The following is a 228879-nucleotide window of genomic DNA, read 5'->3' on the forward strand; positions in this document are numbered from 1 at the left end:
CGTGAAGGTCGACAAGGACTCCCTGGAAGTGCGCTGCGGCCACATGGGGCTGCCGCGCCGCCGCATCCTTCTCTCCCACGTGGTGGGCGCCGACTTCGCACAGGTCGTCTGTCCCCGGCAGTGGGGCGGCTGGGGCTATCGCTCGCGGCCCGACATCGGCACCGCCGTCGTCGTCAGACGCGGCGAGGGCCTGGTGCTCAGCCTGGGCGACGGCCGCACGTTCACGGTCACCGTCGACGACGCCGAAGCAGCCGTACGGATCATCCGTGAGCGGCTGGGTGTGGCGGGGAGCCCGGCGGCCTGACCTGCGCCGGTTCGTCGCCCAGCGGTCGCGCCGTGGCGATGCCCGCGAGGTAGCCCGCGCCCGTCGTCACCGCCGTGACGCTCAGCGCGTTGCCGACCGAGGCCACGGCGGCCAGTGCCGTCAGGGCCGCGCCCGCCGACAGGACGACCTGGGTCGAGCGCGGCGAGCGGTACAGCGCGTACAGCAGCCAGCAGAACACCGCCGCGAGCAGGACCACGCCCACCAGACCCTGCTCGGCCGCCTGCTGCAACGGCGCCGAATGGGGCCTGCCGTCCGTCAGCAGATGCTCGGTCACCGTGGGACTGGAGTCGGCGAACCGGCCCGGACCCACCCCGAGCGCCGGTTCCTGGCCCGCCAGCGCGAGCGCGTCGTGCCACAGCTCCACCCGGTGCCCGTCGAGCTGGCCCTCCAGGGAGGCGCTCAGCCCCTCCGGGAGTACGTCATCGGCGACAGCCCAGGTCAGACCGGCCACCACGGCCGTCGCCAGGGCGAGGCCGGCGAGGCCGAGCACCCGGCGGCGCATCAGCGCGGTCGCCAGCGAACAGAGCAGGATTCCTGTGCACGCGATGACACCGGCCATCGAGCCGAGCACCACGGCGGCCACCACGATGCCCACCGCGAGCAGCCGCATCACCAGCCGCGTCGCGGGCCCGCGCGCCGCCCACGCCGCGCAGCAGGCCGCACCCGAGGCCAGGATCAGCAGAGCGGCCGCGGCGCCCGTGTGACCGAGCGGCGCCGTGCTCATGGGGCCCGGTGACAGGTGGGGGGCCGCCGCCGCGAGGCCGATCCCTGCCAGCGCACCGGCACAGGGCGCGGCGACCGGAAGGAGCGCGCCCGATATCCGCCCGCCCGCGTACCCGGCGGCCACGGCGAGCACCGCGAGGAGCACGCCCTCGGGCTGACCGCCGTGCACCCCGGCGCTGATCAAGGTCCAGGCCGCGCACACGCCGAGCAGCGCGCAGCCCGTCGCGTCGGACGCGCTGCGCCGTTCGTACGCCCCCGGTGGCTCCGCCGTCGCGGCCATCCCCGCTGTCCCCACCCCGCCGCCCCCCGCTGTGTGACGGGCCCCGAACGCTGTGGCTGGATCCGCCGCAGGTCAGGGACTCGGGCACACCGTAGTCGCTGGGACGGTGAGATGTGGACATGTTGCGCAGGAACGATCCGTCAATCACGTGGACGAAAACACCTGCCAGGCGACCGGTCGGCGGTCGAAGCGGCCGGGCACGACCGTCCTGTCCGTGTCCAAGTGACGCGCCGTACACTCCCCGAGTGACCGCCACCACCACCCCCGTAGACGAGTCGGAGCAGCTCGGACCGCAGCCCGCGCCCGTCTCGCGCACGGCCCGCCTTCTGCGCGCGCTCGTCCCGGCCGCCGCGGCGGCACTCTCCGGAGTGCTGCTGTACGTCAGTTTTCCGCCACGCACCTTGTGGTGGCTGGCTCTGCCGGCCTTCGCGGTGTTCGCCTGGTGCCTGCACGGCCGCGGCTGGAAGGCGGGCCTCGGGCTCGGCTACCTCTTCGGCCTCGGCTTCCTGCTGCCGCTGCTGGTGTGGACCGGCGTGGAGGTCGGGCCCGTACCCTGGCTGGCGCTCGCCGCGATCGAGGCGATGTTCGTCGCCCTGGTCGGAGCGGGCATCGCCGCCGTCTCCCGGCTGCCCGGCTATCCGCTCTGGGCGGCCGCCCTCTGGATCGCCGGCGAGGCGGCACGCGCGCGCGTGCCGTTCAGCGGGTTCCCCTGGGGCAAGATCGCCTTCGGGCAGGCGGACGGCGTCTTCCTGCCGCTGGCCGCACTCGGCGGCACCCCGGTGCTCGGCTTCGCGGTGGTCCTGTGCGGCTTCGGCCTCTACGAGACCGTCCGCCAGGCCCTTGCCGCACGCGGTACCGGCTCCGTACGCCGGGGCGCCGCGGCAGCGGCCCTGCTCAGCGTGCTCGTCCCGGTCGCCGGCGCCTTCGCCGCGCGTCCGCTGGTCAGCGACGACGCCGAGGACGGCACCGCGACCGTCGCGGCCATCCAGGGCAACGTCCCGCAGGCGGGCCTGGAGTTCAACGCCCAGCGCCGCGCCGTGCTCGACCACCATGTGCGCGAGACCGAGCGGCTCGCGGACCGGGTGAAGGCGGGCAAGGCGAAGCAGCCGGACTTCGTCCTGTGGCCGGAGAACTCCTCCGACATCGACCCCTTCACCAACCCCGACGCCCGCGAGGCGATCGAGCGCGCGGTCAAGGCGATCGGCGCCCCCATCTCGGTGGGCGGAGTCGTCGAGTCCAAGGACGGCAGGCTCTTCAACGAGCAGATCCTGTGGGACCCGAAGAAGGGCCCCACGGACACCTACGACAAGCGGCAGATCCAGCCCTTCGGCGAGTACATCCCGCTGCGCGACGTCGTGGGCTTCTTCAGCAGCGACGTCGGCATGGTGCGCCAGGACTTCAGCCGCGGTACGAAACCCGGCGTCTTCACCATGGCGGGCACGAAGGTGGGCCTGGCCACCTGCTACGAAGCCGCCTTCGACTGGGCCGTGCGCGACACCGTCACCCACGGCGCGCAGCTGATCTCGGTGCCCAGCAACAACGCTACGTTCGACCGCAGCGAGATGACCTACCAGCAGCTGGCCATGTCGCGCATCCGTGCCGTCGAGCACAGCCGCACCGTCACCGTCCCGGTGACCAGCGGCGTCAGCGCGATCATCATGCCGGACGGCCGGGTCTCCCGGAAGACGAAGTGGTTCACCGCCGACTCACTCGTCGAGGAGGTGCCGCTGCGCTCCTCGCAGACCCCGGCCACCCGGTCCGGCACCCTGCCCGAAGGCCTCATCGTGCTCATCGCCGTCGGCGGCCTGGGCTGGGCGGTGACGGGCGCCGTACGGGCCAGGCGCGCCCGTTAGGGTCGACGGCATGGCTACTCCTGACTTCATCCGCACGATCCGGGCCGACGCCGGCCACCAGCTGTTGTGGCTCCCCGGGGTCACCGCCATCGTCTTCGACGACGAGGGCAGAGTGCTCCTGGGACGGCGCTCCGACAACGGCAAGTGGTCGGTCATCGGCGGCATCCCGGACCCGGGGGAGCAGCCCGCCGCCTGCGCCGTGCGCGAGGTGTACGAGGAGACCGCGGTGCACTGCGTGCCCGAGCGCATCGTGCTGGTCGAGGCCCTGGAACCGGTGACGTACCCCAACGGCGACACCTGCCAGTTCATGGACATCACCCTGCGCTGCCGCGCCGTCGGCGGCGAGGCCCGCGTCAACGACGACGAGTCACTCGAAGTGGGCTGGTTCGCCCTGGACCAACTGCCCGACCTGCACGAGTTCGGCCTCTTCCGGATCAAGCAGGCCATGGCGGAGGAACAGCCCTCCTGGTTCGACCGCTCCTGAGCCCGCGCCGCCCGAGATCAGCCCGACTTGATCATGTCGGCGCACTTCTCGCCGATCATCATCGTGGTGATGCACGGGTTGACCGCGGGCAGGAACGGCATCACCGACGCGTCGGCGACGCGCAGGCCCGTGACGCCCTTGACGCGCAGGTCGGGGTCGAGGGGGGAGTCCGTGTCGCTCGTCGCGCCCATGCGGACCGTGCCCGCCGGGTGGTAGACGGTGTTGTGGGTCTGGCGGATGTAGGCGAAGAGCTCGTCGTCGGTCGTGGCGTCCGGGCCGGGGGCCAGTTCCGCGCCCGCCCAGGCGGCCATCGGGGCCTGGGCGGCGATCTCGCGGGCCAGGCGCAGGCCGTACGTCATCACGCGGATGTCGTGCTCGTGCGTGAAGTAGCGCGGGTCGACCTTCGGCTTGTCGCGGAAGTCGCGGGTGCGCAGCCGCACCGTGCCCATGGAGCGGGCCCGGGTGACGTTCGGGGTCAGGCAGAAGGCGTTGTCGGTGGTGGGATAGCCCCGCCGGTAGGTGTTCATGTCGAAGGGCACCGAGCCGTAGTGGAACATCAGGTCCGGGCGGTCGAGGCCCGGTTCGGTGTCCGCGAAGATGCCGATCTCCCACCACTGCGTGGAGGCGGTCACCATCGGCTGCTTCGCCTCCCACATGATCACGCCCTCGGGGTGGTCCTGGAGGTGGGCGCCCACTCCGGGGGAGTCCACCCGCACGTCCACGCCGCATTCGCGCAGGTGGTCGGCCGGCCCGATGCCCGAGAGCATCAGCAGCTTCGGTGAGTCGATGGCCCCGCAGGCCACGATCACCTCGCGGCGCGCCGCGACCCTGCCGCTGTGCACGGTGTCGGGCTCCAGGTACTCCACGCCCGTGCAGCGCCGGGCCTGGTCGAACAGCAGCTGCTTGGCCTGTAGGCCGGTGCGCACCTCGAGGTTGGGCCGCTTGCCCAGGATCGGGTGCAGATACGACACCGAGGCCGACGAACGGGTGCCGTCCGGGCGGGAGTTGATCTGGAACCAGTGTGCGCCGCGCGTGACCGTCTTGCCGGTGTTGAACGGCGTGGTGGGGATGCCCGCCGCCGCACACGCCTCCAACAGGGCCGATCCGCATGGGTCGTTGGGCGGCACGCTCATGATGTTGACCGGGCCCGAGCGGCCGTGGTGGTCGCCGGGCGCGTCGTTGGTCTCCAGGCGCTGGTAGAGCGGGAAGCAGTCCGCCGCGCTCCATCCCGTACAGCCCAGGGAGCCCCACTCGTCGAGGTCCTCGGCCGGTGCCCAGAAGGCGATGCAGGAGTTGTGCGAGGAGCAGCCGCCGAGCACCTTGGCGCGGGCGTGCCGCATGAAGCTGTTGCCGTTCTCCTGCGGCTCCACCGGGTAGTCCCAGTCGTATCCCGACTCCAACAGGGCCATCCACTTGGTCAGTTGGAGGATGTTGTCGTCGCCGACGTCCGAAGGGCCGGCCTCCAGCACGCAGACGCTGACGGCCGGGTCCTCGGTCAGCCGCGCGGCGACGACGGCGCCTGCCGTGCCGCCGCCGACCACCACGTAGTCGAACTCGGACTGAGGGCTCTCTGCGGGCATGACGACTCCAGATCAGAGGGGGTTCAGGGGGCGGCCGGCGGCGGGGGAGGCGTGGGGTCGGCGGCCTCGAAGCGGTGCTCGGCGAGCACGCCCGTCTTGTGCCGCTGCACGAACCAGTAGTAGGCGAAGCCGCCGAGCGCGACGATGCCGACGAAGAGGAACGCGCCCCAGCGCAGGTACCAGTGCTGCGGTCCGGTCGCGTTGTAGACCTCCGCGCGGGGCCAGGCCAGGTTGAGGGACATGGCCGCGCCCCAGAGCACCGCGATGATGTTGATCGGCAGGCCGAACCTGCCCAGCGAGAACGCGCCCTCCTTGGGCTCCCACTGGCCGCGGAACCGCTTGATCAGCATGGGCACGGTGACCAGCAGATAGGCCACGTAGATCATGATGATCGCGATGCTCGTGATCACCGAGAAGATCTGCGGCTGGTTGATGTTGATCACCAGGATGACCAGACCCACCACACCGATCAGCACGGCGGGCACCACGGGGGTCTGGAAGCGGGGGCTCACCTTGGCCAGGTGCGTGCCCGCCGGCAGGTTGTTGTCCCGCGCCATGGCGAACATGAGCCGGATGCCGGCGGCGTGCACGGCAAGGACGCAGACGGTGATGGCGACCACCACGCACCACAGGAAGATCTCGCCGATGGTCGAACCGAGCGTGTCGAGGACCACGTACTGCAGCCCGCCCGTCGTCAGCTCCTTGGACTGCAGGTCCGGCACCGACATCAGCGCGAAGAGCAGGATGAGACCGCCGATGAAGAAGGACGCGATGAGCGCGCGCAGGATGGCGCGGGGCGCGTTCTTACCCGGATTGTGCGACTCCTCGCCGAGCGACGCGGCGGTGTCGAATCCGTACATCACGTACGCCGACGCCAGCGAGGCGGTCAGGAACGCGCCGAAGTATCCGAGGCTCTGGCCGGCGCCCGTGCCGTTCGTCTCGGTCAGGACGCTGCTGGGGCCGCGGGTGATGTGCGCCGCGAGGAAGACGATCAGGCCGACGGCGGCGATCAGCTCGATGAAGACACCGGCGGAGTTGATGCGTGCCATGAGCTGGACGCCGAAGGCGTTGATCGCCGTGGAGAAGGCGATGAGCACGGCGCCCAGGAGCACCGCGTTGGCCGCCGCGTCGTTCTTGCCGGTGCCGTCACCCACGAACTGGAACCAGTCGGAGATCTGCGGCAGCGTGATCTGGTAGGCCAGCGCCACCGCCGACAGCGACACCATGGTGGCCGTCATCATCATCCAGCCGCCGAGCCACCCCACGTGCGGGCCGCCCATGCTCTTGGCCCAGTTGTAGACCGAACCGGCGACCGGATAGCGGGCGGCCAGCTCGCAGAAGCACAGGGCCACCATCAGCTGACCGGCGAAGACCATCGGCCAGGACCACCAGTAGGCGGGGCCGCCGAAGCTGACGCCGAAGTAGAACAGCTGGAAGGTGCCGGTCAGGATCGAGATGTAGCTGATCCCGGCCGCGAAGGTATGGAAGTTGCCCAGGGTCCGCTTGAGTTCCGGGCGGTAGCCGAGCTCGCCGAGCGCGTCGTCGTCGTGCTGGCCCTGCGTCCTCTCCGGGACGGCGGGGTCCGGTCCTGGGCCGGTTTCCGTGCTCATGCGAACCACCTCTGCGGGGTCGGTGCGAGGTTGCGCCAGATGTGCTTGGGCTCTTGGTACTCGGCCAGACCCGCGGGCCCCAGTTCGCGGCCGAAGCCGGACTGCTTCATGCCGCCCCACTCCGCCTGCGGGACGTAGGGATGGAAATCGTTGATCCACACGGTTCCGGCGCGCATCCGGGCCGCCACGCGCTGCGCCTTGGGGGTGTCCTGCGACCAGACGGCGCCCGCGAGTCCGTAGACGGTGTCGTTGGCGAGCGCGACCGCCTCCTCCTCGTCGCGGAACCGCTCGACGGTGAGCACCGGGCCGAAGGACTCGTCGGTGACCACGGACATGCCCGGGGTGCACTCGTCGAGCACGGTCGGCGGGTAGTAGTAGCCGTCCTTCAGCGCCGGATCGTCGGGGCGCGCGCCGCCGCAGCGCAGCACCGCGCCCTCGGCGATGCCGGCCGCCACGTACGCCTCGACCTTCTCGCGGTGCGCGGCGGAGATCAGCGGACCCGTGCGGGCGTTGAGGTCGAAGGGCCCGCCGAGGCGGATCTGCCGCGCTCGCTCGACCACCTCGTCGACGAACCGGTCGTGCAGCGAGTCCTCGACGAGCAGGCGCGCCCCGGCCGAACAGACCTGGCCCGAGTGCAGGAAGATCGCCATCAGGGCGTAGTCGACCGCCGCCTCGAAGTCGGCGTCGGCGAAGACGATGTTCGGATTCTTGCCGCCCAGTTCCAGGGCGACCTTCTTCACCGTGGGGGCCGCGGCGGCCATGATGCGCCGCCCGGTGACGAGACCGCCGGTGAACGACACCAGGTCGACCCGCGGATCCTCGCTCAGCGGGGCGCCCGCGGTGGGGCCCGCGCCCAGGATCAGGTTGGCGGCCCCGGCCGGCAGCCCGGCCTCGGTGAGCAGCCGCATCAGGATGATCGCGGTGTGCGGGGTCAGCTCGCTGGGCTTGAGGACGAAGGTGTTGCCCGCGCCGAGCGCCGGGGCGACCTTCCATGCGGTCTGCAGCAGCGGATAGTTCCACGGAGTGATCAGCGCGCAGACCCCGACCGGCTCGTGCACCACCCGGCTGTCCACTTCCGTGCTGCCCGCGTCGACGATGCGGTCGGTGCCGCCCGACGCCGTCAGGTTGCCGAAGTAGCGGAAGCAGTTGGCGATGTCGTCCATGTCGTACTCGCTCTCCACGAGCCGCTTCCCGGTGTCCAGGGATTCGGCGCGGGCGAGCGCGTCCTTGTCGCGTTCGAGGAGGTCGGCCACGCGCAGCAGCAGCCTGCCGCGCTCGGCCGCCGGGGTGGCGGGCCACGGTCCACGGTCGAAGGCCTCACGCGCGGCGGCGATCGCCGCCGCCGCGTCCTTGGGCCCGGCTTCGTCGACGGTGGCGACCAGGGTGTTGTCCGCGGGGCAGCGGATCTCCCGTACCTGCCCGTCCGCGGCAGTGGTCCATGTTCCGCCGATGAACAGCTCCGGCATGACGGCTCCTCGGGGATGGGATGCGCGGGTGCTCCACGAAAGGACGGTAAGGAGAACGGGCCGCTTTCGCACTACAAGAGCCGCTATTCGGCGCAGCGGTCTCGCTCCGCCCCGGCAGGATCAGGCGTCCGCGAAGATCGTGTGCGCGCCATTCCGATAGCCTGAAGGCACGATGAACCAGCTGAGCACGTCATGGGGCGCGTACGACCTCACACGATTTCCCGAGGACCGACGCGACCCGCTGCGCGCCTGGTCCGCCGCCGACGCCTACCTCCTGCGGCATCTCGCGGGCGAGAGCGAGCCCGCGGGCGAGGCGCGGGACGCGGCCAAGCCCGTCGACCTCTCCGGCACCGTGGCCGTCGTCGGCGACCGCTGGGGCGCGCTGACCACCGCGCTCGCCCAGCACGCGCCGACGCTGATCACCGACTCGTTCCTCGCGCGCGAGGCGACGCGGGCCAACGTGGCACGCGCCGGGTTCGCACCGGACGCGGTGACGCTCTCGACCACCGGCGACGCCCCGCCCGGCCGGATCGACGTCCTCCTGGTCCGCGTACCCAAGAGCCTCGCGCTCCTGGAGGACCAGCTGCACCGCCTGGCACCCGCCCTGCACGCGGGCACGGTCGTCATCGGCACCGGCATGGTCACCGAGATCCACACCTCGACGCTCGACCTGTTCGAGCGGATCATCGGTCCTACGAAGACGTCGCTGGCCCGGCAGAAGGCGCGGCTCATCTTCAGCACGCCCGATCCGCAGCGCGACGCGGGCCCCAGCCCCTGGCCGCGCAGCTACGTCCTGGACGCCGACTCCGGCGTGGGCTCCGGGCTGACCGTCGTCAACCACGCGGGCGTGTTCTGCGCCGACCGCCTCGACATCGGCACCCGCTTCCTGCTGCGCCACCTGCCGACCGGCACGGGCGCCGCGCACATCGTGGACCTGGGCTGCGGCAACGGCGTGCTGGGCACGGCCGCCGCCGTCGCCGACCCCGAGGCCACGGTCACCTTCATCGACGAGTCGTATCCCGCCGTCGCCTCGGCAAAGGCCACCTTCCGGGCGAACGCCGCCGACTCCACGCGGGCGCAGTTCATCGCGGGCGACGCGCTGTCGGCCGCACCCGCGGGGTCGGTGGACCTCGTCCTGAACAACCCGCCCTTCCACAGCCACCAGGCCACCTCCGGCGCGACCGCCTGGCGGATGTTCAACAGCGCACGCGCCGCGCTGCGCCCCGGCGGCGAGCTGTGGGTCGTCGGCAACCGCCACCTCGGCTACCACGTGAAGCTGCAGAAGCTCTTCGGCAACGCCAAGGTCGTCGCCGGCGACCCCAAGTTCGTGGTGCTGCGGGCGGTCAAGCGCGACCGCTGACACCCACGACAGTCATCACACCCGCTGGCGCCCGGTGGCGCCGCCTCAGGCGTCGAAGGCCGTCGCCCGCGTGACCTTCTCCCACGCGGCGATCTCCGCGCGGACCGTGTCGAGGTGCCCGACGACCGCGTCCACGGCGTCCTCGCCCAGCGGCAGGCGCAGCGGAGTCTCGTCGGCGTCGAGCGCGGCGATGATCGCGGCGGCGGCCTTCGCCGGGTCGCCGGGCTGCTCGCCGTCGCCGCCCGCGACCATCGCGCGGGTGGCGCCCGCCGTCGCGGCGTAGTCGGGTATCTCGACGGGGCTGGCGCTGGTGTTGCCGAACAGACTGGTGCGGAACGCGCCGGGCTCCACGACCAGGACCTTGATGCCGAGCGGCGCCACCTCGGCCGCCAGCGCCTCCGACATGCCCTCCAGGGCGAACTTCGTGCCGCTGTACGCGGAGAATCCCGCGAAGGACATCTGCCCGCCCATGCTGCTCATCTGCACGATCGCCCCCGAGCGCCGCGCCCGCATGTGCGGAAGCACGGCGCGGGTCAGCGCCGCCGGGCCGAAGACGTGCACGTCGAACAGGGCGCGCAAATCGGCGTCCGAGTCCTCCTCCAGGGCGCCGACGTGGCTGCGGCCCGCGTTGTTCACCAGTACGTCGACGCGGCCGTGCCGGTCGGCGACGTCGCGCACGGCGGCCTCGATGCCGGCCGTGTCGGTCACGTCCAGGGTGAGGGCCTCGACCTGGTCGGGGTGGGCGGTGACCAGGTCGTCCAGGGAGGCCGCGTCGCGGGCGGTGGCCACGACCACGCCGCCCGCGGCGACGGCCGCCTCGGTGATCGCCCGGCCGAAGCCGCTGGTCGCACCCGTCACGAGCCATACCTTCGTCATCACGAACTCTCTTGTCCTGCGGGCCGGTTCACCCGTTCCCGGCTACGTGGATCATCCTCGGGTGGAAGTCGCTGGCCCGTCCAAGACCTGACGTGATAGCTGATGGTTATGGACCTTCACGGCAGAGACGTACACAGCAGGGACCTGCGCTACTTCGTCGCGGTGGCGCGGGAGTTGCACTTCACGCGGGCCGCCGAGCGGCTCTTCGTCTCGCAGCCCGCGCTGAGCAAGCAGATACGGGCGCTGGAGCGGCAGCTGGGTGCCGAGCTGTTCGTGCGGGACCAGCGCGGGGTGCGGCTCACCGCCGTGGGTGCGGCGCTCCTGCCGCGCGCCCAACAGGTGCTTGCGGAATGGCAGTTGGCGGTCGAGGCGGTGGAGCGGGCGAAGACCGAGGAGCGGGCCACGCTCTGTGTGGGCATGAGTACACGACCGGCTCGCGGCGGCCTGTTGCCCGCGGTGCGGTCCCGCTTCAGCGAGGCCCATCCGTCCGCCACCATCCGGCTGCGGCAGGTGAGTTGGCAGGACCCGAGCGCGGGTCTCGCGGACGGCGCGGCGGACGTGGCCTTCGTCTGGCTGCCGCTGCCCGACCTGGAGCGCTACGCGTGGGTGGTGGTGGCCGAGGAGCCGCGCCATGTCGCCCTTCCCGGCACGCACCGCCTCGCGGACCGGGACGAGGTCGACTTCGCCGATCTCCTCGACGAACCCTTCCTCGCCCTGCCCGAGGCCGCGGGCGCGCTGCGGGACTACTGGCTCGCCCTGGACGCTCGCGCGGGCCGCCCGCCCCGTATCGGCGCGGAGATCGCCAGTACCGACGAGACGTACGAGGCGCTGGTGGACGGCCGTGGCGTCTGCCTGGTGGCCGCGGGCAACGCACCCCTGATCACGCTCGGCGGCGTCGTCACGCGCCCAGTCCGCGGCATCGCGCCCAGCCGGTTCGCGCTGGCCTGGCGCGTGGGCGAGGACCGCCGCCCGCTGGTGAGCGCGTACATCACGGCGTGCTCGGAGGCGCTCGGAGGGGACGCGTAACGGCCCTCCGGGCGTTTCTCGTCGCAACCGTTGACCTTGCCCCAACACCCCCTTACCGTTTCGGCGTTCGGAGTATCAGATGGCGTTCGAAATCACGAACGTCGGCGTGAGGGGACGCTCGCACCATGGAGCGCACAGTGCTCAAGAAGACCGCGTGGCGGCTGCTGCCGTTTCTCGGTCTGCTGTATGTGATCGCCTACATCGACCGCTCGAACGTCGGCTTCGCGAAACTGGAGCTCCAGGCCGAACTGGGCGTCAGCGCCACGGCGTTCACCCTCGGCCAGGTCTTCTTCTTCACCGCGTACGCGATCTTCGAGGTGCCCAGCAACCTCATGCTGCACCGCGTCGGCGCGCACCGCTGGATCGCACGCATCCTGCTGACCTGGGGCCTGGTCACCATCGCCACGGTCCTCGTGCAGAGCACCTGGCAGTTCTACCTGGCCCGCTTCGCGCTCGGCGCCGCCGAGGCCGGGTTCTTCCCCGGCGTGCTCTACTACCTCTCCCGCTGGTTCCCCGGCATCCACCGGGGCCGCGCCATCGGCGCGTTCATGCTCGCCGCGCCCGTGTCGTTCATCGTCGGAAACCCGCTCATGGGCGTCCTGATGGACCTCGACGGGACCTGGGGCCTGACCGGCTGGCAATGGGTGTTCCTGGCCACCGGCATCCCCGCCGTGCTCATCGCCCCGGTCGTCCTCGCCCGGCTGCCCGCGGGACCGGAGCAGGCCCGCTGGCTCGACGCCGATGAACGCCAGTGGCTCACCGACGCCCTGGCCGCCGACCGGGCGGAAGCGGGCGAGCAGCCGCGGCACGCCCTCGCGGTCCTGCGCGACCGCCGCGTCCTGACCGCCGCCGTGTTCTTCCTCGCCTTCCCGCTGTCCACCTACGGCCTGTCCTTCTGGCTGCCCACGATCATCGACGGCTTCGGTGACCTGACGAGCACCGAGATCGGCTTCGTCTCCGCCGTTCCGTACGTCTGTGTCGCCGCCGGACTCGTCGTCGTACCCCGCCTGGTGGCCCGCCGCGACACCCCCTATCTCTGGACGGCGGCGATGCTCGGCCTGACCGTCGCCGGGTTCACCGTCACCGCGCTCTTCGGCTCGCCCGTCGTGCAGATGCTCGGCCTGTGCGCGGCCGCCGTCGGCGGATACGCGGCGCAGCCCGCCTTCTGGGCGCTGATCCCGCGCTTCTTGACCGGAGCCGCGGCCGCCGCAGGCATCGCGGCGGTCAACGCCGTGGGCAACCTCGGCGGCGGGTTCGGTCCGCTGGGCATCGCGGCGGTCGTCGACTCCACCGGCAGCGCGCTGACCGGCCTGCTGTTCCTGCTCGCGGTCGCGGTCCTGGGCCTGCTCGCCGTCCCCCTGCTGCGACGCGCCCTGAGCGCACCGCCCCGGCCCCCAGCCGTACCGCTCTCCGAGGCGCACGCCGCCACGGAGAAGTCCCTCCCGTAGACCCGAACCGGTCGACCCCGGCCGCCTGATCCTTACGGAGCCGCATGAGCCACAGTGAAGTACCCAGCCGCAGAACCGTGTTGCGAGGAACGCTGGCCGCCGGAGCCCTTGCCGCCGCACCGACGGCGCTCTCCCAGGCACCCGCCCACGCCCAGGCACCCGCCCACGCCGCGTCCCGGGCCGCCGCCTACCGCAACCCGCTCGTCGAGCAGCGCGCCGACCCGCACATCACCCGCCACACCGACGGCCACTACTACTTCACCGCGACCTCCCCCGAGTACGACCGCATCATCCTGCGCCGCTCCCGCACCCTGCGCGGCCTGACCCGGGCGGACGAGTCCGTCATCTGGCGGCGGCACACCAGCGGCGACATGGCCTCGCACATCTGGGCGCCGGAACTCCACCACATCAACGGCAAGTGGTACATCTACTTCGCCGCGGCACCCGCCGACGACGTGTGGAAGATCCGCATCTGGGTCCTGGAGAACACCAACGCCAATCCCTTCAAGGGGAGTTGGACCGAGAAGGGGCGGCTCACCACGGCCTGGGACACCTTCTCCCTCGACGCCACCACCTTCACGCACCGCGGCAGCCGTTACCTGTCCTGGGCGCAGTACGAACCCGGCATGGACAACAACACCGGCGTCTTCCTGTCGCGCATGGCCAGCCCCTGGACCCTGACAGGACCTCAGATACGCCTGACCACACCCGAGTACGACTGGGAGTGCATCGGCTTCAAGGTCAACGAAGGACCCTCCGTCATCCAGCGCAACGGCCGCGTCTTCCTCTCCTACTCGGCCTCCGCCACCGACTTCAACTACTGCCTGGGACTGCTCACCGCCGGTTCTCGCAGTGACCTCATGGACCCCGCATCCTGGTCCAAGTCGCCGACCCCCGTCTTCACCAGCAACGACACGACCAAGCAGTACGGCCCGGGCCACAACTGCTTCACCGTCGCCGAGGACGGCCGCACCGACGTCCTCGTCTACCACGCCCGCCAGTACAAGGACATCGTCGGCGACCCCCTGCACGACCCCAACCGCCACACCCGCATCCAGAAGCTCGGCTGGAACGCGGACGGCACCCCGGACTTCGGCATCCCCGTCGCCGACGCGGACATCAGTGGCTCCGCCGTGCCACGTAGTAGACGTTGAGGATGTCGCCCTCCACCTGATGGACCTCGACGTCGCCGAATCCGGCCTCGGCCAGCATGCGCAGGGCGGTCTGCCTGCCCCACACCGTGCCGAGGCCGGCGCCGCCCTCGCCCAGGGAGACGGTCATGCAGTAGAAGACCGAGAAGGTGTAAAGGGCGGGGCCCAGCGGATGGCCGAGGTTCTCCTCCAGCTTGCTCGATGCCGCGATGTCCCCCATCAGGAACACCCCGTCGTCGCGCAGGGCGCCGGTGATCGCCGACAGAGTGCGCGCCGGGCGGGCCAGGTCATGGATCACGTCGAAGGCGGTGATCAGGTCGTAGGAGCCGGTCAATTCGGCCGAGTCCGCCACGTCGAACCGGACGTTTGCAAGGCCCAGCCGCGCGGCCTCGTCGCGAGCCGCCGCGATGCCGGTCTCGGACATGTCCACGCCACGGAAGCGGCTTGCGGGGAACGCCTGGGCCAGGACGATCACCGCATGCCCCTGCCCGGTGCCGACGTCCAGCACGTCGATGCCTCCACGCAGCCGCTCCGGGAGGCCGGGTGCCACCGGGATGATGCCGTCCACCAAGGCGGCGTCGTACACCCGCGCGGTCTCCTCGGCCTGGAGCTCCTGGAAGCGCGGATAGGACGAGTACGGCACGCCGCCCCCCTTGTGGAACGACTCGAGGACCTGATCCTCGACGTTGCCCAACAGGGCGAGGTCCTGCAAGAAGGCGGCCATGTTGTCGGGCCCGGCGGCCCGGGCGAGGGAGGCGGCATGCTCGGGCGGCAGCCAGTACGTGCGGTTTTCCGGGGCGTACTCGACGACGCCGCCCACGGTCATCCCGCCGAGCCACTCCCGTACGTAGCGCTCATTCAGACCGGCGGCCTCGGCGATCCGCTCGCTGGTGGCCGGCGGCATGCCGGACAGCACGTCGAACAGTCTCGTTCGGTGACCCAGGCTGCACAGATATCCCAGGCAGGAGTCATTGAGCACCTCGACCATCCGCTCCGCGAACCGCTCCTGTCGCACCGGGTCGAGGTCACGTGTCTGCGCGGTCATCTCGCTCCCCATCCTTCGGCCCGGGAGCGGCGGGCAGGCGCTCTGCCACGGCTGGCCGAATCGCCGGATTTATTACAATTTTACGCCGGAACTCCGAGGATGGCCCGGAGTGGCCGTGAGCCGCCGTAGAGCTGCCGTGGCCTGCCGTGGGCCGTCATGGAGCCGGGTCACCGGAGAAAGGGACGCACGAAAGAGTGCACGAAGGCATTGCGGAACTTCCCTCGCGGGTCGAGGCGTTGGGCCAGGGTCGCGAAATCGGCCGCGTGCGGATAGCGGGCGCCCAGCTCGGCGGGGTCGGCGGCGAACACCTTGCCCCAGTGCGGCCGGGGAGCGAACGGCGCCAGACACTCCTCGACGAGCGCGACCACCGGGAGCACGGCCGCCGCATCCGGCACCCACGTGAAGTGGAACGCCACGGTGTCCCGGCCGTGGGCGGGGCTCAGCCACTGGGTGTCGGCGGCGACGGTGCGCACCTCGCACACCTGGAGCACGGGCGCCACCTCGCCCCTGAGGGCGTCCAGAGCGTGCAGCGCGGCCAGGGCGTGCTCGCGCGGCAGCAGATACTCCGACTGGAGCTCCGCCCCGCTGCTCGGCGTGAACTCGGCCCGGAAATGCGGCAGTCGCTCGTGCCACGGCCCCGGCACGCCCAGCTGCTCGGTGCAGTTGACGGCGGGCACGCCCGGCACCGGGTGCCGGGCCTCGCCCACGGGTACCGCCCAGGGGAAGCCGACGGCGGCATCGCCGCGCTGCTTGAGCCACACCTGGTCGAAGCGCGGCCCGTGCCAGTCGGTGAACAGGCTCACGCTGTACGCCGCCGACGAGACCGCTTCGAAGTCGACGTCCACCAGGGCGAGTTCGCCGAAGACGTGCTGGCTCACCGCGTAGTCCGGCTCCAGGTCGAGGGTCAGGGCCAGGACCACCCCGAGCGCGCCGAGCGAGACCACCGCGCCGTCGAACCCGTCGTCGCCACGGCTCAGTACGCACGTCTCCCCGTCGGCGGTCACCAGCTCCACCGCGCGCACGGCCTCCGCGAGGGACTGATTGGCGTTGCCCGAACCGTGTGTCCCGGTGGCGACCGATCCGGCCACCGAGATGTGGGGCAGCGAGGCCATGTTGGGCAGCGCGAGCCCGTACGAGGCGACGTGCCGCGCGAGCTCGGCGTACCGCACCCCGCCCGACACACGCACCGTGCGCGCCGTGGTGTCCACGTCGATGGACGGCTCCAGGGCGGCGAGCGAGAGCAGGGCGGTGTCCGTGCCGTCGCCGTCCACGTCGGCGATCCGGTTGAAGGAGTGGCCGCTGCCCAGCACCCGCACCTGGCGGCTGCCCGCGACCAGGGCCCGCAGGGCGGCCTCGGAGGTGGGCCGGTGCAGCTCACGGGCCGAGAAGGTGATGTTTCCGGCCCAGTTGGTCACGGCACCGTCCCGGCCGGTGGCCAAGGCGTCAGTCATGTTCGGGTCCCTCCCTCGCGGCTGCGGGAAGGCACCCCGGCAGCCTCGTCCTCGTACGTCAGGCCGATCCGCGGATCACGAGCTCCGTCGGCAAGATCACGGCGGCCGGGTCCTCGCCGCCTATCTGGGCCAGCAGCACCCGCACCATCTCGGCGCTGATGCGGTCCCACGGCTGGCGGACCGTCGTCAGCTCGGGGCGGGCGGTCAGGGCGGCGGGCGAGTCGTCGAAGCCGCCGACCGCGATGTCCTGCGGGACGCGGCGGTCCGCGCGGTGCAGGGCGGTGAGGACGCCCTGCGCCATGAGGTCCGACGCGACGAACACGGCGTCCAGGTCGGGCGCCCGCTCCAGGAGCCGGGTGGCGGCGGCCTCGCCGCCCGCCCGGCTGTAGTCGCCGGACACGATGAGCCGCTCGTCGGCCGCGATGCCCTCCTCGGCGAGGATCTCCCGGTAGCCCGCGAGCCGGTCCACGCCGCCGGGGGTGTCCAGCGGCCCGGTCACCGTGCCGATGCGCCGCCGCCCCAGGGAGAGGAGATGGCGCACCATGTCGCGGGCGCCGTCCCGGTCGTCCGCGGCGACATAGCTCACCTTCGAGGCCTGACCGATCGGCTTCCCGCACGCCACCAGCGGGACCCCGGCCTCCCGCAGCTCGTCCGCGACGGGGTCGCCGGAGTGGCTGGAGACCAGGAGCACCCCGTCGACGTGGCCCGCGGTGATGTAGCGCGTGATGCGGCGCCGCTCGTCCGGGGTGCCGGCCAGCATCAGGAGCAGCGGGATGTCGTGCGCGGCGAGTGCCTGTGTGCAACCCCGCAGCAGCACATTGAAGTTGGGGTCCTCGAAGAAGCGCTCCTGCGGTTCGGTCAGCAGGAAGCCCACCGAGTCGGAACGGCCGGTGATCAATGAGCGGGCGTGCCGGTTGACGACGTAACCGGTCTTGCGGATGGCCGCGTTGACGGCCTCCTGGGCGGACGGGCTCACGTAGTGGCCGCCGTTGAGGACGCGGGACACGGTGCCGCGCGAGACGCCGGCCTCGCGGGCCACGTCATGGATCGTCGGCGGCCTGCGCCTGCCCCCCGTTGCGTGCATGGTCACGACTTTACGGCTCCGGACAGCAGGTCGAGGCTCCAGAAGCGCTGGATGACCAAGAAGAGGGCGATGAGCGGTACGACGGCCAGCAGGGCGCCGGTGATCACGAGGGTATAGAGCGCGGGGGTGTTGGAGCCCTGTTCCAGGAGCGTGAACAGGCCGAGCGTGATGGGGAACTTCTCGTCGTCGCTGAGCATGATGTAGGGGAGCAGGAAGTTGTTCCACACCGCCACGAACTGGAAGAGGAACACCGTCACCAGGCCGGGCACCATCATCGGCAGCGCGATCCGCGTGAAGATCCGCCACTCGCTCGCGCCGTCCATCCGCCCCGCCTCGACGACATCGCCGGGCACGGCCGAAGCGGCGTAGATCCGGGCGAGGTAGACGCCGTAGGGGGAGAGGATCAGCGGCATCAGGACCGAGGCGTAGGAATCGGTGAGGTCGGCCTTCGCGAGCAGGAGGTACTGCGGGACGGCCAGGATCACCGGGGGCATCAGGACGCCCGCCATGAGGACGTTGAAGACGGTCTCGCGGCCGCGGAAGCGGTAGATCGCGAGGGCGTAGCCGCTGATGGCGGAGACGGCCGTGGACAGGAGTGCGCCGAGCCCCGCGTAGAGCGCGGAGTTGCCCATCCACTGCCAGTAGATGCCCTCGCGGTAGGCGGACAGGTCCGTGACGTTGTCGGTGAAGCCGCTGCCGGGCCAGAACGTGAAGGTGGAGAACAGCTCGCTGCCGGACTTGGTGGAGGCGATCACCACCCAGAGCACGGGCAGCAGGCAGTACAGGGCGCCGAGCAGCAGCACGGCGGTGGGCAGGACGGCGATCCGGCGGGGTGCGGGCGGGCCCTGCGCGGTGCCGGGGGTGGTGCCCGCGGCGGGCGCGGCCTTGCGGACGGCGAGCGAACTCATCGGGCCGCCTCCTTCTTCGTACGGGAGTTCGCGGCGCGCAGGAACCCGAAGGACAGGACGAGCGTGGCGACCGCGATGATGACGGCGGTGGCGGCGGCCGAGTTGATGTCGCCCTTGCCGAAGGCGTCCTGGTACACCTTCATCAGCGGACTCCAGGTGGTGGAGACGGAGTTGGTGAGCGGCTTGAGGGTGGTGGGCTCGCTGAACACCTGGAGCGTCGCGATGATCGAGAAGAAGAAGGTGAGCACCAGCGAGGGCGCCACCATCGGGATCTTGATGCGCAGCGCGATCTGCAGCTGTGAGCAGCCGTCCAGCTTCGCCGCCTCGTGGACCTCGGCCGGGATGGCCCGCAGCGAGGTGTAGATGACGATCATGTTGAAGCCGGTGCCGCCCCAGACCGCGATGTTGGAGAGCGCCAGATAGAGCGGGCCGCCGTCCAAAAGATCGGGTTGAGGCAGGCCCAGCTTGTCGAGGACGTAGAAGAAGGGGCTGACGTCCTGGAGGTAGAGGAAGCCCCACAGGAGCGCGGCGATGACCCCGGGCACGGCGTACGGCAGGAAGATCGCGAGGCGCGTGAAGGGCGTGAGGCGTACGCGCTCGGTGTCCAGGAGCAGGGCGAAGAGCAGGGCCAGGCCGAGCATCACGGGGATGACGATGGCGCCGTACCCGAGCACGCGCAGTGTTCCGTGCAGGAGTTCGGAGTCGGTCAGCGCGTCGGTGTAGTTGCCGATCCCGGCCCACACCTCGCGCCGGGCGTCCTTGCCCAGGCCCAGGCCCTTCACCTCGACCTTGTGCAGGCTGAGCCAGAGGGCGTAGCCGATGGGCAGCGCGAAGAAGAGCGCGAAGAGCAGGGTGGCGGGGAGCAGGAACGCGTACGGGGCGCTCTTGACCCCGTACTTGTACCCGTACGACGTCCTGCGGCGGGGGCGTGCGGAGGTCACGGCGCGACTCCGAAGCCCTGCTTCTTCAGGTCGGCCACGGTGGTGTCCTGCATGGTGTCCAGGGCGTCGCCGAAGCCGGACCTGCTCTTGGCGGCCGAGCCGAAGGCGTCCTTGAACGAGGTGTACGCGACGTTCACGTTCGGGCCCCAGGCGCCGGGAGCCGCGGTCTTGGCGATCTCGGCGGCCTGCGGGTAGAAGTCCTTCTGTCCTGCGAAGAAGGCCGGGGGCTCGGTGAAGGCGCCGCTGGTCTGGGCGGCGGTGGCGGCAGGGTAGATGCCGCCTTCCTTCGCGAGCGCGTCCAAGGCCTTCGGGTCGGTGTTCAGCCAGGCGGCGAACTTGGCGGCGGCCGTCTTGTGGCCGCTGTCGGTGGTGACGGCGGTCGAGGAGCCGCCCCAGCTGCCGGTGGTGTCGTCTCCCTTGGACCACTGCGGCAGTGGCGCCATGGCCCACTTGCCCTTGGTGTCGGGCGCGGCGGTGGTGAGGGTGCCGGGTGCCCAGACGGCGCTGACCCAGGCGATCTGCTTGCCGGTGTTCAGGGCCTTGTTCCAGGCGGGGGTGTACATCGGCTGGTTGTCGATGGCGCCCTCCTTGACGAGGCCGCCCCAGAAGTCGGCGACCTTACGCGTGGGCGCGTCGTCGATGCCGACCTTCCACTTCTCGCCCCGGGTGGTCCACCACTTGGCGCCGGCCTGCTGGGCGAGGCCCGCGAAGAGCCCGGAGTCGTTGGCGGAGAACGTGGTGAGGTCCTTGCCGGGGGCCTTCTTCTTGAGCGCGCGGGCGGTCCCGGCGAACTCGTCCCAGGTGGTGGGGACCTTGAGGTCGTACTTCTTGAACAGGTCGGCGCGGTAGTAGAACATCATCGGCCCCGAGTCCTGCGGCACGGCGTACACCGCGTCCGAGCCGAGCGTCGTCTGCTGCCAGACGCCCTCGGGGAACTCGCCCTTCACCTCGCCCACTTCACCGGATATGTCGGCGAGCGCGTCATTGCTGACCAGGGTCGGAAGCGCTTGATACTCGGCCTGGACCAGGTCGGGGGCCTTCTTGGCCTTGTGGGCGGTGAGGATCTTGGTGACGAGGGTGTCGCCGGACGCCTGCTTCTTGACCGTGACCTGGATCTGTTCCTTCTTGCCCGGGCCCTCGTTCCACAGATCGACGACCTTGTCCATGCCGGGCGTCCAGGCCCAGTACGTCAGGGAGGCGGGGCCCGACTCCTGCCCGCTCCCGTCGTCCGACGAGCCGCAGGCGGTGAGGGCCGCGGCGCCGAGGGTCAGGGCGAGCGAAGTGGCGTAGAAGCGGCGGTGCTTCGTGAACGGCATGGATGGTCTCCCCTTACCGGGTGGCTGTGCCTGCTGCGACGAGCGGCCTGCCACGCATCTGTGAGCGTTCACAGTAGAGAAACATCCAGGACACTTGTCAATGGTTGTTGCTGTGCGGTTATGTTGAACTCAGAACCGCGAAAGTGTGTGTGCACGTTCCCAATTGATGACCCAACTGATCGATGACTCGGGAGAGATCCATGCCGGAGACCACCCCCACGGGCCTGCCCGGGCTCGCCTTCGGTGGGGACTACAACCCCGAGCAGTGGCCGGAATCCGTCTGGCGCGAGGACATGGCCCTGATGCGCGAGGCCGGCGTCACGATGGTGAGCGTCGGGATCTTCTCCTGGGCCCTGCTCGAACCGTCGCCCGGTGCCTACGACTTCGGCTGGCTCGACCGGGTGCTCGACCTCCTGCACGAGAACGGCATCCGCGCCGACCTGGGCACCCCGACGGTGGCGCCGCCCGCCTGGTTCTACCGCGCGCACCCCGAAGCGCTGCCGGTCACCGCCGAGGGCGTGCGCCACGAATTCGGCTCACGCGGCGCCATCTGCCACAGCAACGCCGCCTACCGCGAGGCGTCCGCAGCCATCACCGAGCAGCTCGCCCGCCGGTACGCCGAGCACCCGGCGCTCGCCATGTGGCACGTCCACAACGAGTACGGCGTGCCGGTCTCCGCCTGCTACTGCGCCTCCTGTGCCACGCACTTCCGGAGCTGGCTCCGGACCACGTACGGGAGCGTGGAGGCGGTCAACGAGGCCTGGGGCACGGCCTTCTGGGGGCAGCGCTACGGTTCCTTCGAGGAGATCGAACCGCCGCGCGCCACCCCCACGGTCGGCAACCCCGCCCAGGCCTTGGACTACCGCCGGTTCGCCGACGCCACCCTGCGCGAGAACTTCGTGCGCGAACGCGACATCCTGCACCGCCTTGCCCCCGGCGCCCCCGTCACCACCAACTTCATGACCGCGCTCAGCCAGTGCGACTCCCTGGACTACTGGGCCTGGGGCCGCGAGGTCGACCTCGTCACCAACGACCACTACCTGATCACCGACGGCCGCCGCACCCACGTCAACCTCGCCATGGCCGCCGACCTCACGCGCTCCGTCGCGGGCGGCGCCCCCTGGCTGCTCCTGGAGCACTCCACGTCCGGCGTCAACTGGCAGCCGCGCAACCCGGCCAAGGCGCCGGGACAGATGGCCCGCAACTCCCTGGCCCACGTGGCGCGCGGCTCCGAGGGCGCGATGTTCTTCCAGTGGCGCCAGTCGCGGCGCGGCGCGGAGAAGTTCCACTCGGCGATGCTGCCGCACTCCGGAACGGACTCCCGCGTCTGGCGCGAGGTCGTCGAACTGGGCCGGTCCGTCGGTGAGCTGGCGCCCCTGAAGGGTACGCGGACCGTCGCCGACGTGGCGATGCTGTGGGACTGGCACTCCTGGTGGGCGCAGTCCCTGCAGTGGCGGCCCAGCGAGGACCACGACGCGCGCGAGCGTGCCGACACGTTCTACGAGGCCCTGTACGACCGCCACCTCACCGTCGACTTCGCCCACCCCGAGGCCGACCTGTCGGCCTACCCCCTGGTGGTGGTGCCCGCGCTGTACCTGGCGACGGAGGCCGCCGCGCTCAACCTCAAGGGGTACGTGGCGCAGGGCGGCACCCTCCTCGTCTCCTACTTCTCCGGCATCGTCGACGAGCACGACGCCGTGCACCCCGGGCCCTGCCCCGGCGCCCTGCGCGACGTGCTCGGCCTGACCGTCGAGGAGTTCTCGCCGCTGCTCGACGGCGATTCGGTGCGCATCACAGGACCCGGCGGCGCCGCACTCACCGGGGACGTGTGGACGGAGTTCGTCGTGCCGCGCGGCGCCGAGACGGTGTGGACGTACGCGGACGGCCTGACCGCCGGACACCCCGCCGTCACCCGCAACCGACTGGGCGAGGGCACCGCCTGGTACGTCTCCACGCGCCTGACCGCCCGCGACCTCGACACCCTGCTCGCGGACGCCTGCGCCGACGCGGGCGTCACCGAGCGGCCCGAACTCCCGCGTGACGTCGAGGTGGTGACCCGGCACGGCGACACCGGCACCTACGTCTTCGCCGTCAACCACACCGCGTCCGACGCCAAGGTGCCGCTCGACGCCCACGGCACCGAGCTCCTCACCGGCGAGCGCGCGGCCGGCCGCCTCGCGGTGCCCGCGGGCGCCGTACGGGTCGTCCGCCTCGACGGCTGACGCCCCCCAGACGCCGGGCGGGTCCGTGGGGGACCCCACCCGGCCCGGTGGCGCCGCGCCGGGACCTTCGCGCGCGGCGCCACCACCCCCCTGCCCCCACCCCAAGTACCGCGAAGTCGAAGGGACATCGACGATGTACGGAAACGGAACGACACCCGGTTCAAGCGGGGCGCGCGGCTCAGCCGGGGCACCTGACTCGCCCGGGGCACCTGACTCGACCGGGGCGCTTGGCCCAACCGGGGCACGCGGCGCACGCGCCACCCGCAGAGCCGTCCTGGCCGCCGCGCTCGGCGGCGCCGCCGTCATGGCTCTGCCCGCCCGGTCCGCCAGCGCCGCGGCCACCCTCACCAACGGCGGCTTCGAGAGCGGCACCACCGGCTGGAGCACCTACGGCACCTCCGCCGCCTCCTTCGCCGAGGCGGGCGGCCGCACCGGCGGCCGGCGCCTGGCGCACTGGTCGGCCTCGGCGTACAAGGTCGAGACGTACCAATACCTCACCGGCCTCGCCAACGGCAGGTACACGCTCACCGCCTGGGTCCGCTCCAGCGGCGGGCAGAACGCGGCCTACCTGGCCCTCAAGAGCGGCTCCGCCGAACAGCGCACCGACCTGCCGCCCACCCCGAACGGCGCGTGGATCCGCCTGGTCACCTCCGTCACGGTCACCGGCAACGCGTGCACCGTGCGCCTGTACTCCGACGCGAACGCGGGGAACTGGGTGAACTTCGACGACATCACCCTCACCCCGGGATCGACCGGCCTGCCCATCAAGGGCGCCGACATCTCCTCGCTCAAGAAGAGCGAGGACTTCGGCGGCGTCTACCGCACCGCCTCCGGTGCCACGGCCGACGCGCTCGCCGTGCTCAGGTCCGCCGGGATGAACTACGCCCGCCTGCGCGTGTGGGTCGACCCGGCCGACGGCTACTGCGACAAGGCCCGCGTCCTTGCCGTCGCCAAGCGCGTCAAGGCACGGGGCATGAAGCTCCTCGTCGACTTCCACTACTCCGACACCTGGACCGACCCGGGCGCCCAGACCATCCCGTCGGCCTGGGCGGGACACTCCTACGCCCAGTTGAAGACCGACGTCCACGACCACACCTACGACGTCCTCAGCGCCCTCAAGGCGCAGGGCACCACCGCCGACATGGTGCAGATCGGCAACGAGCTGAACGGCGGCATGCTCTGGCCCACCGGCTCGACCTCCAACTGGACGCAGCTCGCCGGACTGTTGACGGCGGGAGCCGCGGCTGCCAAGGCCGTCTCGTCGAGCACGCAGGTCGCCCTTCACCTCGCCAACGGCGGCGACAACGCCCTCTACCGCGACTGGTTCGACAACGCGGTCTCCCGCAAGGTGCCCTTCGACGTCATCGGCCTGTCCTTCTACGGCTACTGGCACGGCGCCCTCTCCGACCTGCAGGCCAATCTCGACGACCTGGCGGCGCGCTACGCCAAGCCGCTCTACGTCGCCGAGACGGCCTACCCCTTCCGCCTGGGCAGCGACGACGACTGGGAGGACGTCATCGACAAGGCCGAGGAACTCGTCGGCGGCTACCCCGCGACCGAGGCGGGCCAGGCGGCGTGGTTCCGCGACATCCAGAGCGTCGTCGAGGCGGTCCCGTCCGGCCGCGGCCTGGGCGTCTTCTGGTGGGACGCCGCCTGGACCGCAGTGGACGGCAACGGCTGGGACCCGACGGACCCCTCGACGGGCAACGCCTGGGAGAACCAGGCGCTCTTCGACTACGACGGCGTGCCCACCGAGGCGATGAGCGGCTTCACGCACCGGTGACCCAGGTCGCACCGGTGACTCAGGCCCGCATCACAAGACGGTCCACCGCGGGGTTCCCCGTGCCGTAGGGGACCGGCAAAAGCCCGGCGTCCCCGGTCGCGTACAGCACCTGCTGAAGGCCGCTCACCAGGTGCTCCACGTCGACCGGCGGACGCACGACCAGGCGCAGGAAGCGGCTGGAGCTGCCGATCTTGTTGCCGCACTCGCGGACGAGGATGCCGTGCTCCGTGAGCAGCCGGTCCCGCAGGACCACGCCGTCGATGCCGTCGGGCAGCCGTACGTACACGAAGTTGCCCTGCGAGGGATAGCTGGTGAGGCCGGGGAGCCGGCCGAGGTGCCAGATCATCTCCTGCCGGTCGCGGCGCACCTGGCGCAGGCTCAGGTCGTAGGCGGCGCGGTGCTGCTTCAGCATGAACACCACTGTTTCCGCGAAGGAGTTGAGGTTCCACTTGGGCAGCGCGGCGCGCACCCTTCCGGCCAGGCCCGGATTGGCGACGAGGTAGCCGAAGCGCACGCCGTGCAGCCCGAAGTTCTTGCCGAGGCTGCGCAGCACGATGACATTGGGGCGCAGGACCGCCTCGTCGGCCACGCTCAACTCCGGTCCGGCATCGGCGAATTCCAGGAAGGACTCGTCGACGACGACCAGGTCGAGATCCTGTAGCGCGTCGAGCAGCGCGAGCACGGAGCGGCGCGGCAGCAGACCGCCGTCCGGGTTGTTGGGATTGCAGATGACGGCGGTGCGGGAGCCGCGGGCGCGTACGAAGTCGACGTAGGCCGCCGGATCGAGCACGAAGCCGTCGGCTTCCGGGAGCAGGAACATGTCCACCCGCTTGCCGGTCTCCATCGACTGGTCGGTCCACCGCCCGAACGTCGGCACGGGCACGGCCAGGGCGTCGCGCACCAGCAAGTGGTCGATCCAGGTGATGAGTTCGGTCGAGCCGTTGCCCATCACCACCGTCTGCGGGTTGAGCCCGAGCACGGCGCTGAGCTCGGCCGCGATGGTGTCAGCGCCGCTCGGGTAGTACGTGAGGATGTCCCGCAGCCGTCCGCTCAGCTCCTCGTACATCTCGGGGGTGGGGAAGTACGGATTGCACGGGATGCAGAAGTCGACGAGCGGCCGTCCGCTGTCCGCCGCCGCCCTGTTCAGCGCGGAGTACGAGGGACTGTGCGCGGTCGACGCGCGGAAGAGAGCGGTGACGTTGCCCGCGTCTGCCATGGGAGCACTCCGGATGGGGGAGGTGGTGTCTCCCGTACATACGTACGCGGATGACAGTGCGCTCAGTCGGCGGTGCGGGAGGGACGGGTGATGTGCGCAACAGCCTCAGTCCTCCGGCGGAATCCAGACCCGCAGGGGGCGCCGCCGGAATAAAGCGGGGCAGAGTGGGATAAATCGGGCCAGGCATGGGTGAGCCCCCGCCCAGTGCGGCGGGGGCTCGTGCCAGCTACGCCAGGTACTAGAGGGTGCCGGAGGCGGCGATGGCGACCTCGGCCTTGGTGGCGCCGGACTGCGAGCCGAAGCTCTCGATCTTCTTGACGAGGGCCAGGCTCTCCTCGTCCGCGACCTCACCGAACACGACGTGCTTGCCGTCGAGCCAGGTCGTGGCGATCGTGGTGATGAAGAACTGCGAGCCGTTCGAGTTCGGGCCGGCGTTGGCCATCGACAGCTGGCCGGGCTTGGTGTGCTTGAGCTGGAAGTTCTCGTCGGGGAACTTCGCGCCGTAGATGCTCTTGCCGCCCGTGCCGTTGCCGGCGGTGAAGTCGCCGCCCTGGAGCATGAAGTCCGGGATCACGCGGTGGAACTTCGAACCGGCGTAACCGAAGCCCTGCTCGCCGGTGGCGAGCGCGCGGAAGTTCTCCACGGTCTTCGGCACGACGTCGTCGAAGAGGTTGAACGTGATGCGGCCTTCGGGCTTGCCGTCGATGGTGATGTCGAAATAAGCCTTGATTGTCATGGTCCTCATCCTGTCATTGCCCTGTCCCCACCCGCCAACCGAACCCCCCAAAGAGCCTGCTACGACCCTTTTGACCAGGCATGATGCCTCGGCATTCAGTCCATGGCCGAGCCGATGGCGGTGCTTCCCGTCGTCAAGAACGCCGTCGAGGGCAGCGCTCCGCCCGTCCGGCGGGCCCCGTAGGCCGTGGTGGCGTCCGTGGAGCGGAAGGCGGGGGTCGCCACACCACTGTCCCAGTTGTTGGCTGCCGAGACCGTACCGGAGCCTCGTTCGGCCAGGCCGGTGCCGTTGGCGACGGCGAGATTGCGGGCCAGGCGGGCCGTGCCGGTGGCGAAGTAGAAGCCGCTCTCCTTGTTGGCGTACGCGGTGTTGCGGTTGAGGTTGATCGCGCCGGGGTTGGAGTTCTCCGTGAAGCCGTGCAGCGTGTTGTCCCAGGCCGCGTTGTTGTTCACCAGGTGCGCGGCGCTCGCGCCGCCGCCGCCCAGCTTGAAGCCGTTGCCGTTGCCCTCCCAGGCGGAGTCGTTCCAGCGGTTCTTGCCGTTGCCGAAGGCCCAGGAGTGCTCGACGGTGACGGGGGAGGCGTACTGCCACAGGTCCATGCCGTCGTCGGCGTTGTTGAACAGACGCGCCCCGGTGATCTTGTTGCCCGTGCCCGAGCCGAACTTCACGGCCAGGCCGTCGGCGTTCTGGCCGTGCGTGGCGGCGTCGTAGTTGCCGTGGCTGTCGAGGTTCTGCACCAGGTTGCCGCTCGTGCCGTCGCCGCGCAGCGTGAACCCCGAGTCGCCGTTGTCGGCGGTGACCAGGTTCTTGAAGACCCCGCCGACGGACGAGGTGACGACGAAGCCCTGGGCGGGGGAGTTCCGGAACGTGAGATTCCGCACGGTCCAGTGGTCGCCGTAGATCCCGGCGAGCCAGGAGCCCTCGGCTAGCTTCGAACCGTCGATCTTCACCTTCTCGGTGCCGTACGCGGCGAGCGTGATGCGTGCGGACGCGCTGCCGTCCGCGGTCGACTTCAAGGTCTTGGCCGGGTAGTACGTGCCGCCGCGCACCTGGATCGTGGTGCCTGCCGAAGCGCCGGCCACCGCGGACTCCAGCGCCGCGGAGGTGGACACGACCACGGTGCCGCTCGCGGCGTCGGCGTCGCCCGGAGCCAGGCCCAGGTAGGCGCCGCCCGCGCCCGCCGCCACGGCGACGGCGGCGGCGAGGGTGATCGTGCGGGTCCTGCGGTGGCGTCCGGTGCCGCTGCTCACAGCAGTGGTTCCTTTCCTCGGGTGTGTGGTGCGGCTGCCGCCCGGGAACCCCATGACCTCCGGGCAGCAGCCGCACCCCCTTGTCCCCGCCGCGCGCCGGAAAGGTTGCCGCGCGGAAGGATCTTCTTCAGACGGCCTCCCGGTGCCGTCTCCCGATGCCGTCAGTCGGTCTTGATCCTCATGAAGGTGATCGAGTTCGCCGGGAAGGTGTACGAGAAGGAGTCGGACACCCCCTTGAACGTCGAGGCCACCGGCCTGACCGGCGTCGCCTCCTTCGTGTTCTCCGCGGCCGGGTCGGCGGCGAGCGTGGTCACCTTCGCGGTCCGCCCCACCTTCGTGCCCGAGCCGAGACCCACCTCGGTGCGCGCAGCGGACCCCTGCGCGTTGACGACCTTGACGATGAGGTCACCGCTGGCCTTGTCGCGGGTGACGACCTGGCGGAACGGCTCCGCGGGCTTGTCGTCGGTGAAGGAACCCCACTTCTTGCCGTCGAGGAAGAGTGTCACCTGGCGCCCGCGCACCTCCACGCGCAGGTCGTAGCTGCGGCCCGTCTCGATGGTCGTCGTGTCCTGGACCATGGTCTGCTTCGCGCCGTCGACGGTCTTCTCGACCGCCGACTGGGTGTTGTTCCAGCCGCCGAGGTTCCACCAGTAGTGGTTGCCGGTGTCCTTGACCCCGAAGGCGACCATGAAGCCCTCCTTGCCCGCCTTCTTGGTGGCCCGCACGTTCAGGTCGTAGTTCTGCCAGCCCTTGTCGCCCGCCGTGACCAGGGTGTTCTCGGCGGCCTCGTCGGACTGGACGTACGCGCCGTCCCGCACGGCCCACGTGCCCTTGTCCGAGGCCTTGCTCCACCGGCCGTCACCGCCGGAGAAGTCGTCGGACAGGAGGGTCCGGCCGTCCTCGCCGGTGACCTTCACGTCGTCGTACGCGGCGCTGGTCGCCCAGGTGGACAGGCCGACGGCGCCGGTGATGGGCCCGGACGTGGCGGGGGTGCCGGAGGCCGTGGAGGGCACGACCTCGTCACCGACGTTGCGCATGAAGAGCTTCTGTGTCTCGTAGTTGGCCGAGCCCCATGACTGGTCGTTGTCGTACCAGATCATGTTGGGCTTCCACTGCACGTAGTCCTCGTTGGCGAGCAGCGGGGCGTACGAGGCGAGCTTGACGATGTCCGCGTTGCGTTCGAGGCCGGTCATGAAGGCCGCTTCGGACAGGGCGTTGGAGAACTTGTTGCCCTGCGACGCGTACTCGCCGAGGAAGACCTCGGGGCCCTTCCGGTCGTAGGAGTCGTAGCGGTCGTTGTTCTCCAGGAACCACTGCGGGCTGTTGTAGTAGTGCTCGTCGACCATGGCGACATCCGCGTCGCGGTTGAGCTGCCAGGCCTTGTCGAAGACCGAACCGCTGTCGTCGGGGCCGGAGTTGGAGATGACGGTGATGTCGGGGTGCTTCGCCTCGATGGCCGCGCGGAACTCCTTGAAGCGGGCGAAGAACTCCTCGGGCAGGTTCTCCTCGTTGCCGACCTCCAGGTGCGTGAGGCGGAAGGGCTTGGGGTGGCCCATCGCCGCGCGCTTCTTGCCCCACTCGCTGGTCGCCGGGCCGTTGGCGAACTCGATGAGGTCCAGGGTGTCCTGGATGTGCCGCTTGAGCAGGGCCGGGTCGTCGGTGGCCTTGTTCTGGCCGCAGCCGGTCACCAGGGCGGGCACGACGGGCAGCGGCATGGCGCCGGTGTCCTCCGCGAACTGGAAGTACTCGTAGTAGCCCAGGCCGTAACTCTGGTTGTAGCCCCAGAAGTTGGCGTTGGTGGCGCGCTGCTCGACCGGCCCGATGGTGTCTTTCCACTGGTAGGAGCGCTTGCGCTGCCAGCCGGACCGCTCGTCGTACGCCTCGTGGGAGCCGGTGTTGACCAGGCAGCCGCCGGGGAAACGCAGGAAGCCGGGGTTCAGGTCGGCGATCTTCTGGGCGAGGTCCTTGCGCAGGCCGTTCGCGCGGCCCTTGTAGGTGTCGCGGGGGAAGAGGGAGATCTCGTCGAGCGCGACGGGGGAGCCCGCGGCGACCGTGAGCCGGCCGGTGGCGGAGGTGCGGGCAGCGGTGAACGTTGCCTTGTACTTCGCCCAGCCGCCGCGCGCGGTGACGCGGCGGGCCGGGGCGAGCTCGCCGGAGGCGTCGCGCAGGGCGAGCGTCAGCGGCGCGCGCTCGCCGGCGCCGGTGCGGGCCCACACCGAGAAGTCGTAGCGCTTGCCCTTGGTGACCGCGAGGCCGGTGTTGTAGCCGGAGTTGGTGACCGATGAACCGCCGCCCAGGGAGAGGTAGGCGCGGTTGCGGGCGTTCAGGCGGCCGTCGTCGTTCACCACCTCGGCGGAGCCGGACGTGTCCCACGAGGTCAGCGGCTTGTAGGAGGCGTTGTCGGCGGTGGAGTACTCGAACGAGCGGTTCTGCACGAGCTCGGCGTACAGGCCGCCGTCCGCCGCGCGGTTGATGTCCTCGTAGAAGACGCCGTACATGGAGTCGTCGATCTTCGCGCCGGTGCGGGTCGGGTCGACGTCGATGGTGTAGTCGGTGGGTTCGGCCGCGGCGGTGGGTCCCGCGGCGAGCGTTCCGGCGAGCAGGGCTCCCAGGGTGAGCCCGAGTCTCCAGCGTCTGCGTGCCATGCGTAAACCCCAGTCTGTGTGCGGTATTTCGAACGCCGATCAGGTGGTCGAACGGCAACTTAGGTAGCGGGGAGCGGTGCGTCAACGCATTGCGCAGGAAGTGGCCGAGGTGCGTCCCGGGGTTCGTGATCTCGAACAACTTCCGGGAAATTCCTGGGACTTCACCCCCGGCTCTGTTCGAACCGTTGACGCGCCCCGCGTTCGACCTTACGGTCCCGTTCGAAGTTGCGAGCAGCATTCGAAATATCGAACAGAAGTGAGCCGCAATGTCACCACCCCTCCCGAGCCGACGAGGTGTGCTCGGCGGAATCGGAGCGCTCGCCGTCACGGGCAGCTTCGGACTCGCCTCCACGAACCGCAGCGCCTCCGCGATCGCTTCGGACGCGGACGTCCGGGTCCGCTACTGGAATCTGTTCTCCGGCGGCGACGGCGCCAACATGATCGCGATGCTGGACGCCTTCCGCGCCGCGAACCCCCGGGTCGACGTCAAGGACTCGACCCTCCAGTGGGGCAATCCGTACTACACCAAGCTCGCCATGGCGGCCTCCGGGAACCGCGCCCCGGACCTCGCCGTGATGCACCTGGGCCGCATTCCCGGCTTCGCTCCCGGACAGCTGCTCGACCCCTGGGACGTGCGGCTGCTCGCCGAGTACGGGGTGCGCGAGGCGGACTTCGACCCGGTGCTGTGGAAGCGCGCCGTGGTCGACGGCAAGCTCTACGGCCTGCCCCTCGACATCCATGCCCAGCTCTGCTTCTACCGCCGCGACGTGTGCGAGAAGGCCGGACTGCTCGACGCGGACGGCGACCTGGCGCAGGTCACCTCGCCCGAGGAGTGGTTCAAGGGGCTCAAGGTCGCGAAGAAGGCCGTCAAGGGAGACGTCCACACCATCGGCATCAAGGCCGACGAACCGAACTTCTCCTGGTGGTTCTTCCTCTCCTTCTACACCCAGCTCGGCGGCACCTGCCTCAGCGCCGACGGCCAGGGCGTGACCCTCGACACCGACAAGGCCACCCAGGTCCTGGAGTTCCTGCGGCAGCACCTGACCGACGGCTACTCCACCGCCATCGGCGTCGCCGACGGCGAGTCCTTCGTCAACGGCTCCGCCTTCACCTGGGAGGGCAACTGGTCGGTGCCCGTCTTCAGCGGCGCCGAGCTGAAGTACGGCGCGACCCCGCTGCCACCCGTCTTCGGCAGACCGGCCACCCACACCGAGTCGCACTGCTTCGTCCTGCCCCACCAGGCCCAGCGAGGCGGCGCCACCAACGAGGGCGCGCACCAACTGGCCGCGTACGTCGTCAAGAACGCCACGGCCTGGGCGCGCGGCGGCCACATCCCCGCCTACCTGCCGACCCTGGACGACAAGAAGTACGTGGCACTCGCGCCGCAGTCCGAGTACGTCTCGGCCATGGAGCACATGGCCGTCGAGCCGCCCGCCTGGTTCGCCGGATCCACCGGACTCCTGGCCCAGCGCATCGGACCCGTCATCGCCTCCTCCAACGTCGGCTCCGCCAAGCCCGATGCCACGGCCCGCCGCATGAAGGACGTACTCGAAAAGCTGGTCGCCATGAAGAACCCGATGGAAGGCCGGTCCGCGACCGAGGGAGGGTCCGCCGCGTGAGCGCCGTCGACACCGCGGTCGCACCGCCCGCCGTACGGACCGCCCCGGCGGCGGACACCGATTCGCTGCGCGACCGGCTGACCCGCCGCCTCCAGCATGGCGGCTGGTTCGTCACCCCGTTCCTGACGCTGTTCGCCCTGTTCGTGCTGTTCCCGATCGGCCGCGGCCTGTGGCTGAGCTTCACCGACGCCAACATCTCCGGCACGGGCGAACGCTTCGTGGGCCTGGACAACTACCGCGAGGCCCTCGACAGCCCCCTCCTGTGGGACTCCCTGGGCCACAGCGCCTACTTCACCCTGCTCGTGGTGCCCTGCATCGTCGTCCTCGCGTTCCTCCTGGCGATGCTCGCCCACCACATCGAGCGCGCCAAGTGGCTGTGGCGGCTGTGCTTCTTCACGCCCTTCCTGCTGCCGTCGACGGTCGCCGGAAACCTGTGGCAGTGGCTGTTCAACCCGGGCACCGGCATGATCAACCACGTCTTCGGCCTCGACACGCCCTGGCTCACCCAGAAGTCCACCGCCCTGCTCGCCGTCGTGATCACCACCCTGTGGTGGACGGTCGGCTTCAGTTTCCTGCTCTTCCTCGCGGCCCTGCAGAACATCCCGAAGCATCTGTACGAGGCCGCCGAACTGGACGGCGCGGGCGGCTGGCAGCGGATGGTGCACATCACCCTGCCGATGCTGCGCAACATCACCGGCCTGGTGATCACGCTGCAGATCCTCGCCTCGCTCCAGGTCTTCGACCAGGCCGTGGTGATGCAGGACTTCGGTCCCGGCCCGGAGGAAAGCACCCGCACCTTCGTCCAGTACACCCTCGAAGAGGGCTTCACCGCCTACCGCGTGGGCTACGCCTCCGCGATCTCCATCATCTTCTTCGTGCTCATCGCGGCCGTCGCCCTCGGCCGGATGCGGCTCCTGCGCAAGCGTGAGGAGGGCGTGCGATGAGCGCCACCGCCGTGAACAAGCCCGTCGTACGGAAGAACGGCCGCACAGGCGGCCGCAAGAAGTGGACCCCGAGCCAGATCGTGCTCACCGCGCTCGGTGTCGCCGTCTCCGCCCTGTGGACGACGCCGCTGCTGTGGGCCCTGTTCACCTCCCTCAAGTCGGAGACCGAGGCCGTCGAAGTGCCCACCCACTGGGTGCCCGAGGTGTGGACGGGCCAGGCGTGGAAGGCGCTCTTCGAGACCGGAAACATCACCAACTGGTTCGTGAACTCGGTGATCGTCTCGGTCTGCGTCACCTCCGTCGTGCTGTTCGTCAGCGCGCTCGCCGGCTACGGCTTCGCACGCACCGAGTTCCGGGGCAAGAACGCGCTCCTCGGCCTGGTGATGGCGGGCCTGATGGTCTCGCCCGCCGTGCTCGGCGTGCCGCTCTTCACGACCGTCCAGTCCATGGGGATGGTCGACACCTACTGGGGCATGATCCTGCCGCAGTGCGCGCCCGCCGCGATGGTCTACATCCTCTACAAGTTCTTCCAGTCGATCCCGCACGAGCTGGAGGAGGCCGCCTACATCGACGGCGCCGGGCGCTGGCGGGTCTTCTTCACCATCGTCCTGCCGCTGTCCCGGCCCTCGCTCTCGGCCGTCGGGATCTTCACGTTCATCGCGTCGTGGAACAACTTCCTGTGGCCCTACATGGTGACCAACAACCCCGACCTGATGACCATGCCCAACGGCATCGCGACCGTCATGAACTCCTACGGCATCCAATGGGCGCAGCTCATGGCGGGCGGCCTGATGGCGGGCCTGCCGCTGGTCGTCGTCTTCGTCTTCTTCCAGCGCCAGATCGTCAGCGGGGTGGCCCACACCGGCCTGGCGGGGCAGTAGCGGGCCCTCGCCCTCCGGGGGCCTACCGCTCCGCCGGGCGCCGGGCGGTGGTCTCCCGGGGGACGAGCCGATGGCTGAGGACGGTGGTCGCCCCGCCGTCGCCGGTGGAACCCGGCGCGGACTCGATGATGGGGCGGGCGGCCATGGAGCCCATCTCGTACAGCGGGAGGCTCACCGTGGTCAGGCCGACGTGCCGGGCGGTTCTCAGGTCGTTGATGCCGGCGACGGAGATCTCGCCCGGCACGTCGATGCCCGCCTGACGCAGGGCGCCGAGCGCGCCGAACGGCGACCTCGTCGTTGGCGGCGAGGACGGCGTCGGGCAGCGGTCGGCGTGCGATGAGCCGCAGGGCCGCGGTGTGCCCGGCCTCGTGGTCGAAGCCGCCCGGCACGCAGTGCGCGCTCCTGCCGAGGCCTGCGTCGCGCATGCGGGTGAGGAAGCCTTCCCTGCGCAGCCGGGTGACGGTCATCCCCGGTGGCCCCTCCATGAACGCGATCCGGCCTCGGCCAGCGGCACCCGGTGCGGTCTGGACTTCTTCGGTGCGGACCACGCCCTGTTCGGCACCGACTGCCCCTTCGACCCCGAGGGAGGGCCCCTGTACATCCGCGAGACGATTCGCGTCATCGACGCGCTCGACCTCACGGACACCGCACGCGACCGGATCCACCACCACAACGTCCGGCGCCTGATGCGGATGTCCGACGCCCAGGCGTGACGCACCGCCTCCACGGACGCGTCGAACCCATTGACCCCAGGCGGTGCCCGTCCTACGGTCTGTCCGAGAATTCGTTCAACGTCCGGTATATCGAACCAAGTTGAGGGGATCATGACCCGTTCCGCCCGCTTCACGCTCGACCCCGCCTTCGCCGTCGGCGACGTCGACCCCCGGCTCTTCGGCTCCTTCGTCGAGCATCTCGGTCGCTGCGTCTACACCGGCATCCACGAACCGGGCCACCCCTCGGCCGACGAGGACGGGCTGCGCACCGACGTGCTCAACCTGATCCGCGAACTCGGCGTGACGGCCGTGCGCTACCCCGGCGGGAACTTCGTCTCGGGGTACAAGTGGGAGGACTCCGTCGGGCCCGCCGACGACCGGCCGCGCCGCCTGGACCTGGCCTGGCACTCCACGGAGACCAACCGCTTCGGGCTCTCGGAGTACATCGCCTTCCTGCGCAAGATCGGCCCGCAGGCCGAACCGATGATGGCGGTGAACCTCGGCACGCGCGGCGTCGAAAAGGCCCTGGAACTCCAGGAATACGCCAACCACCCCTCGGGCACCGCCCTTTCCGACCTGCGCGCCGCGCACGGGGACAAGAACCCCTTCGGCATCCGCTTGTGGTGCCTGGGCAACGAGATGGACGGGCCCTGGCAGACCGGCCACAAGACCGCGGAGGAGTACGGTCGCCTGGCCGCCGAGACCGCCCGCGCGATGCGCCAGATCGACCCGGACGTCGAGCTGGTCGCCTGCGGCAGCTCCGGCCAGTCCATGGAGACCTTCGCCGCGTGGGAGGCCACGGTCCTGGCCGAGACCTACGACCTCGTCGACCACATCTCCCTGCACGCCTACTACGAGGAGACCGACGGCGACCGGGACTCGTTCCTCGCCTCCGCCGTCGACATGGAGTCCTTCATCGACAACGTCGTCGCCACCTGCGACCACGTGGGCGCCCGCCTGAAGTCGAAGAAGAAGATCAACCTGTCCTTCGACGAATGGAACGTCTGGTACCAGTCCCGGCCGCACCCCGAGGTCGAGGAGAGCCTGCGCGACTGGCCCGAGGCGCCGCGCCTCCTGGAGGACAACTACACCGTCACCGACGCGGTCGTCGTCGGCTCGCTCCTGATCGCCCTGCTGCGGCACGCCGACCGGGTGGCCGTCGCGTGCCTGGCCCAGCTGGTCAACGTCATCGCGCCGATCCTGACCGAGCCGGGCGGCCCGGCCTGGCGCCAGACCACCTTCTTCCCCTTCGCGCAGGCCTCGCGGCACGGCCGCGGCCAGGTCCTCGACGTACGCGTGGACTCACCCGCGCACGCGACGGAGAAGTTCGGCGAGGTGCCCCTGCTGCACGCGACGGCCGTGCGCGCACAGGACGGCACGGTCACCGTCTTCGCGGTCAACCGCAGCCAGAGCGAGCCGCTTCCGCTCGAAGTCGCCCTTCACGGCCTTGAGTTGACGACCGTCGTCGAGCACAGCGCCCTCGCCGACGGCGACCCGGACGCCCGCAACACCCTCGCGGAGCCCGAGCGCGTCACCCCGCACGGCGTGAGCGGGACGGCACTCCAGGACGGCATGTTGCACGCCGTCCTGGAGCCGCTGTCATGGAACGTGATCCGGCTGGGCTAGAGCAGAGGGTCAGGCCGGCTTCACCTGCCACTGCTGGCAGCCGCTATTCAGCCAGGACCACTGGCGTACGTCTGCTCCGTCCGCCGCCGAGCAGTCGGCGACGTCGGCGACCTTGCCGGTGGCCTGATTGGTCAGACGCACCCAGCCCGCTTCGGTGGTGACGAGGCGGAACCTCTGGCAGGTGTTGTCCAGCCACGACCACTGGCGCAGATCGGCGCCGTCGGCGGCGGAGCAGTCGGCGGTGTCGAGCACCTTGCCGCTCGCCACGTTCACCAGGCGGCTGGTGTCGTCGGCGCGGTCCTCGATCCGCCACTTCTGGTTGCTGCCGCCGTTGCAGCTCCACTGCCGGACGTTGGCGCCGTCGGCGGTCGAACTCCCCGCCACCTCAAGGCACTTCCCGCTGCTGCGATTGGTGAGGGTGTACGCCGCCGGGGTGGCCGCGCTCTCGCCCGCGGGTCCCGCCCGGGTGGTCCCGAGCGCGACCGGTTTGCCGAAGGCCGGGGTGCCGTCGGCGTTCCAGGTGAACTTCTGCGCCCGCGTCGTACGGCCGTTGTCGCAGCCGTCGGACGCGGAGTCGTTGGCGTGGTAGACGATCCAGTCCTCGGTCCCGTCCGGCGACTTGAAGAAGCCGTTGTGGCCGGGGCCGTACACGCCCGCCGCGTCGTCGCGCTGGAAGACGGGCGTGGACTTCTTGGTCCAGGAGGAGGTGGCGAGCGGGTCGGAGCCGGTGAGTTCGAGCTGCCCCAGCTTGTAGTCGGGGGTCATGCAGCCGCTCGCCGAGAAGATCACGAACGTTCTGCCGCCGCGCTGGAGCACTTCGGGGCCTTCGTTCACGTTCGAGCCCGCCTTCTCCCAGGCATGGGTCGGCGACGCGATGGTGGTGAAAGCGCCGCTGACCGTGTACGGGTTGGACATGGGCGCGATCAGCACGTTCTGGTTGCTGCCCTGCCAGGCGCTGGCCAGCAGGTACAGCTTGCCGCCGACGGTCATGACACTGCCGTCGATCAGCCAGCCGCTCTGCGAGGAGTGCTGCAGTCGGTTCTTGTAGTGGTAGGGCCCCTGGGGGTCGGAGCCACCGCTCTCCAGGACGTGCAGGCGCTGCGAGCCGAACTCGGAGCTGTCCTGGCCCGCCGTGTAGTAGAGGTACCAGCGGCCGCCGGAGAAGTGCAGCTCCGGCGCCCAGATGTTGCAGCAGCGCGCGGCGCTGTCCGTCTTGCCGTCCCACACCTGCACGCTGGGCGCGGTGGCGAGCCCGGCCAGGGTGGGCGACTTGCGCATCGTGATGACGTGGGTCCAACTCGTCGTCACCAGGTAGTAGTTGCCCGCGTGGTAGGAGATCCAGGGGTCGGCTCCCTTCTGGGCCTTGACCGGGTTGGTGTACGGGCGGCCCTCGGCGGCGGGCGCGGACTGCGCCACCGCGATGCCCAGGAACAGGGCCGCCAGCAGGGTCAGTAGGCGACGGGCCATCCGGAGCTCCAGTTCAGGAGGTTGACGCCGAGCTTGGGGGTGCCGTTGTCCTGGCCGTCGTAGTAGTGGTAGACGAGCAGGTCGCCGTCGGTGTCCTTCAGGATCGACTGGCCGCCGGGGCCTATGTAGCGGCCGTGGGTCTCCTGGACCGGAGTGCCGCCGTTGTTCATCATGCCGACGCCGTTCTTGTCGACGTAGGGCCCGGTGACGCTGGAGGAGCGGCCTACCTTGATCTTGTAGGTGGAGTTGGTGCCGGCGCAGCACGTGTCGTACGAGGCGAACAGGTAGTAGTAGCCGCCCCGTTTGACGATGTAGGGCGCTTCGACGGCCTTGGTGCCGGTGGGGCGCGATGCGAGGGACCGCCGGGCGGTGTCGCCCGCGTACTGCTTGCCGGTGGCTGGGTCGACCCGGATCATCTTGATGCCGGTCCACCAGGAGCCGAAGGACAGCCACCACTTGCCGTCGTCGTCGACGAAGAGGTTCGGGTCGATGGCGTTGTAGTCGCTGGAGGTGGTCGAGGTGTACACGGCGCCGTAGTCGGTCCAGGAGCCGGGCTCGCCCGTGGTGGACGCGGCGAGGCCGATGGCCGACTTGTTCGAGCCGAACGAGGAGACGGAGTAGTACATCAGGTACTTGCCGCCGTGGTACGAGATGTCGGGCGCCCAGACGTCCCCGGTGGAGTTGTAGTTGCTCCACCAGCCCGGCCGGGTGGGGAAGGCGGAGCCGTTGCGGCCGAAGGCGACGCGGTCGGTGGAGGTACGCAGCTGCAGGCCGTCGCCGGTCGAGTAGAGCAGGTACTTGCCCGACGAGGTGCGGGCCAGGGTCGGGTCGTGCACGACGATGTCGCCGGTGACCTGGCCGGGGTTGGGGTAGGCGGTGGCGCTGCTCGGGATGAGGGCGAGCAGGGCGGCGGCGGGCAGCGCGACGAGGGCTCTGCGCCGGAAGGTGCGGGAGGTGGGGCTGGGGGTGCGGCTGGGGGTGCGGCTCACTCCGGTCTCCTCGGGTGGTGGGGGACTGCGGATGTCCCCGTCCGACGCTCTCCGTCCCGGAGGGCGTCGGACGGGGGCGGTGCGACGCGTAGTCGCCGCTCGCCCACGGAAAGGTTGCCGCCTGGGGCCGGTGCCGGTCAGCCCGTATCGACGCCGACCGCGGGCGCGCCCGCGGTCGGCATCGGACACGGCCAGGATGCGGAACAGACGTGAGGGGGGACGGGGGATGAGCGGCTCCTCGGATCGAACCCGGAATCGCTCCCACTGGTCCGTGGAAGCTAGCAGGAAGTCGCCGCCGAGAACAGAAAGGTTGGCGGGCTTCTCGGATTCCCCGGGATCTCCGCTGTCGAATTCATTCGACAACTCCCTTTCGTGTGCTGGCTCTTGACATCGGGCCCGTCCAGCTGAATTTTGGGAGCGCTCCCACTGGTTCCCCACGCTCCCCAAGCGGAGCTCGCCCCCCATCGAGCCGTCAGGAGACACCCCCGCATGGCCGCATTCCCCGATTCCCCCCGCCCTCCCCGCTCAGGACCGCACCCCAGACCGGAAATCAGCCGCCGCAACCTGCTCGCGCTCGGCGCCGGAGCCGCCCTGGCCCCCGTCATCGTGGCCCTCAACCCCGCAGGTCACACCGCTCATGCCGCCCCGGCGGCCACCGAGTACGAGCAGCGCTTCCTCGACCTCTACGCGAAGATCACCGATTCCGCGAACGGCTATTTCTCGCCGGAGGGTATTCCGTACCACTCCGTCGAAACCCTCATTGTCGAAGCCCCCGACCACGGGCACGAGACGACATCCGAGGCATACAGCTATCTGCTCTGGCTGCAAGCGATGTACGGCAAGGTCAGCGGCGACTGGACACGTTTCAACGCTGCCTGGGAAACCATGGAGAAATTCATGATCCCCACCCATGCCGACCAGCCGACGAACAGTTTCTACAATGCGGCGAAACCAGCCACGTACGTCCCCGAACACGACACGCCCGCGCAGTACCCCGCCCGCCTCGACCCCGCGGTCCAGGCCGGCGCCGACCCGATCGCCGCCGAGCTGAAGAGCGCCTACGGCACCGACGACATCTACGGCATGCACTGGCTCCAGGACGTCGACAACGTCTACGGCTACGGCGGCGACGCCGCGGGCCCCGTCTATATCAACACCTTCCAGCGCGGCTCCCAGGAGTCGGTCTGGGAGACCGTCCCGCACCCCACCCGCGACGAGTTCGAGCACGGCGGCCCGAACGGCTACCTCGACCTGTTCACCGGCGACGCCTCGTACGCCAAGCAGTGGAAGTACACCAACGCCCCCGACGCCGACGCCCGCGCCGTGCAGGCCGCCTACTGGGCCCACGTCTGGGCCTCCGCCCAGGGCAAGCAGGCCGACGTCGCGGCGACGGTCGCCAAGGCGGCCAAGATGGGCGACTACCTGCGCTACGCCCTGTTCGACAAGTACTTCAAGACCATCGGCGACTGCACCGACCCGTCCGGCTGCGCCCCCGGCAGCGGCAAGAACAGCTCGCACTACCTGCTGTCCTGGTACTACGCCTGGGGCGGCGCCACCGACACCTCCGCGGGCTGGGCCTGGCGCATCGGCTCCAGCCACAGCCACGGCGGCTACCAGAACCCCCTGGCCGCCTTCGCCCTCAGCTCCTACGCCCCGCTCGCCCCCAAGTCGGCCTCGGGCAAGGCGGACTGGACCAAGAGCCTGACCCGGCAGATCGAGTTCTACCGCTGGCTGCAGTCCGCCGAGGGCGCCATCGCGGGCGGCGCCACCAACAGCTGGCAGGGGCGTTACGCGAAGCCCCCGGCCGGCACCCCCACCTTCTACGGCATGGCCTACGACGAGAAGCCCGTCTACCACGACCCGCCCTCCAACCAGTGGTTCGGCTTCCAGGCCTGGTCGATGGAGCGGGTCGCCGAGTACCTCCACGAGACCGACGACCCCGCCGCCAAGACGGTCATGGACAAGTGGGTGACGTGGGCGCTCTCCGAGACGAAGATCGCCGCCGACGGCACCTACACCTTTCCCTCGACCCTGAAGTGGTCCGGGGCCCCCGACACCTGGAACCCGTCGAGCCCCGGCGCCAACACCGGACTGCACGTCTCGGTCGTCGACCGCACCAACGACGTGGGCGTGGCCGCCGCCTACGCCAAGACCCTCACGTACTACGCGGCCGCCACCGGCCACACCGCGGCCGCCACCACGGCCAAGGCGCTCCTGGACGGCATGTGGCAGCACCACCGGGACCCGCTGGGCATCGCCGTGCCCGAGACCCGCGCCGACTACAACCGCTTCGACGACGACGTGTACGTCCCGGGCGGCTGGAGCGGCACCATGCCCAACGGAGACACCGTCGACTCCGGCTCCGACTTCACCTCCATCCGCTCCTTCTACCGCGACGACCCCGACTGGCCGAGGGTCGAGGCGTATCTCGCCGGGGGAGCGGCGCCGCAGTTCACCTACCACCGCTTCTGGGCGCAGGCCGACATCGCGCTCGCCATGGGCGCGTACGCCGAGCTCCTCGAACCGGGGACGGGGTCCGAGTGAGCGGCCGCACGAAGCGCGGCGGGAAGCTGCTCGGCGCCCTCTGCCTCATCCCCGGGCTGCTGCTGGTGGCCGCACCCTCCTCCGGGGCCGACGACACCCGGCAGAAGGCCGCCGCGTACACCTGGAAGAACGTCCGCATCGACGGCGGCGGCTTCGTGCCCGGCATCGTCTTCAACCGCGCCGAGAAGGACCTCGCGTACGCCCGCACCGACATCGGCGGCGCCTACCGCTGGCAGGAGTCGTCCCGGAGCTGGACCCCGCTGCTCGACTCGGTGGGCTGGGACGACTGGGGCCACACCGGCGTCGTCAGCATCGCATCCGACACCGCCGAACCGGACAAGGTGTACGCCGCGGTGGGGACGTACACCAACGACTGGGACCCGGGCAAGGGCGCCGTCCTGCGCTCGGCCGACCGGGGCGAGACGTGGAAGAAGGCCGACCTGCCCTTCAAGCTCGGCGGCAACATGCCGGGCCGCGGCATGGGCGAACGCCTCGCCGTCGACCCGCACGACAACCGCGTGCTGTACCTCGGGGCGCCCAGCGGCCACGGCCTGTGGCGCTCCACCGACTCCGGCGCCACCTGGTCGGAGGTGGCCGCCTTCCCCAACCCCGGGAACTACCGGCAGGACCCGGGGGACTCCACCGGCTACGCCTCCGACAACCAGGGCATCGCCTGGGTCACGTTCGACGAGTCGACGGGCACCTCGGGATCGCCCACCAAGACCGTCTACGTGGGCGTCGCCGACAAGGAGAACGCCGTCTACCGCTCGACCGACGCGGGCGCCACCTGGTCACGCATCGCGGACCAGCCCACCGGCTACCTCGCCCACAAGGGCGTGCTCGACGCGGAGAACGGCTACCTCTATCTCGCCTACAGCGACAAGGGCGGCCCCTACGACGGCGGCAAGGGCCAGGTGTGGCGGTACGCGACGGGCACCGGCGCGTGGAAGAACATCAGCCCCGCCACCGACTCCGACACCTACTACGGCTACAGCGGACTGACCGTCGACCGGCAGCACCCGGGCACCGTCATGGTCACCGGCTACAGCTCCTGGTTCCCCGACACCCAGATCTTCCGCTCCACCGACAGCGGCGGAAGCTGGACCGGCGCCTGGAGCTACGGGGCCTACCCCGAGCGCACCAACCGCTACACCATGGACATCTCCTCCGTGCCGTGGCTGTCGTGGGGCGCGAACCCGTCGCCGCCCGAACAGAGCCCGAAGCTGGGCTGGATGACCGAGGCCCTGGAGATCGACCCCTTCGACTCCGATCGCATGATGTATGGCACCGGAGCCACCGTCTACGGCACCAGGAACCTCCAGCAGTGGGACAGCGGCGGCAAGTTCACCATCACCCCGATGGTGAAGGGGCTGGAGGAGACGGCCGTCAACGACATCGCGGCGCCGCCCTCCGGTGCGCCCCTGCTCAGCGCGCTCGGCGACATCGGAGGCTTCCGCCACACGGACGTCACCAAGGTGCCGCCGCTGATGTACACCGGGCCCAACTTCACCTCCACGACCAGCCTCGACTACGCCGAGTCCCGCCCGGACACGGTGGTGCGCGTCGGCCAGCTCGACAGCGGGCCGCGCATCGCCTTCTCCAGTGACAACGGCGCCAACTGGGCTGCGGGCAAGGAGCCTTCGGGGGTCTCCGGCGGCGGCACGGTCGCCGCGTCCGCCGACGGCAGCCGCTTCGTGTGGAGCCCGGACGGCACGGGCGTGCACACCAGCGGCGACCGGGGTGCCTCGTGGACGGCGTCCACCGGCATCCCGCAGGGCGCGGTCGTCGAGTCCGACCGGGCCCACCCGAAGACGTTCTACGGCTTCAAGTCCGGGACGTTCTACTTCAGTAAGGACGGCGGGGCGACCTTCACGGCGAAGGCGGCGGGCGGGCTCCCCGCCGAGGGCCCGGTGCGCTTCAAGGCCGTACCGGGCAAGGCGGGAGACATCTGGCTCGCGGGCGGAAAGGCCGGCGGGACGTACGGCCTGTGGCACTCGACGGACTCCGGCGCGAGCTTCACCCGCGTCCAGGGCGTCCAGGAGGCCGACACGATCGGCTTCGGCAAGGCCGCTCCCGGCTCCCGCCACCAGACGCTCTACACCAGCGCGAAGATCGACGGCGTGCGCGGCATCTTCCGCTCCACGAACGCCGGCAAGACCTGGGTGCGCCTCAACGACGACGCCCACCAGTGGGGCTGGACCGGCGCGGCCATCACCGGCGATCCACGGATCTACGGGCGGGTGTACGTGTCCACGAACGGGCGTGGCATTGTGTACGGGGACTTCAACTCCCCTGACTGACCAGGTCAGTCGAAGCGCTTCGACACACCTATGGACAGTACACAGGTGTCCCTCTAGGGTCGAGGTGGCCCCAGTCGAAGCGCTTCGCCACCGCCTCACGACCTCCCCAGGAGAGCTGAATGGTCACCCTCGCCGAGGTCGCCCACCACGCCGGAGTATCGGCCAGCACGGTGAGCTACGTACTCAGCGGCAAGCGGTCCATCTCCGCCTCCACCAAGGACCGCGTCGAACAGTCCATCCGCGAGCTGGGCTACCACCCGAACGCCGGAGCACGCGCCCTGGCCAGCAGCAAGTCCAACATCATCGCGCTGATGGTGCCGCTGCGCACCGACATGTACGTGCCGGTGATGATGGAGATAGCCATCGCCGTCGCCACGACCGCCCGCACCCACGGGTACGACGTCCTGCTCCTGACCGGCGAGGAGGGCCCCGACGTGGTCCGCCGCATCGAGGGCAGCGCGCTCGCCGACGCGATGATCCTGATGGACGTGGAGCTGCACGACGAGCGCCTTCCGCTGATCCGCGAGACCGACCGGCCCGCCGTCCTGATCGGCCTCCCCGCCGACCCCACGGGCCTGACCTGCGTCGACCTCGACTTCGTGGCGACCGGCGCCCAGTGCGTCGAGCACCTCGCCGGGCTCGGCCACCGGGAGATCGCCGTGATCGGCGAGGCGCCCGCCGTGTACGAGCGGCACACCGGGTTCGCCGAGCGGACCCTGGACGGGCTGCGCGCGCGGGCCCGGGAGCTGGGCGTTCGGGTGCTGCACCGGCCCTGCGAGGGGACGTACGACGCGCTGGCCGCGACCCTGGCCCGGATCTCCGACGAACGCCCCGGCACCACGGGCTTCGTCGTGCAGAACGAGTCCGCCGTGGAACCCCTCCTGAGCCTCCTGCGCCAGCAGGGCCGCGCCATCCCGGAGGACGTCTCCGTCATCGCCATCTGCCCCGACCAGGTCGCCACCCAAGCCTCGGTCCGCCTCACCTCCGTGGCCATCCCCGCACAGGAGATGGGGCGCCAGGCCGTGGAGCGCGTCGTCGCCAAGCTGCGCGGACAGGACGTCGACGAAGTCGCCCTGCTCACCCCGGAGTTGACGGTGCGGGCCAGCTCGGGCCCCGGTCCCGCGAAGGGCTGACCGAGGTCCCGAAGAGCCACAACGGCGCCTGCGTCAGCCACTACTGGGCTCCGGGACCTTGCTGTACGCGAAGTGGCCCCGCACCCCTCAGGGAGTGGAAATCGTCGGACGCGGCGCCTTCGCCATGCCGTTGCCGATGAAGAAGCTCGGGTGCGGCGGCTGGTTGTAGGCGGTATTTTGCCAGGCGAGCGCCGTGCGGTACTGGGTGTCGTGGAGCAGCGTGGTGATCTTCGTGCTCGTCTCGTGCGGAGTGGAGTAGATCCGCAGCGCCTTGTTGTCCGCCGTGCGCCACACGACCTCCTCGCGCCAGTCGCCGAGGATGTCGCCGGACAGGGCGGGGGTCGCCTTCGTGCCGTTGTTGGACGCCACGGACGCCCCGGTCACAAGGCGCGTCTCGCCGCCCGTGCCGTACTTGTCGATCCGGGTGCCGTCCAGGAGTTCGCGGGTGGTGTCGCCGTCCCACCAGTTCACGAAGTTGATGCTGGAGGGCTCGCGGCCGACCGAGGCGCCCGACGGCGAGCGCAGGGTGCTGTCGGCCGCGGACCACGACTCGGCGCCGGCCGAACCGGCGTAGATGTCGGCGGACACGCCCCGGCCGTTGTCCGAGCCGGACGCCGTGGTCCACAGGCGCTGCCCCGTGCGGGCGTCGGCCATCCAGGAGCCCGGCTTGGAGCTGTCCTCGGACACCTTGAAGTACTCCAGGCCCGTGCGCGAGGGATCGAGGTCGCCGACGTGCCCGGCGTCGCCGTGCCCGAGCTTGGTCGTCCACAGGCCGCTGCCGTTGTCGTCGACGGTCATCGCGCCGTACACGATCTCGTCCTTGCCGTCGTCGTCGACGTCCGCGACCGACAGGCTGTGGTTGCCCTGGCCGTCGTACCCCTTGCCGGTGTTCGTCGAGGAGTTGGTGTCGAACGTCCAGCGCCGGGTGAAGGCGCCGCCCCGCCAGTCCCAGGCGGCGACGACGGACCGCGTGTAGTAGCCGCGCGCCATGATCAGCGACGGCCTGCTGCCGTCGAGATAGGCGGTACCGGCGAGGAAGCGGTCCACGCGGTTGCCGTAACTGTCGCCCCAGCCCGCGACACTGCCGCGCGCCGGGACGTAGTCGACCGTGTCCATCGCGGCACCGGAGCGGCCGTCGAACATGGTCAGGTACTCGGGCCCGGCCAGGACGTAGCCGCTGGAGTTGCGGTGGTCGGCGGACGCGCTGCCGATCACCGTGCCCGCGCCGTCCTTGGTGCCGTCCGCCGTCTTGGTGGCGAGCTCGGCCCTGCCGTCGCCGTCGTAGTCGTACACCTGGAACTGCGTGTAGTGCGCGCCCGAGCGGATGTTCCTGCCCAGGTCGATCCGCCACAGCCGGGTGCCGTCCAGCTTGACGCCGTCGATGACCGTGTTGCCGGTGTAGCCGGACTGGGAGTTGTCCTTGGCGTTGGTGGGCTGCCACTTCAGGACGAAGTCCAGGGCGCCGTCCCCGTCGAGATCGCCGACGGACGCGTCGTTCGCCTCGTAGGTGTACGCCACGCCGTCCGGCGTCGTGCCCCCGGCGGGCGGTGTGATCGGCACGTCCTTGTAGCCGGCGCGGAACTGCACCGCGTGCACGGAGTCGCCCTGCTCGCTGCCGTCGACCACCGCGCGCACGGTGTAGTCGGCGCTGTTCGGGGCGCCCGCGTGGAAGTAGTTCGTCGAGCCGGTGACCGGCGAGGAGTTGACCTTCGTACCGCCCCGGTAGACGTTGAAGGCCACGTCGTCGTCATCGGTGCCCAGCCAGCGCCAGCTGACCAGGTTCCCGGCGCCGGTGTGCACGCTGACCACACCCCGGTCCAGCGCCTCGGCCTGCCGGGTGGCGGCGGCCGCGGAGGAGGTGGACGACAGGGCGACGAGCCCACCGGCGGCGAGCGCGCCCGCGACGACGGCGGTGATCAGGACCCGGCCGCGGGCCCGCCGTCCTCTTCGGCTCCTGCGGCGGTGGCTTTCGGTGTACGGGTGCTCGGGCATGGGCGCTCCTGCGGGGAGAGAGACAGTGCCGTGACCCAGTCGCCGCGGAGCGAGCGAAAGGTTGCCGCTTGTACCGACCCTTCGCCACTCTCGGCCAGAACGAGCGGGGCGCCGACCACAACCTCGTCGTCGAGCCCACGGGTTGGGCCGAGATCACCGGCGACATCACCCAACCCCCGGACCCGGCACGCCGGGTGGTGCGCTACGGCCACGTACGCGACACCGGCCCCTACGCGGCGCCGGTCCCGCAGTACCTGAACCGGCCCGGATGGCCCCAAATCGCTTGGCTCAGACCTGATTGGGTCTCCGGACGTTGTTCGATCTCTCGCACAGACGTTGCTATGCTCGCGCACCGCACTTGGCGGCACGGGGGCCACCGGCGCGCGTGCGGAGCCGCGCAAGCACAGAAACGAGGTCACCCGTGGGGACAGCCGTCGACGACGCAGCCGCCGCGGAGTTCCATGACTTCTTCGAGCGGCACTACGCCGAACTCGCCCGCCTCGCCCACATGCTGACCGGCGAGAAGGACGCCGCGGACGACCTCGCGGCGGACGCCCTGGTCGCGCTCTGGCACCGCTGGGACCGGGTGCGCGCCGCCGAGCATCCGGCCGCGTACGCCCGTGGTGTCGTCGCCAACATGGCGCGCAGCCGCATCCGCAGCGCCGTCCGCGAGCGGCGCCGCGTGGCCCTGTTCTGGGGGCAGCGCGCGGAGGGCGTCGACGACCCGGACGTACCGGCGGTCGTCGACGTCCAGGAGGCGTTGCGTACGCTGCCGTTCCGTAAGCGGGCCTGTGTGGTCCTGCGGCACGCCTTCGACCTGTCGGAGAAGGACACCGCGCTCACCCTCGGGATATCGGTCGGTACGGTGAAGAGCCAGACGTCCAAGGGAATGGCGGAGCTGCAACGGCTCCTGGGCGACCGGGCCGCGTCGCAACTCGTGGGAGGGAGGCAGTGATGGACGACGTACGCAAGCAGCTGCGCGACGCCGCGGCCGAGCACCGACCCGACCGGGAACGGATGCTCGCCCGGATCGAGCGCGGCATGGAGCGCGACGCCGTCGATCCCGGTGCCTCCTCGCGCGGCAGGCTGCCGCGGCCCGCCCCCTGGCTGCGGATCGCGGGCGCCACGGCCGCCGTGGCCGGAGTCTTCGCACTCGGCGGCTACGCCGTCGCCTCCGTCGTCCAGGGCGAGAGCCCGCCGCCCGGCACCGTGGGCACGCCCCCCGCCCCCGCGCCCTCGTCCGTGCCGAGCCCTTCCGCGTCGTCCGGCGGCGACGAGAACGCCGGGCCGAGCGCACCGGCCGAGCCCGCGCACCCGTCGGGCACGGCCACCAAGGGCACTCCGGACGGCGGCAAGGACCAAGGCGCGGACCGGCCGCCGAAGAAGTCCCAGCCCCCGCCCGCCACGCAGCGCGTGGCGCCGGACGCCGAGGGCGTCGAGGACGGCTACCTCTGGAGCGACGGCTCCATCGACCCGCAGAGCAACGACTTCTGGGCGCAGAGCACCCTCACCTTCAAGACCGGGAAACCGCTCACCGCGCTCACCGTCGAACTGCGTGTCGCGCAGACCGGCGGCGTCACCGACACGGGCAACTGGCGGTCCCTGCCCGCCGACGACTTCACCGTCTCCGTGCGGGAGCAGGGCGGTGGACTGGTCTACCGCTGGACCCTGAAGGCGGGCCGCACCGTCCCGGCGGGCGAGCACGTCTTCGCGGGCCAGTACAACCACGCCGAGGGCGGCAGGGACGCGGGCGAGGACACGTACGCGGCGGAGGCGACCGCGTCGGGCCGGAAGGCAGCCGTACGCGGCGACTTCGCGCGCACGTCCTAGGGCCCCGCACGCCCTGTATCCGCTACACGGGCAACAGCTCGGGCGACGAGCCCGACGAGACCGGCAGCGGCCCCGACGGGACGTACTGCAAGTACGGCGCCTCGGACATCAGCTACCAGTGGACGACGGGTGAACGGGCCGCCGGCGACCGTCCGGTCACCGGCGGCCCGTACGGCCATCACCCCTGTGGCGTCCAGCCGGCCAAGTAGGCGGCGCGGGTCGCCGATGCCGCCTCGGCGCGGGTGAGTTGGGGACGGTTCTCCGGGACCGTGACGGTCGCGCCCGGCCCCGTGTTGCGGTACTCGGCGAACCGCTGGGCCTGCCAGGGGTGGGCGTCGCGCATGTTCGCGTACGGGGTCACCGCGTCGATGCCGCGTCCCAGGTGGGTGTCGCGCACCGTCAGCATGGGGCGGGCCGTCGTGTCCGAGCTGGGGACCCAGGGGCGGGCCAGCTTGTAGTACGCGTCCGGGGCGCCGCTGGTCACCCGGCCGCGGGTGACCAGGTAGCCGCGCGGGTTGGCGACGGCGGTGGACGGCGCGAAGACGAAGCCGTACGGGGCGGATGCCAGGTCGCCGCGGGTGAGCGTGTGGAAGTGGCAGCGCTCGAAGACCGCGGTGGCCCGGCCGAAGACGAAGTCGACGTCGCCCTCCACGTAGCAGTCACGGAAGTACTGGCGGGCGAAGGCGCCCAGGTCCGCGGTGTCGGCGTAGAGCGTGTCCTGGTGGCCCAGGAAGCGGCAGCGGAAGAACGCCGAGCGGTCGCCCGTCACCTTGAGGGCGACGGCCTGGGTCCCGGTGAAGTCGGGATGGTCGGCGCGCAGCCAGTCGTTGGCGAACGTGATGGCGCGGGCGGTGAACCCGGCGGCCCGCACGGTCGTGGTGGCCGAGCCACTGGTGCCGTAGGTGCCGGACCCGTCGGGCTTGGGGGTGCCCGCCGCGTTGTCGTACACGATCACCGTGTCGCGCGGGTCGCCGCTCGCACCGACGAGCGTGAGCCCGGCACTCGTCTCGGGAACGGTCACCGTCTCGCGGTACGTCCCCGGGGCGAGGACCAGCGTCCAGCCCGCGCCGGACGCGGCGTTCACGGCGGCCTGGACGGTGGTGTGGTCGCCGCGGCCCGCCGGGTCGACGTACAGCCGACGACGTGTGGAGCGGGGCTCGGCGGCACGGGCGGCGGAGGCGCCGCCGAGGGCCAGGGCGGCGCCGGCGCCCACGCTCGCGGTGAGCAACGTACGCCGGTCGAAGGTGGTGCGGAAGTGGTGCGAGGGCATGGCTGATCCTTCGCTGTGCGGCTCAGGTGGGGAGGTGAGAGGGGGAGGGGGAAAGGGGGGAACCTCAGCGGCGCTTGCCCGCGCCCGCCTGGCGTTCGAGCAGGCCCGGCAGCTTGCGGGGGTCGTCCACCCGCGTCCGGAGGCTCGGCGTCCAGCCCGCGCCCGACGTGAGGGTCTCCTCGGGGATCTCCGCGTTGTGGACGGCGATGAGATCGACGCGCCTGCCGTTGACGTAGTTGGCGTCGGCGGTGACCGGCGCTTCCTTCCACTTCTTGAGGATCTTCGCGGCGCTGACCCCGTCCGGGAGTGTGAACGCGTTCTTCTGGGCGACGAGCCGGGACTCCTGGCCGATGCCGAACGAGTACTGATAGCCGCCCGCGGGGACCACATAGTGGTTGTTGTAGGCGTCGACCTGCCCGAAGCGCACGCGCGGCGCCCGCTCGACGATGTCCCGGAAGACGTTGTGGTGCAGGGTGACCCGCAGCTTTCCGCGGTCCGTGGCGCCCGCGCTGTCGCTGTTGCCGATCATCAGGGTCTTGTCGTGGTCGGCGAAGACGTTCCAGGATGCGGTGACCAGGTCGGCGCCGCGGACGACGTCCAGCTCGCCGTCGTGCTGCTGGTAGATCTCGCCGTAGTAGGTGGGCAGCGAACTGTCGGGGTGCTCGCCGTCGGTGAACGTGTTGTGGTCGACCCACACGTGCGTCGAACTGTGCACGACCATGCTGTCGTACTCGGAGTTCCAGGCCCCCGTGGCGCCGTCCGTGGGATCCCACTGCGGGAAGCAGTCCAGCGGGCTCTCCAGCGTGAGATCGCGGACGACCACATTGTCCACGCCCTGGATCTGCAGGCTGCCGCCGACGATCCCGGCGTTCCTGCCCACGCCCACGAGGGTCGTGTCGGCCGGGACGTACGCCTTGATGGCCGCGCCCTGCCGGGTCGCCGACGCCGCCCGCAGGTCCTCCTGCACGCCGCTGACCGGTGTGTCACGTCCCCACACGGCGGGGTCGTAGTCGGCGAGGTACCGCTCGAAGTCGTAGCCCTCGGCCTCGAACGCGGAGCAGCCCGCGGCCGTGGCGTTCAGCGTGCCCTTGACCTTGATGACCCGGGGAGCGCCCGGGTCGTCCGCGAGCGCGGCCCGCAGCTCCTGCCAGGTGGTGACCGTGTAGGTGTGCGCGGCGTCGGCCCCCGCGCCGCCGGTGGTCCCGCCGTCGGCGGACGCCCAGCCGTCGCGCGGTGGCAGCACGTCACGGGCGCCGGCGGCCGAGGCAGGGGCGCTCGTGACGGCCACGACCAGCGCGGTGCACCCCGCGAGCAGGGTGAGGGATCTTCGGACCCCTACGCTCGCGGTCCGCGGAGCCGTCGTAGGCGTCGTAGCCCGTGTGGCTCCCGTAGTACTCGTCGTCCTCATCGTCACGGTCCTTCCGGCCAGGTGATCCAGGAATCGGGTATCGCGGCGTCGAGCCGGCGCACGTCACGCGGTGCGAGCACCCCGCCGTGCAGCAGCTCGGTCGCCACCAGCCGGGCCACGGCGATCGCGCCCGGCGGATTGAAGTGCGTGTTGTCCTGCTCGGTGGCGGTCCAGTTGAAGTACGCCTTGGTCTCCTCGACGCCGAGCTTCCGCCACAGGGCGAGCGACAGGGCCTGGACGTCGAGCAGCGGCACGTCCTCGGCCTCGGCCAGGGCCCGCATCGCCGCCGGATAGTCGCCGTGGGTGGGCAGCGCGGTGCCGCCCGCGTCGAACTTCCTGCGCTCGACGGCGGTGGCGAGCACCGGCCGCGCGCCACGGGACCGCGCCCCGTCGACGTACTGCATCAAGTACCGCTGATACGTGGACCAGGGCTCGGTGTAGCGCGTCGGGTCGGCGCTCTTCTCGTCGTTGTGCGCGAACTGGACGACCAGACGGTCGCCGGGCCTGATTGCCTCCAGGATCACGGCGAGGCGGCCCTCGTCGACGAAGCTCTTCGAACTCCGGCCGTTCATCGCGTGGTTGGCGACCCGCACGCGGTCGTGCAGGAAGAAGGGGAGGGCCATGCCCCAGCCGGTCTCGGGCGCCGCGTCGGTGTACTTCTGCGCGGCGGTGGAGTCCCCGGCGATGTAGAGCGTGCTCGCGGGAGCGGCCTTGCGTGAGTGGCCGAACGCCGCCGGGGCCGCGGCCACCGCGAGCGGAACGCTCGCGAGGGCCGCGACCGCACGGCGTCGGCCGACGCCGTGCGAGGGGCGCGGTGTCACTTGTTCTGTTCTTTCCACTCGGCCTGGGCCTTGTTGAGCTGCTCGGCGAGGGTGTCGAGGAAGTCCTTCGCGGACATCTTGCCGAGCAGGACCTTCTGGTAGTTCGGCTCGTTGTCGGCCTTGCTGATGGTGTTCCAGTCCGGCAGGTAGTACGGCAGCTGCACGATCTTCAGGGAGCCGTCGTTGAGCGCGGCGGCGGCCAGCTTCGTGGGCTCGGCCTCGTTCACCCAGGCGTCCTTGGAGGCCGCGGTGTTGGCCGGGATGGCGCCCGCCGACTTGTTCCACTTGCTGTTGGACTCGTGCGAGGCCGCGAACTCGATGAACTTCCAGGCGGCCGCCTTCTTCTTGCTGGACTTGAACAGGCCGAGCCCGTCGACGGGGTTGGAGACCTGGACGCGGATGCCCGCGTCGGTCGTCGGGTTGGGCAGGCCGCGGAACTTGCCCTCACCGAGCGCCTTCACGTGGTCCGTGTAGGAGCCGAGGTTGTGGCTGAGCATGCCGATCTGGCCCGTGTCCCACTGGGCGTTCATCTTCTTGAAGTCGTTGTTGACGTCGGCCGCGGGGGTGTTGTTCTTGTAGAGCGCGACATACTTCTTCAACGCCGCCACGTTCTTGGGATCGTTGACGGTCGTCCTGTCGCCGTCCCAGAACGATCCGATGCCGGACTGGCCGTACGCCGCGTCGAGCGCCTGCGCGATGGAACCCTCGCCGCCGCGAATGGTGTACCCGAACTTGTTGTCGTCCTTGGCGGTGAGCTTCTTGGCCGCCGTGTAGAACTTGCCCCAGGTGGTGGGGGCGTCGAGGCCCGCGGCCTTGAACAGGTCGGTACGGTAGTACAGCACGCCGTTGCTCGCGGACGTCGGCACCGTGAAGAGCCGGCTGCCGCCGCCCGCGGCCCGGACGCTGTCGACCATGCCCGGGTTCAGCTTGCCCTCCAGGGAGCTCTGGTTCAGCCGGTCGTCCAGCGGCTCCAGGGCGTCCTGCGCGGAGATCCCGGCGAGCATGGCGGCGCCGACCCCTCCGACGTCCGGCAGGCCGCCGCCCTGGATGGCGGTGTCGTACTTCGACTGGACGCTCTCGGCGGGAATCGGCACGTACTTGACGTGGATGTCCGGGTTCTTCGCCTCGAAGTCCTTGATGATCTCCTTCCAGATGTCGGTGCGGACACCGCCGTTGTTGTCCCAGAAGGTGATCTCGCCCTTCCCGGAACCCTCCTGGCCCTTGTCCCCGCCGGCCCCGCTCCCGTCGTCGCCACAGGCGGTGGCGGTCAGCGCGAACGCGGCGGTGAAGGCGACGGCGGCCACCGCGCGACGGCTTCTGCTTCTGTCTCTGTTTCCACGGATGGTGATGTTCATGGTCGGCTCTCTTCGTCGGATGTACGGGGGTGGTGCGAGGTGATGTGGGGTCAGGGGAGGCCGTGGGGCCGTCAGGGGCGGGTCGTCCCGATCGCCTTCTGCGGTCCGGAGAACTTCTTCACCAGGCGGGGCACGGCCGCCGCCGGGTCGAGGTCGTAGGCGTAGAACGCACGCGGATCGAAGGCCGCGCCCCACGCGTCGTGGCGTCCCGTCGTGTTCCGCACGATCGAGCCGCGCTGCACCAACTCGGCCGTGGCATCGGCCTGGTAGGGGTGCTGGACGTCCTCGTAGAAGCTGTTCTCGATGACCATCTTCGTCTTGCCGCGCGCCCAGTTGCCGTAGGTCCACACCGGGTCGCCGTCGGAGACCTGCGCCGACATGTAGTTGTTGTAGAGGTGCGCGTGGGCGCAGTTGTCGGCGGACGGGTTGCGCTGCTTGGTGCCACTGAACCAGTTGTGGTCGATGGTCACCTGCGTCTTGACCTGGTCGGTCCAGCCGATGCCGAAGGCCTTGTTGTGGTTCTCGAAGCGGTTGTAGGAGACCGTGACGTACTCGCTGTCCTTGCGCAGGTCGATCAGTCCGTCGCCCATGCGGGTGAGCCGGTTGTGGTCGATCCAGACGTGGTCGACGGAGTCCATCTGGATCGCGTCGAAGTCCTGCGTCTTGCCGTCCCAGTCACCCTCGACGTACGCGTCGCGGATGGTGAGATTGCGGATGATGACGTTGCTCGTGCCGGGGTTCAGGTGCAGCTCACCGTGGACGATCTCGCCCGAGCCGCCGACGCCGACGATGGTCTTGTCCGAGGCCACCACGATGTCCGAGCCGAACGGCTCGACGGCCACCGTGCCCCGCACGCGGATGACGTAGGGCTCGTCGGCGCCCGCGTACTTGGCGAGCGAGGCCTGGTCGGTGACGGTGACGACCTTGCCGCCCGCGCCCCCGGTGGTGCCACCGGCCAGCGAGGCGAAGCCGTGCGCGGTGCCGGAGAGACGGTCGTGCGACGGGGCCGCCGCGGCTGCCCGCGCCGGGTCGTGCACGGTCGTCAGGCCCAGGACGACGGCCAGCGCGGCCACCGCCGCGAGGGCGCGGGCCCTCAGGCGTCCGGTGCTGTGCAGGTGCTGCTCCATTGCGGCTCCCAACAGGCGTACGGGGACGGTCAGATGGTCGTGACGCGGAAGTGCGTGAACAGGGCCGTCCCGGCGCCGTTCCGCCCCGCGGGTGCGGTGGCGAACAGGCCGAGCAGCGCGCCCACCCACCGCCAGGGCGTCGCCGCGAAGACCTGGCCCGAGGGGCGGAATCCGTCGCCGGTGTCGGCCGAGAAGCGGCAGCGGGCGCCGTCCGTGACGTCGATCCGCAGCCGCGCGGTGCCGTCGGGGGCGGGGCGCGGATGCTCGGCGTCGCGCTCCCGCTCGGCGACGGACTCGGCGAACCGGTGCACGAGCCGCACCGTCCCGTCGGCGCCGCGTTCGAGGCCGATCCAGGTGAACGCGTCGCCGAGCACCGCGAGCCCGGCCCTGGCGTCGGCCGCGGTGCTGTCGAGCCGCAGTCCGACCTCGACGGTGCAGGGCGTGAGCGGAAGGCGCTGGGTCAGGACGTGCGGCAGGCGGCGCAGGTCGTGGGCGTCCGCGGACCGTACGCAGGCGAGGCGCAGACCGTCCGCCGCGTGCGACGTCGCCCAGCCGTCACGGGGGTTGGCCGACCACTGCCACTGGCGGCCGTGGCGACCGCCGGGGAAGTCGTCGTCGGTGGCGGGCGCGGACGCGGGCTGCGGGGGCAGTGCGGGCTTCTTGTGTACGGCGACGGGGGCGCCGCCGTCCCCGATCACCGGCCAGCCGTCCGTGCCCCAGCGCAGCGGCTGGAGGTGGACGACCCGTCCGTAGGCGCCGCGCTGCTGGAAGTGCAGGAACCAGTCGTCGCCGGAGGGGGTGCGCACCCAGCCGCCCTGGTGGGGGCCGTTGACGGCGGTGTCGCCCTGCTCCAGGACGATCCGCTCCTCGTAGGGCCCGTGGAAGGTGCGGGAACGGAAGGCGCCCTGCCAGCCGTGCTCCACTCCGCCGGCGGGTGCGAAGATCCAGAACCAGCCGTCGTGGCGGTAGAGCTTGGGCCCCTCCAGCGTGAACCAGCCCGGGATCTGGTCGCCGTCGACCAACACCGCGCCCTCGTCCAGGAGTGCGCGCCCGTCGGGACTCATGCGATGGCCGGTGAGCCGGTTCTTGACGCCGGAGCGCGACTTGGCCCAGGCGTGCACGAGATACGCCTCGCCGCGCTCCTCGTCCCACAGCGGGCAGGCGTCGATGAGCCCCTTGCCCGCCTTGACGAGGTGCGGGGCGCTCCAAGGCCCGCGGATGTCGGGGGAGTTGACCTGGAACACACCGTGGTCGGGGTCGCCCCAGAAGATCCAGAACCGCCCCTCGTGGTGCCGGATCGACGGCGCCCACACCCCGCAGTCGTGCCGCGGCGCGGCGAACGACTCCGCGGGTTCCAGGCGGTCCAGGGCATGCCCGATCAGGGTCCAGTTCACCAGGTCGCGGGAGTGCAGCAGCGGAAGGCCGGGGGCGCGCCCGAAGCTGGACGCGGTGAGGTAGAAGTCGTCGCCGACCCGGACGACGTCGGGGTCGGACCAGTCGGCGGCGAGGACGGGATTGCGATAGGTCCCGTCACCGAGATCGCCCGGCGTCCGCTGGCCGCCGCTCGGGGGCGCGTTCACGCGGTCACCGCCTTGCGCACGAGCCCCGCGGCCTCGGCCCGGTCCGGCCGGCCGTCGGCGACGACGGTGACGACACGGCGTACGACGGTCTCGCCGGGGCCGATCGGAAGGCGCCGCTCGTGGGCGAGCGAGGAGCCGACGCCCGGGTACTGCGCGGTCCGCACGAACCACGGGTCGCGCCGCGTCTCATGCGTCGCCCCGGCGAAGATCAGGGTCCAGCCCTGGCCCGCGAGGGCCAGCCAGTTCGCGGGTGCGCCATGGACGGCGGCCTCGCCGTCGGCGTCCGCGGTGAACACCTCGGGGGCCTGCCGCTCCTTGGGGGCGCGCCAGAAGAAGCCTCCGTAGGCGGCGCCGGGGCGGCCGTTGGTGGCGGGGCTGCCGATGGAGATCTCCGCGTCGGCCGGGTTGGTGAGCGAGAACGTGAAGTCCAGGGCCCAGGCGGACGTGGTGAGCGGCGTGACCGCCACGGTGCGCCGCTCGCGCAGCAGCTCGCACTCCCCGGCGAGCCAGCCGATCTCCTCGACGAAGCCGTCGGGGTCGCGCAGCTTGAACTCCAGGTGGCGCTGTTCCCCGTGGTTGTCGAGCTCGGTCGGGCCCTGGTCGCGTACGTAGGTGCGTCCGCCCCAGAAGTTGCGGCCCGCCGCGTCGGGCACGGCGACGCCCACGCCGAGGTGGTGCGGGTGGTCGGCCGGCCCGCACTCGGTGACGGGGAGGCCGCCGAAGGTACGGACGGGGTGGAGGTAGGGGCGGGGCGCGAGCCGTGCGTCGGCCGAGGGGTGGACGACGTAGCGGCCGACGGGGCGGCCCGAGCAGCGCAGCATGAGCGCGGTGTCGGACGCGGTTCTGTTCATGGCGTTGTCACCTCGGTGGGGTCTCGGCGGTGGGGGTCCGCGCGGCGGCGGACGACGAAGAGGGAGCGGGCCGGTGGTCCGGCTGCCGGTCGGGCAGCGCCCAGAACGTGCCGAGCTCCGCGTAGCCGCACAGCGTGTCGGCGCTCGCCGCGACGAGCCCGTCGATGCCGTGCACGATCCGGCGCCGCACGCCTTCGTGGTCGCCGGGCACGGAGCGCCAGGCCTCGACCGGCAGGGGGCGCGGATCGGGCGCCGTCCGGATCGCCTCGACGACCTTCATGAAGGCGCCCGTCGACGCCGGCGGAACCAGCAGCTCGGCGCGGCCCGCGAGATGGTCGACGAGGTTCTCGAGGAGGTCCGTCCGCCCGTGCAGGACCTCCTCGGGCCCGTGCCCGGCGCGCTGTACGAGCACCCGGTCCTGCTTGTACCAGAACGTGATGCGGCCCCGGGTGCCGTGCACGATCACGTACGGCTCGTCGGGCCGCTCGGCGCAGAGGGTGGCGGCGACCCCGATGCGGCCGCCGCGCGCGGTGGTGATCCCCACGAACGAGGTGTCGTCGGACTCAATGGCGTTGGCGCGGAACAGCTCCGCGTCCACCCGTGCGACGTCATCGGCCCGCGTGGACCCGTCGACCGCCAGGGCGGTGGCGACGGCATGGGCGAGGGGGTTGGTCAGGACCCCGTCCACGACGTCCGCGCCGTCCAGGCGGCGCCGCCCCGCCCAAGGCGCGCGCCGGTAGTAGGCCTCGTCACGCGCCCAGGCCCCCGCCCCACCGACGCCCATCGGCTCACCGATCGCCCCGTCGGCGACCAGCGCCCGCACGGCGGGCACGGCGTGCGAGCCCAGCGACTGGAACCCGACCTGGCAGGCCACCCCCGCGGCGTCCACCGCTTCGGTGATCCGCCGGAAGTCGGCGTACGAAGGGGCGGGCGGCTTCTCCAGGAGCAGGTGCACCCCGCGTGCCGCGGCGGCGACGGCCAGGTCCGCGTGGGTGGGGATGGGCGTGCAGACGACGGCGACGGCGGCCGCGGTGGCGTCGAGCAGACCGGCGAAGTCCGCGGACTGCGCGGGCTCACCGAGTCCGTCGAGCTCGCTGCCGGTCAGCGGTTCGAGCTCGCAGATCCCCACGAGCCTGATGCGGCCCGCCTGTTGGAGGCGCCGGATGTTCTCCAGATGCCATCGGCCGTGCCCGCACGCACCGGCGAGGACCACGGGCAAGGGTGCGGCGCTCACCCCTTCACCGCCCCGGCGCTGAACCCCGTGACCAGCCACTTCTGGATGAAGGCGAAGACGATCACGACGGGCAGGGCGGCGATGACGCCGCCGGCCGCGAGCGCGCCGAGGTCGACGCTGTCGGCGCCCATCAAGGTGGCGAGGCCGACCGGGATCGTCTGCTTGTCCTGGTTGGAGAGGAACATCAGGGCGAACAGGAAGTGGTTCCAGCTGTGCACGAAGGCGAAGGAGCCGACCGCGATCAGGCCGGGCCGCAGCAGGGGCAGGACGACGGCGCAGAAGGCGCGGAAGCGTCCGCAGCCGTCGACCCAGGCGGCCTCCTCCAGGGAGTACGGCACGTTCTTGATGAACCCGCTGATCAGGATCATCGAGAGCGGCAGCTGGAAGACGGCCTCGGCGATGATGACGCTGCCCAGCGAGTTGATCATCTGGAGGTTGGCGAAGATCTGGAAGAGCGGCACCAGCATCAGCGCGCCGGGGATGAACTGCGAGCACAGCAGCGCCAGCATGAAGCCGCGCTTGATCTTGAAGTCGAAGCGGGCCAGGGCGTAACCCCCGGCGAGCGCGACGAGCGTCGTCATCAGCATCGACAGGACGCCGACGATGAGGCTGTTCTGGAAGAAGAGCGCGAAGCTCCGCTCGGTCCACACCTTGTCGAAGTGCTCGAACGTGATCGGCCAGGGGAGCAGCGAGGTGGAGCCCGCCGGGCGGATCGCGAAGAGCAGCATCCAGTAGAACGGGATGAGGGTGAACAGGAGGTAGAGGCCCAGCGGGAGATAGATCTGCCAGCGGGGCGCCTCGTCCCAGGGGCGCCGCTTGGGGGTGCGCGGGCCGCCGCCGGACGGCTCGGCGGGTGCGGTGGTGTCCGCCATGGCGGCGTCCCTGTCCAGGTGCTGAGTGGTCGTCACTTGTCCTGACCTCCGAACTTGCTCAGCCGCAGATAGACCATCGAGCAGAAGAGGAGGATCACGAACGCGATGGAGGTCAGCGCGGACGCGTAGCCGAAGTCGTGCGAGTCGACGGCGATGGACGCGATGCGCAGCGGCAGGGTCGTGGTCTCGCCCGCGGGTCCGCCGCCGGTGAGGGTGTAGAGCAGGTCGACGTTGTTGAACTCCCAGACCGCGCGAAGCAGCGTGGAGAGGATGATCGCGTCCTTCAGGTGCGGCAGTGTGATGTGGAAGAACTGCCGGAAGCGGCTCGCGCCGTCCACCTCGGCGGCCTCGTACAGGTCCTTCGAGACGGACTGGAGGTCGGCGAGGATGAGGATCGCGAAGAAGGGGACGCCGCGCCAGAGTTCGGCGACGACGACGGCAGGGAAGACGGTGCTGGTGTCCGAGAGCCAGGACGTTCCGTACGAGCCGATCCCCATGTCCGCCAGATAGCGGGTGATGCCCGTCTGGGAGTTGAAGATCAGCAGCCAGATCGTCGAGGTGAGCACGCCGGATACGGCCCACGGCGAGAAGACCAGGGCGCGGGCCATCGCGCGCCCGATGAAGGTCTGGTTGACGATCAGTGCGAGACCGAGGCCCAGGAGCAGTTGCAGGACGACCTCGACGGCCACCCACTGCAGGCTGAAGCCGAGCGTCTGCCAGAACTGCGGGTCCTCGGTGAACGCGGTGACGAAGTTGTCGAAGCCCGCGAAACCGTCGCGCCAGGGCTTGGTGGGGTTGTAGTGGCGCAGGCTGTAGTAGAAGACGCTGATGACCGGGTAGGCGATGAAGCCCACCATCAGGAGTCCGGCCGGCGCGATCAGCAGATACGGGAGGCGGCGCGGGGTCGCTCCCGTTCGGCGCCGGGGCGCACCCGGCGTGCGGCGCCGGGGCGGTGGCTGCGGTGGCGCTTTCGCCACAGCTGAGGCCATGTCTGCTTCTCCGTTCTCATGGGCGGCACACAGTCGGCGAGATGAAGCGCTTCGCAGACGTTGTTCGAAATCTCGTACAAAAAATGAGCTGGGGGCTCAGCCCGCGTACGGGTCGGGGACCGTGCCCTCGCGGGCCAGGAACGCGAAGTCGCAGCCGGTGTCGGCCTGGGTGATCTGCTCGCTGTAGAGCGCGCCGTAGCCGCGTCCGTAGCGCGCGGGCGGCGGCGTCCACGCTTCCCGCCGCCGCGCCAACTCCGCGTCGGAGACGTCGAGATGGAGCGAGCGCGCCTCGACGTCCAGCGTGATCAGGTCTCCCGTGCGGACCAGCGCGAGCGGCCCGCCCACATGCGACTCGGGAGCGATGTGCAGCACACACGTGCCGTACGACGTGCCGCTCATCCGCGCGTCGGAGATCCGCACCATGTCGCGCACCCCCTGTTTGAGCAGGTGATCGGGGATCGGGAGCATGCCGTACTCGGGCATGCCGGGACCGCCCTGGGGGCCCGAGCCGCGCAGCACGAGGACGTGGTCGGCGGTGATGCCGAGCGCCGGGTCGTTGATGGTGCGCTGCATCTGCCGGTAGTCGTCGAAGACCACCGCGGGGCCGGTGTGCCGCAGCAGGTGCGGCTCGGCGGCGATGTGCTTGATGACGGCGCCGTCCGGGCAGAGGTTGCCGCGCAGGACCGCCACCCCGCCCTCGTCGGCCAGTGGCGCGGTGCGCGGCCGGATGACCTCGGGATTGTGCACGACGGCGCCCGCGAGCTGCTCGCGCAGGGTGTCGTGGGCGACGGTGGGCCGCTCAAGATGCAGGACGTCGGTCAACTGGGCCAGGAACGCCGGGAGTCCGCCCGCGAAGTGGAAGTCCTCCATGAGGTACTGCCCCCCGGGGCGCAGGTTGGCCAGGACCGGCACGGTCCGCGCGATCCGGTCGAAGTCGTCGAGCGTGAGGCGTACGCCGCTGCGGCCCGCCATCGCGATCAGGTGGATGACGGCGTTGGTGGAGCCGCCGAGCGCCAGGACGGTGGCGACCGCGTCCTCGTACGCCTCCGGGGTCAGGAGCTTCGACAACCTCAGGTCCTGGCGCACGAGTTCGACGATCCGCATCCCGGACGCGGCCGCCATCCGGTCGTGCCCGGAGTCCACCGCGGGGATGGAGGACGCGCCTGGCATCGTCACGCCGAGCGCCTCGGCCGCGGCGGTCAGCGTCGATGCGGTCCCCATGGTCATGCAGTGGCCGGGGGAGCGGGCGAGCCCGCTCTCCAGCTCGGCCAGTTCGCAGTCGCCGATCAGTCCGGCACGCTTGTCGTCCCAGTACTTCCACATGTCGGTGCCGGAGCCGAGCACCTCGTTGCGCCAGTGCCCCGGCAGCATCGGCCCGGCCGGCACGAACACGGCCGGCAGATCGGCGCTCGCGGCGCCCATCAGCAGGGCGGGCGTCGTCTTGTCGCAGCCGCCGAGCAGCACGGCGCCGTCCACCGGATAGGACCGAAGCAGCTCCTCGGTCTCCATGGCCAGGAGGTTCCGGTAGAGCATCGGGGTCGGCTTCTGGAAGGTCTCCGAGAGGGTGGAGACGGGGAATTCGAGGGGGAAGCCGCCCGCCTGCCACACCCCGCGCTTGACCGCCTGGGCGCGGTCGCGCAGGTGGACGTGGCAGGGGTTGATGTCGGACCAGGTGTTGAGGACCGCGATGACGGGCTTGCCCAGATGCTCCTCGGGCAGATACCCGAGCTGCCGGGTGCGTGCCCGGTGGCTGAAGGACCGAAGCCCGTCCGTGCCGTACCACTGGTGGCTGCGCAGCTCGTCGGGCCTCATATCGCCCACGCCTTCACCAGGGCCGCTATCTCCTCGCGCCGCTCGACGGGAAGCACCCGGCTGGGCGGGCGCACCTCGCGGCGGCACAGACCGAGCGCGGCCAGGGCCTCCTTGACGACGGTGACGTTGTCCGCGGACTGATCGGCGGCGCGCAGCTCCTCGAAGCGCCGGATGCGCTCCCAGACGTCCATGGCCGCCGGGTAGTCGCCCGCCCGCAGGGCCGCGAGCATGCCCAGGGACACCTCGGGCGCGACGTTGACCAGGCCCGAGGTGAAGCCGGTGGCGCCGACGGCCCAGTAGGCGGGCGCGTACAGCTCGGCGAGCCCCGCCACCCACACGAAGCGATCGAGACCCGCGTCCCGCGCGAACGCGGCGAACGCGGCGGCGTCCGGCGTCGCGTACTTCGCGCCGATCACATTGGGGCACAACTCGCCCAGGTCGGCGAGGCGTCGACCGTCGAGCCGGGGGTTGCGGATGTACGGGACGACGCCCAGCTCGGGCACGGCGTCGGCGACGGCGCGGTGGTAGTCGACCCAGCCGTCCTGGGACACGTACGGATGCACCGGCTGATGGACCATCACCATGTGTGCGCCCGCGTCCCGAGCGTGCCGGGCCGCGGCGATCGCGGTCGGCACGTCATGGCCGACGCCCACCAGGACGACGGCGCCGCTCGTGCCCGCCTCCTCCATGGTCAACTCGGTGACCAGGCGCCGCTCGTCGGGGTCCAGGGCGTAGAACTCGCCTGTGTTGCCGTTCGGGGTCAGGGTGCGCACGCCGCTGTCGGTGAGGCGGCGCACCAGGGCGCGGTAGGTGTCCCGCTGCACGGAGCCGTCGTCGGCGAACGGGGTCACCGGGATCGCGACGACGTCGGCGAGGGCCGAACGCAGGGCGTCGAAAGAGAGGTCGTGGTGGCTGGGTCCGGTCATGAAAGCTCCCCCTCCGGGAACGCCCGCCGCACGAACGAGGCGATGTGGTCGTGGAGTCCGCGCGCCGCCGCGTCGGCTTCCCCCGCGAGCGCGAGCCGCAGGATCTCCCGGTGCTCGGCGGCCTCCCGCTCCCAGGAGGGCAGGGTCGCCCAGGCGACCGCGGAGACCAGGGCCGCCTGGTCGCGCACGTCGTCGAGCATGCGGGACAGCAGCGGATTGCCGCACGGGACGTAGAGCGCGCGGTGGAACTCCCGGTTGGCCAGGGAGCGTTCGGCCGCGTCGGCGGCGGTGTCCGCCCTCTCCAGGGCCTCGCGCGCCTCCTCCAGGAGGGCGCCGGAGCGGACGGTGCGCCGTAGTGCCTCCGGTTCCAGCAGCAGGCGGACGTCGTAGACCTCCTGCGCCATGGCCGCGTCCACCGTGCGCACGGTGGCGCCCTTGTACTGGCTCATGACGACCAGGCCGGTCCCGGCGAGCGTCTTCAACGCCTCCCGTACGGGCGTCTTGGAGACCGCGAACTGGGCGGCGAGCTCGGTCTCCACGAGGGGCTGGCCGGGCGCCAACTGCCCGGTGAGGATACGGTGCTTGACCGCCTCGAGCACGTACTGCGTGCGCGAGGGGATGGGGTGGGGCGCAAAGTTCATCGATGCTCTCAGTCGTCGTGCAGCCGTCGTGGAGCTGTGGTGCAGCCATCGCGTATCGCGTCTCATATATGACGTACGAAGTACGACGCGATGAAGCTAGGGCGCCGACCGGCCCGCGTCAACGTTTCGCGCAGGAAAACTCGTTCGAGATATCGGAGTTGGGGTGCGCGTGATGGCGGAGTCGGGGTGCGCATGCTCGAAGCGCTTCGACAGTTCCTGTCCGAACCGTTGACGTACTCACCCCAGCTCCCTACCTTGTCCCGGCAAGCGCTTACCTAAAACGATTCAATCGCGAACCGGCGGAGGGTGAACTGTGCCGATGAATGGGGAAGTTGACAGGCGCGGCCTGTTGAAACTGGCCGGCGGCTCGTTGGCGGCCCTCGGACTGACCGCGGCGGGCTGCGGCGGCGGGAGCGGGTCGGGGGACGGGACCGTTACCATCCGGTACGCGTGGTGGGGCTCCGACGACCGCGCCAAGCGGATCAACCGCACCATCGAGCTCTTCGAGAAGAAGTACCCGAAGATCAAGGTGAAGACGGACTTCCAGCCCTACCTGGACTTCTGGAAGAAGTTCAACACCCAGGCGTCCGGCGGCAATCCGCCCGACGTCTTCCAGAACGCGATCGGCTTCCTGCGCAAGTACGACCAGCGGGGCGTGCTGCTCGACCTGAACGCACAGGCCGAGGCGGGCAACCTCCGCATGGAAGGATTCCGCGCGGGACTGGAGAAGTTCGGCGAGGTCGACGGCAAGCTGCTGGGCGTCCCGGTCGGCAGCAACTCCATGGCCCTGGTGATCGACAAGCCGGTCTTCGAGAAGGCCGGGGTCACCCCGAAGATGGGCTGGACCTGGGACGACTACCACGCCGCGATGGAGAAGATCCACAAGCAGGGCAGGTCCGGCGACAGCGGGCTCTACGGCGTCATGTACCTCTACGACCCCTATCTGCGCCAGCGCGGCAAGGCCTTCTTCACCGAGAAGGGCCTGGGCTTCGACGAGGCCGACCTCAAGGAGTGGTGGACCAAGGGGTATGCCGGGGTGAAGTCGGGCATCTACGCCGACCCGAAGAAGGTCGCCCAGATCAAGCCCAAGTCGGCCGTGGCCGCCGAGATCGCCGCCTGCGAGTTCACCTGGGACAACTTCACCGTCCGCTATACCGCCGAGGGCAAGAGCGAGTACGGCCTCGCGCCGCTGCCGACCACCGACGGCAAGAAGACCGGCCAGTACCTCGGCTCGCTGATGCTCAGCGGCTCCAAGCGCACCCAACACCCCAAGGAAGTCGCCCAGTTCATCGACTTCATGGTGCACGACCCCGAGGTCGCCAAGATCATGGGATACGACCGCGGGGTGCCCACGACGACCGCGCAGTACGAGGCGTACAAGCCCGCCGAGGAGAAGGACGAGGTCATCGCCGCGGTCAACAAGGAGATCGCCGCGTACGAGGAGCAGCTCGTCGAGACCGATGTCCTGGAGCCCATCACACCGCACCCGGCGGGCGCGGACGTCTGCGAGGCGGCGTTCCTGCGGATCGCCGAGGAGCTGGCCATGGGGGAGCGGTCGGTGGACGAAGCGGTGAAGCAGTTCTTCACCGAGTGCAAGACCGCGCTCGGTTCCTGATGGGCGGCACGATGACGTCCCTGCGGACCCCCGCGGCCCCGGCCGCGGCCCAGAAGCCGAAGCCGCCGCGCGGTACTCGCCTCCCCGCGGCCGCGCGGCGGCGACGGCGGGGCGAGAACATCGCCGGGTTCCTCTTCATGTCCCCCTGGCTGGCGGGCTTCCTGCTCCTGACCGCTGGGCCCATGGTCGCCTCGCTCTACTTCGCCTTCACCGACTACAACCTGTTCGACGCCCCCAAGTGGATCGGCCTGGACAACTTCACCGAGATGTTCGGTGACCCGCGCTGGCGCAAGTCGGTGGAGGTGACGCTCTGGTACGTGATCGTCGGCACCCCGCTCAAGCTGGCCGCTGCCCTCGGCGTGGCGCTCCTCCTCAACCAGAAGCGGCGCGGACAGGCCTTCTACCGGGCCGCGTTCTACGCACCGTCCCTGATCGGCGCCAGCGTCTCGATCGCCGTGGTCTGGAAGGCGATCTTCTCGGACGACGCCATCGTCGACCGTACGCAGCGGGCGATCTTCGGCATGGACGTGGGCGGCTGGACCGGCGACCCGCAGTGGATCATCTACAGCCTGGTGGCGCTCACCGTCTGGCAGTTCGGGGCCCCGATGGTCATCTTCCTGGCCGGCCTCAAACAGGTGCCGCGCGAGCTGTACGAGGCGGCGGAGGTGGACGGCGCGGGCACCTGGCGGCGGTTCTGGAACATCACGCTGCCGATGATCTCCCCGGTCCTCTTCTTCAACGTCCTCCTGGAGACCATCCACTCCTTCCAGATCTTCGCGTCGGCGTACATCGTCGGCGGCGGCGCGGGCGGCAACGCCTGCGGCCCGGCGGACGGCTCGCTCGTCTACACCTGCTACCTCTACGTCCAGGGCTTCGAGAACAGCCGGATGGGCCTCGCCTCGGCCATGGCCTGGATGCTGCTGCTCGCGGTGGCCCTGGTGACGGCGGTCCTGTTCTGGTCCCAGAAGCGCTGGGTGCACTACGAGGAGGGATCCCGTTGAGCAGTGCGTCTCGTGGTCTTCAGGCCCACAGGTCCGCCCGCCGCCGTCGAGGGGCCGGTTCGCTGGGCTGGCACATCGGCTCCCTGGCGGTCCTGGCCGTGGTCCTCTATCCCGTGATCTGGGCGATCGGCGGCTCGTTCAAGCCGAACGAGGAGATCGTCGGCAGCCTGGACCTGTTCCCGACCGATCCCATCGTCGCGAACTACTCCGGCCTCGCCGACGGCATCGCCGACATCCCCATCTCCACCTTCTTCTCCAACTCCCTTTTCCTGGCGATCGGTTCGGTGGCGGGAGTGCTCATCTCCTGCTCGCTGGCGGCCTACGCCTTCGCGCGCATCAGGTTCGCCGGGCGCAATCTGCTCTTCGCGCTGATGATCGGCACCCTGCTCCTTCCGTACCACGTGCTCCTGATCCCGCAGTATGTGCTGTTCCAGAAGATGGGCCTGATCAACACCTATACGCCGCTGCTGCTCGGCAAGTACCTGGCGGTGGACGCCTTCTTCGTCTTCCTGATGGTGCAGTTCATGCGGAACCTGCCCAAGGAACTGGACGAGGCGGCGCGGCTCGACGGCTGCGGGCATCTGCGCATCTACTGGTCGATCGTGCTGCCCCTGTGCCGCCCGGCCCTGATCACCAGCGCGATCTTCACCTTCATCAACTCCTGGAACGACTTCATGGGGCCGCTGATCTATCTCAACGACCCCTCGAAGTACACCGTCTCGCTGGGCCTGAAGATGTTCGTCGACCAGGAGGGCCTGGCCAACTACGGCGGCATGATCGCCATGTCCCTCGTCGCCCTGCTGCCCGTCCTCGCGTTCTTCCTGGCCTTCCAGCGCTACCTGATCGACGGTATGGCCACGTCGGGCCTGAAGGGCTGAGGCGCGGTGAGTGACAGCGTGCGGGGGAAGCCGAAGTCCGTCTTCATGGACCGTTTCGGCGCCTTCGCCGAGTGCCTGCTGACCGGGGTGTGGATCGCGCTCGCCGCCCTGCCCCTGGTCACGCTGCCCGCAGCCTTCGCGGCGGGGACCCGCCACCTGGACCGGCATCTGGCCCACGAGACCTCCGGGTGGCGGGAGTTCACCGCCGATCTGCGCGCGGCGGCGCGACGCGGCTGGCTGGTGGGTCTCGCGGGATGGGCGGCCCTTGCCCTGCTCCTGGCCGACATCGCGTTCGTACGGGCGGGTCTTCCCGGCGGCACGTTCGTCGGGGCGGTCGGGGTCGTCGCCCTGTTCGTCCTGGTCGTCGCCGGGCTGCGGGCCGCCGCGAACTGGGCTCCCGGGAAGTCGTGGCGCGCGCTCCTGACCGGGGCGGTGCGCCGCACACTGCGCGATCCCGCTGGTTCGCTGGTGATCGTGTGCGGATTCGCCGTGGTCGCGGCGTCCGCCTGGTTCGCCCTGCCGCTCGCGGGCCCCGCCCTGGGGATGGTCGCGGCGGCCACCCTTGCCGTCGAACGGCGCGGCACGGCGGGCTGACGCGCGCGGCGCGGCTAGGCGGGCCGCGCCCGCACACCGTTCGCCCGCACGAGCCAGCACACCCGCGCGCACCGGCACGACCGGACACCCGCTGCCCGCGCACCTGCTCGCCCGTCCGGGCTGCGACCCCACCCACACACCTCCGGCCCCACCTGCACATCTCCGCCTGTCATGCCCACGCATAAAGAGAGGATCACCATGTCCCCGATCCCCCGCAGGTCCCTGCTCAAGGCCGCCGCCGTGGCGGGTGCCGCCGCGCAGTTCAGCTGGGCGCTCGGCCGCGGCGACGCCCAGGCGGCTCCCCGCGCGGCGGCGGCCGACGGCCCCGTCACCGTCGGCTGGCTGGAGAAGGGCGGGCTCGGCGCCGCGCCGGGCTCCACCTTCGGTGTCCCGTGGCCCAAGGGCGCCTACCCCGCCGGGCAGAAGTTCGCCCTCGCCACCGCCGACGGCAAGGACGTCCCCGTACAGACCTGGACCACCGCCCGATGGCCCGACGGCTCGGCCAAGTGGACGGCGCACGCGGTGGGACCGGAGGCCGCGGGCGCCGACACGTTCCGCCTCAGCGCCGGGAGCCCCGCAGCCCCCGGAAAGGGCGCGAAGGTCAGCGTCACCGAGACCCGCGGGGCCATCACCGTCGACACCGGCGTCATCAAGGCCGTCATCGCCAAGGACGGCGAGCGACTCGTCCAGTCCGTCACCCGCGACGGCGTGAAGATCGCCACCGACGGGCGGCTCGTCCTGCTGCGCCAAGGGGACCTCGACGACGGTGACCGCGGCAACGCCAAGTGGGAGCGGTTCGACGGCGAGATCAGCGGCGCGAGGGCCGAGCAGGACGGTCCGGTGCGTGCCGTGGTCCGCATCGACGGCAAGCACCGCAAGGGCAGCCGCAGCTGGCTGCCCTTCAGCGTGCGCCTGTACTTCTACGCGGGCGCCGACTCCTTCCGCATGGTGCACACCATCACGTACGACGGCGACGCCGAGAAGGACTTCATCCGCGGCCTGGGCGTCCGCTTCAGCGTGCCGATGCGCGACGCGGCGTACGACCGCCACATCCGCGTCGCCGGCGAGGGCAAGGGATTCCTTACCGAGGCGGTCAAGGGCGTCACCGGCCTGCGCCGCGACCCCGGCGCCGCGATCCGCGCCGCCCAGGTCAAGGGCGAGAAGCTGCCGGACCCGGCCACCTGGGACCAGCGCGTCACCAGCCGCCTCCAGTACATCCCCACCTGGGGCGACTACACCCTCGCCCAGCTCTCCGCCGACGGCTTCACCCTGCGCAAGCGCACCAAGCCGGGGCACACCTGGATCACGGCCGGAGGCGGCGGTCGGGCGAGCGGGTTCGGGTATGTCGGCGGGGTCGGCGGCGGCTTCTCCTTCGGGCTGCGGGACTTCTGGGAGAAGCACCCCGCCCAGCTGGACATCCGGGGCGCCGCCGGTGACACGGCCGAGGTCACGCTCTGGCTCTGGTCGCCCGAGGCCCAGCCGATGGACCTGCGCACGTACCACGACGGCATGGGCCAGGACACGTTCCCCGAGCAGCTCGAAGGCCTCAACATCACCTACGAGGACTACGAACCGGGCTTCGGCACCCCCTACGGCATCGCCCGCACCAGCGAGCTGATGTTCTGGGCGAACGCCGCGACCCCCTCCGCCGCCACCCTCGTCGACCAGGCCGCCGCCGTCCGCACCCCGCCCCAGCTGGCCGCCGCGCCCGAGCACGTGACGAAGACCGGAGTCTTCGGCGGCCTCTTCTCACCCGTCGACCGCTCCACGCCCGCCAGGGCGACGATCGAGGACCACCTCGACTTCCTCTTCACCTACTACAAGGACCAGGCCGAACAGCGCCGCTGGTACGGCTTCTGGGACTACGGCGACATCATGCACACCTACGACGAGGACCGGCACCAGTGGCGGTACGACGTCGGCGGCTACGCCTGGGACAACTCCGAGCTCTCGCCCGACCTGTGGCTCTGGTACGCCTACCTGCGCTCGGGCCGCGCCGACATCTTCCGCTTCGCCGAGGCCATGACCCGCCACACCGGCGAAGTCGACGCCTACCACCTGGGCGAATGGGCGGGCCTCGGCACCCGGCACGGCGTGCAGCACTTCGCCGACAGCGCCAAGCAGCAGCGCATCTCCACGGCCGTCTACCGCCGCCCCTACTACTTCCTCACCGCCGACGAACGCGTCGGCGACCTGATGCACGCCCTGGTCGACTCCGACGAGACATTCCTCGTCCTCGACCCGCTGCGCAAGATCCGCACCGAGCCGTACGAGCCCGACCGCAACGCCCTGTCCATCGGCTTCGGCACCGACTGGAGCGGTCTCGCGGCGGCCTGGCTCACGGAGTGGGAGCGCGGCGGCCCCAAGGCGGCGAAGGCCGAGGCGCGCCTGCGCTCCACCATGGAGACCATCGCCGCCCAGCCCAACGGCTTCGTCCAGGGCAGCGGGCTCTACGACCTCGACACCGGCAAGTTCGCCGTGGCCGCGGAGCCCGCCGTGAACGTCTCCCACCTCTCCGCGATGTTCGGCCTGGTAGAGATGTGCGCCGAGCTCATCGACCTCGTCGACCAGCCGGAGTTCAAGGAGGCGTGGCTGGACTACTGCCGCTACTTCAACGCCACCAAGGCCGAGCAGAGGGAGCGCTACGGCAAGGACTTCGGCAGCCTGCTGCTCTTCCAGGGGCACTCCCGCCAGGACGCTTACGCAGCCGCCCAGTTGAAGGACGGCGAGCTCGCGACGCGCGCCTGGCGGAAGTTCCACGACAGCGACGGCTACACGAAGGCGATGAGCTGGGCGAGGACGGACGTGGAGGGCCCCGCCGTCCTGGAGCCCGGTTACGAGAACCTGCGGATCAACACCAACGAGACCGCGCTGTTCGGACTCGCCGCCATCCAGAACCTCGCCCTGGTCGGCGACGAGCTCCCCGGCTAGCCGCCCGACACCGTAAGGGAGTTGGTGGTGAAGTCGAGTCCGCCGGCCGAGCCGCTGATCTCGTAGCCGAACTGCACGTCACCGATGGTCTCGTTGCCCATCCAGCCCTTGGTGTTCTTGATCCACTTGAGGATCGGCAGGATGTCGACGGTCCCGGACGAGGAGTCGGAGGTGCGCAGGAAGGAGAAGACCTCGTTGGCGCCGTTGGTGCCCTTGTAGACCGCCCAGGTGTGGCCGCCGAGGCTGACGGTGCCCTGGGCGGTGCCGAGCGGGCCGACGTTCCCGTTGTAGTTGACCCAGAGCATGATCTCGTAGTCGTAGTCGGTGTCCCAGATGTCGTACGAGGAGTTGTAGTCGCCTGCCGACGGGACCTTGACGTTGTACGAGCTCTTCAGCGAGGAGAGTGAGTCGACCGGCTTGCCGATGACCTTCTTGGAGTTGGGGTAGGACTTGATGCCGCTGGTGTTGGGGTGGTCGGCGTGGACGCTCCACCTGGTGCCGGAGTCCGCCGCTATGCACTGGCTGCCCGCGCCCGAGCCCCAGATGTTGTTGTAGAGGGTGTAGCCGCCCAGGCTCGTGTTGCCCCACTGGTCGCAGGAGTTCCAGACGGCGGCCTGGGCGGGGGCCGACGCGAGCCCGAGGGCCGCGCCCGCCACCAGGGCGGGGGCGAGCAGCAGGCGGGTGAGGGTGCGGCGGGGGTGTCGTGTCATGTGTCGTCTCCAGGGTGGGGGGAGGAGCGCCGAGGGCCCGGGGCGGGCCCGCGGTCGTTTTCGGGGGCGTGGCGCAGCACGGCCACGCCGTGGCGGTCGAGGACGACGGCGCCCTCGACGGTCTTGCCGGTCAGCAGATCGAGGTGGCTGCCGGGCAGGGGCACGGTCACCTGCTCGCGGCCGTGGTGCAGGAGGAACAGGAGATCGCCGCGGCGTACGGCCTCCACCGCGCGGGGGAGGCCTGCGAGCGGGGGCCGTACGCCTGCTTCGGCGGCCACACGCGCGAGCAGGTCGCGCAGGGCCTCGGGGTCGGGCAGCGTGGACAGGTACCAGGCGCGGCCGTGGCGCAGCACCGCCGGCAGGCCGTCGAGCTCGCCGCCCCGGTAGGCGGCGACCGTCTCGGCACTGTCGTCGGCCAGCAGCTCCTCCGACCAGAGCGTGCCGGTGAACTCCCCGCAGTCCACGTGCTCCTGGGCCTCCAGTGGCCACCACTCGTGCACGGTGCGGATGCCGAACAGGGCGCGCAGGCGGGCGTCCATGCCGCCGGGCCGCACCCGGTCGTCGGTGTCGGCCACGCCGGTGAGGAAGCCGCAGACGAGGGTGCCTCCGTCGTGCACGTACGACAGGAGGTTGTCGATCGAGGTGTCGGTCAGGAGATAGAGGTGCGGGACGACGACCAGCCGGTAGGGGCTCAGGTCGTGCTCGGGGTGGGCGAAGTCGACGGCTGTGTTCGCCTCCCACAGCGCGCGGTGCCAGGCGCCGAGCACCTCCGCGTGGTCGACCAGGGTGGAGGGGCGGCCCTCCTGCTGGCTCGCCCACCAGGAGTCCCAGTCGTGCAGGACGGCCACATCGGCAGTGACGCGCGTGCCGGCCACCGCGGGGCCGACCGCGGCGAGTTCGGCGCCCAGCTCGGTGATCTCCTGGAACGTGCGGCCGTGCTCGCCCGCGTGGCCGACCATCCCGGAGTGGAATTTCTCCGCGCCCTGCCGGGACTGGCGCCACTGGAAGTAGCAGACGGCGTCCGCGCCGCGCGCCACCGCCTGCCAGGACCAGAGGCGGTTCAGGCCGCGCGGCTTGGGATGGTTCACCCCGCGCCAGTTGACCGGGCCCGCCGCCTGCTCCATCAGCATCCACGGGCCGCCGCCCGCCTGCGAGCGCGTCATGTCCTGGACCAGCGCGCCCTGTTGGGCGCCGAGCGGGTCCCTGGGGTCGGGGTAGAGGTCGACGGAGACCACGTCCTCCTGCGCGGCCCACTTCCATGCGTCCTGCCCCGACCACAGCGGCATGAAGTTGGTGGTGACCGGCAGGTGCGGGGTGTGCGCGCGGACGATGTCCCGCTCGGCGCGGAAGCACTCCAGCCAGGAGTCGGACGTGAAGCGCTTGAAGTCGAGCACCTGGGCGGGGCTCTTCAGGTAGTGGGCACGGCGCGGCGGCAGGATCTCCGCCCAGCTGTCGTAGCTCTGGCCCCAGAAGGCGCTTCCCCAGGCCGAGTTGAGTGCACCGATCGAGGGGTACTTCGCCCGGAGCCAGCGGCGGAACGCGACCGCCGCCTCGTCGCCCCAGTCGTAGGTGCAGTACTCGTTGTTGATGTGCCACATGGTGAGCGCGGGGTGGTGCGCGTACCGCGCCGCCAGGTCTGTGGTGATGGCGGCGGCGAACCTGCGGTAGACGGCGCTTGCGTGCGCGAAGTGCTGGCGCGAGCCCCACCACTCCACCTGCCCGTTCTCGTCCCGCGGCAGCGTCTCGGGGTGCAGGCGGCCCAGCCACGGCGGGGGAGCGGAGGTCGGCGTCGCCAGGACGACACCGATGCCGTTCGCGTGCAGCAGGTCCATCAGCCGGTCCAGCCACTCGAAATCCCGCGCCCCGGGCCGGGGTTCGAGCCGCGCCCAGGAGAAGACCCCGAGGGTGACGGAGTTGACCGCGGCCTCGCGCATCAGGCGTACGTCGTCGAGCCAGACCTCCTCGGGCCACTGCTCGGGGTTGTAGTCGCCGCCGAACAGGATCCGGCCGCGGGTGGTGTCGTCGAGGGAAGGCATCGGTGGGATCAGCCCTTCACTGCGCCGGTGAGCATGCCCTGCTTGAAATGCCGCTGTACGAACGGCGAGAGGACGGCGACCGGCAGGAGCGCCAGGACCATCACGGCCATCTGGATGGCCAGCGGCGACAGATGCCCCGTGTTGATCGCCTGGGCCAGGCCCGTCGGCCGCTGCTGCTTGATCACCAGCTGCTGCATGACGTTCTGCAGCGGCATCATGTCCGGGTCGCTGAGGTAGATCGACGCGTTGAACCACGCGCTCCAGTAGCCCACCGCGTAGAACAGGGTGATGACCGCGATCACCGCGCGGGACAGGGGCATGACGATCCGCCACAGGATGAGCAGGTCCCCGGCCCCGTCGATGCGGGCGCTCTCGATCAGCTCCTGCGCCGTGCCCATGAAGAACGCCCGCAGGACGAGGATGTTGAAGACGTTCAGGGCGCTGGGCAGGATCAGCGACAGATAGGTGTCGGTGAGGCCGATGCCCTGCACCACCAGATACGTGGGGATGAGCCCGGCGCCGAAGAACATCGTGGCGACGATCACCAGCAGGATCGGGCGGTGCAGGACCGATCCCGGGCGCGAGAGGCCGTACGCGCACAGGACGGAGACCACCATGCTGAACAGCGTGCCGACGACCGTGACGCCCACGCTGACCAGTGCGGCCCGTGACACCTGACCGCCGCCGAGCAGCTCCGTGTAGTGCACGAAGGTGACGCCCCGGGGGATCACCACCAGGCCGCCCGTCGCGGTGATCGTCTTCACCGAGGAGAGGCTGGTGACGACCACCACCCACACCGGGAAGAGCACCGCGAGGCACACCAGGGTCAGCGTCACGCCCTTGGTGGCGAGGCCGGCCCGGGTCGGGGGCTCCTCCCACACCGGTCGCAGACCTGTCCTGCTGCCGGGCTTGATGCCGAAGTTCAGCGCGCTCACCGTTTGTACACCCCCTGCTCGCCCATGAGGTGGGCGGCCTTGTTGGCCCCGAGCACCATCAGGAGCCCGAAGACGCCCTTAACGATGCCGATGGCGGCGCCGTAGCCGAAGTTGCCGTTGTCCAGGCCGGTGTTCCACACATAGGTGTCCAGGACCTCGGAGGCCGTGGGGCCCACGGCGGTGCGCTGCAGCAGGATCTGCTCGAAGCCGACCGTGAGCGCGTTGCCCACCTGGAGGACCAGGAGCAGCGCCACCACCGGGCGCAGTGCGGGCAGTTGGATGTGCCACATGCGCCGCCAGCGGTTCGCGCCGTCCATCGCCGACGCCTCGTACAGGTCCGGGCTGACCGCGGCCAGCGCGGCGAGGAAGACGATGACGCCCCAGCCCGCGTCCTTCCAGACCATCTCGAAGGTGACCAGGAACTTGAAGAGGCCCGGGTCGGTCATCAGGTCGAAGCCCTCGTGCCCGTGGTCCCGCAGGACCTGCGCGACCAGGCCCGCCCCGCCGAACATCTGCTGGAAGACCGTGATGACCAGGACCCAGGAGAAGAAGTGCGGCAGGTAGAGGATCGCCTGGGCGACCGCCCGCACCCGGGGCCGCACGAAGCTGTTGATGAACAGCGCGAGCGCGATCGGCAGCGGGAAGAACAGCGTCAGCTGGATCGCGAAGATCGCCAGGGTGTTCCTGACCGCCTGCCAGAACAGCCGGTCCTCGGCCATGTGCCGGAAGTGCTCGACGCCGATCCAGGGGCTCTGCGTCATCGCCTGGAACGCGTTGTCGGCGATGTAGGGGTCGTAGTCCTGGAAGGCGACGACGTTGCCGATCAGCGGTACGTAGTTGAAGACGAGCAGGAGCAGCAGCGCGGGCAGCACCATGAGGAGCAGCACGCGGTCGCGGCGCAGCCGGTGCCGCAGCGGGACGCGGGCGGCTGACTTCTTCTTAAGGGGCGCGGCTTCGGCGGGAGGGGCGGGCGCCCGCTCGGTGGGGGCGCTCTCGCGCGCGTGAGTCGTGCTCTGGGCCATGTCAGGACGCCGCGTCGCCGGTCTCGTCAAGCAGTTTCTTGTACCAGTCGCGCAGCTTGTCGCCGCCGCCCGACTTCCAGTCCGAAGCCGCCTGCTGCATGTCGGCGACCTTCTTGCGGCCGCGCACGATGTCCTTCTCCAGGTCCTCGAACTCGGCGTTCAGCTCGGTGTACCGGGTCGGCTCGATGATCATCATGCCGTGGAAGAGCGGCTTCTTCGTGTGTGCGCCCTGGCGCTGCTGCCACTCGACCATGCCTTCGGTGACGTCCGGCAGATCGGGGTAGGCCACGAAGGGCGCGGGCGACGCGAGGTACTCGTACGTCGAGAAGACCTCGTTGTTGCCCTTGCCGTTCTTGGTGAGGACGCCGTCCTCGAACGTGTGGTGGACACCCTCGACGCCGTACATGCGCAGCCGCTGCTCCTTGGAACCGTAGGGCGCGGCCGTGTAGTTGGCGAGGGCGAGGATGTCGCGGACGGTCTTCTCGTCGGCCTTCTCGCTGATGAACGTCCAGATGTCGGCCGGCGGGCGCGCGTACAGCGTGGGCGCACCGCCGTCGGCGGCGAAGTAGTCGAACGCCTCCATGCGGAACTTCTTGTTGTCCACGCGCTGCACGGCCGCCTTGCCGTACCAGTCGGACAGGTCCTGGCAGTACATCCAGACCTTGCCCGCCGCGCACAGGTCGCCGATGCTGCCGGTCTCGGCCTTCGCGTCGGGGTGGACGAAGCCCGCCGAGTAGAGCTTGCGCGACCACTCCAGGGCTTCCAGATACTCGTCGGTCTCGTAGCGGTTGACGAGCTTTCCGTCGACGAGCTTCCAGTAGTACGGCTTCTCCGGCAGCACCCCGAAGATGTTCCAGGCCGCCCAGCTCATGTCGCCGCACGCCCACACCTTGCTCTTGGGGGCGTTGAGCTGCTTACACAGGTCGTAGAACTCCTGGGCGCTGGTGGGTGCTTCGAGCCCCTCCTTCTCGAAGAGGTCGGTGCGGTAGAACGGCGCGATGTTCGGCGTGGTGGCGGAGGGCATCGGCAGGCCGCGCAGCTTGCCGCCGAAGATGGAGCGCTGCCAGGCGCCGGTGGGGATCGCGGCGAGGTTCGGGTACTCCTTGACCTTGTCGCCGCTCAAGTAGGGGCCGAGATCGGCGAACTTGTTGGCGATCGCGCTCGGTATCTTGCCGGTCAGCTCCCAGCCGGGCACGACCACCGCGTCCGGGACACCACTGGAGGCGAGGACCGCGCCCAGCTTCTGGCCGTACGTGTCGCCCTGCTGGTTCTGCCACTTGACGCGGACGCCCGCGGCCTTGTCCATCGCCGCCCAGTAGGGATTGCCCTGCTTGGGCACGTTCCCCCAGATCGGGGCCATGACGGTGAACTCGCCGCCCTTGCCGAGCCGCTTCGGCACCGACACCTTCAGCTGATCCGCGGGCAGGGCCTTGGTGAAGCCGGCCGCCGAGCCGTTCTTGGCGGGGATGTCCGGGCTTGCCAGGTCCGAGGCGGCGTACGCGGGGAGCAGGTCCTTGAGCTTCTTCCCCGTCGTGGTGCCCTCGTTCTTCGACCCGCTGCCCCCGCAGGCCGTGAGCAGTGGAGCCCCGCCGGCCACGACGAGCGCGGCGAGGCCGGAGTGGGCGAGGAAGGTTCTCCGGCTCGAACGAGAGCTGGTGGAGAGGGAGTTCGGCGTCATTGCGTCAACCCTTCGTGGCGCGTGCCCGGACACACGGCGGTCACCGCCGGTCGGCTTTCGAAGCGCTTCGATGTTGCTGCGAGGTTAAGTGAAGGCTTGGGCCGTAACAAGACTCGGTCCTGAATTCCTCTCAGGTGCACCGGAGTTCCGGGAATCCGCCCAGTAGCACGAGATCCCGGGCGTCCTGCTCTTTCCGTCTTGACATGACCCCCGAGCGGCACAGAGCATCGAAGCGCTTCGAAGATGGAGTAGAAGTACGAGAAGAAGTACGTGACGACGTACGAGACCGAGTCGCCTCCTCCGTGCCCACCGCTCGCCAAGGGGATCCGCACGTGACCGCAAGCCCGCCGCCGCTCCGCGCACCGGAACAGCTGCCCTTCCATGACCCCGAACTGCCCCTGGACCAGCGCGTGGACGATCTGCTGTCCCGGCTGACCATCGGCGAACGCATCGCGCTCCTGCACCAGTTCGCGCCCGCCGTCGAACGGCTCGGCGTCGCCGCGTTCCGCACCGGACAAGAAGCCCTGCACGGCGTCGCCTGGATGGGCCCCGCCACCGTCTTCCCGCAGGCGGTCGGCCTCGGCGCGACCTGGAACGACGACCTCGTGCGCAGGATCGGCGAAGTCGTCGCCACCGAGGCCCGCGCCATGCGCACCCGGGACGACCGCGTCGGCCTCAACCTCTGGGCCCCCACGGTCAATCTGCTCCGCCACCCGCTGTGGGGCAGGAACGAGGAGGGCTACTCGGAAGACCCCCGCCTCACCTCCGCCATCGCCGTCGCCTACACCCGGGGCCTGCGCGGCGACCACCCGGAGCACTGGCGCACCGCCCCCGTGCTCAAGCACTGGCTGGCCCACAACAACGAGACGGACAGGGACACCTCGTCCGCCTCCGTGCGCCCCCGCGTCCTGCACGAGTACGACCTGCGGGCCTTCCGCGCGGCCGTCGAGGCGGGCGCCGTGGCCGGCGTGATGCCCGCGTACAACCTGGTCAACGGTCGCCCCAACCACGTCTCGCCCCACCTGCGCGAGCATCTGCGCACCTGGACCGACCAGGAGCTGCTGGTCTGCTCCGACGCGGGAGCGCCCAGCAACCTCGTCGACTCCGAGAAGTACTTCGACACCCACGAGGAGGCCACCGCGGCGGCCCTCGTCGCGGGCGTGGACAGCTTCACCGACCACGGCACGGACGCCTCGATCGTCACCGGCCGCATCCAACGCGCCCTGGACCAGGGCCTGTTGAGCGAGTCGGACATCGACACGGCGGCACGCCGTCACCTGTCCGTCCGCTTCCGGCTCGGCGAGTTCGACCCCGGTCAGGGGCCGTACGCCGACCCGGCGACGCACGCCTTCGACACACCGGGACACCGCGCCCTCGCCCAGGAGGCCGCCGAGCAGGCCGTCGTCCTGCTCAAGAACGACGGCCTGCTCCCGCTGCCCGAAGGCACCCGGATCGCCGTCGTCGGACTCCTCGCCGACGCGTGCATGACCGACTGGTACAGCGGCACCCTGATCCGCCGCAGCACCCCACTCGACGGACTGCGCGAGCGCTTCGGCGCCGACCGCGTCACCTTCGCCGAAGGCGCGGACCGGGTGCGCCTGAGGTGCGCGGCGGGCTGGCTCCGGGTGCCCGAGTCCTCCGAGTCCTCCGACTCCAAAGAGCACGGCCAGGCTCACGGGGCCGAGGCCGCCCTGGACCCGGCCCTGCTCACCGGCCGTACCGACCTGGCGCCGCTGTCCTGCGGCCCCGAGCCGACCGAGTTCGCCCTCGTCGACTGGGGATGCGGCGCGTGGACGCTGCGCGCCCCCGACGGCCGCTACCTCTCGGTCGCCGACGACGGGTACGTGCGCGCGTCCGCGGACCAGCCCGGCGGCTGGGTCGTGCAGGAGACGTTCGCGCTGGTCGGGCACGGGGACGGGTACCTCATCGAGCACACAGGGACGGGTGGGTACGTCTCTGTCGCCGCCGACGGCGTGAAGGTTGCCGAGGAGCGGCAGGTCTTCACCGTCGAGTGGCTGGAGCGCGGCGAGGACGCCGTGGCCCGCGTCGCCGCCGATGCCGACGCCGTGATCGTCGTCGCGGGCAACGACCCCCACATCAACGGCCGCGAGACCCAGGACCGCACGACGCTCGCCCTGCCGCCCCACCAGGAGCGGCTGTGGCGCGCGGCCCGCGCCGCCAACCCCCGCACCGCGCTCGCCCTGGTCTCCGCCTACCCGTACGCGGTCGCCGACGCCCACGCCCAGCTGCCCGCACTGCTGTGGACCGCGCATGGCGGCCAGGCCGCGGGCACCGCGCTCGCCCGGATTCTGGCGGGCGACGTCTCCCCGGCGGGACGCCTGCCGCAGACCTGGTACGCCGCCGACACCGACCTGCCCGATCTGCTCGACTACGACGTCATCGGCTCCCGGCAGACCTACCTCTACTTCGACGGCACCCCGCTCTACCCCTTCGGGCACGGCCTGGGCTACTCCTCCTTCGCGTACGAGGACCTGGTGACCGCACGCGAAGGGCAGACGCTCCGGGTCGCGTTCACCGTCACCAACACCGGACCCGTCGCCGCCGACGAGGTGGCCCAGCTCTACACCCGGGCGCCACGGGACCAGGCCGAGGCCCTCGCCCTGCCCCACCGGCAGCTCGCCGCGCACCGCCGCGTCCACCTCGCGGCCGGGGCCGCGCACCGACTGGAGTTCCAGCTGCCCCTGTCCGAGCTGGCGTTCTGGGACGTGCGGCACGACCGCTGGGCCCTGGCGCCGGGCGCCTACGAGATGCTCGCCGGCGCATCCAGCGGCGACATCAGACTCGCGGCGACCGTCGACATCGAGGGCGACCCGGTCGCCGCCAGGCCGGTGCGGGAGGCCGGCCTGGCGGCGACCGGCTACGACGAACAGGACGGCACCGAGATCGTCGACCGCACCAGGACGACCGGCGACGCCGTGCGCCCGCTGGACGACGGCACGGGTGAACTGCTCTTCCGGGCCTGCGACTTCGGCGACGGGGTCTGCGGCGTCTCGGTCGAGGCCTCGGGCTCCGGAGCCGTCGACCTGATCTCGGGCAGCACCGCCACCACCGTCACCGTGCCGGCGACCGGCGGCGCCTACGACTACACCCTGCGCACCTCCGGCTTCACCGCCGCCGGAGTCCGCGATCTGCGCGTGCGGCTGCGCGGCCCCCTGCGGCTCGCACGGCTCACCTTCACCGCCACCGCCCAGCCGAGGGAGACCGCATGAAGTTCACCGACGGCTTCTGGCTGATGCGCGACGGGGTGCGCGCCTCGTACGCGACCGACGTGCGCGACGTGCGCGAAGGCGAGGGCCGGTTCACGGCGTACGCCGCCGTCCACCGGGTCCGCGAGCGCGGCGACACCCTCAACACACCGCTCGTCACCGTCGAGTGCTTCTCGCCCGCCGACGGCGTGATCGGCGTCCGGGCCACGCACCACGCGGGAAAGGCCGCGCACGGACCGGATTTCGCCCTGAACGGCACGGAGGGCGCGGGCATCCTCAAGCGCGAAGGTACCGTCACCGAACTCACCAGCGGCCCCCTCGCCGTGCGCCTGGACACCGACAAGCCCTGGGGCCTGGAATTCCTGGACGCCGACGGACAGCGCCTGACGGCCGTCGAGCGCAGAGGCACCGGCTTCGCCACCGCGCCCGACGGCAGCCACCACATGATCGGCCAACTCGCCCTGGGCGTGGGCGAGCACATCTACGGCCTCGGTGAACGCTTCACGCCGTACGTCAAGAACGGCCAGAACGTCGACATCTGGCAGGCCGACGGCGGCACCAGCAGCGAGCAGGCCTACAAGAACATCCCCTTCCACCTCTCCTCGCGCGGCTACGGCGTCTTCGTCAACCACCCCGGCAAGGTCTCCTACGAGATCGGCTCCGAGTCCGTCGGCCAGGTCCAGTTCAGCGTCGAGGACCAGTCGATCGAGTACTACGTCATCGCGGGCCCCACCCCCAAGGACGTGCTGCGCCGCTACACCGCGCTGACCGGCCGCCCCGCCCTGCCGCCCGCCTGGTCGTTCGGCCTGTGGCTGACGACCTCCTTCTGCACGCCCTACGACGAGGAGACCGTCACCGCCTTCGTCGACGGCATGGCCGAGCGCGACATCCCGCTCGGCGTCTTCCACTTCGACTGCTTCTGGATGCGCGAGTACCAGTGGACCGACTTCCGCTGGGACCCGGAGGTCTTCCCCGACCCGGAAGGCATGCTGCGCAGGCTCCGCGAGCGCGGCCTGAAGGTCAGCGCGTGGATCAACCCCTACATCGCGCAGAAGTCCGACCTCTTCGCCGAGGCCGCCGCCCAGGGGTACCTGGTCCGGCGGCCGAACGGCGACATCTGGCAGTGGGACCTGTGGCAGCCCGGCATGGCGCTCGTGGACTTCACGAACCCGGCCGCCCGCGCGTGGTACGCGGACCGGCTGCGCACCCTGCTCGACCAGGGCGTCGACTGCTTCAAGACCGACTTCGGCGAACGCGTCCCCACCGACGTGGTCTGGCACGACGGCTCGGACCCCGAGCGCATGCACAACTACTACGCGCAGCTCTACAACAGCACGGTCTTCGAACTCCTGGAGAAGGAACGCGGCCCCGGCCAGGCGGTCCTCTTCGCCCGCTCGGCGACCGCGGGTGGCCAGCAGTTCCCGGTGCACTGGGGCGGCGACTGCTTCGCCTCGCTCGGCGCCATGGCCGAGTCCCTGCGCGGCGGCCTCTCCCTCTCGCTGTCCGGCTTCGGCTTCTGGAGCCACGACATCGGCGGCTTCGAGGGCACCCCGGACCCCGCGGTCTTCAAACGCTGGCTCGCCTTCGGCCTGCTCTCCTCGCACAGCCGCCTGCACGGCAACGTCTCCTACCGGGTGCCGTGGGCGTTCGGCGATGAGGCGGTGGACGTGGCACGCAAGTTCACGCTGCTCAAGCACCGCCTCATGCCGTATCTGTACGGAGCCGCCGTCGAGGCCCACCGCACCGGCGTCCCCGTCATGCGGCCCATGCTCCTGGAGTTCCCGGACGACCCCGCCTGCCGCACCCTGGACCGCCAGTACATGCTCGGCCCGGACCTCCTCGTCGCCCCCGTCTTCACCGCCGAGGGGGACGTCGAGTTCTACGTACCCGAAGGCACCTGGACCCACCTGCTGACCGGCGAGAGCGTCCAGGGCCCCGCCTGGCGGCGCGAGACCCACGGCTTCGACAGCCTTCCCCTGTACGTCCGGCCCGGCGCGCTGCTCCCGCTGGGCGCCGACGACCAGCGCGCCGACGGCGACTGGCTCCAGGACCTCACGCTGCTTGTCGCGCCGGACACGCAGGACGGCAAGGAGGTCACCGTGCCCGACCTGGACGGCCGGCCCGCGGCCGTCTTCCGCGCGGAGCGGGTCGGCGCCGAGGTCCGGGTCACCGCGGAAGGCACCGACCGCGCCTTCACGGTCCGCACGGTGGCGGATTGGTCGAATCCGGGCGGCAACCCTTCGGCGGGCGGCGGCGACAAGGACGTGTAAGCCGTTCACCAGCGAAGGAATGATTCGGGAACATGACCCCACGAGCGAACAAGCGCGTCCGTCATCGCCGAGGTCTCACCAAGCGCCGTGCCGTCGTCGGCGGCATCGCCGCGCTCGGCATGACCGGTGCCGCCCTCGTCACCAGCACCATGATGTCGAGCGCGGGGGCGGCCACCGCCTGGCCCGAGGCCAAGGGCGAGAAGCCGACGTCCAAGACCATCGAGGTCTCCGGCACCTACGACGGCGGCCTCAAGCGCCACTACGGCACCGGCGACCTGGGCGGCGACGGCCAGGACGAGGGCCAGGACCCGATCTTCAAGCTGAAGGACGGCGCGGTCCTCAAGAACGTGATCCTCGGCTCCCCGGCCGCGGACGGCGTGCACTGCGCGGGCAGCTGCACCATCCAGAACGTGTGGTGGGAGGACGTGGGCGAGGACGCGGCCACGTTCAAGGGGACCTCGGCGGGCTCGACGTACACCGTCTACGGCGGTGGCGCGAAGAAGGCCGACGACAAGGTCTTCCAGTTCAACGGCGCGGGCAAGCTGGTCGTGACGAAGTTCCAGGTCTCCGACTTCGGCAAGCTGGTGCGCGCCTGCGGCAACTGCTCCAAGCAGTATCAGCGCAACATCATCGTGAACGACGTCGACATCACCGCCCCCGGCAAGTCGATCGTCGGCATCAACACCAACTACGGCGACACGGCCGCGCTGCGCAACATCCGCATCCACGGCGACAGCGGCAGGAAGATCGCCACTTGCGACCGCTTCACCGGCAACAACACCGGTGCCGAGCCGCCGAAGACGGGCACGGGCCCCGACGGCAAGTACTGCAAGTTCACCGCATCGGACATCAGCTACAAGTAGCGGGCACAGCGATGCGGCACGGCCGAGGATGGCCGTGCCGCATCGCTGTCCCGTGTGTTCAGCTGCCGAGCAGCCGGTCGTACTCGGCCTGGGTCACCGGCAGGACCGTGCCGTGCCGGGCGCCCGCGGGCAGAGCGGCGTTCTTCGTCTCGCTCCAGGTGCCCGACGCGAGGTCCGTCGTCTCGAAGAGGACATAGCCGCGCCCGCCGAACTCGTCGATGAGCATGTACCACTTGTCACCGGTGTTGGCCCGGAACACCGCGGGCCCCTCGCCCCGGTCGATCACGCCCTTCCCGATGCAGTCCGCCACGAAGTCGTACGAGGTGTCCGTCAGCCGCTTCGACTTCTCCGCGGTGATGAACTTCGAGCAGGGGGTGCCCGACGCCGGGTCCCGCTCGTCCTTGGTGAAGCGGTAGTAGGCGCCGCCGTCCTTGACCACCGTCGAGTCGATCACCGAGTAGCCGGGGTCGTTCCAGACCTTGGGCTCGCTGAAGGTGCGGAAGTCCTTCGTCGTGGCGTACAGCATCTTGTTGTACGTCGATCCGGTGTGGTCCGGGTCGTCGGCGCCGTAGACCTTGGACGCCCAGAAGACGACGTACGCCTTCTGCCGCTCGTCGTAATAGGCCTCCGGTGCCCAGGTGTTGCCCGCCGTGTCCGGGGCGACCTTCACCAGGCGCTGGTCGGTCCAGTGGACCAGGTCCGTGGACTCCCACACCATGATCGACTTGCTGCCGGTGCGCTGGACCTGGTCCCAGCTGCCGCCGCTCCCGCCGTACATCCGCAGGTCGGTGGCGATCTGATAGAACTTGTCGCCCTTCGGCGAGCGGATGATGAACGGGTCGCGCAGCCCCTTGGTGCCGAGCTGCGAGGTGAGCACCGGCTCGCCGCCGTTCAACTCCTGGTAGCGCGTGGGGTCGTTGCCCCGGCTGAGCGCCATGCGGATCTGCTCGCCGTCCGCGGAGCCCTCACCGGTGAAGTAGCTGAAGAGATAGCCCGCGTACTTCTGCTTGGCTTGGGTTGGCTCGGCGTGCGCGGGAGTCGCGAGCAGACCGGCCATCAGGGCAAGGAACGGGATCAGAATTCTCGCGCGCACGGCTCAGCCCGCCGAGAAGCTGTGCACCGTGCTGGACCGGTAGGTCTCGCCGGGCCGCAGCACCGTCGAGGGGAACTTCGGCTGGTTGGGGGAGTCCGGGAAGTGCTGGGTCTCCAGGCACAGACCGTCGCCCTGCCGGTAGGTCCGCCCCGAGGGCCCGGTGAGGGTGCCGTCCAGGAAGTTGCCGGAGTAGAACTGCACGCCCGGCTCCGTCGTGGCGATCTTCATCGCGCGCCCGGACCCCGGGTCCCGCAGCGTCGCGAAGTGCTCGGGGCGGCGCGTGATGCCCTTGTCCAGGACCCAGTTGTGGTCGAAGCCCTTGGCGGTCACCAGCTGCTCGTGGGAGACGCGGATGTCCTCGCCGACCGTCTTGGCGCGCCGGAAGTCGAAGGGCGTGCCCGCCACCCTCGCCAGCTCGCCCGTCGGGATCAGACCGGCGTCGGTGGGCGTGAACCCGGCGGCGGCCAGGGTCAGTTCATGGTCCAGGATGTCGCCGCTGCCCTCGCCCGCGAGGTTGTAGTAGGTGTGGTTCGTCAGGTTCACCACGGTGGCCTTGTCCGTGGTGGCCGCGTAGTCGATGCGCCAGTCGCCGCGTGCGGTGAGGGTGTACGTGACGGTCACCCGCAGCGTGCCGGGGTAGCCCATCTCACCGTCGACGCTCGTGTAGTGCAGCCGCAGGCCGACACCGGAGGAGTCCTTGAACGGCTCGACGTCCCACACCCGCGTGTCGAAGCCCTTGGCCCCGCCGTGCAGGCTGTTCTCGCCGTCGTTCACGGAGAGCTGGTGGGTCTTGCCGTCCAGGGTGAAGCGGCCCTTGGCGATGCGGTTGCCGTAGCGGCCGATCGTCGCGCCGAAGAAGGTGGTTCCGGCGACGTACTCCTGGACGGTGTCGTAGCCGAGGGAGACGTTCGTGTACCGGCCGTGCCGGTCGGGCAGTTCGAGGGACTGCACGATGCCGCCGTACGAGAGCACCTTCATGCGGGTGCCGCCGTTCGCCAGCGACCAGCGGTACACCTTGGTGCCGTCGGCCAGCTTGCCGAAGAGTTCCTTGGCCGGCGCGTGGCCCGCCGAGGCGTACGAGGTGCCCGCGACGGCGGCGGTGAGCCCCGCGGCGGCGGTCGTGGCCAGGACGGTACGTCTGGTCGTTTCCATGTGCGACTCCAAACAGAAGAGTTGTGGAGAGGGACGGCCGGGCCCCGAAGGGGGCACGGGGACCGCGTGAACAGCTCCCACCGGCCCGCGGATTCAGCATTCGCTTCCTTCGGCCGCCTAACGGCCGACCTTGCGCTTGTTCCAGACGTCGAAGCCGACCGCGGCCAGCAGCACCAGGCCCTTGATGACCTGCTGGTAGTCGGTGCCGATGTTGACCAGGGACATGCCGTTGTTGAGGACGCCGAGCACCAGGCCGCCGATCACGGCGCCCATCACCGTGCCGACGCCGCCGCTCATCGACGCGCCGCCGATGAACGAGGCGGCGATCGCCTCGAGTTCGAAGTTCAGGCCCGCCTGCGGGGTGCCCGCGTTCAGGCGCGCCGCGTACACGCAGCCAGCGAGCGCGGCGAGCACGCCCATGTTGACGAAGATCAGGAAGGTGACGCGCTTGTCCTTGACGCCGGACAGCTTCGCCGCCGCCTTGTTCCCGCCGAGCGCGTAGATGTGGCGTCCGACGACCGCGTTGCGCATCACATAGCCGAGGGCGATGAGCAGGCCGCACATGATGAGCAGGACGACGGGGACGCCGTGGAAGCTCGCGAGGGTCAGCGTGAAGGCGACGACGGCGGCGGTGATCGCCACCAGCTTGGCCACCCACAGGCCCGTGGGCGTCACGTCGAGGTCGTAGGCCAACTGCTGCTTGCGGCTGCGCCATTCGCGGAACAGCAGGAAGGCGACCGTCACCAGGCCGAGCACGAGCGTCGGGTTGTGGTACTGCGTGTACGGGCCCATCTCGGGGATGAACCCCTTGGCGATGTTCTGGAAGCCCTCGGGGAACGGCGAGAGCGACTGGCCCTCCAGGACGATCTGCGTGAGACCGCGGAAGAGCAGCATGCCGGCCAGGGTCACGATGAACGACGGGATGCCGACGTACGCGATGAAGAAGCCCTGCCAGGCTCCGGCGACCGCGCCGATGAGGAGCGACAGGACGAGGGCGAGCACCCAGGGCATGTCGTGTTTGACCATCATCACCGCCGACATGGCGCCGACGAAGGCGACGAGGGAGCCGACGGACAGGTCGATGTGACCGGCGATGATGACGATCATCATGCCGATGGCCAGGATGAGGATGTAGCCGTTCTGCTGGATCAGGTTGGAGACGTTGTTCGGCAGGAGCAGCGTGCCGTCGGTCCAGATCTGGAACAGGATGACGATGAAGGCCAGGGCGACGAGCATGCCGTACTGGCGCATGTTGGAGCGCACGCTCTGCAGCAGCAGATCACGCGTGGACTCCTTGGCGGGCGGCGTGGACGGGGTGTCACGTGGTGGCGTGGTCGTGGTGGTCATCGCGGATGCCTCAGCTTCTGTTCTTGGTCATGTGGCGCATCAGGAGTTCCTGGGTGGCGTCCGCGCGGTCGACCTCACCGGTCAGCCTGCCCTCGGCCATCGTGTAGATCCGGTCGCACATCCCGAGCAGCTCGGGCAGTTCGGAGGAGATGAAGAGCACCGCCTTGCCCGCGGCCGCCAGCTTGTCGATGACGGTGTAGATCTCGAACTTGGCGCCGATGTCGATGCCGCGTGTCGGCTCGTCGAGGATCAGCACCTCGGGGTCGGCGTGGATCCACTTGCTCAGGACGACCTTCTGCTGATTGCCGCCGGAGAGCCGTCCCACCTGCTCGAAGACGGTGGGGGCCTTGATGTTCATCGACTTGCGGTAGCGCTCGGAGACGGAGCGCTCGTGGTGCTCGTCGACGAAGCCGTCCTTGCGCCGCATGCCCGAGAGCGAGGCCAGGGAGATGTTGCGGTTGATGTTGTCGATGAGGTTCAGGCCGTACTGCTTGCGGTCCTCGGTGACGTACGCGATCCCGGCGTCGACCGCCGCGGGCACGTTCCTCGTCACGACCTCGCGCCCGCCGACGGCCACCGTTCCGGCGACGTACTGCCCGTAGGAACGCCCGAAGACGGACATCGCGAGCTCCGTGCGGCCCGCGCCCATCAGGCCCGCGATGCCGACGATCTCGCCGCGCCGCACGGTCAGCGACACGTCGTCGACGACCTTGCGCTGGTGATCCACCGGATGCCGCACCGTCCAGCCCTCGACGGAGAGGGCGATGGAGCCCGCGTCCTGTCCCTCGTACGGCGTGCGGTCGGGGAAGCGGTGGTCGAGGTCGCGGCCGACCATGCCGCGGATGATGCGGTCCTCGGCCACCTGCGGTTCGGAGGTCGGGGTCTCACGGACCGTCAGGGTCTCGATGGTCCGCCCGTCGCGCAGGATCGTCACCGAGTCGGTGATGGCCCGGATCTCGTTGAGCTTGTGGGAGATGATGATGCAGGCGATGCCCTGCTCGCGCAGCTCCAGGATGAGGTCGAGCAGCTTGGCGCTGTCCTCGTCGTTCAGGGCGGCCGTCGGCTCGTCCAGGATGAGCAGCTTCACCTCCTTGGACAGGGCCTTGGCGATCTCCACCAGCTGCTGCTTGCCCACGCCGATGTCGGCCACCGGAGTCTGCGGCTTCTCGCTCAGACCGACCCGCTTGAGCAGCGCGCTCGCCCTGCGCAGCGTGTCGTTCCAGTCGATGAAGCCCCGGGTGCTCTGTTCGTTGCCCAGGAAGATGTTCTCCGCGATGGACAGATAGGGGACGAGCGCCAGCTCCTGATGGATGATCACGATGCCGTGCTTCTCGCTGGCGCGGATGTCCTTGAAGGCCATCCGCTCGCCCTCGAAGTGGATCTCGCCGTCGTAACTGCCGTGCTCGTGGACGCCGCTGAGGACCTTCATCAGCGTCGACTTGCCCGCGCCGTTCTCGCCGCAGATCGCGTGGATCTCCCCGGCGCCCACGGTCAGGTTCACGTCGGAGAGCGCCTTGACGCCGGGGAACGTCTTGGTGATGCCGCGCATCTCCAGTACGGGCCCGCTCATGAGAGCTGACCGGCCTTGAAGTAGCCCTCGTCCACGAGGAGTTGGGTGTTGGACTTGTCGATGCTGACCGGGTCGAGGAGGAAGGACGGCACGGTCTTCTTGCCGTTGTTGTAGTCCTTGGTGTTGTTGACCTTCGGCTTCTTGTCGTTCAGGACCGCGTCGCCCATGGACACCGTCTGCGCGGCCAGCTTGCGGGTGTCCTTGAACACCGTCTGCGTCTGCTCGCCGCGGATGATGGACTTCACCGACGCGAGCTCCGCGTCCTGCCCGGTGATCACCGGCAGCGGCTGGCTCTTGGAGCCGTAGCCGGCGCTCTTCAGCGCGGAGATGATGCCGATCGAGATCCCGTCGTACGGCGAGAGGACCGCGTCGACCTTCGCGGAGCCGTAGTTCTTGCTGATCAGGTCGTCCATGCGCTTCTGCGCGGTGCCGCCGTCCCAGCGCAGTGTGGTGGCCTGGTTCATCTTGGTCTGCTTGCTGCGGACGGTGAGCTGGCCGCTCTTGAAGTACGGCTCGAGCACCTTCATGGCGCCGTTCCAGAAGTACTTGGTGTTGTTGTCGTCCGGCGAACCCGCGAACAGCTCGATGTTCTTCGGGTCGCCGCCCTTCTCCGGCTCGCCCAGCTTCAGCTTCTTGACGATGTACTGGGCTTCCAGGCGGCCCACGCGCTCGTTGTCGAACGAGGCGTAGTAGTCGACGTGTTCCGTGCCGAGGATGAGGCGGTCGTACGAGATCACGGGGATGCCCGCGTCGTGCGCGCGCTGCAGGACCTCGGTGAGCGCCGAGCCGTCGATGGCGGCGACCACCAGGAGACTGCGCCCCTTGGTGATCATGTTCTCCAGCTGGGCGATCTGGTTCTCGACCTTGTCGTCCCCGTACTGGAGATCGGTCTTGTACCCGGCCTTCTGGAACTGCTTGGCCATGTTGTTGCCGTCGGCTATCCACCGCTCGGAGGCCTTGGTGGGCATCGCGAGGCCGATGGTGCTGCCCTTGCCCTCGTCCGGCTTGTAGCGGCTGCCGCCGATGGCTTCCTGGCCGCAGGCGGTCAGCGAGCCGAGCAGCACGGCGGTGGCCACGGCGGCGGTGAGACGCGCTTTTCTCGATGTGCGGGTGGTCATGGGTCAGTCCCCTTCCGGGACGGGGAAGCGCTGGAGCTCGCCGGGCATGCGGGAGCCGAGCGGCGACATTCCGCCGTCCGCGCCGTGCCGTGCGAGCAGATCGAGGGCGAGACGGCCGCGGCGGACCCGCTCGCGGGCGGTGGCCAGGGTGTGGTCGCGCAGCTGGGCACCGTAGGGGTAGATGCCGGGGGACTTGCTCAGGCCGAACTTGAGGTAGATCGGGGCGCCGCGCCGGATCAGCTCGGCCGCCTCGTACATCCGGACGTAGCCGCCGAGGTCGTCGGGCGCCTCGACGTAGAGGTCCACCGGGGCGCGGCTTGCCCGGCGGATCTCCGTGAGGTGGTCCAGGGTGAGGTCGGAGGGGATGTTGAGGGAGTCGGCGCCGAGCCGCTCGTAGACCGCGTACGAGGCCGGGTTGACCGGTCCGATCAGGGCGGAGACCTTGAACGTGGTGTCGGCGGGCAGCACGCCGGCCACCCGCAGCCGGTGCAGCGTCCACAGCACGCCCTCGTCGGCGACGAGCAGGCAGCGCACCCCCAACTCGGTGGCGCGCACGGCGTCCTCGACGCAGCCGGCGAGCGCGTCATGGCCGCGCGAGCGCAGGCCGCCGCCGCCGGAGTCGGTGCGGGTCGCGGCGCCGATGTCCCAGGTGCCGCGCGGCCCGGTGAACAGGCAGAGCTCGATGTCCCGTTCGGCGCAGGCCTCCACCATCTCGGTGATCTCGTCGTCGGAGAGCATCCAGATGCCGCTGCCCTGGCTGATGCGGTGGATCGGCACGTCGAGCCGCGAGCTCTCCTTGAGCACGACGGCGAGCGCTTCGGGACCTTCCACGGAAGGGATCTCGGTGCGCCAGGTGCCACCGTCGGGGAACGCGTGCGGGGACGCGTCGGCCGGGTCGATGGCGGGGACGGGGTGCCCGATGCGGGCGAGGGCGTCGACGCCGGGACGGCGGGGTGCTGACGGGCTGGTCACGGGACTCCCATACGCTGTGAATGACGCGGTGTTCGATATTTCGTACGTTGGTCGGTTCGGTGGGTGTACGGCGGTACGGGGGTATGCGGGGCGCTGACACCGCGCACCGCCGTACGTCTCAGGGGCGCATCTCAGGGACGCAGGAGCACCTTCCCGGTCTTCGGGTCGCCGCCGCCGACCAGCGCGACGGCCTCGCCGAAGCGCTCCAGCGGGAACTCGTGCGTGATGAGCGGCGCCGGGTCGAGCAGGCCGAGCCCGAAGGCGCGCACCGCGTCCGACCAGGCCGAGGACGGCGCGCCGAAGACACTGCGCACCTCCAGCTGGCTCAGCGAGAGATGCACCGGATCGATGCCGACCGCGCCGGGCGTGAACATGCCGGTGAGGACCACCCGGCCGCCCCTGCGCGCGAGCAGACACGAGTCGGCGGCCGTGCTCGGCGCCCCCGCGGTCTCCACGACCAGATCGAAGCGGCCGTGGTACGCCTGCGCCTCGGCGGGCGTCAGGCTCTCGCTCGCCCCGAACTCCAGCGCCCGCAGGCCACGCTCGGCCCGCGGGTCGATCACGACAAGTTCGCCGGGCGACGAGGCGGCGAGCAACTGCACCGCGAGCATCCCCAGGGTGCCCGCGCCGACCACCGCGATCCGCTCGCCGGGCCGCGGCCGTCCCGTCCGCACCGCGCCGGCGATCACCGCGGCGGGTTCGAGCAGGGCGGCGGCTGCCAGGTCCGCGTCCGGGTGAAGCAGGTGCAGGAGCCGGGCGGGTACGGCCACGTGGTCGGCGAAGGCGCCGGGCTCGGTGAACCCGGTCTCCGCGTACCCGCCGCCGCACAGGCTCGTGTCGCCGCACCGGCAGCGCTCGCAGGTGCCGCAGGCACGGAACCCCTCGGCGACCGTCTTGCGCCCGACGAGCGCCGGGTCGACGCAGTCGCCGACGGCCTCGACGGTGCCCGACCACTCGTGCCCGGGGGTCACGGGATAGCGCACATAGGCGGCGTCCCGGTGCCCGTCGTACACCTCGCGATCACTCATGCAGATCCCGGCGGCGGCCACCTTGACCAGGACCTCGCCGGGTCCTGGCGCGGGTGGCGCGCCGACCGTGAGCCGGTGCGAGCCCGGCTCGTCGATCACGATCGCGCGTGAGCCGCCGCTCACTTGGCGGCCGCCTTGGGGGCGCGCTTCTCCCAGCCCTCGGCCCACAGGTCGAACCGCGCCTGCTGCTGCGGGAACTCGGCCGCCGCGTCCGTGTCGAGCTCGACGCCCAGACCCGGCGCGTGCGACACCTCGAAGTAGCCGTCGACCACCTGCGGAGCGCCCTTGACCACCTTCTTGATCTCCGCGTCCGCGAAGTCGTTGAAGTGCTCCAGGATCTTGAAGTTGGGCGTGCAGGCGGCCAGTTGCAGCGAGGCCGCGGTCAGCACCGAGCCGCCCACATTGTGCGGGGCGATCAGCGTGTAGTGCGTCTCCGCGGTCGCGGCCAGCTTGCGGGTCTCCAGGATGCCGCCGATGTGGCCGAGGTCCGGCTGGATGATGTCGGCGGCCTGCGACTCGAACAGCTCGCGGAACTCGATCCGGTCGTGGATGCGCTCACCGGTGGCGATGGGCATGTCCACCTTGGCGGCGACCTTCTCAAGCGCCTTGAGGTTCTCCGGCGGCACCGGCTCCTCCAGCCACGCGGGCCGGAACGGCGCCATGTCCTTGGCCAGGCGCACCGCCGTGGACGGGCTGAACCGCCCGTGCATCTCCAGCATCAGCTCGGCGTCCGGCCCGATCGCGTCCCGCACCGCCTCGATCAGCGAGACCGCGTAGGACGTGCCCGCCTGGTCGAGCTCGAAGTGGCCGGTCCCGAACGGGTCGATCTTCAGGGCGCGGTAGCCCCGCTCGACCACGGCCGTGGCGGCCTTGTGGTACGCCTCCGGAGTGCGCTCGGTGGTGTACCAGCCGTTGGCGTACGCCTTGACCTTGTCGGTCACCTTCCCGCCGAGCAGCTGCCAGACCGGCACGCCGAGGGCCTTGCCCTTGATGTCCCAGCAGGCCATCTCCACGCAGGCGATGCCCGACATGACGATCTCGCCGGCCCGGCCGTAGTCGCCGTACTTCATCCTCCGCACGAGATCCTCGACCGCGAACGGATCGGATCCCACGATGTGGTTGGCCGCCGCCTCGCCGAGGTAGCCGAGCAGCGCGTCGGTGTGGCCGAGCATGCGGGTCTCGCCGACGCCGGTGAGGCCTTCGTCGGTGTGGACCTGGACGTAGGTGAGATTGCGCCACGGCGTTCCCACCACGTGCGTGCTGATTCCCGTAATACGCAAGGCAGTTGCCCCTTGGTTGTTCGGTATTTCGTCACACGTTCGAAATGTTGGCGTGACCGTATTCACGCAGGCGGCAGGGTGTCAATGGGTCGAGCGAAACGGTCTTGGACAGGCCTCGGATCGGTATCGGGTCCACAGGTGTGCCCCTCAGGCCGTTGCGCGCCGAACGTCGCTGTGTCTAGCCTGTGTTCGTCATATCGATCGTTGACCGAAGTTTCGGACGAAACTTTCGGACGCACGGGGTGGGAGGCCGACCATGGGACGACTGGTTCCAGCGGTGACCAGGGCGCTGGACATACTGGAGCTGTTCCTGGAGGGCGACGGCACGCTGTCCGCCCCCGAGGTCACCCGCAGACTCCAGCTGCCGCGCACCACCGTGCACGAACTGCTCACCACCCTTGCCGCCCGCTCGTACCTTGTCCAGATCCCGGACCAGACGGGCCGCTACCGCCTCGGCGTACGCGCCTACCAGCTCGGCAGCCGGTACGCGGAGCAGCTCGACCTGGCCGCCGAGGGCCAGCAGGTGGCCCGCGAGGTCGCCGAGACCTGCGACGAGACCGTCCACGTGGCGGTCCTCGAGGACACGGACGTCATCTACATCGCCAAGGTGGACTCCACGCACGCCGTGCGCATGGTCTCCGCGGCGGGCCGCAAACTGCCCGCGCACTGCACGTCGGTCGGCAAGATGCTGCTGGCCTCACTGCCCCAGGACGAGCTCGAAACCCGCCTTGCGGGCAGGGAGCTGGTGGCGATGACCCAGAACAGCATCACCGAGCAGGACGCGCTGCTCGCCGCGCTCGGCGAGATCCGGGAGCGCGGGGTGGCGGCCGAACACCGCGAGTCCAACCCGGACGTGAGCTGCGTGGCCGCCCCGGTCCGCGACAGCGCGGGCCACGTCGTGGCGGCGCTCTCCATCTCCGTGCCGATGATCCGCTGGAGCGAGCAGCGCGAACAGGAACTGGCCGAGCTGGCGGCCAAGGGGGCGGGCGATCTCTCGGAGCGCCTGGGTCACCGCGGCGGACGGTGACTACAGATTCACGCGGACTCCAGGTCCAGGAGCCGCTGCTTGGCCTCAAGGCCGCCCGCGTACCCCGTCAGTGAGCCGTCGGCGCCGATGACCCGGTGGCAGGGGCGCACGACCAGCAGCGGATTGCGCCCGATCGCCGTGCCCAGGGCGCGGACCGCGACGCGCGAGAGGCCCAGCTGTTCGGCGAGCTTCCCGTACGTGGTGGTCGTGCCGTAGGGGAGGGAGTCGAGGGCGTGCCAGACCCGCTCCTGGAAGTCGGTGCCGACGCCGCTCACGTACTCGACGTCGAAGTGCCGACGCGTCCCGTCGAAGTACGAGCGCAGCTGCCCGGCGATCACGGCGAAGGCCTCGTCGTCGCGCACCCACCCGTCCTGGACGACCGCGCCGCCCTTCTGTCCCGGCAGGGACAGCGAGGCCAGCGCGGTGCCGCCCGGCGCGGTGGCCGACTCCTCGCCGACCAGCAGCAGCTCGCCCAGCGGGCTCGCGACGGTGGTGTAGACGGCCTTGGCCATGACCTTGGTCATCAGTTGCTCCCTCTTTCCCGGTGACACCCGTACTTCCCGGTGGCACCCCCAAGTCTGCGGGTTGCGCGGGCATGCGGCTGGCGGGATTCGGACGCGGCGCTCACGAGCGTGTCAGGGTCAGGAGGGCGCCGCTCGTGCGGTCGGAGGATGGCCCGGTCTCCAGCAGGAGCTCGCCCGGTTCCACGACGTACTCCAGAGCGCGGCCCAGCGAGACGAGCGTATCCGCCTCGACGACGAACACGACCTCCGCCTCCTCGCCGGGGGCCAGCTCGATGCGGGCGAAGCCGCGCAGCTCACGGACGCGCGGCCAGGAGCTGGAGCCCGCGAGTCGGCGCACATAGAGCTGCACCGTCTCCCGCACGGCACGCGCACCCGTGTTCGTCACGGTGACCGTGCAGGTGAGCGCCGGATCGCCGACCGGAGCCTTTGAGCGGGAGAGCCGGGGCTCCCCGTACTCGACGGTCGTGTACGACAGGCCGTGGCCGAAGGCGTACAGCGCGGTGGCGGGCTGGTCCACGTAACCCCGGTAGCCGTGATCCTTGGCGTTGTAGAACACCGGCAGCTGCGCCGCCGAGCGCGGCACGGAGACCGGCAGCCGCCCCACGGGCTCCGCGCGCCCGAAGAGCACGTCGGCGATCGCCAGCCCTCCCCACGGCCCCGGATACCAGGCCGAGAGCACGGCACGGGCCCGCCCGGACAGCTCCGGAACGGCATGCGGCCGTCCCTGGACGAGGACCGCGACGACGGGGGTGCCGGTGGCGGACACGGCATCCAGGAGCGCCAACTGCCCACCCGGAAGACCCAGTCCGGCCAGGTCGACCCCTTCGCCGCACGTCATGCCCGCCGGAGCCCCGGAGGCCACGACGGCGGCCCCGTTGCTGTCGAAGCGGGTGTCGGCCTCCCGCGCGCTGGACCCGCCGAGCACGAGCACGGCGACATCGGCGCCGGCGGCCAGTGCCACCGCGTCCGCGATCCCGCCGCGGTCGTCGCCCACCAGCTCACAGCCCCGCGTGTACGTCACCTCGGTGCCCGGCGGCGCCACCGCCCTGATGCCGTCGAGGACGGTGAGCCCGGTGCCGGGGCGCTGCGGCGCGGTGTAGTCGCCGAGCTGCTGGGGGAGCGAGTCGGCGTTGGGGCCGATGACGGCGATGCGGGAGGGATGCGCGAGGGGGAGAGTCGTCCCGTCATGGCTCAGCAGGACGACGGACTCGCGGGCCAGGCGCTCGCTCAACCCGGCCTGCGGTGCCGCGCGGTCAGGGTCCTCGTCGACGTAGGGCCGCTCGAAGAGCCCCAGGCGGAACTTCAGCGTCAGGACGCGGGCGACCGCCGCGTCCAGGGCGTGCTCGGAGACCAGACCACGCTCCACCGCCTCCGCGAGACGCGGGAAGCAGCCGTCCCACAGGCTCAGATCCGTGCCCGCGTCCAGCGCCAGCGCGCCCGCCGCCACCGGGTCCCCCGCGAGACGCACGAGGCGGTCCAGGGCGCAGCCGTCGGCCATCACCAGACCCGTGAACCCCCAGCGCTCGCGCAGGAGACCGGTGAGCAGTTCGCGGCCGGCCGCGCACGGCAGACCGTCGTACTCGTTGTACGCGGCCATGACGCCCGCCGCTCCGGCGCGGACCCCCGCCCGCGCCGCCACCAGGTGGATCTCGTGGAGTTCGCGCGGGCCGAGCTCCGTGGCCGCGCTGTTGCGGCCGCCGATCGTCGCGCCCTGCCCGGCGAAGTGCTTGAGCACCACCGCCGCCCGGTCCGGGGCGAACACGGCATCGCCGCCCTGCATGCCCCGCACCAGCGCCTCGGTGAAGCGTGCCGCCAGATACGGGTCCTCGCCGAAGCACTCCTCCGCGCGTCCCCAGCGCGGATCGCGGACCAGGTCGAGCGCCGAGACGAGGGCCACATGGCCGCCCCGGGCGCGCAGCTCGCAGGCCGCGCCCGCCGCGGCGGCCTCGTACAGCTCCGGGTCCCAGGTCGCGCCGACCGCGAGATTCACCGGAAGGACCGTGCCGTCCAGGGCCTGGTGGCCGTGCGGCACCTCCTCGACCATCAGGACCGGAATGCCGAGCCGGGTGCTCGACATGACGTGCCGCTGCACCGAGTCGGCGACGCGTGCCGCGTCCGCCGCGGTGATGCCGTCCGCGAAGGTCACGCCCGACCAGGGGTCGGCGCGCTGGAGTCCGTACAGCGCGCCCATCCCGTCGAACGCGGCGACCTCGGCACGGAAGGCGTCCGTCAGGCGGTGGCCATCGGACGTCCGCTCGTACGCGTCCCAGCCGTACATCCGCTGGTTGACCTGGCCCACCTTCTCGGTGAGCGTCATCCGCGCGAGCAGATCGCGGACCCGGTCGGCGACGGGGGCGCCGGCCTCCCGGTACAGCGGCGCGCCCATGGGGCCGATCGCGCTCATCGCTGTTCGAGGACGCGCACGCCGAACGGGACGAGCCGCACCTCCTCCACCGCCTCACCCGTCTCCAGGTCGTGCAGCGAACCGTCGACCGCGGGACGCACCGTCAGCTCCTCGTCGGCCTGGCTGACCAGCCACACGAACCGCCGTCCGTCCTCGTGCACCAGGACATCCGCCGAGACGTACGGGCTGTCGACCGTCACCGGCCGCCGCACACCCGCCAGTTGGGCCAGCGCCGCGTACAGCCGGTGTGTCTGCTCCGGGTTGACGCGGGCCGTGCGCGCGGCCATGTGCTCCAGCGGATAGGTCGCCAGGACCGTACGGCCGCGCCCCGTCTCGTTCACCAGGAGCGCGGGACGGCCGTGCGCGTCCTTCGCCACGACGCGCGCGCCCACCGGCACGACCGGCAGATAGGCGCGGCTGTCCTCGTTGCCCGCGACCGGGAAGCGCAGGGTCTGACCCGCCGCGATGCCGCCGAACTCCTCGGTGAAGGTCAGCTCCAGGACGTCGTCCTCGATGGGTTCGGCCACCCCGTAGGTGAGCTGGAGCTCGACGCCGAAGAGGCCGTCCAGGTCGTCGAACCACGGGCCGCGCGTGCCGGGGTGCTCGCCGGAGCAGAACGACAGGTAGACGGTGGCGCCCTCGCGGGCCCGCCGCTCCAGCTCGCGCCGCGTGCGGGTCGTCAACTGCCGGGTGGACGGCAGGAGATACAGGGACGCGTCCCCGGGCATCCCGTCCGCCTCCCGCGTGAGGCCCACCGGGAGATCGGCCCCGCGCGCGGCGACGTACCCCTGATGGAGGGACGTGAAGATCAGGGGGCGGTCGGCAGGGCGGCTGTAGGGGTAGCCGCGCTCCAGGAACGCGGGCACGACGAGCGCCGCGTCGGCGTCCGAACGGTGGCAGCGAGCGAAGTCCACCTGCTCCAACACCTTGGAGAAAGCGGCGAGTTCGACCAGTGGAGTCTTCGGTGCGCCCGTGCCGTCCGTGATGCCGAAGTGCATCTCGAAGGGGTGGTGGTCGTAGGGCGACTGGTCCCACAGGTCGTCGTAGTCGGTGTTGTTCCAGGCTATCCAGCCGGTCGCGCCGCCCAGCAGGGAGTTGTGGAGCGTCTGGCGGTAGTAGATGCCCGCGTTCCGCGCCGACACGGTGTCCGTCGAGAGCCCGAACTCCTCCAGGATTACCGGCTGTTCGGTGACCGCGGCCAGCTCGCACTCGAACGCGGCGCGGTAGTGCTGACGGACCCGGTCCGTGTCGGAGCGGTACACGTGCGGGCCCACGAAGTCGACGTACTCGGCCGTGTCCCGCAGTGAGAAGCCGTTGTCGCGGCCGGTCACCTCGATGCCCCACGCGCCGTCGCCCAGCGACACGGGCTGCGTGCCGCCCGCCGCGCGCACCGCGTCACACATGAACTGCGCCCAGGCCGTGACGACATCGCTGGACGGCGGGTCCACCTGGTAGATGCGGCCGTAGCCCGGCATCTCGTTGGTGATGAGCCAGCCGGTGACCGCCGCGTGGTCCTTGAAGCGGCGCGTCATCTGCGACACGAACCACGCCTGGCGGCCGACCAGCCACACGTCCTCGTAGAGGTCGCGGCCCCCGCGCCACGCCGGGTCCCAGTTCTCGCCGGACATGTGACCGACGATGAAGGTGGGCACCGTGCCCATCCCCATCTCGGTGTGCGCGTCCAGGAAGTCACAAAAGCGCTCGCACAGCTCCTCGTCGACGCGGTGCGGTTCGGGGTGGAAGTCCGGCCAGTAGAAGAACGAGCGGGTCATCGTCAGGCCGTGCTCACGCAGCACGGTCAGTTCCTCGCGGACCGTCTTCGGGTCGTAGTTCCGCCACATCAGCGGACCGCCGGTGCGGGACCAGAAGTTGGCGCCGATCCAGGGCAGGACGGCGGAGTCGTGGGTGAGCTGGGCACTGTGGCGTCGCATGGGGGTACTCAGGTCTTTCCGTACGAAGGTGGAGAAGTACGCGGAAGGGGGCGGCCGTCAGCCCGCGGGCCCCGTCGACTCGCGGACCACGAGCCGTGGCCGGTCGTCGAGCGCCACGGGCGGCACGTCCTCGCCGCACTGCGCGAGCAGCGCACGCGCGGCGGCGGCGCCGACCCGCTGCACCTGCTGGTCGACGGTCGTCAGGCGCGGATGCAGCCAGCGGCCGATCGGGAGGTTGTCGTAGCCGACGACGGACAGATCGTCCGGGACGCGCAGTCCGGCGCGCTGGGCCGCCCCGATGCCGCACACCGCCATGGAGTCGTTGGCGTACATGACGGCGGTGGGACGCTCCGCCATGCCGAGCAGCTCCTCGGTCGCGGCGACGGCCGCCGCCTCGGAGAAATCGGTGCTCAGGACGGCTGCGGGCTCGACTCCCTTGAGCAGCAGGGTCTCTTCGAAGACCGTGCGGCGCAGACCGGTGTGCAGCAGCTCGCCGGGCCCCGACACATAGGCGATGCGCCGGTGACCGAGCTCGAGGAGGTGGTCGACGGCTTCGTGTATGCCCGCGCCCTGGTTGCCCAGGCCCACGGTGGGCACGGGCGCGTCCGGGTGGGGCGCGCCGAGCAGCACGGCGGGCAGGCCAAGGCCCCGCAGGAGCGGTGGGCGCGGATCGTCGGCGCGGGCGTCGGTCAGGACGGCGCCGTCGACGCGGCCCTCGGCGGCGAGGCGTTCGTACAGCGCGCTCTCCTCGGCCACGTCCGTGACCAGGTGGAGGAGCAGGCCGTAGCCGCGCGGGGCCAGTTCGCCCTCCAGGCCGGTGATCAGCTCGCTGAAGTGCGGGTCCGCGCCGAGCACGTCCGTGGGGCGGCGCACGACGAGGGCGAGTGTGCGCGTGCGGGCGCTGCGCAGGGCGGTGGCCGTGGCGCTGGGCGACCAGCCGAGGTCGGCCGCGGCGTCCAGGATGCGGCGTCGGGTGGCCTCGGAGATGCGGCCCTTGGCGTTGAAGGCCTGCGAGACGGCGGCCGTGGAGACCCCGGCCGCCGCGGCGACCGCCTTGATGTTCGGACGGCCACCGCTGTCCCTGCGTGATGCTTCCGACCCGCTCACATCTTCACCGCCCCACTGACGAGGGCCTGCTGCATCCGCTTCTGCAGCACCGTGTAGACGGCCCATACCGGTACGAGAGTCAGAACCGTACCGGCGGTCAGCACTCCGTAATCCGTTCCCGTCAGCGACTTCAGCGTGGGCAGGGCGACCTGCACGGTCCGCTGGGAAGGGTCGGGGCCGATGATGACGAGCGAGTACAGGTACTCGTTCCAGAAGGTGAGGAAGTTCAGGAGCAGCACCGTCGCGATGCCGGGCAGACACATCGGCGTATAGACGTGGCGCAGGACCGCGAAGGTGGAGGCGCCGTCCATCCGCGCCGCCTCCTCCATCTCCTTGGGGATGGTCCGCATGAACTGCACCAGGATGACCACGGACAGCGGCATCGCGGTGGCGGGCAGGAAGAGCACCATGAACAGGCGCGTGTGGAACAGGCCCGTCGCCGCGGCCAGCAGGAACGTCGGGAAGAGCGCGGCGAACGTCGGGATGAGGAAGCCCAGCGAGAAGACCTTCTCCACGAAGGCCCCCATCCGGCCCGTCGCGCGGGCGATCGCGAACGCCGCGGGGATCGCGAGCGCCAGCGTCAGCGCGAGCGAGAAGGCCGTCACCAGGGCCGAGTTGACGACCGCGAGGCCCAGATCGGCGCTTTCGAAGGCCGTGCCGAAGTTGCCGAACGACAGCGAGGTGGGAAGGGAGAAGGGGCTCGCGAAGATCTGGTCGTTCGTCTTGAAGGCGGACGCGAGCAGGTAGTAGAGGGGGACGACGAGCAGTGCCGCGTACGCCCACGCCAGGATGTGCGCGGGAAGCCAGGACTTTCCGTGTTTCAGGGTTCTCAAGGTGACCGGCTCCGATCGGGGGTCGTGCGGCGTCAGTAGTTCTGGCGGAACGCGCGGCGGATGGTGAGCAGACCGGCGAGGCCAACCAGGAAGAGGATCACGCCGACGGTCTGGCTGTAGCCGAGGTCGGCCGCGATGAACGCCTTCTGGTAGACGAGGAAGGAGAGCGTCGTCGACGAGCTGCCGGGACCGCCCTGCGTGAGCAGCAGGACGTGCTGGGCCGAGCCGAAGAACGTCCAGAGGAACTGGAGCATCGTCACCACGCCCACGTACTCGCGGATGACCGGGAAGTGCACGCCCCACATCGTCCGCCAGTGCCCGGCGCCGTCCAGCTGCGCCGCCTCGCCGATCTCCTCGGGCACACTGCCGAGCCGCGCGGCGAACAGGACGGCGGTGAAGCCGATGCCGCCCCAGATGTCGAGCACGATCAGACAGGCGAGCGCCGTCGAGGGAGAGGCGAGCCAGGCGTCGGTCACCGAACCGAGGCCCACCGACTTCAGCGCCCCGTTGACCAGGCCGTCGGGGGAGAGCGCCGCGTAGAACACCATCGCCTTGGCCGGGGTGGAGATCAGGCCGGGGATGAAGAGGAGGTAGCGCAGGACCTTGTGGCCCGGCGGCTTCTGCGCCACGTAATAGCCCAGCATGTACGCGCACACGATCATGATCGGCAGCGCGACGGCGAGCTGGACCGCCGTGTTGCGTACGGCGTCCCAGAACACCGGGTCGTCGAAGACCGTACGGACGTTGTCGAGCCCGGCGAACGAGACGGGCTGGAGCATGCCCGGCCAGTGCAGGGCCGCGATCACGAAGATCGCGACCATCGGGCCGACCATGAAGACCAGGTACCAGACCAGGGCCGGGACGGCGAGGATCGTGCCGCCTTCCTGGCGGCGCTTGCGGACGGGTGGCTTGGAGGGTGCGGGGCGGACCTCGGTCCCGCCCGGCGGCACGTTCGTCGACATCGTCGGCGTCGTCATCTCGGGTGACTCCCAGAAGGCTCGGGCGGCTCGGGCGGGCGGCTCATGCGGTGCGGTACGCGGCTTCGAGCACGGAGCGCACCCTGGCGGGGCTGGTGCCGCGGGTGAACGCCGTACTGGTCGCGGTGATCAGCGGCTGGGTCGCGGCCGGCGGGACGTAGATGTCGGGCAGCAGGGCCTGGCTGACGTCGGTGCCGAGCTTCTGCGCCGCGGCGACGAGCGGGAAGTCCGTGCTGAGGGTGTCGGAGCGCAGGGCCATGTCGCGCCCGCTCTCCTTGATGAAGCGGGACACGGTGTCCGGGCGGTACATGAAGCGCAGGAACTTCTCGACCGCGTCCAGCTTCTTCGTGCCGTTCGGGCTGATCCAGAAGCCGATGAGGGTGTACGTCCGCAGGATCGTCGGCTTGGCGTGCGCGGCGTCCGGCGCGAGCGGCCAGCCGCCGACCTCGGTGTGCCGGGCGACCTTCTCCGGGACCTTGGCCAGGGCCGATGACATCGCGGACTGGACGGCGGCGGCCTCGGTGTTGAACTGCGTCGTCATCGTGTCGGAGGTCAGGCCCTGCGCCTTGTCGGCGAAGACGCCCGCGTCGCGCAGGGCGGCGAAGTACTCGATGCCCTCGCGGGCGCCCCGGCTGCCGCTGAAGTCGCCGCTCGTGAACACCTTTCGCGCCTCGCCGGGGGAGAGGAACGTCTGGATGATCTGGGCGAGGAGCTTCTGGCCCGTCCAGTCGTTGCCGCCGACGGTCACCGGGGCGATCCCCTTGGCGCGGAGCCTGCGGGCGGCGGCGATCAGCTGGTCGCCGGTGGTCGGGACGGCGTCGACCCCGGCCTTGTCGAGCAGTGCGGTGTTGTAGGCGACGGGCCAGTTGGTGGCGAAGTACGGGAAGGCGCGAAGACGTCCCTTGCCGTCGGTCCAGGCGTCGAGGGCGACGGGCAGGACGCGCTCGCGCAGCCCCCAGTCGTCCATGTACCCCTTGACGTCGACGGTCGCCCCGACGTCGGTCCAGGCCAGCGTCTTGTCGTAGAGGTTCACCATGACGACGTCCGGTTCCTTGCGGGCAAGCCGCGAGGTCTCGTAGACCTGCGCGAGGTCGTCGCCGTTCACGAGGTTCTTCACCTTCAGGCCGGGGTTCTCGTCCCGGAAGGTGTTCAGGGCGGACAGGTACGTGGGTGAGCCCGGCGCGGTGGTGCCGAGCTGGCTGTGCACCACGAGCGTGTCGGGATCGGAATCCGCCGAGGCCAGCGTGGAACAGCCGGCGAGGGCGGGCAGGGTGGTGGCGGCGGCCAGGCCTGAACCTGCGGCGAGGAAGCCGCGCCGACTCATCGTTGAGCGCACAGCGGGATGTCTCCAACCAGGGCGGTTAATCGATATACCTGCGGGGGTGCGAGGACTCTAGGAGCGGTTCGTTGAATGGTCAATCCCCTGTTGCGCACCGCGAATCTTCCGGCGAAACAGGCAAAACGGTCACCTGGGGGGAGCGTCGCGTCGAAGTGGCGCCCGCCACGTCTTTATGCAACTAGTTGCACAAGGGGTCGGCGTCCTCTAGAACTGTCCTGACGACACACCCGTACGCCGGAGGGCCCGCATGAGCCGCTACCCGAACCTGCTGAACCCGCTCGACCTGGGCTTCACCACCCTGCCCAACCGGGTCCTGATGGGATCCATGCACGTGGGCCTGGAAGAGGCGCCGAACGGTTTCGAGCGGATGGCGGAGTTCTACGCGACCCGTGCGCGCGGCGGTGTCGGTCTCATCGTCACCGGCGGCATCGCCCCGAACGAGCTGGGCCGCCCCTGGGACGGCGGCGCCAAGCTGACCACCGAGGCGGAGGCGCACGAGCACGCGGGCGTCACGGCCGCCGTGCACGCGGCGGGCGGCAAGATCGCCATGCAGATCCTGCACTTCGGGCGCTACGCCTACCACGAGGGCCTGGTCGCGCCGAGCGCGATCAAGGCGCCGATCAGTCCCTTCGTGCCGCGCGCCCTCACGGACGACGAGGTCGAGCAGACAGTCGAGGACTTCGTGCGCGCCGCCGAGCTCGCCAAGCTCGCGGGCTACGACGGTGTCGAGGTCATGGGCTCCGAGGGCTACTTGATCAACGAGTTCATCGCGGCCCCCACCAACCAGCGCGAGGACCGCTGGGGCGGCGCCTACGAGAACCGCATCCGCTTCCCCGTCGAGATCGTCCGGCGCATACGCGAGCGCGTCGGCGCGGACTTCATCATCATCTACCGCCTCTCCATGCTGGACCTGGTCCCCGGCGGCTCGACCCTCGAAGAGGTCGTCCACCTCGCCAAGGAGATCGAGGCCGCGGGCGCCACGATCATCAACACCGGCATCGGCTGGCACGAGGCACGCATCCCCACCATCGCGACGTCCGTGCCGCGCGGCGCGTACACCTTCGTCACGAAGAAGGTCATGGGCGAGGTCTCCGTGCCGCTCGTCACCACCAACCGCATCAACACCCCCGAGATCGCCGAGCAGTTGCTCGCCGACGGCGCCGCCGACATGGTCTCGCTGGCCCGCCCGCTGCTCGCCGACCCGGACTTCGTCGCCAAGGCGCGGGCCGAGCAGCCCGACGCCATCAACACCTGCATCGGCTGCAACCAGGCCTGCCTGGACCACACCTTCAACCTCCAGATCACCTCCTGCCTGGTGAACCCGCGCGCCTGCCACGAGACCGAGCTCGTCCTTACGCCCACCCGTCACAAGAAGCGCGTCGCGGTCGTCGGCGCGGGTCCCGCCGGGCTGGCCTTCGCGGTGTCGGCGGCCGAGCGCGGTCACGCCGTCACGCTCATCGACGCGGCGTCCGAGATCGGCGGCCAGCTCAACGTCGCCCGCAAGGTCCCGGGCAAGGAAGAGTTCGACGAGACCCTGCGCTACTACCGCCACCAGCTCGAACGGCACGGCGTGGACGTCCGGTTGAACACCCGCGCCACCGCGGAGGAGCTGGCGAAGGCCGCGTACGACGATGTGGTCGTCGCCACCGGCGTCACGCCCCGCACCCCCGAGATCCCCGGCATCGACCACCCCAGCGTGGTCGGCTACCTCGACGTGCTGCGCGAGCGCGTGCACGTGGGGGAGCGGGTCGCGATCATCGGCGCGGGCGGCATCGGCTTCGACGTCGCCGAGTTCCTGACCGACGGCGGCGAGAAGGCGAGCCTGGACCCGGCGACGTACTTCCGGCAGTGGGGCGTCGACATGGACTACAAGGACCGCGGCGGCCTGACCGCACCCGACCGGCCCACCCCGCCGCGCCAGGTCCACCTCCTGCAGCGCAAGACGTCCAAGGTCGGCCAGGGCCTCGGCAAGACCACCGGCTGGATCCACCGCACCGAGCTGCGCCACCGCGGCGTCACGATGGTCGCGGGCGCCAGCTACGACCTCATCGACGACGCGGGCCTGCATGTCACGGTCGACGGACAGTCCACGGTCATCCCCGTCGACACGGTCGTCCTCTGCTCCGGCCAGGACCCGCGCCGCGACCTGTACGAGGAGCTGTTCGCCGCCGGGCACAGCGCGCACCTCATCGGGGGCGCGGACGTGGCGGCCGAGCTGGACGCCAAGCGCGCCATCAAGCAGGGCACGGAGCTGGCCGCCGCGCTGTGACGCCGGGCGTCCGCTCCGGACGCCGTACCTAGGATGGCCGCCATGTCACTCCCGCACGCGATCCTCACCGCCCTGCTAGAGAAGCCTTCGTCGGGGCTCGAGCTGACCCGCAGGTTCGACAAGTCGATCGGCTACTTCTGGTCGGCCACGCACCAGCAGATCTACCGCGAGCTGGGGAAGCTGGAGCGGGAGGGGGCCATTCGCGCGCTTGAGCGGCAGCAGGCCACCCGCGGGCAGAAGAAGGAGTACGAGGTCCTGCCCGCGGGCCGCGCCGAGCTGGCCCGCTGGACGGCCGCGAGCCAGGACCCCAAGCCGCTGCGCGACACGCTGCTGCTGCGCCTGCGGGCGGCGGCGGTCGTCGGCACGGACGGCATCGAGGCGGACCTGCGCCGTCATCTCGCCCTGCACCGGCAGCAGTTGGCCGAGTACGAGGAGATCGAGAAGCGGGACTTCCCGCCGGGGAAGGACGCGGTGGAGGACCGGCTGAGGCATGTGGTGCTGCGGGCCGGGATCGACCTGGAGACGTTCTGGACGCAGTGGCTGGAGCGGACGCTGGAGGAGCTCGGGGCGCCTGACGCGCCTGACCTGACTGACGCGCCTGACGTGACTGACACGACGCGTGAGGCCTGATCCCGATCGCCTGACGCAGACATGAACGACGGCTGCCGCCGGTCCGACTCACGTCGGACCGGCGGCAGCCGTCTTCTTCGTGGCTCTGTATCCCGGGATCGCCGGGTCAGAGCCGGTGCTGCGCGCCGCGGCGGCGCAGGTACCAGGCACCGCCACCGGCGGCGGCCAGGGCCACGAGGGCCCCGCCCGCGACGAGGGTGTAGGTGCCGTAGTCCTCGCTGCCGCCCCCGAGACCGCCCCGGACGCCGCGCGCGGGCGCCGTCGTGGACGAGGTGGTCGGCGTGGCCCCGACGGTGACCGTCTGGGAACCGGCAGCCGAACCGTCGTCGCAGACCACCGCCACCGTATGGGTGCCGGTACTGACGTTCTGCCAGGAGGCGCTGCCGTTGGTCAGTTCCACTTGCCTGCCCTGGGCGAAGCTGGCCTGGCCGTTGCTCATCAGCGAGGCGTTGCCTCCGTCGGTGCAGGCCGCCGTGGTCACCGTCACCGTTGATCCCGTGGCGGTCACCGTGATCCCGGCGGCGAACGCCGTGGGAGCGGTCAGTGCCAGCGGAAGTGCAGCAGCGGCGGCGATGGTCAGGCCGGCGCGGACGAATATCTGAGTGGTACGCATGAGTCTCTGCCCTCCGGTGGCACGGGAGGCGGTACGTCCCATGCGCCGCCGGGGGTCGGGGAGCGCCCGTGCTACCTGACGACGAGCCAACGTGCCATCCACCCGGTCCGCATGCGGACAGCCACCGGGCAGGTGACGGAATCCTTCGTACGGCCGACGGACGACAGCTGACCCGGCGTCACCGGTAGGGGTCCTCAGCCGGTGGTGACCGTCCGTTCGGGGGAGTAGCCGCCCCACGTCCCGTCGGGGAGCTTGGCCCGCAGCTTCACGCGGTGCGTGTCACCCGCCTTCTTGCCCACGTAGAAGCTGTGGGTGGCCTTCTTCTGGGGCGCCGTACCGCCGAACACCAGCGAGGTGGCGGTCTTGCCGTCGAGGTGGATCTGATACTCCGCCACCGCGCCGCCGGTGTGCGGCGGCGTCCAGGCCAGGTCGATGTAGTAGGCCCCGTCGTCGGCGTGGCGGGTCTTCGCGCGGAAGTCCGTCGGTGCCGTGCCCCGTCCGTCGTCCCGGCCGGCCGCGGTGGTGAGGCGGACGGCACGGCTTGCGGGCGACGCGTTGTCGGCCGCGTCGAGCGCCTTGACGGTGAAGCGGTAGTCCGTGCCCGGCCGCAACCCGGTGACGAGGGTCTCGCGCTCGCTCCCGTCCACGCTGTGGATCTTCGACGTGCCCTGATAGATCTCGTACGAGGCGACGCCCTGGTCGTCCTTCGACGCGTCCCAGGACAGCTTCACCGCCCTGCTCCCCTCGGCCGAGCCGCGCGGCGATCCGGGCCGCGAGGGCGGCTCGCGGTCCGCGGTGGCCGCGGCGGGCGTGGTCACCGTCAGCTTCCTGCTGGCCGGGCCGACGTTCCCCTCGGCGTCGCGGGCGCGGACGGTGAAGGTGTAGGCCGTGGACGGCTTCAGGCCGACGACGTCCACCATGTGCTTGCCGCCCGGCACGCGCTCGACCCTGGTGGCGCCCCGGTACACGTCGTAGCCGGTGACCTCGGTGTCGTCCGTGGCCTGGTTCCACATGACGTGGGCGGTGGTGGCGCTGCCCGCCTGGACGGTGACGCCTCGGGGGGCGGCCGGGGGCTGCACGTCCTTCGTGTCCTGGTCGCCGCCCCAGGCGCAGGCGCTGAGGGTGCAGGCGGCGAGGGCGCAGGTGGTGACGGTCAGGAGGGCGGCGATGGGGGTGGACATGTGGGGGGTCCGTCGCACGGTTGTGCCTTCCGCTCGGGCGGCATTGGTCCGGACCTATTTGACACAGGTGTCGAGTGCACATCAAGAGGGGTGCGCATGTGCGTCTCCGGGTTCGCGTGCACCGTCCGGACCCCGAACAGTGGCCGAGGTGTACGAGTCGGGACAGATTGGGATGTCCGGTCGCGTGCCGTGGCAACCGGCCGCGGCTCGTCCGACCAGTCGTCAGTTTCCTCCCAGGGAAGGTCCCTTCTCGTGCGCAACAGAACAGCGGCACTCGCAGTCGCCACCGGAGCCGTCCTGCTCTCGCCCGCGTCCCTGCCCGCGTCGGCGCATCCGCAGGGGGACGCGACGAACCCCAAGTCCCCGCAGAACAGCGGGATTTCAGGCCCCCCAGCTGCTCCGGCCGCTCCAGCCGTCCAGGAAGGTTCCGTGTCCGCCGCCGCGTTGCTCGCCAAGGTCGAAGGCTGTAGACAGGTCTCGCGCGACAAGTACCGTACGGACGACGGCGCCCGCGCGAACATCCCCGTCTGCGGCAAGCGGGGCGCGGTGTTCTGGAAGGCCGACATGGACATCGACTGCGACGGCCGCCGGAGCAAGGCCTGCAACCGGCGCACGGACCCGCTGTTCCTCGACGCCACCGCGTTCCAGGAGTCCACCGGCCGTCAGCTGAGCGCGGAGCACCTCCCGTACGTCGTCGTGCCGGGCGCGAGCCGCCGCTGGAGCCACACGGCGCACGGCATCACGGGCGGCTCGGTGGCCGCCGTGATCCACCAGGGCAAGGTCCTGTACGCCGTCGTCGGCGACACCGGCCCCAAGGACCTCATCGGCGAGGCGTCCTACGCGGCGGCGAAGTCGCTCGGCATCCGCCCCGACCCCCGGTCGGGCGGCACCGACGCGGGCGTCACCTACATCGTCTTCGAGGGCCCCAAGGCGTCGCCGATCGAGAACCACCGGGCCGCGGTCGCCCGAGGCGACGCGCTGGCCCGGCAGTTCCTCCGGCAGAACTGAGACGATCGGCGCAGGAAGTCGCCGATGGTCGCTACGCGCCATGACGCGCGCCATGCCTCGCGCCACGAGCTGGTGTGATCGCTGAAGAGACAGGCGGGCCGTCCCGCCTGTCAGAGCACGCCCTCCGCTGCCCCTCACGCCTTCCGGTAGTCGTACGCCTCCGCCGCCGCGGCCTCCACCGCGTCGACATCGGCGCCCGCCGACGCGGCCACCACCGCCGCGACCGCGCCCTCCACGAACGGGGCGTCCACCAGGCGGGCGCCCTCCGGGAGCTCGTCGCCCTCGGCGATCAGCGCCTTCACGGTCAGGACCGCGCTGCCCAGGTCGGTGAGGATCGCGATGCCCGCGCCGCGGTCGACCTTCGCCGCCGCCTGGGCGATGAGCTCCGAGCTGGTGCCCAGGCCGCCGTCCTCGGTGCCGCCCGCGGCGGCCACGGGCGCGGTCGCCCCGCCGCCCGCGAGTCCCATGGCCAGCGCGGCGACGGACTCCGCGACGGCACCGCTGTGCGAGACGAGGACGATGCCGACCATCTTGTCGTCACTCACGGCCGGCCTCCGCGGTCTGCGCGAGCGCGTCGAAGAGCAGCGCCGACGAGGTCGCCCCGGGATCCTGGTGGCCGATGCTGCGCTCGCCCAGATAGCTGGCCCGCCCCTTGCGCGCCTGGAGCGGCGTCGTGGCGAGGGCGCCTTCGTTCGCGGCGTCGCGCGCCGCGCCGAAGGACTCCGCGAGCGCGTCGACCGCCGGGACGAGGGCGTCCAGCATGGTCTTGTCGCCGGGCACGGCGCCGCCGAGCGCGCTCACCGCGTCGACGCCGGTGCGCAGCGCGTCGGCGAGCTGCTGCTCGTCGACCTCGGCGGCGTCACCGAGCGACTTGCCGGTACGCCGGAGCAGCGTCCCGTAGAGCGGCCCCGACGCACCCCCCACGGTCGAGATCAACTGCCGCCCCGCCAGGGTGAGCACGGCCCCCGGCGTGGCGGGCGCCTCCTTCTCCAGCGTGGCCGCCACGGCGGCGAACCCGCGCTGGAGGTTGCTGCCGTGGTCGGCGTCACCGATCGGCGAGTCCAGCTCGGTGAGCCGCTCCGCCTCCCGGTCGACGAGGGCGGCGGCCGAGGTCAGCCACTGACGGAAGAATGCGGCATCGAGCACGGAAACTCCTTGCGGGGTAGAACAGTCGGGCAGTGCGGCACGAGTGGTACGTGGTGACGGCGGGGCGTCCGTATACGGATCAGATACCCCAGCGGAGCCCGGCGGTACGCACCGGAGCGTTCCACAGCCGCAGCAGCTCCTCGTCGACCTGGCACAGGGTGACGGAGGCCCCGGCCATGTCCAGCGAGGTCACGTAGTTGCCGACCAGCGTGTGCGCCACGACGACACCGCGCTCGGCCAGGACCCGCTGGACCTCGGCATTGAAGCCGTACAGCTCGAGGAGGGGAGTGGCCCCCATGCCGTTGACGAGCACGAGCACCGGGTTGCGGGGGTTGAGATCCTGGAGCACGACGTCCACGGCGTAGTCCGCGATCTCACTGGACGTCATCATCGGGCGCCGCTCACGTCCGGGCTCCCCGTGGATCCCGACGCCCAACTCCAGCTCGCCGGCGGGCAGATCGAAGGTCGGGCTGCCCTTGGCAGGCGTGGAGCAAGCACTCAGCGCGACCCCGAAGCTCCGCGCGTTCTCGTTCACCTGCCGCGCGATCGCCTCCACCCGCTCCAGAGGCATGCCCTCGTCGGCAGCCGCGCCCGCGATCTTCTCCACGTAGAGCGTGGCGCCGGTGCCGCGCCGCCCGGCCGTGTAGAGGCTGTCGGTGACGGCCACGTCGTCGTTGACGAGCACCTTGGCGACCTGGATGCCCTCGTCCTCGGCGAGCTCGGCGGCCATGTCGAAGTTGAGGACGTCGCCCGTGTAGTTCTTCACGACGAACAGGACCCCCGCCCCGCTGTCCACGGCGGCCGCGGCCCGCACCATCTGATCGGGCACCGGTGAGGTGAACACCTCACCGGGACAGGCGGCCGACAGCATGCCCGGTCCCACGAACCCGCCGTGCAGCGGCTCGTGCCCGGACCCCCCGCCGGAGACGAGGGCGACCTTCCCTTCGACGGGGGCGTCCCTGCGCACAATCACGCGATTCTCCACGTCGATCGTCAGGTCGGGATGCGCGGCCGCCATGCCCCGCAGCGCGTCCGCTACGACCGTCTCCGCGACGTTGATCAGCATCTTCACGGGTACCTCCTGGTGGGCGTATCAGCTGGGCCACTGCACTGGATTTTCGCAGGGCAGGCTGTGCGTGACTAGTTCTCGATCTTGGCGATTCCCGATGCGGCGTGTCCCGGCGGGCGGCTGGGCGATGCTGAGAGGTGCGGGACCTGAGGTCAGTATCAAGGGAGCGGGGCCAGGAGGTGCGGCCCATGAGGGAAGAGTTTCCGCCGGGGCCCCGAGGCGCGAACCGGGCGTCCCACCGGGTCCCCCATGGGGCAGGAGGCGCACGGCGCGCTCTGGGTCCAGGGTCGAACTGCGGGGAGACCCGGTCTGCTCGGCACGTCGAGACACGGGAGGCGATCCCCCATGTCGACCCCGGCGCCCACGGCCCCGGACGGGGCGCGGCCTCTTGTTTCGCCGGTGCAGTCCCACACCGAGTGGGACCCGCTGGAAGAGATCATCGTCGGGCGTCTCGAGGGTGCGACCATCCCCTCCGACCATCCGGTGGTCGCCTGCAACATCCCGCCGTGGGCGGCGCGACTGCAAGGGCTCGCCGGCGGCTTCGAGTATCCGGGCCTGCTGATCGAGCCGGCCCAGCAGGAGCTCGAACAGTTCATCGCTCTCCTGCGGTCCCTCGGCGTCACGGTCACGCGCCCGGACGCGGTCGTCCACCGGCAGCGCTTCGGTACCCCCGACTGGTCGTCGCGCGGATTCTGCGACACCTGCCCGCGGGACAGCATGCTCGTGATCGGCGACGAGATCATCGAGACCCCGATGGCCTGGCCGTGCCGGTACTTCGAGACCCACACGTACCGCACGATCCTCAAGGACTACTTCCGGCGCGGGGCGCGCTGGACGGCGGCGCCGCGACCGCAGCTCACCGACGAACTCTTCGATGCGGACTTCAGCGTCCCCGAGGCCGACGAGCCCATGCGCTGCATCCTCACCGAGTTCGAGCCGGTCTTCGACGCCGCGGATTTCGTCCGCGCGGGACGCGCTCTGTTCGTGACGCGGAGCAATGTCACCAACCAGATGGGCATCGAGTGGCTGCGCCGTCACCTCGGGCCCGGCTACCGCATCCACGAGGTCGAGAGCAGCTGCCGGACGCCTATGCACATCGACACGACATTCCTCCTGCTCGCGCCAGGCAAGGTGCTGGTCAATCCCGAGTACATCGACGTCGACCGCCTGCCCGACGTCCTGCGCTCGTGGGACGTCCTGATCGCCCCCGAGCCCAACCCCCTGGACGAGCGTCTGCTCAAGATGACCTCGATGCGCGGCAAGTGGCTCAACATGAACGTGCTCATGATCGACGAGAAGCGGGTCGTCGCCGATCGGCACCACACCGACACCCTGCGCGCCCTGGAGAAGTGGGGGTTCGAGCCGATCCCGTGCGACCTGCTGCACTACGCGCCGTTCGGCGGCTCGTTCCACTGCGCGACCCTCGACGTCCGACGCCGCGGCACCCTCGCGTCGTACGTCGACTAGGGCATGTGCCAGTGGCCTCTTTCGGCCGTTGTTCCGGGGTGTGCTCCTGACGGTCTTCGGTCGTCGAAGTGGCTTGTTGGAGATGGGTGCCGGGTCCCTCCGCGGCCGCGTGTCCCGCAGGCGCGCCCTTGGGCCACCAGCGCTTGGAACGTCAAACTCCGTTGAGCCGGGGCAGGGGTGAGGCGTCTTATTGCGAGTAGTTCGCAACTACTTATTGGTGGCCAGAAGGTGACCGGGGGGCCTTTGCGCCACCCGGGAGCAGGGGTGATCGTGTGAGAACCGGAGGGGATCACTCGCCGGAGTCCGCCCCGGTCCGACCCCCGTGGCGCAGCACGAATCCACCCTCACCCCGACGTGGCATTCCCTCCCCGCACTCACCCGACAGGGGCCACACCCCGGCCCCAGCAAGGGAGTTGGACAGAACGATGCATGGTGCAAGCCGTCCGGATGCGCGAGACGTCCGGGAGAAACCCGTCCCCGTCCCGGGCGCACCCGTCGCCACCGCAGGCACCGAGCCGGCCACCGTCGCCGTCGCGGGCGCCGAGTTCGGCTGGGGCAGCTCCGGCAAACTGAGCGCCGTCCTGGCCGCGCTGCGCGCACGGTCCCCCCGCCCGCTGCGGTTCGTCGGCCTCGCGTCGGGCCTGGGCCGGCCGCTGCTGTCCCAGCACGCCGTCGACCGCTGGTACGACCTGCCGGCCGGGGTGTCCGCGGGGGAGGGCGCCGACGCGATGGCGAAGGTCGTGGCGGCGGAGGGGATCGACGCGGCCGTCGTCGTGCTCGACGGTCCCGCGGCCATGGCACTGGAAGCGGCGGGTGTGCCGACCGTGTTCGTCGACAGCCTGCCGTTCCTGTGGACCGAGGGGGATCTGGCCGAACTCCCGCTCGAGGCCTCCGTCTACTGCGCGCAACAGTGCGTCGAGTTGCCGCAGGAGTGTCTCGGCGTACTCGCCTCCGTACGCGAACTGCGCTGGGTCGAAGCCGTGATCGGCGCTCCCCCCGAATCGCCTCGGCCCCGGGGCAGCCGCCCGGAACCCTTCCGGAGTGCTCTGGTCAACCTGGGTGGCCTGCGCGCCCCCGGCCTGGCCGACTGGACGCGCTATCCGGAGATCGTCGTGCCCGCGGTGCTCGAAGCCCTCGACGCGTACGGGGTCCGCGAGGCGCATGTGGCGGGCAATCTCCCCGCCGATCTGGCCCGGCGGCTCTGCGGGGCGAGCGACAGCGCCCTCAGCGTCACGGCCGGTCCGCTCGACCACGGCGAGTTCCTCCACCGGCTCGCCGCCTGCGACCTGCTGCTCACCTCGCCGGGTCTGACCACGCTCCTGGAGGCCGGGAGCCTCTCGGTGCCCACGGTCTGCCTGCCGCCGCAGAACCTCAGCCAGATCTTCAACGGCCGCTTCCACAGCCGGGCCGTCATGGCCGACGTCAGAGTCGTCTGGCCGCCGACCGTGTTCACCGAGGGCGCGGCCCTGGCCCATCGACCGCAGGGCGAGGACGCGGCCCTGCGGGTCATCTACGGGGGGATCACCGCCGCCGCCGAGGCGCGCAACGCCCCGCGCACCGTGACCGCCGTACGCGACGGCGTCCTTGAGGCGCTGCGGCGCGCGGCGGACGGCGCCGACTGGGGAGGGCTCGCCGCCCGCGTCGGCACCGGTGGCGCCGCGCAGGTGGCCGACGCCCTGCTCGACGTACTCGACAGGGAGCCGCTGCCCGGGCCCGCCCGGCTCGCGGTTCCGCGCACCGTCCAGGAAGGCATCGACGTACATGACTGAACGTCAGCGCTACCTCTTCATCAGAATCCTGGAAGCCTGCAACGCGGACTGCTTCATGTGCGAGTTCGCGCTCTCCCGCGACACGTTCCGCTTCTCCCTCGAGGACTTCGCCGAACTGCTGCCCAAGGCCCGTGCGGCGGGAGTGGCCTATGTGCGGTTCACCGGCGGCGAACCGCTCATGCACCGGGACGTCGTCGAGCTGGTGCGGGCGGGCACGGACGCAGGCATGAAGATGTCCATGATCACCAACGGCATGATGCTGCCGAAGAAGGCCCCGCGCCTCGCCGAGGCGGGCCTCGCCCAGGTGATCGTCAGCCTCGACGGCGGATCGGCCGCCACCCACGACGTCTACCGGCGTTCCCCCGGCATGTTCGACAACGGCCTGCGAGGGCTGCGCGACGCCGCCGCCCTCGGTGTCCTGCCCCGGGTGAACACCGTGGTCGGGCCGCACAACTACACCGAGATGCCGGACCTGCAGAAGGTGCTGACCGAGGCCGGCGTCAAACAGTGGGAACTCTCCGCCCTGAAGCTGGAGCGCTCCATCACCTATCCCGACCCCGATCACGTGCGCGCGGTCTGCGACCCGATCTACGAAGCCGATCCCGGCACCCTGCTCGTGCCGCTCGGCAAGCGCTTCTACGGAGACACCCGTGCGGAGCAGGATCGCTATTTCGGTGAGTCGCTGACCCCGCGCGCCTCCGAACCCCTGTGTCATGTCGTGGACGACGTGATCTACATCGACGGCAAGTACGGACGCATGTACGCCTGTAGCTGCCTCCCGCACCGCGAAGGGGAGGAACTGGGCGGCGCCCCGCTGCGCGAAGGCGGCACCATCCACCTCGATACGCCGGTCTTCCGCACCCACGCGGACTTCTTCCGCGAGCGCGGACCCGACATGTGCGGCGGCTGCTCCACCACGGCCGCCGGCTACAGCGACGACGTCGCCCGGCTCGGGACGGCGGCACCATGGCAGTACTGAGCACCGGCGGGCCCACCCCGCCGCCGGCCGGCCCCGCACCGCGCCGGGTGCTCCTGGTGTCGCGGGACGAGGAACTGGACTCGCTGCTCGCCGGACGGCGCGTCGCCGCGCACCTGGCGGGACTTGAGGAGACCGGCGACGAGGCGCGGCCCGGCGGCGACGGGCCGCCGCCGGACGTGGCGCTGGTCTGCGACGACGATGCCGCCACCCGCCGCCTCCTCGACCTCGGTGTACCGGTCGTGCGGCTGTGCTCGGGACACCGGGCCGCCGTCGAACCCGCCGCCGACCGGGCCCTGCACCGGGTGCACCGACCGGGCTGGCTTCCCGGACCGTGGCCCGCGACACCGGGCGGCGCCCGCACCACCGGGGTCCTCGCGCCCGCCCGGTCGGCGCGCGGACGCGACCGGCACGGCAGTCTGCTGCTGCTCTCCCTGTGGGGCGTCCCGGACGCGGAGGCCGACCCGTTCACCTCCGGGCCGCTGCGACAGCTGGCCGCCGAGGCGGTACGCCGCACACAGCGGTGCGAGGTCGTCTGCGACACCCGCCTCGACCGGGTGCGTGACGCGCTCGAAGGACTCGACGGCGTACGTGTCCGGCGCGCCGCCGACACCGATGTCGACGCCCTGCACGCAGGAACCGAACTGCTCCTGGCCGCACCCGCCCTGGGCGCGGTGGCACTGGCCCAGGCCCGGCGCGCGCCGCTCGCCCTGCTGCCGCCGCTCGGCGACCGCCAGCGCGACCTGGCCGAGCGGGTCGCCCGAGCCGTCCCGGTCCCGGTGGCCGCCGATCCGCACGATCCGTCCCTCTGGGCGCCCGGGGAACCAGGCGCACCGGACCCGTGGGCCGCGCTCGACGGCGCCGCGGACGACCTGCGGGGCGCCCAGCGCGTCGCCCGCACCCTGCGCCAGCTCTCCCTCGCACCCCTGTGACAGGTCACTCACCCGCCGAACCAGGAGAAACCATGCCCCGCACTCCCGGAGACACAGACGCGGACCGCCACCTCTTTCCGGACCGGCCGGAGATCACCGAGATCACCGAAGCGGAGTGGAACGACTGGCGCTGGCACATGCGCAAGCGCGTCACCAACGTCGACAAGGCACGGCAGTGGATCAACCTCACCGCCGACGAGGAACAGGCCATCGAGAAATCGGCGGGCAAGTACCGCTGGAGCGTCACCCCCTACTACGCGTCCCTGATGGACCCGGACGATCCCACCTGCCCGATCCGTCAGCAGGCCGTACCCGCGCTCGGGGAACTCGCGGAGTTCAGCGGCGCCGAGGTCGACCCCGTCGGCGACATGTTCTACCGCAAGACCAACCGGGTGGTGCACAAGTACCCGGACCGCGTGATCATGCTGATCACCGAGGCCTGCCCGGTCTACTGCCGGCACTGCACCCGCAAGTTCCACACCACCGACGTCGACGGCAGCTACTTCCGGGACAACGAGGGCGAGTCCTTCGAAGAGGACCTGCGCTACATCGCCGAACACCCCGAGATCCGGGACGTGTTGCTCACCGGTGGCGACCCGCTCTCGTACCGGGACGGGAAACTCGAAGAGATCATCTCCGGGCTGCGGGCGATCCCCAGCGTGGAGATCATCCGGATCGGCAGCCGGTTCCCGGTCCTGCTGCCCCAGCGCGTCACGGACGAGCTGTGCGAGATGCTCGCGCGCTACCACCCGGTCTGGCTGAACACGCACTTCAACCATCCCAAGGAGATCACCCCCGAGTCCGCCGCCGCGGTCGACCGACTGCTGCGCCACGGCATCCCGGTGGGGAACCAGACCGTCCTGCTGCGGGGCGTCAACGACGACGTCACGACGATGCGCACGCTGATGACCGAGCTGCTGCGCATCCGGGTCCGGCCCTACTACCTCTACCACTGCGACAACGTCACCGGCGTGTCCCACTTCATGACCTCCATCGAGAAGGGCTGGGAAATCATGGAGGGCCTCCAGGGGCACATCACCGGCTTCGGCGTGCCGCAGTACGTCCTGACGACCAGGATCGGCAAGATCCCCATCGCCCAGCCGTACTTCACCCGCATCCCCGAAGGTCTGCTGCTCCGCAACTACCGAGGCCAGGAGATGGTCGTCGACGCCGCGGTGCACCCCATCACGGAGGCTGACGCGACATGAGCATCGACAAACGGCTCGGCTTACGGTTCCTCCCGTACGGCGCCAACTACCTCGACTGGCCCGACATGCACGAGCTGCGGGCCGCGATCGAGCACGGAGTCCTCTTCCGCTACCAGACGGAGAGCGAGAGCGTCGCATCGCGGCTCGAACGCCGGGTCGGCGAACGGCTCGGCGCGGGCCACGTCCTCGCGGTGCACAACTGCACCGAGGCGCTGCGGCTCGCCCTGGTCTCCACCCGGCCGCGCGTCGGGGACCTCGTGCACATACCGGCGGTCACGTTCGTCGCCGTGGCGGGCGCCGTCCTCTCCAGCGGCCTCATACCGGTCCTGGTGGATGTCGACGAATCGCTGTCCATGGACACCTCGCTGCTGCCCGATGGCACCCAACGGGCCGTCGTCGCCCATATGGAGGGCACGGTCGCGCCCCTGCCGGACGGCGTCCCGTACGTCATCGAGGACAGCGCCCAGGCGCTCGGCGCCAGGTTCCCCGACGGGCGGCACACCGGCACCTGCGGCTACGCGGGCACCTTCAGCTTCCACCACAACAAGGTGCTGACCTCGGGCGAGGGCGGCCTGCTCGTCACGAACGACGCGGCCGCGTGGGAGACGATGCGCTGCTACCACGACCACGGCTCCGCGCGGGTGCCCGGCCGCTACCCCACCTGGAACGAGGACGCCTACTACGGCGAGAACCTGGTCACCAGCGAGGAGGTCGCGGCGATCCAGTACCAGCAGTTCCGCCACCTCGACGAGGTGCTCTCCGGCCTGGAGCGCCACCACGCCATCGCCATGGAGGAACTGCCCCACCGCGCCGGCCTCGACATCCTGCCCCGAGCCGCGGGCGACGTGAAGATCAGCCTCCGGTTCCGCTGCGAGAGCCGGGAGTTGCGCGACGCGGCCGTGTCCGCCCTCACCGAGCGGTCCATCGCCAACTGGACGCTCAACAAATACCTGCTGCCCGACCATCCGGTGGTCGCCGGACGGCGCTCCCTCTACGCCGACGGCTTCCCCTGGAACCTCGCCCCCGACCAGCCGCTCGCCCTCAGCCGCGACGGCTTCGCAAGGACCAGGGACCTCCTCGACCGCACCCTGTGCGTGCCGCTCTCCCCCGAGCTCTCCGAAGCCGAACAGGTCCTCGCGGTCAAGTCGGTCCGCCAGGCACTGGAGACCGCGTGAACACGCCCGCGCCGGTGCTCCTGATGGCGGACGACCGCGCCTCCTCCTTCACCCGGTACGCGGCGGACGCCCTGCCCGGCCGCCTGGTGCTGCTGCGGTTCGCCTCCGCCCGCAAGGACCTCACCGACGCGTACATGCGCCAGACCGAGCACCTGCCCGCGTTCTGGGTGAACGAGCGGCTGCCCCTGGAGGAGGAGGCGGCCCGCTACCGCGTCTGGGCCACGCACCTGCCCGTCGCACCCACCCGGTTCTGCAACCCCTCCGAGCCGCGCCAGGACATCGCCCAGCGGTTCGCGGAGCTGGCGGGCCTGCCACACATGACGGAACGTCAGGTGAGCTGGGTGCGCGACAAGGCGGCGATGAAGGACAAGTTCCGCGAGCTCGGGCTGCTCACCGCCCGCTACGCGCGCGTCTCCACCGCGGAGGAGATCGAGGACTTCGCCGCGCGGTGCGGCTGGCCCGTCGTACTCAAGCCCGTGGACTCCTTCGCCTGCGTCGACACCTTCCGGCTCACCGGCCCCGGGCAGCTGCGCGACGTGGCCCTGGGCGACCGGTCCTGGCTGGTCGAGGAGCATCTGGGCGGGACGGAGTGGGAGGTGTGCGCGCTCGTCCACGCGGGCGAGGTCCTGGACGCGTGGCCGAGCGCGATGCCGTGCCGCCCGCTGGACATCGTCGACGGCGCGATGAACGCCAACATCAGCGTCGCCACCGACGAAGGACCGCCCTTCGACCTGCGGGGCATGCTCCAGCGGATCGTCACCGGCATGGGGATCGACCACGGGTACCTGCACATGGAGTTCTTCCTCGTCGGCCACGAGATGTACGCGGGCGAGATCGGGGTCCGTCTCGCGGGCTGCGAGATCACCGCCAACCACGGGTACGCCTACGGCTTCGACGTGTTCGGCGCCACGCTGGACGTCTACCTCGGCCGCCGCCCCACCCTCGCCTACTCCGAGCGCGGCTGCGCGGGCGACCTGCTGCTTCCGCTGCCCGGCTCGGGGACCGTGCACCGGATCACCCCCGAGGACGAACTGCTGCGCCTGCCCGGCGTGGTCAGAAGCGTCCTCAGATTCCGCGAGGGGGACCTCGTGGAGGCGCGCCGCGCCTCGCACAACGCGTCCGGATACGTCCACGTGACCGGAGGGTCGATCGCCGAGGTGGAAAAGCGCATGCGCGGCGTACTCGACGCCTTCAGGATCGAAGTGATCACCCAGGCACCGGCGGTCAGAACACTCCAGCGCTGAGCCGCCCCCCTCTCCGGCCCGCCCCGGGCCATTCATGCGCCGCACCCGCACGCCCGCAACGGGCCACCACGGAACAGGAACCATGGAAGTGAAGCCGAACGGTCTCGCCCGCCGTCTCGCCGCCCTGCTCACGCGCCGTCAGGTGGCCGGACCCGCCTGGTGGAGCGTCGTCTCCAGGCTGCCGGTCTACCTCATGTCCCTGGCCATGGTGCTCGTCGTGCGCGAACAGGGCGGCAGCTACGCCCAGGCGGGCCTGGTCTCCGCGCTCTACACCGTCGGCATGGCGCTGGGCAGCCCGCTCATCGCCCGCCGGGTCGACCGCCGGGGCCGCAGGACCGTGCTCGTGCTGACCGGCGTGATCTATCCGGCGGCGCTCGCCGCGCTGGTGTGGACGACCGAACCGGGGGAGTGGGCGCAGCCTGCCCTCGCGGTGCTCGCCGGCATCACGCTGCCCCCGGCGAACGCCTGCATGCGATCGCTGTGGGCGCGCCTGCCGCTGCGCGACGACGAACGCGAGACCGCCTACCTGTGGGAGGCGCTGCTCACCGAAGTCCTGGTGATCGGGGCACCGTTGATGCTCGCGGCGCTGATGCTGACGGGGTCGGCCGGGACCGCGCTGACCACCGTGTCGGTCATCGGCGGCGTCGGAGCGATCGGTCTGGCCTTCACGCGGGTGCCCGAAGGCACCGAGAGCGCGGCGCAGGCGGCGGGCGACGGCCCGGGGGACAAGACCGGCCAGGGCGGCCTGCTCGGCCCCCTGCGGTCATCGCCGATGCTCGCGCTGACCGCCGTCATGGCGCTCAGCGCCGTGCCCATCGGGCTGATGACGCTGGCGATCCCCGCCTTCGTCGACGACCACGGCTCGCGGGGCAGCACCGGCCTGGTGTACGCCTGCTGGGGCATCGGCAGCGCCCTGGGAGCCCTCTGGCTGGGACGCTCCCAGTCCGAGGTCGCGGTGCATCTGCGCTTCCCGCGCCTGGTGCTCGCGTTCGCCGTCGGGACCGGCCTTCCGCTCCTAGCGACGTCCCAGGTGACCCTGGCGCTGGCCCTCGCGGTCGGCAGCGTGCCCATCGCGCTCGTCTCCGCCAGCGAGATGACGCTGGTCAGCCTCCTCGCGGACGGCCGTTCCCTGACGGAGGCCTTCACCTGGGCTTCCTTGGCCACGGTGGTGGGGGACGCGCTGGGCCAGCAGGCGGGCGGCCTCCTCATGGAACCGGCCGGACCGCGGGGCGTCTTCGCCGCCGCCTTCGGCATGTCACTCGTCGCCGCCTGCGTGGCCTTCGCCTGCCGGAGCCTGATGGGCCGCGCGGCCACGGCCCCCGAGCCCGCCGACGCGGGGGGCCGGTGACCGGGCGGGGGGCGGCACGGCCGCCGCCGGACACTTTCCGACGCCAGACAGCGCGACCACCAGCCAGTCATCCGTCCCACACACGTCACTCCTCGCAGGGTCAGCGTAAGAACACGAGGTAACGCTTCATGAAGTCTGCCGTCTCCCGACAGCGCCACGAGCCGTCGGACCCAGCACCGGAAACCGCGCTCTTCAGCCCGGTGAAGTACGCCGATCTCGCCCCGGCCGTAGGTGAGTTCCTCGACGCGCCCGACCGGACGCCGATCCCCGTCCCGGTCGACGACCGGGCCGACCTGGTGCACAGCGTGGCCCTGGCGTCGCGCCTCTACTCCGGTGTGCGCCGGCCGGCCCCCCTGGACTTCGGCGTCGTACTCGGCCGGTCGGATCTGGCCGACGCCGTCGTGGACCTGGCCCGCCCGCTCGCCCGCGAGTGGCTCACCGAGGACGACCTCGCCGGCTTCGTCGACCGGGCCCCGGGCACCCTCCTGCTGGTGGGCACCTACGCCCGCCTCAACCTCGACCCGGTGCGCTCGCTCCTCCTGGCCACCTACCGCGACGCCCGGCGCGGCCTGTCCCTCCTGAGCGGCCGCGACGGCGCGTCGGTGGCGTGGAACGTCGCCAAGCAGTACGCCCAGGTGCCCGAGGGCCTCGACGCGCTCGGCCTGTTCACGGACACCGACCGGCCGCCGCACCTGCCCGGCGTCAAGGTCTTCGACGACCGCGACTTCGAACGCGCGGACATCCAGGCCGAGATCCTCGGCACCCGGTGGCGCCGCGTCGTCTTCCAGGGCCACGGCAAGGACGACAGCATCAACCTCGGCGAGTTCACCATCTGCGGCCTCAACGAGACCGCACCCGCTCAGCCGGGCGTCCTCGCCCCCCGCTGCGCCTACGGACTGCCCTGCTACAAACCCGAGGACAAACTCGTCCCGCTCAACCGCGTCGAGGCGGCGGAACTGGTCCTCAGCGCCTGCAACAGCGGCCCCCTCGCCGACCTCGCGCTCTACGACCCCAAGTACCAACTCCTGCTCAACGCCCTGGACAGCCCCGCCCGCACGGTCGTGTCGGCCGTCTCCGTGCACGACTCCGACCGGCCCGAGAACGTCGCCTGGATGCTCGCCGCCGCCACCGGCGCGGACTCCGTGGACACCCTCAACGCCAGCCTGGCCGGCTCGCATCCCTACCCGGCGTTCATGCGCTTCGGGCTGCCGGGACAGCCCGAGGAGACCCCGGCGGCCCCGCCGCCCTCCGAGCACGCGCCCGACCCGCTGGTCCTCACGGTCGGCCACCGGCTCGCCGCGCTGCTCGGCTCGGAACTCCTTCCGCACAACCACACCCTGCGCCCCCGCCTCGGCAAGCTCGCGCGCAAGGTGGACCTGTGGGTGGCCCGCCCCACCCACCTCGCCGACCAGTCGCCCGACGAGGTCCGCAAGTCCCTCTCGGCGGACCTGCAGTCCCTCGACCACGTGATCGCCGGGCAGGTCGCGGAGAACCCCGAGAACGAGATCATGAACTACCCCGCCCACTTCGGTGACCGCAGCTCCCTGGACCCCGACGTGCGCGAGGTGGTCTGCCACTGTGGGCGCCCCGCCCAGGAGTTCGCCCGGCGAGGACTGCTGCCGCACATCCTCGACACCGTCTGCGTGGTGTGCATGCGCTGCGGCGACGTCACCTTCCGCGTGCCCGACGCACCCCACGTGCTGGCCTACGCGGCCGACGAGGTGGAGCAGGGCGGCGTGCTCGAAGTGCGCGCCTCGCTCACCGCGGCCCGCCCCGGACCCGTACGCCTCGGCCTGTTCCTGCCGAGCTATCTGCGCGACGACACCACGGTGGAACCGGCCCGGGTCAAGGTCCGCGCCTCGGACGAGCACGCCAGGGACGTCCTGTTCAGGGTGCGCTTCGCTCCCGACACCGCCCCGCAGGCCTACTACTTCACGGTGTTCGCCGTGCAGGACCTCGCCGTCTCGACCGCCCGGCGGCACTTCGGCGTCGTACCCGGCCATGGCTGAGACGGCCCCCGCACCACCTCGGCACCACGTACCCCCCACCCGACCCCCATTACCGGCCGGACCACCGGCCGGACGAAGGACGGTTGACATGGAGAAGACCCCCGCACCGACCCCCGCACCGGAGATCGAGCTCATCGATCACGACGGCGAGGTGACACTGAGCATCGGCGGTGAACAGGCCATGCAGGCCTGGGAACGCGACCTGATGTGGGCCAGCGCCGACATGCTCTGCCGCCACGGCAAGGACTTCTACGAGGTGGGCCTTGGCCTGGGGCTCTCGGCCCTGCGCATCGCCGAGAACCCCGCCACCCGCAGCCACCGGGTACTCGAACTCTTCGGCGAGGTCGAGGACCTCTTCCGCGAGCAGCACCCGCGGCTGCCCGGCACGCTCTCCATCGAGCGCGGTGACTTCTTCCAGCGCGTCTTCGAGCTGGAGTCGGAGAGCATCGACGGGATGTTCTTCGACCCCGCGCTCGACATGGAGGTGTGGAAGGACGAGGAACTGTGGCGCAGGACCATGCCCGAGGTCGTCCGCGCGCTGCGCCCCGGCGGGGTCTTCATCCCCTTCTTCAGCACCAAGCCCGAACTGCGCTGGCAGTACGTCAAGCACTTCCGCACCATCCACGTGGAGCGCCACCCGTACACCGCGTACGACACCACCGAGTACACCTACGGCACCTCCGGTGACGCGTACATCCAGTGCTTCTACAAGGACTGATGGGGGCCACGTGCACAGCACCTACGAAACCGTCGAGGACGCCTACCTGACGGAGCTGCGGAGCACCTATCTCGGCGCGTCGTTCCGCAACGCCCCGCGCGGCTTTCCCAGCCGGGAGCGGCTGGGCGCCGGATTCCTGGTCCGGGACCCCGTGCAGCGCCATGTCGCGCTGCCGGGGCGCAGATCCAACCTGGTCTTCAACTTCGCCGAGGCCCTGTGGTACCTGTCCGGCTCGGCCGACCTGGAGCTCGTCGCCCACTACGCGCCGAGCATCCGCAAGTACTCCTCCGACGGTGCCACCCTGACCGGCACCGCCTACGGGCCACGGATATTCGACTACCGGGGCACGGGCCTCGACCAGTGGCGCAGCGTCATCGACGTACTGGCCGAGGACCCCGACAGCAAACGCGCGGTCGTGCAGATCTTCCACCCGGGCGAGCTGCGCGAGCCGGGCAACATCGACGTCGCGTGCACCCTCGCCCTCCAGTTCATGCTCCGTGAGGGCCAGTTGCACGCCGTCGGCTACATGCGCGCCAACGACGCCTACCGGGGCATGGTGAGCGACGTCTTCTCCTTCACCTTCCTCCTGGAGATGCTGGCCAGGCAGTTGGGCGTCGAGGTAGGCGGCTACGTCCACCAGGTGGGTTCCCTGCATGTGTACGACAGTGACGCCCCGCTCGTGGAACGGGTGCTGCGGGAGGGCATGAACGACACCGCCCCGGAGCTGTTCCCCGCGATGCCCGCGGGGGACAACTGGCCGCACGTGCGCGAGGTGCTGCGGATCGAGGCGCAACTGCGCACCGACCGGCTGCGGCTCGGCCCCGCCGCGCTGCGCGCCCTCGCCCTGCCCCGCTACTGGCAGGACGTGCTCGGCCTCTTCGAGCTGCACCGTCAACTGACCCACGAGGCCGGGACGGACCACGAGCTGCTCGACGAACTCCCGCCCCTGTACCGCCGGATGGTGCTCTGCCGATGGCCCCGGACCGCTGCCGAACACGAGGTGTCCGCATGACGACGACCCCCGCCCACGACCTCGCCGGAGAGCTCGGCGTCACCACCCTGTTCCTCGCCGGGCCCTTCCTTCAGCTCCTCGACCCCGCCACCGGCGAGATGCCGTCCGGAACGCGGGCACCCTTCGCCTCCTTGATCGAGCACTTCGAGGGCCACGGGTTCAGCGTCCACAACGCGCACCGCCGTGAGGCGTGGGGGGCCGAACTGATGGCCCCGGCCCAGTGCACCCCGCTCGACCAGGAGGAGATCCGGAAGGCCGACGTGTTCGTGGCCTTCCCCGGCCTGCCCGCCTCTCCCGGCACGCACATCGAGATGGGCTGGGCCAGCGCCTTCGACAAACCGATCGTGCTGCTGCTGGAGGAGGGCCAGGAGTACGCGTTCCTCGTCCGGGGCCTGCACGCGGTGGCCACGGTCGAGTACGTGGTGTTCAGCGACCTTCCATCGGCCCTCCCCGAGATCGACGAGGCGGTACGGCGTGCGGTCGCGCGGCAGCGGGAGACGGAGGAGAGGAGCCGCTGAGACCTGCTGCCGGGTGATGGAGGCGGCGCCACTGGCGGGGTGTGGCGCCGTAGGTCTCGCGGAAGCGGCGGGAGAAGTGGGCGGGGTTGGAGAAGCCCCAGGACCGGGCGACGGCCTCGATCGTGCGGTGGGCGTGCTCGGGCGCGGCCAGGTCGTGGCGGGTGCCTTCCAGACGCCGGCGAATGATCCATTTCTCCAGGCCGAGGCCGCCCTGCTCGCACAGCCGGTAGAGGGTCCGTACGGAGATGTTGTGGGCCGCGGCGATGCGGTGGGGGGTGAGACCGGGGTCGGTCAGATGCGCGCGGATGTAGGCGAGGACGCGGGTCAGGAGCGTCTCCTGGGCGACCGAGCGCCGGGTGTGTTCGTCGGCGGCCACCGAGACGATGAGGGCGCGGGTGAGTTCCAGGGTGGCGGAGGCGAGCGCCTCGGCGCCGGGGCCCGCGCTGAGCCGGTCGGCGCGGTGATGCAGCTGGCGCAGGTGATGCAGCAGCAACGGCGCGACATCGCTGTGGTGCAGGAGCGGTATCGCGGCTTGCACCTGATGTTCGGGCAGGCCGAGACGCTCGGTGTCCACCATGAACGCGAGGGACAGGCCGGACCCGGACCACGCGTACTCGTAGCCCGCCGTCTTGTGGGCTAGGGCCAGGCCGTCGGGCCCCACGTGCTGCTGATGGCCGTTCCAGGTGAACGCCCCCGTCCCCCGGCTCTGGGTGATGACCGAGACGGTGTTCATCGCGTCGCGTCGCGCGTGCCGCGGGGTGCGCCAGATGCGCATGCCGGAGCCGTGCGTGGCGAACAGGGTCAGCGGACCGAAGTTCCAGACCTCCAGCTTCTTGCGGATGCCGGCATCGGCATGCTCCTGCTCCACCGAGCAGGAGCCGCTCTCCCCGACGGCCACGGCCTCGAAGGCCTCGATCCGGTCGGCCGCGGGTAAGTCGTCGGTGTCCAGAACCAGCATGGTCCCCCCCAGGGCGACAGCAGCGGCCTCTCCGCTGCCGTGCCGTCCTCGGGATTCTTCAGCACCCTTGGCGCGCAGGGAACAGTTCTCGGCACGTACGGCAAAGAACCTCGCCCGCGGAACTGGCACGATTTCCCGCTACCTGAGTCGGTCACCGACACCGACACCGGCTGCTGACGGGAGCGCTCCCATGGGCACCATCACGACGCACGACGGCACGGGGATCCACTACAAGGACTGGGGCAGCGGACGGCCGGTGGTGTTCAGCCACGGCTGGCCGCTGAACGCCGACGCCTGGGACGACCAACTGCACCTGGTCGCCTCGCACGGCTACCGTGCGATCGCGCACGACCGGCGCGGCCACGGCCGCTCCGACCAGCCGTGGCACGGCAACGACATGGACACCTACGCCGACGACCTGGCCCAGCTGATCGAGGCCCTCGACCTGCAGGACGCCGTCCTCGTCGGCCACTCGACGGGCGGGGGTGAGGTGACCCGCTACATCGGCAGGCACGGCACGTCCCGGATCGCCAAGGCCGTCCTGCTCGGCGCGGTGCCGCCCCTCATGCTCAAGACCGACGCCAATCCGCGGGGACTGCCGATCGAGGCGTTCGACGCCATCCGAGCGGGCGTGTCGGAGGACCGGTCGCAGTTCTACAAGGAACTGAGCCTGCCCTTCTACGGGTTCAACCGCCCCGGTGCGAAGGTCTCGCAGGGTGTGTCGGACGCGTTCTGGCTGCAGAGCATGCAGGTCGGGCTCAAGGGCGCGCTCGACTGCATCCGCGCGTTCTCCGAGACCGACTTCACCGAGGACCTGCGGCGCTTCGACGTCCCCACCCTCGTCGCCCACGGCGACGACGACCAGATCGTGCCGATCGTGGCCGCGGGACCGGAGTCGGCCAAGCTCGTCAAGGACGCGACGCTGAAGGTCTATCCGGGTGCTCCGCACGGTCTCGTGGGCGCGTTCAAGGACGAGTTCGACGCCGACCTGCTCGCGTTCCTCGCCTCGTGATCCCGAGCGGCTCTCCCCATCGGCTCTCTCCGAAAGGGTTCGTCATGCGTGTTCCGGCACCGCGTCGTCTGCTGACGGCACTGGCCGCCGCCGTTCTCCTCGTCACCGGTGCGGTCTCCGCCCAGGCGACCTCCCAGGGAACCGTGCGGGCCGAGAAGCAGGGCCCCAAGCCGACCGTCGTGCTCGTGCACGGGGCGTTCGCCGACGCCTCCGGCTTCAACGACACGATCGCTCTGCTGCAGAAGGCCGGCTTCCCGGTCATCGCGCCGGCCAACCCGCTGCGCGACACCGCGGCCGACGCCGCCTACGTCTCCAGCGTGGTGGACACCATCGACGGGCCGGTCATCCTGGCGGCCCACTCCTACGGCGGCGTCGTCATCACCAACGCCGCCCGCGGCCACGCCCATGTGAAGGCACTGGTCTACCTGGGGGCGTTCGCGCCCGACAAGGGGGAGAGCGCGCTGCAACTGGCGGGCCAGTTCCCCGGCAGTGAACTGGGCGCCGCCCTGATCGGCCGGGAGTACCCCGTGCCCGGCAGCGACCCGGGCACCGACGGCTACATCGACGCCGCGAAGTTCCGCGCCGTCTTCGCCGCCGATCTGCCCGCCTCCCGCACCCGCCTCATGGCGGCCACCCAGCGCCCCGGCAGCGTCCAGGGCCTCAGCGGCCCCAGCGGCGTGCCCGCGTGGAAGACCGTCCCGTCCTGGTATCTGATCCCGACCGAGGACAAGGTCATCCCGGCCGCCGCCCAGCGCTTCATGGCCGGGCGGGCAGGCAGCAGGGTGACCGAGATCCGGTCCTCGCACGTGGTCATGATCTCCCACCCGGAAGCCGCCGCGAAGATCATCAAGTCGGCGTACACCGCCACTCGTTGAAGGAGCGAACGCGCATGAAACCCGACACCATCGTCCTCATCCACGGCTTCTGGGTGACACCCCGCAGCTGGGAACACTGGATCACCCGCTACCAGTCCCAGGGCTTCAGGGTGCTGGCCCCGGCCTACCCCGGCTTCGAGGTGGAGGTGGAGGCGCTCAACGCCGACCCCACCCCGATCGAGGAACTCAGCGTCCCGTCGATCATCTCGTCGCTGGAGAAGCTGATCGACGGCCTTGGTACGCAGCCGATCATCATGGGTCACTCCGCCGGCGGCGTGTTCACCCAGATCCTGCTCGACCACGGATACGGCCGCGCCGGAGTGGCCATCAACTCCGCGCCCACCGAGGGAGTGGCGACGGCTCCGCTCTCGCAGCTCAAAGCGACGTTCCCGGTCCTGAAGAACCCGGCCAACCGGCACAAGGCCGTCGGCTTCACCTACGACCAGTGGCGCTACGCCTTCACCAACACCTTCCCCGAGGACGAGTCCCGCGCCCTGTACGAGCGCTACCACATCCCCGCCTCCGGCCATGTGTTCTGGGGCAGCGCCCTTGCCAACATCCACCCCGGCCACGCCGACTCGTACGTGAACTACCGCAACGACGACCGGGCACCGCTGCTGTTCGTCTCGGGCGAGAACGACCACCTGATGCCGCCGAAGATCCAGCAGTCCAACGCCAAGCACTACAAGTCGAACACCGTCACCGAGATCGTGGAGTATCCGGGACGATCCCATCTGATGCCCGCCCAGAGCGGCTGGGAGGAGATCGCCGACCACGCCCTGGCCTGGGCGCTCGACCACACCTGACCACCCCACTGGCCGGGCCGGTCTCGCCGTGGATCGGGTACATGACCTGTATGCACACTCACAGCCACACCGTTCTGGCCGTCGAGGGCGGCGGTTCCCTGATCTTCATCATCGTCGGGATCGCCGTCGTCGTCGGCCTGCTCACCATGTTCGTCAGCGGACGGCGCCGCGCCGCCCGCGGCACCGAGCCCACCAAACCCGCCCAGGGCGCCGAGCCCGCCAGCGGCGAAGCCCAGCGCGGCACCACCTGGCAGACCCCCGACGACGACCCCGACCAGGGACACCCCCACCCCTGACCTGCCCACCCCTGACCTGCCGGGGCTGAACCTCAGGAGGAGCCGGAGGAGCCGAGGGCGGCCCGGACGAGCGCCGCGGCCGTCACGCCCGGCTTCTCGTCGCCCGCGAGCCGCAGCAGCGCGGACGTGTCCCGGGGCAGGCCCAGGCGCTCGGCCCCCTGAAGGACCTTGGCGTCGAAGCAGGGCCCGTACTCGGTCCATACGTCCTGCACCTCGCGCAGGAAGATGTCCGCGCCGACGGGGCCGAGGCCCGGCACCTTCCGCAGCAGCCGCTTCAGGGCCGCGGCATCCCCGTCGGCCTTCTCACGGACCTTGCGCAGGTCCCCGCCCCACTCGTCGAGCACCAGATGGGCGCCGTCGCCGAGCTGGGTCGCGGTCCGTTCGTCGTAGCGCCGGTAGCCGCCGCGTCCCAGGGCGTCGACCCGCTGCTGCCAGGTGGCGTCGGCCATCTGCCGCGGACCGCGCATCCCGGCCTCGTACAGCGCACGGGTGCTCGCCACCGCGACGGAGGCCCTGATCCGGGCGCTGAGCAGGCAGGACAGCACCAGCGTGCGGTAGAGCGGCTGGGGAGTGTCCGTCAGCCGGATGCCCGCCTCCGCCGCGTACGTCTGTCCCGACGTCGTGAGCAGTTCTCGCATCACAGCCTGCTGGCCTGCCATGTCGTCCCTTCCTGTTTCAGTGGTCCCGGTGGCGGTGGTGCAGGGCCGAGAAGACGGCCAGGGCCAGGAGGGCCAGGACCGCGAAGAGGAGCGCGAGGACCGCCAGCGCCCAGGGGCTGGGCGGGTCGCCGCCGAGGGAACGGATCGCCCACACCCCGAAGAGCACGGCCAGGGCCAGGAAGAGCGGCATGTAGAGGTGGGTGAGCAGGTGGCCCAGGCGACGCGCGCGGTGCGTGTGCGACGGGGGCTCGCCGACGTGACGGCCGGGGCGTTCGCCTTCCATGGCTACCTCCAGCAGCTGAGGGCACAGGCTGCCGTTGGTCCTTGTCACGCTCCAGGATAGTCCCGCCGCCGCGCCCTTCCGGGATCACGCCGGGGGGTCAGGGGTCTCGCGGGGTTCCAGGGGGTGCGTGGCGGGGCCGTGCAGGACCGAGCCGTCCGTCGCGAAGCGTGAGCCGTGGCAGGGGCACTCCCAGACCCGTTCCGCGTCGTTGAACTGCACCAGGCAGCCCAGATGGGTGCAGCGCGCGGAGAGCGCGGTGGCGTGCCCGCTCTCGTCGCGGTAGACCGCGCACCGCTTGCCGTGCAGGCGTACGACGGCTCCGCTGCCCGGCGGGATGTCGGTCAGCGAGTCGACGTGGCTGGTGTGCAGCCGGTCGCCGACGAAGTGCTTCGCCGCGGACGCCTGGTAGGAGGCGATCTGGCCCGCGTCGCGGATCGGGGGCAGGCGGCGCGGGTCGTACAGGTCGGTCCAGGCGGGCCGGGGCCCTCCGGCGATATGCGCGGTGAGCAGGCGGGCGGCCATCACGCCGTTGCTCATGCCCCAGCCGCCGAAGCCGGTGGCGACGAAGACGTGCTGGGTGCCGGGGTGGGCGTGGCCCACGTAGGGCAGGTGGTCGGCGGAGTCGTTGTCCTGGGCGGCCCAGCGGTAGGCGCTGTCCGCCTCGGCGAAGTGCGGCAGGTGCTCGCGTGCCCAGGAGTCGAGCCGGTCGAACCGTTCGCGCACGCCGCCCGCGCCCGGCTCGAACGACTCCCCGGTGACGACGAGCAGCCGTCGCCCCGCGTCGTAGGGGGCGCTGCGCAGGGAGCGGGTCCCGTGCTCCGGCGTGATGTACATGCCCGTAAGCGCCGTGTCCGACGGGACGGGCGCCGCGATCACCAGCTCCCTGCGGGGTTTGATGCGGGTGAAGAGCAGGGTGCGGTCGAAGACCGGGTAGTGCGTGGCGACGACCGCGTCGCGCGTCCGGATCGTGGCGCCGGACTCGGTGGTCAGGCGGCACCGGGCGCCGTCGTGCAGGCCGGTGACCCGGGTGCGCTCGAAGATGCGGCCCCCGGCGCGGGTGATGTTCTCGGCCAGGGCCAGCAGGAACTTGCGCGGATGGAACTGCAGCTGGCCGTCGACGCGTACGCCACCGGCGATGTCGAAGGGCAGTTCCGTCTCGGTCACGAACGAGGCGTCGAGCCCGGCCCGGCGCGCCGCCGCTGCCTCCTGCTTCACCTCGTCGACGCGTCCGGGGTCCTGTACGTAGGTGACGGCGGGGGCCTGCTCCAGGTCCGCGTCGATGCCGAGTTCCGTGCAGAGGGCGGCGGTCCGCTCGACCGCCTCCTGCTGCGAGAGCGCGTAGAGGCGGGCGTCGTCGGCGCCGTGTTTCGCCTCGATGCCGGCATAGACGAGGCCGTGCGCGGCGGTCAGTTTGGCCGTGGTGTAGCCGCTGACGCCCGCGGCGATCCGGTCCGCCTCCAGGACGACGACGTCGAGGCCGGCGCGGACCAGGTCCCAGGCGGTGCAGAGCCCGGCGATGCCACCGCCGACGACGGCGACCTCCGCCGTCAGATCGGTGTCGGGGGTGGGATACCCGGTACCGGGCGTGGTCGCCATCCAGTACGACTCGTCAACCGTCTCGCGTTGCGGGGTCATGTCTTCTCCTGATGGACCGATGGGGCACCACGGCGAAGCCTCGGTACGTGGTCAGCACGGCGCTGGTGCAGCCGGGTACCCCCCGCGAGGCCGTTTCTCCCATCACCATCGGACAAGGGCCTTCGCCCAGCCTCGCGGAGACGGCGGCGAGCCACACACCGCAGGGGGCCCGACGGGTGAATCGGACCCCCTGCGGTGTGGCACGGCTATCCGCGCTGCGAGCCGGCCGCGCGGGCCGTCACATCGGTCACCTTCCAGCGCTGGTTGGCTCCGGAGTTCGGTGTCCACGTCGTGACGGCGGCTCCGTCGTGCGTGGCCTGGCCGCCGACCTCCAGGAGCCTGCCCGTGGCCGCGTTGACCAGGGTCCACGTGCCGTCACCGGTCGTGGACATGATCCACTGGACGGCCTTGTCGCGGGGCCCTGTGTCGGGTTCGGCCACCGGGGCGCCGTCCCGGACGGCCAGCCGCTTCTCTCCCGCCGGGTCGGTGAACACGTACCGCCGCTGGTTGCCGGTGTCACCGCTGATCTGCCGCAGCCGCCACCGCTGCCCGTCCGTGTCCGCCGCGGGCTTGATGACCAGGCCGGTGCCGTCGTCGGCGACGGTGAGGTCCTTGCCGCTCTGGGCGCCGGTCAGCTCGTACGTGTGGTTCTTCCGCAGCAGGGCGGCGTCCTTCGCGACGCCCGAGACTCCCTCGACGAGGAACGAGGTCACCGACTGGGCGGGCACCGTGAAGGTGGCCTTCTTGCCGCTGACGTCGAGGGCGGCGTGCCGTTCGAGCTTGCCGTCGGCGCTGGTCACCACGGGGGTGACGGTGGCTCTGCCGCTCACCTGGCCGAACTTGGACAGGTCGACGGTGACCGCGCGCTCCTCGGTCGTGCTGTTGACGTGGACGACCGTCGCCCCGTTGCCCTTCTGGGTCACCGCGGCGGCGCTGGAGGTGTCGTCGACCTTGACGAGGCGGTCGCCGGGCTTGATGAAGTGGGTGAAGTTGCGGGCCGTGTCGAACTTGGTGTTCGTCCGGATGGGGCAGGTCTCCAGGGTGTCCTTGGAGGTGCAGCTGAACGGCAGCTGGATGCTGCCCCAGTTGCCGCCCTTGGCGGACTCGCCGCCGGGCTTCATGTTGTCGTAGTCCTCCACCGGCTGCCAGAACACCCAGGCCTTGGGCTCCAGTTCCCGCAGGTCGTCGACCATCCGCTGGGCCATGCCGAGGCCCGGGCGCATGTCGTCGAAGTCCTGCCCGTCGCCCCAGTCGCCCTCGACCTCGCTCATCCACAGCGGCTTGTCCGCCGCCTTGGCCAGGTCGCGCACGCTGGTGCGTCCGTCGGTGCCGTAGGTGTGGACGTTCATCTGGCCGACGGCGTCCCGCACCTCCCGCGGGTAGGTGTTCCAGTTGCGCGTGAAGGTGGTGGGGTTGGTCTCGTCCATCGCGGCGATCTCCGCGCCGGTCGTGGACTTCTCGAGCGCCGGGTCGAGCGCGCCGATCACCTTCTGCTGGAGCTCGGGGCCGATGTGGGCGCCTTCCTGGCGGCCCCCGACCGGTTCGCCGTCCGCTCCCAGGCGGGTGCCCCAGTAGTTCGTGTTGGGTTCGTTGAACGGGTCGAGGGTGTCGACCTTGATGCCGTGGGCCTTCTCCAGGCGCTGGGTCGCGCCCACCAGGTAGGAGGCGAAATCGTCGACGGACTCCGTCTTGAGCTGGTCGGTGCTCGCGTCGAAGCCGCCCGAGACGTAGCCGCTCTCGGTCATGAACCAGGGCGGAGAGTTGCTGAACGTCTCCCAGTGGTCGACGTCGTCCTTGATCCGGTCGACCCACCAGCGTTGGGTGGCGTCCGCCTTCGGGTTCCAGTCCGCCGGGTCGGTGGCGCTCCACCAGTCGGTGTCCTCGCGGGTGGTGCCCGCCGGGGCCTTCCACCAGCCGTCGACCGCGCCGCCGGGGCGCAGGTAGTCCTTGACGTCGGGGGCGTTGCCGCCGCCGATGTTGTAGCGGGCGATGTTCAGGGCGAGCCCGTCGTCGCCGAACAGGAGCCGGGCCAGCTTCTCGCGTATCTCCTTGGGGTAGTCGCCGGTGGCGTTGGCGAACCAGACCAGGCTCGTGCCCCAGCCCTCGAACTTCTCGTGCTGGTAGGAGGGGTCGGGCCGGACGGTGACGGCCGCGGACGCCGCGGCGGCCGACTGCGGCGGGGCGGTGAGCAGGGCGGCCCCGGTTGCCAGGGCGGTGATGCCGACGATGCCGAGGAGTCGTCTCGTACGGGGACGACTTGTGCGCGTGCGACGCGTGCGGGTACGAGGTGCCAACGTGTGCTCCCTACGTAGGTGCGCTTCGGTGGTGTCAGGGGTTGGTCGATCGCAGGTTGGTCGTTCGCAGGACCGCGACGTCCCTGGGCGGCAGGACGAGACCGCCGTCCGCGGCATCCGGGGACCCGCCGATCAGGACGTCACCGGTCAGTCCGGGCAGCGGCACGGTGTCGTCCGTCCGGTTGACCAGGAACAGGTAGCGGCTGTCGGCGTCCCGGCGTACGGCCAGCTCGACGCGTCCGCGCGCGGGGGCGGGCAGTTCGCTGCCGACTCCGGCCGCGGCGAGGAGCCGCGGCAGCAGGGCGGCGAGGCCGTCCGTGCCGAGCCGGGTGGAGACGTACGCCGCCGAACCCCGCCCGGCCGCACGGCGGGTGACGGCCGGACGCTCGGCGTACGCACCGGTGCGGTACCGGGCGAGGACCTCCACCTCCGGCCCCGTGACGGTGATCCGGTCGCTCCACACCGTGCCCGTGGTGGCGTTGTCCAGCTCGACCGTGTCATCGGCCGGCAGCGGCCCGAACTCCTCGACGCGGATGCCGAGCAGGTCGCGCAGTGCTCCTGGATAGCCGCCGAGCCAGATGTGGTCGTTCTCGTCGACGATGCCGGAGAAGTAGGTCGTGATCAGATGGCCGCCGCCCTCGGCATAGCGCGTGAGGTCCTTGGCCAGCGCCTCGGGGACCACGTGCAGCACGGGCGCGATCAGGACGTCGTACGGGGCGAGTTCGGTCCGCCTGGTCACGACGTCGGCGCGGACGCCGAGGGCCAGGAGCGCGGAGTACCAGTCCAGGGCCTCCTGGTGGTAGTCGAGGAGGGAGGTGGGGTGGGAGTCCTGCTCGCTTGCCCACCACGAATCCCAGTCGAACAGGACGGCCACGCGCGCCGGTTCGCGCTCGGTCCCCGCGACGGGCGCGAGCGCCTTCAGGGTCTGCCCCAGGCCGGTCACCGCGCGGAACAGCTCACTGTCGGCTCCGGCGTGCGGCACCATCGCCGAGTGGTACTTCTCGGCGCCGGCCGCCGACTGGCGCCACTGGAAGAAGCACACGGCGTCGGCGCCGTGCGCGACGTGCAGCAGGGAGTCGCGGGCCAGGTCGCCCTCGCGCTTGGCCAGGTTGACCGGCTGCCAGTTGACGGCGCTGGTGGAGTGCTCCATGAGGAACCACGGGCGGTGGCCCGCGATGGAGCTGGTGAGGTTGGCGGAGAAGGACAGCTCGTCCCGGGCCTGCGGCCCCGGCACCACGTAGTGGTCGTTCGAGACGAAGTCGATCTCACCCGCCCAGTCGGCGTAGTCCATGCCCTTGGTGCCGCCCATCACCATGAAGTTCGTGGTGATGGGCACCTGCGGGGTCAGCTCGCGCAGGACGTCGCGCTCCGCCCGCAGGTACTCCTTCAGCGCGTCCGAGGAGAAGCGCTTGAAGTCCAGCTGCTGGGTGGGGTTCGGGTGCGAAGCCGCGAGCCGAGGGGGCAGGATCTGTTGCCAGTCGCTGTAGCGCTGCGCCCAAAAGGCCGTGCCCCAGGCGTGGTTGAGGCCGTCGAGGGTGGTGTAGCGGGCGCGCAGCCAGTCGCGGAAGGCGCGGGCCGCGTCGTCGGAGTAGTCGTAGATGTTGTGGCAGCCCAGCTCGTTCGACACGTGCCAGGCCACCAGGGCCGGGTGCTCGGCATAGCGCCCGGCCATCGCGCGCACCAGGCGCAGCGCGTGCTCGCGGAAAACGGGCGAGGTCGGCCTCCAGTGCTGGCGCGCCCCCGGCCACACCGTCTCACCGGACGCGGTCACCGGAAGGATCTCCGGGTGCGCCGCGGTGAGCCAGGGCGGCGGGGACGCGGTGGCGGTGGCCAGGTCGACCCCGATGCCGCCCGCGTGCAGCAGGTCCATGACCTCGTCGAGCCATGCGAAGTCCCAGGTGTCCCGGTCCGGTTGGATGCGGGCCCAGGAGAAGATCCCCACGGAGACGATGTTCACGCCGGCCTCGCGCATCAGCCGGACGTCCTCCTCCCAGACCGCGCGCGGCCACTGTTCGGGGTTGTAGTCGGCGCCGTACACGAGCCGGGGTGTGGCGTCACCGTCCGGTCCGCGCAGCAGCCGGGACGGGAGGGTGGGGGGCATGGTGGTCCTTCCGGGGAGTGTTGCTCGGGGGTGCAAGGGAGTGGTCGGGGGTGCTGGGGACGTACCAGGAAGTGCGGTCGTGGCGCCGCGTCACTTCTGGACGCTGAAGCCCTGCTCGGAGCCGTACTTCACGGAGGCGTCCTGCCAGGACTTCAGGCCCTTGGACAGGGGAGTGCCGGAGACGTAGGCCTTGCCCGCTGTGTCGTTGAAGACCGAGTTGGCGTACACCTGGTAGGGCAGGTACTTCCAGTCGTCGGCGACGTTCGCCGCGGACTCGGCGAAGACCTTGTTGGCCTTCTGGCCGCCGAAGTAGGGGAACTCGGTGTCCTGGAACGCCTTGGACTTCAGGTCCTTGGTGGTCGCCGGGAAGGCGCCCTCCGAGATGCGGGTCTGCACGCCCTTGCCGGAGTTGGCGTATTCGACGAAGGCGTACGCCAGTTCCTTGTTCTTGCCGAGCTCCGGCAGGGCCAGCGAGCTGCCGCCGTTCTCGGCGCTGGCCTTGGCGCCCGCGGTCCACTGCGGCAGCGGCGCCGCGCGCCAGTCGCCGGAGGCCTCCTTCACGCCGGAGGCGAAGTTGGCGGGCATCCAGGCGCCGGTGGGCAGGGTCGCGACGGTGCCGTCGCCGAAGGCCTTGTACCACTCGTCGGTCCACGGGTTGATCGACGCGACGAGCTTCTCGTCGATGAGCTTCTGCCAGGTCTCGGTGTAGGCGCGGGCGCCCTTGTCGGAGAAGTCGATGCCCACCTTGGTGCCGTCGACCTTGTAGGGGCGTGAACCGGCCTGCCACAGGAGGCTGGTGGTCAGGCCCGCGTCTCCGGTGTCGCTGGCGATGTACGCCTTCGGGTCGGCCTTGTGCAGCTTGCGGGCGGCCTGGAGGTACTCGTCCCAGGTCGTCGGCACCTTGATCTTGTGCTTGTCGAAGACCTTCTTGTTGTAGAAGAGGGCCATGGGGCCGGAGTCCATCGGCAGGGCGTAGACGCCGTCACCGGACTTCACCGCGTTCCACGGGCCCGGCGAGTAGGAGTCGGCGAGCTTGTCCGCGCCGAAGGGGGTGAGGTCGGTGACGGACTTCGTCAGGGCGTACTGGCTCAGCGCGTAGTACTCGACCTGCGCGACGTCGGGGACGCCCTTCTTCGCCGAGATGGCGTTCTGGAGGGCGGTGTACTGGTCCTTGTTCGTGCCGGCGTTCACCAACTCGACGTCGACGCGGGGGTGTTCCTTCTCGAAGTCGGTGACGACCTTGTCGAGGGTGGGCTCCCATGCCCACACCTTGACCTTGCCGCCCTTCTTCAGGGCCGCCTCGATGTCCGCGGCCGAGACCTGCTTCTGGCCGGAGTCGTCGTCGGAGCCGCCGCAGGCGGTCGCCCCCAGGGCGAGGGCGCAGACGAGACCTATGCCGCGCAGCAGGCGGCGGGTGTTCTTGGGCATGGCGATGCTTCCACTTCTCCGTGGTCCTACAAGGGGGTGGAACAGGGGTCGACTGGCGTGCGGGAGTTACTCCTTGACGCTTCCGGCGGCCAGCCCCGACTGCCAGTACTTCTGAAGCAGCAGGAACGCGGCGATCAGCGGCAGGACGGTGATGAGCGAACCGGTGATCACCAGGTGGAAGACGGGGTCGCCGCCCGCGGTCGCGGCCTGGGCGTTCCAGCTGTCCAGGCCCAGGGTCAGCGGGTACCAGTCCGGGTCCTTGAGCATGATCAGCGGCAGGAAGTAGTTGTTCCAGGTCGCGACCATCGTGAACAGCAGGACGGTCACGGTTCCCGGCGCGAGCAGGGGCAGGGCGACCTGGAAGAAGGTGCGCAGCTCGCTGGCCCCGTCGATGCGGGCCGCCTCCATCAGCTCGGTGGGGATGGCCTCGGTGGCGAAGACCCACATCAGATAGAGGCCGAAGGGCGAGATGAGCGAGGGGATGAGGACGGCCCAGGGGGTGTCGGTCAGGCCCATCTTGCTGAACATCAGGAAGGTGGGCACCGCGAGGGCCGTACCGGGCACGGCGACGGCACCGATGACGACGGCGAAGACGGCGCGCTTGCCGAGGAAGTCGAACTTCGCGAGCGCGTAGCCGCCGAGGACCGCGAGGAAGGTGGCGCCCCCGGCCCCGACCACCACGTACAGCAGGGTGTTGAGGAACCAGCGGGTGAAGACGCCGTCGTTGTACGTGAACGTGGCGCTGATGTTGTCCCACAGGGCGAAGTCCCCGCCGAACCACAGGCCGAACGAACCGGCGAGCCCCTCCTGGGTCTTGGTGGCGCTGATCACCAGCCACAGCAGCGGTACCAGGCTGTAGAGCAGGACGAGGCTCGTGAGCACGGTGAGCAGGACGCTGCGCCGGGGCCGGCCCGCGGTGTGCCGGCGGGACGTGCGGACCCGCGGTGTGCGCAGCCGGGGCGCGGCGCCCGGGGCGCGGGCGGGGGCGGGAACGGTGGGGGAGACGGTGGTGACGGGGCTGCTGGGTCCGGTCATCGGGTCACGCTCCCTTGCGCATGCCGCGCAGCTGGACGACGTACGCGATGACCATGGTGATCAGGCCCATGACGATGGCGACCGTCGCGGAGTAGTTCTGCTGCTGGCCGGAGAAGGACAGCGAGTACGTGTAGAGGTTCGGGGTGTAGTCGGTGGTGATGGCGTTGGGCGCGAGGTTCTGCAGGATGCTCGGCTCGTTGAACAGCTGGAAGCTGCCGATGATCGAGAAGATCGTCGCGATGACCAGGGCGCCGCGGATCGCGGGGAGTTTGATGGCCGTGATGACGCGGAGCTGACCGGCACCGTCGATCTCCGCAGCCTCGTAGAGGGAGTGCGGGATGACGCGGAGCGCCGAGTAGAAGATCAGCATGTTGTAGCCCACGAACTCCCAGGTGACGATGTTGCCGATCGACGCGAGGACCAGCGAGGGCGAGAGCGGGTCGGGCAGCGAGACGCCCAGGGCGTCGTTGATGTCGCCCACGAGCCCGAACCGGGTGCCGTACATGAAGCCCCACATCAGCGAGGCCACCACGGCGGGTACGGCGTAGGGCAGGAAGACCGAGATCCGGAAGAAGTCCTTGCCGTACAGGCGGCCGCTGTCCAGCGCGAGGGCCACGAGCAGCGCGATGCCCAGCATGATCGGGACCTGGACCGCCAGGAACAGCGAGACCCGGCCCAGGCCCGCCCAGAACTGGCTGTCGGTCAGGGCCTGTTCGTAGTTGTCGAGGCCCACGAACGTGGTGCCGCCGATGAGTTGGTCACGGAAGAGGCTGAGGTAGACCGAGTAGGCGAGGGGCGCCAGGAAGACCAGGGCGAAGACCGCCACGAAGGGGCCGATGAAACCCCAGCCCGTCCAGGAACGGCGGTTCCGTGGAGAGGGGGGTGGAGCGGGACGCCGCGCCGCGGCCCCCTCTAGGTGAAGCGTCGTCATGTTCTTCCTCGCTCGTCCATCTCGGAGCCGGCGTCACGTGCCGCGATGTTTGCGTAAACATCGCGGTGTGACAAGGGCCTGAGCCAGGCGCCGCTGAGTGTTATGTTTACGTAAACATTCGGTGGCGGAATGTCTACACCGCCCCGATGGCGACGGTCAAGGGTCGCTGGAGAAGACTGAGTTGGACGCGGCGGGCGAGACGGTGGGAGCAAGGGAGACAGTGGAAGCAACGGACAGCACCCCGGTGAGCGGCACTCCGGCGAGCGGCGCCCCGGGGGAACGCACGGCAGAACGCACGGCGGAACGGGCCGGGCGCCGCGGGCACAGTGCGTCCATGGCCGACGTGGCCCGGCTCGCCGGCGTGTCCTCGCAGACCGTCTCCCGCGTCTCCAACGGGTACTCGGGCGTCACGGAGGAGACCCGCATGCAGGTGCTCGGCGCCATGAAGGAACTCGGCTACCGGCCCAACAGCGCGGCCCGCGCCCTCAAACGCGGCGAGTTCCGCACCATCGGCCTGATCACCTTCACCCTCTCCACCACGGGCAACGTACGCACCATCGACGCGATCGCCACCTCCGCGGCGCAGGAGGGGTACGCCGTCACCCTGCTCCCCGTCGCCGTCCCCACCCAGGACGAGGTGCGCGGCGCCTTCTCGCGGCTCGGGGAGCTCGCCGTCGACGCCGTCATCGTCATCATGGAGAAGCACCTGCTCGACGCGGCGGCCCTCTCCCTGCCTCCCCATGTCCAGGTCGTCGTGGCCGACTCGGACGCGGGGGACCGCTACACCGTGGTCGACACCGACCAGGCGGGCGGCACCCGCGACGCCGTCAGGCACCTGCTCGACCTCGGCCACCGGACCGTGTGGCACCTCGCGGGACCCGAGGACTCGTACGCCGCGCAACGCCGCGCCGACGCCTGGCGAGCGACGCTGGAGGAGGCCGGACGCGTCCCGCCACCGCTCGTGCGCGGCGACTGGTCGGCGGAGTCCGGCTACCGGGCCGGGCTCGGCATCGCCGAACGGGCGGACTGCACGGCGGTGTTCGCCGCCAACGACCAGATGGCCCTCGGCCTGCTGCGCGCCCTGCACGAACGCGGCCGCGAGGTGCCCGCCGACGTCAGCGTCATCGGCTTCGACGACATCCCCGAGTCCGGCTCCTTCCAGCCGCCCCTGACCACCGTCCACCAGGACTTCGCCGAAGTGGGGCGCCGCTGCGTCGAGGGCGTCCTGCGCCAGATGCGGCAGAGCACGCCGGAGCGCGGCACCACGCTGGTGCCCACGAGGCTCGTCCAGCGCCGGAGCACCGCACCGCCGCCTGCGCTCTGATCGCCCTGACAGCCCTGACCGCGCGCGAGAGGCCGTCCCCGGGAGATGGTGGAGCCGAGGACTGGCGGGACGTGACGTGACTTGAGGCCGGAGGTGCCCATGGACAGCGGCGAAGGTGCGCAGGGGCTGCGCTGCCTGGTGACCGGGGCGACCGGTTACATCGGGGGGCGCCTCGTCCCCGAGCTGCTCGACGCCGGGCACCAGGTGCGGTGCCTGGCCCGCTCGCCCGAGAAGCTGCGCGACTACCCCTGGGCCGGGCGGGCCGACGTGGTGCGGGGCGACGCGTCCGACGCCGAGTCGGTCGGCGCGGCCATGCGGGACATCGACGTCGCGTACTACCTCATCCACGCGCTCGGCACCGGATCCGGCTTCGAGAAGACGGACCGCACCTCGGCCCGGATCTTCGCCGAGCAGGCCCGCGCCGCCGGCGTGCGGCGCATCGTGTACCTGGGCGGGCTCACCCCCGAGGGCGTACCGGAACAGGAGCTGTCGCCGCACCTGCGCTCACGGGCCGAAGTGGGCCGCATCCTCCTGGAGTCCGGCGTACCGACCACCATGCTCCGCGCCGCCGTCATCATCGGCTCCGGCTCAGCGTCCTTCGAGATGCTGCGCTACCTCACCGAGCGCCTGCCCGTCATGGTCACGCCGAGCTGGGTGCGCACCCGGATCCAGCCGATCGCCGTGCGCGACGTCCTGCGCTACCTCGTGGGCAGCGCCACCATGCCCGACGAGGTCAGCCGCGCCTTCGACATCGGCGGCCCGGACGTCGTCACCTACCGCGACATGATGCGCCAGTACGCCATCGTGGCGAAGCTGCCCCACCGCCTCATCGTGCCCGTCCCCATGCTGACCCCGCGCCTCTCCAGCCACTGGGTCGGCCTGATCACCCCCGTACCGGCCTCCATCGCCCGGCCCCTCGCCGAGTCGCTGCGCTATGAAGTCGTCTGCCACGAGCACGACATCGCCGACCACGTCCCCGACGCACCCGGCGTCCCGATCAGCTTCGACAAGGCGCTCGCCCTGGCCCTCGAACGCGTGAAGGAGGCCAAGGTCAGCACCCGGTGGTCGTCAGCCTCCGTGCCCGGCGCCCCCAGCGACCCGCTGCCCACCGACCCCGACTGGGCGGGCGGCAGCCTCTACACCGACCGGCGCGAACAGACCGTGGCCGCCTCGCCCGAAGCCCTGTGGCGCGTGGTCGAAGGCGTCGGCGGGGACAACGGCTGGTACTCCTTCCCGCTGGCCTGGGCGGTGCGCGGCTGGCTCGACCGGCTCGTCGGCGGGGTCGGCCTGCGGCGGGGCCGCCGCGACGCCGAGCGGCTGCGGGTGGGCGACTCGCTGGACTTCTGGCGCGTCGAGGAGATCGAACCGGGGCGGCTGCTGAGGCTGCGGGCCGAGATGCGACTGCCGGGTCTCGCCTGGCTGGAGATGTACGCGGAACAGGACGACAAGGGCCGCACCCGCTACCGGCAGCGGGCGCTGTTCCATCCGCACGGCCTGCTGGGGCACGCATACTGGTGGAGCGTCTCGCCGTTCCACGCGCTCGTCTTCGGCGGCATGGCCCGCAACATCACACGGACGGCCGAACAGCGCACCGCGGGAACCACGCGGAAATCGTGACCCACGGCCAATCCGGCGACGCACCGGCTCCGAATCACCTGTGAAGGCGACCAGCGTCCAGGAGGATCACCGGGTGAACGAAGTGGTGCACATCAGCGGGGCCCCCTCCGCGGGCCCCGATCTGGCCGAGCTGCTGAGCCGGGTGGCCCGCGGCGACCAGCAGGCGTTCGCCTCGCTGTACGACGCGGTCAGCTCCCCCGTCCTGGGCCTGGTGCGCACGGTGCTGCGCGATCCGGCCCAGTCCGAGGAGGTCGCCCAGGAGGTGCTCGTGGAGGTGTGGCGCACCGCCGCGCGCTACCGCCAGGAGCGGGGAAGCGTCATGAACTGGGTCCTGACGATGGCGCACCGCAGGGCGGTGGACCGCGTGCGGTCCGTACAGGCGTCGGCCGAGCGCGACCACAAGGCGGCGCTGCTCGAACGCACACCGGCCTTCGACGAGGTGAGCGAACAGGTGGAGAACCGCTTGGAGCGCGAGCAGGTGCGCCGCTGCCTGCGCAACCTGACCGAACTGCAGAGACAGTCGGTCACCCTGGCCTACTACCGCGGGCTGACCTACCGGGAGGTCGGAGAGCTGCTCTCCGTGCCCCTGGGGACGGTCAAGACCCGGCTGCGGGACGGCCTGATCCGGCTGCGCGACTGCCTGGGGGTGAGCGCATGAGCACCGCCGATCTGCACACGATGACGGGCGCGTACGTCCTGCACGCCCTCTCGGACGAGGAGCGCACGGACTTCGAGCGGCACCTGGAGGCGTGCGAGGCCTGCGCCCAGGAGGTGCGCGAACTGGCCGCCACGGCAGGACGTCTTGCCCGCGCCGTGTCGGTCGCCCCTCCGCCGGCCATGAAGGCCGAGGTGCTGCGGCAGATCGCCACGGTCCGCCAACTGCCCCCGCATACGCCCGCACCGGGGAGGACCACCGGCGGGACGGGCCGTGGACGGCAGCTGTCCCGCTTCGCCCTCGCCGCCTGCCTGGCGGTCGCCGCGGGGTTCGGCGGGATCGCCGTGTGGCAGCACCAGCGGGCCGAGGACGCGGGCGAGCGTACGCAGCAGGCGCAGCGCCAGGCCGAGCAGCTGGCCCAGGTGCTCGCCGCGCCGGACGCCAAGGCGTCCACCGCCCGGCTCGCCGACGGTGCGACCGGCACGGTCGTGGTGGCCAAGAGCCTGGACCAGGCCGCCTTCGTGGCGGCCAAGATGCCCCGGCCGCCGTCCGGCAAGGTCTATCAACTGTGGTTCAACGACGACGGGACGATGCGCTCGGCCGGTCTGATGGATCCGGCGCGCGGCACCGAAGCGGTGCTGCTCGACGGCCCGGTGGACCAGGCGTCCGGCATCGGCATCACCGTGGAGCCGACGGGCGGCTCCGAGGAGCCGACGTCCGACCCGGTGGCCCTGATGAACTTCCCCACGGCATGAGGAGCCGCAGCAAGTGACTGTCTCGATCGTTCTGTTCACCTCCGACCTGCGCCTGCACGACAATCCGGCGCTGCGGGCCGCCCTGCGCGAAGCGGACCGGATCGTGCCGCTGTTCGTGTACGACGACGGGCTGCGGGCCACGGGCTTCGCCGTGCCCAACCGCGGTGCCTTCCTCGCCGACTGCCTGGCGGATCTGGACACGGGCCTGCGCAAGCGCGGCGGTCGCCTCGTGGTCCGCAGTGGAGACGTCGTCGACCAGGTCCGGAGGGTGGCTTCGGAGACCGGGGCGGAGCGGGTGCACGTCGCGGCCGGGGTGAGCCGGTACGCGACGCGGCGCGAGGAGCGGCTGCGGGACGCGCTGGACGGCTCCGGCTGCCGCCTGGTCGTGCACGACGCGGTCGTGACGGCCGTCGCCCCGGGCGAGCTGCTCCCGTCCGGGAAGGACCACTACGCCGTGTTCACCCCGTACTTCCGGCGCTGGACGGCGGAGGGCGTACGAGATGTCCTGGCCGCACCGCGCACGGTGCAGGTCGCCGACGTGGCGTCGGACCCGGTGCGGCCGCGCGCGGAGATCACCGGAGTCTCGCCGGGACTCGACGCCGGGGGCGAGAACGCCGGGCGCAAGCGGCTGCGGGCCTGGCTGTCCGGCGACATCGCGGGGTACGAGGACGGCCAGGACGACATCGCCGCCGATGCTACCTCGCGCCTCTCGCCCCACCTCCACTTCGGCACCCTCTCGGCGACCGAAGTCGTCCACGAGGCCACCCGTGAGGGCTCACCGGGGGCGCAGGCCTTCATCCGGCAGCTGGCCTGGCGCGACTTCCACCACCAGGTCCTCGCGGCCCGCCCGGACGCGGCCGCCCAGGACTACCGCTCGCGCGGCGACCGGTGGCGCACCAACAAGAAGGAGACCGCCGCCTGGCTCGACGGGCGCACCGGCTACCCCTTCGTGGACGCGGCGATGCGGCAGCTGCGCCACGAGGGCTGGATGCACAACCGCGGGCGCATGGTGGTGGCGAGCTTCCTCACCAAGACCCTCTACGTGGACTGGCGGGTGGGCGCCCGGCACTTCCTGAGCCTCCTGGTGGACGGCGACGTCGCCAACAACCAGATGAACTGGCAGTGGGCGGCGGGCACCGGGACCGACACCCGGCCCAACCGGGTCCTCAATCCCGTGATCCAGGGCAAGCGCTTCGACCCGGGCGGCAGCTACGTACGCCGCTGGCTGCCCGAACTCGCCGCGGTCCCGGACCGGTTCGTCCACGAGCCGTGGAAGCTCCCGGACGCGGACCGGGCGGACATCGACTACCCCGACCCGATCGTCGAACTGGCCGAGGGCCGCGCCCGCTTCGAGCAGGCCCGCGGCGCCTGACCACGGCAGGGGCGCCTGAAGGGCACCGGCACGCCTGCCCGGCGCAGGGGCGGGTGTGCCCGATCGGGTGAATGTGGTCCGAGACCAATCCCCGGCCCGCCCGGTGACGAATTCCCTGTGTGAGCGAAGAACGGAAGACGTGGGGACGGTGCGCACGGTCGGTGCGCCCGGCGCTCGGTGCCGAAGGCCCCGGGGCCGCTTCCGCCGACGCGACCGGCCGGTACCCGGCGGCGGCCCCCGTGCCCTGATGCCGCCTGCTTCCGGCCACCCCCATGCCTGCAACGACGCAAGGAGAAGACCATGTCCATGTACTCCACCCGAATTCGCCGCACCGCGGTCGCCGTCGCCGCCGCCGCGATGCTGCCGATCGCCCTGACGGCGTGCTCGGACAGCGGCGACAAGGACACCAAGGCCGCGGACGCCACGCCCAGCGCGAAGCAGTCCGAGGCGGACGACGCCATGACCGCGGACGAGCCGTTCGGACCGGCCTGTTCGTCGGTCCCCAAGAGCGGCTCGGGCTCCTTCGACGGGATGGCGAAGGACCCGGTCGCCACCGCCGCGTCGAACAACCCGGAGCTGTCCACCCTCGTCACCGCGGTGAAGAAGGCCGGTCTTGTCGACACCCTGAACAACGCGAAGGACGTCACGGTGTTCGCGCCGACCAACGACGCCTTCGCGAAGATCCCGAAGGCCGACCTGGACAAGGTCCTCAACGACAAGGCCATGCTCACCAAGATCCTTACGTACCACGTGGTGGGCCAGAAGCTGACGCCGCAGCAGCTGGAGAACGGTTCCTACGAGACGTTGGAGAAGAGCAAGCTCACCACCGCGGGCTCCGGCACGGAGTACAAGGTCAACGACACGTCGAAGGTGGTCTGCGGCAACGTCCCGACGGCCAACGCCACGGTCTACATCGTCGACACCGTCCTGATGCCGAAGAGCTGACGGTCACCGCCGGAAGCCTCCGCAGCCCCGTCCGGGGGCTGCGGAGGCTTCCGGCGGTCTGGGCTCTGTGGTCCGCGCGGTCGGTGCGGTCGGTGTCGTGTGTGTGGTCGGTGTGGTCCGTGCGTGATCGGGAACCCGGCCCTGGCCCGTGCGCACCCTGCCGGGGTGAGAGCCTTGGCGCAACGAAAGGACGGCCCCCCACATGACTCCCCCCACCGATCTGGCCCCCACCGATCTGTCCCCCGCGCAGGCGGCGGCCCACCTGGGCGACTACACCGTCGTCGACGTCCGCACCCCCGGCGAGTACGCATCCGGGCACCTCCCCGGAGCCCACAACATCCCCGTGGACCAGCTGAACACGGCGCTGCCCGAGCTCAAGGCCGCCGCCGCCCGCGGTGTGCTCCTGATGGTCTGCGCCTCCGGCGTCCGCTCCGCCACCGCGTGCGCCGAGCTGGCCGCCGCCGACATCCCCGCGGCCATCCTCGTCGGCGGCACCACCGCCTGGGCCGCGCAGGGCCACCCGCTCCAGCCCTCCGAAGGCGCACCGACGGCCTGGGCGATGGATCGCCAGGTCCGTCTTGCCGCCGGGTCCCTCGTCGTCCTCGGTCTCGCCGCCGGAACCCGCTTCCGGCCCGCGCGCTGGCTGGCCGCCGGTGTCGGCGCGGGCCTGGTCTTCTCGGCCGTCACCGACACCTGCGGCATGGCGGCGGTCCTCGCCCGGCTTCCCCACAACCGCCCTCGCGCCACGGACCTCCGCACCACGCTGGAAGCCCTGTAGCCGAGGCCTGACGGCCAATGCCCTGTACGTCAAGCCCTGGAGTCGTCAGTGGATGCGGCGCGCTCGGTGCGGGCGGGTCGTGAGGCGCACCTCCGCCTCCAGGGAGCGGGGCGCTGCCGCCGCCCGTGCCTCGGCGACGGTGTCCCGGGCGAGCTCGCGCAGCACCGCTTCCGGTGCGGCGTCGGGGTCCAGGACCAGCGTGATGCGGGCCCGCAGCCGCCGCGGCCGTCCGAGCAGGCGCACGTGGGCGCGGGCCACGCCGTCCACGGCCCGCGCGCGTTCGGCCATCACGGAGGCCAGCGCCGTGGCGGAGAGAGTGACGCCGGGCTGCCCGAGCGGGAGTTCGCGCAGCCGTCCGGTGCGGATCTGGGCGGCGGCCCAGCAGAGGAACAGGACGGCGCCGACGGCCAGCGCGGTGATCACGACGGGCGTCCACCAGCCGTGCTCGCGCCAGCGGTCCAGCAGCTCTTGATCCAGCCACACCCGGTCGTCGCCGACGCGGGGCAGGCCCGAGGGCAGCCGATCGCGCACGGGAGCGGCCGCGGTGGCCAGCGCGGCTCCCGCGGTCAGGAGAACGGCCGCCACGCAGAACAGAGTCGAGCGGTTGGCGCCGCCGCGGAGCCGGCTCATCAGGGGGTGCTCCGTTCCGCCGCGGCGGGCCCGCTCCCGGGCCCGCTCCCTGACTCGATCCCGGGCCCGGGGGCACGCCAGGCCGGTTCGGTCTTCAACCGGACCCGCAGCCGCAGCGGTCTGGCGAGGCCGAGCCCCGCGGTCGCCCCCTCTGCGGCCTCGGTCACCGCCCGCCGTGCGCCGTTCAGCTCACCGAACTGCAACCCCGCGCGCACCCGTGCGGTACGGCGGCCGACCCGGACCCGGACCCGGCCCACCCCGGGCACGTCGGTCACGGCGTCCCGCAGGAACACCGCGACCGCCCTGCGCTCCAGGACCGCGCGCACCCCCGGCAGCGGCGGCCTCATCGGCAGACCGCTGCGGCGCCCCGGCGTGACGGCCACGACCAGCAGCCACACGCCGAGCGCGAACACGGCGAGCGCCGCGAGGGCGCCCGAGGTCGTGGGGTCCGGGCCGTGCGTGGAGAGCCACTCCAGCGTCTCCACCCGCCACCGCGCGGGAGCGCGATCGGCCGCGTGCACGGACACCACGTCGAACAGCAGCACCGCGCAGGCAGCGGCGGCGGCGAGGGCGAACACCGCGACAGGAAGGCGGCGTTGGGACCACGGGCGGTGCGCGCGGGCCGGGGCCGCCCCCGCGGAATCGGAGGCGGCCACCGGCGGCGCCGGCTGCCCGGCGGACCGCTCCCGGCGGGACAGACGCCGGACGCGGATCCGTGCCGAGGGCACGGTGAGGCCGGTGAGCCGGGCGGTGCGCTCGGCGACGTGCGAGCGCACGCTCTCGCCCGCCTCGTCGAGGACGGCCGGATAGGGCAGGCTCACGGTGACGCCCACCTGGGCCCGCCGGCCGCGTACGGTCGCCGATCCCCGGCTGACCTCGACCGCGCCGGGTGCCAGGGCCTCGGTCGCGGCGCGCTCGGCGATGCGGCGCACCGCGCGGTCCGCGACCGTGGTCGTACCGCGCTCCGCGGCGGGCGTGGTCATCGGCGCTCCCGGTCACGCCCGCCGAGGAAGGCACGCACATCCGTGCCCTCGTCCACGAGCCGTCCCAGGACGAAGCCGACCGCGCCGAGCGCGGCGACCAGCAGGAACGCGCCGAAGCCGCCGAACCATCCGGCGAATCCCAGGGCCATGCCCGCCAACAGACCGACCAGAGCTGTGCTCACCACTCACCTCACACCACAGAAAAGGGACGTCTCGCACGACCGGAAGGTGGCCCGCGTGGGGCTGGGCGCTACTCGACGCGCGTCTCGCCGCCGGAGTCCCCGCTGTCGTCGTCGGGCAGGTGGACGTCGTTGACGGCGACGTTCACCTCGACCACCTCGAGGCCGGTGATGCGCTCCACCGCCGAGATGACGTTCTCGCGCACGTCGTGGGCGACGTCCGTGATGGGCACGCCGTACTCGACGACGATGTCGAGGTCGATCGCCGTCTGCCGCTCGCCGACCTCGACCTTCACTCCGCGGCCGACATTGGGGCGCCCGCCGGGGACACGGTCGCGTACGGCGCCGATGGTGCGGGACAGGCCGCCGCCCATGTCGTACACGCCGGGAATCTCGCGGGTCGCCATTCCGGCGATCTTCACGACCACGACATCGGCGATGGACGTCTTGCCCCGCGTCGCAGCGGGCTCGGTCGCGCCCGTGCCGCCGGTGACGGTGGTGGCTCCCAGGGTGCTCTTCTGGGACCCGCCGGTGAGGTTCTTCTCGGTGCTGCCTGATACGGCAGTGTTCGACGTGAGGTCCTGCGTCGCCATGGTGGCATCTCCTAGTCGTCGTCAGGGATTTCTCGGTGACTGTGCTGCCGGTGCCGGACCGTGTGAAGGCTTGTTCCGGCTCTTCTCCTGCTCCGACCCGGGTGCCGTATGTCTGTTACGCGCCTCGCGGGAATTTCTTCCGGCGGCATGTAGCGTTCTTGGGCCGCGTAACGCGGAGTGCCTTTCGTGTGTCGTAGGAGCACGACCGAAGTGAGAGGAGCCGCGTGTGCCGGGCGACCGGGGCGGAACACCCGAGGAAGCGGACGCTTCGTCGAGACGTGAGGACGGACTGCTCGCGGTGCGGGCGGCCGAGGGTGACGAGGAGGCCTTCGAGGCGCTCGTGCACCGCCACGCCCCCATGGCGCTGCGGCTGGCCACGCGCCTGCTCGGCAGCCGTCCGGAGGCGGAGGACGCCGTGCAGGACTCCTTCGTCAGCGCCTGGCGCAAGCTGCCGGAGTTCCGCGGAGACGCCCAGTTCGGTACGTGGATCTACCGCATCGTCACCAACCGCTGCCTGAACCTCCTGCGTACGCGGCGGCCGGTGGTGGCGCTGGACAGCCTGCCCGAGCCGTCCGCGCCGGAGCACGAGGTCTCGCCCGCGCGGGCGGCCGAGGGGCACGCCGCCGTGGCGGACCTGGCGCGGGCTATGGAAGGGCTCTCGCCGGAGCAGCGGGTGTGCTGGGTGCTGCGTGAGCTGGACGGCGCACCCTACGAGTCCATCGCCGAGACGGTCGGTATCAGTCCGGAGGCGGTCCGCGGCCGGGTCTTCAGGGCGCGGCGCTATCTGACGGAGGCGATGGCGGCATGGCGATGAACGGGGAATCCGTACCGGACGACGAGCGGGAGGCGGGCTTCGGAGTGCTGCCTGAGGACGAACTGCTGCCCTGCGGGCGCGCGTTGTCACACGTGTGGGAACAGGGGGAGGCGGGCGTGCCCGACCCCCATGCCGACAGCTGCCCGCACTGCCTGCAGGCCCTGGACGCCTTGCGGCACCTGGAGGGGATCGTCACACAGACGCGCGACACGGCGCCCCGGGAGCCGGACACCTCCGCGCTCACCGGCCGTGTCATGGACGTGGTGCGCCTGGAGCTGCGGCCGGGCCGGACGCTGCCGCTGGGCGACGAGGACGAGGACGCGTGGATCGTGGAGGCCGCCGCGGCCCGCACGGTGCGGGCGGCGGCCGAGTCGCTGCCGGGAGTGCGCGCGGGCAGTTGCCGCATCGATCCGCTGGAGGACGAGGCGTCCCCGGCGCCTGCGGGGCGCCTGGCACGAGGGCCGGTCAGGGTCCGCGTCGATGTCCAGGTCCCGCTCGCGTGGCACCTGCCGGAGGTCGCCGACCGGGTGCGGGACCGGGTCCTGGACGCGGCGGACGGTGAGCTGGGCATGCGGATCGCGGCCGTCGACGTGACGATCACCGATGTCATCGACGACGACAGTGACGACAGTGAGGAAGGGCGGCAGCGGTGAGCGATCGAGACGTTTCCCGCGTACTGGCGGACGCCGTCATAGAGGCGGTCCTCGACACCCCGGGGGTGGCCTTCCTGCGGCCGGGGCTCGCGGATCTGCTGCGTACTTCGGCCTTGCTCAGACGAGGACTTCCCAGTACTCCGGCGGGTTCCGCCGGTGTGCAGGTGCGGCGGCCGAAGGACACCCAGGGCTGGAGCGTGGAGGTGTTCGTCGTCCTGCACCGGGGGCGGCGGGCCCTGGACGTGACGCGCGAGGTGCGCGCGGCAACGGCGAAGGCCTTCGAGCGGGTGACCGGGGAGCAGACCGCGCCCGGCATCGCCGTCACGGTCACCGGGCTGGTCTGAGGCGCCCTGTCGGTGGCGTGCACGGCAATCTGGGGCGGGGGAGGGGGCTGACATTCAAGCTACTGGTGAGTAAGGTCGCGGGTCGAGGATCGGAGTGGTCATGACCCGCACGTTCACAGTGTCCCGCAGCATCCTGGTCCAAGCGTCACCGCAGTCGGTGTACGAGCAGGTCAGCAGGCCCGATCTGATGGGGCGGTGGAGCCCCGAGAACCTGGGGGCGACCGTGCCCGGGGGCGAGGTGCCCGCCCACGTCGGCCTGGCCTTCGACGGGCACAACAAGCGCGGCCCGTTCCGCTGGACCACGCGCTGCACGGTGACCAAGGCCGAGCCGGGCCTGCGCTTCGCCTTCCGCGTGCACGCGATCGGGCTCAAGCGCCCCCGGCTGCGCGCCCCGATCGCCACCTGGGAGTACCGGTTCGAGGACAGCGACGGTGCCACCAAGGTGACCGAGACCTGGACGGACGACCGGCGCTCGTGGCCCACCTTCGTGGCCAACGCCTTCGACCGTCTTGCCACGGGCGGCAAGACCTTCGCGGTCTTTCAGGTCGGCAACATCGACCGGACGCTGAAGAACCTCAAACGGGAGCTGGAGACGGCCCGCTGAGCCCGGCGGCGCGCCGCCCCCTAGAGAGGGCGGCGCGCCGGGGGCTATGCCTGCGCCTTCGCGGCGGCCTCTTCGTGGCCGCCGCCCGGCGGGCCGGTGATCGGGGCGATCGGGGTGTCGGCCGCGCGCACCCAGCGCGGCCCCTCGGGCCCGTACACCCCGCGCGGCTCCGGGAAGGCCGCGAGCAGGGCGAGGTGGACGACTGCCGCCACGGCCGCCCCCAGCGGGAGGCTGATGTCGGCGCCGTCCGCGAGGTCGCCGAGCGGCCCGACGAACTGTCCGGGGATGTTGGTGAACAGCACGCCGGTCACCGCACCGGTCCACCAGGCCGCCATGCCCCGCCAGTTCCAGCCACGGGCGAACCAGTAGCGGCCGCCGTGCTGGCGGCGCGTGAAGACCTGTAGCGCCTCGGGGTCGTACCAGCCGCGCCGGGTGACGTAGCCGAGCATCATGACGATCATCCAGGGCACGGTGCAGGTGATGATCATCGTGGCGAAGGTGGAGATCGCCTGGACCAGGTTGAAGCCGAACCGGCCCACGAAGATGAACGTGATGGACAGGACACCGATCAGGACGGTGGCCTGGACGCGGCCGAGCCGCGGGAAGACCGAGGAGAAGTCCAGGCCGGTGCCGTACAGCGCGGTGGTCCCGGTCGACATGCCGCCGATCAGCGCGATCAGGCAGACCGGCAGGAAGTACCAGCCGGGCGCGATCGCGAGCAGCCCGCCGACGAAGTTCGGGGCGGCCGGGTCCATGTACTTCGGTGCCTGCTCGGCGATGATCGCCGCCGTCGCCAGGCCGAAGCCGAACGGCAGCACGGTGGCGATCTGGGAGAGGAAGGCCGCGCCCATCACCTTGCGGCGGGGCGTGTGGGCCGGGATGTAGCGCGCCCAGTCACCCAGGAAGGCGCCGAAGGAGACCGGGTTGGACAGCACGATCAGCGCGGCGCCGATGAAGGACGGCCAGAACAGGTCCTGGGTGGCCCGGTCGGCGTCCGGCGTGAAGATCCCGGCGTACGAGGGATCGAAGTCCCCCGCGAAGGCGGCAAGGCCCAGGACGAACAGCAGGGTCGCCGCCACGACCGCGATCTTGTTGACGAGCAGCATGAAGCGGAAGCCGTAGACACACACGGCGAGCACCAGCGCGGCGAACACGGCGTACGCGCAGCCGTAGGCCACATCGCTCTCCGGCACGCCGAGGAGCCGGTGCGCCCCGCCGATGAGGGCATCGCCCGAGCTCCACACCGACAGGGAGAAGAACGCCACGGCGGTCAGCAGGGAGAGGAAGGAGCCGACGATCCTGCCGTGCACGCCCAGGTGCGCCGACGACGAGACGGCGTTGTTCGTGCCGTTGCGCGGCCCGAACACCGCCATCGGGGCGAGCAGCAGCGCTCCGACGAGCAGCCCGATGAGCATCGCCGCGAGCCCCTGCCAGAAGGAGAGGCCGAAGAGGATCGGGAACGCGCCGAGCACGCAGGTGGCGAACGTGTTGGCGCCGCCGAACGCGAGCCGGAACAGGTCGAGCGGCCCGGCCGTGCGGTCCGCGTCCGGGATGCGTTCGACTCCGTGCGTCTCGACCTCGGTGACGGACGGCGATGACTCCTTGGGCACAGGCAGCTCCCTGGGTGTAGGCACCACGACGTACGCGGTGGTGGGGGGAAATGCAGGGACCGTAGACGCCGTTCGCCCCACCGCGCCAGTGCCCGATTCGCACCGCGCACGGCGAGGCGATGGACGAATCGCACACTCACCCGCGTGATCGTCCCTACAGCGCGTCGAGTTCGCGTACCACCGTCATGTCGTCGAAGGCGATGAGCCGGTCGCCGACGATCTGGTACGGCTCGCTGCCCTTGCCCGCGACGAGGACGATGTCGCCCTCCTGCGCGGCGGACAGCGCGTGCGCGATCGCCGAGCGGCGGTCGGCCACCCGCTCGAAGGGCGTCCCGGTGGACGTCAGACCGGGCACGATCTGGTCCAGGATGGTCTCGGGGTCTTCGTTGCGGGGGTTGTCCGACGTGAGGACGCACAGGTCGGAGAAGCGGCCCGCGATCTCGCCCATCAGCGCGCGCTTGGTGATGTCCCGGTCGCCGCCGCAGCCGAAGACGGTGATCACCGATCCGGTGGCGAAGCCGCGGACCGTGGCGAGGACCTTCTCCAGCGAGTCGGGCGAGTGCGCGTAGTCGACGATGACGCAGACGCCCTGCGCGGTGGTGAAGCGCTCCAGGCGGCCCGGTGTGGGCGGCATCCGGTCCAGGGCCTCGACCAGCGCGGGCAGTTCGTGCCCCAGCAGATGGCACGCGGCCAGGGTGGCCAGCGCGTTGGACACCGAGAAGCGGCCCGGTATCGGGATCGCGGCGGGGTACTTGCGGCCGTCGTGGTGGAGCGTGAAGCGGGTGCCTCCGGCGTCCACGACCAGGTCGCTGGCGCGGTAGTCGGCCTCCGGCGCGTCGATGCCGTAGGTGGTCACCGCGCCCGGCATCAGGGTCTGTATCTCGGCGCCGACGGGGTCGTCGGCGTTGACCACCGCGCGCTCGCACAGCCCCGCGAACAGGCGCAGCTTGGCGTTCTTGTAGTGCTCCATGGTGCCGTGGTCGTCCAGGTGGTCCTGCGTCAGATTGGTGAAGACGCCGACGGAGACGGGCACATGGTCCAGGCGCTGCTGGAGCAGACCCATGGACGTGGCCTCGAGCACCACGCTGCTGGTGCCCCGGTCGCGCATGTGGCCGAGGAGGTACTGCAGGTCCGGCGACTCGGGGGTGCTCAGGACCGACCGCGGCATCGGGATCGGCTCTATGCCGATCCGGCTGCCCGAGGTGCCGATCACGCCCACCTTCGCGCCCGCGGCCAGCCTGAGCGCCGACTCGATCATGTACGAGACGGAGGTCTTGCCGTTCGTACCCGTGATCGCCACGACGTTCATCGCGCGGCCCGGATCGCCGTAGTAGCGCGAGGCGACGAGCGAGGCGGCCGCGCGCGCGTCGGCCACCCGCACCACGCACACCCGCCCGGCAGCGGCCTCGCCGGGCAGCGCGTCGCCCTCGGCGAGGACCGCCACCGCCCCTCGTTCCAGTGCCCGGCTGATGCCCCCGGGCCCGCCCTCCTCATGGCCGGGTACGGCGACGTACAGCGATCCGGACGTCACTTGTCCGGCATCGAAGGTCACTCCCGCGGTGACCGGGACATCCGGGTCCCCGTGCAGAACGTGGTGGTCGTACCCGTCGAGCAGTGCACTGAGCTTCACAACAGTCCCCTCGAAGGCGGCTCACGGCACACCGCGCACGCCCGGTCTGAGGGGCGAGGGCGACGACGAGCCGGAGTCCGCGGTGAAACGCGTAAGGCGAGCGGGGCCCCACAGGGGGATATCTGCGTGCGGGCCGAAGGGCCAAGGCGGCCGAGGAACGCTACCCGTGCGCCGCACGACCGGTCGCTGAGGACCGGATCCGGGTCGTGGAGGGCTGAGCACGGGTGGCCGGGCGGAGCAGGGACCTGCCCGACACCGCTTCAGTGTACGTCCGCGAACGCTCGCGGCAGACGTGTCGGAAACTCGCTGGTCCCGCGGGGGTGGCGGTTCCTACGATCATGACCGGTTCATCCCCCGCTGCCGCACATCTCCCCAGGAGGAAGGGCTTCAGTGACCCAGACCGAGGACACCGTGCACCTGGTCCGCGAGACGCTCGGCGCGGACGTCGTCGGCATCTATCTGTACGGTTCCGCCGTGCTCGGCGGATTGCGGCCGCACAGCGACATCGACGTGTTCGCCGTCGTGGAACGGCCCGTGCCGGCCGGGCGGCGCGGACGGCTCGTCGAGGGGCTCCTCGCCCTGTCCGTCCACCCGGCCCGGGGAGATGCGGCGCGCCCCGTCGAGCTGACGATCGTCGTCCGGAGCGAGGTCAGGCCCTGGAGCTACCCGCCGCGCCGCGAGTTCCAGTACGGGGAGTGGCTGCGGGAGGAGTACGAGCGCGGGCTGCTGCCGTCGCCGGTGCTCAGCCCCGATCTCGCGCCCTTGATCGCGATGGTGCTGCTCGCGGACACCCCGCTGGCCGGGCCGCCGCCGGGGCAGGTGCTGGCTCCCGTACCGCCCGATGATCTGGCGCGCGCGATCGTCGCCGGGGTGCCGGATCTGCTGGCCGACCTGGCGTCGGACACGCGCAACGCCGTCCTGACGCTGGCCCGGATCTGGATGACGCTGGCGACCGGGGCCCTGACGTCCAAGGACGCCGCGGCCGACTGGGCCCTGCCCCGGCTCCCGGCGGCCCACCGGCCCGTGCTCGCCCACGCGCGGGCCGTGTACGTCGCGGGGGAGGAGGAACACTGGGGCGACATCCGGCCGTTGGTGGGGCCGTACGCCGCCTATGTCGCCGAAGCGATCGAGGTTCTCGCCGCGGAGAGCATGGCCTGAGACGCCTCGCGGCACCTCTCAACTGCCGTTATCCGGCGACCTCTTGACGTGAATGCGTCACTCGGTATGGTCTAGTCCAACGGCGGGAGGTATTCCGGATAGCCGCGGCCCCGGTGTGTCCGGCGTCCTTCCCGACCGCACATCCCCCCACCGCCCGGCGGTCGGTCGCGCATGCGCCGGCCCGCCCAAGGAGTGATCTCCCATGCGTCTTCGTGTCCTTGCCGCGCTGACCGCGACCGCGTCCGCCGCCGCGCTCACCCTGCTGACCCTCGCGCCCAACGCCTCCGCGGAGAAGGCGGCGCCGGACAAGCGGGCCGCGGCGGAATTCCTCGTCAGCGAGGCCCAGTTCAACCAGATGTTCCCGAACCGGAACTCCTTCTACACCTACGGCGGTCTCACGGCGGCGCTCAGCGCCTATCCCGAGTTCACCGGGACCGGCAGCGACACCGTGCGCAAGCAGGAGGCCGCCGCCTTCCTGGCCAATGTCAGCCACGAGACCGGCGGCCTGGTCCACGTCGTCGAGCAGAACACCGCGAACTACCCGCACTACTGCGACAGCTCCCAGCCCTACGGCTGTCCGGCGGGCAACGACAAGTACTACGGCCGCGGCCCGATCCAGCTCAGCTGGAACTTCAACTACAAGGCGGCGGGCGACGCCCTGAACATCGACCTCCTGAACAACCCCGACCTCGTGCAGACCGATCCGGCCGTGGCGTGGAAGACCGGCCTCTGGTACTGGAACACGCAGAACGGCCCGGGGACCATGACGCCCCACAGCGCCATGGTCAACAGCAAGGGCTTCGGCGAGACGATCCGCAGCATCAACGGCAGCCTGGAATGCGACGGGAAGAACCCGGAGCAGGTGCAGAGCCGGATCAACAACTACACCCGGTTCACCGGGATCCTCGGCGTCGCCCCGGGCGACAAGCTCAGCTGCTGAGGCTCCCGGCGGCGGAGTGTCGCTGCCCCCCTCGCCCCGCCGGTTCGACCGGCGGGGCGAGGGGTGATTTTCAGCCAACATTAGTGTAGCGCTCAACAGTCGGCCGGGAGGGGCTGGTTGGCTCCGTAAGTGATCAATAGCCTGGTGCGCGTTGCTTGTTTCTGACATAGGAGCTCCATGTCCACTGCGCAGCAGGCCCCCGACATCCTCTCGCCCGAGTTCGCCCAGAACCCGTACCCGGCCTATCAGGCGATGCGGAAGAACGCGCCGCTCTTCTGGCACGAGGCGACGCAGAGCTGGATCATCTCGCGGTACGAGGACGTCGAGCGCGTGTTCAAGGACAAGAGCTCCCAGTTCACCACCGACAACTACGACTGGCAGATCGAGCCCGTCCACGGCAAGACGATCCTTCAGCTCAGCGGCCGGGAACACGCCGTGCGGCGCGCGCTCGTGGCCCCGGCGTTCCGCGGCAGGGACCTCCAGGACAAGTTCCTGCCCGTCATCGAGCGCAACTCCCGCGAACTCATCGACACCTTCCGGCACACCGGCAGCGTGGACCTGGTCGCGGACTACGCCACCCGCTTCCCGGTGAACGTGATCGCCGACATGCTCGGCCTGGACAAGTCCGACCACGCGCGCTTCCACGGCTGGTACACCACCGTCATCGCCTTCCTCGGCAACCTGTCGGGCGACGCCGAGGTCGCCGCGGCCGGTGAGCGCACCCGGGTCGAGTTCGCCGACTACATGATCCCGATCATCCGCGAGCGCCGGGACAACCTGGGCGACGACCTGCTCTCCGCGCTGTGCGCCGCCGAGGTCGACGGCGTCAGCATGAGCGACGAGGACATCAAGGCCTTTTGCAGCCTGCTGCTCGCGGCGGGCGGCGAGACCACCGACAAGGCGATCGCCAGCATCTTCGCCAACCTCCTGATGAACCCCGAGCAGCTCGAAGCCGTCCGGCAGGACCGCACCCTGATCGCCCGCGCCTTCGCCGAGACCCTGCGCCACACGCCGCCCGTCCACATGATCATGCGGCAGTCGGCGACCGAGGTGGAGGTCACCGGCGGCACCATCCCCGCCGGTGCCACCGTCACCTGTCTGATCGGCTCGGCCAACCGCGACGAGCGGCGCTACCGCGAGCCCGACCGCTTCGACATCTTCCGGGACGACCTGACCACGACGACCGCGTTCTCCGCCGCCGCCGACCACCTGTCCTTCGCCCTCGGCCGGCACTTCTGCGTGGGCGCCCTGCTGGCCAAGGCCGAGGTGGAGATCGGGGTGGACCAGCTCCTCGACGCGATGCCCGACGTACGGCTCGCCGAGGGCTTCGACCCCGTCGAGCAGGGGGTGTTCACCCGCGGCCCGCAGTCGCTGCCGGTGCGGTTCACCCCCGTCACCGCCTGACCCCACCGGGGCGCCGCCCAGCGGCGGCGCCCCGGCGCCGTCTCAGTGTGCCGCAGGCGTGAACTGCACCGGCAGCGACGTCAGGCCGCGCATCCAGATGGACGGCCGCCAGGTCAACTCGTGCGGCTCCACCGCGAGGACGAGGTCGGGCAGCCGCTCCAGGAGCGTCTCGACCGCGGTCCTGGCGATGACGTCGGCCAGCAGCGGAGCGGGGTAGGGGCAGCGGTGCTCTCCGTGGCTGAACGAGAGATGCGCCGAGTTCTCCGGGCCCACATGCGACTCGGGCCAGATCTGCGGGTCGGTGTTGGCCGCGGCCAGACCGAGCACCAGACAGTCGCCCGCCCGGATCTGCCGGCCGCCCAGCTGGGTGTCGCGCACCGCCCAGCGGCCGATGAAGTTCTGGGTCGGGGTGTCGAGCCACAACACCTCGTTGAGCGCGTCGCCCACGCTCAGGCGCCCGCCGGACACGTTCAGCGCGAACCGCTCGTCGGTCAGCATCAACCGCAGCGTGTTGCAGATCCAGTTGGCCGTCGGCTGCTGGGCCGCCGCGATGATGGAGATCAGGTCCTGGACGATCTCCTCGTCGGTGAGGCCCGCCGCGTGCTGGAGCATCCGCGAGGTGACGTCCGCGCCGGGCTTCTCCCGCTTCTCCTTGACCAGGAGCTGGATGCGCTCCGCGACGCGCGTGTACGCCGCCACGGGGTCGTCGCCCTCGTGCGCGTCCAGCGAGATCCGCAGGTCGTCCACGAGTTGCTGCGTGTCCGTGCTCGCGTCCGGCATGCCGCACATCTGCACCGCGGCGATCATCGGCAGCGCGTGCGCGTACGCGTCCATCAGCTCGGCCTGGCCGCTGCCGGCGAACGCGGCGATGAGCCGGTCGGCGATCCGGGCGCTGTCCCGCGCCAGCTCGAACTGGTCGACCCCTTCGAGGGCATCCGTGATGACCCCGGCCCGCCGCCGGTGCTCCTCGCCCTCGGTGAAGAGCACCGAGGGCTGATAGCCGACGAACGGCATCAGCGGCCAGTCGGCGGGAATGTTCTCCCACTGGTTCCAGCGGCGCGAGTCACGCGCGAACAGCTCGTCGTGGCCGGTCACATAGCTGACCTCGGAGTAGCCGAGCACCAGCCACGCGGGCACGTCCCCGTCCAGGAGGACCGGCGCGACCGCGCCGTGCTCCCTGCGCAGGGCCCGGTAGAGCTGCGACGGCGTCTGCTGGTACTCGAGACCGCCCAGGCGCACCGCGCCCGCGCCCGCGTGGGCCGGGCACCCGGGCGGCGGGCTCTGCAGGTGGGGGGATCCGGTCGGCTCGGTCACGGTGTCATCTCCTGGGCCATGGCCAGTGCGTAGAGGTGGTCCACGAGGGTGATCAGGACGTCCTTGCCCGACGACCTGACCCGTGCGTCGCAGTCGATCAACGGCACATGGTCGGGCAGCGCGAGCGCCTGGCGGATCTCCTCCAGCGAGTGGGCGGAGCTGTCGTCGTCGAACCGGTTGACGGCCACCACGAACGGCGTCTTGTGGTGCTCGAGACGGTCGATGGCGTACCAGGAATCGTCCATCCGTCGCGTGTCGACCAGCACCACCGCGCCCAGCGTGCCGGAGAAGAGCCGGTCCCACAGGAACCAGAAGCGCTCCTGTCCGGGTGCGCCGAACAGATAGAGCACCACACGCTCGTTGAGGCTGATGCGCCCGAAGTCGAACGCCACCGTCGTCGTGGTCTTGGCGGCCACGTCGGCCGTCTCGTCGACGCCGATGCCGGCCTGCGTCATCACCTCTTCGGTGTTCAGCGGCCGGATCTCGCTGACCGACCGGACCAGTGTGGTCTTGCCGACCCCGAAACCGCCCACCACGACGATCTTCAGGCCGGTCTCGGCAGTGTCGGACAGGGGCGTACGGGAGGGCAGCTCAGATGTTGCGGAGCCCATGGAGCACCTCCTTGAGAAGGTCGGAATCGGGGATCGACGCGGCCGAACCGGCCGCGCGGGGATGACGGGCGGTGATCCGGCTCATCGCGAGCAGGTCACCCAGCAGGATCCGCACCACCGTGATCGGCAGCTTCATCTCCGCGGCGATCTCCACCACGGCCGTCGGATGCCGGCACAGTTCGAGGATCCGTACGTGCTCCGACTGCATCCCGGCAGTGGGCTCGCACTCGCTCACCACCAGAGTGACCAGGTCGAACGAATCGTCGTCGGCGCGGCTGCGGCCACCGGTGACCGTGTACAGCCGGTCGGGATCACCGATGTCCACGGGCCTGCGCGGCGTCACGAGGAGCCGCTGCCTTCGTCCTGAGCGCGCGGTTCGGCGCGCAGATGCTCACCGATCTGCTCGACCAGTTCGGTCATCTGATGGCCCACCACTCCCGGATCGGCGTTCTCCTCGGCCACGACCGCCAGGTGCGCTCCCAGGCCGGCCTCGACGATGAAGAGCAACCCGCCGTGGAATTCGGTCATGGAGTGCCGGACGCCGCCGGTGCCGTCGCCGAACTCCATGGAGGCGCCCTGCGCCAGGGCCTGGATGCCGGAGCAGATCGCCGCCAGCTGGTCAGCCTGGTCGAGCGTCAGATGCTCGCTCCAGCACAGCTTCAGGCCGTCCCGGGAGAGCACCAGGGCGTGCCGCGTACCGGGGGTGCGCTTCAGGAGGCTCTGCAGGAGCCAGGTCAGGCTGTTGTCAGTGGTCTGCATGGTAGGCGGGGCGAGATGCGCCGGGTCTGCCGGTCACCTGCCCGTCCCTCCAATCTCACGATCTTGAGCGGGGAAGGGGGCGCCAGAGCCCGGGCGCCGTGCGGGTGGCTTCGGTCTACTCGGCGGGCGGCGGCCCGGAATCGGCGGGGGGCTCGGGCGTCGCGGGGGAGCCGGGCACGTCGCCCGCCGCCCGCCGCGCACGGTGGAAGGCACCGAAACGGGAACCGGCGTCACGCGGCGCGAGACCCGCCTCACCGGAGATCGCCCCGGCACCCGACGCGGCGTCGGACGCCGCCCTGCGCTGCTGCCGCTCACGCTCGGCCTCGGCCATGGTGCGGCCGGGGGCGCGCACGGGCAGGCCGTTGGGCGTGGCCGCCGCGGGGCGGGCGTGCGCCGGGCGGGGCGTGGCGCCCGCCGGGGGCGGTACGGGGGCCACGGGCGCCTCCGGAGCGGCGGGCCGCTCGGGGGCGGCCGCGATCTCCGGGGCCATCGGCGCGGGCGCTGCCGGGATCGGTGCGGGCGTCGGCTCGATGCTGCGGGGGGCGAGCTGCTGCGGAGCGGGGTCGCGCTGCTGGGCGAGGAGCTGCGGGGGCAGGAGCACCACGACGCCCGTGCCGCCGCGCGAGGAGGGACGGAAGTTGATGCTCATGGCGTACTTGGCGGCGAGGCGTCCCACCACCGCGAGGCCCAGGCGGGTGCCCTGCAGCGAGGCCAGGTCCGTCACATGCCCGGAGACCGACTCCTCCGCGCGGCGCATCGCCGCGTCGGCCATCTTCAGGCCGCTGTCCTCGATCGTCACGACGATCCCGGCGCTGCGCTCCTCGACATAGACGTGCACCTCGTCGATGGGCGGGGAGAAGTTCGCGGCGTTGTCCATGAGCTCGGCGAGCACGTGCATGACGCCCTCGGCGGCGAACCCGGCGATCGCCACGGTCGTCGAGCAGTGCAGCCGCACGCGCTGGTAGGCGGAGATGCGGCCCACCGCGCCGCGCAGGATGCTCTCCATGACGATCGGCTTGTTCCACGCGCGGCTGGAGCGGCCGCCCATCAGCAGGGCCAACCGGTCGGTCATCAGGCCCAGTTGGGAGGTGCTGTGGTCGAGCCGCAGCAGATCGCCGAAGACCTCGACGCCGTGCCGCTCCTGCATGTCCCGCAGATCGGCGAGCATGCCCACGGACTTGGCCTGCACCCGGCTCAGCGCCTTGGCGGAGGCCGCCTGCGCGGCAGCGGCGCGCCGCTCGCTGTAGGCGAGCTCCCGTACGAACGACTCGGCGGGCACCCGCAGCAAGGGGTTGCGCGGCCAGTCGAGTCCGGCAAGGACGGTGTCGGCGGACGCGCCGTCCCGCAGCCGCTCGATCGCGGCGGGCAGCGTCACCACCGTCAGATGGTCCAACTCCTCGGCGGCCTGTGCCAGTTGCCCCTGCGCCTGGTCGTGCCGGGACTCGACGGCGGCGGCCTGCCGCACGGTCTCCTCCACCACGGACGCGAACATCTGGACGACCTGGCGCAGTTGCGGGGCCGACGGCGGCGCCGTCTGCGCCAGGGTCTCGCTCGCGCTCGCCCCGTCACGCAGCCGTTTCACGACGGTCGGCAGCGTGACGTTCACCAGGTGCGCGGACTCGGCGCCCTGGTGCGCCAGCTGCGCCTTGAGGGAGGCTGCCTCCGCGTGGTCCGCGGCGGCGGCCGCGCGGACCCGCTTGACGAGCAGGGAACCGGTCACGAGGGCGATCGCCAGACACAGCCAGCCGGCCGCGAGCGAAGCCGCCGTCCAGACCCGGGCGTTGTCCGGGGCCGAGAGGCTCGCTATGGCACCGGCCGCAGCGGTCACCACCAGCACGACCACAGGCACGGCCGACGCGGGCCGCCGCGCCTTCGCTATTCGGTGCGGGCTGGGAGGAGCAGGCACGGGCATTCAGCGGTCCCTCGGTCCTTGAGTGCAGGTAGGCAACGAGCCGACCGATGTACGCATCGGTCGCAGGCCCGGCGGAACACCAAAGAGGACGGTGATCTTCCGGGCCATACTCCGCGCCATGCTAGTCACCCCGCCGAGCGCGGAGGACGGAGAGGTGGAACAGACCGCGCAGAAGAGCACTTCGTCGTGTTCTCGCCCCTCGAACATGGCTCCGTGGTAGTGGAGTTCGACTTTACAACGAAGATCACGCGGTGGATCAGTCGACCGTGGACGTCTCGGCGATCTCGTACGCCTCCAGGCCCGGAGTCGCGAGGAGATCCGCGACGCAGGCCGCCGAACCGCCCACGTACGTGCTCACCAGGTCGACGTCACCGGCCACGCACCAGGCACGGTCCTCGGGCCACCACAGGTCGGGGAGCTCGGGCGCCGCCTCGTCGGGATCGCCCGCGGGCGACGCGGGCGAATCGGCGTCGGCCAGCGGCCCGGCGAGCAGGATCTCGTCGCGGCCCGGGGTGCGGAAGACAGGGAAGCCGTCCCAGTTGTAGCTGCCGTAGCCCTCCCAGAGCCCGAACCAGCAGCGGTCGGGCGTCCGGGTGTGCCGGGACAGCACGGGGATCAGGAGGCGGGCCACGTGCGCGGGGGTGGGGCCCTCGTGCGGGTGCTCGTCCCAGAGGCCGGGGACGGCCGGGGTGTCGTCGTTGCGGTAGGGGAGGCGGTCCCCGACCCCGATCAGCTCGTGCCAGCGTGTCGCCGCCGACACCGACCGGCCGTACTCCGTGGCCACGCGGTCCCACCGCACCGGCTTTGCACCGAGCAGGGCCGGGTGCAGGATGCGCGCGTACGCCTCGAAGCCCGGCGCGCAGACGCCGGCCACCGTGCCGAATCCGTCGTCGTGGGGCGGGCGTTGTTCCAGCCAGCGGGCGGGCGTGACGTCGAGTCGCTCGACACGCAGACGGCCGTAGACGGAAGGGGGCGGGTACTGGTCGACGAGGCGCATGCCCCCAGTGTCGCCTGCGCCGGGGTGCCGACCCGCCGTTGGGGGACGCCGATTGAGGCGGGTGGACCGGGGCACTCGGAGGATCACGCGGTGGCCGCGTGCGACCGCCGCCCGCTGCGGTGCCGATCGGTGCCGACAGAAGACGATGGAAAACGACAGAAGAGGGGCCCCATGGGTGTGAAGAAGACCGCGGTCATCGTCCTGGACTGCGCGAAGCCCGAGGAGCTCGCGGAGTTCTACGCGGAATTGCTCGGCGGCACGTCCGGCATGGGCGAGGACCCCGACTACATCGAGGTCTTCGGCGCCGACGGCATCCGCCTGGCAGTCCACCGGGACAACGGATACGCACCCCCGAGCTGGCCCCGGCCGGAGGACGCGCAGCAGGCGCACCTGAGGATTCTGGTGGACCGCGGCGACATGGACGAGGCCGAGCGCGAGGCCGTCGGTCTGGGCGCCCGGCCCGTGGACACCAAGGACAACTCCGGCCCCCGGGACACCCGGACCTACAGCGACCCGGCCGGCCATTCGTTCACCCTGGCCGTGGCCACCGAGGCGCGGGTGCCCCGCTGAGCGTGCGCCTCAGCCGGAGGGCTCGTCCGGCACCGGCTGGTCCGAGAGCGCACCCTGCGAGTGCGGTGTGCCGCGTGGCCCCGTGCCCGCCTCGTCCGTGTCCGGCACGTCGTCGTCGGCGTCCGGGGCGTTGCCGGTGGTGGTCGACTCGTCGTCCGGCTCCCAGTGGTCCTCCTCGTCCGACGCCTGCTGATCGGGCAGATCCCTCGGTACGGGCGTCTCGTCCTCGCCCCGGGTCTCGGGCTGCTCCTCGCTCACGGTGTTCCTCCAGTGCTTCGTCACTGCGTCCCGCGTGGTCCCACGGCGGTTTTCGCTGCGGTGGCCCCGCTACCCGCCGTGCTCGCGGTAACACCTCGTACGGGTTCACGGTGGACCTCGGAGGCCGGGTCGGCCACAGGAGCGGGGCCGGTTGCCCGGCCGCATCCGGACCGAGGCGGTCAGCGCGGCGGCGGTCGTCGCCGACAGCAGACCCCAGACGGGTACGAAGCTGTCGGCGAGGTCCTTGAGCAGGCCGAGCACGGGCGGCATCACGACGATGGCGAACTGGTTGACGGACATGGCGAGGCCGAGCGCGAACCCCGTCCGGTCCGGCGGCGCCGATTCGGTCACGTAGGTGACCCACGGGCCGTACCAGCCGAAGCCGAAGAAGCCGAGCCACACGAGCGTGCAGCAGGCGACCGCCGGTGAGCGGCCCAGCGGGGTCATCAGCACCGCCATCCCCACGAGCACGGCGGCCATGCACAGGACCAGCGCGCCGTACCGCCCGTATCTGCCGCGATCGCTCCAGGCCGCCAGGGCGATACGGCCGACGATGCCCGTGCCCTGCACCGCCACCAGAACGAGAGCCGCGGTCCCGGCACCGACGGAGGCCCTCTCGTGCAGATGCAGCACCGTCAGGATGCCGACGCCGTACTGCACCGAGATCAGGCTCGTCCCGCAGAGCAGGATGCGCCCCATGGACGGTTCGCGCAGCATCCGCAGCCGGTCGCCGAGCAGCGCTCCGAGCGAGGCGCGCGGCCCGACAGGCGGAGGAGCGGCAAGGAGGGGCGGCCTGCGGTAGAAGCCCATGAAGACGGCGGACCCCAGCAGCGCGACGAGCCCGCCGGCCACGAGCGTCGCCCGCCAGCCGAAAGCCTCCGCGACAAAGGGCAGCGCGGCCGATGCCAGCGCGGCGCCCAGCGGAAGGCCCGCCTGACGGATGCCCATCGCGAAGCCCCGCTGCGAGGTGTCGAACCAGGACGCCACCGATTTGCTGCCGCCGGGCTGAACGGTGCTGTACCCCGCGCCGACCAGCAGCAGCACCAGGAGCAGGGACAGGTACCCCGGCGCCGTGCTTCCCGCGAGCAGGCCCGCGCCGACCACCCCGGCCCCCGCCCCCACGACCCAGCGCTCGTCGCGGCGGTCGAGCAACTCACCGGCCACCAGCAGCCCGGCCAGCGGCACCAGCTGGGCCGCCGAGACCAGCAGCCCCAACTGGACCGTGCTCAGCTGAAGGTCGCGCTGGAGGTGGATGCTTATCGCCCCGATGCCCTGGACGAAGAAGCCGGCGGCGGCCTGGGTGAAGGTGGCGATGCCGAGGACGACCCAGCGGTAGCGCCAAGCGCTGTGCGCCCCCGCGCCGACGGTGGTCACGGGCGCCAGTACAGGGCCGGGTCGGGGTGGTCGACGAAGCCGAGGTCGCGGTAGAGCGGCTCGCCCTCGTGGGAGGCGTACAGGTCCACGCGGGACACCTCGCGCTCCCGGAACCAGTCGAGCAGGCCCCGCATGAGCGCCCGGCTGTGCCCGCGCCGTCGGTGTGCCGGGTCGGTGACCACGCCGATCACGAGCCCGACCCGGCCGCTGCGCAGGTGCGGCCCCGGCAGCCGCTGCTCGACCGAGCCGATGGCGCACGCGGCCAGACCCGCGTCGCCGTCCACGACGAGGATGCGCATGGCGCCCGTGGCCAACTGCTCTTTCAGGACCACGGCCAGGGCGCCCTGCCAGGAGTTGTCGCCCGACGCCGGGTTGAAGTAGTCGCCGCCGAGATGCTCGAAGAGCGAGGCCCGCAGGCGTACGAGCTCCGCGATGTCCTCCTCCGTCGCCGGGCGTATGTCGCTGTGGTGTGCGGTGCGTTGTGGCATGAAGATCAGCCTGATGTAATGGTCTTGTGCACCTCAACCCTTACGGCGAGGAGGTCGTGAACCTGGCCGCCGACCTCGCCAACCGGCGCCCGGAGACCGTCGAGGAACTCGCGGACCGCTGCCGCGCCGCCGGACTCGTGCTGGAACGGCCCGTCGTGCCGCAGGACCTCGACCGCACCCTGGACGCACTGGACGCGTGGGAGAAGGTCGTCGACGCCGCCGGCGAGGACGAACGGGCCGAGCTGCTCAACGGGATGCTGGCGGCGTCCGCCGCGCACCCGCGGATGACCGACCACGCGGGCACGGGCTGGCACCTGCACTACCGCGACGACCGGCAGCCGCTCGGCGCCCTGCTGTTCCAGCTGATCTCCGTCGGCACGGCGCTGCACCTGGCGGGGCGGGGCATGCACCGGCTGCGGCGGTGCGCCGTGACCGGGTGCGCCACGATCTTCGCCGACACCTCCCGCACCGGACGCCAGCGCTACTGCTCCCAGCCGTGCGCCAACCGCGACGCGGTCCGCAGGCACCGTGCGCGCTCGACAGGGCGAGGCGACTGAATCCCGCCCCCACATGCGGCGAGCGGGCCCCGAATACGGGCACAGAGCCCTGTTTTCCGGCCGGACTTCTGGTATTCACTCCTGGGATCGATCGCCGTCCGCGCGCTCGCGTTCGCTGCGTGACGACGCGCGTTTCCGAGCGCTCCGCACCTGTGAACGCAGGTGTGCCCATGTGCCCGCAGGTGTACCTACGCTCCCCAGGAGTTCTTGTGGCCCTCGTACGCCGTCCGTTCAGAGCCGCCGCGCAGGCGTCGGTGGTCGCCGTCGCCGCGGCGGGACTCCTCGCCCCCGGTGTCGTCGTCGACCGGTACGGGCACACCGCGGCCGCCGCCGCGCCGACCGCCGCTGTCCCGGGGCCGATCGCCGACTGGCAGCACGAACGCCTGGCCTCCGGGGCCGATCTGTACCAGGGGAGCGTCGCGGGCCGTCCCGGCGCCGACCACTGGACGGTCACGGTCCGCGCGAACGGCGCTCACCTCGCCGGGCAGCAGGAGGCGAAGGCCCTGGCGGAGCGGGTGCGCGGCGCGGGGTTCGCCGCGCGTGCCGAGCCCGTGTCGTGGCCGCGGGGCTCCGACCGGGCCGGGGTGGTCGGGGTGCGGGTCCGGGTGGGGGAGTACGACGCACGGGCCGATGCCGACGCCCGGCGCAAGGCCCTGGCCGCCGCCGGGTTCGACGCGGTGAGCGAGTGGACCGGCGCCGACGGCGTGCCCGGCACCGGAGTTGCCCGCGTCAAGGTGGCGATCGTCGACCCGAAGCGCTACCGCGGCGCGCTGAAGGGCACGTACGGCAAGGGCGTCGCCGGCCGCGAGACGGTGAGCGCCATGGCAGCGGGCGAGGACGCCCTGCTCGGCGTCAACGCGGGCTTCTTCGTCATGGAGGGCAAGGACGGTGTGCCGGGCGCGGCGGCCGGCATCGCCGCCTACGACGGGGAGTTGCAGAGCGCGGCGACGAACGGCCGCATCGCCGCGGTGCTGCGCGGCGACGGCCTGCGCCCGCAGTTCAAGAAGCTCAGCACGCGGCTGCGGGTCCGCGCGGGCGCGGCCTCCGCGGTCGTGGACGGCGTCAACCGCGTGCCGGGCCTGGTGCGCAACTGCGGCGGCGTCGGCGGCGACGCCCCCACCGAGCGTCCGCAGCACGACGTGACCTGCACCGACCCCGACGAGATCGTGAAGTTCACCGACGAGCTCGGCGCGGACACCCCGGCGGGCGACGGGGTGGAGGCGGTGCTCGACGCGAGGGGACAGGTGCGGGAGGTGCGGGCGCGCGGCGGCGCCGTACCGGACGGCGGCAGCGTCCTGGCGGGCATCGGCGCCGGAGCCACCTGGCTGACCGCGCACGCCGAGCCGGGCAGGGCCCTGACGGTGCGCGAGCGGATTCTGGACGAGCGTGGCCGTGAGCTGAAGCTCGGCCCGCGGGACGACATCGTCAACGGCGGCCCCGAACTGGTGCGCGGCGGCAAGGTCGCGGTGAACTACGCCGCCGACGGCATCGAGCGCGCCGGCGACCGCTCCTTCGCGTACACCTGGGGCATCAAGCGCAATCCGCGCATGCTCCTGGGCGTCGACCGGCAGGGCCGCATGCTCCTGGTCGGCGCGGACGGCCGGCAGCCCGGCTACAGCGACGGGTTCGGCCTGGGCGAAGGGGCGGAGCTGATGAAGTCGCTCGGCGCGGTGCACGCCATGGCCCTGGACGGCGGCGGCTCCGTCACCATGGCGGTGAACGGCAAGGTGATCAACTCGCCGTCGGACGGCACCGAGCGCGCGGTGGGTGACGCGCTGCTGCTCACGCGCTGACGGCCCGCACGGGCAGGGGAGCGGTGGTGACGGGGACGCGACGCGGACCGCGGACCAAGAGGCCCGGCCGGTAGGGGAGTTCGGCCGGGTCGGCCGTCAGGCGCAGCCCCGGGAAGGCCGCGAGGAGCCGGGGGAGCGCGATCGCCGCCTCAAGGCGGGCCAGCCGTGAGCCCACGCAGAAGTGCGGTCCGTGGCCGAAGGCGGCGTGCGGCGCGGTGCGCGGCTCACCGGCCCCTGCCAGATGGCGGTCCGGCCGGAAGGCGTCCGGATCCGGGAAGTGCCGGGGGTCGCGGTTGGCGGCGGCGAGCACCGCGAGGACGGAGGCGCCCGCGGGTATGACCACGCCTTCGCCGAGGTCCACGTCCTCGGTCGCGTGCCGCCACGTCGTGCCCTCCAGCGGGCTGGCGTGCCGCAGCGTCTCCTCGACGACGGCGGGCCAGCGCGCGGGGTTACGGCGCGCGGCCGCCAGCTCGACGGGGTGGGTGAGCAGCAGCAGCGAGGCCGACGCCAGCAGGTTCATCGTGGTCTCGTATCCGGCGAACAGGAGGAGGAACGCCATGGCGAGCAGCTCCCCGTCGTCGAGCCCGCCGTCCGTGGCGTCCTGCGTGAGCGCGCTGAACAGATCGGATCCGGGCGCGCGCCGCTTGCGGGCGATCAGCTCGGTGAAGTAGGCGTACAGGCCGGTCCAGGCCGCGTCCACCGCGCCCGGCTCCAGCGCGTCCGCGGGCGAGCCGACCCGGTAGGTCCACTCCCGCAGATCCGCCCGGTCGGCCTCCGGCACCCCGAGCACCTCGCCGATCACCAGGACGGGCAGCGGGAAGGCGAAGGCGTCCACGAGGTCCACGCTCCCCTCCTGCCGCAGCCGCGCCCGCATCTCCCGCAGGAGCCCCTCGGTCAGGTCCTCGATCCGGGTCCGCAGCGCGTCGACGCGGCGCGGGGCGAACGCGGCGGTGGTCAGCCGCCGCAGCCGGGTGTGGTCGGGGGCGTCGGTGTTGAGCATGTGCCGGGCCAGACAGGCGCGGGCGCGCTGCGCCGGCGAGTCGCCCTTCGGACGTCCGGCGCCCTGCGGGGGCACGTTCGAGAAGCGCGGGTCGGCGAGGACGGCCCGCGTCGGCCCGTATCCGGTGACGAACCAGGCGTACGTCCCGTTGGCGAGCGGGACCCGCACGGCGGGCCCCTGGGCGCGGAGGCGCGCGTAGTACGGATACGGGTCGCGTGCGAAGGCGGGGTCCGCGGGGTCCAGGGAAGCGATCACCCGCACATCCTCGCCGGGGCGGCCCCGCCATGGAGATCAGGCCCATCACCAGGAACGCCGGGCCGGACCTGTGGGAACCGGACAGCAACCATCGGTGACCGCCAGGACTACGGAACGTGATTGACGTCACGGGCTGTGACGTCCGAGAACCGGGGCCGCTTCGTGGCAGGAGGCGATCACGAGATATCTTGATGTCGAGCAATGTTGCAGACGTGGAGCGGAGCACCCGGTGACTGACTCGACCATCATCTACACCCAGACTGACGAGGCCCCGGCCCTCGCGACGTATTCGTTCTTGCCGGTGGTCAGGGCCTACGCCTCGACGGCCGGGGTCGCCGTGGAGAGCCGTGACATCTCCCTGGCGGGGCGCATCATCGCTCTCTTCCCCGAGTTCCTCGAGGAGAGCCAGCGCATCGACGACGCGCTCGCCGAGCTGGGCGAGCTGGCCAAGACGCCCGGCGCGAACATCATCAAGCTGCCGAACATCTCGGCCTCGATCCCGCAGCTGAAGGCGGCCGTCGCCGAGCTGCAGTCGCAGGGCTACGCGCTGCCGAACTACCCGGACGACCCGAAGACCGACGCGGAGAAGGACATCCGCGCCCGTTACGACAAGGTCAAGGGCAGCGCCGTCAACCCGGTCCTGCGCGAGGGCAACTCGGACCGCCGCGCCCCCGCATCGGTGAAGAACTACGCCAAGGCGCACCCGCACCGCATGGGCGCCTGGTCGGCCGACTCGAAGACGAACGTCGCCACCATGGGCGTCGACGACTTCCGCTCCACCGAGAAGTCCGTGGTCATCGCCGAGGCCGACACGCTGCGCATCGAGTTCACCGGCGAGGACGGCAGCACCACCGTGCTGCGCGAGTCCGTACCGGTCCTCGCGGGCGAGGTCGTCGACGCCTCCGTGCTGCGGGTGGGCCCGCTGCGCGAGTTCCTCACCGCCCAGATCGCTAAGGCCAAGGCCGATGGCGTGCTGTTCTCGGTGCACCTCAAGGCCACGATGATGAAGGTCTCCGACCCGATCATCTTCGGCCACGTCGTGCGCGCCTTCTTCCCGAAGACGTTCGCCGCGTACGGCGAGACGCTGGCCGCCGCGGGCCTGACCCCGAACGACGGTCTCGGCGGCATCCTCAACGGCCTCGGCGCGCTGCCCGAGGGCGAGCAGATCAAGGCGTCCTTCGAGGCCGAGCTGGCCGAGGGCCCCGAGCTCGCGATGGTCGACTCCGACAAGGGCATCACGAACCTGCACGTCCCCTCGGACGTCATCGTCGACGCCTCGATGCCGGCCATGATCCGCACCTCCGGCCACATGTGGGGCCCGGACGGCGGCGAGCACGACACCCTCGCGGTCCTGCCCGACTCCAGCTACTCCGGCGTGTACCAGGTCGTCATCGACGACTGCCGCGCCAACGGCGCCTTCGACCCGGCGACGATGGGTTCGGTGCCCAACGTCGGCCTCATGGCGCAGAAGGCCGAGGAGTACGGCAGCCACGACAAGACCTTCGAGATCGCCGCGCCGGGCACGGTGCGCGCGCTCGACAAGGCCGGCAACGTCGTCCTGGAGCAGGCCGTCTCCACCGGTGACATCTTCCGGATGTGCCAGGCCAAGGACGCCCCGATCCGCGACTGGGTCAAGCTGGCCGTCAACCGCGCCCGCGCGACCGGTTCGCCGGCCGTCTTCTGGCTCGACGAGACCCGCGCGCACGACGCGCAGCTCATCGAGAAGGTCAAGGCGTACCTGCCCGAGCACGACACCGAGGGCCTGCAGATCGAGATCATGTCGCCGGTGGACGCGACCGCGTTCTCCCTGGAGCGCATCCGCCGCGGCGAGGACACCATCTCGGTCACCGGCAACGTGCTCCGTGACTACCTCACGGACCTGTTCCCGATCCTCGAGCTCGGCACCAGCGCCAAGATGCTCTCCATCGTTCCGCTCATGAACGGCGGCGGCCTCTTCGAGACGGGCGCGGGCGGCTCGGCCCCCAAGCACGTCCAGCAGCTGGTCCGCGAGAACTACCTGCGCTGGGACAGCCTGGGCGAGTTCCTCGCCCTCGCGTCCAGCTTCGAGCACCTCGCGCAGACCACGGACAACGCCAGCGCCCAGGTCCTCGCCGACACCCTCGACCGCGCCACGGCGACCTTCCTGGAGAAGGACAAGTCGCCGACCCGTCGCGTCGGCGGCATCGACAACCGCGGCAGCCACTTCTACCTGGCCATGTACTGGGCCCAGGAGCTGGCCAAGCAGACCGCGGACGCCGAGCTCGCCAAGGAGTTCGCCCCGCTGGCCAAGACGCTGGTCGAGCAGGAGCAGACCATCGTCGACGAGCTGAACGCGGTCCAGGGCTCGCCCGCCGAAATCGGCGGCTACTACCGGCCCGACTCGGCCAAGGCCGCGGCCGTGATGCGCCCGTCGGCCACGCTGAACAAGGCGCTCGGCCTCCTCGGCTGAGTGACCTTCGGCTGACAGAGGTCCGCCCCGGCAGCGACACCGCTGCCGGGGCGGACCTCTGTCCGCGTCCGGGGCCGGGCCCGGTCCGCGTCCGGCGGGAGCGTCCGGCAGGATCAGGGCATGTCACGGTCACCGAGTACGTTCCCCTGGCCCGCCACCCTGACCGTGGACCGTCTCGTCCTGCGCCCGATCGAGGCGGGCGACGTCCCGGCCATGGTGCGGCTCTGGACGGACGCGGAGGTGCGCCGCCACCTCGGCGGGCCGGTCGACAAAGAGACACTGCGGGTGCGCGAGCGGCACTGCGTCGGGGTGCGCGGCGCCTTCAGTGTGACGCTGCGTACGGACGGGTCGGTGATCGGCGGCGTACAGCTGGAGCCGGACGCGCGTCGGGCGGGACGGGTCGAGGTCTCGTACCAACTGCTGCCCGAGCACTGGGGCTTCGGGTACGGCCGTGAGGCGGTCGCCGCCGCGGTCGACTGGGTACGCGACTGGGGACGTGAAGCGACCACCTCCGGGGGTGAGGAGGTGGTCGCGGTCACGCAGGAGGCAAATGTCCGGTCGCGTCGCCTGCTGGAGTCGATCGGGATGCGGCAGACGGAGGCCTTCGTCGAATGGGGCGCGGAGCAGGTCCTGTACGTCGCCGGGCCGCGGGACTAGCCGAAGGTCACCGAGCTGATCTTGCTGTCGAAGCCGATGGCCGACAGGTCGGCCACGTCGCCGTTGATGACCTTGGACGTGCCCTTGCAGTTCGGGGCCGACCAGAGCTTCATCGAGCCGCTCACGGAGATGGACGACGTCACCTTCGGGCGGGCGACGTTCTGGCAGCCCTCGCCCGCGACGCCCTGCGCGGGGCCGTTGTCCGAGAAGTTGGCGTCGTCGAAGAGGATGGCGCTGCTGGCGGGCGCGGCCTGGGTCTGGTCCGGCGCCTCCTCGGCGGGCTCGGCGGGCTCGGCGGGCTCTGCCGGTGCGGACGGCTCGGCCTCGGCCGGAGCGCCGGACTTCTGGCCGTCGGGCTGGACGCCGAACCACGTGCCGCCCACGCCCTGGCCGTTGGTGTCGCCGGGCTTGAGGTCCTTGCTGAAGCGGTAGACCGGCCAGCCGCCGACGGTGACCTGGCGGGTGCCGTCGTCCCGCCTGACCACGCCCACGTCCGAGGCGTTCACGCCGTCGACGAAGATCTTGCTTCCCGGGTCCACGAGGACCGGCGGCCAGGTGGTGGCGCAGGGGCCGTTGCAGGTGGACTTGGAGGGCGACGCGGTGTCGTTGTCGAAGCGGTAGAGCGTGAAGCCGGAGCCGTTGACGACGACGGGATCGAGGTTGCCCGCCCGGGACGCCGAGAGCTGAACCCACTTGCGCTGCACCGGCTTCGAGGCCGCCTTGCCGGGCGGGTTGGCCCAGTCCCCGGTCTTCTTGGGCGCGTTGTTCTGTTGAGCGGTGCCGGACTTCAGCGCGAGGTCCATGGAGCCGTCGGCCGCGGGGGAGGAGGCGGCGGGCTTGGAGGCGGGGGTCTTCGCGGCGTCGGAGCCGTCGTCACCGCCGCCACAGGCGGAGAGCAGCAGGGCTCCCGCCGCGGCGAAGGAGGCGAAGAAGGCGGTGTTCTTGCGGGTGCTGTTCTTGCTGAGCATCGGAGATCTCCTTAAATCGGCGTTCAGATCACTTCAGGTCACTTGCGATCACTTCGGTCTGCTTCAGGTCGCTTTGGCCGTTCGAAGCGTGAGTACGGACGCCGCTCAGCCCGGCACTCATCGATTTGGCGACCGAGACCAAACCGAGACAATGTCTAAACTGGGATCTCATCCGGGCGGCACACGCGGGCGCATGCGTCACTGCCATTCCCTATTTCTGAAACGCGTTCTACTGTGTGCGCCGTCAAGCCCGAGCCCGGGGAGCCAGCGAAAGCAGGAGGGGCCGTGCACCTCGAATACACGCCTGAGCAGCGGCAGTTGCGCACCGAGCTGCGCACGTACTTCGCCGAGCTGGTCCCCGACAACGCCTACGCGCGCTACGGCGACCCCGCCGAGCAGAAGCGGTTTTACCGGGAGACCATCCGCAGGCTCGGCGCCGACGGCTGGCTCGGCGTCGGCTGGCCCAAGGAGTACGGCGGGCGCGGGCTCTCGCCGATGGAGCAGTTCATCTTCTTCGACGAGGCCGCACAGGCCGGTGTCCCGCTGCCGCTGATGGCACTGAACACCGTCGGGCCGACCCTGATGCAGTTCGGCACCGACGAGCAGAAGGCGTACTTCCTGCCGAAGATCCTCTCCGGCGAACTCGACTTCGCGATCGGCTACAGCGAGCCGGACGCGGGCACCGACCTCGCGGCGCTCAAGACGAAGGCGGTCAGGGAGGGCGACGAGGCCACCGGCCACTACACGGTCAACGGCCAGAAGATCTGGACAACCAACGGCGACACCGCCGACTGGGTCTGGCTCGCCGTCCGCACCGACCCGGACGCCCCGCCCCACAAGGGCATCACCATGCTCCTCGTGCCGACGAGCGACCCGGGCTACTCCTGCACCATCATCAACACCCTCGCCTCGCACGACACCACGGCCAGCTACTACGAGAACATCCGCGTCCCGGCCTCGCGCCGCGTGGGCGAGGAGAACAAGGGCTGGCGGCTCATCACCAACCAGCTCAACCACGAACGCGTCACCCTCGCCGCGCACGGCACCATGGCCATCCGTGCCTTCCACAACGTGCAGCGCTGGGCCGCCGACACCAAGCTCGCCGACGGCCGCCGCGTCATCGACCTCGGCTGGGTCCGCCAGCGCCTGGCCAGGACGCACACCAAGCTGGACGCGATGAAACTCCTCAACTGGCAGATGGTCAACGCCGTCCAGGAGGGCACGCTCACCCCGCAGGACGCCTCCGCCGTGAAGGTCTACGGCTCCGAGGCGCGCAGGGACGCGTACGCCTGGCTCATGGAAGTGGTCGGCTCGGCCGGCTCACTCAAGGAGGGCTCGGCGGGCGCGGTCCTGCACGGCGAACTGGAACGCGGCTACCGCAGCGCGGTCATCTTCACCTTCGGCGGCGGCAACAACGAGATCCAGCGCGAGATCATCTCCTGGATCGGCCTCGGAATGCCACGCGTGCGCCGCTGACGCCGTGTCACGAGGGCCGGGTGCTGCCCAGTTCGTCCAGCAGCGCGATGCTGACGGTGATGCTCTTGCCGACCGGCTCCTGCCGGGCCTCGAAACGCTGGGCCACGGCCATCACGATCTCCAGACCGTGCTGGCCCACCCGGCCCGAGTCGGCGGCGCGGGCCCTGGGCAGGACAGGCCCGGAGTCCCAGACCACCACCTCGACCGACCCGGCCGTGACCCGCAGGTTCACCAGGACGGGGCCGGGCGCGTACTTGAGGGCGTTGGTCACCAACTCGCTGACGACCAGCTGCGTCAGATCCGTGGCGCGCCGGGGCAGGGGAAGCCCGCGATCGGCCTGCGTCCGGGCGAGGAAGTCGGCGGCCAGACGCCGCGCCTGGGCGATGCACCCGCCGGTCCCGTCCAGCTCGAAGGTGAACTCCGCGGCCTTCGCGGCCGCCGTGTTCCACGCGGCCGGTTCGTCCGGCGCCTCGCCGTCGTCACGCACGGCCTGGTTCGCAGATCACTCGCCCCATGTACCCGTTCCCGATCGTGCCGGCATTCCGTGTCCGCGATGTCGGCCCGATGCGCCTTTCCGTACGTCCTTGCCGACTTACACGGCATCGTGTGTACGTTACCGCCGACGCGTCACACGGGGCGCCGGATGTGGAAGCATCATCAGCATGGCTGAGGAACGAATGGCTAGCAGCGAACGAGCCCAGCGGACTGATCAGTTCTCAGTCGTGTCCACGCCGCTCGACGACGTGACGGTTCTGACGCTCGCCGGTGAGATCGACCTGGACACCAGTACCCACGTACAGCAAGCGCTCGAAGCCGTCGACGTGCCCGGTGCCCGCGTCGTCGTCGATCTGCGACGGGTCACCTTCATAGACTCCAGCGGCATCAACATCTTCATCGCCGGCCACCGGGCGCTCACCGAGGCGGGCGGCTGGCTGCGTCTTGCGGGCCCCGCCGAGTCCGTGACCCGCACCCTGGAGATCGTCGGCATCGGCACCCTCATCGACATCTGCCCCACGCTCGGCGAAGCCCTCGACGGGTGACCCGTCCTGCCACCCCCGGCCGGCCCGGCCGTTCATGATCCGAGCAGATCCGCGGCGAGCAACGCGATGTCGTCGTCCTTGCCCCTTCCGAACGTCTCCAGGAGATGGTCGCTGAGGTCCTGCAGCCCGGCCGGGCCGGCCGTGACCGCCTCCATGAAGGCGTCGAGCGTGGCGTTCAGCGAGGTGTTGCGGACCTCGACCAGGCCGTCGGTGACCAGGAGCAGCCGGGTGCCCGGCGGGGTGGACAGGACCGTCGGGGCCGGGTGGGGCGCACGCAGTCCCAGAATCGGTCCGTGCGGAGTGTGGAAGCGCGCGCGGCCTTCCGGGCTGATGACGAGCGGGGGGATGTGACCGGCGTTGGCGACCTGGAGACGCCGCCCCCCGGGCTCGACGAGGGCCAAGCAGAGGGTGGCCGTCACGGTCGGCTGTGAGTGGGCCAGGAGGGTTTCGAGGTGGCCGAGGACCTGCTGCGGCGGGTGTCCTTCGATGGCGTAGGCGCGCAGCGCGTGGCGCAGCTCGCCCATCACGGTGGCCGCGCTGAGCGAGTGGCCGAGCACATCCCCTATGGCCAGCAACAGGCCGCCGGCGGTGGGGATCGCCTCGTAGAAATCGCCGCCGATCTCCGCGTTCTCCGAGGCGGGCAGATAGCGGAAGGCCAGGTCGATGCCGTCGACGGTGGGAAGGTCGCTCGGCAGGAACGAGCGCTGCAGGGCGAGGGCGAGGGTGTGTTCCTCGTTGTAGGTCCTCAGCGCTTCCAGCGCCAGCGCGCAGGCATGGGCCAGCTGTTGGAGCAGATGTTCGTCATCCGTTCCGGTGAGCACGTCGGAGGGGACGGCGAGGCAGACAGGGGGGCGCCCGCGCTTGGTCCGCGCCACCGCCATGGCGATGTTCCCGCCGAGGTGATCGGCGCTCAGCAGCGCCTGCCACTGCCCCCGTGAGATCCGGGCGACCGTCGCGCCGGTCCCGTCGCCCAGGCTCTGCTGGAGCAGCCGGTCGAGTACGTCCGGCCGTGCCGCGTACGTCCGGGTCGGGGTGGCCGGCCCGTCGCTCGTGCTGTGGACCGCCTGCCCCTCCGGCGACAGGAAGACCGCGCTGGCCGGGGACGACAGCAGCCGGGCGGCGCCACCGGTGGCCGCGGAGGCGAACGAGTGGAAGCCGATGGCGCTGTAGACGGACATGGTCGCCTGGTTGAGGGTGAGGAGCCGCTGCGCGAGTTGCTCCGCCCGGCGCCGCGCCCTGGCGTAGCGCAGCGTGGCCGTGACCGTGGCGAGCAACTCGCCGGGGTCGAGGGGCTGGTTGAGGTAGGCGTCCGCGCCGCGCTGAAGTCCTTCGGCGTGATCCTCCGCGCTGACGGCCGACGCGGAGATGTGGATGACGGGCAGCGCGGCCGTACGGGCGCTGCCCTTGATCTTCTCGCTCAGCTCGAAGCCGCTCATGTCCGGCAGACGTACGTCCACGATGGCGACCTCCGGCAAGGGGCCGCCTGCCGTGGCGAGATGCTTGAGACCCTCGCCCGCGTTCCGCGCGCCGATCACGATGTGTCCCGCACGCTCCAGCCAGCTGGTGAGGAGGTACAGGTTGGTCTCACTGTCCTCGATGACCAGGATGGTGGCGGGTGCGCCGTCCTGAGAGCTGTCGGTCACAGGGCGCCTCCGCCGGTCTCCTCGTTGCCGTCGTCCGGTCCGTGCACCGGGACGGCCACTTCCACACGGGTGCCGACCCCGAGCGTGCTGGTGAGTCTGAGTGTGCCCCCGAGGAGTTCGGTGAGGGTGCGGGCGTAGGGCAGTCCGAGCCCCGTCCCCGCATGGCCGCTCTGGTGGGGGCCTCGGACCTGGTAGAACTCCTCGAAGACACGGCCGAGTTCGGCGGCCGGGATGCCGACCCCCGTATCGGTGATGGTGACGCGCAGCGACGGCGACGACCGGTCGCCGCTCATGCCGACATCCAGCCGCACCTCGCCCTCGTCGGTGAACTTGCAGGCGTTGGACATCAGGTTGCGCAGGACGTGGGTGAGGAGTTTCTCGTCCGTGATCACCGTGGGGAGATCCTTCAGGTCCGGGGTGACGAGGGGGACACCCTTGGCTCCGTAGGTGCCCTCGAACGTGGCGCTCAGCTGGGTCACGAGCAGCCGCAGGTCGACCGGGGCGTGGTGGACCTCGAGCAGACCCGATTCGGCCTTGACGACGTCCAGAAGATCGCTGACCAGCGACAGGACGGTCTGCCCCGACGCCTCGATCAACGCGATCTGCCGGCGTTGCTCGGGTGACAGCGGCTCCGAACGGGGGTCAAGCAACAGGCGGGCCAGGGCGACGACGGAATTGATCGGTGCGCGCAGTTCGTGGCTGATGTTGGTCCAGAACCGCGTCTTGGCCTCGCTGGCCTCGCGGATCTGCCGGGACTTCTCGTCCAGTTCCGAATGCAGGGCGAGCACACCGATGTTGGTGGTCTCCAGTTCCTTGGTGAGCTCCGAATAGAGGGCGAGCACACCCCGGTTGGTCTCCTCGAGCTCCTGGTTGAGCCGGATCAGTTCCACCTGCTGGGCTCGCGTCTCCTCCAGCGTCGCGATCAGGTCTCGCGTCTGGGCCCGGAGGAAATCGGCCTCCGTGATCGGACCGGCCTGGCCCAGGGACTGGGCCAGGCGCTCATCCATTTCGGTGACCGTGAGGCGGTTCGCCGGCAGCGGCTGGAGGATGGTGACGCGGCCGCGCGTCCCGTGCGGCTCGTACTCGATCACCACGAGCCTGGAGACCAGTTGCAGGGTCTCGGGCGTCGGCTCCAGACCGCGGCCCCATTCGAGCGTCACGACGAGAGTGGCCTGCTCGCCGGAGTGGGCACGGAAGGAGACGGTGCCCGCGCCGCAGCCGAGGCGGTCACGGCCCAACTCGCTCAGCGCGGTGGCAAGGCGGACCTGGTCCTGATGTTCGAGGCCGAGTGCGGCGGCGGCCCGCTGCGCGCCGCGTCTGAGCCGGAACACGTCCTGCGCCGAGACGAGTCCGAGGGAATTCGCCGTGCGCAGACCGTGGCCCGCGCCGGTGGCACGGGCCCCGGGGACCTTTCGGGGAGAGTCAGCAGCCACGTCCGTCCCGTCCTTCGTCGGTCACCAAATCCCCTTCACCACCACCACGCTGGCATCGTCCCGGCGTACACCGGCCTCACGCAACAACTGCCCGGCCACGACGAGCGGCGAATGGTGCAGAAGCCCGGGGAGCGCCCTGTGGTCCCACCGCTCGGTGAGTCCGTCGGAATGCAGGGCCAAGGCGCCCCCTTCGGGCAGCGGCTCCTCGAAGGTCCGCAGGCGACGCATGTTCACGCCGACGATGCCGGGCACCGAGAGCAGGGTCTTGCGGGCGTCGTGACCGAGGAGGAAGCCGCTGATGTTGCCGATGCCGCAGTACCGCACGCGTCGTCTCGCCGGTTCGATCCTGGCAACTGCCGCCGCGCCGCCCCGGGTTCCCCGAAGGGCGCGGTGGATCGCTTCCATGATCTCTTCCGGATCGGTGGCCGGAGTGTCGTGGAACGCCTCAACGGCCGCCGCACTGGCGCGGGCCGCCAGCGGACCGTGCCCCAGGCCGTCGCACATGAGGACGAGAACGGCGGGATGACCGGGGCCGGTGCCGGCACCGATGTCTGCGTCTGCGTCTGCGTCTGTGGCTGAGTCCAGCCGGGCACTCCAGGCATCACCACAGGTGCTCTCGCCGCTGATGGGCCGTGTCACACCGGAGACGCACTGCTGCCCGGCCGACAGGGCCGCCGTCACTCCCTGGTCGTCCGCCTGGCGCGACCAGAACTGCGCCGCCATGACCGTCCCCTTGCCGGGCACGGAGTGCGCGTCGAAGTGGTCGGCCAGCCTGGCCACGGCTCCGAGCCCGATGCCGAGTGTGCCCGCGCTGGAGGCTCCGTCGGCCAGCGAGGCGGACACGTCGACCATGCCGGGTCCCGAGTCGACGGTGACGAACTCGACGGCGGTGTCGTCCTTCGTGTGCAAGGTGCGCAGGAGCAGCGCACCGTCCGTGGCATGTCGCTGGATGTTGGTGGCGGCCTCGGTGACGGCCAGGGCGACTTCCGCGACACGTTGAGCGTCGAGACCGACTCTGCGGGCCAGCGCGGCCGCCGCTCCGCGCGCCGCGGTCGACAGGGAAGGACCATCCCGGAACCAGCTGACGTCCCTGCCGGCCAGTATGGTCCGGGTCTTCACCGGGCCCACTTGATGATGGTGACCGTGGTGCCCACGCCGACTTCCGTCACGAGTTCGAACTCGTCTACGAGGCGGCGGGCGCCACTGAGTCCCAGGCCCAGGCCGGCGCCCGAGGTCCAGCCGTCCGTCATCGCCAGACCCACGTCCTCGATGCCGGGCCCACCGTCCTCGAAGAGCGCCGCGACTCCCTGGCGGCCGTCCCTCTCGACGACTCCTGTCCTGACGGCCCCGCCACCCCCGTAGACGAGGGTGTTGCGCGCCAGTTCGCTCGCCGCCGTGATCATTTTTGTCTGGTCCACGAGCGAGAGACGGCACCGCTGCGCCAGGGCGCGGATGGTCTGCCTGATGCTCACCACGTCCCTGTTGTGCGTGATGGAGTAGACCTGCGGCGCCTCGCCGGGCAGCCAGGGCGCGCTCACGCCTCGACCGCGGAGGTGGAGCGCCGCAGCCGCGCCAGTCCCTTTTCGAGGTCGAGAGCCGTGCTCACCCCGCCCAGCGAGAGCCCGAGTTCGACGAGCGTGATGGCGACGGCGGGCCGCATCCCGACCACCACGGTCTCGGCGTCGAGCATGCGGGAGATGGCCGCGATCGTCGCCAGCATGCGCCCGACGAAGGAGTCCACGATCTCCAGCGCCGTGATGTCGATGATGACGCCCTGAGCGGAGCGGTTGACGATCTGCTCGGCCAGGTCCTCCTGCAACAGCAGGACCGTCTGGTCCTCCAGGTCGAACTGGATGGACACCACCAACACCTCGCCGATCCGCAGGATCGGTACCCGGTCGGTCACAGCTGCCCGGCCTTGCGGGCGACCATCTCGACGCCCGACCTCTTCAGGGCCAGCTTGAGCGCGTCCGCCAGGCTCGCCTTGGTGACGATGCCCTCGAACTCGATGCCCAGCGCCACGATCGTCTGCGCGATCTGCGGGCGGATGCCCGAGACGGTGCATTCGGCACCCATGAGGCGGGCCGCGACGATGGTCTTCAGCAGATGCTGAGCCACCTGCGTGTCCACCGCCGGTACGCCGGTGATGTCGATGATGGCCTGCTCGGAACCGGTGTCCACCAGCGCCTGGAGCAGCTTCTCCATGACGACCTGGGTCCGCGCGGAGTCCAGCGTGCCCACCAGGGGCACGGCGATGACGCCGTCCCACAGCCGCACCACGGGCGTCGACAGCTCCATCAGCTGTTCGGCCTGGGCGGAGATGAGCTCCTCACGGGTCCGGGTGTAGGTCTCGATCGTGAACAGGCCGAGGCTGTCCAGTACGCGGCTGAGGCGTCCGAAGGCACGGATCTCCTCGGCGGTCCCGTCCTGGAGCACGGGTTCGAGGACCTCCTTCAGCGCGAAGACGCCCACCGCCGTCTCCGTGGGCGAGAAACCCTGCCGTGCCCTGCTCCTGGACAGCTCCGTCAGGAGGGCGCGCACCTCCGACATCTGTTCCTCGTGCACGTCGTCGGCGCCCTGGCTGAGCGCCTGCACCAGAGCTTCGTACAACTCGCCCAGCTCACGGCTCAGTTCGGCGATGCTCACCCGGCCCTTCAGCGACCCCGAGACCTCCTGCACCCACTCCCCGGCCACGTCCCGGCCCTTGACCGACAGCAACCCCGCCAGCTCGACCGCACCGCCCTGTTCCGCCACGCGACGACTCCCCACATTTGTCATATTTGGCCTGGCGCCGCAGCGTACGACAGGGCGATATGGCGAGTGGGCCGATCCGGCAAAGCTCACCGGTCCGTGTTCCGTCGTGCTTGCCGTGCACGGCACTCTCCGGTACCGGGACACTGTGGGCGCCGGAGGGCGGCTAGGCCCGCAGGATGTACGCCCCCTCTGTGAGGGACTCCTCGACCGACCCGGCAGGGGCGAACCGGCCCCAGCTGGGGACATTCGGCCCCTACCGAGGCCGTCAGGCCATCCGCACAGTGGCAGGGTGGCCCGGCGGAAGGAGGCCCCGATGTTCCCTCGGACGCGCATCGCGGTGATCGGCGTCGGCAACGAATTCCGGCGCGACGACGGCGTGGGCTGGGAGGTGATCGCCCGGCTCCGCGAGCGGGCCGCCGACCGGCCCCTGCTCACCGGCACGGTTCTCGCCACCTGCGACGGCGACCCCGGCCGCCTGATCGGCCTGTGGGAGGGAGCGGACCTCGCGGTGGTGGTGGACGCCGCGCACGCACACCCCGCCCACCCCGGCCTCGTGCACCGCCTGGTCCTCGACGCGGACGCACTGGACCGGCCACGGACGACCAGCTCGCACGGACTCGGGCTCGGCGAGGCCGTCGAACTCGCCCGTGTCCTGGGCCGGTTGCCGGGCCGCCTGGTCGTGTACGCGGTGGAAGGTGCGGACAGCGCGCTGGGCACCGGGTTGTCGCCGAGCACCGAGGCCGTTGTGGCACCGCTCGCCGAAGACATCGAGGACGAGATCGTGCGGCACCGCGACGCCGCGGCGCGCCGTTGAAGGAGGGCCATGCAGGAGCGCAGCGCACTCCGCTTCGAGGTGTTCGGCACCGTGCAGGGGGTCGGCTTCCGCCCCTTCGTGCACCGGCTCGCCACCGGGTTGGGGCTGGACGGCTGGGCCGCCAACACCGGGGGCCACGTGCACGGTGAGGTCGCCGGATCGGCGTACGGGGTCCAGGAGTTCACCTCACGGCTGCGTTCCGATGCTCCCGCGCTGGCCGAGGTGCGGCAGGTGCGGGTGACCGCCGGGCGCGGGTATCTCCCGCTGCCCGCGTCCGGCTTCGTCATCCGGCACAGCGCTGCCGACGGCGCCTCGCCCGAAGGACCGCGGGAGATCCCGCCCGACGCCGCGATCTGCACCGCGTGCCTGAGCGAGCTCCTGGACCCGGCCGACCGCAGGTTCCGCTACCCGTTCATCAACTGCACCGACTGCGGCCCGCGTGCCACCGTCATCGACGACCTTCCGTACGACCGGATCCGCACCACGATGCGGCGCTTCCCACTGTGTGCCCAGTGCGCGGCGGAGTACGGCGACCCCACCGACCGTCGGTTCCACGCCGAACCCCTCGCATGCTCCGCCTGCGGGCCACAGCTTTCCTGGGGGGAGTCGAGGGGGGAGGCCGCCTTGCGTGCCGCGGTGAAGGCCGTGGAGAGCGGGGGCATCGTCGCGGTGAAGGGACTCGGCGGATATCAACTGGTGTGCGACGCCACCGACCAGGCCGCGGTGCGGACGCTGAGGGAGCGCAAACACCGCCCGGCCAAACCCTTCGCGGTCATGGTCCAGGACCTGAATGCCGCTGGAGAGCTGGCCCGGCTCTCGCGAACCGAGCGGGCCGCACTCTCGTCGGCGGCGCGCCCCGTGGTGCTGCTCGCCGCGCGGGGTCCGGGACTCGCACCCGCCGTGCACCCCGGCACAGGACGGATCGGCCTGTTCCTGCCCACCACCGGGCTGCACCACCTCCTGCTCCGCGAGCTCGCCAGGCCGCTGGTCGTGACCAGCGGCAACCTCGCGGACGAGCCCATCGCCACGGACGATGCCGACGCCGTTCGCGCGCTTGCCGCGGTCGCCGACGGATTCCTCGCCCACGACCGGCCGATCCGCGCCCGCTACGACGACTCCGTCGTCCAGGCCGTCGGCCGCTCCGTGTTCACCGTACGCAGGGCGCGGGGCCTCGCTCCGACGCCGCTGCCCCTGAAGGTCGCCGCCCGCACGCCCCTGGTGGCAGCCGGCGCCCAGCTCAAGCACACGTTCACGCTCGCGGACGGGCACGGCGCACATGTCTCCCCGCACGGCGGGGATCTGGCGGATGCGGCGACGATGGACGCCTTCACGCACGCGTACGACGATTTCGTCCGGCTCACAGGCATCCGGCCGAGCGTCGTGGCGCACGACCTTCATCCCGGCTATCTCTCCACCCAGTGGGCACGGGCCCGGCCGCTGCCCCGCATACCCGTCCAGCACCACCACGCCCATCTGGCGGCCTGCGCCGCCGAGCACGGCCTGCGGACCCCCTTCGTCGGTGTCGCCTACGACGGCCTGGGATTCGGCGACGACGGGACGCTGTGGGGAGGCGAGATCCTCGTCGCCGACCTGACCGGATACCGGCGCGTGGGCCGCTTCGCGACCGCCCCGCTGCCGGGCGGCGAGGCCGCGGTCCGGCACCCGTACCGGATGGCCCTCGGCTACCTGAAGGGACTGGAGCGCCTCGGCAGCCCCCACCCGTACCCCTGGCTCACCAAGCAGTTCACCGACCGTCTCGACCCGGGGGAAACCGCGGTCGTGCACGCCATGATCGCCCGGGGCATCAACTCCCCGCGCGCATCGAGCGCCGGACGTCTCTTCGACGCCGTGGCGAGCCTGCTCGGCCTTGCCGACTCGGTGAGCCACGAGGGCGAGGCCGCCGTGGCCCTGGAGGACGCCGCCGGAACGGTCCAGGCCCTGCCGCTGGCCCACAGACTGGTGCGGGTGGACGGGGTACTGGTCTACGACCCGGGCCCGACCCTCATGGACCTCCTGGACCGACAGCGCGACGGGGAGCGCGTCCCCGCGCTCGCCGCGGCGTTCCACCTCACCCTGGCCGTCGTGACCGCCGAACTCGTCGCCCGCGTCGTCGATGACGGCGCCCCGCGCACCGTGTGTCTTGCCGGAGGCTGCTTCCTCAACCGCCGTCTGCTCACCGAGGTCATGCGCGGGCTGCGCGCCCGAGGGCTGCGGGTCCTGGTGTCCCGTGCCGTCCCGGTGGGCGACGGCGGCATCAGCTACGGGCAGGCCGCCGTCGCAGCCGCTCGACTCGCGAAGGAGTGAGCACCATGTGCCTGGGCATTCCCGGCAGGGTCCTGGAGATCAGGGACGACACCGGCCTCCGCATGGGCACCGTCGACTTCGGTGGCGTACGGCGCCAGGTGTGCCTCGCCTATACGCCGACGGCCACGGTCGGCGACTACGTCATCGTGCATGTCGGGTTCGCCATCACCGAGGTCGACGAGGCCGAGGCCGCCAGGACACTGGACGTGCTGCGGGCGATGGCGGGTGCGGTGGAAGGTGAAATCGGCGAGCCGCTGCCCGACCCGCCCCCATAGGGCCGATCGGCCCCCGGCCCTACCCGGCCAGCCCCTGGGGCGCCGCCCCCGGCCGCCGGATCCTCGAAGGGTCAACCTGCCGTCAGGAGGCCCGAGATGACGAACGACGAGGGCAGCCGACCTCCGGTCCACGCCCTGCTCGCCGACGGGACGACCACCCGCATCCGGGCCGTCCGACCCGACGACCACGCTCAACTTCAGGGCCTGTACGAGGAGATGTCGCCGGAGAACCTGCGACTGCGCTTCTTCGCCGCGAGCCGTCGGTCGGCCGCACAGTCCGCGGACCGCGCATGCGCCGCTCCGCGCCCCGGATACCGGGCGCTGATCGCCGAGACGAAGGACCAGATCATCGGCCTGGCCGAGTACGAGCGGACGGACGATCCCGGAACCGCCGAGATCTCGCTCGCCGTGGCCGAAGGCCTGCACCACCGCGGGATCGGCACCCTGCTCCTGGAGCACCTGGTGTCCGCCGCTCGCGCGGAGGGCATCACCGCGTTCACGGCCGACGCCCTGGCCGAGAACCACGAGGTCCTGAAGGTCTTCGCCGACCTCGGGCTGCGCACGGCCCGCCACTTCGAGGGCCCCGAGGTGCGCTGCACCATTCCGCTGGAGGAGGACGAGGCCTACCTGACGGCGGTCGAAGCGCGCGGCAGCACCGCCGACGTGGCCAGTCTTCAAGGGCTGCTGCGGCCGGCCTCGATCGCGGTGGTCGGGGCGGGCCGCAAGCCCGGTTCGGTCGGCCGGGCCGTCCTGCGCAATCTGTGCACGGGCGGATTCACCGGGCAGCTCTTCGCCGTGAACCCGAGCGTGTCGTCGTTGCTGAGTGTGCCCGCCCATCCGTCGGTCGCCGCGCTGCCGCAGGTCCCCGATCTGGCGGTGCTCGCGGTCCCCGCGCCGGCCCTGTGCACCACTGCCGAGGAGTGCGGCAAGGCGGGCGTGCGTGCCCTGGTGGTCGTCACGGCGGGCCTGGACGGCGCACAGGCAGCCGCGCTGCTGGCCACCTGCCGGACGTACGGAATGCGCCTGGTGGGGCCCAACTGCCTCGGCATCTCCAACACCGACAAGGCGCTGTCGATGGACTCGACCTTCGCGGCCCGGCACCCACGCCCCGGCACGGCCGGTGTCGCCGTGCAGTCCGGGGGAGTGGGGATCGCCCTGCTGGACGGGCTGTCCCGGCTGGGCCTCGGTGTCTCCAGCTTCGTCTCGCTCGGCGACAAGTACGACGTCAGCGGCAACGACCTGCTCCAGTGGTGGGAGCGTGACGGCGTCACGGACCTCGCCCTGCTGCACCTGGAGTCCTTCGGGAACCCGAGGGCCTTCTCACGCACCGCGCGGCGGGTGACCCGGCGCATGCCCGTCCTCACCGTCGACGCGGGCCGTACCGAGGCAGGCCGGCGCGCCGCCGCCTCGCACACCGCTGCGGCCGCCACGCGGACCATGACCCGGCAGGCCCTGTTCACCCAGGCAGGCGTCACCGCCACGCGCACGATCGGTGAACTCCTCGAAGCCGCCGCGCTGTTGCACTGTCAACCCACACCCGAGGGGAACCGCGTCGTCATCGTCACCAACGCGGGAGGCGCGGGAGTCCTCGCGGCGGACGCGTGTGCCGAGGCGGGGCTCACCCTGCCGCCCCTGCCCGCCTACCTCATCGACGACCTGCTGGCCGTGCTGCCCGCGGGCAGCACGGCCAACCCGGTCGACGCCACCGCCGCCGTCACCGAGGAAGAGCTCAAGAACTGTGTGGACCGGCTCGTACTGGCCGGCGCCGTCGACGCCGTCCTGGTCGTGCTGGCACCCACCGCGGTCGCCGCGGCGACCGGCGACGATCTCGTCAGGGCCCTCACCCGCGCCCCTGGTCGTCGCTCCCGAACGGTCGCCGCGGTCCGCCTCGGCCAGGCGCTGCCCGTACAGCTCCTTTCGGCCACCGGAGGCGGCTCCGTGCCCTCCTTCGCCGATCCGCAGGCGGCGGCCCGCGCTCTGGCCCACGCCGTCCGTCGTGCCCGGTGGCTGGCCCGGCCGCCCGGCACGTGTCCGCGCCTCGCCGGGGTGGAGACCCCACGCGCCCGTGCGGTGGCCGAGACCTGGCTGGCCGGACATCCCGAAGGAGGCTGGCTGGACCCGCATACCTGCGCCGAGCTCCTTGCCTGCTACGGCATTCCGCAGCTGCCCTGGGCCTGGGCCGAGACCGAGGACGAGGCCGTCGCCGCCGCCGAGCGATTGCGCGGCCCGGACGGCCGAGTCGTGATGAAGGCCCACTGGCCGGGACTGCGGCACAAGAGCGAGCAGCGCGCCCTCCACCTCGACCTGCGGGGAGACAGCCAGGTCCGGGCCGCCTTCCGGGATTTCGAGACCCGGTTCGCCGGTCTGCTGACAGGAGTGGTCGTGCAGCCGCTCGCCGAGCGCGGCACCGAACTGTTCGCGGGCGTCGTGCAGGACGAGGTGTTCGGTCCGCTGGTCCTGTTCGGACTCGGCGGCACGGCCACCGACCTGCTGGCGGACCACGCGGCCCGGCTGGCCCCGCTCACCGACCTCGACGTACACGACCTGCTCACCTCGCCACGCTGTGCCCCGCTGCTCTTCGGGCACGGCGGCCACGGCCCGGTGGACATCGAAGGGCTTGAGCAACTACTGCACAGGCTGTCCCGGATGGCCGGTGACCTGCCGCAGCTCGCCGAGGCCGACTTCAACCCGGTACTGGCATGGCCGGGCGGCAGCACAGCACTGGACGTACGTATCCGGCTGCTGCCTCGGGCCGCCCACGACCCGTATCTGCGCCGACTGCGCTGAGGAGGAGGCAGAGATGAAGCACAGCACGATCGGATCGGTGATGACCAGCGAGGTCGTCAGCGTCCAGTACGGTACGCCGTTCAAGGACGTGGCCCAGCGGCTCGCCGAGCACCGCATCAGCGGACTGCCCGTGATCGACACCGACGACAAGGTGGTCGGAGTCATCTCCGAGACGGATCTGCTGACGCGTGAGGCGCAGGCTCCCGCCCCCTGCCGGCCGTCGCGCCGCTTCCGGATGCGCCTGATGAGCCGCGGCGCGCGCAGGGACCGGGCCAAGGCCACGGCGCGGACAGCAGGTCAGCTCATGTCCGAGCCACCTGTCTGTGTCCACGCCGACGACACCGTCGCCGAAGGTGCCCGTCGCATGGCCCGGCACAAGGTGGAGCGGCTGCCCGTCGTCGATGACGACGGCAGCCTCGTCGGCATCGTCACCCGGCACGACCTGCTCCAGGTGTTTCTGCGCCCTGATGACGAGATCCGGCACGAGGTGATCGAGCAGGTCCTGGTCCACACCCTGTGGCTGGCGCCCCGGACGATCAAGATCGACGTGCGCAACGGTGTGGTGACCCTTGAGGGACAGCTGGAGCGGCGCAGCGAGATACCCGTCGCACTGCGCACGACGCGCGAGATCGACGGTGTCGTCGCGGTCGTGGACAAGCTCACCTACCGCCTGGACGACTCCCACCTCCGGCCGAGCGACCAGGCCCTGCGAGGCGTGACCGACGACTGGCTGCGCAAACTCTGAGAGGAGGCAGCGGCGACATGACCATCAAAGTGCTCGTCGCCTACGCGACGAAGAACTGGTCCACGGCCGAGATCGCCCGCACCATCACGGAGGTCCTGCGCAAGGAGGGCCTCGGCTCCGAGATGCGGCTGGCGCGCGATGTCGGGGACCTGCAGGCCTACGACGCCGTCGTGCTCGGCAGTCCGCTCTACGAAGGACAGTGGCACAAGGACGCCCGTCGGTTCGTCAGGTATCAGAGGGAAGCCCTCACCAAACGGCCGGTATGGCTGTTCAGCAGCGGTCCCCTCGACCATTCGGCGAGCGAGGGGAAAATCCCTCCGGTGCCGGCGGTGCGCCGTGCCCTCATCCAGATCCATGCCAAGGAACACGTCACCTTCGGCGGCTGCCTCTCCGACGGCGCCAAGAGCTGGGCGACCCGGGCGATCGTCAAGGCCGGCAAGGGCGGGGACTTCCGCGACTTCAAGCAGATCTCCGCCTGGGCCCAGCGCATCGGTGCCACGCTGATGGGCGGGGTCCCGGCGCTGTCGCAGGAGTACTGACGGCGTGAACGCCGCGCCGCCGCGGCGACATCGTCGAGGCGTGCGCGCGGACGGAAGAGGGGCCGGTAGTGGGCCCTGAACTCGGTCCGGCCGGACCTGGATAGGGCCGCTCGGCCCCTGCCTCGCGCGCGCCTCCTCTTCGAGCCTGGTGGGGAGCGCACCACGCTGACTGGGAGGACGAGCATGGCGACCATCGGAGTCACGGCAGTACTCGACCGAAACGGCCTGAACGCCCTCGTCGCGGAGCTGCTGGCCGTCGGCCGCACCGTGGTCGGACCCACGGTCCGCGACGGCGCGATCGTCCTCGCCGACCTGGAGTCGGCCGACCAACTCCCGTACGGCTGGGGCGTGGAACTGGAGGCCGGACACTACCGGCTGCGGCGCCGCGAGGACGGGGCGGCGTTCGCGCACTCCGCGGGCCCGCAGTCTTGGAAGAACTTTCTCCACCCGCAGCGCGAGAAGCTGTGGAGTGCGGACCGCGCGCCCGACGGGACGGTGTCCATCAGCGCTGCGTCGGCTGAGCGGCCTGCGTACGCCTTCCTCGGGGTCCGACCTTGCGACCTGCGGGCCATCGCGATCCAGGACCGGGTGCTGAGGGGCGGTCACCACCAGGACAGCGGCTATGAGGAACGCCGGAGGGGGGCGTTCCTCATAGCCGCCGAATGCACCGAGCCGGGGGCCACCTGCTTCTGCGTCTCCATGGGCAGTGGCCCCGGAGCCGACGCCGGCTTCGACCTCGCCCTCACCGAGGTCGTCGACGACGCGGGGCACCGCTTCTACACGCGCGTCGGCAGTGAGGCGGGTGCGGAGCTGCTGGCCGGGGTCCCGCACCGGGAGGCCGACGACCGCACACGCGCCTCGGCGATCTCCGCGGTCTCCGGCGCCGTCGACAAGATGGGCCGGGCGATGCCGCCGGTGAGCCTGCGGGAGCTGATGGGGTCGAGCCTGGAGGCCGACCGCTGGCACGACGTGGCATCACGCTGTCTGACCTGCGGCAACTGCACGATGGTGTGCCCCACGTGCTTCTGCACGACCACCGAGGAGGTCACCGACCTCAGCGGCGACCACGCGGAGCGCTGGCAGCGCTGGGACTCCTGCTTCGACCTGGACTTCTCCTACGTCCACGGCGGACCGGTGCGCTCCTCGGGCCGCAGCCGCTACCGGCAGTGGCTCACCCACAAACTCGGCACCTGGCACGACCAGTTCGACAGCTCCGGCTGCGTGGGCTGCGGCCGCTGCATCGCCTGGTGTCCCGTCGGCATCGACATCACCGAAGAGGTGGCGGCCCTCAATGAGGAGGCGGAGCGGAAGGAGACGGAGCGATGACTCGCACCACGACCATGATGAGCGCCCTTCCGGCCGAGCATCGCAGTCGGCTGATGCGGATCGCGCGGCAGGTGTCCTTCCCGGCCGGGGCGCGGATCTTCGAGGAGGGCGGGCACGCCGACCGGTTCTGGATCGTCCGCGCCGGATCGGTCGTCCTCGACATGCACGTTCCGGGCCGCCGCGCACCCGTGATCGAGACCCTGGGGCAGGGTGAACTCGTCGGCTGGTCCTGGCTGTTCCCGCCCTACGTCTGGCAGCTCGGCGCCACGGCCCAGAGCCCCGTGCGGGCCGACGAGTTCGACGCCCTCGCGGTCCGGCTGATGTGCGAGGACGATGCGGCCCTGGGCGCGGTCGTCGGACAGTGGGTGGGGCGCGTTCTCGCCCATCGCCTGCAGTCGGCCAGGACCCGCCTCCTCGACCTGTACGGCCCCTACGGCAGCGGAAGGGGTGCGCGGGGATGACCGCCACGCCGGTTGCCTACCGTGTCGTCGCCCGCCGGGCGGAGACGCCGGACACGGCCACCCTCCGCCTGGAGCCGGTCGGGGAGCCGCTGCCCGCCTTCGTGCCGGGGCAGTTCGCCATGGTGTGGGCGTTCGGACGGGGCGAGATTCCGCTCTCGGTGAGCGGGATCCTCGCCACCGGGGGCCTGACGCACACGGTGCGCGACGTCGGCGCGGTATCCGAGGGTCTGTACACCGCCGAGGTCGGCGACGTGCTCGGGCTGCGCGGTCCGTACGGCACCGGCTGGGAGCTGGAGAAGGCCGTGGGGCAGGACCTCGTGATCGTCGCGGGAGGCATCGGCCTCGCTCCGCTCCGCCCCCTGGTCCTCGATGCCGAGGCCGATCCGGGATCGTACGGACGACTGAACGTCCTGGTGGGCGCACGGACTCCCGCGGACCTCGTGGCGAGGACGGAGACCCAGCGATGGAAGACCGCGTACACGGGAGTGACCGTCGACCGCCCCGACGACGGCTGGACGGGCCAGCTCGGCGTCGTCACCAAGCTGCTCGACCGGGCGCGTTTCACTCCGTGCGCCACCACCGCGTTCGTCTGCGGCCCTGAACCGATGATCCGGGCGACCGCCCGCGACCTGCTGCACCGCGGTGTGCCCGGCGACCGCGTCCGGGTCTCCCTGGAACGCAACATGCGGTGCGCCACCGGGCACTGCGGCCACTGCCAGCTCGGTCCGCTGCTGCTGTGCAGGGACGGTCCCGTCGTCGACTGGAACCAGGCGGAACCACTGCTCTACGTCAGGGAGTTGTGACATGCGTCCACCGACTCTTGCCGTGTTCAAGCTCGCCTCGTGCGACGGCTGTCAGCTCACCCTGCTCGACTGCGAGGACGAACTTCTCGGTCTCGCCGGGCAAGTGGAGATCGCCCACTTCCTCGAGGCGTCCAGCGCGATCGCGCCGGGCCCCTACGACCTGGCGCTCGTCGAGGGCTCCGTCACCACGCCCGCCGACGCCGAGCGCGTCCGCGAGATCCGGGAGGCCTCCCGGCGCCTGGTGACGATCGGGGCGTGCGCGACGGCCGGCGGCATCCAGGCGCTGCGGAACTTCGCGGACGTCGAGGAGTTCAGCCGGACCGTCTACGCGCGCCCCGACTACATCGACACGCTCACCACCTCCACCGCCGTGTCCGACCACGTGGACGTCGACTTCGAACTGCGCGGCTGCCCGATCGACCGCCGCCAGCTCCTGGAGGTCATCACCGCGTACCTGGCGGGCCGGAAGCCGGACGTCCCCGCCCACAGCGTGTGCTTCGAGTGCAAGCGGCGCGGCACGGTGTGCGTCACCGTCGCCCACGGCACCCCCTGTCTCGGGCCGGTCACCCACGCGGGATGCGGGGCGATCTGCCCGGCGTACGGACGTGGCTGCTACGGCTGCTTCGGGCCGTCCGGTTCGGTGAACCTGCCCGCCCTGATACCCGTCCTGCACCGCGACGGCATGGGTGACCGCGACACCGACCGCTTCCTGCACACCTTCAACTGCACGGCTTTCGAAGAGGAGTTGCGCCGATGACGCACCGCGGTTCCCGTGTCCTGCACGTCGGCTCGCTCTCCCGGGTCGAGGGCGAGGGCGCCTTGCGCCTGAGCGTCCACGACGGCACGGTCACCGAGGCGCGGCTCCAGATCTACGAGCCGCCACGCTTCTTCGAGGCGTTCCTGCGGGGCAGGTCGTACACCGAGCCTCCGGACATCACCGCCCGGGTGTGCGGAATCTGTCCGGTCGCCTACCAGATGAGCGCCTGCGCCGCGATCGAGGACGCCTGCGGAATCACCCTTGATCCGGCCCTGCGTGAACTGCGCCGGCTGCTGTACTGCGGGGAGTGGATCGAGAGCCAGTCCCTGCACATCTACCTTCTGCACGCCCCCGACTTCCTGGGCTGTGACGGAGCCATCGAACTGGCCCGTACCGACCGTGCCGCCGTCGAACGAGGACTGCGCCTGAAACAGGCGGGCAACGCGGTCCTCGAACTCCTGGGCGGTCGTGCCATCCATCCGGTCAACGTCCGTCTCGGCGGCTTCCACCGCACGCCGACGAAGGGGGAACTGAAGCCGCTGGCCGAGCAGTTGGAGCGCGCCCTGAACGATGCCTGGCAGACCGTCGAGTGGGTCGCCGGCTTCGACTTCCCGGAAGCCGAGACCGACGCCGACCTGTTGGCGCTGGCAGCCCCGGGAGCGTACGCCATCGAGACCGGCACCCCGGCGGTCCTGCGCGCGGACGGCACCCCGACCACCTTCCCGCTCCCCACCTTCCTCGACCGGGTCCACGAGGAACACCTCCCGCACTCCACCGCCCTGCACTCCACCCTCGACGGGCGCCGTCACCTCACCGGTTCGCTCGCCCGGTTCGCGATCAGCGGCCGGTGGCTCTCGCGCACCGCGCTGGAGGCCGCCCGCGCCGCCGGGCTCGGCGATCCGTGCGCGGGGGCCGTCTGCCGCAATCCCTTCCGGTCGATCCTGGTCCGGGCCGTGGAGGTCGTGTACGCCGTGGACGAAGCCCTGCGGATCATCGGGACGTACGAGCCGCCGCGCCGCCCGTACGTCGAGGTTCCGGCCGTCGCGGGCACCGGCCACGGCGCGACAGAGGCCCCTCGCGGACTCCTCTACCACCGCTACGTGCTGGACGGCGAAGGCGCCGTCGTCGACGCGTGCCTCGTGCCGCCCACCGCACAGAACCAGGGCGCAATCGAGGCCGACCTCCGAAGGGTCGCGCAGCGGGCGATCGCTCAAGACGACGTGACGGATGAGGAGTTGACCCGACTGTGCGAGCGGGTCATCCGCAACCACGACCCGTGCATCTCGTGTTCCACACACTTCCTCGACCTGACCATCCACCGCACCTGACTCTCCGGGAGGACGCCATGATCCACTCCCCGCGCACCGTGAGCGACGTGATGACCCACACCGTCATCGCCGTGGGGCGCGAGGCCCCCTTCAAGGAGATCGTCGAGCTGATGGGGCAGTGGAAGGTCAGTGCGCTGCCCGTCCTGGCCGGGGAGGGCCGGGTGATCGGCGTGGTCTCCGAGGCGGACCTGCTGCCCAAGGAGGAGTTCCGCGACAGCGACCCCTCGCGCTTCGACCAACTGCGCCGCCTCTCCGACCTCGCCAAGGCCGGCGGTGTGACCGCGGGCGAGGTGATGAGCGCTCCCGCCGTCACCGTCCACGCGGACACCACGCTCCCGCAGGCCGCGCGGATCATGGCACAGCGGCGCGTCAAACGACTCCCGGTGATCGACGCCCAGGGGCTGCTGCAGGGCGTGGTGAGCCGCAGCGACCTGCTCAAGGTGTTCCTGCGCACCGACGAGGAACTCGCTGATGAGGTGACGCACACCGTGACCGCCCTCCTCTTCCCGGACGGGGCCGTCACGGTGGCCGTCGAGGGCGGCGTGGTCACCCTCAGCGGCGAGGTCCGCAGCAAGGGCCTCGTTCCGGTCGCCGCGCGGCTCACCCGGGCCGTCGAAGGCGTGGTGGACGTGCGCACGGACCTCACCGAATCCGCTCCGGCGCCCTCCCGATGAAGTACCTCGACGAGTACCGCGACCCAGCGCTGGCCCGGCAGTTGCTGGGGCGACTGCGGCGCACCGCGACACGCCCCTGGCGGATCATGGAGGTGTGCGGGGGCCAGACGCACACCCTGGTCCGCCAGGGCATCGACGAGCTGCTCCCCGCGGGAATCCGCATGATCCACGGCCCCGGCTGCCCGGTCTGCGTCACCCCGCTGGAGACGCTTGATCGTGCCATGGCCATCGCCGCCCGCCCCGGAGTGATCCTCACCAGCTTCGGCGACATGCTGCGCGTCCCCGGCAGCTCCACGGACCTGCTCGCCCTGCGGGCCCGCGGAGCGGACGTGCGGGTGGTCTATTCACCGATGGACGCGGTCCGGATCGCGCAGCAGAACCCCGACCGTGAAGTCGTCTTCCTCGCCGTCGGATTCGAGACCACCGCCCCCGCCAACGCGATGGCGGTCCTGTACGCCACCCGCCGGGGGTTGCGCAACTTCTCCCTCTTGGTCAGCCATGTTCTGGTGCCGCCCGCGATGACCGCCCTCCTGGAGCACCCGGACTGCGAGGTCGAGGCGTTCCTGGCCGCCGGCCATGTGTGCGCGGTCATGGGCTGGACCGAGTACGAACCGATCGCCGCGCGGTACCACGTGCCGGTCGTGGTCACCGGATTCGAACCGCTCGATCTGCTGGAGGGCGTCCTGATGGCGGTCACGCAGTTGGAGGAGGGCCGCTACGACGTGGAGAACCAGTACGTCCGCGCCGTGCGCCGCGCTGGCAATGCCCAGGCCCGGTCCGTCCTCGCCCGCGTCTTCCGGATCACGGACCGGGCCTGGCGGGGGATCGGCACACTCCCGGCGAGCGGGCTCGAACTCGCGCCGCAGTACGCCGCGTTCGACGCCGCTCGCCGCTTCGACACGAGCGGCCTGCACTCCGTCGAGGATCCGGAGTGCATCGCCGGGGCCATTCTCACCGGAGCGCTGATGCCCACCGACTGCGATGCCTACGGGGTGCGTTGCACGCCCCGGTCCCCGCTCGGTGCCCCGATGGTGTCGAGCGAGGGCACGTGTGCGGCCTTCCACGCCGCCGGACGAACCAGGAGCACGCCGGAATGAACTTCGACTGCCCCCTTCCGTACGACGAGAACGTGCTCATCCAGCCGGGCCATGGCGCGGGTGGGCGGCTCACCGCCGAACTGCTCGACACGCTGGTCCTGCCCGCGCTGGGCGGCCGGCCGGAGGACCCTCTCGAGGACGCGGCGCTGGTGCCGGGGGAGGGCGAACTCGTGGTCTCCACGGACTCGTTCGTGGTCAGCCCGTTGGCCTTCCCCGGCGGGGACATCGGATCGCTGGCCGTGCACGGCACGGTCAACGACCTCGCCATGCGAGGCGCCCTGCCCCTCGCTCTGACCCTGGCCGTGATCGCGGAGGAGGGGCTCCCGCTGGGGGAGCTGCGCTCCGTCCTGGACTCGGTGGGGAAGGCGGCACACCAGGTGGGGGTCCCCGTCGTCACCGGTGACACGAAGGTGGTCGGGCGTGGCGCCGCCGACCGCTTGTTCCTCAACACGACCGGCATCGGCCGCCGTATCCCCGGCCTGACTCCTTCCGCCGCGGGAGCACGTCCCGGCGACGCACTCCTGCTCTCGGGCCCCATCGGCCTGCACGGCACCGCTGTCCTGTCCACCCGCGAAGGACTGGGCTTCGAGGCGGACATCGCCTCCGACAGCCGCCCCCTGCACCGCCTGGTGCGGGCACTCGCCCCGCTCGGCGGTGCCGTCCACAGCCTGCGCGACCCCACCCGGGGCGGTCTGGCCGCCTCGCTCAACGAGATCGCGGGCTCCTCGGGTGTCGGCGTGGAGATCGCTGAGAGTTCCCTGCCCGTGCCGCAGGCGGTCGCGGCAGCCTGCGACCTGTTGGGTCTGGACCCGCTGATCGTCGCCAACGAGGGCTGCCTGGTCGCCTTCGTCGCGGCCGATGCCGCGGAAACGGCTCTCACCGCGCTCCGCACGTATCCCGAGGGGGCAGCGGCGGTACCCATCGGGCACTGCACGGCAGGCCCGCCCGGCCGGGTCGAGCTGCGAACGCTGATCGGAGCGCGCCGGGTGGTCGACATGCCGCTGGGAGAGCAACTTCCGCGCATCTGCTGAGACGGGACCGGCCGATCGGGCGGGGGAGATCCGGCCGCAGGCCGCGATGGCCCGACAGGCCCTGGGAAGGGGGACCGCCCGGCCTCGGAGAAGCCCTGGTGGCCCACTGGTGAGTGCCGGTGCGCGCGCGACCATGGAACTGGTACAGATGCGATCCGACCCACCATCTGTACCGGGACCGTCCCGGCAGTGACGGTGCCGTCGGGGCGGCAGGCGTATGCGCGCGGGACCGCGGGCGCCTGGATGCCCGTGTGGTCGGGGTCGGACTACGTCGCACGGACATTTCCCTCGGCCGGCAGAAGTCGAAACCACCGCGGTCGAGTTCGCGGACAGGGCTGCCGAGCACCTCAATCAACCGCTCCTGCGCCGAAGCACTGCACTCCTATGCCACACCTATGCCGCTCCTATGCTGCGTCCGCTCATGCTCTCGGGCTCTATGCGCACCCACAGATCGCGCGGACCACCGGCCCAGGGCGCGCTGTAGGACCGGTCCCGCAACGCGAGCACGGCGTCAGCGTCCGTCACGGCTCGGGCATGCCCACGGACGAGCACACTCCAGCCGCGGCTGAGCGCCTCGTCGATGTGGTCGACCTCGAAGGCGACCGAGGCTCCGATCGCCGCGGCGGGCGGTGTGCCGGGCGCGGTCCGGAAGACGATCGCGTCGTCAATGGTCGTGTAGTTGACGGGGACGATCGCGGGCCCTTCATCGGTGGAGACCGCGAGGCGTCCGACGCCGTGGGTGCCCAAGCGCGCCCGGCACGCCTCGGCGCTGAGCTCCGCCAGCACGGGGTGGCGCCCCGCCCGGCCGAGTCCGGGCGGCTCGTCGATGCCGCCACCGCGGAGGGCGGCCATGCTGGTTTGCAGTGCGTCGGCCAGCCGGACGAGGACACCACTACCCGGGTCAGCGGTGGGGTGTTCCTCCAGGTGCTGAAGGTAGCCGGGGGTCGTCCCCGCACGGTCGGCCGTTTCCTGCCGGGTGAGGCCGAGTTGCGAGCGTCGCTGAGCGAGTCGGCGCCCGATGTCGCTCCGAGGGCTTCCACTGGGCTCCGACGCGGCGTTCGACGGCTGTTGACCCATCATCGGCAATCACTCCTCGGGTTGGGGCGTCCTGTCCATCAGACCCGCTCGGCCCGCCTCCAGGCGGGCGGCCGGTATCCTGAAGGGGGAGCAGGAGACGTAGTCCAGGCCCACCCGGTGGAAGAACTGGATCGACTCGGGATCGCCGCCGTGCTCGCCGCAGACGCCTGTCTCCAGCCGCGGGTTCACGGCTCGCCCCGCTTCGACGGCGAGTTCCACGAGCCTGCCGACGCCCTCCTGGTCGAGCGATTCGAAGGGGGACACGCTGAAGATTCCCTCCTTCAGGTACAGGGGGAAGAAGGATGCTTCCGCGTCGTCCCGGGACAGGCCCCAGGTCGTCTGGGTCAGGTCGTTGGTGCCGAAGGAGAAGAAGTCCGCGAAAGCGGCGATGCGTCCGGCGGTGAGCGCGGCCCGCGGCAGCTCGATCATCGTGCCGATCGGGCAGTCCACCGCCCGGCCCGACTCGGCCGCGACGTCGGCGAGTACGCGCTCCGCCTCGGCTCGTGCCGGACGAAGCTCCTCGACCGTCCCCACCAGCGGGATCATGATCTCCGCTCGCGGCCGGCCCCCGGCACGGAGCCGCTGGACGACCGCTTCGGCGACGGCCCGAACCTGCATGGCGACCAGTCCCGGTACGGCCAGGCCCAGGCGCACGCCGCGCAGGCCGAGCATCGGGTTCTGCTCGTGCATGCGCTCGACAGCGGCGAGCAGCTCGCGGTCGTGGGCCTCCGGCTGTGCGGCCCGTGCGATGCGTACGGCGAGCTCCGTCCGGTCGGGCAGGAACTCGTGCAGCGGCGGGTCCAGGAGCCGGATGGTCACCGGCAGCCCGTCCATCGCCGCCAGGATGCCCGTGAAGTCCTCCCGTTGGAGCGGCAGCAGCGCCTCCAGGGCCTGTTCGCGGGTGCTGTCCTCACGGGCAAGGATCATCTTCTCGACCAGCTCGCGGCGCTCACCGAGGAACATGTGCTCGGTGCGGCACAGGCCGATTCCCTGAGCACCGAGCCTGCGGGCACGTTCGGCATCGTCAGGCGTGTCGGCGTTGGCCCGCACTTCGAGGCAGCGAGTGGTATCCGCCCGGTCCAGCGCGCCCAGGACGGCTTCGGTGAGTGGTCCGGTGCCGACGCCCGTCTCCAGCGCACGTCCCACATCAGACGGAATGAGCGGCAGAGCACCCCGGTGGACGGTGCCCGCGGTGCCGTCGACCGAGATCGTGTCGCCCTCGCCCAGCACAGATCCGGAGGCGGTGGTGAGCTGACGCGCGGAGGTATCGACGGTGATCGCATCGGCGCCGCAGACACAGACCTTGCCCATGCCGCGGGCGACGACCGCGGCATGGCTGGTCTTGCCGCCGCGACTGGTCAGGACCGCCTGCGCGGCGATCATCCCGGGAAGGTCGTCCGGGGTGGTCTCGCGGCGCACGAGGACGACGTGCTCGCCGGCCGCGGCCCTCCGTACGGCTGTTGCCGAGTCGAAGACGATGGCGCCGACCGCCGCACCCGGCGAGGCGGGCACGCCCCGGGCGAAGGGCACGTCCGTGGGACTCACCTCGAAGCGGGGGAACATCAGCCTGTTCAGCTCGGCGCCGCCCACGCGCCCCAGGGCCTCGTCCGCCGTGATCGTCCGCTCCTCGCACAGGTCGTGGGCGATACGGAACGAGGCCTCGGCCGTGCGCTTGCCGACCCTGGTCTGCAGAATCCACAACCGGCCGTGTTCCACGGTGAACTCGACGTCGCACAGATCGCGGTAGTGGCCCTCCAAGGTGCGCAGATGCTCTTCGAGTCGGGCGTACGAGCGGGGGTCGAGGGCCCTCAGTTCATCCAGGGGGACGGCGTCGCGCACGCCGGCGACGACGTCCTCGCCCTGCGCGTCGGACAGATAGTCGCCGTACATGCCCGAGGCGCCCGTGGCCGGATCGCGGGTGAAGGCGACTCCGGTACCGGAGTCGGAGCCGAGGTTGCCGAACACCATCGCCTGGATGTTGACGGCGGTTCCCAGGCCGTCGGGGATGTGCTCCCGCCTGCGGTAGATCCGGGCCCGCTCGCCGTTCCACGAGTCGAAGACCGCCCGGACCGCGCGACAGAGCTGCTCGACCGGGTCCTGCGGGAAGTCCTGGCCCGTCTCGCGGCGGACGATGGACTTGAACTCCTCGGTGAGCAGCGCCAGTTCGTCGGCGTCGAGATCGTGGTCATCGGTCACCGCCCGCTGCGCCTTGTGCTCGGCGATGGCCTGCTCGAACACCTCACCGGCCACGCCCATCACGGTGTGCCCGAACATCTGTATGAGGCGCCGGTAGGAGTCCCAGGCGAACCGTTCCTGGCCGGACGTCTTGGCGAGTCCGCCGACCGACGCGTCGTTCAACCCGATGTCGAGGATCGTCTCCATCATCCCGGGCATCGAGAACCGGGCACCCGACCGAACCGACACGAGCAGCGGGTTGTCCTGCTGCCCGAGCGTGCGGCCCATGGTGCGCTCCAGGGCGGACAGGGCCCGGGCCATCTCGACGCTCAGCTCGGATGGTTCCTCGCCGGTCGCGAGGTACACCTTGCAGGCGTCGGTCGTGACGGTGAAGCCCGGTGGGACGGGCAGCCCGAGCCGGGTCATCTCCGCCAGGCCGGCACCTTTCCCGCCGAGCAGGTCGGCCATCTCACGGCTGCCCTCGGCGAATCCGTACACGTACTGGGTCGGCGCGCTCGTCATGGCTCAGTCCTCTCGCTGGTGGGGGACGACGGCCACGGGGCAGCCGACGTGATGGACGACGGCAGGGACGAAGGGACCGGTACGGGGCTCAAAGGCCGGCCGCCCAGGCGTCTGAGGTTGGTCTGCTCCACATGGCCAGCGTCCGTCCTCGGCGGTGCGGGGTGGAGAGGCCACCCGGGACCCACCCGGGACCATCCGGCCCATGCACGCCTCGGGGGTCGGCGGCCAGGGTGGGGGCGCGGAGGGCTTGTTCTCGCTCCTGGGGAGGGGCTGTCATGGAGCGAGTGATCGTTGCCGGGGTCGACCGATCGGCGCGCAGCCGTGTGGCAGCGGACTGGGCCGCACGGGAGGAACTTCTGCGCGGGTGCGCCCTCCGCGTGGTCCACGTCTCGGCTCGGGGCGGACCGGATGGGGCGGGGCAGTGGCCCTACCGGCCGGAGACCGCGGCGGACCGGGTGCGGGAGCGGCTCACGGCCCGGCACCCGGACCTGCGGTCCGAGAGCCTCCGGCTCGCCGGCCGGGCCGCGCGGGCGCTGTGCGCGCGGAGCGAGGATGCGGCGATGATCGTGCTCGGGCTGCGCGGGGAGGGCGGCCATGCGGGGCTCTCCCTGGGAACGACCGCTTCAGGGGTGGCCGGGGCCGCCGACCGCCCGGTGGTGCTGGTGCCCAGCGGGCTCGCCTGCGAGGGCCCGGCGCACCGACCGGACAAGATCACGGTCGGGGTCGACGCACACGACCCCGCGGGCGGGGCCATCGACTTCGCCTTCGATGCGGCAGGCCGTCGCGGCGTGCGACTGCACGCGCTGCATGCCTGGACCCTTCCCCCAAGCGCGGCCGACTGGCCGTTCGGCGTGCCGGAGGCCGAGCGTGCCACCTGGGAGGATCAGGAGGTGCAGCTGCTGGCCGACGCGCTGCGACCGTGGCTCGAGAAGTACCCGGAGGCCCGCGTCCTCGAGGACGTCGTTCTGTTGCCCCCCCCGCAATACCCGAGCGGGCCTGTCGTTCTGTGTACGGGATGTATACGGCTGTGTGCGGGCCCGCTCGGGCAGAGGGCTCGTGTCACGAGGCGAACAGCGCCACCTTGAGTGCGCCGCTCTCCTCCGGTCGGCCGAAGACGTCGTACGCCTCCTGCATCTCCGGCAGGCCGAAGCGGTGTGTGACGAATCCGCCGACGTCCAGCTGCTCGGCCGCCACCATGCGCAGCAGCGTCGGTGTGGAGGAGGTGTCCACAAGGCCGGTGGTGATCTTGACGTTGCGAATCCAGAGGTCCTCCAGATGGAGCGTGGCCGGGCGGCCGTGGACGCCGACGTTGGCGACGCGTCCGCCGGGGCGGATCAACCGGGTGCAGAGTTCGAAGGTGTCGGGGATGCCCACCGCTTCGATCGCCACGTCCGCGCCGAGCCCGTCGGTGAGCCCGGCGATACGGTCGACGACGCCGGACGCCGGTTCCAGCGTCAGGTGCGCGCCGTGATGTGCGGCCATCTCGCGCCGCTGGGGAGCGGGATCGACAGCGATCACCCGGCTGGGGCTGAAGAGCCGGGCCGTCAGGATCGCGGCCAGGCCGATCGGGCCGGCTCCCACGACGACCACCACATCGCCGGGCGTCACCTCGCCGTTGAGGACGCCCACTTCGTACGACGTCGGCAGGATGTCGGCGAGCATGAGCGCCGTCTCGTCGGTCACCTGCTCGGGCAGCACGTGCGTAGAGGTGTCGGCGAACGGAACGCGGGCGTATTCGGCCTGGACGCCGTCTGCCCGATGGCCCAGGATCCAGCCCCCGCCGCCCAGGCACTGGCCGTACTGGGCTTGTCGGCAGAAGCGGCAGCGACCGCAGGCGCTGATGCAGGAGATCAGCACCCGGTCCCCGGGACGCACCGTGGTGACGGACGCACCGGTCTGCCGCACGGTGCCGACGGCTTCGTGGCCGAGTATCCGTCCCGGCTCGACGGCCGGGACGTCACCCTTGAGGATGTGCAGATCGGTGCCGCAGATGGTGACCGCGTCGATGCGCACGATCGCGTCGCCGGGGTCCTGTATCGCCGGGTCGGGAACGTCGGCCCAGGATCGCTTGCCGGGGCCGTGGAAGACCAGTGCCTTCATGTCTGCCTCCTCGAGCTGTCGCATGGCGGGGGCGGCGCACGGTGGCGGAGGGTCTCTCCGTCCGCCACGCGATGCGCAGGGTCAGTCGGCTTTCGGCTCGTCCGTGAGGCCGGTCGCGATGCGGCCTGCCCAGGCCTCGATCTCCGCGAAGTCACGGAAGTCCCCACCTTTGCCGGAAGACACGATCTTCCGGGCGATGAATCCCTTCGCCCCCTCTTCGAGGCATCCCCCGAAGGTCACGTGGTCCCTGGCACCGAGCCGGACCATGGCCCGCTTCACGCCGGGTACGGGTGCGATGTCGCGCTCCGAGGCCGAGGCGTCGAGCGGGCCGCTGCTGAAGAGCCACAGCGGGCGCCGGGTCAGTTCGCGGCCGTGGCGACGCACGAACCGGCGGGCGTCCTTGTGCCAGCGCCCGGCGTAGAGAGCGCCTCCGACCACCACGGCGTCGTAGGAGCCCACGTCCGTCACGGATCGGGCCGGCACTGCCGTTGCCGACATGCCCCGCTCGCGCAGGACCTCGGCGATGGTCCGCGCGATCCGCGCGGTTGACCCGTTCGTCGTTCCGTAGGCGACCAACACGCTGTCGAGCATGGCGGTTCGCCTCCTCTCACAGCTTTCGCAGCCATGCGTCGGTGACGCCGTGCAGTGACTGCTCGTCCGGCTTGAGGTGTGAGTCGTCCAGCCGGTAGGTGAGGTTGGCGACCACCGCGACGACGCCGTCGACCTGGTGCGTCATGGAGACGGCGATCTCCGTCTCGCTCTTGCGCTCCATCTGGCCGGTGAGGGTGACCACGCCTTCGGTCACGGAGACGTCGATGATCTGAGGCGCCAGCCACAGGGTGCGTACCAGAACCTCCTTGATCACCTCGTCACGGATGTCGGCGTCGGGCCGCAGGAACACCTGAAGCAGGTCGTGCCGCGTGACGATGCCGACGAGCCGTTCCTCCTCGTCCAGAACGGGCAACCGCTCCACGCGCCGCTGCGCCATGGTGCGGGCGGCTTCGACGATGGTGTCGTCGGCGTGCACCGTCACGGGCGGTTCGGTCATCAGCTGGCCTGCGGTGCGGGCCTTCGCCTTCGCGGCCTGTTTCCTGGAGCCGCGGGTCAGCGCGGCGAGCCGGAGATGGTGCTGCGGCTCGAAGGGGTCGGGGGCGGCTGCTTGACGGGCCATCAGGTCGGTTTCCGAGATCACCCCGACGACCTTCTCGTCCTCGTCCACCACCGGCAGCCCACTGATGTGGTGGTCGGCGAGCAGGCGTGCCACTTCCTTGAACGGGGTGCCGTATGCGGCACGGATGACCTCCGTGGTCATCACGGAGCCGACCTTGTCGTGCTTCATGAGTGTTCCTTCCTCAGCGAAGTCGGCGCAGAGGACCGCGAGGTCGACGGGCCGCTGCGAGCACGGGGGGCAGCCTGTCGTCCGTCATGACGGATCTCCTCCATGTCTGGTGACACTTCGAGCATCCAGCCGCCGGGAGCGGGGCCCCATGGGCTGTCCGGGGGCCATATGGGGCCGGTCGGCCCTAAGCCACGGTGTCCGGCGCGACGTCAGCTCGGCAGGGTCAGTGCGCAGGACTCCCCGGGTGCCACCGACACCGTGCGATCCGCGAAGGCGACGGAGATCGGTTCGCGATCGGAGTCCGGCACGGTGATGCGCAGCGTTCCCGCCCGCAGTCGCAGTCGGATGCCCCAGTGGCCCTGGTAGCGGATCGAGAAGCCGTACTCCGACAGCTCCGGCAGCGGGACGGGGTCGAACCGCAGGGCACCGCCCCTGGTCTCCAGGCCCGTCAGACCCCGCTGTACGAGATCGAGCGTGCCCGCCATGGCACCCAGGTGGATGCCCTCGCCGGTGGTGCCGCCCTGGATGTCGGCGATGTCTCCGGAGAGCGCCTCCTGCACGAAGTCCCAGGCATGGGCGCGCCGGGCGCGGGCCAGTACCCAGCCGTGGACGAGGCTGCTGAGGGTCGAGCCGTGGCTGGTGCGGGCCAGGTAGTAGTCGACGGTGCGCTGCCAGGTGATGTCGTCGAGCGTGTGGCCCAACCGCCGGAACGTGCCCTGGAGTTCGGCGGGCGCGAAGAGGTACCCGAGCATCAGGACATCTGCCTGTTTGGACGCCTGGTAGCCGTTGACGGTGTCGCCCTCGGCCTCCAGGATCCGGTCCAGACGCCGGATGTCCCCGTAACGGTCCCGGTAGGCCTGCCAGTCGAGCTCGGCGAGGTCGCCGTATCCCTGGAACTGGCTGATGACACCGGCGTGGAAGGGCACGTGCAGCTTCCGGGAGACGTCCTCCCACGTGTCGAGCTCGGCGGAGTCGAGCCCGATGCGCTCGAAGAGGTCCCGGCGGCGGGGCTCGGGCAGATCGCGCAGGACATCGAGCGTGCGGGCGAGGACCCAGGACGCCATCACGTTGGTGTAGGCGTTGTCGTCGAGGCCGGGGGAGGCGGCGCCGGGGTAGCTCTCGTGGTACTCGTCGGGGCCGACGACTCCGCGCATGCGGTAGCGGCCCAGCGTTTCGTCGTACGTCGCCATGCCCGTCCAGAAGCGGGCGATCTGTGCCAGCATCTCGGCGCCCTTGGTGTGCAGGAACTCCGTGTCGCCGGTGGCCTGGCAGTACTGCCACACGTTGTACGCGACGGCCGAACCGACGTGGTGCTGGAGCCGTGAGTGGTCGGGCAGCCACCGTCCTGAGCGTGGGTTCAGGTGGAGCTGCTGGGTCTCCTCGCGGCCGTCGCTGCCGCTCTGCCAGGGATACATCGCACCGCTGTGCCCGGCGTCGCGGGCGGCGACGCACGCCTGCTCCAGGCGCCGGTGACGGTAGGTGAGCAGAGCTCGGGAGACCTCCGGGAAGTGCAGGTTGAGGTAGGGAAGGACGAACAGCTCGTCCCAGAAGACGTGGCCGCGATACGCCTCTCCGTGCAGCCCACGGGCCGGGACACCGACATCGAGTTCCGCGGTGTGCGGGGACAGGGTCTGCAGCAGGTGGAAGAGGTGGAGCCGCAGCACCGGACCCGCACCGGTCGGCACGTCCAACTCGGCGTTGCGCCACAGCTCTTGCCACGCGGTGCGGTGGGAGACGAGCAGGGAGCCGACCTCGAGGGCGCGGCCGACCCGGTCGACGGCCGCGTGCAGCGGGTCGCCGATCGCCGGATCGCGTGAGGTGTGCAGGGCGACCGCCTTGTCGACGGTCACGGTCCGTCCGTCGGTCAGGGAGAGGCGCAGCAGTTGGGAGGCCCGCCCGCGCTCGTGCTGTGTCGTGGTGCGGGCGGGCGCGTCGGTGACCGTCCGGGCGGCCAGGCTCACCCGGATGTCCGAGGTGCTGGTGCGACAGCGCAGCCACACCGTGTCCGGCGCCGAAGCGCCGGTGTGGACGTGTGTGAGGTGCTGGGAGGCCAGTGAGCGGTAGCGCTCGACGCCCTCGTTGGCCACCGTCCCGTCGAGGGCGGACTCGACCTCGGCCTCTCCGGACCAGCCCTCGGCGGTCAACTCGGTGCGCAGAACGGCCAGATGGGGGTCGGCCATGTGGGCCAGGCTCAGTTGGCGCACGGCGAGACGCCGGCCATGCTCGTCCTCGTAGCGCACGGTGCGTTCCAGGGTGCCGGCGGCCAGGTCGAGAGCCAGGTGGTGGTCGAGCACCTTGTGGGTGTCCGGTGTGAGCCAGGTGCCCGTGTCCGTGCGGACGCGCAGCGGCAGCCAGTTGGGCAGGTTGACCATGTCCTCGTTCTCGACCTGGCGTCCGGCCACTTCCGAGGTGAGCCGGTTGTAGCAGCCCGCCACGTACGTCCCCGGATAGTGGACGGAGTCGGCTGCGCACTCGGGGGCCGCGCCGCGGGTGGCGAAGTAGCCGTTGCCGAGGCTGCACAGGGACTCGCGCAGACGCACCTCCGCCGGGTCGTATCCCTCGTACTCCCAGGTCCAGTCGCGCATCCTCAGTCCTCCGAGTCCAGTAGCTCCGCGAGGTCCTCGACCACCAGGTCCGCCCCGTGCTTCAGCAGCGCGGCACGGGTGGCCGAGGTGCGGGTCCGGTCCACCCCGATCACCGCGCCGAAGCCGCCGCGGCGCCCGGCCTCTACTCCGGCCAGGGCGTCCTCGACGACGGCGGCGCGAGCCGCGGGGGTCCCGAGACGGCGGGCCGCCTCCAGGAACAGGGCCGGGTCGGGTTTGCCGGCCAGCTGAAGGCGGGCGGCCTCGGAGCCGTCCACGAGTACGTCGAAGAGAGCGCGCACTTTGGCGTGTTCGAGAAGTTCACGCGCGTGCCGGGAGGCCGACACCGCGGCTGTCGCGAGGCCGGCGGAACGCAGGACCCCCAGCAGCCGGACGGTGCCGGGATAGGCGTCGATGCCGTGCTCGCGCAGGCGGTCGGTGAACAACCGCTCCTTGTCGGCGGCGACGGTCCGGACCTCGGCCCGGGAGGGGGACAGGCCCTGGGACTCCAGGTAGGCCCTTGCTCCGTCGAGACGCGACTTGCCGTCGACGTACCGGAGGTAGTCGTCCTGTACGTCGAAGGGGTGCCTGCCGCGCAGCAGAGGGAAGGCGTCGAAGGCCGTCTTCCACGCGGCGGCGTGCACCCGGGCAGAGTCCGTGATCACACCGTCGGTGTCGAAGACCACGGCCGCGGTGCCCCGCAGCACGCGGGGCACCGCGGCCGTGCCGCCCTGGTCGGTGTCCATCAGCGGTCGGCCACCAGCGCCGTGAGGTCCAGGAGCCGGTTGGTGTAACCCCACTCGTTGTCGTACCAGCCGAAGACCTTCACCAGGTTTCCGTTCGCCTGCGTCAGGGCGGGGTCGAAGACGCACGACGCCGGGTCCCCGATGACGTCGCGGGAGACGATGGGCGACTTCGACACCCGCAGGATGCCGTTCAGCGTGCCGTTCGCGGCTTCGGCGAAGGCGGAGTTGACCTCGTCGGCCGTCGTGTCGCGGCGCAGCACCACCGCGAGGTCGGTGAGCGAGCCGTCCTCCACCGGCACACGGACGGCGATGCCGTCCAGGGCACCCGCCAGCTCCGGCAGCACCAGGCCGACGGCGCGGGCCGCACCGGTACTGGTCGGGATGATGCTCAGCGCCGCCGAGCGGGCCCGCCGCAGGTCCTTGTGCGGGCCGTCCAGCAGGGCCTGGTCGTTGGTGTAGCCGTGGATGGTGGTCATCACACCCCGGTCGATGCCGAAGGTCTCGTGCAAGACCTTTACCATCGGCGCCACACAGTTGGTGGTGCAGGAGGCCGCCGACACGATGCGGTCACCGTCGTGGTCGTACGTGGCGTCGTTGACGCCCATCACGATGGTCGCGTCCGCGTTCTTGCCGGGTGCGGAGAGCAGCACCGTGTGGGCGCCGCTCTTCAGGTGCAGGGCGGCCGAGTCGCGGTCGCGGAACCGGCCGGTGGACTCGACGACGATGTCGGCACCGTGGTCGGCCCAGCGGAGGGCCGCCGGGTCGTGCTCGGCGGTGACGGCGATACGCCGGCCGTCGACGGTGATCGAGCTGTCGTCGTGGGTGACCTCGCGGTCGATCCGGCCGAACGTCGAGTCGAATTCAAGCAGGTGGGCCAGGGTGGCGGGTGGCGCGACGTCGTTGACGGCGACGACCTCGACGTACTGCGTCCCCGCGTCCGCCCGGTCCAGTGCCGCGCGCAGGTAGGTGCGGCCGATGCGGCCGAAGCCGTTGATGCCGACACGTAGGGTCATGGCGATGAACTCCTTAGCGACGTGAGGGTTTCGGGCGGTCCAGGACCAGTGCCGACCGGTAGCTACGCCCGCCGCGTGACCCGCGGACGTACACCTTTGGCCACGGCCCTCACACTCTCTGCGGTACGACGGCGACCGGGCAGGCGGAGTGGTGCAGGACGGCGTGCGCGACCCGGCCCAGCTGCAGTCCGAAGCGCCCGTGCCGGCGTCGGGCGCCGACGACGAGCAGGTCGGCATCGGCCGAGGCGGCCAGGAGCGCCTTCTGGGCGGGGCCTTCGACGGTCCGCCGGTGCAGCTCCACTTCCACCGGGAGGTTCAGCAGCGCCGCTTCCAGGAGCGAGGCGGCCCGCTGCTCGTGCAGCCGGGCCGGTTCGCCCGTCAGGAGCGGATGGTCGGTGGTCTCGTGCGCCGGGCACCGCCAGGCACGTACCGCCTCCAGGGACACCCCGCGGTGCGCCGCCTCCTGGACGGCGAAGCGCACGGCCGCCGAGCTCTCCGGCACCTCGCCGACCCCCACCACCACGCGTCCGTGCGTCGCGGGCCTCGCCCGGTTGTCGTGACTGCCGCGCAGCACGATCACGGGGCAGTCGGCACGGGCCGCGACCGCGAGGCACACCGAGCCGAGCAGCAGCTCGGCGATGCCGCTGCGGCCGCGAGAGCCCAGCACCAGCGCGCACGCGTTGCGCCCTTCGTCCAGCAGCGCGGGCACCGGCTCGTCGAGCAGTACCTCGGTGGAGATCTTCACGTCCGCCTCGCGGCGGTGTGCGCGCTGCGCGGCGGCATCGACGATGGTGTCGGCCTGTACGGGTTCCGAGGTCTGGCCCATCTCCCCGGCGAACGCCGTCCCCTCGTAGCGCTCCCACAGTGAGGCGTACACCAGCCGCAGCGGCGCCCCGCGCAGGGCGGCCTCGCCCACAGCCCAGTCGACGGCGCGCAGACTGGTGTCGGATCCGTCGACGCCCACCACCAGGGGCAGTTCCATCGTCGTCACCTTCCTGTGTCGCGATCGAAGCCGAAAGCTCGTACGACGGCTGCCTTCATGACGTCCTCCCGTCCCGGCCGGTCATCGGTGCGCGACGACGGCGACGGGGGCGGCGGCGTGGTGCAGGACGGCGTGGGTGACCGGACCGATGTGGGCGCCGACGGAACTACGCCGGATGCGACGGCCGACCACGACCAGGCAGGCCGCTCGGGAGGCGGCGACCAGCTGGTCGGCCGGCGTCCCGTACCGGGACTCCTCGACGACCTCGACGGAGGGGAATTTCCGCCGCCACGGCCGCATGATCTCCCTGAGCGCGACGGCCTCCTGCCGGGACAGCTCGCTGTGGAAGTCGAGGTCGGCGCAGAGGCCGTAGGCGTAGTAGGGCGGTGGATTCCAGGCGTGGACGACCCGCAGGGTGGTGGCGCGGTGCTCGGCCGCGTCGAAGGCGAACGCGACGAGCGAGGCGTCCGGGTCGTGGTCGGTGGCCAGACCCAGGACCACGGGCCGATAGGGGGTCGCGGCGGACGGGATGCCCGCCGGGTCCATCAGATGCTCGTCCGCGGCCTGTTCACCGGCGCGGACCAGGACCACCGGCCGCTCCGCGTGCGCCACGACGGCCTGGCCGACCGAGCCGACCAGGAACCCGCCGATCCCACTCATGCCGCGGGAGCCCAGGGCGAGCAGTTCGGCGTCCTTCGCCAGCCCCGACAACAGAGCGGCGGGCTGCCCGGAACGGTCCTCCGCACTGATCTCGACACCGGGGTGTCGCAGCCGCAGGCCCTCGGCCGACTCGCGCGGCACCCGCTCGCCCCAGTGCTGCTGCGTCTCCGTGCCGAGGAGCGGTGCCTGCGCGATCGGATCCGGCAGGGGCTCCCGGACGTGGACCAGCTTCAGCGGCAGTCGGCGCATGGCGGCCTCACGGGCCGCCCATTCAGCTGCTGCCTGGCTCTCGGGCGAGCCGTCGAGGCCCACGACGATGGGGCGGGGCATGGTCTCCACCTCCTGAAGTCCTTGTCCGGTTCCAGCTTCGTGCCGATCGGAACGGTCGTGCAGGGGCCACAGGTACCTGGCTGGGGCCGTTCGGCCCTCGGGCATTCAGTACGCCGACAGCTCGTACGCGCGGAACTGGTCGCGGACCCGCTCGGTCAGGCCGGGGGCGGGGGACGGGTGGTCGCGCAGCGGGAAGGGAAGGCCCAGAGCCTCGTACTTGGCGGCACCGAGCTTGTGGAAGGGAAGGACGTCGACGCGTTCGACGCTGCCGAGGCCCGCGACGAAGCGGGCCAGACCGTCCACGGCCGCCGGGGCGTCGGTCCAGCCGGGAACCAGGACGTACCGAATCCACATCGGGACGCCGAGCAGGTCGAGCCGCGTGGCGAAGTCGAGGGAAGGCAGCAGCTCGGCGCCGGTCAACTTCCGATAGGTCGTGGCGTCGAAGGACTTGATGTCCAAGAGCACCAGATCCGTGTCGGTGAGCAGCTCGTCGGTGGCGCGGGCGCCGAGGAAACCGGAGGTGTCCACGGCGGTGTGCAGCCCGGCTTCCTTGCAACGGTGCAGAAGTTCCGCAGTGAAAGCGGGCTGGAGCAGGGGCTCGCCGCCCGTGATCGTCACCCCTCCGCCGGCCGCGGTGACGAAGGCCCGGAACTTCTCGATCTCGGCCATCACTTCGTCGACGGTGGCGCTCCGCCCGTCCCGCATGTGCCAGGTGTCGGGGTTCGCGCAGTAGAGGCAGCGCAGAGGGCAGCCACTGGTGAAGAGCACGAACCGGGTCCCGGGGCCGTCCACGCCGGTGGACAGGTCCCAGGAGTGGATCCGACCGGTCGTCATCGTCTTCACCGTGCTCACAGCGCGCCGTGGAAGGTGCGGCTGATGACGTCGAGCTGCTGCTCGCGGGTCAGACGCACGAAGTTGACGGCGTACCCGGAGACCCGGATGGTCAACTCCGGGTACTTCTCCGGGTGTTCCATTGCATCCTCCAGCGTCCCCCGGTCCAGCACGTTGACGTTCATGTGAAAGCCGCCGGACGCGGTGTACGCGTCGAGGACGCCGACCAGGTTGGCCGCGCGCTCGGCCGGGTGGTGGCCAAGGCCCTCCGGCGTGACCGTCGTGGTCAGCGAGATGCCGTCGCGGGCCTGCTCGTACGGGAGCCTTGCGACCGAGAGCGCGGAAGCGGCCACGCCGTGGCGGTCGCGGCCGTTCATGGGGTTGGCGCCCGGGGCGAAAGGCTCACCGGCACGGCGCCCGTCGGGAGTGTTGCCCGTGTGCTTGCCGTAGACGACGTTGGAGGTGATCGTCAGCACCGACTGGGTGTGCTCGGCGTCCCGGTAGGCGGGGTGCTCGCGCACCTTGGCCATGAAGGACTCGACCAGCTCCACCGCGATGGAATCCACGCGGGCGTCGTTGTTGCCGAATGCCGGCCAGTCGCCCTCGGTCTCATAGTCCACCGCCAGCCCGGTGGCGTCCCGGATCACCTTCACCCGCGCGTACTTGACGGCGGACAAGCTGTCCGCGACGACGGAGAGCCCCGCGATGCCGCAGGCCATGAAGCGGTGCACGGGATGATCGTGGAGGGCCATCTCTATGCGCTCGTAGGCGTACTTGTCGTGCATGAAATGGATGACGTTGAGCGTGTTGACGTACGTCGCCGCCAACCAGTCCAGCACCTGGTCATAGGCGGCCATCAGCTCGCCGTAGTCCAGGTACTCGCCGTCCAGTGCGGGCCTCTTGGGCGCGATCTGCTCCCCGCTCATCTCGTCCCTGCCGCCGTTGATCGCATACAGCAGCGCCTTCGCGAGATTGACCCTCGCCCCGAAGAACTGCATCTGTTTCCCGACCGCCATGGCCGACACGCAGCAGGCGATCGCGGTGTCGTCGCCGGTGCGCGGGCGCATCAGCTCGTCGGACTCGTACTGGATGGAGCTGGTGTCGATCGAGGCCTGGGCGCAGAAGTCCTTGAACCCGGCCGGCAGCCGGGGCGACCACAGCACCGTCAGGTTGGGCTCGGGCGCCGGCCCGAGGTTGTAGAGGGTCTGAAGGAAGCGGAAGGAGGTGCGCGTGACCAGCGGCCGGTCGTCGGCGCCGATGCCGCCGATGGATTCCGTCACCCAGGTCGGATCGCCGGAGAAGAGCGCGTCGTACTCAGGGGTGCGCAGGAACCGTACGATCCGCAACTTGATCACGAAGTCGTCGATCAGTTCCTGGGCGCGGGTCTCGTCGATGGCCCCCTCGGTCAAGTCCCGCTGAAGGTAGATGTCCAGGAAGGTGGACGTGCGGCCCAGCGACATCGCGGCGCCGTTCTGCTCCTTCACGGCGGCGAGGTAGCCGAAGTAGAGCCACTGCACGGCTTCCCGGGCGCTGGTCGCGGGCCGGGAGACGTCACAGCCGTAGGTGGCCGCCATGCGCGTCAGCTCGTCCAACGCCCTGATCTGCTCGGCGATTTCCTCGCGGTCACGGATGACGTGCTCCAAGGACGGCTGCGCGTCCAGCAGAGCGCGTTCGGCGCGCTTGGCCGCCGTGAGCAGGGCGGTTCCGTACAGGGCCACCCGTCGGTAGTCGCCGATGATCCGGCCGCGACCGTACGCGTCGGGCAGCCCGGTGATGATCCCCGCCTTGCGGGCGGCCCGCATCTCGGGGGTGTACGCGTCGAAGACCCCGTCGTTGTGTGTCTTGCGGTACGTCCCGAAGACGCGGGTGACGAAGGGGTCGAGCTCGTACCCATAGGCCTTGAGCCCGCTCTCGACCATCCGCAGGCCGCCGCCCGGCATGATGGCGCGCTTCAGTGGGGCATCGGTCTGCAGGCCGACGATCAACTCCCGCTCGCGGTCGATGTACCCCGGCTCGTGCGAGGTGATCGTCGACGGAGTCGCGGTGTCGATGTCGAGGATGCCGTTGCCGCGTTCCTTCGGGAACAGTGCGCTGACCGTCTCCCATACGGTTCGCGTGCGATCCGTGATCCCCGACAGGAATGCGGAACTGCCTTCGTAGGGCGTGTAGTTGGCCTGAATGAAGTCACGCACGCTGATGCTGTCGCGCCATCGCGCCCCGATGAAGCCACGCCACGCGCGTGCCTGATCCCGGTCCACCGTCGCTGCTTTCATCGCGGGTCTCCCTCGGTCCGTCACGGCCGTTTCAGTTGTGCGGGACAACGGCCACCGGGCAGTGGATGTGGTGCAGCGCCGCGTGCGTGACGGCGCCGATGTGCGCGCCGAGGCGCCTGTCCCGTATCCGGCGTCCCACGACGACGAGAGAGGCTCCCGCTGACGCGCTCACCAGTGCGGTGGCGGCCCGCCCTTCGCGGACGGTCTCGACCACGGAGACCTCCGGGTACTTCTCGCACCACGGACGCAGCGTCGCGTGTACGGCACGTTCCTGTGCGGCGAGCAGCTCCGGTCCGCGGAACGGAACCTGCGGGCCTTCGGCCGGCTGGTCGTGTGTCACGCGAAAGGCGTGGATCACGTGCAGTTCGGAGCGGTGGCGCCGCGCGAACTCGAAGGCGAACTCGATCAGCTCATCACAGGGGTGGTGGGTGTCCAGGCCGAGGACGACATCGCGGAACGGGGTCTCGGGTATCTCGTCGGGGGAGATGCCGTCCACGGCGGGAAAGTGCTCGGCGGCGCTGCTCTCGCCCATCCGTACGAGCACCAAGGGGCGGGAGGACCTGGCGATGACCCGCTGGGAGACCGAACCGAGCATGGCTCCGGCGACTGCGCCGAAGCCACGGGAACCGAGCACCAGAAGCTCCGTGTCGGCGGCCGAGGTCAGCAGGGCGGCCACCGCGGAGTCGGTCACCAGCCGCTCGACGACCGGCAGCCCCGGGTGCGCCGCGCGAATGGCGCTCGCCGCCCGGTCCAGGATCTGTTCGGCCCACTCGTGCTCGCTCCTGTCCGCGGGGACGGAGGGGGCGGGCCGGGGGTGCCACGTCCAGGCGTGCACGAGATTCAGCGCGGCACCACGACGCACGGCCTCACGGGCCGCCCAGTGCGCGGCGGCGAGACTCTCGGCGGATCCATCGATTCCTGCGGTGATGTGCGGACGCATGGTGGGGGCCCTCCTGTATCCGTTCCCGTCCCGTCTCGTACCGAGCCTTGTACGGGAGCGCCCTCGCGCGCAGGGGCCGCACAGCCCTTTCACGGGACCCTTCGGCCCAGGGGGTCACCGCCGCTCTTCGCCGACGTGCCGCGCGCCTTCGCCGGATCACGGGTGCGCCGTGCGGTGCCGGTTGGCCCGGTCGGCGGGCCGGGTGGCCCATGGTCTGCGATCACGGCACGGGCACATGCTGAACGTGGCAGGTCAGTACGCCCGTCCTGGAGGGCCGTCATGAACTCTTCGACCACTCACAGCATGCTGCGGGCCCTGCCCGCCGAGTATCACCAGCGGTTGATGCGCATCGCGCGCGAGGTGTCCTTTCCGCAAGGAACCCGTCTCTTCGAGGAGGGCGGACGCGCCGACCGGTTCTGGATCATCCGCACCGGCGCGGTCAGCCTCGACATCCACGTGCCCGGCCGGCGGCCCGCCGTCGTCGAGACCCTCGGACACAACGAACTCGTCGGCTGGTCCTGGCTGTTCGCACCGCACACCTGGCACCTGGGGGCCGAGACCACGACGCCTGTACGGGCGTACGAGTTCGACGCCGCCGCGGTTCGGGCCATGTGCCAGGACGACCCCGCCCTGGGCTGCGCGGTCAGCCAGTGGGTGGGCAACATCCTCGCCCGCCGGCTGCGTTCGTCCCGCGTCCGGCTGCTTGACCTGTACGCCCCGTACGGAAGCGGAAGCACCCTGTGACAGACCGGAAACCCGACGCGATCAAGGAGGGACGATGCACGGCACGCCGCACATCGTGAGCGACGTCATGACCCACACGGTCGCCGCCGTCGGCCGCGGGGCGCGCTTCAAGGAGATCGTTCAGATGATGCAGGAGTGGCAGGTCAGCGCGCTGCCGGTCGTGGAGGGCGAGGGCCGCGTCGTCGGTGTGGTCTCCGAGGCCGACCTCCTGCCCAAGGAGGAGTTCCGCGACAGCGACCCCGACCGCTCCACGCAGCTGCGGCGCCTGACCGACCTCGCCAAGGCCGGCGCCCTGACCGCGGGAGAGCTGATGACCTCTCCCGCTGTCACCGTCCACCCGGACGCGACGCTCGCCCAGGCCGCACGGACGCTGGCGCACGCCAAGGTCAAGCGCCTCCCCGTCGTCGACACCCTGGGCTTGCTGGAGGGCATCGTCAGCCGCGCGGATCTGCTGAAGGTGTTCCTCCGCGACGACGAGGAGATCGCCGAGGAGGTCCGCAGGGAGGTCGCCGCGTACCTCTTCCCTCCGCCGGCCTCAAGCGTCCGGATAAACGTCCGGGAGGGAGTCGTGACGCTCGCCGGGCACGTCCGCGACACGTCCTTGGTCCCCGTGGCCGCGCGGCTGGTCCGAGCCGTCGAGGGCGTCGTGGACGTGGAGTTCGAGGTTGACGGGCACGGCCGGTCTTCGGAGGAAGCGGCCGCCATGTAGAAGAGAAAGGTGGCGGCCGCAGCACGCACACCGTGGTCAGTGGGCCGGGCAGGGCGCATGGTGGGTATGAGTGGGCCGGTCGGCCCTAGTGGATCCAGACCCGGAGGGTGATGATCGCCTCACGGACAGCCCGCAGTCTGTCAGCCGTCGGGGAACAAGGGGTCGTCATGACCGAGGCACGCATCTTCACTGAGCAGCACCCGATCCGCGTCTTCCTGCTGGACGACCACGAGGTCGTACGGCGTGGTCTGGCCGACCTCCTGGACGCCGAACCGGACATCTTGGTGGTCGGCGACGCCGAGAACGTCGAGCACGCGCTCGTCCGCGGCCCTGCCCTCCGTCCGGACGTCGCCGTCCTCGACGTGCGCCTGCCCGACGGGGACGGGATCACGGTCTGCCGCGAGCTGCGCAGCCAGATGCCGGAGCTTGCCGTGCTGATGCTGACGTCCTTCGACGACGAGGACGCCCTGCTCGACGCGATCATGGCGGGAGCCGCGGGTTACGTCCTCAAGCAGATCAAGGGCTCCGATCTGATCTCGGCCGTACGTACCGTTGCCTCGGGCCAGTCCATGCTCGACCCCGCGACGACCGCCCGGCTGATGCGCTCGCTGCGCGCCGATCCCGCCGACACCCCGGCCGTCGCCCCCGAGCTGGCAAGCCTTTCGCCGCGCGAGCGGGACATCCTCGAGCTCATCGGAGACGGGCTCACCAATCGCGAGATCGGCAAGAAGCTCTACCTGTCCGAGAAGACCGTCAAGAACCACATCTCCCGCCTGCTGGCCAAACTGGGCGTGCACCGGCGGGTCCAGGCGGCGGTCCTCGCCTCCCAACTGGACCGCCCCGAATCGGGTGAACGGCCCGCGCGGTGACGTGTGTTCGGGCCGTCCGGCGCCGGCGGAGGCCGGTCGGCCCCTCCTCCCTCGGCTCCCGGCAGCCGCACGCTGGCAACGGCCGCCGAAAAGCCCTGTTGCCCCTCGGCGCAGGGCGGGGAGGAGTTTTGATGAAGTCTCCGACTCTCGATGTCCCGACCCTGGAGACGCTCGTCTCCGCCGCGGTGGCAGCCCCCTCGATCCACAACACCCAGCCCTGGCGCTTCCGGCTCGACCCGGACACCGTCACGCTGGAGATCCGCGCTGCCGCAGGCCGCGGTCTGCGGCACACCGATCCGAGCGGGCGTGCCCTGCACCTCTCCGTCGGCTGCGCACTGTTCAACCTGCGGGTGGCGGTGGCGCGGTTCGGCTGGGAACCGGTGCCTCGCGTGCTGCCCAGGCCGGACGAGCCCGACCTGCTCGCCACCGTACGGCTCGGCGGCGCAGCCAGGACCTCCTCGTCGTGCACGCGCCTGTACGACGCCCTGTGGCGTCGGCACAGCAGCCGGTTCCCCTTCTCTGACCGGCCGGTGCCCGCGAGTACGGGGGCCGAACTCACGGAGGCCGCCCACGCCGAAGGGGCGCTCCTGAGCCGTCCCGGGGCACGCGAGACCGACCGCCTGCTGCAGATCACGAGGGAGGCCGAGCACCGCAACACCGCCGACCCCGACCGGGCCACCGAAAGCCGCCGCTGGGTGCGTGAGCCGGACCTCATGGACCTGGGGATTCCGCTGGAGACGCTGGGACAGCAGGACTTCCGGGAACTGCTCCCGATGCGCGACTTCGGCGCACACCGGCACCCCTCGGTGCTGTCCGCCAGGCCCTTCGAGAAACGGCCGACGATCGCCGTGCTGTCGACCGGCCACGACCGCCGGGCCGACTGGCTGCGTGCCGGCCAGGCACTTGAGCACGTACTGCTCGTCGCCACCGCCCACGGCCTGCGGGCATCGCTGCTGCACCAGGCGCTGGAATGGCCCGACCTGCGAGTACGGCTCCTGCCGCTGGTGAGCGACCGGCGCGGCTACGCTCAGATGGTGGTCCGCCTGGGGTACGGCCCCGAGGGGCCCGTCTCTCCGCGGCGCGCGGCTCGGCACGTACTCGACGGCGCGCCGTCAGCTCCCTGAACCCGTCGGCACACGCCACATCAGACGGGTCCCGCCGCCACCGGGCCGCTCACCGAGCGTCAGGACGCCACCCAGTGTCCGGGCCCGGTCCTCCAGGTTCTTCAGCCCGCTGCGCTCGACCCCGGCGGGCACCCCGCAGCCGTCATCGGTCACACTCAGCGCCAGCTCTCCCTCAGCGCAGCGCAGATGCACGTCCACCGACCGTGCCCCCGAGTGCCGGGCCGCGTTGCTGAGCGCCTCGCCGAGCACCGCGAGCGCATGATCCGCGACATCGCCGGGGACGTCGGTGTCGACCAGACCCTCGATCCGCAGCGCGGGAGCGAAGCCGAACGAGGAGGCGGAGGCCTGTACCACCGCGGAGGCCCTGCCGCGCAGGCCGCTGTCCTCCTTGGCCCCGCCCCCGTGCGTGCGCAGCCCGAAGATGGTGGACCGAATAATCTTGATGGTGTCGTCGAGGTCGTCGACGGTCCGAGAGAGCCGTTCGGTGGCCTCGGGGTGGTCCACGAAGCGCTGCGTGCTCTGCAGGGTCATGCCGGCCGCGAAGAGCCGCTGGATCGCCAGGTCGTGCAGATCGCGTGCGATCCGGTCGCGGTCCTGGAGCAGCGTGATCTGCTCCGCGTCCCGGCGCCGCTCGGCGAGCTCCAGCGCCAGTGCCGCCTGGTCCGCGAAGCCGAGCAGCGGCCCGGTGTCGGCGTCCGAGAACGGCGTGTGGCCCGCCAGCCGCCCCAACAGCAACACGCCGCGCGCCTTGCCGCCCGCTCCCAGCGGCACCGCGACCACCGGCCCGAGCCCGGCCCACTGCGAGTCCGGCTCTGCGGTGCGGGCGTCCTCCGCCACGTCGGCGCTGACGACCGGCTCCGTCGTCGTGAGCACGGCCCCGACGAGTCCCTCCTGAGCCGGGAGGACCAGCCCGCTGCGCTGCCCCGCGTCCACCCCGACCGCGAGCATCGGCTGCAGCTCCTCGGCTCCGGACACGTACTCCGCGATCATCCCGACATCCGCGGAGGCGATCTCCCTGGCCTGCTCGACGATCAGTTCGAGGACCTCGGCACTGGGGGCGCCCGACAGCAACGTGCTCGTGACCTCCGCACTGGCCCGCATCCACCGCTCGCGCAGCCGGGTCTCCTCGTACAGCCGCGCGTTCTCGATGGCCACCCCGGCCGCGACGGCGAGCGTGGACAGCACCGCCTCGTCCTCGGCGTCGAACTCCTCAGCACCGCGCTTCTCGGTGAGGTAGATGTTCCCGAACACCCGGTCGCGCACCCGGATGGGCACTCCCAGGAAGGAGTGCATCGGCGGATGGTGGGCCGGGAAACCGTAGGAGGAGGGGTGCTGCGACAGTTCCGGCAGCCGCAGCGGGACGGGGTGCCGGATCAGCTCGCCGAGGATGCCGTGGCCGCTGGGCAGGTCACCGATCTCCGCGCTCTGCTCCTCGTCGATCCCCACCGTCAGGAACTCCGAAAGGCGGCGGTCGTCCCCGATCACGCCCAGCGCTCCGTACTCGGCGTCCACCAGCACCACGGCAGCTTCGACGATGCGCCGCAGCACCTGCGGCAGATCCAGCTCCCGGCCGACCGACAGCACCGCTTCCAGCAGGCTGTGCACGCGGTCCTGCGTCCCGCGCGCCGCGTCGATCCGCGACTGCAGCTCGTCCAGCAGCTCGTCCAGCCGCAGCTTGGGCAGGTGCTGCTCGGCGCCCTCGCCGCGTCCCTCCCCGCTCATGGCTTCCTCCAGCTGGTGCAGACAAGGCGCAGCGCATCGCGCTCCTCAGTCTCACCGTAGTAGTTGAGCAGCCGGACGGGGACTCGTGCGTGCCGCGGGTGGAGGCTTGGCCAATTTGCGCGCACGTCGGGGGAGGCCGGCCATCCAGGGCCGAATGTCCCTTGTTGGGGCCGGTTCGCCCCTGCCGGGTCGGCCTGTTCGGTGGAACGGTCCGCAGCAGAGCCCCTGCCGGGGGCGTGGTGGAGGGTGGTGGCAGCGTGGACAGGCCCCTGATCGTCGTGGACAGGCCCTTGATCGTCGGAGTCGACGGCTCGGATTCGAGCCTGCGCGCCCTGGACTGGGCGGCGGACCAGGCCGCGGCGCACGGTGTGCCGCTGCGTGTCGTGCATGCCTCACGGTGGGAGTGGTACGAGGGGCACCAGCCCTCCTTCGGCAGCAACCGGCCCTCCGCGCAGGTGCTCGCGGGCCACATCGTGGCCTCGGCGGTCGAGCGCGCCCAGCGGCGCACCACCACCGTGAAGGTCACCGGCGAGGTGCTTTCCGAGGATCCGGCCCACGCCCTGGCGCGGCTCGGCCCGGACGCCGGCGCCGTCGTGCTCGGCAGCCGGGGCCGCGGCGCGTTCGCCGAACTGCTGCTCGGCTCGGTCAGCCTGTCCGTCGCCGCCCATGCCGCCTCGCCCGTGATCGTGGTACGCGGCCGCGAGAAGAACCTCCAGGCCGGATTCCACAACCTCGTCCTGGGCATCGACACCCCCCAAGAGGCCGCCCCGGCCGTGGAGTTCGCCTTCCGCGAGGCCCAGGCGCGCAACGCCTCGGTGACGATCGTCCACGCCTGGCGCTGCCCGGCCCGGGAAGTCCCCGACTTCCCCACGATGGTCCACGACGAACACCAGCAGCGCGCCTCGGCCCAGGTCGACGAGGCCGTACGGGAGGCGATGGCGACCCACCCCGACACCACGGTCTGCCGCGAGATCACCGAGGGACACCCCCGCACGGTGCTCCTCGACGCCTCCCGCACAGCCGACCTCCTGGTGGCCGGCGCCCGCCACCGCAAGGGCCACATCGGCATGCAACTCGGCCCCATCAACCACGCCCTGCTGCACCACGCCGCCTGCCCAGTGGCCATCGTCCCCCACACCTGACCACCGAACGCATGCCCATCGCCCCCGAACACGGAGAAGCGCGCCGTCGATCGGAGCTACCTCCCGAGCACCGGCTCGGGCCGACCGGATCTCGACCCGTTGATCCCCTGACCGAACCGTGGAGGTGCGCACCATGACCCCGCAACAGACCGTCACCGCAGGCATCGACGGTTCCCCCGAGAGTCTGGAGGCCGCCGACTGGGCGGCCCGGGAAGCCCTGCGGCGCGATATCCCGCTCCACCTGATCCACGCCTACGACCAGCCGGCGGAGCGCAGCCGGCTGCCCGAGATCGAGGTCCCGTTCCACCGTGAGAGCGGTGCGCTCGACCGTGCCGTCCTGCGGCTCTCCCGCGCGCACCCCACCCTGGGGATTCTCGACGAGCAGGTCACCGGCCCACCGGTGCGGGCGCTGTCGGCAGCGGCCGAATCCTCGGCCCTCCTGGTGCTCGGCTCACGCGGCTTCGGTGCGCTCGCCGGTGTCCTGGTGGGCTCGGTCGCCCTGGCCGTCGCGTCCCGGGCGGCCTGCCCGGTCGTCCTGGTGCGGGCGCGAGAGCATTCCGAGGACGAGCGCGAGGGCTCGGTGGCAGGCCCATCGCGCCCAGTCGTCCTGGGCCTCGACCTGGACCATCCTTGCGACGAGCTGATGGAGTTCGCCTTCTTCGCCGCGGCCGTCCGCGACGCACCGCTCCATGTCGTCCACACCTGGGCCATTCCCCTGATGCCCAGCGCCGACGCCACGGACCCCGCGCCGGAGAAGTCCCGTCTCCTCGCGGCCGCGCTGACACCGTGGAAGCACAAGTTCCCGGGGACGCAGGTCACCGAGCAACTCGTGCACGGACTGGCCGGACACCATCTGGTCAGGGCCGCGGCGGGGGCCGACCTGCTCGTCGTGGGCCGTCGGCTGCCTGCCGGGGAACGTCTCGGACGGACCGCACACTCGGTGATCCATCACGCCAAGGGGCCGGTCGCGATCGTTGCGCACAACTGATGTATCTCCGTCACGCCAAGGGCGGCACTCAGGGCGCGGAGCGCCAGCGGACGTGACGGCGTGACGGTCCGCACGGCGTCGTGCGAGAGCAGGGCCGGGTGGCCCGGGTCCGGGACCTCCGGCCCATGGAGGGCATGCCCGCGTCAGCGTGAGGATCAGGGGCGAGGCCGGTGGCCACAGCCGCAGGCCCGTCGTACCGGACCCGGAGGTGTTATTCATGCTCCGCCCCATCACCGTAGGCCTGGACGGATCGCCCGAGAGTCTGGCCGCCGCCCACTGGGCCGCCCGCGAGGCACGACGACGCGACCTGCCGCTGCGCCTGGCGCACGCCTGGATCTGGCAGCCGCACGATGTGCCCGTCGCCCAGGACAGGGAGGCCCAGAAGCACTGGGCGCTGCGCATCCTGCGCGAGACCAAAGCGGAACTGGAGGGCCTGTACCCAGAGCTGACGATCGACACTCGGCAATTCTCGGACCTGGCGGTCGAGGTGCTGCTCGATCAGGGGGAGAGCGCCGAGATGCTGGTCCTCGGCTCCAGTGGGCACGGCGCCATCGCCGGCTTCCTGCTCGGCTCCGTCGGTCAGACGGTGCTCGCCCGGGCGCGGTGCCCGGTGGTGATGGTACGGGCGAACGAGCGCTCGACCGCGGCGAGCGACGACAGCGAAGTGGTCGTGGGGGTCCAGGACTTGGGCGCCCCGGCCGAGCCGCTGCTGGAGTTCGCCTTCCGTGCGGCCGCCGCGCGCGGGGCCGCGCTGCGCGCCGTGCACGCCTGGAACCTCCCGCCGCTGTACGGGCACAGCCCCGTCGCCGGGCAGATGGCCAGCAAGGAGGGCGGTCTGACAGGGCAGATGGAGTCGGCCCTGTCAGACGTGCTTCAGCCGTGGCAGGACAAGTACAGCCAGGTCACGGTGGTCAAGACGGTCGACCTCGCCTTCGCGTCCGGAGTGGTGCTGCAAGCAGCCGCGGACGCCGGGCTCGTGGTCGTCGGCCGTCGGATGCACCGTCCCGCCCTCGCCATGCGCATCGGCCCTACCGCTCATGCCGTGCTCCACCACGCCGCCGCCCCCGTCGTGGTCGTCCCGCACGGCTAGGAGGCCCCGGCTCCTGGCCCCCGCCTCTCGCCGATCCGACCAGGCAGGAGTGGTGGACCCGATGCTGTCGGTCGTGCCACGTCAGCGCAACGCGCGTCCAGCAGCGGCCCATTCCGCTGTCCTGGTAGGTCACCTTCCAAGCGCTCGGTACGCCGTGCCCCGAAGAACCCCGTCGCGGTGGTGCGCGGAATCGCGAGGGGCCGGGCTCTTGAGCAGCCCGGCGGTGAGGCAGGGGTGGCGCAGGCTGTTCGGCCCTGGCCGTCCTCAGCGCCTGGTCCGGCTCAGGTGGGCGGGTGAGGCGCCGGGAAGGCTGCGGAGGAGACGGTGACAGCTCCTGTACGCACACCGATCGTCGTCGGCGTCGATGCCGCTTCGCCTTGCCGCACGGCCCTGGCGTGGGGAGCCGACGACGCGCACCGGCGCTGTCTGCCACTGCGCCTGGTCCTTGCCCAGAGGCCCGTCGATCAGCGCGGGCCCGTGCCCCTACGTCGTCGTGGTCGTGCGACCCGTCTGCCTGGAATCCGGCAGGCCCGTGACCCGCGCGCCGCCGCGGAGCAGGCCCTCCGTGAGGCGGTCGCCTTCGTGCGGAGCCGGCACCCTCGGCTTGAGGTCTCCACGCTGCTCGCCGCGGACGCGCCCGTGCCGGTTCTGCGCCGGCAGGTCCGCACCGCCGCAGCCCTGGTGCTCGGCTCCCGGGGGCCGAGCCGGCGCCAGGGCCCCTTCCCCACGGCCTCGGTCGCGCTGCCGGTCATCGCGCACGCCACCTGTCCGGTGGTGCTGGTGCGCGAGACCGCGTCCAGCCGACAGCCACCCTTCCTCGTCGTGGGTGTGAACGTCGGTTGGGACGGCCGCCGTCATTCCGCGGCCGCGGTCATCCATGCCTTCGAGGAAGCCGCCCGGCGCGGTGTGACGCTGCGGGTGCTGCATGTGTGGCGCCCTCCGCTCCTCGGCGTCCTGGACGAGCAGGCGGCCGTCCGCGAATGCCGCCGGATGCTGTCGGACATGGTCGCGGGCTGGCGCGTCGCTCACCCGGAGGTGGACGTGCACCACGCGGTGCTTTCCGGCCACCCGGCGCAGGTACTGACCCAGGAGTCCGCACACGCGCTCGCTCTCGTGGTGGGCACGCGCGGCCACGGCGGTGCGAGCGGCCCGCTGCGCGGTTCGCTCATCTTCCGCACGCTTCGTCGCGCCCGGTGCCCGGTCGTCGTCGTCCCGCAGCCGGGCGCCTGTCACCGGACAAGGGGAGGGCCGCGCCTCCGGCGGCTGTCCCGCGGGCCCCGGGTGGCTGTCGGCCGTTGGGTCCGCCTGGTCGCCTCCTTCGCCCGTGCCCGGCCGCAGTAGCCGAGGGGGAGCAACGCGTCCGCTCGGCACCAGGATTCCGCTCCGCTCGGATCCGACAGGTCTGTTACGGCCAGATGTATTGACACGGCCCCAGGGGCGGGCGAGCATCTCTCCCAAGTTAATTAACTATCTAGTGCGTTAACTACAGCACGTGCCGGGTGCGCACCCCCTCGCCACCCGTTCCGGCGTCCCCCCCCAGCAGCGCCGGCGCCGGCCCCCCGTCCCCCTCGCAGCCCGCCCCAGCCCGTGGGGACGCTGCTCTCCCCGAGGAGTTCACGTGTCCGCTCACCCACACCCACACCCACAGGCCGACAAGCCGTCGGCCGAGCCGCCCCAGGGCAGGCCCCGCAAGGCCGCCTTCGCCGCCTGGATCGGCAGCGCGCTGGAGTACTACGACTTCTTCATCTACGGCAGCGCCGCCGCCCTGGTCTTCCCCAAGGTCTTCTTCGACCCGGACGACCCGGCCACCGCCACCTTGATCTCGATGGCGACCTTCGGCGTCGCCTACGCCGCCCGCCCCCTGGGGGCTCTCGTCCTTGGCCACTTCGGTGACCGGCTCGGCCGCCGGAAGATCATGGTCTGGACGCTGATCCTGATGGGCCTCTCCACCTTCCTCATCGGCTGTCTGCCCACGTACGCGCAGGTCGGCACCGTCGCTCCGGTGCTCCTCGTGCTGATGCGCGTGTTCCAGGGGCTCTCCGCGGCCGGCGAGCAGGCCAGCGCCAACGCGATGACGCTGGAGCACGCGCCGGAAGACCGGCGCGGCTACTACACGAGCTTCACCCTCAACGGCACCCAGGCCGGTCAACTCCTCGCCACCCTGGTGTTCCTGCCGGTCGCAGCCCTTCCGGACGAGCAGCTCTACAGCTGGGGCTGGCGCATTCCGTTCCTGCTGAGCGCCCTGGTGGCGGTCGCCGGGTACGTCATCCGCCGCACACTGGAGGAGACCCCCGTCTTCCGGCAGGTCTCCGCCGACCAGGAGGTGGCCAGGATGCCGCTGGCGGAGCTGGTCAGGAACCACTGGGCCGATGTGCTGCGGGTGGTCGCGGCGGCGCTGATCGCGACGGTCAGCACGATCTTCTCCGTCTGGGCCCTCTCGTACGCCACCAGTGACGCGGTCGGTCTCGACAAGACCGGCATGCTCTGGGTCGCCGGCAGCGCCAACGCGGTGGCCCTGCTCGCCATCCCGCTCTGGGCCAGGCTCTCGGACCGCATCGGCCGCAAGCCCGTCTTCCTCGTCGGAGCGCTCGGCAGCGCAGTGATGATCTTCGTCTATCTGTGGGCGATCTCCACCGGCAGCTACCCGCTGGTCTTCGTGACCGGAGTGCTGCTCTTCGGTGTCGTCTACAGCGCGGCCAACGGCATCTGGCCCTCGTTCTACGGCGAGATGTTCCCCGCCAGGGTCCGCCTCTCCGGCATGGCCATCGGCACCCAGATCGGGTTCGCCGTCGCCGGCTTCGCGGTCACCTTCGCGGCACAGATCGCGGGCCCCGACGGCGACAACTGGCTCGGCGTCGCGATCTTCACCGCCGCCTTCTGCGCGATCTGCGCCATCGCCGTGGCCACCGGGCGCGAGACGCACCGCGTGCCCACGGCCGACCTCGGCCTGCGCGCCGGGGACGCGAAGGCGCCGACGACCGCGCCCGAGGCGGCCGCCCTCTGAACCGGCCGCGCCCACCGCGCCATCGTGAACGACCGTGCCAAGCCGACCCCCAGGAATACTCGATGACCTCGTACCTCACCGGCCTGATCGGCTCCGGCATCGGCCCCTCGCTGAGCCCCGCCCTGCACGAACGCGAGGCGGACCGGCACGGCGTGCGCCTGGTCTACCGCACCCTCGACATCGACGTCCTCGGCGTCGCGCCCGAGGCCGTCGGTGACCTGGTGCACGCCGCCCGGAGCCTCGGCTTCGACGGGCTGAACATCACCCACCCCTGCAAGCAGTTGGTCATCGAGCACCTGGACGAACTCGCCCCCGATGCCGCCGAACTCGGCGCGGTGAACACCGTCGTCTTCCGGGACGGGCGTGCCATCGGGCACAACACCGATGCCACCGGCTTCGCCCAGTCCTTCGCCCGCGGCCTGGCCGACGCGCCCACCGGCGACGTCGTGCAGCTCGGCGCGGGCGGTGCGGGCGCCGCCGTGGCGCACGCCCTGCTGAACCTCGGCGTCGACCGGGTCACCCTGGTCGACACCGACCCGGCCCGCGCCGCCGCCCTCGCCGCCGCACTGACCGCTCGCTTCGGCCCCGGCCGCGCGGTGTCCGCGCCGACCGGGGCGATGGCCGAGCGCCTCGCCGCCGCGGACGGGCTCGTCCACGCCACACCGACCGGCATGGTCGCGCACCCGGGCCTGCCCCTGCCGGTCACGCTGCTCAGGCCCGGACTCTGGGTGGCCGAAGTCGTCTACCGGCCGCTGGAGACCGAGCTGTTGCGCGAGGCCCGTGCCGTCGGCTGCCGCACCCTCGACGGTGGCGGTATGGCCGTCTTCCAGGCGGCCGACGCCTTCCGGCTCTTCACCGGGCTCGAACCGCACACCGGGCCGATGCTCGCCGACCTCGGCGATCTGGCCGCCTTCCCGGCCTGATACGGCCTCATGCCGCTCTGGTAACCGGCCTCGTACCGGCCTCACAGGAGGACATCATGCGTAAATCGATCGCCACCGTCTCGCTCAGCGGCCCGCTGTCCGAGAAGCTCACCGCCATCGCCACCGCCGGATTCGACGGCGTGGAGATCTTCGAGAACGACCTGGTGGGCGGGCCGCTCAGCCCCGAGGAGGTACGCCTTCGCTGTGCGGATCTGGGCCTGGGCATCGACCTCTACCAGCCGTTCCGCGACTTCGAGGCCGTCCCCGCCGACGTCCTCGCCCGCAATCTGCGCCGCGCGGAACGCAAGTTCGCCGTGATGGAGCGCCTGGGCGCGGACCTGCTCCTCGTCTGCTCCAGCGTCGCCCCCGAGGCGGTCGACGACGACGCGCTCGCCGCCGAGCAACTGCGGCTGCTCGCCGACCGGGCGGCGGCCCACGGCATCCGCATCGCCTACGAGGCCTTGGCCTGGGGCCGGCACGTCAGCACGTACGACCACGCCTGGCGGATCGTCGATCAGGCGGACCACCCGGCCCTGGGCACCTGCCTCGACAGCTTCCACATCCTCTCCCGCGGCTCCGACCCCAAGGGCATCGCGGACATCCCCGGCGAGAAGATCTTCTTCCTCCAGCTGGCGGACGCACCGCTGATGGCGATGGACGTCCTCCAGTGGAGCAGGCACTACCGCTGCTTCCCCGGCCAGGGCGGCTTCGACCTCGCCCCGCTGGTCGCCGCCACCGTAGGGGCCGGATACCAAGGGCCCCTGTCGCTCGAAGTGTTCAACGACGTCTTCCGGCAGGCGGGAGCGGCATCCACCGCCCTCGACGCGCTCCGCTCGCTGCTCCTCCTGGAGGAATCGGCCGGCCTGTCCACGCTCCCCGCCGCGGCCGTGCCCTCCGGCTTCGCCTTCGCCGAGCTGACCGCGGCCGACACCGAACCGCTGCGCGGAGTGCTCGACGCCCTCGGCTTCGCCCACACCGCACGGCACA

General features: G+C 71.0%; 195 protein-coding genes and 5 pseudogenes (2 of these 200 only partly in view). 95 read left to right on the plus strand and 105 right to left on the minus strand.

Annotated elements, in window-relative coordinates:
- Positions 1–304 carry the 3' portion of a hypothetical protein gene (locus ACZ6ZP_RS12285; protein WP_351157679.1) on the plus strand. It extends 251 nt beyond the left edge of the window, so the window shows 304 of its 555 coding nt (coding positions 252–555); its start codon lies beyond the left edge, outside the window; it ends in the stop codon at positions 302–304.
- Here the strand turns inward: ACZ6ZP_RS12285 and ACZ6ZP_RS12290 are convergent.
- The gene (locus ACZ6ZP_RS12290; protein ID WP_351157677.1) at positions 261–1328 is read right to left on the minus strand and encodes an O-antigen ligase family protein; all 1068 of its coding nucleotides are present in this window, start codon (positions 1326–1328) and stop codon (positions 261–263) included. The two genes, ACZ6ZP_RS12285 and ACZ6ZP_RS12290, sit on opposite strands and share 44 nt — an antisense overlap.
- Positions 1329–1573: 245 nt before the next feature.
- Between ACZ6ZP_RS12290 and lnt the strand changes: the two genes are divergently transcribed.
- Together lnt and ACZ6ZP_RS12300 are read left to right on the plus strand one after the other, a co-directional pair.
- A complete protein-coding gene (lnt, locus tag ACZ6ZP_RS12295) occupies positions 1574–3181 on the plus strand; it encodes an apolipoprotein N-acyltransferase (protein ID WP_469406651.1) in 1608 nt (535 codons plus the stop codon).
- A 10-nt stretch (positions 3182–3191) separates the two neighbouring features.
- Complete coding sequence (locus tag ACZ6ZP_RS12300) at positions 3192–3665, plus strand: NUDIX hydrolase (protein WP_351157672.1); 474 nt, start codon at positions 3192–3194, stop codon at positions 3663–3665.
- Between the two features lie 17 nt (positions 3666–3682).
- On the opposite strand, the gene ACZ6ZP_RS12305 is transcribed toward ACZ6ZP_RS12300, so the two are convergent.
- Genes ACZ6ZP_RS12305 through ACZ6ZP_RS12315 form a run of 3 tightly spaced genes read right to left on the minus strand, consistent with a single transcriptional unit; the run spans position 3683 to position 8321 of the window.
- Complete coding sequence (locus ACZ6ZP_RS12305) at positions 3683–5245, minus strand: GMC family oxidoreductase (RefSeq protein ID WP_366463295.1); 1563 nt, start codon at positions 5243–5245, stop codon at positions 3683–3685.
- A 23-nt stretch (positions 5246–5268) separates the two neighbouring features.
- Positions 5269–6855, minus strand: a complete 1587-nt coding sequence (locus tag ACZ6ZP_RS12310) for an APC family permease (RefSeq protein WP_351157667.1) — start codon at positions 6853–6855, stop codon at positions 5269–5271.
- A complete protein-coding gene (locus ACZ6ZP_RS12315; RefSeq protein ID WP_351157664.1) occupies positions 6852–8321 on the minus strand; it encodes an aldehyde dehydrogenase family protein in 1470 nt (489 codons plus the stop codon). The genes ACZ6ZP_RS12310 and ACZ6ZP_RS12315 overlap by 4 nt, the downstream gene beginning before the upstream one ends.
- A gap of 172 nt (positions 8322–8493) precedes the next feature.
- On the opposite strand from ACZ6ZP_RS12315, the gene ACZ6ZP_RS12320 reads away from it, so the two are divergent.
- Positions 8494–9681 carry a methyltransferase gene (locus tag ACZ6ZP_RS12320; RefSeq protein WP_383826116.1) on the plus strand — a complete coding sequence of 396 codons (1188 nt, stop codon included), beginning with the start codon at positions 8494–8496 and terminating at the stop codon, positions 9679–9681.
- 45 nt (positions 9682–9726) lie between these two features.
- Here ACZ6ZP_RS12320 and ACZ6ZP_RS12325 read toward each other — a convergent pair whose 3' ends face one another.
- On the minus strand, positions 9727–10557 hold the full coding sequence (locus ACZ6ZP_RS12325) for an oxidoreductase (protein ID WP_351157660.1): 831 nt from the start codon (positions 10555–10557) through the stop codon (positions 9727–9729).
- 102 nt (positions 10558–10659) lie between these two features.
- On the opposite strand from ACZ6ZP_RS12325, the gene ACZ6ZP_RS12330 reads away from it, so the two are divergent.
- The 3 genes from ACZ6ZP_RS12330 to ACZ6ZP_RS12340 all read left to right on the plus strand — a co-directional run bounded on the left by ACZ6ZP_RS12330 (position 10660) and on the right by ACZ6ZP_RS12340 (position 14185).
- A complete protein-coding gene (locus ACZ6ZP_RS12330; protein ID WP_469406653.1) occupies positions 10660–11583 on the plus strand; it encodes a LysR family transcriptional regulator in 924 nt (307 codons plus the stop codon).
- Between the two features lie 125 nt (positions 11584–11708).
- Complete coding sequence (locus tag ACZ6ZP_RS12335; RefSeq protein ID WP_469406654.1) at positions 11709–13031, plus strand: MFS transporter; 1323 nt, start codon at positions 11709–11711, stop codon at positions 13029–13031.
- A 44-nt stretch (positions 13032–13075) separates the two neighbouring features.
- Positions 13076–14185 carry a glycoside hydrolase family 43 protein gene (locus ACZ6ZP_RS12340; protein ID WP_469406656.1) on the plus strand — a complete coding sequence of 370 codons (1110 nt, stop codon included), beginning with the start codon at positions 13076–13078 and terminating at the stop codon, positions 14183–14185.
- Here the strand turns inward: ACZ6ZP_RS12340 and ACZ6ZP_RS12345 are convergent.
- From ACZ6ZP_RS12345 to ACZ6ZP_RS12370, 6 genes are all read right to left on the minus strand, one after another.
- Positions 14151–15227, minus strand: a complete 1077-nt coding sequence (locus ACZ6ZP_RS12345) for a class I SAM-dependent methyltransferase (RefSeq protein WP_468613408.1) — start codon at positions 15225–15227, stop codon at positions 14151–14153. The two genes, ACZ6ZP_RS12340 and ACZ6ZP_RS12345, sit on opposite strands and share 35 nt — an antisense overlap.
- A gap of 167 nt (positions 15228–15394) precedes the next feature.
- On the minus strand, positions 15395–16678 hold the full coding sequence (locus tag ACZ6ZP_RS12350) for an FAD-binding protein (RefSeq protein WP_469406659.1): 1284 nt from the start codon (positions 16676–16678) through the stop codon (positions 15395–15397).
- A 58-nt stretch (positions 16679–16736) separates the two neighbouring features.
- On the minus strand, positions 16737–17768 hold the full coding sequence (locus ACZ6ZP_RS12355; RefSeq protein WP_361472272.1) for a LacI family DNA-binding transcriptional regulator: 1032 nt from the start codon (positions 17766–17768) through the stop codon (positions 16737–16739).
- Complete coding sequence (locus tag ACZ6ZP_RS12360) at positions 17765–18670, minus strand: carbohydrate ABC transporter permease (protein ID WP_361472275.1); 906 nt, start codon at positions 18668–18670, stop codon at positions 17765–17767. The genes ACZ6ZP_RS12355 and ACZ6ZP_RS12360 overlap by 4 nt, the downstream gene beginning before the upstream one ends.
- The gene (locus tag ACZ6ZP_RS12365; protein ID WP_469406661.1) at positions 18667–19611 is read right to left on the minus strand and encodes a carbohydrate ABC transporter permease; all 945 of its coding nucleotides are present in this window, start codon (positions 19609–19611) and stop codon (positions 18667–18669) included. The genes ACZ6ZP_RS12360 and ACZ6ZP_RS12365 overlap by 4 nt, the downstream gene beginning before the upstream one ends.
- Positions 19608–20927: an ABC transporter substrate-binding protein gene (locus ACZ6ZP_RS12370; protein WP_351157642.1), complete on the minus strand. Its 1320-nt coding sequence runs from the start codon at positions 20925–20927 to the stop codon at positions 19608–19610. Before ACZ6ZP_RS12370 ends, ACZ6ZP_RS12365 begins: the two co-directional genes overlap by 4 nt.
- 200 nt (positions 20928–21127) lie before the next feature.
- Here ACZ6ZP_RS12370 and ACZ6ZP_RS12375 point away from each other — a divergent pair, with 200 nt between their 5' ends.
- Positions 21128–23149 carry a beta-galactosidase gene (locus ACZ6ZP_RS12375; RefSeq protein WP_399981491.1) on the plus strand — a complete coding sequence of 674 codons (2022 nt, stop codon included), beginning with the start codon at positions 21128–21130 and terminating at the stop codon, positions 23147–23149.
- Between the two features lie 304 nt (positions 23150–23453).
- A complete protein-coding gene (locus tag ACZ6ZP_RS12380) occupies positions 23454–24932 on the plus strand; it encodes a glycosyl hydrolase 53 family protein (protein WP_469406665.1) in 1479 nt (492 codons plus the stop codon).
- A 19-nt stretch (positions 24933–24951) separates the two neighbouring features.
- Here ACZ6ZP_RS12380 and ACZ6ZP_RS12385 read toward each other — a convergent pair whose 3' ends face one another.
- The 4 genes from ACZ6ZP_RS12385 to ACZ6ZP_RS12400 all read right to left on the minus strand — a co-directional run bounded on the left by ACZ6ZP_RS12385 (position 24952) and on the right by ACZ6ZP_RS12400 (position 30779).
- Positions 24952–26148 (minus strand): pyridoxal phosphate-dependent aminotransferase, encoded by a 1197-nt coding sequence (locus ACZ6ZP_RS12385; protein ID WP_361474618.1) that lies wholly within the window; start codon positions 26146–26148, stop codon positions 24952–24954.
- 238 nt (positions 26149–26386) lie between these two features.
- Entirely contained in the window at positions 26387–26884 is a 498-nt protein-coding gene (locus ACZ6ZP_RS12390; protein WP_351157636.1) for a peptidylprolyl isomerase, read from the minus strand.
- Positions 26885–26979: 95 nt separating this feature from the next.
- Positions 26980–28134: a right-handed parallel beta-helix repeat-containing protein gene (locus ACZ6ZP_RS12395; protein WP_469406667.1), complete on the minus strand. Its 1155-nt coding sequence runs from the start codon at positions 28132–28134 to the stop codon at positions 26980–26982.
- Between the two features lie 161 nt (positions 28135–28295).
- Positions 28296–30779, minus strand: a complete 2484-nt coding sequence (locus ACZ6ZP_RS12400; RefSeq protein ID WP_469406669.1) for an alpha-L-arabinofuranosidase C-terminal domain-containing protein — start codon at positions 30777–30779, stop codon at positions 28296–28298.
- Positions 30780–31045: 266 nt separating this feature from the next.
- Here ACZ6ZP_RS12400 and ACZ6ZP_RS12405 point away from each other — a divergent pair, with 266 nt between their 5' ends.
- The 3 genes from ACZ6ZP_RS12405 to ACZ6ZP_RS12415 are packed head-to-tail and all read left to right on the plus strand — an operon-like array spanning position 31046 to position 34223.
- Complete coding sequence (locus tag ACZ6ZP_RS12405) at positions 31046–32398, plus strand: extracellular solute-binding protein (protein ID WP_383816283.1); 1353 nt, start codon at positions 31046–31048, stop codon at positions 32396–32398.
- Positions 32395–33342 (plus strand): carbohydrate ABC transporter permease, encoded by a 948-nt coding sequence (locus ACZ6ZP_RS12410; protein WP_469406671.1) that lies wholly within the window; start codon positions 32395–32397, stop codon positions 33340–33342. The genes ACZ6ZP_RS12405 and ACZ6ZP_RS12410 overlap by 4 nt, the downstream gene beginning before the upstream one ends.
- The gene (locus ACZ6ZP_RS12415; RefSeq protein ID WP_469406673.1) at positions 33339–34223 is read left to right on the plus strand and encodes a carbohydrate ABC transporter permease; all 885 of its coding nucleotides are present in this window, start codon (positions 33339–33341) and stop codon (positions 34221–34223) included. Before ACZ6ZP_RS12410 ends, ACZ6ZP_RS12415 begins: the two co-directional genes overlap by 4 nt.
- Before the next feature lie 22 nt (positions 34224–34245).
- Here ACZ6ZP_RS12415 and ACZ6ZP_RS12420 read toward each other — a convergent pair whose 3' ends face one another.
- Positions 34246–34467 (minus strand): substrate-binding domain-containing protein, encoded by a 222-nt coding sequence (locus tag ACZ6ZP_RS12420; RefSeq protein WP_383816289.1) that lies wholly within the window; start codon positions 34465–34467, stop codon positions 34246–34248.
- A gap of 97 nt (positions 34468–34564) precedes the next feature.
- Positions 34565–34708, minus strand: a pseudogene (locus tag ACZ6ZP_RS12425) (LacI family DNA-binding transcriptional regulator); the annotation flags it as partial.
- Positions 34709–34747: 39 nt separating this feature from the next.
- On the opposite strand from ACZ6ZP_RS12425, the gene ACZ6ZP_RS12430 reads away from it, so the two are divergent.
- Together ACZ6ZP_RS12430 and arfA are read left to right on the plus strand one after the other, a co-directional pair.
- The gene (locus ACZ6ZP_RS12430; protein WP_469407239.1) at positions 34748–34936 is read left to right on the plus strand and encodes an amidohydrolase family protein; all 189 of its coding nucleotides are present in this window, start codon (positions 34748–34750) and stop codon (positions 34934–34936) included.
- 111 nt (positions 34937–35047) lie between these two features.
- Positions 35048–36562, plus strand: a complete 1515-nt coding sequence (gene arfA / locus ACZ6ZP_RS12435) for an arabinosylfuranosidase ArfA (RefSeq protein WP_469406674.1) — start codon at positions 35048–35050, stop codon at positions 36560–36562.
- Positions 36563–36571: 9 nt separating this feature from the next.
- Here arfA and ACZ6ZP_RS12440 read toward each other — a convergent pair whose 3' ends face one another.
- The gene (locus ACZ6ZP_RS12440) at positions 36572–38029 is read right to left on the minus strand and encodes a family 43 glycosylhydrolase (protein WP_469406676.1); all 1458 of its coding nucleotides are present in this window, start codon (positions 38027–38029) and stop codon (positions 36572–36574) included.
- Positions 38011–39018, minus strand: a complete 1008-nt coding sequence (locus ACZ6ZP_RS12445) for an arabinan endo-1,5-alpha-L-arabinosidase (protein ID WP_469406678.1) — start codon at positions 39016–39018, stop codon at positions 38011–38013. Before ACZ6ZP_RS12445 ends, ACZ6ZP_RS12440 begins: the two co-directional genes overlap by 19 nt.
- A gap of 660 nt (positions 39019–39678) precedes the next feature.
- On the opposite strand from ACZ6ZP_RS12445, the pseudogene ACZ6ZP_RS12450 reads away from it, so the two are divergent.
- From ACZ6ZP_RS12450 to ACZ6ZP_RS12460, 3 genes and pseudogenes are all read left to right on the plus strand, one after another.
- Positions 39679–41562 (plus strand): annotated as a pseudogene (locus ACZ6ZP_RS12450) (glycoside hydrolase family 48 protein); the annotation flags it as partial.
- Positions 41559–43862 (plus strand): xyloglucanase, encoded by a 2304-nt coding sequence (locus ACZ6ZP_RS12455; RefSeq protein WP_469406679.1) that lies wholly within the window; start codon positions 41559–41561, stop codon positions 43860–43862. The pseudogene ACZ6ZP_RS12450 and the gene ACZ6ZP_RS12455, both read left to right, overlap by 4 nt.
- 119 nt (positions 43863–43981) lie before the next feature.
- On the plus strand, positions 43982–44995 hold the full coding sequence (locus tag ACZ6ZP_RS12460; protein WP_399981450.1) for a LacI family DNA-binding transcriptional regulator: 1014 nt from the start codon (positions 43982–43984) through the stop codon (positions 44993–44995).
- 87 nt (positions 44996–45082) lie between these two features.
- Here the strand turns inward: ACZ6ZP_RS12460 and ACZ6ZP_RS12465 are convergent, their stop codons facing one another.
- Complete coding sequence (locus tag ACZ6ZP_RS12465; protein WP_469406680.1) at positions 45083–46987, minus strand: rhamnogalacturonan lyase; 1905 nt, start codon at positions 46985–46987, stop codon at positions 45083–45085.
- A 421-nt stretch (positions 46988–47408) separates the two neighbouring features.
- Here ACZ6ZP_RS12465 and ACZ6ZP_RS12470 point away from each other — a divergent pair, with 421 nt between their 5' ends.
- The 3 genes and pseudogenes from ACZ6ZP_RS12470 to ACZ6ZP_RS12480 form a co-directional block, all read left to right on the plus strand.
- Positions 47409–47942: a SigE family RNA polymerase sigma factor gene (locus ACZ6ZP_RS12470; RefSeq protein ID WP_351157476.1), complete on the plus strand. Its 534-nt coding sequence runs from the start codon at positions 47409–47411 to the stop codon at positions 47940–47942.
- Entirely contained in the window at positions 47942–48817 is an 876-nt protein-coding gene (locus tag ACZ6ZP_RS12475) for a hypothetical protein (RefSeq protein ID WP_469406681.1), read from the plus strand. Before ACZ6ZP_RS12470 ends, ACZ6ZP_RS12475 begins: the two co-directional genes overlap by 1 nt.
- An 11-nt stretch (positions 48818–48828) precedes the next feature.
- Positions 48829–48933, plus strand: a pseudogene (locus ACZ6ZP_RS12480) (pectate lyase); the annotation flags it as partial.
- A 62-nt stretch (positions 48934–48995) separates the two neighbouring features.
- On the opposite strand, the gene ACZ6ZP_RS12485 reads toward ACZ6ZP_RS12480, so the two are convergent.
- The 13 genes and pseudogenes from ACZ6ZP_RS12485 to ACZ6ZP_RS12545 all read right to left on the minus strand — a co-directional run bounded on the left by ACZ6ZP_RS12485 (position 48996) and on the right by ACZ6ZP_RS12545 (position 63703).
- Positions 48996–50087, minus strand: a complete 1092-nt coding sequence (locus tag ACZ6ZP_RS12485) for a pectinesterase family protein (RefSeq protein WP_469406683.1) — start codon at positions 50085–50087, stop codon at positions 48996–48998.
- Between the two features lie 64 nt (positions 50088–50151).
- Positions 50152–51375: a pectate lyase family protein gene (locus tag ACZ6ZP_RS12490; protein ID WP_469406684.1), complete on the minus strand. Its 1224-nt coding sequence runs from the start codon at positions 51373–51375 to the stop codon at positions 50152–50154.
- A 122-nt stretch (positions 51376–51497) separates the two neighbouring features.
- On the minus strand, positions 51498–52316 hold the full coding sequence (locus tag ACZ6ZP_RS12495; protein ID WP_469406685.1) for a rhamnogalacturonan acetylesterase: 819 nt from the start codon (positions 52314–52316) through the stop codon (positions 51498–51500).
- Positions 52313–53671, minus strand: a complete 1359-nt coding sequence (locus tag ACZ6ZP_RS12500) for an ABC transporter substrate-binding protein (RefSeq protein ID WP_351157466.1) — start codon at positions 53669–53671, stop codon at positions 52313–52315. The genes ACZ6ZP_RS12495 and ACZ6ZP_RS12500 overlap by 4 nt, the downstream gene beginning before the upstream one ends.
- An 83-nt stretch (positions 53672–53754) precedes the next feature.
- Positions 53755–54798 (minus strand): annotated as a pseudogene (locus tag ACZ6ZP_RS12505) (pectate lyase family protein); the annotation flags it as partial.
- A gap of 29 nt (positions 54799–54827) precedes the next feature.
- Positions 54828–56378: a glycoside hydrolase family 43 protein gene (locus ACZ6ZP_RS12510; RefSeq protein ID WP_469406686.1), complete on the minus strand. Its 1551-nt coding sequence runs from the start codon at positions 56376–56378 to the stop codon at positions 54828–54830.
- The gene (locus tag ACZ6ZP_RS12515; RefSeq protein WP_351157462.1) at positions 56375–57229 is read right to left on the minus strand and encodes a DUF6807 domain-containing protein; all 855 of its coding nucleotides are present in this window, start codon (positions 57227–57229) and stop codon (positions 56375–56377) included. Before ACZ6ZP_RS12515 ends, ACZ6ZP_RS12510 begins: the two co-directional genes overlap by 4 nt.
- 7 nt (positions 57230–57236) lie before the next feature.
- On the minus strand, positions 57237–58463 hold the full coding sequence (locus ACZ6ZP_RS12520; protein ID WP_469406687.1) for a Gfo/Idh/MocA family protein: 1227 nt from the start codon (positions 58461–58463) through the stop codon (positions 57237–57239).
- Entirely contained in the window at positions 58460–59335 is an 876-nt protein-coding gene (locus ACZ6ZP_RS12525) for a carbohydrate ABC transporter permease (RefSeq protein ID WP_351158026.1), read from the minus strand. Before ACZ6ZP_RS12525 ends, ACZ6ZP_RS12520 begins: the two co-directional genes overlap by 4 nt.
- Positions 59336–59367: 32 nt before the next feature.
- Positions 59368–60324, minus strand: a complete 957-nt coding sequence (locus ACZ6ZP_RS12530) for a carbohydrate ABC transporter permease (protein WP_351157458.1) — start codon at positions 60322–60324, stop codon at positions 59368–59370.
- A 96-nt stretch (positions 60325–60420) separates the two neighbouring features.
- Positions 60421–62136, minus strand: a complete 1716-nt coding sequence (araD, locus tag ACZ6ZP_RS12535; RefSeq protein WP_469406689.1) for an L-arabinonate dehydratase — start codon at positions 62134–62136, stop codon at positions 60421–60423.
- The gene (locus tag ACZ6ZP_RS12540; RefSeq protein ID WP_351157454.1) at positions 62133–63062 is read right to left on the minus strand and encodes a dihydrodipicolinate synthase family protein; all 930 of its coding nucleotides are present in this window, start codon (positions 63060–63062) and stop codon (positions 62133–62135) included. The genes araD and ACZ6ZP_RS12540 overlap by 4 nt, the downstream gene beginning before the upstream one ends.
- Positions 63059–63703 carry a GntR family transcriptional regulator gene (locus ACZ6ZP_RS12545; protein WP_351157452.1) on the minus strand — a complete coding sequence of 215 codons (645 nt, stop codon included), beginning with the start codon at positions 63701–63703 and terminating at the stop codon, positions 63059–63061. The genes ACZ6ZP_RS12540 and ACZ6ZP_RS12545 overlap by 4 nt, the downstream gene beginning before the upstream one ends.
- A 319-nt stretch (positions 63704–64022) precedes the next feature.
- Here ACZ6ZP_RS12545 and ACZ6ZP_RS12550 point away from each other — a divergent pair, with 319 nt between their 5' ends.
- The 5 genes from ACZ6ZP_RS12550 (at position 64023) to ACZ6ZP_RS12570 (ending at position 70722) form a co-directional block, all read left to right on the plus strand.
- A complete protein-coding gene (locus ACZ6ZP_RS12550) occupies positions 64023–65318 on the plus strand; it encodes an ABC transporter substrate-binding protein (protein WP_469406690.1) in 1296 nt (431 codons plus the stop codon).
- Complete coding sequence (locus ACZ6ZP_RS12555) at positions 65318–66319, plus strand: carbohydrate ABC transporter permease (RefSeq protein ID WP_468613469.1); 1002 nt, start codon at positions 65318–65320, stop codon at positions 66317–66319. Before ACZ6ZP_RS12550 ends, ACZ6ZP_RS12555 begins: the two co-directional genes overlap by 1 nt.
- A complete protein-coding gene (locus ACZ6ZP_RS12560; RefSeq protein WP_361471701.1) occupies positions 66316–67197 on the plus strand; it encodes a carbohydrate ABC transporter permease in 882 nt (293 codons plus the stop codon). Before ACZ6ZP_RS12555 ends, ACZ6ZP_RS12560 begins: the two co-directional genes overlap by 4 nt.
- Positions 67198–67242: 45 nt before the next feature.
- Complete coding sequence (locus ACZ6ZP_RS12565; RefSeq protein ID WP_469407242.1) at positions 67243–67791, plus strand: hypothetical protein; 549 nt, start codon at positions 67243–67245, stop codon at positions 67789–67791.
- Between the two features lie 198 nt (positions 67792–67989).
- A complete protein-coding gene (locus ACZ6ZP_RS12570) occupies positions 67990–70722 on the plus strand; it encodes an exo-rhamnogalacturonan lyase family protein (RefSeq protein ID WP_469406691.1) in 2733 nt (910 codons plus the stop codon).
- Here the strand turns inward: ACZ6ZP_RS12570 and ACZ6ZP_RS12575 are convergent.
- The 5 genes from ACZ6ZP_RS12575 to ACZ6ZP_RS12595 are packed head-to-tail and all read right to left on the minus strand — an operon-like array spanning position 70719 to position 77103.
- Positions 70719–71432, minus strand: a complete 714-nt coding sequence (locus ACZ6ZP_RS12575) for a glycoside hydrolase family 12 protein (protein WP_351157443.1) — start codon at positions 71430–71432, stop codon at positions 70719–70721. The two genes, ACZ6ZP_RS12570 and ACZ6ZP_RS12575, sit on opposite strands and share 4 nt — an antisense overlap.
- Entirely contained in the window at positions 71429–73468 is a 2040-nt protein-coding gene (locus tag ACZ6ZP_RS12580) for a beta-galactosidase (protein WP_469406695.1), read from the minus strand. The genes ACZ6ZP_RS12575 and ACZ6ZP_RS12580 overlap by 4 nt, the downstream gene beginning before the upstream one ends.
- A gap of 8 nt (positions 73469–73476) precedes the next feature.
- Complete coding sequence (locus ACZ6ZP_RS12585; protein WP_351157439.1) at positions 73477–74403, minus strand: carbohydrate ABC transporter permease; 927 nt, start codon at positions 74401–74403, stop codon at positions 73477–73479.
- A complete protein-coding gene (locus ACZ6ZP_RS12590; protein WP_366464574.1) occupies positions 74400–75425 on the minus strand; it encodes an ABC transporter permease in 1026 nt (341 codons plus the stop codon). Before ACZ6ZP_RS12590 ends, ACZ6ZP_RS12585 begins: the two co-directional genes overlap by 4 nt.
- Before the next feature lies 1 nt (position 75426).
- Positions 75427–77103, minus strand: coding sequence for an extracellular solute-binding protein (locus ACZ6ZP_RS12595; protein WP_351157435.1), 1677 nt, complete (start codon positions 77101–77103; stop codon positions 75427–75429).
- Between the two features lie 332 nt (positions 77104–77435).
- Here ACZ6ZP_RS12595 and ACZ6ZP_RS12600 point away from each other — a divergent pair, with 332 nt between their 5' ends.
- Genes ACZ6ZP_RS12600 through ACZ6ZP_RS12610 form a run of 3 tightly spaced genes read left to right on the plus strand, consistent with a single transcriptional unit; the run spans position 77436 to position 83463 of the window.
- Positions 77436–80333: a glycoside hydrolase family 3 protein gene (locus ACZ6ZP_RS12600; RefSeq protein ID WP_469406697.1), complete on the plus strand. Its 2898-nt coding sequence runs from the start codon at positions 77436–77438 to the stop codon at positions 80331–80333.
- On the plus strand, positions 80330–82600 hold the full coding sequence (yicI, locus tag ACZ6ZP_RS12605) for an alpha-xylosidase (RefSeq protein WP_469406698.1): 2271 nt from the start codon (positions 80330–80332) through the stop codon (positions 82598–82600). The genes ACZ6ZP_RS12600 and yicI overlap by 4 nt, the downstream gene beginning before the upstream one ends.
- 32 nt (positions 82601–82632) lie before the next feature.
- Positions 82633–83463, plus strand: coding sequence for a pectate lyase (locus ACZ6ZP_RS12610; RefSeq protein WP_351157430.1), 831 nt, complete (start codon positions 82633–82635; stop codon positions 83461–83463).
- Between the two features lie 61 nt (positions 83464–83524).
- Here ACZ6ZP_RS12610 and ACZ6ZP_RS12615 read toward each other — a convergent pair.
- The 8 genes and pseudogenes from ACZ6ZP_RS12615 to ACZ6ZP_RS12650 all read right to left on the minus strand — a co-directional run.
- Positions 83525–84520, minus strand: a pseudogene (locus tag ACZ6ZP_RS12615) (glycoside hydrolase family 43 protein); the annotation flags it as partial.
- A gap of 39 nt (positions 84521–84559) precedes the next feature.
- Positions 84560–85708, minus strand: a complete 1149-nt coding sequence (locus ACZ6ZP_RS12620) for an aldose epimerase family protein (RefSeq protein ID WP_469406700.1) — start codon at positions 85706–85708, stop codon at positions 84560–84562.
- Positions 85709–85825: 117 nt separating this feature from the next.
- On the minus strand, positions 85826–87055 hold the full coding sequence (gene mmsB / locus ACZ6ZP_RS12625) for a multiple monosaccharide ABC transporter permease (RefSeq protein ID WP_366463503.1): 1230 nt from the start codon (positions 87053–87055) through the stop codon (positions 85826–85828).
- Between the two features lie 10 nt (positions 87056–87065).
- The gene (mmsA, locus tag ACZ6ZP_RS12630; protein ID WP_469406702.1) at positions 87066–88625 is read right to left on the minus strand and encodes a multiple monosaccharide ABC transporter ATP-binding protein; all 1560 of its coding nucleotides are present in this window, start codon (positions 88623–88625) and stop codon (positions 87066–87068) included.
- Positions 88622–89743 (minus strand): multiple monosaccharide ABC transporter substrate-binding protein, encoded by a 1122-nt coding sequence (gene chvE, locus ACZ6ZP_RS12635; protein WP_366463504.1) that lies wholly within the window; start codon positions 89741–89743, stop codon positions 88622–88624. Before chvE ends, mmsA begins: the two co-directional genes overlap by 4 nt.
- A gap of 3 nt (positions 89744–89746) precedes the next feature.
- Positions 89747–90715, minus strand: coding sequence for a hypothetical protein (locus ACZ6ZP_RS12640; RefSeq protein ID WP_351157419.1), 969 nt, complete (start codon positions 90713–90715; stop codon positions 89747–89749).
- 131 nt (positions 90716–90846) lie between these two features.
- Positions 90847–91866: a zinc-dependent alcohol dehydrogenase gene (locus ACZ6ZP_RS12645; protein WP_469406704.1), complete on the minus strand. Its 1020-nt coding sequence runs from the start codon at positions 91864–91866 to the stop codon at positions 90847–90849.
- Positions 91863–93023: a mandelate racemase/muconate lactonizing enzyme family protein gene (locus ACZ6ZP_RS12650; RefSeq protein WP_351157415.1), complete on the minus strand. Its 1161-nt coding sequence runs from the start codon at positions 93021–93023 to the stop codon at positions 91863–91865. The genes ACZ6ZP_RS12645 and ACZ6ZP_RS12650 overlap by 4 nt, the downstream gene beginning before the upstream one ends.
- A 256-nt stretch (positions 93024–93279) precedes the next feature.
- Between ACZ6ZP_RS12650 and ACZ6ZP_RS12655 the strand changes: the two genes are divergently transcribed.
- Complete coding sequence (locus tag ACZ6ZP_RS12655) at positions 93280–94050, plus strand: IclR family transcriptional regulator (RefSeq protein ID WP_351157412.1); 771 nt, start codon at positions 93280–93282, stop codon at positions 94048–94050.
- A gap of 8 nt (positions 94051–94058) precedes the next feature.
- Here the strand turns inward: ACZ6ZP_RS12655 and ACZ6ZP_RS12660 are convergent, their stop codons facing one another.
- The 7 genes from ACZ6ZP_RS12660 to ACZ6ZP_RS12690 all read right to left on the minus strand — a co-directional run bounded on the left by ACZ6ZP_RS12660 (position 94059) and on the right by ACZ6ZP_RS12690 (position 103162).
- Positions 94059–94574, minus strand: a complete 516-nt coding sequence (locus ACZ6ZP_RS12660; RefSeq protein ID WP_469406705.1) for a methylated-DNA--[protein]-cysteine S-methyltransferase — start codon at positions 94572–94574, stop codon at positions 94059–94061.
- A gap of 100 nt (positions 94575–94674) precedes the next feature.
- Positions 94675–96960, minus strand: a complete 2286-nt coding sequence (locus tag ACZ6ZP_RS12665; protein WP_469407244.1) for a glycoside hydrolase family 3 N-terminal domain-containing protein — start codon at positions 96958–96960, stop codon at positions 94675–94677.
- A gap of 14 nt (positions 96961–96974) precedes the next feature.
- Positions 96975–98909 (minus strand): glycoside hydrolase 5 family protein, encoded by a 1935-nt coding sequence (locus ACZ6ZP_RS12670; RefSeq protein WP_469406706.1) that lies wholly within the window; start codon positions 98907–98909, stop codon positions 96975–96977.
- Between the two features lie 57 nt (positions 98910–98966).
- Complete coding sequence (locus ACZ6ZP_RS12675) at positions 98967–100016, minus strand: LacI family DNA-binding transcriptional regulator (RefSeq protein WP_469406708.1); 1050 nt, start codon at positions 100014–100016, stop codon at positions 98967–98969.
- Positions 100013–100840: a carbohydrate ABC transporter permease gene (locus tag ACZ6ZP_RS12680; protein ID WP_351158014.1), complete on the minus strand. Its 828-nt coding sequence runs from the start codon at positions 100838–100840 to the stop codon at positions 100013–100015. Before ACZ6ZP_RS12680 ends, ACZ6ZP_RS12675 begins: the two co-directional genes overlap by 4 nt.
- Before the next feature lie 41 nt (positions 100841–100881).
- Entirely contained in the window at positions 100882–101826 is a 945-nt protein-coding gene (locus ACZ6ZP_RS12685) for a carbohydrate ABC transporter permease (RefSeq protein ID WP_351157403.1), read from the minus strand.
- Positions 101827–101869: 43 nt separating this feature from the next.
- Positions 101870–103162, minus strand: a complete 1293-nt coding sequence (locus tag ACZ6ZP_RS12690) for an ABC transporter substrate-binding protein (protein WP_361471657.1) — start codon at positions 103160–103162, stop codon at positions 101870–101872.
- Between the two features lie 250 nt (positions 103163–103412).
- Between ACZ6ZP_RS12690 and ACZ6ZP_RS12695 the strand changes: the two genes are divergently transcribed.
- Entirely contained in the window at positions 103413–105434 is a 2022-nt protein-coding gene (locus ACZ6ZP_RS12695; protein WP_469406710.1) for an NADPH-dependent 2,4-dienoyl-CoA reductase, read from the plus strand.
- Between the two features lie 42 nt (positions 105435–105476).
- On the plus strand, positions 105477–106064 hold the full coding sequence (locus ACZ6ZP_RS12700) for a PadR family transcriptional regulator (RefSeq protein WP_351157397.1): 588 nt from the start codon (positions 105477–105479) through the stop codon (positions 106062–106064).
- Between the two features lie 106 nt (positions 106065–106170).
- Here the strand turns inward: ACZ6ZP_RS12700 and ACZ6ZP_RS12705 are convergent, their stop codons facing one another.
- Both ACZ6ZP_RS12705 and ACZ6ZP_RS12710 read right to left on the minus strand, forming a co-directional pair.
- On the minus strand, positions 106171–106677 hold the full coding sequence (locus tag ACZ6ZP_RS12705; RefSeq protein ID WP_351157395.1) for a hypothetical protein: 507 nt from the start codon (positions 106675–106677) through the stop codon (positions 106171–106173).
- Positions 106678–106871: 194 nt separating this feature from the next.
- Positions 106872–107858: a fibronectin type III domain-containing protein gene (locus ACZ6ZP_RS12710; RefSeq protein ID WP_383816377.1), complete on the minus strand. Its 987-nt coding sequence runs from the start codon at positions 107856–107858 to the stop codon at positions 106872–106874.
- Between the two features lie 252 nt (positions 107859–108110).
- Between ACZ6ZP_RS12710 and ACZ6ZP_RS12715 the strand changes: the two genes are divergently transcribed.
- The gene (locus tag ACZ6ZP_RS12715) at positions 108111–108866 is read left to right on the plus strand and encodes a glycoside hydrolase family 75 protein (protein WP_469406711.1); all 756 of its coding nucleotides are present in this window, start codon (positions 108111–108113) and stop codon (positions 108864–108866) included.
- Positions 108867–109000: 134 nt separating this feature from the next.
- Here ACZ6ZP_RS12715 and ACZ6ZP_RS12720 read toward each other — a convergent pair whose 3' ends face one another.
- The 3 genes from ACZ6ZP_RS12720 to dhaK all read right to left on the minus strand — a co-directional run bounded on the left by ACZ6ZP_RS12720 (position 109001) and on the right by dhaK (position 111084).
- Positions 109001–109411 (minus strand): PTS-dependent dihydroxyacetone kinase phosphotransferase subunit DhaM, encoded by a 411-nt coding sequence (locus ACZ6ZP_RS12720; protein WP_351157388.1) that lies wholly within the window; start codon positions 109409–109411, stop codon positions 109001–109003.
- Positions 109404–110012 carry a dihydroxyacetone kinase subunit DhaL gene (gene dhaL / locus ACZ6ZP_RS12725; protein WP_351157386.1) on the minus strand — a complete coding sequence of 203 codons (609 nt, stop codon included), beginning with the start codon at positions 110010–110012 and terminating at the stop codon, positions 109404–109406. Before dhaL ends, ACZ6ZP_RS12720 begins: the two co-directional genes overlap by 8 nt.
- A 79-nt stretch (positions 110013–110091) precedes the next feature.
- Positions 110092–111084 (minus strand): dihydroxyacetone kinase subunit DhaK, encoded by a 993-nt coding sequence (gene dhaK, locus ACZ6ZP_RS12730; protein ID WP_351157384.1) that lies wholly within the window; start codon positions 111082–111084, stop codon positions 110092–110094.
- Between the two features lie 342 nt (positions 111085–111426).
- Here dhaK and ACZ6ZP_RS12735 point away from each other — a divergent pair, with 342 nt between their 5' ends.
- The 12 genes from ACZ6ZP_RS12735 (at position 111427) to ACZ6ZP_RS12790 (ending at position 125457) form a co-directional block, all read left to right on the plus strand.
- Positions 111427–112548, plus strand: a complete 1122-nt coding sequence (locus tag ACZ6ZP_RS12735) for an amidinotransferase (RefSeq protein ID WP_469406714.1) — start codon at positions 111427–111429, stop codon at positions 112546–112548.
- Between the two features lie 425 nt (positions 112549–112973).
- Positions 112974–114317, plus strand: coding sequence for a hydroxymethylcytosylglucuronate/cytosylglucuronate synthase (locus tag ACZ6ZP_RS12740; protein ID WP_469406715.1), 1344 nt, complete (start codon positions 112974–112976; stop codon positions 114315–114317).
- Positions 114310–115296, plus strand: coding sequence for a cytosylglucuronate decarboxylase (gene blsE / locus ACZ6ZP_RS12745; RefSeq protein ID WP_469406717.1), 987 nt, complete (start codon positions 114310–114312; stop codon positions 115294–115296). The genes ACZ6ZP_RS12740 and blsE overlap by 8 nt, the downstream gene beginning before the upstream one ends.
- Positions 115284–116225, plus strand: a complete 942-nt coding sequence (gene blsF / locus ACZ6ZP_RS12750) for a CGA synthase-related protein (protein ID WP_469406719.1) — start codon at positions 115284–115286, stop codon at positions 116223–116225. Before blsE ends, blsF begins: the two co-directional genes overlap by 13 nt.
- A gap of 32 nt (positions 116226–116257) precedes the next feature.
- Complete coding sequence (gene blsG, locus ACZ6ZP_RS12755; RefSeq protein ID WP_351157375.1) at positions 116258–117433, plus strand: arginine 2,3-aminomutase; 1176 nt, start codon at positions 116258–116260, stop codon at positions 117431–117433.
- A complete protein-coding gene (locus tag ACZ6ZP_RS12760) occupies positions 117430–118608 on the plus strand; it encodes a DegT/DnrJ/EryC1/StrS family aminotransferase (RefSeq protein ID WP_469406720.1) in 1179 nt (392 codons plus the stop codon). Before blsG ends, ACZ6ZP_RS12760 begins: the two co-directional genes overlap by 4 nt.
- The gene (locus ACZ6ZP_RS12765; protein WP_469406721.1) at positions 118605–119852 is read left to right on the plus strand and encodes an ATP-grasp domain-containing protein; all 1248 of its coding nucleotides are present in this window, start codon (positions 118605–118607) and stop codon (positions 119850–119852) included. The genes ACZ6ZP_RS12760 and ACZ6ZP_RS12765 overlap by 4 nt, the downstream gene beginning before the upstream one ends.
- Positions 119853–119934: 82 nt before the next feature.
- Positions 119935–121200 (plus strand): MFS transporter, encoded by a 1266-nt coding sequence (locus tag ACZ6ZP_RS12770; protein WP_361473209.1) that lies wholly within the window; start codon positions 119935–119937, stop codon positions 121198–121200.
- A gap of 128 nt (positions 121201–121328) precedes the next feature.
- Positions 121329–123209, plus strand: a complete 1881-nt coding sequence (locus tag ACZ6ZP_RS12775) for a hypothetical protein (protein ID WP_469406722.1) — start codon at positions 121329–121331, stop codon at positions 123207–123209.
- Positions 123210–123297: 88 nt separating this feature from the next.
- Positions 123298–123927 (plus strand): class I SAM-dependent methyltransferase, encoded by a 630-nt coding sequence (locus tag ACZ6ZP_RS12780; protein WP_351157362.1) that lies wholly within the window; start codon positions 123298–123300, stop codon positions 123925–123927.
- A gap of 10 nt (positions 123928–123937) precedes the next feature.
- Positions 123938–124939 carry a thymidylate synthase gene (locus ACZ6ZP_RS12785; RefSeq protein WP_351157360.1) on the plus strand — a complete coding sequence of 334 codons (1002 nt, stop codon included), beginning with the start codon at positions 123938–123940 and terminating at the stop codon, positions 124937–124939.
- Positions 124936–125457 carry a hypothetical protein gene (locus ACZ6ZP_RS12790; protein WP_351157358.1) on the plus strand — a complete coding sequence of 174 codons (522 nt, stop codon included), beginning with the start codon at positions 124936–124938 and terminating at the stop codon, positions 125455–125457. The genes ACZ6ZP_RS12785 and ACZ6ZP_RS12790 overlap by 4 nt, the downstream gene beginning before the upstream one ends.
- Here the strand turns inward: ACZ6ZP_RS12790 and ACZ6ZP_RS12795 are convergent.
- Complete coding sequence (locus tag ACZ6ZP_RS12795; protein WP_366463514.1) at positions 125366–126415, minus strand: helix-turn-helix domain-containing protein; 1050 nt, start codon at positions 126413–126415, stop codon at positions 125366–125368. The genes ACZ6ZP_RS12790 and ACZ6ZP_RS12795 overlap by 92 nt on opposite strands.
- A gap of 190 nt (positions 126416–126605) precedes the next feature.
- On the opposite strand from ACZ6ZP_RS12795, the gene ACZ6ZP_RS12800 reads away from it, so the two are divergent.
- Genes ACZ6ZP_RS12800 through ACZ6ZP_RS12815 form a run of 4 tightly spaced genes read left to right on the plus strand, consistent with a single transcriptional unit; the run spans position 126606 to position 129404 of the window.
- Positions 126606–127427 carry an alpha/beta fold hydrolase gene (locus ACZ6ZP_RS12800; RefSeq protein WP_366463515.1) on the plus strand — a complete coding sequence of 274 codons (822 nt, stop codon included), beginning with the start codon at positions 126606–126608 and terminating at the stop codon, positions 127425–127427.
- Between the two features lie 44 nt (positions 127428–127471).
- On the plus strand, positions 127472–128302 hold the full coding sequence (locus ACZ6ZP_RS12805) for an alpha/beta fold hydrolase (protein WP_366463516.1): 831 nt from the start codon (positions 127472–127474) through the stop codon (positions 128300–128302).
- 14 nt (positions 128303–128316) lie between these two features.
- Positions 128317–129108: an alpha/beta hydrolase gene (locus tag ACZ6ZP_RS12810; RefSeq protein ID WP_469406725.1), complete on the plus strand. Its 792-nt coding sequence runs from the start codon at positions 128317–128319 to the stop codon at positions 129106–129108.
- 50 nt (positions 129109–129158) lie between these two features.
- On the plus strand, positions 129159–129404 hold the full coding sequence (locus ACZ6ZP_RS12815; protein WP_351157346.1) for a DUF6479 family protein: 246 nt from the start codon (positions 129159–129161) through the stop codon (positions 129402–129404).
- Between the two features lie 32 nt (positions 129405–129436).
- Here the strand turns inward: ACZ6ZP_RS12815 and ACZ6ZP_RS12820 are convergent, their stop codons facing one another.
- The 8 genes from ACZ6ZP_RS12820 to ACZ6ZP_RS12855 form a co-directional block, all read right to left on the minus strand.
- Positions 129437–130063 (minus strand): HhH-GDP family DNA glycosylase, encoded by a 627-nt coding sequence (locus tag ACZ6ZP_RS12820; protein ID WP_351157344.1) that lies wholly within the window; start codon positions 130061–130063, stop codon positions 129437–129439.
- Between the two features lie 16 nt (positions 130064–130079).
- On the minus strand, positions 130080–130346 hold the full coding sequence (locus tag ACZ6ZP_RS12825; RefSeq protein ID WP_361473234.1) for a hypothetical protein: 267 nt from the start codon (positions 130344–130346) through the stop codon (positions 130080–130082).
- Positions 130347–130430: 84 nt separating this feature from the next.
- Complete coding sequence (locus tag ACZ6ZP_RS12830) at positions 130431–131981, minus strand: FAD-dependent oxidoreductase (protein ID WP_469406727.1); 1551 nt, start codon at positions 131979–131981, stop codon at positions 130431–130433.
- 206 nt (positions 131982–132187) lie between these two features.
- The gene (locus tag ACZ6ZP_RS12835; protein WP_469406728.1) at positions 132188–134275 is read right to left on the minus strand and encodes an RICIN domain-containing protein; all 2088 of its coding nucleotides are present in this window, start codon (positions 134273–134275) and stop codon (positions 132188–132190) included.
- A 34-nt stretch (positions 134276–134309) separates the two neighbouring features.
- Positions 134310–136376, minus strand: a complete 2067-nt coding sequence (locus ACZ6ZP_RS12840) for a beta-galactosidase (RefSeq protein WP_469406729.1) — start codon at positions 136374–136376, stop codon at positions 134310–134312.
- 90 nt (positions 136377–136466) lie between these two features.
- A complete protein-coding gene (locus ACZ6ZP_RS12845) occupies positions 136467–137804 on the minus strand; it encodes an ABC transporter substrate-binding protein (RefSeq protein WP_383816414.1) in 1338 nt (445 codons plus the stop codon).
- 66 nt (positions 137805–137870) lie between these two features.
- Positions 137871–138839, minus strand: coding sequence for a carbohydrate ABC transporter permease (locus ACZ6ZP_RS12850; protein WP_351157331.1), 969 nt, complete (start codon positions 138837–138839; stop codon positions 137871–137873).
- 4 nt (positions 138840–138843) lie between these two features.
- Positions 138844–139770: a carbohydrate ABC transporter permease gene (locus ACZ6ZP_RS12855; protein ID WP_351157329.1), complete on the minus strand. Its 927-nt coding sequence runs from the start codon at positions 139768–139770 to the stop codon at positions 138844–138846.
- A 334-nt stretch (positions 139771–140104) separates the two neighbouring features.
- Between ACZ6ZP_RS12855 and ACZ6ZP_RS12860 the strand changes: the two genes are divergently transcribed.
- The 7 genes from ACZ6ZP_RS12860 to ACZ6ZP_RS12890 all read left to right on the plus strand — a co-directional run bounded on the left by ACZ6ZP_RS12860 (position 140105) and on the right by ACZ6ZP_RS12890 (position 147216).
- Complete coding sequence (locus ACZ6ZP_RS12860) at positions 140105–141094, plus strand: LacI family DNA-binding transcriptional regulator (RefSeq protein WP_383816418.1); 990 nt, start codon at positions 140105–140107, stop codon at positions 141092–141094.
- Positions 141095–141193: 99 nt separating this feature from the next.
- Positions 141194–142711: an SDR family oxidoreductase gene (locus ACZ6ZP_RS12865; RefSeq protein WP_351157327.1), complete on the plus strand. Its 1518-nt coding sequence runs from the start codon at positions 141194–141196 to the stop codon at positions 142709–142711.
- Between the two features lie 73 nt (positions 142712–142784).
- Positions 142785–143369 (plus strand): sigma-70 family RNA polymerase sigma factor, encoded by a 585-nt coding sequence (locus tag ACZ6ZP_RS12870; RefSeq protein ID WP_351157325.1) that lies wholly within the window; start codon positions 142785–142787, stop codon positions 143367–143369.
- Positions 143366–144121, plus strand: coding sequence for an anti-sigma factor (locus ACZ6ZP_RS12875; protein ID WP_351157322.1), 756 nt, complete (start codon positions 143366–143368; stop codon positions 144119–144121). The genes ACZ6ZP_RS12870 and ACZ6ZP_RS12875 overlap by 4 nt, the downstream gene beginning before the upstream one ends.
- Positions 144122–144134: 13 nt before the next feature.
- Entirely contained in the window at positions 144135–145493 is a 1359-nt protein-coding gene (locus ACZ6ZP_RS12880) for a cryptochrome/photolyase family protein (RefSeq protein ID WP_469406730.1), read from the plus strand.
- 306 nt (positions 145494–145799) lie between these two features.
- The gene (locus ACZ6ZP_RS12885; RefSeq protein WP_351158009.1) at positions 145800–146438 is read left to right on the plus strand and encodes a fasciclin domain-containing protein; all 639 of its coding nucleotides are present in this window, start codon (positions 145800–145802) and stop codon (positions 146436–146438) included.
- Between the two features lie 202 nt (positions 146439–146640).
- Positions 146641–147216, plus strand: a complete 576-nt coding sequence (locus ACZ6ZP_RS12890; RefSeq protein ID WP_351157318.1) for a rhodanese-like domain-containing protein — start codon at positions 146641–146643, stop codon at positions 147214–147216.
- Positions 147217–147261: 45 nt separating this feature from the next.
- On the opposite strand, the gene ACZ6ZP_RS12895 is transcribed toward ACZ6ZP_RS12890, so the two are convergent.
- The 4 genes from ACZ6ZP_RS12895 to ACZ6ZP_RS12910 all read right to left on the minus strand — a co-directional run bounded on the left by ACZ6ZP_RS12895 (position 147262) and on the right by ACZ6ZP_RS12910 (position 149601).
- The gene (locus ACZ6ZP_RS12895) at positions 147262–147846 is read right to left on the minus strand and encodes an alkaline shock response membrane anchor protein AmaP (RefSeq protein ID WP_469406731.1); all 585 of its coding nucleotides are present in this window, start codon (positions 147844–147846) and stop codon (positions 147262–147264) included.
- The gene (locus ACZ6ZP_RS12900) at positions 147846–148829 is read right to left on the minus strand and encodes a DUF6286 domain-containing Asp23/Gls24 family envelope stress response protein (protein WP_469406732.1); all 984 of its coding nucleotides are present in this window, start codon (positions 148827–148829) and stop codon (positions 147846–147848) included. The genes ACZ6ZP_RS12895 and ACZ6ZP_RS12900 overlap by 1 nt, the downstream gene beginning before the upstream one ends.
- Entirely contained in the window at positions 148826–149011 is a 186-nt protein-coding gene (locus tag ACZ6ZP_RS12905; RefSeq protein WP_351157312.1) for a hypothetical protein, read from the minus strand. The genes ACZ6ZP_RS12900 and ACZ6ZP_RS12905 overlap by 4 nt, the downstream gene beginning before the upstream one ends.
- A 68-nt stretch (positions 149012–149079) precedes the next feature.
- Complete coding sequence (locus tag ACZ6ZP_RS12910) at positions 149080–149601, minus strand: Asp23/Gls24 family envelope stress response protein (RefSeq protein ID WP_469406734.1); 522 nt, start codon at positions 149599–149601, stop codon at positions 149080–149082.
- Positions 149602–149827: 226 nt separating this feature from the next.
- On the opposite strand from ACZ6ZP_RS12910, the gene ACZ6ZP_RS12915 reads away from it, so the two are divergent.
- The 4 genes from ACZ6ZP_RS12915 to ACZ6ZP_RS12930 all read left to right on the plus strand — a co-directional run bounded on the left by ACZ6ZP_RS12915 (position 149828) and on the right by ACZ6ZP_RS12930 (position 152016).
- Entirely contained in the window at positions 149828–150415 is a 588-nt protein-coding gene (locus ACZ6ZP_RS12915) for an RNA polymerase sigma factor (protein WP_351157308.1), read from the plus strand.
- Positions 150406–151068, plus strand: coding sequence for an Asp23/Gls24 family envelope stress response protein (locus tag ACZ6ZP_RS12920; protein WP_469406736.1), 663 nt, complete (start codon positions 150406–150408; stop codon positions 151066–151068). The genes ACZ6ZP_RS12915 and ACZ6ZP_RS12920 overlap by 10 nt, the downstream gene beginning before the upstream one ends.
- Positions 151065–151412 (plus strand): Asp23/Gls24 family envelope stress response protein, encoded by a 348-nt coding sequence (locus ACZ6ZP_RS12925; RefSeq protein ID WP_361473271.1) that lies wholly within the window; start codon positions 151065–151067, stop codon positions 151410–151412. Before ACZ6ZP_RS12920 ends, ACZ6ZP_RS12925 begins: the two co-directional genes overlap by 4 nt.
- A 100-nt stretch (positions 151413–151512) precedes the next feature.
- On the plus strand, positions 151513–152016 hold the full coding sequence (locus ACZ6ZP_RS12930) for an SRPBCC family protein (protein WP_351157302.1): 504 nt from the start codon (positions 151513–151515) through the stop codon (positions 152014–152016).
- A 44-nt stretch (positions 152017–152060) separates the two neighbouring features.
- On the opposite strand, the gene ACZ6ZP_RS12935 is transcribed toward ACZ6ZP_RS12930, so the two are convergent.
- Positions 152061–153626 (minus strand): purine-cytosine permease family protein, encoded by a 1566-nt coding sequence (locus ACZ6ZP_RS12935; protein WP_469406738.1) that lies wholly within the window; start codon positions 153624–153626, stop codon positions 152061–152063.
- Positions 153627–153780: 154 nt separating this feature from the next.
- The gene (locus ACZ6ZP_RS12940) at positions 153781–155256 is read right to left on the minus strand and encodes a UDP-N-acetylmuramoyl-L-alanyl-D-glutamate--2,6-diaminopimelate ligase (protein ID WP_469406739.1); all 1476 of its coding nucleotides are present in this window, start codon (positions 155254–155256) and stop codon (positions 153781–153783) included.
- 390 nt (positions 155257–155646) lie between these two features.
- On the opposite strand from ACZ6ZP_RS12940, the gene ACZ6ZP_RS12945 reads away from it, so the two are divergent.
- The 3 genes from ACZ6ZP_RS12945 (at position 155647) to ACZ6ZP_RS12955 (ending at position 158758) form a co-directional block, all read left to right on the plus strand.
- Positions 155647–156414 carry an aminoglycoside adenylyltransferase family protein gene (locus ACZ6ZP_RS12945; RefSeq protein ID WP_361474563.1) on the plus strand — a complete coding sequence of 256 codons (768 nt, stop codon included), beginning with the start codon at positions 155647–155649 and terminating at the stop codon, positions 156412–156414.
- Between the two features lie 202 nt (positions 156415–156616).
- Positions 156617–157354, plus strand: a complete 738-nt coding sequence (locus tag ACZ6ZP_RS12950; RefSeq protein ID WP_383816446.1) for a chitinase — start codon at positions 156617–156619, stop codon at positions 157352–157354.
- Between the two features lie 177 nt (positions 157355–157531).
- On the plus strand, positions 157532–158758 hold the full coding sequence (locus ACZ6ZP_RS12955; RefSeq protein ID WP_351157290.1) for a cytochrome P450: 1227 nt from the start codon (positions 157532–157534) through the stop codon (positions 158756–158758).
- Between the two features lie 42 nt (positions 158759–158800).
- Here ACZ6ZP_RS12955 and ACZ6ZP_RS12960 read toward each other — a convergent pair whose 3' ends face one another.
- The 6 genes from ACZ6ZP_RS12960 to ACZ6ZP_RS12985 form a co-directional block, all read right to left on the minus strand.
- Positions 158801–160072 carry a cytochrome P450 gene (locus tag ACZ6ZP_RS12960; RefSeq protein WP_351157287.1) on the minus strand — a complete coding sequence of 424 codons (1272 nt, stop codon included), beginning with the start codon at positions 160070–160072 and terminating at the stop codon, positions 158801–158803.
- A complete protein-coding gene (locus tag ACZ6ZP_RS12965; protein ID WP_351157285.1) occupies positions 160069–160683 on the minus strand; it encodes a GTP-binding protein in 615 nt (204 codons plus the stop codon). The genes ACZ6ZP_RS12960 and ACZ6ZP_RS12965 overlap by 4 nt, the downstream gene beginning before the upstream one ends.
- Positions 160664–161026, minus strand: coding sequence for a DUF742 domain-containing protein (locus ACZ6ZP_RS12970; protein WP_351157282.1), 363 nt, complete (start codon positions 161024–161026; stop codon positions 160664–160666). The genes ACZ6ZP_RS12965 and ACZ6ZP_RS12970 overlap by 20 nt, the downstream gene beginning before the upstream one ends.
- Complete coding sequence (locus ACZ6ZP_RS12975) at positions 161023–161442, minus strand: roadblock/LC7 domain-containing protein (protein ID WP_249591702.1); 420 nt, start codon at positions 161440–161442, stop codon at positions 161023–161025. The genes ACZ6ZP_RS12970 and ACZ6ZP_RS12975 overlap by 4 nt, the downstream gene beginning before the upstream one ends.
- A 115-nt stretch (positions 161443–161557) precedes the next feature.
- Entirely contained in the window at positions 161558–163354 is a 1797-nt protein-coding gene (locus ACZ6ZP_RS12980; RefSeq protein WP_469406740.1) for a sensor histidine kinase, read from the minus strand.
- A gap of 256 nt (positions 163355–163610) precedes the next feature.
- Entirely contained in the window at positions 163611–164351 is a 741-nt protein-coding gene (locus ACZ6ZP_RS12985; RefSeq protein ID WP_361474513.1) for a hypothetical protein, read from the minus strand.
- 171 nt (positions 164352–164522) lie between these two features.
- Between ACZ6ZP_RS12985 and ACZ6ZP_RS12990 the strand changes: the two genes are divergently transcribed.
- Positions 164523–164921, plus strand: a complete 399-nt coding sequence (locus tag ACZ6ZP_RS12990) for a VOC family protein (RefSeq protein ID WP_351157274.1) — start codon at positions 164523–164525, stop codon at positions 164919–164921.
- A gap of 9 nt (positions 164922–164930) precedes the next feature.
- Here the strand turns inward: ACZ6ZP_RS12990 and ACZ6ZP_RS12995 are convergent, their stop codons facing one another.
- The 3 genes from ACZ6ZP_RS12995 to ACZ6ZP_RS13005 form a co-directional block, all read right to left on the minus strand.
- The gene (locus ACZ6ZP_RS12995; RefSeq protein WP_469406742.1) at positions 164931–165179 is read right to left on the minus strand and encodes a hypothetical protein; all 249 of its coding nucleotides are present in this window, start codon (positions 165177–165179) and stop codon (positions 164931–164933) included.
- Positions 165180–165284: 105 nt separating this feature from the next.
- On the minus strand, positions 165285–166553 hold the full coding sequence (locus ACZ6ZP_RS13000; protein ID WP_469406743.1) for an MFS transporter: 1269 nt from the start codon (positions 166551–166553) through the stop codon (positions 165285–165287).
- Positions 166550–167041, minus strand: coding sequence for a GNAT family N-acetyltransferase (locus ACZ6ZP_RS13005; protein ID WP_351157267.1), 492 nt, complete (start codon positions 167039–167041; stop codon positions 166550–166552). Before ACZ6ZP_RS13005 ends, ACZ6ZP_RS13000 begins: the two co-directional genes overlap by 4 nt.
- Positions 167042–167067: 26 nt before the next feature.
- Between ACZ6ZP_RS13005 and ACZ6ZP_RS13010 the strand changes: the two genes are divergently transcribed.
- Entirely contained in the window at positions 167068–167598 is a 531-nt protein-coding gene (locus ACZ6ZP_RS13010; RefSeq protein ID WP_366464846.1) for a CGNR zinc finger domain-containing protein, read from the plus strand.
- 209 nt (positions 167599–167807) lie between these two features.
- Positions 167808–169391 carry a phosphodiester glycosidase family protein gene (locus ACZ6ZP_RS13015; protein ID WP_469406744.1) on the plus strand — a complete coding sequence of 528 codons (1584 nt, stop codon included), beginning with the start codon at positions 167808–167810 and terminating at the stop codon, positions 169389–169391.
- Here ACZ6ZP_RS13015 and ACZ6ZP_RS13020 read toward each other — a convergent pair.
- Complete coding sequence (locus ACZ6ZP_RS13020) at positions 169381–170646, minus strand: cytochrome P450 family protein (protein ID WP_469406746.1); 1266 nt, start codon at positions 170644–170646, stop codon at positions 169381–169383. The two genes, ACZ6ZP_RS13015 and ACZ6ZP_RS13020, sit on opposite strands and share 11 nt — an antisense overlap.
- Before the next feature lie 229 nt (positions 170647–170875).
- Between ACZ6ZP_RS13020 and ACZ6ZP_RS13025 the strand changes: the two genes are divergently transcribed.
- On the plus strand, positions 170876–173095 hold the full coding sequence (locus tag ACZ6ZP_RS13025) for an NADP-dependent isocitrate dehydrogenase (RefSeq protein ID WP_383816466.1): 2220 nt from the start codon (positions 170876–170878) through the stop codon (positions 173093–173095).
- A gap of 120 nt (positions 173096–173215) precedes the next feature.
- Positions 173216–173752, plus strand: a complete 537-nt coding sequence (locus tag ACZ6ZP_RS13030) for a GNAT family N-acetyltransferase (RefSeq protein WP_383816469.1) — start codon at positions 173216–173218, stop codon at positions 173750–173752.
- Here the strand turns inward: ACZ6ZP_RS13030 and ACZ6ZP_RS13035 are convergent.
- A complete protein-coding gene (locus ACZ6ZP_RS13035; RefSeq protein ID WP_469406748.1) occupies positions 173749–174720 on the minus strand; it encodes a COG4315 family predicted lipoprotein in 972 nt (323 codons plus the stop codon). The genes ACZ6ZP_RS13030 and ACZ6ZP_RS13035 overlap by 4 nt on opposite strands.
- 285 nt (positions 174721–175005) lie before the next feature.
- Between ACZ6ZP_RS13035 and ACZ6ZP_RS13040 the strand changes: the two genes are divergently transcribed.
- The gene (locus tag ACZ6ZP_RS13040) at positions 175006–176196 is read left to right on the plus strand and encodes an acyl-CoA dehydrogenase family protein (RefSeq protein ID WP_351157249.1); all 1191 of its coding nucleotides are present in this window, start codon (positions 175006–175008) and stop codon (positions 176194–176196) included.
- A 7-nt stretch (positions 176197–176203) separates the two neighbouring features.
- Here the strand turns inward: ACZ6ZP_RS13040 and ACZ6ZP_RS13045 are convergent, their stop codons facing one another.
- Positions 176204–176683, minus strand: a complete 480-nt coding sequence (locus ACZ6ZP_RS13045; protein WP_399971412.1) for an ATP-binding protein — start codon at positions 176681–176683, stop codon at positions 176204–176206.
- A 235-nt stretch (positions 176684–176918) separates the two neighbouring features.
- Between ACZ6ZP_RS13045 and ACZ6ZP_RS13050 the strand changes: the two genes are divergently transcribed.
- The gene (locus ACZ6ZP_RS13050) at positions 176919–177236 is read left to right on the plus strand and encodes an STAS domain-containing protein (protein ID WP_351157247.1); all 318 of its coding nucleotides are present in this window, start codon (positions 176919–176921) and stop codon (positions 177234–177236) included.
- Between the two features lie 32 nt (positions 177237–177268).
- On the opposite strand, the gene ACZ6ZP_RS13055 is transcribed toward ACZ6ZP_RS13050, so the two are convergent.
- The 6 genes from ACZ6ZP_RS13055 to ACZ6ZP_RS13080 all read right to left on the minus strand — a co-directional run bounded on the left by ACZ6ZP_RS13055 (position 177269) and on the right by ACZ6ZP_RS13080 (position 183066).
- Positions 177269–178879, minus strand: a complete 1611-nt coding sequence (locus ACZ6ZP_RS13055; protein ID WP_469406750.1) for a SpoIIE family protein phosphatase — start codon at positions 178877–178879, stop codon at positions 177269–177271.
- Positions 178876–180252: a sensor histidine kinase gene (locus ACZ6ZP_RS13060; RefSeq protein WP_469407246.1), complete on the minus strand. Its 1377-nt coding sequence runs from the start codon at positions 180250–180252 to the stop codon at positions 178876–178878. The genes ACZ6ZP_RS13055 and ACZ6ZP_RS13060 overlap by 4 nt, the downstream gene beginning before the upstream one ends.
- A gap of 81 nt (positions 180253–180333) precedes the next feature.
- Positions 180334–181440, minus strand: a complete 1107-nt coding sequence (locus ACZ6ZP_RS13065) for an anti-sigma regulatory factor (protein ID WP_469406751.1) — start codon at positions 181438–181440, stop codon at positions 180334–180336.
- The gene (locus ACZ6ZP_RS13070) at positions 181428–181850 is read right to left on the minus strand and encodes an ATP-binding protein (RefSeq protein WP_351157241.1); all 423 of its coding nucleotides are present in this window, start codon (positions 181848–181850) and stop codon (positions 181428–181430) included. The genes ACZ6ZP_RS13065 and ACZ6ZP_RS13070 overlap by 13 nt, the downstream gene beginning before the upstream one ends.
- Positions 181847–182218, minus strand: coding sequence for an STAS domain-containing protein (locus ACZ6ZP_RS13075; protein ID WP_351157238.1), 372 nt, complete (start codon positions 182216–182218; stop codon positions 181847–181849). The genes ACZ6ZP_RS13070 and ACZ6ZP_RS13075 overlap by 4 nt, the downstream gene beginning before the upstream one ends.
- Positions 182215–183066, minus strand: a complete 852-nt coding sequence (locus ACZ6ZP_RS13080) for an STAS domain-containing protein (protein ID WP_469406753.1) — start codon at positions 183064–183066, stop codon at positions 182215–182217. Before ACZ6ZP_RS13080 ends, ACZ6ZP_RS13075 begins: the two co-directional genes overlap by 4 nt.
- A 313-nt stretch (positions 183067–183379) precedes the next feature.
- Here ACZ6ZP_RS13080 and ACZ6ZP_RS13085 point away from each other — a divergent pair, with 313 nt between their 5' ends.
- The 14 genes from ACZ6ZP_RS13085 to hypE all read left to right on the plus strand — a co-directional run bounded on the left by ACZ6ZP_RS13085 (position 183380) and on the right by hypE (position 198007).
- A complete protein-coding gene (locus ACZ6ZP_RS13085; RefSeq protein WP_399971420.1) occupies positions 183380–183880 on the plus strand; it encodes a hydrogenase maturation protease in 501 nt (166 codons plus the stop codon).
- Between the two features lie 9 nt (positions 183881–183889).
- Positions 183890–186184 carry a carbamoyltransferase HypF gene (hypF, locus tag ACZ6ZP_RS13090; protein ID WP_399971422.1) on the plus strand — a complete coding sequence of 765 codons (2295 nt, stop codon included), beginning with the start codon at positions 183890–183892 and terminating at the stop codon, positions 186182–186184.
- Between the two features lie 5 nt (positions 186185–186189).
- Positions 186190–186459 (plus strand): HypC/HybG/HupF family hydrogenase formation chaperone, encoded by a 270-nt coding sequence (locus tag ACZ6ZP_RS13095; RefSeq protein WP_383816486.1) that lies wholly within the window; start codon positions 186190–186192, stop codon positions 186457–186459.
- Positions 186460–186555: 96 nt separating this feature from the next.
- Entirely contained in the window at positions 186556–189246 is a 2691-nt protein-coding gene (locus ACZ6ZP_RS13100; RefSeq protein WP_469406754.1) for a bifunctional acetate--CoA ligase family protein/GNAT family N-acetyltransferase, read from the plus strand.
- 13 nt (positions 189247–189259) lie between these two features.
- Positions 189260–189991, plus strand: a complete 732-nt coding sequence (locus ACZ6ZP_RS13105) for a CBS domain-containing protein (protein WP_399971426.1) — start codon at positions 189260–189262, stop codon at positions 189989–189991.
- Between the two features lie 17 nt (positions 189992–190008).
- The gene (locus ACZ6ZP_RS13110) at positions 190009–190530 is read left to right on the plus strand and encodes a flavodoxin domain-containing protein (protein ID WP_399971428.1); all 522 of its coding nucleotides are present in this window, start codon (positions 190009–190011) and stop codon (positions 190528–190530) included.
- A gap of 183 nt (positions 190531–190713) precedes the next feature.
- Positions 190714–191856 carry a 4Fe-4S dicluster domain-containing protein gene (locus ACZ6ZP_RS13115; protein ID WP_399971430.1) on the plus strand — a complete coding sequence of 381 codons (1143 nt, stop codon included), beginning with the start codon at positions 190714–190716 and terminating at the stop codon, positions 191854–191856.
- Positions 191853–192317: a Crp/Fnr family transcriptional regulator gene (locus ACZ6ZP_RS13120; RefSeq protein WP_399971432.1), complete on the plus strand. Its 465-nt coding sequence runs from the start codon at positions 191853–191855 to the stop codon at positions 192315–192317. The genes ACZ6ZP_RS13115 and ACZ6ZP_RS13120 overlap by 4 nt, the downstream gene beginning before the upstream one ends.
- A complete protein-coding gene (locus ACZ6ZP_RS13125) occupies positions 192314–193120 on the plus strand; it encodes an FAD/NAD(P)-binding protein (protein WP_366464416.1) in 807 nt (268 codons plus the stop codon). The genes ACZ6ZP_RS13120 and ACZ6ZP_RS13125 overlap by 4 nt, the downstream gene beginning before the upstream one ends.
- Before the next feature lies 1 nt (position 193121).
- Positions 193122–193877, plus strand: coding sequence for an NADH-quinone oxidoreductase subunit B family protein (locus ACZ6ZP_RS13130; RefSeq protein ID WP_469406756.1), 756 nt, complete (start codon positions 193122–193124; stop codon positions 193875–193877).
- Entirely contained in the window at positions 193874–195205 is a 1332-nt protein-coding gene (locus ACZ6ZP_RS13135; RefSeq protein WP_366464418.1) for a Ni/Fe hydrogenase subunit alpha, read from the plus strand. The genes ACZ6ZP_RS13130 and ACZ6ZP_RS13135 overlap by 4 nt, the downstream gene beginning before the upstream one ends.
- Positions 195206–195222: 17 nt before the next feature.
- A complete protein-coding gene (locus ACZ6ZP_RS13140; protein ID WP_366464419.1) occupies positions 195223–195879 on the plus strand; it encodes a CBS domain-containing protein in 657 nt (218 codons plus the stop codon).
- Positions 195876–196976 (plus strand): hydrogenase formation protein HypD, encoded by a 1101-nt coding sequence (gene hypD, locus ACZ6ZP_RS13145; protein ID WP_366464420.1) that lies wholly within the window; start codon positions 195876–195878, stop codon positions 196974–196976. The genes ACZ6ZP_RS13140 and hypD overlap by 4 nt, the downstream gene beginning before the upstream one ends.
- Positions 196973–198007: a hydrogenase expression/formation protein HypE gene (hypE, locus tag ACZ6ZP_RS13150; protein ID WP_366464421.1), complete on the plus strand. Its 1035-nt coding sequence runs from the start codon at positions 196973–196975 to the stop codon at positions 198005–198007. The genes hypD and hypE overlap by 4 nt, the downstream gene beginning before the upstream one ends.
- 393 nt (positions 198008–198400) lie before the next feature.
- Here the strand turns inward: hypE and ACZ6ZP_RS13155 are convergent, their stop codons facing one another.
- Both ACZ6ZP_RS13155 and ppdK read right to left on the minus strand, forming a co-directional pair.
- On the minus strand, positions 198401–199084 hold the full coding sequence (locus ACZ6ZP_RS13155) for a helix-turn-helix domain-containing protein (RefSeq protein WP_366464431.1): 684 nt from the start codon (positions 199082–199084) through the stop codon (positions 198401–198403).
- Between the two features lie 9 nt (positions 199085–199093).
- On the minus strand, positions 199094–201781 hold the full coding sequence (gene ppdK, locus ACZ6ZP_RS13160) for a pyruvate, phosphate dikinase (protein WP_366464423.1): 2688 nt from the start codon (positions 201779–201781) through the stop codon (positions 199094–199096).
- Between the two features lie 275 nt (positions 201782–202056).
- Between ppdK and ACZ6ZP_RS13165 the strand changes: the two genes are divergently transcribed.
- On the plus strand, positions 202057–202866 hold the full coding sequence (locus ACZ6ZP_RS13165) for a universal stress protein (RefSeq protein WP_469406757.1): 810 nt from the start codon (positions 202057–202059) through the stop codon (positions 202864–202866).
- Here the strand turns inward: ACZ6ZP_RS13165 and ACZ6ZP_RS13170 are convergent.
- From ACZ6ZP_RS13170 to ACZ6ZP_RS13220, 11 genes are all read right to left on the minus strand, one after another.
- Positions 202841–203881 (minus strand): zinc-dependent alcohol dehydrogenase family protein, encoded by a 1041-nt coding sequence (locus ACZ6ZP_RS13170; RefSeq protein WP_383816505.1) that lies wholly within the window; start codon positions 203879–203881, stop codon positions 202841–202843. The two genes, ACZ6ZP_RS13165 and ACZ6ZP_RS13170, sit on opposite strands and share 26 nt — an antisense overlap.
- Positions 203882–203962: 81 nt before the next feature.
- Positions 203963–204472 carry a flavodoxin domain-containing protein gene (locus ACZ6ZP_RS13175; protein ID WP_366464426.1) on the minus strand — a complete coding sequence of 170 codons (510 nt, stop codon included), beginning with the start codon at positions 204470–204472 and terminating at the stop codon, positions 203963–203965.
- A gap of 16 nt (positions 204473–204488) precedes the next feature.
- Entirely contained in the window at positions 204489–205220 is a 732-nt protein-coding gene (locus tag ACZ6ZP_RS13180) for a CBS domain-containing protein (RefSeq protein WP_366464427.1), read from the minus strand.
- A gap of 209 nt (positions 205221–205429) precedes the next feature.
- Positions 205430–207805, minus strand: a complete 2376-nt coding sequence (locus tag ACZ6ZP_RS13185; RefSeq protein WP_469406759.1) for a glycoside hydrolase family 65 protein — start codon at positions 207803–207805, stop codon at positions 205430–205432.
- Between the two features lie 2 nt (positions 207806–207807).
- Entirely contained in the window at positions 207808–208548 is a 741-nt protein-coding gene (locus tag ACZ6ZP_RS13190) for an HAD family hydrolase (protein WP_383816511.1), read from the minus strand.
- The gene (gene gap / locus ACZ6ZP_RS13195) at positions 208548–209561 is read right to left on the minus strand and encodes a type I glyceraldehyde-3-phosphate dehydrogenase (protein WP_366461699.1); all 1014 of its coding nucleotides are present in this window, start codon (positions 209559–209561) and stop codon (positions 208548–208550) included. The genes ACZ6ZP_RS13190 and gap overlap by 1 nt, the downstream gene beginning before the upstream one ends.
- A 109-nt stretch (positions 209562–209670) precedes the next feature.
- Entirely contained in the window at positions 209671–210543 is an 873-nt protein-coding gene (locus ACZ6ZP_RS13200; protein ID WP_366461698.1) for a universal stress protein, read from the minus strand.
- 81 nt (positions 210544–210624) lie between these two features.
- On the minus strand, positions 210625–211533 hold the full coding sequence (locus tag ACZ6ZP_RS13205; RefSeq protein ID WP_469406762.1) for a universal stress protein: 909 nt from the start codon (positions 211531–211533) through the stop codon (positions 210625–210627).
- 105 nt (positions 211534–211638) lie between these two features.
- Entirely contained in the window at positions 211639–212367 is a 729-nt protein-coding gene (gene pflA / locus ACZ6ZP_RS13210; protein WP_469406764.1) for a pyruvate formate-lyase-activating protein, read from the minus strand.
- Positions 212368–212381: 14 nt separating this feature from the next.
- The gene (pflB, locus tag ACZ6ZP_RS13215; RefSeq protein ID WP_469406765.1) at positions 212382–214637 is read right to left on the minus strand and encodes a formate C-acetyltransferase; all 2256 of its coding nucleotides are present in this window, start codon (positions 214635–214637) and stop codon (positions 212382–212384) included.
- A 31-nt stretch (positions 214638–214668) separates the two neighbouring features.
- Positions 214669–215577 (minus strand): universal stress protein, encoded by a 909-nt coding sequence (locus ACZ6ZP_RS13220; RefSeq protein WP_469406767.1) that lies wholly within the window; start codon positions 215575–215577, stop codon positions 214669–214671.
- A gap of 279 nt (positions 215578–215856) precedes the next feature.
- Here ACZ6ZP_RS13220 and ACZ6ZP_RS13225 point away from each other — a divergent pair, with 279 nt between their 5' ends.
- The 4 genes from ACZ6ZP_RS13225 to ACZ6ZP_RS13240 all read left to right on the plus strand — a co-directional run bounded on the left by ACZ6ZP_RS13225 (position 215857) and on the right by ACZ6ZP_RS13240 (position 219023).
- Positions 215857–216321 carry a cyclic nucleotide-binding domain-containing protein gene (locus tag ACZ6ZP_RS13225; RefSeq protein WP_366461694.1) on the plus strand — a complete coding sequence of 155 codons (465 nt, stop codon included), beginning with the start codon at positions 215857–215859 and terminating at the stop codon, positions 216319–216321.
- 34 nt (positions 216322–216355) lie between these two features.
- On the plus strand, positions 216356–217030 hold the full coding sequence (locus tag ACZ6ZP_RS13230; RefSeq protein ID WP_469406769.1) for a CBS domain-containing protein: 675 nt from the start codon (positions 216356–216358) through the stop codon (positions 217028–217030).
- A 167-nt stretch (positions 217031–217197) separates the two neighbouring features.
- Positions 217198–217899: a response regulator transcription factor gene (locus tag ACZ6ZP_RS13235; protein ID WP_366461692.1), complete on the plus strand. Its 702-nt coding sequence runs from the start codon at positions 217198–217200 to the stop codon at positions 217897–217899.
- A gap of 131 nt (positions 217900–218030) precedes the next feature.
- Positions 218031–219023, plus strand: a complete 993-nt coding sequence (locus tag ACZ6ZP_RS13240) for an Acg family FMN-binding oxidoreductase (protein WP_469406771.1) — start codon at positions 218031–218033, stop codon at positions 219021–219023.
- On the opposite strand, the gene ACZ6ZP_RS13245 is transcribed toward ACZ6ZP_RS13240, so the two are convergent.
- Positions 219012–220745 carry a sensor histidine kinase gene (locus ACZ6ZP_RS13245; RefSeq protein ID WP_469406773.1) on the minus strand — a complete coding sequence of 578 codons (1734 nt, stop codon included), beginning with the start codon at positions 220743–220745 and terminating at the stop codon, positions 219012–219014. The genes ACZ6ZP_RS13240 and ACZ6ZP_RS13245 overlap by 12 nt on opposite strands.
- A gap of 257 nt (positions 220746–221002) precedes the next feature.
- Here ACZ6ZP_RS13245 and ACZ6ZP_RS13250 point away from each other — a divergent pair, with 257 nt between their 5' ends.
- From ACZ6ZP_RS13250 to ACZ6ZP_RS13280, 7 genes are all read left to right on the plus strand, one after another.
- On the plus strand, positions 221003–221887 hold the full coding sequence (locus ACZ6ZP_RS13250; RefSeq protein WP_469406774.1) for a universal stress protein: 885 nt from the start codon (positions 221003–221005) through the stop codon (positions 221885–221887).
- A gap of 133 nt (positions 221888–222020) precedes the next feature.
- Positions 222021–222875 carry a universal stress protein gene (locus ACZ6ZP_RS13255; RefSeq protein WP_469406775.1) on the plus strand — a complete coding sequence of 285 codons (855 nt, stop codon included), beginning with the start codon at positions 222021–222023 and terminating at the stop codon, positions 222873–222875.
- A 217-nt stretch (positions 222876–223092) separates the two neighbouring features.
- On the plus strand, positions 223093–223965 hold the full coding sequence (locus tag ACZ6ZP_RS13260; protein WP_469406776.1) for a universal stress protein: 873 nt from the start codon (positions 223093–223095) through the stop codon (positions 223963–223965).
- Between the two features lie 324 nt (positions 223966–224289).
- A complete protein-coding gene (locus ACZ6ZP_RS13265) occupies positions 224290–225306 on the plus strand; it encodes a universal stress protein (RefSeq protein ID WP_366461686.1) in 1017 nt (338 codons plus the stop codon).
- A 277-nt stretch (positions 225307–225583) separates the two neighbouring features.
- On the plus strand, positions 225584–226969 hold the full coding sequence (locus ACZ6ZP_RS13270; protein ID WP_469406777.1) for an MFS transporter: 1386 nt from the start codon (positions 225584–225586) through the stop codon (positions 226967–226969).
- 62 nt (positions 226970–227031) lie between these two features.
- Positions 227032–227892, plus strand: coding sequence for a shikimate dehydrogenase (locus ACZ6ZP_RS13275; RefSeq protein WP_351157233.1), 861 nt, complete (start codon positions 227032–227034; stop codon positions 227890–227892).
- Positions 227893–227948: 56 nt separating this feature from the next.
- Positions 227949–228879 carry the 5' portion of a bifunctional sugar phosphate isomerase/epimerase/4-hydroxyphenylpyruvate dioxygenase family protein gene (locus tag ACZ6ZP_RS13280; RefSeq protein ID WP_469406778.1) on the plus strand. It continues 875 nt past the right edge of the window, so the window shows 931 of its 1806 coding nt (coding positions 1–931); the start codon lies at positions 227949–227951; its stop codon lies beyond the right edge, outside the window.

The sequence above is a fragment of the Streptomyces sp. NPDC054047 genome (assembly GCF_055585065.1).

Bases quoted from the DNA above. Each gene is read 5' to 3' on its own strand.
- ACZ6ZP_RS12290 (WP_351157677.1), bottom strand. From the start codon at position 1,328: ATGGCCGCGACGGCGGAGCCACCGGGGGCGTACGAACGGCGCAGCGCG.
- ACZ6ZP_RS12300 (WP_351157672.1), top strand. From the start codon at position 3,192: ATGGCTACTCCTGACTTCATCCGCACGATCCGGGCCGACGCCGGCCAC.
- ACZ6ZP_RS12305 (WP_366463295.1), bottom strand. From the start codon at position 5,245: ATGCCCGCAGAGAGCCCTCAGTCCGAGTTCGACTACGTGGTGGTCGGC.
- ACZ6ZP_RS12310 (WP_351157667.1), bottom strand. From the start codon at position 6,855: ATGAGCACGGAAACCGGCCCAGGACCGGACCCCGCCGTCCCGGAGAGG.
- ACZ6ZP_RS12315 (WP_351157664.1), bottom strand. From the start codon at position 8,321: ATGCCGGAGCTGTTCATCGGCGGAACATGGACCACTGCCGCGGACGGG.
- ACZ6ZP_RS12320 (WP_383826116.1), top strand. From the start codon at position 8,494: ATGAACCAGCTGAGCACGTCATGGGGCGCGTACGACCTCACACGATTT.
- ACZ6ZP_RS12325 (WP_351157660.1), bottom strand. From the start codon at position 10,557: ATGACGAAGGTATGGCTCGTGACGGGTGCGACCAGCGGCTTCGGCCGG.
- ACZ6ZP_RS12330 (WP_469406653.1), top strand. From the start codon at position 10,660: ATGGTTATGGACCTTCACGGCAGAGACGTACACAGCAGGGACCTGCGC.
- ACZ6ZP_RS12335 (WP_469406654.1), top strand. From the start codon at position 11,709: ATGGAGCGCACAGTGCTCAAGAAGACCGCGTGGCGGCTGCTGCCGTTT.
- ACZ6ZP_RS12340 (WP_469406656.1), top strand. From the start codon at position 13,076: ATGAGCCACAGTGAAGTACCCAGCCGCAGAACCGTGTTGCGAGGAACG.
- ACZ6ZP_RS12345 (WP_468613408.1), bottom strand. From the start codon at position 15,227: ATGACCGCGCAGACACGTGACCTCGACCCGGTGCGACAGGAGCGGTTC.
- ACZ6ZP_RS12350 (WP_469406659.1), bottom strand. From the start codon at position 16,678: ATGACTGACGCCTTGGCCACCGGCCGGGACGGTGCCGTGACCAACTGG.
- ACZ6ZP_RS12360 (WP_361472275.1), bottom strand. From the start codon at position 18,670: ATGAGTTCGCTCGCCGTCCGCAAGGCCGCGCCCGCCGCGGGCACCACC.
- ACZ6ZP_RS12370 (WP_351157642.1), bottom strand. From the start codon at position 20,927: ATGCCGTTCACGAAGCACCGCCGCTTCTACGCCACTTCGCTCGCCCTG.
- ACZ6ZP_RS12375 (WP_399981491.1), top strand. From the start codon at position 21,128: ATGCCGGAGACCACCCCCACGGGCCTGCCCGGGCTCGCCTTCGGTGGG.
- ACZ6ZP_RS12380 (WP_469406665.1), top strand. From the start codon at position 23,454: ATGGCTCTGCCCGCCCGGTCCGCCAGCGCCGCGGCCACCCTCACCAAC.
- ACZ6ZP_RS12385 (WP_361474618.1), bottom strand. From the start codon at position 26,148: ATGGCAGACGCGGGCAACGTCACCGCTCTCTTCCGCGCGTCGACCGCG.
- ACZ6ZP_RS12390 (WP_351157636.1), bottom strand. From the start codon at position 26,884: ATGACAATCAAGGCTTATTTCGACATCACCATCGACGGCAAGCCCGAA.
- ACZ6ZP_RS12400 (WP_469406669.1), bottom strand. From the start codon at position 30,779: ATGGCACGCAGACGCTGGAGACTCGGGCTCACCCTGGGAGCCCTGCTC.
- ACZ6ZP_RS12405 (WP_383816283.1), top strand. From the start codon at position 31,046: ATGTCACCACCCCTCCCGAGCCGACGAGGTGTGCTCGGCGGAATCGGA.
- ACZ6ZP_RS12415 (WP_469406673.1), top strand. From the start codon at position 33,339: ATGAGCGCCACCGCCGTGAACAAGCCCGTCGTACGGAAGAACGGCCGC.
- arfA (WP_469406674.1), top strand. From the start codon at position 35,048: ATGACCCGTTCCGCCCGCTTCACGCTCGACCCCGCCTTCGCCGTCGGC.
- ACZ6ZP_RS12440 (WP_469406676.1), bottom strand. From the start codon at position 38,029: ATGGCCCGTCGCCTACTGACCCTGCTGGCGGCCCTGTTCCTGGGCATC.
- ACZ6ZP_RS12460 (WP_399981450.1), top strand. From the start codon at position 43,982: ATGGTCACCCTCGCCGAGGTCGCCCACCACGCCGGAGTATCGGCCAGC.
- ACZ6ZP_RS12465 (WP_469406680.1), bottom strand. From the start codon at position 46,987: ATGCCCGAGCACCCGTACACCGAAAGCCACCGCCGCAGGAGCCGAAGA.
- ACZ6ZP_RS12475 (WP_469406681.1), top strand. From the start codon at position 47,942: ATGGACGACGTACGCAAGCAGCTGCGCGACGCCGCGGCCGAGCACCGA.
- ACZ6ZP_RS12485 (WP_469406683.1), bottom strand. From the start codon at position 50,087: ATGCCCTCGCACCACTTCCGCACCACCTTCGACCGGCGTACGTTGCTC.
- ACZ6ZP_RS12500 (WP_351157466.1), bottom strand. From the start codon at position 53,671: ATGAACATCACCATCCGTGGAAACAGAGACAGAAGCAGAAGCCGTCGC.
- ACZ6ZP_RS12515 (WP_351157462.1), bottom strand. From the start codon at position 57,229: ATGAACAGAACCGCGTCCGACACCGCGCTCATGCTGCGCTGCTCGGGC.
- ACZ6ZP_RS12525 (WP_351158026.1), bottom strand. From the start codon at position 59,335: ATGGCGGACACCACCGCACCCGCCGAGCCGTCCGGCGGCGGCCCGCGC.
- ACZ6ZP_RS12530 (WP_351157458.1), bottom strand. From the start codon at position 60,324: ATGGCCTCAGCTGTGGCGAAAGCGCCACCGCAGCCACCGCCCCGGCGC.
- araD (WP_469406689.1), bottom strand. From the start codon at position 62,136: ATGAGGCCCGACGAGCTGCGCAGCCACCAGTGGTACGGCACGGACGGG.
- ACZ6ZP_RS12540 (WP_351157454.1), bottom strand. From the start codon at position 63,062: ATGACCGGACCCAGCCACCACGACCTCTCTTTCGACGCCCTGCGTTCG.
- ACZ6ZP_RS12545 (WP_351157452.1), bottom strand. From the start codon at position 63,703: ATGAACTTTGCGCCCCACCCCATCCCCTCGCGCACGCAGTACGTGCTC.
- ACZ6ZP_RS12550 (WP_469406690.1), top strand. From the start codon at position 64,023: ATGAATGGGGAAGTTGACAGGCGCGGCCTGTTGAAACTGGCCGGCGGC.
- ACZ6ZP_RS12555 (WP_468613469.1), top strand. From the start codon at position 65,318: ATGGGCGGCACGATGACGTCCCTGCGGACCCCCGCGGCCCCGGCCGCG.
- ACZ6ZP_RS12565 (WP_469407242.1), top strand. From the start codon at position 67,243: ATGGACCGTTTCGGCGCCTTCGCCGAGTGCCTGCTGACCGGGGTGTGG.
- ACZ6ZP_RS12570 (WP_469406691.1), top strand. From the start codon at position 67,990: ATGTCCCCGATCCCCCGCAGGTCCCTGCTCAAGGCCGCCGCCGTGGCG.
- ACZ6ZP_RS12575 (WP_351157443.1), bottom strand. From the start codon at position 71,432: ATGACACGACACCCCCGCCGCACCCTCACCCGCCTGCTGCTCGCCCCC.
- ACZ6ZP_RS12580 (WP_469406695.1), bottom strand. From the start codon at position 73,468: ATGCCTTCCCTCGACGACACCACCCGCGGCCGGATCCTGTTCGGCGGC.
- ACZ6ZP_RS12590 (WP_366464574.1), bottom strand. From the start codon at position 75,425: ATGGCCCAGAGCACGACTCACGCGCGCGAGAGCGCCCCCACCGAGCGG.
- ACZ6ZP_RS12595 (WP_351157435.1), bottom strand. From the start codon at position 77,103: ATGACGCCGAACTCCCTCTCCACCAGCTCTCGTTCGAGCCGGAGAACC.
- yicI (WP_469406698.1), top strand. From the start codon at position 80,330: ATGAAGTTCACCGACGGCTTCTGGCTGATGCGCGACGGGGTGCGCGCC.
- ACZ6ZP_RS12610 (WP_351157430.1), top strand. From the start codon at position 82,633: ATGACCCCACGAGCGAACAAGCGCGTCCGTCATCGCCGAGGTCTCACC.
- ACZ6ZP_RS12620 (WP_469406700.1), bottom strand. From the start codon at position 85,708: ATGGAAACGACCAGACGTACCGTCCTGGCCACGACCGCCGCCGCGGGG.
- mmsB (WP_366463503.1), bottom strand. From the start codon at position 87,055: ATGACCACCACGACCACGCCACCACGTGACACCCCGTCCACGCCGCCC.
- mmsA (WP_469406702.1), bottom strand. From the start codon at position 88,625: ATGAGCGGGCCCGTACTGGAGATGCGCGGCATCACCAAGACGTTCCCC.
- chvE (WP_366463504.1), bottom strand. From the start codon at position 89,743: ATGACCACCCGCACATCGAGAAAAGCGCGTCTCACCGCCGCCGTGGCC.
- ACZ6ZP_RS12655 (WP_351157412.1), top strand. From the start codon at position 93,280: ATGGGACGACTGGTTCCAGCGGTGACCAGGGCGCTGGACATACTGGAG.
- ACZ6ZP_RS12660 (WP_469406705.1), bottom strand. From the start codon at position 94,574: ATGACCAAGGTCATGGCCAAGGCCGTCTACACCACCGTCGCGAGCCCG.
- ACZ6ZP_RS12665 (WP_469407244.1), bottom strand. From the start codon at position 96,960: ATGGGCGCGCCGCTGTACCGGGAGGCCGGCGCCCCCGTCGCCGACCGG.
- ACZ6ZP_RS12670 (WP_469406706.1), bottom strand. From the start codon at position 98,909: ATGCGACGCCACAGTGCCCAGCTCACCCACGACTCCGCCGTCCTGCCC.
- ACZ6ZP_RS12685 (WP_351157403.1), bottom strand. From the start codon at position 101,826: ATGACGACGCCGACGATGTCGACGAACGTGCCGCCGGGCGGGACCGAG.
- ACZ6ZP_RS12695 (WP_469406710.1), top strand. From the start codon at position 103,413: ATGAGCCGCTACCCGAACCTGCTGAACCCGCTCGACCTGGGCTTCACC.
- ACZ6ZP_RS12700 (WP_351157397.1), top strand. From the start codon at position 105,477: ATGTCACTCCCGCACGCGATCCTCACCGCCCTGCTAGAGAAGCCTTCG.
- ACZ6ZP_RS12705 (WP_351157395.1), bottom strand. From the start codon at position 106,677: ATGCGTACCACTCAGATATTCGTCCGCGCCGGCCTGACCATCGCCGCC.
- ACZ6ZP_RS12710 (WP_383816377.1), bottom strand. From the start codon at position 107,858: ATGTCCACCCCCATCGCCGCCCTCCTGACCGTCACCACCTGCGCCCTC.
- ACZ6ZP_RS12735 (WP_469406714.1), top strand. From the start codon at position 111,427: ATGTCGACCCCGGCGCCCACGGCCCCGGACGGGGCGCGGCCTCTTGTT.
- ACZ6ZP_RS12740 (WP_469406715.1), top strand. From the start codon at position 112,974: ATGCATGGTGCAAGCCGTCCGGATGCGCGAGACGTCCGGGAGAAACCC.
- blsE (WP_469406717.1), top strand. From the start codon at position 114,310: ATGACTGAACGTCAGCGCTACCTCTTCATCAGAATCCTGGAAGCCTGC.
- blsF (WP_469406719.1), top strand. From the start codon at position 115,284: ATGGCAGTACTGAGCACCGGCGGGCCCACCCCGCCGCCGGCCGGCCCC.
- blsG (WP_351157375.1), top strand. From the start codon at position 116,258: ATGCCCCGCACTCCCGGAGACACAGACGCGGACCGCCACCTCTTTCCG.
- ACZ6ZP_RS12760 (WP_469406720.1), top strand. From the start codon at position 117,430: ATGAGCATCGACAAACGGCTCGGCTTACGGTTCCTCCCGTACGGCGCC.
- ACZ6ZP_RS12770 (WP_361473209.1), top strand. From the start codon at position 119,935: ATGGAAGTGAAGCCGAACGGTCTCGCCCGCCGTCTCGCCGCCCTGCTC.
- ACZ6ZP_RS12775 (WP_469406722.1), top strand. From the start codon at position 121,329: ATGAAGTCTGCCGTCTCCCGACAGCGCCACGAGCCGTCGGACCCAGCA.
- ACZ6ZP_RS12780 (WP_351157362.1), top strand. From the start codon at position 123,298: ATGGAGAAGACCCCCGCACCGACCCCCGCACCGGAGATCGAGCTCATC.
- ACZ6ZP_RS12790 (WP_351157358.1), top strand. From the start codon at position 124,936: ATGACGACGACCCCCGCCCACGACCTCGCCGGAGAGCTCGGCGTCACC.
- ACZ6ZP_RS12795 (WP_366463514.1), bottom strand. From the start codon at position 126,415: ATGCTGGTTCTGGACACCGACGACTTACCCGCGGCCGACCGGATCGAG.
- ACZ6ZP_RS12800 (WP_366463515.1), top strand. From the start codon at position 126,606: ATGGGCACCATCACGACGCACGACGGCACGGGGATCCACTACAAGGAC.
- ACZ6ZP_RS12805 (WP_366463516.1), top strand. From the start codon at position 127,472: ATGCGTGTTCCGGCACCGCGTCGTCTGCTGACGGCACTGGCCGCCGCC.
- ACZ6ZP_RS12810 (WP_469406725.1), top strand. From the start codon at position 128,317: ATGAAACCCGACACCATCGTCCTCATCCACGGCTTCTGGGTGACACCC.
- ACZ6ZP_RS12815 (WP_351157346.1), top strand. From the start codon at position 129,159: ATGCACACTCACAGCCACACCGTTCTGGCCGTCGAGGGCGGCGGTTCC.
- ACZ6ZP_RS12820 (WP_351157344.1), bottom strand. From the start codon at position 130,063: ATGGCAGGCCAGCAGGCTGTGATGCGAGAACTGCTCACGACGTCGGGA.
- ACZ6ZP_RS12825 (WP_361473234.1), bottom strand. From the start codon at position 130,346: ATGGAAGGCGAACGCCCCGGCCGTCACGTCGGCGAGCCCCCGTCGCAC.
- ACZ6ZP_RS12830 (WP_469406727.1), bottom strand. From the start codon at position 131,981: ATGACCCCGCAACGCGAGACGGTTGACGAGTCGTACTGGATGGCGACC.
- ACZ6ZP_RS12840 (WP_469406729.1), bottom strand. From the start codon at position 136,376: ATGCCCCCCACCCTCCCGTCCCGGCTGCTGCGCGGACCGGACGGTGAC.
- ACZ6ZP_RS12845 (WP_383816414.1), bottom strand. From the start codon at position 137,804: ATGCCCAAGAACACCCGCCGCCTGCTGCGCGGCATAGGTCTCGTCTGC.
- ACZ6ZP_RS12850 (WP_351157331.1), bottom strand. From the start codon at position 138,839: ATGACCGGACCCAGCAGCCCCGTCACCACCGTCTCCCCCACCGTTCCC.
- ACZ6ZP_RS12855 (WP_351157329.1), bottom strand. From the start codon at position 139,770: ATGACGACGCTTCACCTAGAGGGGGCCGCGGCGCGGCGTCCCGCTCCA.
- ACZ6ZP_RS12860 (WP_383816418.1), top strand. From the start codon at position 140,105: ATGGCCGACGTGGCCCGGCTCGCCGGCGTGTCCTCGCAGACCGTCTCC.
- ACZ6ZP_RS12865 (WP_351157327.1), top strand. From the start codon at position 141,194: ATGGACAGCGGCGAAGGTGCGCAGGGGCTGCGCTGCCTGGTGACCGGG.
- ACZ6ZP_RS12875 (WP_351157322.1), top strand. From the start codon at position 143,366: ATGAGCACCGCCGATCTGCACACGATGACGGGCGCGTACGTCCTGCAC.
- ACZ6ZP_RS12885 (WP_351158009.1), top strand. From the start codon at position 145,800: ATGTACTCCACCCGAATTCGCCGCACCGCGGTCGCCGTCGCCGCCGCC.
- ACZ6ZP_RS12890 (WP_351157318.1), top strand. From the start codon at position 146,641: ATGACTCCCCCCACCGATCTGGCCCCCACCGATCTGTCCCCCGCGCAG.
- ACZ6ZP_RS12895 (WP_469406731.1), bottom strand. From the start codon at position 147,846: ATGAGCCGGCTCCGCGGCGGCGCCAACCGCTCGACTCTGTTCTGCGTG.
- ACZ6ZP_RS12900 (WP_469406732.1), bottom strand. From the start codon at position 148,829: ATGACCACGCCCGCCGCGGAGCGCGGTACGACCACGGTCGCGGACCGC.
- ACZ6ZP_RS12910 (WP_469406734.1), bottom strand. From the start codon at position 149,601: ATGGCGACGCAGGACCTCACGTCGAACACTGCCGTATCAGGCAGCACC.
- ACZ6ZP_RS12920 (WP_469406736.1), top strand. From the start codon at position 150,406: ATGGCGATGAACGGGGAATCCGTACCGGACGACGAGCGGGAGGCGGGC.
- ACZ6ZP_RS12930 (WP_351157302.1), top strand. From the start codon at position 151,513: ATGACCCGCACGTTCACAGTGTCCCGCAGCATCCTGGTCCAAGCGTCA.
- ACZ6ZP_RS12950 (WP_383816446.1), top strand. From the start codon at position 156,617: ATGCGTCTTCGTGTCCTTGCCGCGCTGACCGCGACCGCGTCCGCCGCC.
- ACZ6ZP_RS12955 (WP_351157290.1), top strand. From the start codon at position 157,532: ATGTCCACTGCGCAGCAGGCCCCCGACATCCTCTCGCCCGAGTTCGCC.
- ACZ6ZP_RS12965 (WP_351157285.1), bottom strand. From the start codon at position 160,683: ATGGGCTCCGCAACATCTGAGCTGCCCTCCCGTACGCCCCTGTCCGAC.
- ACZ6ZP_RS12975 (WP_249591702.1), bottom strand. From the start codon at position 161,442: ATGCAGACCACTGACAACAGCCTGACCTGGCTCCTGCAGAGCCTCCTG.
- ACZ6ZP_RS12980 (WP_469406740.1), bottom strand. From the start codon at position 163,354: ATGCCCGTGCCTGCTCCTCCCAGCCCGCACCGAATAGCGAAGGCGCGG.
- ACZ6ZP_RS12985 (WP_361474513.1), bottom strand. From the start codon at position 164,351: ATGCGCCTCGTCGACCAGTACCCGCCCCCTTCCGTCTACGGCCGTCTG.
- ACZ6ZP_RS12990 (WP_351157274.1), top strand. From the start codon at position 164,523: ATGGGTGTGAAGAAGACCGCGGTCATCGTCCTGGACTGCGCGAAGCCC.
- ACZ6ZP_RS13005 (WP_351157267.1), bottom strand. From the start codon at position 167,041: ATGCCACAACGCACCGCACACCACAGCGACATACGCCCGGCGACGGAG.
- ACZ6ZP_RS13030 (WP_383816469.1), top strand. From the start codon at position 173,216: ATGTCACGGTCACCGAGTACGTTCCCCTGGCCCGCCACCCTGACCGTG.
- ACZ6ZP_RS13035 (WP_469406748.1), bottom strand. From the start codon at position 174,720: ATGCTCAGCAAGAACAGCACCCGCAAGAACACCGCCTTCTTCGCCTCC.
- ACZ6ZP_RS13085 (WP_399971420.1), top strand. From the start codon at position 183,380: ATGTTCCCTCGGACGCGCATCGCGGTGATCGGCGTCGGCAACGAATTC.
- hypF (WP_399971422.1), top strand. From the start codon at position 183,890: ATGCAGGAGCGCAGCGCACTCCGCTTCGAGGTGTTCGGCACCGTGCAG.
- ACZ6ZP_RS13095 (WP_383816486.1), top strand. From the start codon at position 186,190: ATGTGCCTGGGCATTCCCGGCAGGGTCCTGGAGATCAGGGACGACACC.
- ACZ6ZP_RS13100 (WP_469406754.1), top strand. From the start codon at position 186,556: ATGACGAACGACGAGGGCAGCCGACCTCCGGTCCACGCCCTGCTCGCC.
- ACZ6ZP_RS13105 (WP_399971426.1), top strand. From the start codon at position 189,260: ATGAAGCACAGCACGATCGGATCGGTGATGACCAGCGAGGTCGTCAGC.
- ACZ6ZP_RS13110 (WP_399971428.1), top strand. From the start codon at position 190,009: ATGACCATCAAAGTGCTCGTCGCCTACGCGACGAAGAACTGGTCCACG.
- ACZ6ZP_RS13115 (WP_399971430.1), top strand. From the start codon at position 190,714: ATGGCGACCATCGGAGTCACGGCAGTACTCGACCGAAACGGCCTGAAC.
- ACZ6ZP_RS13120 (WP_399971432.1), top strand. From the start codon at position 191,853: ATGACTCGCACCACGACCATGATGAGCGCCCTTCCGGCCGAGCATCGC.
- ACZ6ZP_RS13125 (WP_366464416.1), top strand. From the start codon at position 192,314: ATGACCGCCACGCCGGTTGCCTACCGTGTCGTCGCCCGCCGGGCGGAG.
- ACZ6ZP_RS13130 (WP_469406756.1), top strand. From the start codon at position 193,122: ATGCGTCCACCGACTCTTGCCGTGTTCAAGCTCGCCTCGTGCGACGGC.
- ACZ6ZP_RS13135 (WP_366464418.1), top strand. From the start codon at position 193,874: ATGACGCACCGCGGTTCCCGTGTCCTGCACGTCGGCTCGCTCTCCCGG.
- ACZ6ZP_RS13140 (WP_366464419.1), top strand. From the start codon at position 195,223: ATGATCCACTCCCCGCGCACCGTGAGCGACGTGATGACCCACACCGTC.
- hypD (WP_366464420.1), top strand. From the start codon at position 195,876: ATGAAGTACCTCGACGAGTACCGCGACCCAGCGCTGGCCCGGCAGTTG.
- hypE (WP_366464421.1), top strand. From the start codon at position 196,973: ATGAACTTCGACTGCCCCCTTCCGTACGACGAGAACGTGCTCATCCAG.
- ACZ6ZP_RS13155 (WP_366464431.1), bottom strand. From the start codon at position 199,084: ATGGGTCAACAGCCGTCGAACGCCGCGTCGGAGCCCAGTGGAAGCCCT.
- ppdK (WP_366464423.1), bottom strand. From the start codon at position 201,781: ATGACGAGCGCGCCGACCCAGTACGTGTACGGATTCGCCGAGGGCAGC.
- ACZ6ZP_RS13165 (WP_469406757.1), top strand. From the start codon at position 202,057: ATGGAGCGAGTGATCGTTGCCGGGGTCGACCGATCGGCGCGCAGCCGT.
- ACZ6ZP_RS13170 (WP_383816505.1), bottom strand. From the start codon at position 203,881: ATGAAGGCACTGGTCTTCCACGGCCCCGGCAAGCGATCCTGGGCCGAC.
- ACZ6ZP_RS13175 (WP_366464426.1), bottom strand. From the start codon at position 204,472: ATGCTCGACAGCGTGTTGGTCGCCTACGGAACGACGAACGGGTCAACC.
- ACZ6ZP_RS13180 (WP_366464427.1), bottom strand. From the start codon at position 205,220: ATGAAGCACGACAAGGTCGGCTCCGTGATGACCACGGAGGTCATCCGT.
- ACZ6ZP_RS13185 (WP_469406759.1), bottom strand. From the start codon at position 207,805: ATGCGCGACTGGACCTGGGAGTACGAGGGATACGACCCGGCGGAGGTG.
- ACZ6ZP_RS13190 (WP_383816511.1), bottom strand. From the start codon at position 208,548: ATGGACACCGACCAGGGCGGCACGGCCGCGGTGCCCCGCGTGCTGCGG.
- gap (WP_366461699.1), bottom strand. From the start codon at position 209,561: ATGACCCTACGTGTCGGCATCAACGGCTTCGGCCGCATCGGCCGCACC.
- ACZ6ZP_RS13200 (WP_366461698.1), bottom strand. From the start codon at position 210,543: ATGGAACTGCCCCTGGTGGTGGGCGTCGACGGATCCGACACCAGTCTG.
- ACZ6ZP_RS13205 (WP_469406762.1), bottom strand. From the start codon at position 211,533: ATGCCCCGCCCCATCGTCGTGGGCCTCGACGGCTCGCCCGAGAGCCAG.
- pflA (WP_469406764.1), bottom strand. From the start codon at position 212,367: ATGACGACCGGTCGGATCCACTCCTGGGACCTGTCCACCGGCGTGGAC.
- pflB (WP_469406765.1), bottom strand. From the start codon at position 214,637: ATGAAAGCAGCGACGGTGGACCGGGATCAGGCACGCGCGTGGCGTGGC.
- ACZ6ZP_RS13220 (WP_469406767.1), bottom strand. From the start codon at position 215,577: ATGCGTCCGCACATCACCGCAGGAATCGATGGATCCGCCGAGAGTCTC.
- ACZ6ZP_RS13225 (WP_366461694.1), top strand. From the start codon at position 215,857: ATGAACTCTTCGACCACTCACAGCATGCTGCGGGCCCTGCCCGCCGAG.
- ACZ6ZP_RS13230 (WP_469406769.1), top strand. From the start codon at position 216,356: ATGCACGGCACGCCGCACATCGTGAGCGACGTCATGACCCACACGGTC.
- ACZ6ZP_RS13235 (WP_366461692.1), top strand. From the start codon at position 217,198: ATGACCGAGGCACGCATCTTCACTGAGCAGCACCCGATCCGCGTCTTC.
- ACZ6ZP_RS13240 (WP_469406771.1), top strand. From the start codon at position 218,031: ATGAAGTCTCCGACTCTCGATGTCCCGACCCTGGAGACGCTCGTCTCC.
- ACZ6ZP_RS13245 (WP_469406773.1), bottom strand. From the start codon at position 220,745: ATGAGCGGGGAGGGACGCGGCGAGGGCGCCGAGCAGCACCTGCCCAAG.
- ACZ6ZP_RS13255 (WP_469406775.1), top strand. From the start codon at position 222,021: ATGACCCCGCAACAGACCGTCACCGCAGGCATCGACGGTTCCCCCGAG.
- ACZ6ZP_RS13260 (WP_469406776.1), top strand. From the start codon at position 223,093: ATGCTCCGCCCCATCACCGTAGGCCTGGACGGATCGCCCGAGAGTCTG.
- ACZ6ZP_RS13275 (WP_351157233.1), top strand. From the start codon at position 227,032: ATGACCTCGTACCTCACCGGCCTGATCGGCTCCGGCATCGGCCCCTCG.